The following is a 223,963-nucleotide window of genomic DNA, read 5'->3' as shown; positions in this document are numbered from 1 at the left end:
GGCGAGGTTCGCGTACCGCACCGGCTCCGGCGCGGCCTCCTTCGCCATCCCGAGCGCGACGAAGTCGGCCCAGCCCCGCACGCTTCCGTCGGGCAGCTCGTCGCCCACGCCCTCGGTGAAGCTGTCGCCGATCGCCGCGTAGGAATGGAAGAGCATGCGCTCCACGCTAGCGCGCGAGCTGCGAGACCGGGCGGGGGTTGCGCCCGGGGGCACGCGGGCGCGTTCAGTGCGGGTGCGCGTGCTCCAACTCGCAGTCGCTGCCCGGGTAGAGCAGGGCCTCGTGCCCGTCGTCGAACCGCACGACGTACGGCGGGGCGCCGCCCTCGCCGCGCACCTCGAGGACCTCGCCGTGCCGTTCGGCGCTGCCCACCTGCTTGCCGTGGATGACCAGCCGATCTCCGACCGTGGCCTGCATCGGAACCCCCTCCTGTCACGAGTGCCGTCCTCGTTCCACGGTACGCCGACCCGGGCGGGGCCGGAAGGGCCGACGGGCGCGCGGCCGGCCGCCGGTCAGTCGGTCGCGAGCAGCGCCGCCCACAGGTCGGCCCGCGCGTGGAAGCCGGACAGGTCGCGGCCGAGCAGCCGCTCCGCGAGCGCGATGCGGCTGCGGACGGTGTGCCGGTGCACGCCGAGCTCCTGCGCGGTGGCGTCGAACTGCCCGCCGTTGGCCAGCCAGGCCCGGGTCGTCTCGAGCAGGGCGGTGCCGTTGGCGGCGTCGTGCTCGATCAGCGGTGCGAGCGTCGCCCGGGCGACGGCGCGCGCGTCGGTCCGCGCGAGGAAGGCGAGCACGCCCTGGCGGCTGATGTCGTCGAACATGGTCACGCCCGGCCCGGTCTCGCGTGCGCGGTCGAGCGCTCGGAGCGCCTGCTCGTGCAGTTCGGCGAGCTCGGTGACGGATGCCGCATCCGAGACGCCGACCGGCACGTCGAACTCGCCGGCCAGCTCGTCGGCCACGTCGCTGCCCGCGTCCTCCATGACGAGCACGACGGACTCGCCGTCGCGGCCGAAGAACAGCCGCCCGCCCCGCTCGTCGACGCGGAGCTCGAGGAACTCGGCGACGCGGTCGATGTGCTCGGTCGGCAGGTCGCAGACGGCGACGCGCACGGGGTCGGCCGGCAGCGGCCCCCACATCTCGGCGGAGACCTCGCTCGCGAGGTGCACGTCGCCCGCGAGCATCGAGCGCAGCAGGCCCGAGCGCAGGTGGCCGCGCGCGCGATCGAGGTCGCGGTTCTGCTCGAGGGCGAGGCCGGCGAGTGCGATGACCGCGGTGACGACCTCGCGCCCGGCCTGGTCGAGCTCGGGGGACTCGCCGATGGCGAGCACGCCGCGCAGGGCGCCGCCGGCGCCGAGCGTCTGCAGCGTCATCCGCTGGGGCGCGCCGACGGAACCGCCCGCCTCGAGGGTGCGGCTCGCCCGTTGCCCTCGGCGCAGCATGGAGCGGGCCTCGCCGACCACCTCGCCGAGCGCCGGCTGACCGAGGCCGCCGATGGGGGCCTCGCGATCGAGCGCGCCGGCGGCGTCGACCAGGCCCACCCAGGTGCCGAGGCGGCCGCTCAGCTCGGACAGCGTCGCGCCGAGGCCGTCGGGCCGGAGGGCGGCGAGCGAGATCGCTCGCTGCGCCTGGAGCGCCCAAGCCTGGCGGGCGTTCGCATCGGCCGCGTTGAGGTCGGCGACCGTGCGGGCCACCCGGATGAAGGGCACCCGGTAGGGCACCTCGAACAACGGCACCCCGTGCCGCTCGCATGCCGCGACGAGGGGCGCCGGCGTGCCCGCGCGAACCACCTCGGTGCCGAACCCGAGGGCGGCCAGTCCCACGCCGGCCAGGCGCGCCACGTAGGCGTCGAACACGGCAGGGTCGTCGTGGTCGGTGTCCGGACCGAACTGCGTGCCGGTCGTCAGCAGCACCTGGCCCCGCTCGAGGAACGGCGACGGGTCGTCGAGGTCGGAGCCGTGCACCCACGGCACGGGCGCGTCGAGGGCGCCGTCGGGGAGCGCGGACTCGTCCACGAGTGACGTGAGTGCGAGGTCGCTCCGCTCGAGCAGGGTGCGCACGGTGGGCTTCACGGGACCTCCTCGGTGTACGCCACGTCGAGAACGCTGGTGTCGAGTGTACATCCGGGCGGGGGTGACATCCGATCCCCCCTGCCTACCATTGCCCGACACCGCCACCGTCGTCACCGCATCGGAGCACCCATGACCATCGTCGATCCCACGGCCACCGCCGTCGGCGGCCCCGCCCTCCCGCAGGAGCGCCGCCTCGTCACCAGCATCCCGGGCCCGCGCTCGCAGGAGCTCATCGCCCGCAAGGCGCAGGCCGTCGCGAAGGGCGTCGGGCACACCATCCCCGTCTCGGTGGTCGCAGCCGGGGGCGGCGTCATCGTCGACGCCGACGGCAACTCGATCATCGACCTCGGCTCGGGCATCGCCGTGACCGGCGTCGGCAACTCGAACCCGCGCGTCGTCGACGCCGTGAAGGCGCAGCTCGACGCGTTCACCCACACCTGCTTCACCGTCGCGCCCTACGACGGCTACGTCGCCGTCGCCGAGAAGCTCAACGAGCTCACCCCGGGCGACCACGAGAAGCGCTCCGCGCTGTTCAACTCGGGCGCCGAGGCCGTCGAGAACGCCGTCAAGATCGCGCGCCACTTCACGAAGAAGATGGCCGTCGTCGCGTTCGACCACGCCTACCACGGCCGCACCAACCTCACCATGGGCCTCACCGCGAAGAACATCCCCTACAAGGACGGCTTCGGCCCGTTCGCGCCCGAGGTGTACCGCGCCCCGCTCAGCTACCCGTACCGCGACAACGGCCTCTCCGGCGCCGAGGCGGCCGCCCGGGCGATCACGCAGATCGAGAAGCAGATCGGCGCGAACAACCTGGCCGCGATCATCATCGAGCCCATCCAGGGCGAGGGCGGATTCATCGTCCCCGCGCCCGGCTTCCTGCCGGCGCTCGTGAAGTGGGCGAACGAGAACGACGTCGTGTTCATCGCCGACGAGGTGCAGACCGGCTTCGGCCGCACCGGCGCCTGGTTCGCCAGCGAGCACGACGGCATCGTCCCCGACCTCGTCGTCACGGCCAAGGGCATCGCCGGCGGCCTGCCGCTGTCGGCCGTCACCGGCCGTGCCGACATCATGGACTCCGCCCACGCGGGCGGCCTCGGCGGCACCTACGGCGGCAACCCGCTCGCATGCGCCGCCGCGCTCGCCGCGATCGAGTCGTACGAGCAGGACGGCCTCATCGAGCGCGCGCAAGAGATCGGCGCCGTGCTCATCGGCCGCCTCAACGCCCTGCGCACCGCCGACGCCCGCATCGGCGACGTCCGCGGTCGCGGCGCCATGGTCGCCATCGAGCTGGTCGACCCCGCCACCGGCGCGCCCGACGCCGCGCTCACGGGCCGGCTCGCGGCGTACGCCCACGCGAACGGCGTGCTCGTGCTCACGTGCGGCACCTACGGCAACGTCATCCGCTTCCTGCCGCCGCTCACCATCGACGACGAGCTCCTCATCGAGGGCCTCGACGTCATCGCCGAAGGGCTGCGCACCGCATGAACCCCGTGACGGCGCCGACGACGTCGCCCCTGGCCGCCGTGCCGGCGACGGATGCCGCGGCATCCGCCGCCCGCGCAGACGCGGAACCGACCCCGCTCGCCGACGCGCGCGCACAGCTCTCCGAGGCCGTGGCGCTGCTCGGCTACGGCGACGGCCTGCACCAGATGCTCGCGACCCCGCGACGCGAGCTGAGCGTGGCCGTGCCGCTCCGCCTGGACTCGGGCGAGAGCCGCCTGTACCTGGGCTACCGCGTGCAGCACAACTTCTCGCGCGGCCCCGCCAAGGGCGGCCTCCGCTACGCGCCGAACGTGAACCTCGACGAGGTGCGCGCGCTCGCGATGTGGATGACCTGGAAGTGCGCCCTCCTCGACGTGCCGTACGGCGGCGCCAAGGGCGGGCTCGCGATCGACCCGCGCGAGCACTCGACGGCCGAGCTCGAGCGCGTGACCCGCCGCTACACGAGCGAGATCCTGCCGATCATCGGCCCGGAGCGCGACATCCCCGCACCCGACATCGGCACCGACGAGCAGACCATGGCCTGGATCATGGACACCTACTCGGTCAACTCGGGCTACACCGTGCCCGGCATCGTGACCGGCAAGCCGATCTCGCTCGGCGGCTCGCTCGGGCGCGCCTCGGCCACCTCGCGCGGCGTGACGCACATCGCGCTCGCGGCCCTCCGGCACGCCGGGTTCGAGCCGTCGCGCTCGACCGCCGCCGTGCAGGGCTTCGGCAAGGTCGGCGCGGATGCCGCGCGGTTCCTCGCCGAGGCCGGCGTGCGCGTCACCGCGGTGAGCGACCAGTACGGCGCCGTGCGCAACGACCAGGGCCTCGACCTCGAGGCCCTGTCCGACCACGTGCGCGCCACCGGGTCGGTCATCGGCTTCGACGGCGCCGACGAGCTGCACCGCGACGACCTGCTGACGCAGGACGTCGACCTGCTCGTGCCGGCCGCCGTCGAGGGCGTGCTCAACGAGTCCAACGCGCGCGACGTGCTCGCCCGCGTGATCGTCGAGGGCGCCAACGGCCCCACGACGCCCGCCGCCGACGCGATCCTGCGCGAGCGCGGCGTCCTCGTCGTCCCCGACATCCTCGCCAACGCGGGCGGTGTCATCGTCTCGTACTTCGAGTGGGTGCAGGCCAACCAGGCGTACTGGTGGCGTGCCGACGAGGTCGAGAGCAGACTTGAGGAGCGGATGCTGAACGCCTGGCGTCACGTCCTCGGCTACGCCGAGGCCCGCGACCTCTCGCTCCGCACCGCCGCCACGGCGCTCGCCGTCGAGCGCGTCGCCGAGGCGCATCGCATCCGCGGCCTCTACCCGTGATCGCGCGAGACCCGCGCACGACTGGAACGGACAACCAACGCATGACCACTGCAACGCAGGAATCCGCCCTCCTCGACCGCGTCGCCGACGGCCTCTTCATCGGCGGCGACTGGATCGGGGCCGAGGGCGGGAAGACCTTCGAGGTCCGCGACCCGTCCACGGGCGAGGTCATCAAGACCATCGCCGACGCGTCGCCGGCCGACGGGATCCGCGCCCTCGACGCGGCCGTCGCCGCGCAGGACGCGTGGGCCGCGACCGCCCCGCGCGAGCGCGGCGAGATCCTCCGCCGCGCCTTCGACACGCTCATGGAGCGCGCCGACGACTTCGCGCTCCTCATGACCCTCGAGATGGGCAAGCCGCTCGCCGAGGCGCGCGGCGAGGTCAAGTACGGCGGCGAGTTCCTCCGCTGGTTCAGCGAGGAGGCCGTGCGCATCACCGGCCGCTACGGCTGGAACCCCGAGGGCACCGGCCGCATCGTGGTCGCGCAGCGCCCCGTGGGCCCGTCGTACTTCATCACGCCGTGGAACTTCCCGCTCGCCATGGCGACCCGCAAGATCGCGCCGGCGCTCGCCGCGGGCTGCACCGTGGTCGTCAAGCCGGCCGCGCTGACGCCGCTCACGACCATCGCGTTCGTGCAGCTGCTCGAGGAGGTCGGGCTGCCGAAGGGCGTCGTGAACGTGGTCACCACCACGAGCTCGTCGAAGGTCTCTGGCCCGATCATCGCCGACCCGCGCCTGCGCAAGCTCTCGTTCACCGGCTCGACCGAGGTCGGCCGCAAGCTCATCGAGCAGTCGGCGCAGGGCATCCTCCGCACCTCGATGGAGCTCGGCGGCAACGCCCCCTTCGTCGTCTTCGAGGACGCCGACCTGGACAAGGCGGTCGAGGGCGCGATGGTCGCGAAGTTCCGCAACATCGGCCAGGCCTGCACGGCGGCGAACCGCTTCATCGTGCACGAGTCGGTCGCGGCGGAGTTCGCGCGTCGCGTCACCGAGCGCGTCTCGGGCATGAACGTCGGGCGCGGCACCGAGGAGGGCGTGCACATCGGCCCGCTCATCGACGCCGACGCGGTCGCCTCGACGCACGAGCTCGTGACCGACGCGGTCGACAAGGGCGCGAAGGTCCTCGCCGGCGGTTCGGCGATCGACGGCGCCGGCACGTTCTACGCGCCGACCGTGCTCGGCGACGTGACCTCCGACGCGCGCCTGCTCCGCGAGGAGATCTTCGGACCGGTCCTCGGCATCACCACGTTCGCCGACGAGGACGAGGCCGTGCGCCTCGCGAACTCCACGGAGTACGGCCTCATCTCCTACGTGTTCACGCAGGACCTCGCGCGCGGCCACCGCATGATCGACCGCCTCGACACCGGCATGATGGGCCTGAACACGGGTCTCGTCTCGAACGCGGCGGCCCCCTTCGGCGGCGTCAAGCAGTCGGGCATCGGCCGCGAGGGCGGCTTCGAGGGCATCCACGAGTTCCTCGACACGAAGTACACGCTGATCCCGGCCTAGCCGCCGGGCGAGCGGATGCCGCGACCCCGCGTCGCGGCATCCGCCCCCCTCTTCTCTCGCTGCTCCTCTTCTCAGGACCCGGCCCCCGAATCGGGCCGTTTCTCAGGACGACACGCCGCTCCCAGCGGCGACACGCCGGAAAACTCCTGAGAAGAGCAGGCAGACCTCGCACACAGAAAGCAGCACCGAACCATGCAACGCATCGACACCGACGTCGTCATCGTCGGCGCGGGGGCCGCGGGCCTCACCGCCGCGACCGAGCTCGTCAAGGCCGGGCGCGACGTCGTCGTGCTCGAGGCGCGCGACCGCGTGGGCGGCCGCCTCCACACCGACGTCATCGACGGGGCCATGCTCGAGGTCGGCGGCCAGTGGGTCTCGCCCGACCAGGACGCCCTGATCGAGACGCTCGACGAGCTCGGCCTCGAGACCTACCCGCGCTACCGCGAGGGCGTCAACATCTACATCGGGCCGACGGGCGAGCTCAAGCGGTTCGAGGGCGACATCTTCCCGGTGCCGCCCGCGACCGAGCAGGAGATCCTGACCCTCATCGAGAAGCTCGACGCGCTCGTCGCCGAGATCGACCCCGAGCAGCCGTGGGCGCACCCCCGCGCCAAGGAGCTCGACGAGGTCTCGTTCGCGCGCTGGCTCGAGACGCAGACCGACGACGAGGAGGCCCGCGAGAACATCGGCATGTTCATCGCCGGCGCGATGCTCACCAAGCCCGCGCACGCGTTCTCGGCGCTGCAGGCGCTGCTCATGGCGGCCTCCGCGGGCTCGTTCTCGAACCTCGTCGACGCCGACTTCATCCTCGACCGCCGCGTCGTCGGCGGCCTGCAGCTCGTGCCGCTCGGCCTCGCCGAGCGCCTCGGCGACCGGGTGCGGCTGAACCAGCCCGTGCGCACCGTGCGCTGGCAGGCGGATGCCGCCCCAGGGCAGGCCGCGGTCGTCGCCGTGACCGACGAGCTCGAGGTGCACGCGCGCGAGATCGTGCTGGCCGTGCCGCCGATCCTCGTCAACCGCATCTCGTACGAGCCGCCGCTGCCGCGCCGACAGCACCAGCTGCACCAGCACCTCTCGATGGGCTTCGTGATCAAGGTGCACGCCGTGTACGAGACGCCGTTCTGGCGCGAGCAGGGGCTGTCGGGCACCGCGTTCAGCCCGTGGGAGCTCGTGCACGAGGCGTACGACAACACCAACCACGGCGACCCGCGCGGCACCCTCGTCGCCTTCGTCGCCGACGAGGCCGCCGACGGCGTGTTCCAGCTCTCGGCCGAGGAGCGCAAGGCCGCCATCCTCGAGTCGATGTCGCACTACTACGGCGAGCAGGCCAAGCACCCGGTCGTCTACTACGAGTCCGACTGGGGCTCGGAGGAGTGGACGCGCGGCGCGTACGCCGCGAGCTTCGACATGGGCGGACTCGCCCGGTACGGCGCCGACCTGCGCACCCCGGTCGGCCCGATCCGCTTCGCGTGCTCCGACATGGCGGGCAAGGGCTACCAGCACGTCGACGGCGCCATCCGCATGGGCCGGCTCGTCGCGTCGCAGATCTTCGAGGAGCTCGCATGAGCGAGGTCTCGATCGTCGTCGGCTACACGGCCAACGAGTCGGGCGCAGACGCGCTGGCCCTCGCGAACCGCATCGCGACGGCGGCCGGGGGAGCGCTCGAGGTCGTCATGGTGCTGCCCTCCGAGGCGCACAACGCCCGCGTCCCCGTCGACCAGGGCTACCTGCGGTACCTGCGCGAGCAGTCGCGAGAGTGGCTCACCGAGGCGTCGACCCACCTGGGGGCGGATGTCGCATCGAAGCTGCACATCCGCTACGCCGAGTCGTTCGCCGAGGGGCTCGTGGCGGCCGCGCACGAGTTCGGCGCGAGCCTCATCGTGGTCGGTCCCTCCGGGGGAGGCCGCCGCGCGCACGCGCGGGTGGGGTCGGTCGCGAACGAGCTGCTGCACTCCTCGGACGTGCCGGTGGTGCTCGCGCCCGCCGGCGCGCGCGAGATCCCGGCGTCGCAGGGCGTCGGCCGCATCACGGCGTGCGTCGGCACCCGCCCCGGTGCGGAGGAGCAGCTCGAGGCCGCGACCGCGCTCGCCCGAGCGACTCGCGCCCCGCTGCGCCTGCTCTCGCTCGTGCCCATCGACCTGCCCGCGGGCCTCGACGCGCACCTCGCCGAGCTCACGAGCTCGACCCACGCCGAGCAGGTGCTCGAGGAGGCGCACCGGAGGCTTCCCGAGGGCCTCGACGCGAGCGTCGAGATCGCCCGCGGGTCCTCGATCGAGGACGCCGTGCGGGCCCTCGACTGGCACGACGGCGAGCTGGTGCTCGTCGGCTCGAGCCGCCTCGCGGCACCCCGGCGCCTGTTCCTCGGCTCGACCGCGGCGAAGGTGCTGCGCGAGCTGCCGGCACCGATGATCGTGGTGCCCCGCACCACCCAGGGAAAGACCTCGCAATGACGCAACCCCAGCCCCAGTCCCAGCCCGGCGCTCCGCTCACGGAGGCAACCCGGGCGATCGACGCCCCCGAGGGCGGCATCACCCGCAAGGGGCTGTCCGCCGGTTCCGTCGGCCTCATCGGCGCGATCGTCATCGGCATCTCGTGCATCGCCCCCGCGTACACGCTGACGGCCGCGCTCGGCCCGACCGTGTCCGAGGTCGGCACCCAGGTCCCGGCGATCATCCTGCTGGGCTTCATCCCGATGCTGCTGGTGGCGTTCGGCTACCGGGAGCTCAACCGCCGCATGCCCGACTCGGGCACGTCGTTCACATGGGCCACGCGGGCGTTCGGCCCGTGGATCGGGTGGATGGCGGGATGGGGCCTCGTGGCCGCGACCATCCTGGTGCTGTCGAACCTCGCGGGCATCGCGGTCGACTTCCTCTTCCTCGCCATCTCGCAGATCGTCGGCAACCCCGAGATCGCCGGCATCGCCGCGAACCCGTTCGTGAACGTCGTCGTGTGCCTGCTGTTCATGCTCGGCGCGACGATGATCTCGTACCGCGACATGCAGACCACGCAGAAGCTGCAGTACTGGCTCGTCGGGTTCCAGGTGATCGTGCTCCTCGTCTTCTCGATCGCCGCGCTCGTCGAGGTCGCCAACGGCAACGCGTTCGACGCGACGCCCATCGAGCTGAGCTGGTTCAATCCGTTCGCCGTCAGCGACTTCAGCGCACTCGCGGCGGGCCTGTCGCTGTCGATCTTCATCTTCTGGGGATGGGACGTCACCCTCACCATGAATGAGGAGACGAAGGGGTCGGAGAAGACCCCGGGCCGGGCCGCCACCCTGTCGGTGCTCATCATCGTGTCGCTGTACCTGCTCATCTCGGTCTCGCTCATCTCGTTCGCGGGCGTCGGCGAGGGCGAGTTCGGCCTCGGCAACCCCGACATCCAGGACAACGTGTTCTTCGCACTCGCCGGACCGGTGCTGGGCCCGCTCGCCATCCTGGTGTCGCTCGCGGTGCTCACCTCGAGCGCGTCGAGCCTCCAGTCGACGTTCGTCTCGCCGGCCCGCACGCTGCTCGCGATGGGCCACTACGGCGCGCTGCCGCCGCGGTTCGCGACGGTGAGCCCGCGGTTCTTCACGCCCGGGTACGCGACGATCGTCTCGGCGGTCGTGGCATCCGCCTTCTACGCGGTCATGCGCTTCGTGAGCGAGAACGTCCTCTGGGACACGATCACCGCCCTCGGCATGATGATCTGCTTCTACTACGGCATCACGGCGTTCGCGGCGGTGTGGTTCTTCCGCCGGACGTGGTTCCGCTCGGTGCGCGAGTTCTTCTTCACGCTGCTGTTCCCGCTCGTCGGCGGCGTCATCCTGTCGGTCCTGTTCGTGACGACCCTCGTCGACAGCATGGACCCGGACTACGGATCGGGGTCGGAGATCGGCGGCGTCGGACTCGTGTTCATCCTCGGCATGGTCGTGCTGCTCACGGGCGTCGCGATCATGATCTGGCAGGCGGTCAAGCGCCCCGCGTTCTTCCGCGGCGAGGTGCTCTCGCGGGCCTCCGCCGACTGAGCCCGTGCGGGGCCGGTGTCTCCTCACCGTGCCGGCTCCGCGCGTGAACGCGAACCGCCCCGCCGGCGACACCCGGCGGGGCGGTTCCGCATCCCGGTGCCGCGGGCCGGCGAAGCTGTCGGGGCGTCAGTCCGCGGCCGGCGCGGGTGTTCCGGTGTAGGCGGCGTAGGTGGCGTCGGCCGCGCGGCGCGCGGTCGCCGCATCCGCCCCGTTCGCCTCGTGCGCCGCGGCCCATCGGTCGGCGCTCATGCGCTGGAACCGCCGGCCGTCGTCGGACTGGAGCCACTCGGCCGAGTTGTCGGGGCTGATCTCGCCGGTCGTGAGGTGCTGGTGAAGCCCCAGCAGCGCGCCGTCCCAGCCCATGCCGGTCGCGGCGGGGCCGAACTGCTCCCACATCCCGGCGTCGAGGTCATCGGCGAGTGCGACGTGCTCGAGTTCGACGCGGGTGTGCGCGTCGTCGACGGCGGCGAGCCGCACGGTGAGCCAGGTCACGCCGCCGCCGAACTCCCAGGTGACGCCGTACGAGCGCGGTGCATCGCACGATTCGATCGTGCCGCCCGCGTTGCCCTCGACCTGGTATCGCCCGCCGAGGCGCAGTTCGCCGGTGACCGGCAGGAACCAGCGGGGGATCCGTTCGGCCGAGGTCACCGCGTCCCACACGTCGTCGATGGGAGCGGGGTAGGTCTGGACGAGCGTCTGGACGCGGGTGGCGGCTCCGTCGCGCGTGCCATCGGCGAGGCCGCGGTCGACCGCCGCGATCTGGGCGTCGATATCCATGTCAGGTCTCCTTGTCCGGTGAGTCGGATGCCGCGAGCCGGCGTGCTCGTCCTGAGCGGGCGAGCTCCGTTCCGAGCGCGTCGAGCCGCGGCCGCCAGAAGCGCTCGAACGGCGTGAACCACGCCGCGGCCTCCTTGATCGGTTCGGGGTCGAGCGCGTACAGGCGGCGCGTGCCGTCGGCGCGCACCGTGGCGAACCCCGATTCGCGCAGCACTCGGAGATGCTGCGAGACGCCGGGCTGGCTGATGCCGAACTCGGCGTGCACGATGCGCCCGACGTCGCCGGCTGCGAGCTCGCCGCCGGCGAGCAGTTCGAGGATCCGGCGCCGGACCGGGTCGCCCAGGATGTCGAGCGCGTGCATGCGACCATAGTTCACGAAACGCTTATATAAGTCAAGAGTGTTGTTCGAGTTGGTCGTCGCGCCGGCGATTCCCGGCGGAATCGCGTGCGTCGTGCGGGCGGATGCCGCGGGGCGGCGGTACCGTGACGGCAGGCCGATCACCGGGAGGGCGCATGTCGGAGCACGATCTCATCGCGGCGTGGCGGGCGAGCCGATGGCACGTCATCGTGTCGCAGCTCGGGCCGACCTTCCTGCTCGCGCTGACCATCGGCTTCCTCCTCCTCGGCATGGACGATGCCGACCTCCCGGTGAAGCTCGCCGCCGCCGGCATCCTGCTCGCCTCGGGCGTGCTCGGCGCGGTGGCGCAGGTGAGCGCGGCGAACGAGGGGCTCGCGATCATCGACGACCTCCGTGGGCTGCCGGCCGCGACGCCGCTGGGCCGCCGCATCGCGGCGTCGGCGCTGTGGATGCAGGTCGTTAAGTGGGTGACGCCGACGATCTTCGTGCTCATCTACCTCGCGCTGCTCTGGGCGATCTTCCTCGGCTGACTCGCAGCCGGACCGCCTTCCGCACGCCGCGGCGCGGCGGATAGCGTGAGCGTGTGCGCCCGACGACGGGCGCGAAAGGGGAAGCCACGTGGCCCGGTACGACGACATCATCGCCAACATCCCGATCTCGGACCTCGCTCGCCGGCTGGGCGTCGACGAGGCCACCGCGCGCCGGGCCGTCGACGAGGCCCTGCCCGCGCTGCTCGGCGGCATGGGGGCGAACGCGCAGGACCCGGCGGGCGCCGCGTCCCTCGAGCACGCCGTGCAGCAGCACCCGCCGCAGCTCTTCGAGGGCGGCGTCGACCTCGATGAGGTCGACGAGGGCGACGGCGACAGGATCGTGCACAACGTCTTCGGGTCGAACACCGACCAGGTCGTGCAGAAGCTCGGTTCGTCCGGCGGCGCCGACCAGGGCCTCATCCAGAAGCTGCTGCCGATCCTCGCGCCGATCGTGCTGAGCTTCCTCGCGGGGCAGTTCGCCAAGCGCCGCCAGGAGTCGGGCACGGCCGGGGCCGAGCCGTCCGGCGGCGGGGGCATCGGCGACATCCTCGGCGGCCTGCTCGGCGGCGGGGGAGGCGGCGGCGGGGGCATGCTCGGCGGCCTCGGCGACCTGCTGGGCGGCCTGCTCGGCGCCGGCAAGCGCTGACGCGCGGCTCGCCTTCGGCCGGCGTCGGGGCACGCGGCATCCGCTCGCCCCGGACGCCGCTGCGTAGACTGTCACGGTGCCAGTGAACCCCGAGCTGCAGGGCCGCGAGTTCGCGCCCACCGCGCCGTACCTCGTCGGCCGCGAGAAGGTGCGCGAGTTCGCGCGCGCCGTGTTCGCGACCAACCCGATCCACCTCGACGTCGACGCCGCGCGCGCCGCCGGCTACGACGACGTCGTCGCGCCGCCGACGTTCGCGGTGGTCGTGCAGGAGCACACGCTCGCGCAGCTGCTCGCCGAACCCGACGCGGGCATCGACTTCTCGCGGGTCGTGCACGGCGACCAGCGGTTCACGTCGTCGCGGCCGATCGTCGCGGGCGACGAGCTGGTCGCGACGCTCACCGTGTCGAGCGTGAAGACCCTCGGCGCCCACTCGATGGTCACCGCCGAGTCGGTGATCGCGGATGCCGCGGGCGCCCACGTCGTGACCGCGATCTCCACCCTCGTCGTGCGAGGAGACGACTGATGCCCGAGACCCCGATCGCCGCCGCCCTTCCCGACTTCGACGCGATCGCCGTGGGCGACGTGGTCGCCGAGCGGGAGTTCCACCTGACCCGGGACTCGCTCGTGCGCTACGCCGGCGCATCCGGCGACTTCAACCCGATCCACTACCGCGACGACGTCGCCGCGTCGGTGGGCCTGCCCGGCGTGCTCGCGCACGGCATGCTCACGATGGGCCTCGCGGTGCAGCCGGTCGTCGACTGGGTCGGCGACCCGGGCCGGGTGGCCGACTACCAGGTGCGCTTCACGCGCCCCGTCGTCGTCGACCCGGAGGCGGGTGCCGACGTGCGGGTCGCCGCGAAGGTGGGGCAGCTCGACGCCGAGGCCCGCGCCGCGCGCATCGACCTCACCGTGACCTTCGAGGGCGCCACGGTGCTCGGCAAGGCGCAGGTGCGGGTGGGGCTCGCCTGAGATGACGGTTCCGGAGACCGGCGGACACGAGCTGACGGAGGAGCGCGGCATCCGCTTCGCCGACCTGACCACGTTGCGGGTGGGCGGGCCGATCGACCGCCTCGTGACGGCGACGACGGCCGGCGAGCTCGTCGACCTGGTGCGCGAGGCCGAGTCGTCCGGCGACCCGTGGATGGTGCTCGGCGGCGGCTCGAACCTGCTCGTCGGCGACGAGGGGTTCGCCGGCACCGTGGTGCGCATCGCGACGCGCGGCATCGAGGTGCGGCCCGGTGCCGAGGAGGGCACCGTGCACCTGCGCGCGCAGGCGGGCGAGAACTGGGACGAGCTCGTCGCGTACACGGTCGAGCGCGGGTACTCGGGGCTCGAGGCGCTCTCGGGCATCCCCGGCTCGGTGGGCGCGTCGCCGGTGCAGAACATCGGGGCGTACGGCCAGGAGCTCGCGAACGCGCTCGTGGGCATCGAGTTCCTCGACGAGGGCGCCGACGAGCCGCGCTTCATGACCGCCGACGAGCTCGAGCTGGGCTACCGCACCTCGGTGCTGAAGCAGGGGCTGCGCGGCGTCGTCGTCTCGGTGGAGTTCGCCCTGCACGACACGACGGCCGAGCGCGAGGTGCTCGGCGAGGCGGTGGGCCGCCCGGTCGCGTACGCCCAGCTCGCGCAGGCGCTCGGCGTGCAGCTCGGCGACCGCGTGCCCGTCGCGCGCGTGCGCGAGGCCGTGCTCGCCCTCCGTTCGGCCAAGGGCATGGTGCTCGACCCGGACGACGCGGACTCGGTGAGTGCGGGCTCCTTCTTCACCAACCCGATCGTGACGGAGCACGTCGCCCGGACCCTCCCGGCCGACGCGCCGCGGTGGTACGTCGAGCCCGACGAACCCGACGAGGTCACCCCGCTCGCCGAGCTCGAGGCCGAGTCGCCGCTCGACGCGTTCCTCGCGCACCAGGCCGAGCTCGAGCGGGCCGAGGAGCAGGCGACGGATGCCGCGGCGGAGCCGCCGCTCGTGAAGCTGTCGGCGGCGTGGCTGATCGAGCACAGCGGCATCCGTCGCGGGTTCGCCCTGCCCGGCTCGCACGCCGCCGTCTCGACCAAGCACACGCTCGCGCTGACCAACCGCGGCGGCGCCTCGGCCGACGACGTCGCCCAGCTGGCGCGCTTCGTGCAGGGGCGCGTGCAGGCCGAGTTCGGGATCACGCTGCACCCCGAGCCGGTGTTCGTCGGGCTCGAGCTCTAGCCCCGGCGCTCAGTCGGCGTCGCGCTGCGCCAGCAGGTCGTCGCGCACGCGGCGGCGCAGCACCTTGCCGACGAGCGAGCGCGGCAGCTCGTCGACCTCGACGACGCGCCGCGGCACCTTGTACGGCGTGAGGCTCTCGCGGCAGAAGTCGCGGATCGCGCCGGCGTCGAAGGCCGCGCCCTCGCGCAGCTCGACCGCCGCCACGACCTGCTCACCGCCCGATTCGCGCGGCAGGCCGACCACGGCGGCGCCGCGCACGTCGGGGTGGCCGAGCAGCACCCCCTCGACCTCGGACGGCGACACGTTGAAGCCGCCGGTGATGATCAGCTCCTTGCGGCGGTCGACGATCGTGACGAACCCGTCGTCCGAGACCCGGACGATGTCGCCCGTGCGGAGCCAGCCGCCGGGCAGCAGCGTCTCCGCCGTCTCGGAGGGGCGGCGCCAGTACCCCTCGAACACCTGCGGCCCGCGGACCAGCAGTTCGCCCTCCTCGCCGGGCGCGCGGTCCTCGTCGGGCTGCTCGGGGTCGACCACCCGGATGTCGGTGCTCGGGAACGGCACCCCCACGGTGCCCGGGCGACGGGTCGGGCCCATCGGGTTGCCGACCGAGATGGGCGACGACTCGGTCATGCCGTAGCCCTCGACGAGGAGCCCGCCCGTGACGCTCTCCCAGAGGTCGACGGTCGCCGTCGGCAGCGCCATCGCGCCCGAGATCGCGAAGCGGATGCCGCGCAGCGGCGCCGTCCCGCGGTCCTGGGCGGCCCGGGCGAGCGCGTCGTAGATGGGCGGCACCGCCGGCAGGAACGTCGGCGGCGAGTGCCGCGCCGCGTCGAACACGAGGTCGACGTCGAACTTGGGGAAGAGCACGACCCGGGCGCCGATGCTCATCGCGAAGGTCAGGCAGAGGGTGAGGCCGTACGCGTGGAAGAGCGGCAGGACGCCGTAGAAGACCTCCTCGCCCTCGCGGAGGCCGGGCACCCACGCCTGCCCCTGCATGGCGTTGGCGCGCAGGTTCCGGTGGGTGAGCATCGCGCCCTTGGGGGTTCCGGTGGTGCCGCTGGTGTACTGCAGCAGGGCGGTGTCGCCGGGCGCCGGTCGCGGATGCCGCTTCGAGAGCGTCTTCGAACCGAGCAGGTCGTCCCAGCCGATGACCCCGCGCGCGGTCGGCTTCGACGTGAGCGCGGCCCTCGCGGCGCGCGCCCGCGGGATGGGCAGGCGCAGCGCCATCCGCTTGCCGAAGGGCATCGCCCGGGTGAGGTCGACCGCGATGATGCGCTCGGGGCGGATGTCGCGCGGGAAGTCCGCCACGGTGTCGGCCACGGAATCCCAGACGATCGCCGTGGTCGCGCCGTGGTCCTCGAACTGGTGGCGCAGCTCGCGGGCCGTGTAGAGCGGGTTGTGCTCGACCACGATCGCCCCGAGGCGGAGCACCGCGTAGAACGCGACGACGTGCTGCGGGCAGTTCGGCAGGACCAGCGCGACCCGGTCGCCGGCGACCACGCCGAGCCGTCGCAGGCCCTCGGCGGCCCGGGCGACCTGCTCGCCGAGGTCGCGGTACGTCGTCTCGGCGCCGAAGAACTCCAGCGCCGTGCGCCGCCCGAACCGCGCGACGGCGTCGTCGATCAGGTCGACGAGCGTCTGCGAGGGCTCGTCGATGTCGTGGGGCACGCCGGGGGCGTAGTGGGAGAGCCAGGGACGCTCGTCGAGGGGGTTCATCACATGCTCCATCATCGCCCGGATGCGGTGCGCACCGCGGGTCGGTAGACGTCGAGGGCGCCGGGCAGCACGCGCACGGTGGTCCGGTAGCCCGGCGCCGAGAGGTGGGCGGATGCCGCGGCGGGCGCCTCGAGCGCCACCTCGCCGTCGTGGGCGAAGCCGGGCGACTGCCCACGGCGCGGGCGGACGTCGACGGTGAGCTCGCGCACGGTGAACCCCTCGACGCGCTCGGGCATCAGGCGCAGGTGGCGCAGCACGGCGGCGACCCGGCGGCCGAAGGCGAGCGACGCGACCGCCCGCACGTGCGACCCGGCGTGGAGCAGCCGCACGTCGAGCACGCCGTCGTCGAGGGCGCACCGCTGCAGCGGGGCCGGGGTGTCGCGGTGGTTCCTGCCGACCCCGACGAACAGGGTCCACGCCTGGGTGCGGCGGCCGTCGATCACGACCGTGACGGGCTCGGCCCGGCGCAGCACGCCCTCCGCGGCGACGATGCCCGCGAGCCACTTGTTCCTCAGCCGGCGCTGCAGCTCCTGGCGGGCAGCGACGAAGTCGGGGTACACGCCGACGGATGCCGCGTTGACCACGGTGATCGGCTCGGCGTCGCCGAACGCGAGCTCGGCGACATCCGCTCGCACGCCCTCGCCGCGCTGGACGGCCTCGACGGCGGCCTCCGGCGAGTGCGCCCCGGCCGTGCGGGCGAAGTGGTTGAACGTGCCGCCGGGCACGACGAGGAGCGGCACCCCGGCGGTTCGCGCCTCGTGCGCGACGGCGGCGACCGACCCGTCGCCGCCGCACACGCCGAGGATCCGCGGCGGCGCCGGTCGAGCCAGCGCGTCGCGGACGACCGTGCCCAGGTCCTCGTCGTCGTCGAGGATGCGGACCTCGGCGCGGGGCAGCCGCTCGCGGACCACGTCGACCGGGTCGGCCCGCACGACGCTCGTGCCCGACCCGCGGTTCACCACGAGGAAGACGCCCTCCCCGTCGGGGGACGCCGGCAGCGAGCGGTCGGCGCCGGCCGGCAGCGGCGGCGCGGGCGGACCCGGACGCGGTCGGACGATCGCGGCGCCCGCCGCGGCGACGCCCGCGCCGAGCGTCAGGCCCCCGACCACGTCGGAGAGCCAGTGGGCGCCGACGTGCAGGCGCGAGTAGGCGACGCCGAGCGCCACGGGCGCGATCGCCGCCCCGATGCCGGGCGACTCGAGCGCGACGCCGGTGGCGAACGCCGCGGCGCTCGCGGAGTGCCCCGACGGGAAGGTGCGGCTCGACGGCTGCACGGGCAGGCGGCGACCGATCGGGATGTCCTCCAGCACCGGCCGGTCGCCGCCGAACACGCGCTTGGCGATCAGGTTCGTGAGCGCGCTCGCCGCGACCAGCGACAGGATGCCGCGCGCGGCGGCGCGTCTGCGCCCGACCACGGCCAGCACGCCCGCGAGCGTGAACCAGAGCACGCCCCGGTCGGCGAAGCCGGTGAGGCGCGACCAGAAGCGGTCGACGTGCGGATGGGAGTGCCATCCGTTCACGCGACGCGCGGCCGCGGCATCCGCTCGCTTGACCCACGGCGGCAGCAGGCGCGCCCGACGCGCGGCGACCCGAACGCCAGTGACGACCCCCATCCGCTCAGCGTAGGCGGTCAGAGCAGTCCGAGCTCCATCGCACGCGTGACGGCGCGCGTCCGGTCGTTCACCCCGAGCTTGCCGAAGGCGTTCACGAGGTGCGTCTTCACCGTCGCCTCGCCGATGTGGAGGAGACGGGCGATCTCGGGGTTGGACCGGCCGTCGGCGACCAGGCGCAGCACGTCGAGCTCGCGCGGCGACAGCGCCGGCTCCGGGCGCGCCGACGTGGCGCGCTGCCGCACGCGGGTGACGAGCTTCGCCGCGATCGACGGCGCGAGCACCGTCTCGCCCGCGACCACCGAGCGGATGCCGGCCAGGATCTCCTCCTGCGGCGCGGCCTTCAGCAGGTAGCCGCTCGCGCCGGCCTCGATCGCGGCGAGGATGTGGTCGTCGGTCTCGTACGTCGTGAGCACGAGCACGCGCGTGCGGCCGTCGGGCCCGGCGTCGGCGACGATCCGCTCGGTGGCCGCGGCCCCGTCGAGCACCGGCATGCGCAGGTCCATGAGCACCAGGTCCGGCCGCAGTTCCGCGGCGAGGGCGACGGCCTCGGCGCCGTCGACCGCTTCACCGACGACGTCGATGCCGGGCTCGGATTCGAGCAGCCCGACGATGCCCGAGCGGACGATCGGGTGGTCGTCGGCGACGACGACGCGGATCGGGTCGGTCATGGCGTGGCTCCGGTCGTGTGGTCGCCGGCGGCGGGCGCGTCGGCGTCGGCTCGCGGCACGGTCACGCGCAGCGTCGTGCCGCCCGCCGCGCCCGGTCCGAACTCGACGCGGCCGCCGACGAGCGCGACGCGGTCGCGCATGCCCGCGAGCCCGAAGCCGCGATCGCCCGGCGCCGCGTCGCCCGGCCCCACGCCGTCGTCGCGCACCTCGAGCGACACCGTCCGCCCGTCGGCCGCGACCCGCACCTGCGCGGACGTCGCCTGCGCGTGCTTGCGCACGTTCGCGAGCCCCTCCTGCGCGCAGCGGAGGATCACCACCTCGAGTTCCCGGTCGAGGTCGGCGCCGTCCGTCGTCGCGGAGACCCGCACGCCGGTCTCGCGCTCGAAGGAGGACGCGAGCCGGCGCAGCGCCTCCCCGAGTCCGGCGTCGGGGTCGACCGGCGCAAGGGACGCGACCAGCCCGCGCGCTTCGGTGAGCGCCTCCCGCGCCATCTGCTCCATGAGCTCCAGGTCGCCTCGAGCGGATGCCGCGCCCGCCCCGTCGACCCCGTCGAGACGCCGCTCGGCGCGCTGGGCGACCATCACGAGCCCGGTGAGGCTCTGCGCGATCGTGTCGTGGATCTCGCGGGCGACCCGCGCACGCTCCTCGGCGACGCCCGCCTCGCGGTGGACCGCCGCGAGCTGGCCCTGCGCGGCCTGCAGTTCGTCGAGCAGGCGGGCGCGTTCCTCGCCGTACATCGCGATGCGGGTGATCCAGAGTCCGAGCGCGATGCTGAAGCCGACCGAGAGCGCGGCGATCGCGGTCCCGACGACGATCCCCGCCGGCCCCTGCCGGATTGCGTACCCCACGACGATCGCGACCGCGATCAGGAGGTTCGCGACGATCGCCGAGCGCGTGGTCGGCGAGGTCGACCAGACGAACGGGTAGAGGAAGGCCTGCAGGATCGCGAACGAGGGCTCGACCGCGGTGCCGATCGCGAGGAGCACCGCGTAGGCGATCGCGACCGCCAGGTGCCGGCGCGCCGTGGCCTCGGGCACGCACCGGCGTCCCCAGATGAGGTGGACGAGAAGGAACGCGCCCGCGGCGGCCCACGTCGCGGCATCGTCCGGGCCGTAGGGCGGCTCGAACAGGGAGATCGCGACGATGACCGCCGCGACCGCCGCCGCCGCGGCATCCCACCACCGCACGTTCTGCATGGGCTCAGGCTCCCACAGCGCTCAGGCGTCGCGCCGGATCCAGCGGAAGGTCAGGCGGCTGACGACGAGGCCGATGACGAGCCAGGCCAGCAGCACGACCGCCACCCACCCGAGGTCCCACGCCTCGTTCTGCTCGAGCACCGCGAAGTCGTCGGGCAGGAACACGGCGCGCATGCCCTGCGCCATCCACTTCAGCGGGAAGAGGCTCGCGAGGTTCTGCATCCACTCCGGCAGCGAGTAGAACTGCAGGTAGACGCCCGAGATGAACTGCAGCACGAGCAGGATCGGGATGACGACCGCCGCCGCCGACTTGCCCGAGCGCGGCACCGACGACAGCGCGATGCCGAGCAGCGCCGACGTCGCGACGCCGAGCACGAAGACCCAGGCGAAGGTCGCCCACTTCTCGGGCTCGGTCGGCAGGGCGATGCCGAAGAGGGTCGCCGCGGCGAGGAGCAGGAGGCCCGCCTGCAGGAGGCCCGTGACGAACACCTGCCCGAACTTGCCGAGGAAGTACGACACCGGCGAGAGCGGTGTCCCGCCGAGGCGCTTCAGCGTGCCGTCGGACTTCTCGAGTGCGATGTCGATCGCCAGGTTCTGCACGCCCGAGAGCAGCATGCCCGCGGCGAGGAGGCCCGGCAGGTAGTACGCGCCGACCGAGACGCCCTCGGCGCCCGGGCCCGGCTGGATGTCGCCCGACGCGCTGAACGCGGCCGTGAAGATGCCGAGCATGATGAACGGGAACAGGAACGTGAAGAACACGGCATCGGGCGTGCGGAAGTAGCCGCGCACCTCGTGGCCGATCCGGGCGACGCCGACGGCGAGGCGCCCGGGCTGGCGGGTGCGGGGGCCGCCCGTCCCGGTCGTGGTCGAGCGGATCCCGCGGGCGGCGGTGTCCTCGGCGGACGTGGTCGTCGTGCTCATGCGAGCGCCTCCTCGTCGTCGGGGGCTGCGGCGCCGGCCGCGCCCACCATCCCCAGGTAGATGTCCTCCAGGCTCGGGCGGATCACCTCGAGCTCGGCGGGCTCGCCGCCGAGGTCGCGGGTGACGGATGCCACGAGCTCCGCCGGCCGCTCGGTGCGCTGCTCGCGCGGCGAGCCGTCGCGGTCGCGCCACCGGACGATCGGAACGCGCGCCTCGGCGCCGCCGATCTCGCCGATCGGGGCCACCTCGAGGAGCTTCCCGCCGAGGATCACGCCGGCCCGGTCGCCGAGCTGCGCCGCTTCGTCCAGGTAGTGGGTCGTGAGCAGGATGGTGGTGCCCTCCTGCTTGAGCGCGCGGATGAGGCCCCAGAACTCGCGTCGGGCCTCGGGGTCGAACCCGGTGGTGGGCTCGTCGAGGAACAGCAGCTCGGGCCGCCCGATGATGCCGAGCGCGACATCCACCCGACGGCGCTGCCCGCCGGAGAGCTTCGCGATGCGCGTGCGCGCCTTCGATTCGAGTCCGACGGCGGCGATCACCTCGTCGACGTCGCGGGGGTTCGGGTAGAACCGGGCGAAGTGGGCGAGCTGCTCGCGCACGGTGTACCGCCCGGGCTCGCCCGCCGACTGCAGGACGATGCCGAGCCGGGCCTTCCAGTCGAGGCTGCCGTGCGCCGGGTCGTCGCCGAGCACGCTCACCTCGCCCGCGGTGCGCAGCCGGTACCCCTCGAGGATCTCGATCGTGGTCGACTTGCCGGCGCCGTTCGGTCCGAGCAGCGCGAAGGTCTCGCCGCGCGCGATGTCGAGGTCGATGCCGTCGACGGCGGCCGTGCCGTGGTACTCCTTGCGGAGCCCGCGGATGCGGATGGCGGGCGCCTCCGGTGGTGCGGTCTGGTCCATGCCCTCGAGCCTGCCCGCCCGCCGGGCTCCGCACCAGCCGTGAGTCGGTCGATTCCCGCCTCCACCGATCGGTGGACCCTCCCGCCCCTCCCTGCGGATATACGATCCGCCGCACCGACGAGCGGGCTCCGGCGTCGGCGTGCCGGATCGTATATCCGCCGAGATGAACGGTTCGAGGGGGCGCGGAGCGCCGGCGCGAGACCCTAGTCGGCAGGCGGCATCCCCAGCTCGGCGAGGCGCCGCTCGAGGAAGCGGCGTTCGGGTGCAGTTGGGACGAGCGCCAGCGCCTCGCGGTAGCGTGCGGCCGCGGCATCCGTGTCGCCGAGGCGGCGCAGGAGGTCGGCCTGCGCGGCGGGAAGCAGGTGGTAGCCGTCGAGCCGACCGGATGCCGCGAGCAGGGCGAGGTCGTCGAGCCCGTGGCGCGGCCCGAACGCCATGCCGCGAGCGATGGCGCGGTTGAGCGCGACGAACGGCGAGTCGGCGAGCATGGCGAGGGCGTCGTAGCGGTCGACGATGGCAGGCCAGTCCGTGTCGTCGGCGGAGCGGGCACGGGCGTGGACCGCCTGGATCTCGGCCTGCAGGCGGTACTGGCCCGGTGCGTCGCGCCGCGCGGCCAGGGGTTCGAGCAGCGCGAGCCCCTCGGCGATCTCGGCGGCGTCCCATCGGGAGCGGTCCTGCTCGGGGAGCGGCACGAGGTCGCCCGCGGCATCCGCTCTGGCAGCCGACCGAGCGTGCTGCAGCAGCATGAGCGCGAGGAGGGCGCGTGCCTCGTCGGCGTCGGGCATCAGCGCGACGACGAGCCGGGCGAGCCGGATCGCCTCGACGGTGAGGTCGAGCCGCTGCAGCGACTCGCCGTGCGAGGCCAGGTAGCCCTCGTTGGCGACGAGGTACAGCACCGCGAGCACGCCGCCGAGCCGCTCGGGCAGCAGGTCGTCGGTCGGCACGCGGTAGGGGATGCCGGCGTTGCGGATCTTCCGCTTGGCACGCGAGATGCGCTGGCCCATCGTCGCCTCGGGCACGTGGAACGCTCGCGCGATCTCACCGGTGTCGAGGCCGCCCACGGTGCGGAGCGTGAGCGCGACCCGCGCCTCCATCGGCAGCGCGGGGTGGGCGCAGGTGAAGACGAGCCGCAGCCGGTCGTCCCACTCGGGCTCGCGGGCGACGAGGTCGGCCGGGTCGGGCGGACCGGCATCGCGTCCGGCGAAGCGTTCCATCTCGATCCACTCCTCGACCTTCCCGGCCTCGACGCCCCGGCGGCGGAGCCGGTCGAGCGCGAGGTTCCTCGCCGCGGTCGTGAGCCACGCGCCCGGGTTCCCCGGCACGCCGTCGCGCGGCCAGGTCGCCGCCGCGCGTTCGAACGCACCCGCCGCCGCCTCCTCGGCGACGTCCCAGTCCCCGGTGCGCCGGATCAGGGTCGCGACGATCCGCGCCCAGTCCGAGCGGTACGCGGCGGCGAGCGCATCCTCCGCGCCGGATGCGGGGGAGTGGGCCTCCTCCGCACCCGGCGCGCTGTCCCGTCCGTCGTTCAGCGGTGCGCTCCCGCGAGCGCGTCGGCCGCAGCGGGTTCGAGGCGGCGATCGCGATCGCTCGCCTCGCGCTCGTCGCGTGCCACGTGGTCGTCGTGCTCGTCGAGCGGCCACAGCGGGCGGAGCTCGATCAGGCCGCCACGGGCCATCGGGTGCTTCGACGCCACCTCGATCGCCTCGGCGAGGTCGCGGACCTCGATCAGGTCGAAGCCGGCGACCCATTCCTTCGCCTCGGCGAAGCCGCCGTCGGTCACGAGCACCTCGTCGTGGCGGCGCCGCACGATCGTGGCGTCCCCGGGCCGGCGCAGCACTTCGCCGAACAGGCGGACGCCGCGGCCGTCCATCTCACTGACCCACTCGTCGACATCGGGGGCGCCGTCCTCGTCGTCGGCCGACGCATCCCGACGCGGGTCGGCCACGACCTGCAGGAGGTAGCGTCGCCCGCGCGCGGGCCGCTCGGGGAACCCTTCGGGCACGACCCGCGCGTCGGGTGCCGCGTCGGGCCAACGCACGAACGGCCTGACCTCGACCTGCCCGAACGACGCCACCGGATGCTTCGACGCGATCTCGATCGCCTCGTCGAGGTCGCGCACGTCGATGACGTCGAACCCGCCGATCGTCTCCTTCGCCTCGCTGAACGGCCCGTCGGAGACGAGCACCTCGCCCGCGCGGACCCGGACCACGGTGGCGTCCTGGCCGGGGCGCAGTCGCTCGCCGTACTCCGAGACGCCGCGCGCCACGACGTCGTCGACCCAGTCGCCGATGTTGTCGGCCTCGGGGGCGTACGGCAGCGGGTCGGTGCCCTCGCTGTAGAACAGTGCGTACTCCATGACGGTCTCCTTCTCTCGGTCACGCTACGCAGGTACGACGAACGGGGGAACCCGATTTCGACACCCGCTCCGAGCGACGGGCGGCTGTCGTCGGGATCGCGGGATCCGTCAGCTCTGCAGTCGGTATGACTGGTTATACTTTGGCTATGAAGACCGCGATCTCCATCCCGGATGGCGACTTCGAGCGATTCGAGCGCGTCGCCGCCCGGCACGGCATGAACCGCTCGGAGTTCTTTCGACGCGCCGGCCGCCGCTTCGTCGAGGAACTCGAGGGCGAGGCCGAGCTGACCGCCCTGGCCGATGCGGTCATCGAACGCGTCGGGCAGCCCTCGGCTGACAGCCCGTTCCTCTCGGAGTCCGAGCGCCGCATGCTCGAGGCGACTGAGTGGTGATCGCCCACGGCGACGTCGTCTGGGTCGACTTCGGTTCACCGCGAGGATCGGAACCGGCGAAGCGGCGTCCCGCCGTCGTGATGCAGGAGGATTGGCTGCTCGCCACGCAGATCGCCACCGTCCTGGTCGTGCCGTTGACATCGAACGTTGCGCTGGAGGCGTTCCCCGGCAACGTGCTCATACCCGTCGAGGCTTCCGGCCTCGAGAAGGACTCGGTGGCGGTCGTGTCGCAAGTCGGACCGGTGAGCCGGGAGTTCCTCGACGCGTCTCCGGCCGGGCACCTCCCGAGCTACGTTCAGACGAAGATCGCCGACGGCATCCGCCTCGTCATGGGCATCTGAGCCGCGACCACACTGCGGATCCGCTTAGGATCCCTCAGCGGTCATCTCGACCCGCATACACTGCAGCGGTGAGACGCCGGCGCGAGGAAGACAGTGGTTCATGGTTCTCCATCGCCCTTGGGATGCTCGGCATTCTTGCGATCGGACTTGGGTCGTGGTGGTTCGCCGCCTTTCTCTACATGTCGGTCGATGGGGATGTCCTGGTCCCGCTCGATGAAGGGCGTTGGGCAGGAGCCCCAACTCTGTTCCTCATCGGGTTGTTCGGGCTCGCAGGGCTTGCTGCAATCAGTGCGTTCGGCTTCTTGACCTGGCTCATGATTCTCACTGCAGCCGAGGGCCGCGGGGAGCGCAGGTAGCGCACAGGCGATCCCTCAGTGAGCCGTCGGGGTGGGCGGTGCGTCCGGACCGTTCTTCTGCGGATCCGCAAGATGGATGGTGATCGATCGGCCTTGGATCTCCTCGGTCGCCGTGTCGACGGTTACTGACGTCTCCGTGGTCACGTCAAGCGGCCAGTCGATGCGGGGCGTGGCCCGGTTCAGGTAGTTCGATTCATACGTCGAGAGCGCAAAGCGCCCTGGATCGACGGGCTGGCGCGATGGTCGACCCGGCCTCAGGGTCCGAAGCACGACTCCTGCGGCGATCAGCACCCAGAAACCGGACACGATCCACACGTGGACACCCGGAGCAACGACCAACGCGACGGCCCAGGCGACGAGCCCCGCTCCCAGGGCGAGCACGACCAATAGCTTCCTCATCGACGGTGCTCGCGCTTCAAGCGTCCTGGGGCGGTGGGAACCGCCAACGTCGCGGGCGATCCGAGATCCCATCACCGCGCAGCCGCCTGTCGATGTAGACCATCACCAGCCCGGCCGCGATCAATGCGGCGCCCAGCGGAGCGAGCACGGTCCGAGCGATCGCCACCACGATCTCGAGCACGCCGATGGCCGAAAGCCACTCCGTCGTGTTCGGCGCCCACCAGGCATTCAGCGCGAGCGGTGCGGTGGCAACCAAGATGCCGCCAGCCAGCGCGACGCCCACGCCGGCCCAGATCACGGTCTTGGGCATCGACTCAACGCTCATGCAACTCCCTCGCCACGAAGACACGTGCCCGCAACGCTACCGAACGGGGGAGGCTGTCAGGCGATCGGCTGGGACTCCGCCAGACGGGATCCCTCAATGCGAGATATGACAGCGGGAGGCGCAGCGCTCTTGGGCGGTCTCGAACGTCGCTGTCAGGCGGCGTCAGCCACGCGCCGCGCAGAGCGCCGGAACGAGCCGATGTCCGGGTCGGGGCCGAGTCCGAGCTCGTGTCGCAGCTCGGCGCCGGCGGACTTCGCTCGCTGGTACCGCATCGCCGTGGCGGGGAAGAACCGCTCTCGACCCGATTGAAGCTCGAAGCCGATCATCGACACGTTCGCGCTGTAGAGGTCGGTGCCTCCTGACCACATGATTACGTATCCGTTGTAGTTGACCACGGACACCCGTGAGATCGTCGATCGGTCGAGGTAGTAGGTCCAGAACCAGGACACGACCTTGAGTCGTTGCTCATTGACGTAGATCCCGAAGAAGGCGCTTCGTGCCCAGATCACGAGGGGACCGAAGCAGATCGCCCACGTCCCGGGGTTCGACCAGTTGTAGCCGGTCTCGCGGCCGCCGTACATGGTGGCGAGAACCCACCCCCAGCACAAGACTGTTGCTGTCACGCGCGCGGCGGAGCCCGTTCCACGGACGCTTCGCCAACGCTGCACCGAACACCTACCAGACACCTCACCGGCGGTCGGCCAGGCAATCTAGGATCGCACGAGAGTGCAGCCCACTCGCGACACGGGAGCACGCGAACGATCCCTCAACGCAAATGATGTCGGTGAGGGTTTCGTGCAAGATCGACTCATGGCCGATTCGCGGAAGCTCCCGGTTGCTCGAGCGTCGCGATGGCAAGCGACCGTGATCGCCGTTGTCGTGGCGCTCGGCCTGGCTGGTTGCGGCGATCGATGGATCGAGGTCGATGCCGCCGACCTGGTAGGCGAGTGGAGTGCGAGCGTCGACGGGAACATGATATGGGCAAGTATCAGACCCGACGGAACTGTGCGCTTCACGGACCTGCCTGAGCGGGTCTTCTGCGCGGGCGCGGACCATCGGATTTCCGAGGCCGACTGGAGCAACTCGGCAGACGTCGCGGCGACGTGGGAGCTCGATGCCGAGTATCAGGACCCGGGGTCCTTGCCGCTGGGCTTCCGGGACAACGGCGGATGTTGGGCGAACGCCTATGTTGTCGAGCAGTCCGGCGCGATGATGATCAAGATGCTCGTCGGCCCACCGACCGACGGCTCGACGGTTCTCCCATTCCGCAGGAGCGAATAGGGCTCTCACACCGGCCAGCATCAATCCGGTACGCCGCGGCTGTAGGTTCGCACGCCGAAGAGTTCGCCAGCTGAGCGCACGGACGATCCCTCTAAGCGGGACTAGTGCGGAGGCAGTTCGTCGCGAAGCCAGGCCGACCAGAACGACTCCAGATCCGACGCGAGCCCCGTATGCTCGGCATCGATCTCGGACCAGTAGCTGACGCTGCCGTCCGCGTGGATGCAGAACGGATTGCCGGTTCCGTCATCGCCAAACGCGAGCCCGCCCCGTGCGCGCGCGGCGTCGCCATGCCGCTCCACAAGCTCATTCAGCGGCCAGATGACATACCACTGGCCGTCACGGTCCCAGACGCCGTCGGACTGCAGGTAGAGCGCGCCGAGCGCGGCCGGGAATGCCACATCGAGTTTCGCGCTGGCCATGTGCAACGCCGCGCGGGTCGTACCCGGACGCGTCACGAGCTCCGGCCTGTCGAGGATCTTGGCCCACTGCGTTGCCCCGGTACCACTGCGTTGCCCCGGTATCTGCTTTGTCGTTCATCACAGACATCTTCTTCGCTACCAGATTCGCCCGCTAGACGGTCGACCATCGAGCATCCGTCGACCTCGCGGCGCTCTGGGCGAGTCGGCGGCGAGGGCTGCCCGCAAGACCTGCTCGATTGCGGCGCCCGCTGACGGGGCCCTCTGTGCGTCACGGCTGAACTGCGGGTCGGCCGGACGGCGCCCATCGGCAGCGCTGACCGAGCGCCGGCGTGCGGGTCGCCTGCCGCCGGGGCCGGTGGAAAGGTATCCGCCGGATACCTTTCCACCGGCATCGTCGACAAGGCTGTCCTGTGCTCGCGACCGGGCCGCGTCGGTCAGCGCGGTCGCGGCATCCGCTCGCTCAGGCCCCCACGAGCAGCTGCGGGTGCTGCGCTTCGACCACGTTCGGGTGGGCGCGCAGCCGGCTCTTCAGCCAGTTCTCGCCGAAGACCGCGTGAAGCGGGTTCGCCGGGTCCTCGGTGACGCCGTGTGCCTCGGCGGCGAGGGCCGGCGGGAGCGTGATCGTCGGGATGGTGGCATCCAGCGACGGGCCGTGGAAGTAGGGGATCGAGATGCGCTCGGTGCCCGGCGCGGGGGAGACCACGCGGTGCAGCGTCGCCTTGAGGTAGCCGCCGGTGGCGATCTCGAGCAGCTCGCCGATGTTCACCACGAACGCGCCGGCGGGCGGGGTCACGTCGATCCACTCGCCGTCCTTCTCGACCTGCAGGCCCGCCTTGCCCTCCTCGACCGAGAGCAGCGTCAGCACGCCCAGGTCCTTGTGCGCGCCCACGCCCTGCGCCGGCTGCTCGGCGTCGACCCCGGGGTACCGTGCGATCTTCATGTACGGCGACGGGGTCGCGAACGCCGCGTCGAACGCATCGGCCGGCGCGCCGAGCGCCTCAGCCCACGCGCGCAGCAGGCGCGTCGACACCTCGTCGAGGCGGGCGATCCACTCCTCGGCGACCTCGCGCAGCTCCGGCAGCGCCTCCGGCCACAGGTTCGGGCCCTGGAGGACCCAGTAGTCGGGGGTGTCGGGGCCGACCGCGACCGCGGGCCGCTCGGCGCCGATGTCGATCTGCTCGCGGATGTCGACGCGCCCGAGCGTGCGCTCGCCGCCCATGCGGGTGTAGCCGCGGAAGTGCGGGCTGTTCACGTTCTCGATCGCGAGCTTGTGCGACTCGGGCAGCGCGAAGAACGCGCGGGCGACGTCGTACGCGCGATCGATGAGTTCGGCAGGCACGCCGTGGCCGACGAGCGAGAAGAAGCCGACCTCGTGGGTCGCGCGGCGGAGGTCGTCGCGGAACTGCGCCTGCTGCGCGGGCGTGCCGTTGAGGAGGGAGAGGTCGAGGACGGGGATGCCGGACATGTGCTGGTCCTTTCGAGGTGCCGGGAGGGTGGTGCGCCGACGATGAGGCGGCCCCGGCATCCTTCGACGTCGGCCCGTGGCATCCGTTTCGAGAGAAGTGCCTCGAAGAGCGGATGCCGCTGGGCTGACGCGGACGCGTCGGATGCGGCGTGAGCACGGGGGCTGCGGTCGGCGGCGCGGAGGAATCGCGCCCTGGGATCGTCGGGGAGACGATCGCCTAGCGGCGACAGCAGCGACAGGACTTGGTGCTCACGATGACGCACACGGTAGCACGGGTCGACGAGATCCGCCCAACAGCCCTGAGGGCCGAAGGGTCAGCGTGCCGCCACGCCCTCCGCCCGGTCGCGGATGCCGCGCAGCATCCGCTCCGACATGAAGAAGCTCACCAGCTGCACGGGCTCGACGAGCGCGGCCGCCCACGGCTCGAGGTACCCGTAGCGCTCGCGCACCACGAGCCTGGTGGCGTCGCCGGGCGCGTCGACGAGCACGAAGGCCCACGTGAAGTCGTACGGCGCGCCCTCCGTGCGCCCGTCGGGGCCGACGCCGCCGCGGAGCACGAGATGGTCGTCCTCCGCGAAGGCGACCACGTCGAGCGCGACCTGCGGATGCAGCCTGACGGTCTCGCCCACGCCCCGGATGCGCGCCTCCGGGAGCAGGACGTCGGCGCTGCGGATGTCGCACCCGACCAGGTTCTCGAGCCGGTCGTAGGTGTAGAAGCCGCCTCGGCCCTGCCCGATCTGCGCGATCCACGGCCAGACGTCGGCGCGCGGCGCCTCGATGCGGATCGCGCGGGTCGCCTGGAGGTCCGCCCGGGGAAGGAACCCGTCGCCGGGGAGCGGACGAGTCCGCTCGTCGTCGGTCGCGCCCCAGCGCAGCGAGACGCGCCGCACGGCGGCGATGGCCGCAACCGCCCCCGCCGCGACCGCGAGCGTCGTTCCGATCCGTGCACCACCGGCCATCCAGGCAGTCTGGCCCACCGGCCGTCGCGTCGACGGGACCGAAGCCCCACGGCGTCGGCGTCCCCGTCGCCGTCGTCAGGCGGGCACGACGAGCGAGACCGCGATCACGAGCATGACGACCGCGATCACCCCGTCGAGGACGCGCCACGCCCGCGGGCTCGCCAGCACGCGCCCGAGCAGCCTCGCGCCGTAGGCGAGTGCGAAGAACCAGATGACGCTCGCGAGCATCGCGCCCGCCGCGAAAACCCAGCGCAGCTCGCCGTACGTCGCGCCGACCGAGCCGAGCAGCACCACGGTGTCGAGGTACACGTGCGGGTTCAGCCAGGTCAGGGCGAGGCACGTCAGCACGGTCGGCAGCAGGGCCGTGCGCGTCGCCGTCGCGACGCCCCCCGACGCCGCGCGCCCCGGCGCATCGGTCGCCGGCGGGTCGGCCACCACGAGACCCGATTCCTCGCCGCGGATGGCACGCCGCGCCGCGAGCACCGCGTACCCGACCAGGAACGCCGCCCCGGCCCACCGCGCGACGCCGACGAGCCACGGCGCCGCCTGCAGCGCCGCGCCCATGCCGCCGACGCCCGCGAGGATGAGCACTGCGTCGGATGCCGCGCAGATCGCGGCGACCACGAAGACGTGCTCGCGCCGGATGCCCTGACGCAGCACGAACACGTTCTGAGCGCCGATCGCGACGATCAGCGAGAAGCCGAGCCCGAGGCCGGCGGCGAGCACAGAGAGGTCCACGGCGTCGACGCTAGGACCCGACACATCCGAAATCCAGCTCAGGATTCTCATTGCGCATTAGCATCGCTTCATGCAGATTCCGCTCGACCTCGCCCGCACCCTCGCCGCGGTCGTCGAAGCCGGCACCTTCGAGGCGGCTGCCGTCGAGCTCAGCGTCACCCCGTCGGCGGTGTCGCAGCGCGTCAAGCAGCTCGAGCAGCGACTCGGCCGGGTCCTCGTCGTGCGCACCAAGCCCGTGCGCCCGACCTCCGCGGGTGCGGCGGTCGTCCGGCTCGCGCGGCAGCTCGCCCTGCTCGAGCACGACGCCCTCGCCGCGTTCGGCGGCGACGCGGCATCCGCTCGCCCCACCGCCGTGCCGCTCGCGGTGAACGCCGACTCGCTCGCCACCTGGTTCCTGCCCGCGCTCGCGACGATCGCCGAACGGCACGCGGTCGTGTTCGACCTGCACCGCGACGACCAGGACTTCACCGCCGGGCTGCTCGAATCGGGCACCGTCATGGGCGCGGTCACCTCGCGGGCCGCCCCCGTCGCCGGATGCCTCGTGCGCCCGCTCGGCACGATGCGGTACACCGCCGTCGCGACACCCGCATGGGTCGCCCGGTGGGCTCCCGACGGGGCCGACGCGGCCGCGCTCGCGGCAGCGCCCCGCGTCGACTTCGACCGACGCGACGACCTGCAGGCCGAGTACCTCTCCATGGTGGGGGTGGATGCCGCGGACGCGCCGCGCCACTACGTGCCCGCCTCGAACGACTTCGCCACCGCGATCAAGCTCGGGCTCGGGTGGGGGCTGCTGCCGGGCTTCCAGTCCGACGACGAGCTCGCCGACGGGCGACTCGTCGCCCTCGGAGGGCCGCACGTCGACGTGCCGCTCCACTGGCAGCAGTGGAACCTCGGGTCGCCGCTGCTCGACGCGATCGCCGAGGGCGTCCTCGCCGAGGCGCGACGCGCGCTGCTCGCCTAGAGGTTCTGGCCGATGTCCCACAGCCGGTCGGGCCGGCCGTCGATCGCCTCGGAGACCGCGAGCGCCTGGTCGTCGGACAGGGAGGCGACGTAGTCGATCACCCCTCTGCCCACGCCGAGCGCGGGCACCTCGGCGGCATCCGGCACCGGAACTCCCTCCGGCCGCGTCTCGCGCAGCGCGGCGTACCCGTCGGTGGCGATCTCGACGAGCTCCTTCAGCCGCTGCGGCACCCGGTCGCGGTCGTCCTCGTCGTGCAGCCACGCCGTCAGTCCGTTCACCGCGCGAGTGAGCACCCGGCTGAGCCCGCGCTGGTACATCACGATGTCGGATCGGTCGAGGATGAAGTGCCGGTGCACGAACTTCAGCACCTCCACCTCGTGCCATGCCCGCACGTCCAGCGCGACCGGACCGGAGCGGATCACGTCCTCGGAGGCGGGCACCACCGAGGACTGGAGGTGGTCGATCCACCGGTTCGTGAACGACGAGAGCGCCCGCTCGGAGGCGATCGACCCGTCGAACGGCATCGCGAGCAGTCCGTCGACGAGGTCGTCGGCCACGACCGCGACCGCCCCGCGGAAGGCGTCGTCGTCGGCGATCCACGGGTCGCTCCGGTGCAGCTTGCGGCGCAGGGCCTCAAGCGCGCTGCCCGGCGGTGCCCCACGGCCCGCCAGGCCGTCGGCGTCGAGCTCGCGCAACCGCACGCCGAAGTCCATCCAGCCGCGGAACTCGCGCGCCACCGCGCCCTGGCTGAGCAGCCCGGCGCGGTAGAAGTCGTCGACGTCGTGGATCGAGTAGGCGATGTCGTCGGCGATGTCCATCACCGAGCACTCGAGCGACTGCCGCAGCGGCGGATGTCCGCGCCGCGCCTCCTCGAAGTCGGCCGCGTCGATCCCGTACGACGAGAACTTCAGCACGTCGACGCCGTCCGGCGTGCGCCGCAGGCCGCGGGGCAGCGGTCCGTCGCCGAGCGCGTCGACGTCGAGGTACCGCGTCCACGGGTACTTGGACACCGCCGACCGCACGGCCGCCGTCAGGTTGAGCCCCCGCGGCGCCACCTCGCTCACGTCGAGCGTGGCGAGGATGCGGTAGCTCTGCGCGTTGCCCTCGAACCCGTCGGTGAGGCCGAGCCGCTCGCGCGCGAGCCGGTCGAGCACGCGCTCGCCGAGGTGCCCGAACGGCGGGTGGCCGAGGTCGTGAGCGGATGCCGCGGCCTGCACCACGACGGCGTCGCACCCGTGCTCCAGCGCGAACTCGCGGGCCGGCGACGCGGCATCCGTCAGCTTCACGGCGATCGCGCGGGCGACCGCGGTCACCTTGATCGAGTGCGTCAGCCGATTGTGGATGAGCGGGCCGGCGCCGGGCTGGGCGATGACCTGCGTCACCGCCGACAGGCGCGAGAAGTACGGGGAGAACCGGATGCGCTCGAGGTCGAGCCGGAACTGCGAGTGCTCGCCGACGACGTCGGCGCTGCTGCGCGGTTCGTGGACGTGACGCGCGGCCCGATCCATCGGCGCCCCCCGCTCAGCCGAAGAGCCGCTGCAGTCGCTGCACGCCCTCGAGGAGCGGCTCGTCGCCGAGTGCGTAGCTGAACCGCAGGAACCCGCTCGGGCCGAACGCCTCGCCGGGCACCGCCGCCACCTCGGCGCGCTCGAGCATCAGGTCGGCGAGCTCGAGCGAGCTGGTCGGCGTCACGCCGCCCCACTCGCGGCCGAGCAGGCCGGTGACATCCGGGTAGACGTAGAACGCGCCCTGCGGCACGGGGACCGACATCCCCTCGATCTTCGACAGCTCGCCCACGATGAGCCGGCGGCGACGGTCGAACGCGCGCCGCATCTCCTCGACGGGCTCCTGCGGGCCGGTGAGGGCGGCGATCGCCGCGCGCTGCGAGATGTTCGACACGTTCGAGGTCAGGTGCGACTGCAGGTTCGCGGCGCCCTTGATGACGTCGGCCGGGCCGACCATCCAGCCGACCCGCCAGCCGGTCATCGCATACGTCTTCGCGACGCCGTTCACCAGGATCGTGCGGTCGGCGAGCTCCGGCACGGCCTCGACGATCGACACCGCGCGCGGGGGAGTGCCGCCCTCGTCGTCGGCGTAGGTGAGGTTCTGGTAGATCTCGTCGGTCACGACCCAGATGCCGTGCTCGAGGGCCCACTCGCCGATCTCGCGGACCTGCTCGGCCGAGTACACGGCGCCGGTCGGGTTCGACGGCGAGACGAACAGCAGCACCTTCGTGCGGTCGGTGCGCGCCGCCTCGAGCTGGTCGACCGTGACGAGGTAGCCCTGGTCGCTGCCGGCGAACACGTCGACCTGGCGCCCGCCCGCGAGCTTGATCGCCTCGGGGTACGTGGTCCAGTACGGCGCGGGGACGAGCACCTCGTCGCCGTCGTCGAGCAGCACCTGGAAGGCCTGGTAGACGGCCTGCTTGCCGCCGTTCGTGACGACGACCTGGTTCGCCCCGACCTCGAGGCCGGAGTCGCGCAGCGTCTTCGCCGCGACCGCCTCGCGCAGGTCGGGCAGGCCCGCCGCCGGGGTGTACCGGTGATTGCGCGGATCGCGGACGGCCTCGAGCGCGGCCTCGACGATGTGCGCGGGGGTCGCGAAGTCGGGCTCGCCGGCGGCGTACGAGATCACCGGGCGGCCCTCGGCCTGCAGGGCTTTCGCCTTCGCATCGACCTTCAGGGTCGCGGATTCGGCGATGGCGGCGATGCGGGCGGAGAGACGGCGCTGTTCGTTCACGCGACCAGCCTATGGCGACCGCGGGTGCGCAGAGAAGGGCGCCGCGGCAGTGCCCCCAGCCGCGACGCCGGCGCCCGCCCCCACGGGCGCATCCCTCTCGGACCGGGCCGCCGGGGCCGTTCGGCGATCGATGTCGCCTCCGCCCCTCGCCCGATCATCGGGTACACCCCACCGTAGATCGCGAGCCGCCGGGCAGGGAGGGACGTTCGTCCCTCGGGATGGCGGCGGTTTGGTGCCGCTCCCGGCGTCGCATACACTTGGTGAGGTTGCTGAAGTCAGCCAAGATCTTCTGCGCCTTCTTCCGGGTCGAGACCCGATAGTCGGCACGGCGAGGCGGCGGCTTCATCTCCATGCGGTCCGGAAGTGCGGAGCGCATAGGGCGGTGGCTCAATTGGTAGAGCAGCGGTCTCCAAAACCGCAGGTTGCAGGTTCGAGTCCTGTCCGCCCTGCGAGCCGGCCGGCGTCGGCCGGCCCATGAAAGGTGTACGAGTGGCCCGGAAAGTGATCGACGAACCCAGCGAGGAAGTCGTCGCCGATGCCAAGCGCGAGCGCGCGGCACGGCGCAACCCCTTCGCCCGGATCGCCCTGTTCATCCGGCAGGTGATCGGCGAGCTGAAGAAGGTCGTCACCCCCACGCGCAAGGAACTGTTCACCTTCACCGGCGTGGTGCTGGTGTTCGTGGTGATCATGATGGCCGTGGTCTGGGGCATGGACCAGGTCTTCGGCTGGCTGGTCCTGTACGTCTTCGGGCAGCCGGGGGTCTGATCGGGCCGTCGGCCCGGTACCCGCCGCCGCCCTCTGGCGGCACGGCAGAAGAGAAGGATTGAGGAACAGTGTCGAGGAACGAGCGCGAAGACGTCGATTGGGCCACGGCCGCCGAGCAGTCGTCCGAGGTCGAGGAGGCCCAGGAGGGCGCGACGCAGGAGCACGATGAGGACGCGGTCGAGCCGGCCGAGCACCGCGCCGTCCACGTGGTCGACGACGAGGGCGCCGAGATCGACCTCGACGCCGTGCTCGACTCGCTCGCCGAGGCGACCGACCCGCAGGCCGACGCCGTCGTCGACGACGCCCTCGACATCGACTCCGCCGAGGAGGCGGAGGCCGCGGCCGAGGCCGTGACCGAAGAGGACGAGGAGCACGACCCGTACGAGGCGTTCCGCAACGAGCTGCGCTTCCTCCCCGGCAAGTGGTACGTCGTGCACTCCTACGCCGGCTTCGAGCGCCGGGTGAAGGCGAACATCGAGCAGCGCCGCGAGACCATGGCGATGGCGGAGTTCATCCACCAGGTCGAGGTCCCGATGGAGGACGTCGTCGAGATCAAGAACGGCCAGCGCAAGATGGTCACGCGCGTTCGCGTGCCCGGCTACGTGCTCGTCCGCATGGACCTCAACGAGGAGAGCTGGTCGGTCATCCGCCACACTCCGGGCGTCACCGGCTTCGTGGGCAACGCGCACAACCCGACCCCCCTCCGCTTCGAGGAGGCCTTCAACATGCTGAAGAGCCTCGTCGAGCTGAAGGACGTCGCCCCCGCGAAGGGCGCGAAGGGTGCGGCCGCCGGCGGCGCCGCCCGCCAGATCCCGGCCGAGGTCGACTTCGAGATCGGCGAGACGATCACGATCAAGGACGGCTCGTTCGCCGGCCTGCCCGGCACGATCAACGAGATCAAGCCCGAGAGCGGCAAGCTCACGGTGCTCGTCTCGCTCTTCGAGCGCGAGACCCCCGTCGAGCTCAGCTTCGACCAGGTCACCAAGCTCTAACCGCACACAGACCGCACGCAGGCGACCCTCCGGTATCATCGGAGGGTTGTGCTGCGTCCAGCACAAGACCACCGCAACCCGGAACCGCCGGGACCTGCGGGAGAGTGCCCCGGCCACGGGCCGGGCGTTCGAACAGGAAGAGAGAAATCATGGCACCGAAGAAGAAGGTCACGGGTCTGATCAAGCTTCAGATCAAGGCCGGCGCCGCCAACCCCGCCCCGCCGATCGGTCCGGCGCTGGGTCAGCACGGCGTCAACATCATGGAGTTCTGCAAGGCGTACAACGCCGCGACCGAGTCGCAGCGCGGCAACGTCATCCCCGTCGAGATCACGGTCTACGAGGACCGCTCCTTCACCTTCGTCCTGAAGACCCCGCCCGCCGCCGAGCTGATCAAGAAGGCCGCCGGCGTCGCCAAGGGCTCGGGCGTCCCGCACACCACCAAGGTGGGCAAGATCACGCCGGACCAGGTCCGCGAGATCGCCGAGGCGAAGATGGTCGACCTCAACGCGAACGACATCGACGCCGCGTCGAAGATCATCGCCGGCACCGCCCGCTCGATGGGCATCACGGTCGAGTAAGGCCGCGGCGGATGCCGTGCGGCATCCGCTCCACAGAACTCTCATTCGTGGCAGCGCCCGCCAGGCGCGATGACCACACTCTCGCTAGGAGAACCAACATGGCACAGAAGTCCAAGGCCTACCGGGCCGCGGCCGAGAAGATCGAGGCCGGCAAGTACTACACCCCGACCGACGCCGTCGCGCTCGCGAAGGAGACCGGCTCGGCGAAGTTCGACTCGACCGTCGAGGTCGCGCTGAAGCTCGGCGTCGACCCCCGCAAGGCCGACCAGATGGTGCGCGGCACCGTCATCCTCCCGCACGGCACCGGCAAGACCGCCCGCGTCATCGTCTTCGCGACCGGCCCTGCGGCCGAGGCCGCGATCGCCGCGGGCGCCGATGAGGTCGGCGGCGCCGAGCTCATCGAGAAGGTCGCCGGCGGCTACACCGCGTTCGACGCGGCCGTCGCCACGCCCGAGCTCATGGGCCAGGTCGGTCGTCTGGGCAAGGTCCTCGGCCCCCGCGGCCTCATGCCGAACCCCAAGACCGGCACCGTGACCCCCAACCCGGCCAAGGCCGTCGAGGAGATCAAGGGCGGCAAGATCGAGTTCCGCGTCGACAAGCACGCCAACGTGCACTTCGTCGTCGGCAAGGCCTCGTTCTCGCAGGAGCAGCTGAACGAGAACATCAGCGCCGCCCTCGAGGAGGTCGTGCGCCTCAAGCCGTCGAGCGCCAAGGGCCGCTACATCCAGAAGGGCGCCGTGTCGACCACGTTCGGCCCCGGCATCCCGCTGGACGTCAACGCCATCTGAGTCGCCTGACTCGTCACGAAGGGCCCGCCGGTTCGCCGGCGGGCCCTTCGTCGTCCATCCGCCCGACGACCCGTGCGCGCCTCGGAGCCGAGCGAGCGCACGATCCGCCTGCATCCTTCTGCCCATCGCGCGACGGGCTCGATGGGTGATCCGGCCGACGCGGCGCGGACGGCCGCTCTCTAGCGTGACGAGCGTGGGCCCGGAATACCGACGGGTCCGGAGCGGAGGGAGATCATGGATGCCACGGGCACGACAGGTCGCGTCGCAAACGCGGCCGATGTGATCGAGCAGCACGACACGGTCGTCGTCGGGGGCGGCCAGGCCGGCCTGACCATCGGGCACGAGCTCGCGCGTCGGGGCGTGGACTTCGCGATCCTCGACGCGCATGATCGCATCGGCGAGGCGTGGCGGCGGCGCTGGACCTCGCTGCGGCTGAACACGCCGGCCAAGTACGACGGGCTTCCGGGCATGGCGGTCGGCCCTGACGGACTCGCGTTCCCGACCAAGGACGAGTTCGCGGACTACCTCGAGCGCTATGCCGCAGCTGAGGCGCTGCCGGTCCTGACGGGCTGTCACGTCGTGGCCCTCGACCGGCTCGGCGAGCGATACGTGGTCGCCACGGCGGACGGCCGCCGATTCGTCGCGTCGAACGTCGTCATCGCGACCGGGCCGCATCAGGTCCCGCGGACGCCCGCGTTCGCCGCCGGGCTCGCGCCGCACATCGTGAGCCTGCACTCCGACGAGTACCGCGATCCCGGGCAGCTCGCGCCCGGCCGCGTCCTCGTCGTCGGCTTCGGGAACTCCGCTGCTGAGATCGCGCTCGACGTGTCCAGGTCGCACGACACCTGGATCTCCGGACGCCCGAGCGGGCAGTTGCCGTTCCGCCATGGACGCGCGGCGGCCCGCTTCGGCTTCCCGCTGGTACGGTTCGTCGGACTGCATGTGGCGACCGCCGACACCGCGCTCGGCCGCCGCATGCTCGCGCGCCAGCGCGGCCGCGCCGAGCCGTTGATCCGCGTGCGCCGCCCGGAACTCCGTGCGGCCGGGGTGCGCATGGTGCCGAGAACCACGGGGGTCGAGGGCGGGCGGCCGGTCGTCGGCGGCACCGTCCTCGACGTCGAGAACGTCATCTGGTGCACGGGGTTCGACGAGGACTTCGCGTGGGTGCACCTCCCGGCCTTCGAGGCCGGACGACCGGGGCACGACCACGGAGCCGTCGATGGGGCACCCGGCATTCACCTGCTGGGCCAGCACCTGCTGCAGACCAAGGGGTCGGGCACTCTCGTCGGGCTCGGACGGGACGCGGAGCGGATCGCGAAGCGGATCGCCGCGCAGCGGGTGTCGTCGACGGGGGCCGAGCGCCGAGTCGAGCAGAACGCGGCTGCGTGAACGGGACGGGCGCCGGGGCCTTGCCGCCCCGCCTGGGGCGCGGTACCGTGCGCGAAGGGGCGGCTCCCGACGGCCGACCGGCCGCGCGGGCCGATCCGAGCGATGAGCGCATCCACCAGTCTCGAGTAGGCGCGCACCGCCTTTGCGGAGCGCAGGTGGGGCGACGCGGTCGACTGGTTCGAACGCACGCGGGGAGGCCCGGCCGCCATGCCGGCCGACGACCTCGACCGGTTCGCGACGGCAGCCGCCCTCGTCGGTCGAAGCGAGCGCGCGATCGAGCTGGGCACGCTCGCCCATGAGGCGCACCTCGCCGCTGGGCGCCCCGACCGCGCCGCCTACACCGCGAGCTGGATCAGCCTCGAGTCGATCACCTCGGGCAATCCGTCCCAGGGCATGGGCTGGCTCGCGCGTGCCAAGCGGCTCGTGGAGGAACTCGACGATCCGGGCGCCGCTGAGGGGTTCGCGCTCATCCCGGAGGCACTGGGCGCGCTCTACGCGGGCGATGCGGAGCATGCGCGTGAGCTGTTCGGCCGGGCCGGCGAGATCGCAGCGCGCACGCGCGACCCGGACGTGGCCGCGTTCGCCCTCCTGGGCAGCGGCCAGGCCGCGATCATGGCGGGCGACAGGTCCGGCGGCATCCGGATGCTCGACGAGGTGATGGTCTCGGTCTCCGCCGGCGAGGTCGGGCCCGTGCCCGCAGGCATCGTCTACTGCGCCGTCATCGGCTACTGCCACCTGACGTTCGAGCTCGCGCGCGCCGTCGAGTGGACGAGCGCCCTCGACCGGTGGTGCCGCGGCCAGCCCTCGATGATCGCGTTCAGCGGGCAGTGCCAAGCGCATCGTGCCGAGCTCTTCCGCCTCCACGGAGCCTGGAGCGACGCGATGGCCGCCGCGAAGCTCGCCGAGCAGCGCCTGCTCGCCGGCGACTACGGCGCCGCCTTCGGCGCCTACTACCAGCAGGCGGAGGTGCTGCGTCTGCGAGGCGAATCCGCGGCGGCGGAGGCGATGTACTCGCGTGCGGCCGAATCCGGGTGGGACCCGCAACCCGGACTCGCGCTGCTGCGCCTGGACGAGGGGCGGGCGGAACTCGCCCGGAGCCTCATCAGGCGCAGCGCCGAGGGCGCCGACGCGGCGACGCGATGCCACCTGCTGCCGGCGGTGGTGACCATCGAGGTCGCAGCGGGTGACCTCGACGCCGCCCGCGCGGCAGCGGACGAGTTGGCCGGACTGCAACGGACCAACGGGTCGGTCATGCTTCGGGCAATCGCCCGGTTCGCCGACGGCGAGGTGCGGCTCGCGGCCGGAGATCCGTCGGGCGCGTTCACGAGCCTCCGCGACGCACGGGAAGCGTGGGTGGAGGCGGGAGCGCCCTACGAGGTCGCGCGATGCCGGGTCCTCATGGCCCAAGCGCGCCGCGACCTCGACGAGGCCGAGGCGGCGGATCTCGAGGAGGACCTCGCCGAGGCGGTGTTCGCGGAGCTCGGTGCCGCGGTCGCACTCGGAGCGCTCGCACGACGTCGCGGCACGGGGCGGCGCGACCGCGACGGACTGCCGCTCACCGCCCGGGAGATCGAGGTGCTCCAGCAGGTGGCTCGCGGTATCACCAACCGCGAGATCGCGTCGGAGATGCACCTCAGCGAGAAGACCGTCGCCCGGCACCTCAGCAACATCTTCACCAAGCTCGGCATTCCGAGCCGCGCCGCGGCGACGGCCTACGCGTTCGAGCATCGGCTGGTCTGATCGGGCGGGGCATGGGCAGAACGACCCATGGCCGCGCATCGCCGGGTTGCGTGCTTCGCCCGATCCGGCCATGGCGCCGGCCGCGTAGCGTCGCGATCATGGATGTACCGGTGTTCGCAGGGACGGTCGCGGCCGTCGTGTTCGCGAGCGCCAACCTGCCGATGGTGTGGAAGGCGCTGCGCACCCACGACGTCGGGTCGTACAGCCTGGGCAGCATCGCGATGATCAACGCGGCGAACGCCGTCTACTCGGTCTACGTCCTCAGCCTGCCGATCGGGCCGATCTGGCTGCTCCACTCCTTCTACCTGGTGGCATCGGCGGTCATGCTCGCCCTCTGCGTGCGGCAGCGCCGGGCCGCAGGCCGCAGTCGGGGCGGGTGCCGCGGGGCCCCGAGGTCAGCCGAGCACCCGGAAGCCGCGATCCCCCGTGGGCTCGAGGTCGGCCGTGCTCATCGACGTGACGTCCGCCCCGGGCGGGCCCTCGTCGAGCCATGACAGCATCTCGTCCACGGCGGCGGGCTCGCCTTCGATCTCGGCCTCGACCGCGCCGTCGTTGCGGTTGCGGATCCACCCCGAGACCCCGAGGCGCTGCGCCTCGACGCGCGCGCTGAAGCGGAAGCCGACCGCTTGCACGCGGCCGTGGACGATGACGCGCTGACGGATCATGCGACCCCCTTGCGACGAGGGTAGACCGCGGACGGGGCGGCCGCCCGGATGCCGCGCCCGGATGCCGCGCCCGGTCGCCGCGCGTACGATGAGCGGCATGGGCGAGGTCGACGAGTACGTGTCCGGGCTCGACGAGCCGGCGAGGTCGGCGATCGGCGCCGCGTACCGGGTGGCGCGCGCGACCGTGCCCGAAGCGGTGGAGGGGGTCGGCTACGGCATGCCCGCGCTGCGCTACCGCGACAAGCCGCTGCTGTCGATCATGCAGGCGAAGGCGCACCTGGGGCTGTACCCGTTCAGCCCCGCGGTGATCGCGTCGCTCGCCGACGAACTCGAGGGGTTCGACACCGCCAAGGGAACCATCCGGTTCACCGCCGGGCATCCGCTGCCCGACGAGCTCGTCGAGCGACTCGTGTCACTCCGGCGCGACGAGATCGACGCCACCGCCGCGGGCCGGCGCCGGTGAGCGGGCAGGAGCGACCGCGGCTGCTCGGCGCGGTGGTCGACGACGAGCTGGCCCGTGCCCTCGAGCAGGTCGCGGGGTCGGCGAGCGGCGGCGAGATCGCCGACTACATCCCCGAACTCGCCGGGGTCGACCCCGACCGATTCGGCGTCTCGATCGCGAGCGTGCTGGGGCGCGTGTACGGGGCCGGCGACGCCGAGGCGGCGTTCACGATCCAGTCGGCGTCGAAGCCGTTCGTGTACGCCTTCGCGTGCGACGAGCTCGGGGCCGACGAGGTGCACCGGCGCGTGGGGGTCGAGCCGAGCGGCGAGCCGTTCAACGCGATCAGCCTCGATGAGCTGGGCCGGCCCGAGAACCCCTTCATCAACGCCGGCGCGATCGTGACCACGTCGCTCGTGCCGGGTGACGACGGGGCCGAGCGGTTCGCGCGCATCCACGACGCCCTCTCGCGGTTCGCCGGGCGCGAGCTCGACCTCGACGACGAGGTGTACACGTCGGAGGCCGCGAGCGGCCACCGCAACCGCGCGCTCGCCGGCCTGGCCCTCGCCGCCGGATCGCTCGCGACCGACGACGTCGACGCGGCGACCGACCCGTACTTCCGTCAGTGCTCGCTCCTGGTCACGACGGAGGACCTCGCGCTCATGGGCGCGACGCTGGCGAACGGCGGGGTGCACCCGCTCACGCGCGACCGCGTCGTGAGCGAGCGGGCCGCCCGCGACACGCTCTCGGTCATGGCGACCTGCGGCATGTACGACCGGTCGGGCGCGTGGGCGTTCCGGGTCGGGATGCCGGCGAAGTCGGGCGTCGGCGGCGGCATCGTCGCGGTGCGCCCCGGGGAGTTCGGCGTCGGCGTCTTCAGTCCGCGCCTGGACGACGCCGGGAACAGCGTCCGCGGCGTCGCCATGCTCGAGGAGCTCTCCGGCCGGTTCGGCCTCCACATGTTCGACCACGCGCGGGTGCCGGCCTCGCCGGTCCGCTCCGCCACGGTCGACGACGAGGCGCGCTCGGTGACGCTCGACCTGCGCGGCGAGCTCGACTTCCTCGCCGCCGAGCAGGTCGTGCACGAGGCGGGCCGGCTCCTGCGCCACGTCGACGCGCGCACGCTGCGGCTCGACTTCGAGGACGTCACCCTCGTCACCGAGGTGGCGGAACGGCTGCTGCGCGCGACCTCCGCGGCAGCGGAACGGGCCGGGCTCGACGTGCAGTTCCCGGGCGCTCCCGACGGCGTCGACCCCGGCATCCGCTGAGACGACGACGCGCCCCGCAGCGGATGCCGCGGGGCGCGTCGATCGGAACCGGATCAGCCGATGCGGATCAGCTTCTTGTTCACGAACTCGTCGGCGCCGAAGCGGCCGAGCTCGCGGCCCGAACCGGAGCGCTTCACGCCGCCGAACGGCAGCTCGGCGCCATCGGCCAGCACGACGTTCACGAAGACCATGCCGGCCTCGATCTGGTCGGCCACGCGGAGCGCCTGCTCCTGGTCGGTGGTGTAGACGTACGAGCCGAGGCCGAACGGGATGTCGTTCGCGAGGCGGACCGCCTCGGCCTCGTCCTTCGCGCGGTACACCTGCGCGACCGGGCCGAAGAACTCCTCCTTCGACGCGGGGTTGTCGCTCGAGACGTCGGTGAGCACGGTGGTCTGGAAGAACGCCCCGTCGCGCTCGCCGCCGTGCACGAGCTTCGCGCCGTGCGCGACCGCCTGCTCGACCTGCTTCGCGAGGCCCTCGGCCGCGCGCAGCGACGACAGCGGCCCGAGCGTGGTGTCGGCCGACGTGGGGTCGGCGGCCTCGACCTCGGCGAGCTTCGCGGTGAACTTCTCGAGGAACGGCTCGTAGAGCTCGTCGATCACGATGAAGCGCTTCGCCGCGTTGCACGACTGCCCGTTGTTGTCCAGGCGGGCGTCGACCGCGTTCTGCACGGTCTCGTCGAGGTCATCGGTCGACAGCAGGATGAAGGGGTCGGAGCCGCCGAGCTCGAGCACGACCTTCTTCAGGTGCTTGCCGGCCACCTCGGCGACCGCGGCGCCGGCCCGCTCGGAGCCGGTGAGCGAGACGCCCTGCACGCGCGGGTCGGCGATGATCGTCGCGATCTGGTCGTGCGACGCGTACACGTTCACGTACACGCCCTCGGGAGCGCCGGCGTCGCGGAACATCTGCTCGATCGCCGCGGCCGACTCGGGGCACTGCTCGGCGTGCTTCAGCACGATGGTGTTGCCGATGATCACGTTCGGGCCGGCGAAGCGGGCCACCTGGTAGTACGGGAAGTTCCACGGCATGACGCCGAGGAGCACGCCGAGCGACGAGCGGCGGATGACGGCCGAGCCCTCGCCCGCGAGCAGGTCGATGGCCTCGTCCTTCAGGAACTCGGACGCGTGGTCGGCGTAGTAGCCGTAGATGTCGCCGGCGAAGTCGACCTCGCCGAGCGCGGCCTCGATGGTCTTGCCCATCTCGCGCACGATGATCTCGGCGAGCTCCTGGCGGCGCTCGACGTGCAGCTCGCCGACGCGACGGATGAGCGCCGCGCGCTCCTCGACCGTGGTCGACTTCGACCAGGTGCGGTGCGCCTCGTCGGCGGCGGCGATCGCGGCCTCGAGCTCGGCGTCGGTGATGGTCGGGTAGGACTTGACCGTCTCTCCGGTGGCCGGGTTGACGACGGCGTAGTTCGTCATGGGACTCCTCTGGGTGATGGTGCACGGGACTCGCCAACCGGTCGGCGACGACGGTGCACGCCACCTCCAAGCCTAAGCCGACATCCGCTGGGCGCGATCGACGCGGTGTCCGATCCTCGGCGCGCGTTGGACACGTTGTACAGCAAGGGGCCCGGAGGGCGTGGGTATCGTGGCGAAGGGGCCGCCGACCCGCGGCCCCGGAACGCCGAGGAGGGCGGATGGCGGAGACGGTCGACGACGCCGGCGGCGTGCTGGGCGGCATCCGCGTCGCCGACTTCTCACGGGTGCTCGCGGGTCCCTACGCCACGATGATGCTCGCCGACTTCGGCGCCGACGTGATCAAGGTCGAGCCCCCCGATGGCGACGACACGCGCCGGTGGCATCCGCCGGTCGGCCCCGACGGACAGGCCACGTACTTCGCCAGCGTCAACCGAAACAAGCGGTCCGTTGCGCTCGACCTCGCCGATGCCGCGGGCCGGGCCGAGGCGCAGCGCCTCGCCGCCTCGGCCGACGTGGTCGTCGAGAACTTCCGGCCCGGCGTCATGACGCGCTTCGGGCTCGGCTACGACGAGGTGCGCGGGTCGAACCCGGGCGTCGTCTACTGCTCGATCACGGGGTTCGGCGCGGGCGAGGGGGCGGCGCTCGCGGGCTACGACCTGCTCGTGCAGGCCGTCGGCGGGCTGATGAGCATCACTGGTGCGCCCGAGGGCGACCCGACGAAGGCCGGCGTCGCCCTCGTCGACGTGCTCACCGGCCAGAACGCGGTCGCCGGCATCCTGCTCGCGCTGCGCCGGCGGGATGCCACGGGCGAGGGCTCGCTCGTCGAGGTGAACCTCCTGCACAGCCTGCTGTCGGCGCTCACGAACCAGGCCGGTTCCACCCTCGCGACCGGCCGCGCCCCGGGCCGCCTGGGCAACGCGCACCCGAGCATCGCCCCATATGCCGCGTTCCGCGCCGCGGACCGCGAGCTCGTCATCGCGGTCGGCAACGACCGGCAGTTCCGCACCCTCGCGCGGCTGGTCCACGCCCCGGCACTCGGCGACGACCCGCGCTTCGCGGCCAACGCCGATCGCGTCGCCCACCGCGAGGCGCTGCACGACGAGCTCGAGCGCGCGCTCGCGGCGGCATCCGCGGCGCACTGGGTCGAGGTGCTCACCGACGCGGGCGTGCCGGCGGGGCTCGTGAACGACGTCGCCGAGGCGCTCGCGTTCGCCGAGCGGCTCGGACTGTCGCCGGTCGTCGACCTCGGCGGCGTGCGGTCGGTGTCCGACCCGATCGGGCTCGCGTCGGCGCCCGCCCGCTACCACTCGCCGCCGCCTCGGCTCGACGCCGACCGAGGGGCCGACTGGCGCCCCGGCGTCGCCGCGTCGCGGCATCCGTCACCCGCCCGCATCGACCTGCCGCACCCCGCACCGGAGGGAACCGAACCATGACCGACCCCGACACCGCCGACGGCACGACCGTCACCGCCCCGCGCATCGACGCCGTCTTCGACCTCGACGCGCTGCTCACCGCCGAGGAGCTCGAGTGGCGCGACCGCGCCCGGCGGTTCGCGCAGGAGCGGATCGCGCCCGTCATCGAGCAGGACTTCGAGGAGCAGCACTTCCGCCGCGAGCTCGTGCGCGAGGCCGGCGAGCTCGGCTTCCTCGGCATGCACCTCGACGGGTACGGATGCGCCGGGGCCGGTGCCGTCGCCTACGGGCTCGTGTGCCTCGAGCTCGAGGCGGCCGACTCGGGCTGGCGCACGTTCGTGTCGGTGCAGGGATCGCTCGCGATGGGCGCCATCCGCGCGTACGGATCGGAGGAGCAGAGGGAGCGGTGGCTGCCGGGCATGGCGGCCGGCGAGCTCATCGGATGCTTCGCGCTCACCGAGCCGCAGGGCGGCAGCGACCCCGCCGCCATGACCACGACCGCGCGTCGCGAGGGCGACGGCTGGGTGCTCGACGGCGCGAAGCGGTGGATCGGACTCGCCTCGCTCGCCGACGTCGCCGTCGTGTGGGCGAAGGTCGACGACGAGGGCGGCGACGACCACGGCGTCGTGCGCGGGTTCCTCGTGCCGACCACGACCGACGGGTACACGGCGACCCCGATCGAGGGGAAGCTCTCGATGCGCGCGTCGGTCCAGTGCGACGTGACCTTCGACGGCGTGCGGCTGCCGGCCGACGCGATGCTGCCCGGTGCGCGCGGGCTCTCCGGGCCGTTCGGCCGCCTCAACGAGGCCCGATACGGCATCGTCTGGGGCGCCATGGGCGCGGCGCGCTCGTGCCTCGAGGCGGCGCTGGCCCGGTCGACGTCGCGCGTGGTGTTCGGCAAGCCCATCGGGGCGAACCAGCTCACCCAGGCCAAGCTTGCCGACATGCTCGTCGAGGTGGAGAAGGGCGTGCTGCTCGCGCTGCACCTCGGCCGCCTCGAGGAGCGCGGCGCGCTGACCCCGGCGCAGATCTCGGTCGGCAAGCTCAACTCGGTGCGCGAGGCGCTGAAGATCGCGCACGAGGCGCGCACCATCCTCGGCGGTGACGGCATCACCTCGGAGTTCCCGGTGATGCGGCACGCGGCGAACCTCGAGTCGGTGCGCACCTACGAGGGCACCGACGAGGTGCACCAGCTCGTCATCGGACGCGCGCTCACCGGGCTCAACGCGTTCTGACCGGGACGGTTCGAGGGTCCCGACAGGCGGGGCGGCCCCGCGGTGCCCCGGCATTGTCGGCAGCCCACCAGCGAGGCGCGCCCGTCACGACGGATCGCCAGACTGGTGCGATGCGCATGACCCCACGACGGCTGGCGATCGGGATGAACCTCTGGGCGCCGAACCTGTTCAGCGGCATCCGGGTGCGGCGGTTCGCTCCGGACTGGACGAGCGCCGAGGTCGCCCTGCACGTCAACGTCGTCACCAGGAACTTCGTGAAGACGGCGTTCGGGGGATCGATGTCGGCGATGACCGATCCCTACTTCTTCATGCTCGTGCGGCACCAGCTCGGCGATGACTTCGTCGTATGGGACACCCGGGGCGAGATCGAGTTCGTGAAGCCGGGGCGCGGGGTGCTGACGGCCCGGTTCGACGTGCCCCGCGAGCGGGCCGACGACCTCCGGCGCCGTGCGCACGGCGGGGCGAAGGTGCTCGAGTGGTTCGAGACCGAGATCGTCGACGCCGGCGGCGATGTGGTCGCCCGCGTGCGCCGCGAGGTGTACGTGCGCGAGAAGCGGCGGGTCACGGAGGCGCGCGGCGCGACTCCGGCCCGATGAACGACGGGGCCGGCACCCTCGCGGATGCCGGCCCCGGTCGTCGGGTGCGTCGCGTCAGTTGATGCCGGGGATGACGATCCAGCCGTTCACCAGGACGAGCCAGATCGCCATGAGGACGAGCGCGATGATGGTGAGCGTGCGCCCGGTGCGGCCGCCCGCGAACATGGCGACGGCGAGCACGACGAGCGTCGCGATGCCGAGCACCAGCGCCCCGAAGGGGATGCCGGGCAGGAACAGCGACAGCACGAACAGTCCCGCGATGACGATCTCGAGGATGCCGACGACGGTCGAGCCGCCGCGCGCGCGGAGACGCCAGATGCCGTCGACGATCGTGAGGACGCCGCCGGCGAGGGCGATGAGCAGGAGCCAGGTCAGAGTGATCAAGGGGGCCTCCGTTTCGGTGTGGGGTCACCGTGGTTCCGGTGTGGGGTCACCGTGCCGCGGGATCCGGTCCCGCGACGGCCGCCAGCCTAGCGACGGCCGGATTTCCGGCGCCGCCCGTTGCGCACGGGGCCGGGGAGCGTGTATGCCCGCGCGCGCATGCCGTGTTGACGAGTTGCGGGCGCGCCGCCCGACCCGACCGTGACCGGGCGGCACCGCTCCCGGGACCTCGGTCCCTCCGGCGGGACGCGCGACGGCGCACGATGGAGCACATGACGACGAAGGTCCTGATCCTCGGCGCGGGCTTCGGCGGGCTCGAGCTCGCCACCCTGCTCTCGGAACGGCTCCCGGGCGAGGTCGAGGTGACCCTGGTGGACCGGTCGGAGACGTTCTTCTTCGGCTATTCCAAGCTCGACGTGCTGACCGGGGATCGGACGCCTGACGAGATCCTGCTCCCGTACGCCAGGTTCTCCAAGCCTGGCGTCGAGTTCCGTCGCGAGGAGGTGCTCGCGATCGATCCGGCGGCGCGGCGGGTCGTGACGGATGCCGCGACCTACGACCCCGACATCCTCGTCGTCGCGCTGGGCGCGGGCTACGACGTCGAGGCCACCCCCGGGTTCGCCGAGGGCGGCTTCGAGTACTACACCGTGGAGGGCGCCGCGAGGCTCCGCGACGAACTCGCCTCGTTCCGCGGCGGGCGCATCATCCTCGCGATCCTGTCGATCCCGTACAAGTGCCCGCCCGCGCCCTACGAGGGCGCCATGCTGCTGCACGACCTCCTCGTCGAGCGAGGCGTCCGCGACACGAGCACCATCCACGTCGTCACCCCCCAGCCCTCGCCGATCCCCGTCTCGCAGTCGGCGTCCGCCGCGATCGAGCGCGCGCTCGCCGAGCGCGACATGCGGTTCACCACGAAGCACCGCGTGCACGGCCTCGATCCCGACGCCCGGCTCGCGCGCTTCGCCGACCATGAGGAGCCGTACGACCTGTTCATCGGCATCCCCGCGCACCGCGTGCCCGACGTCCTGGTCGATGCCGGGCTCACGACGGACGGATGGGTCCAGGTCGACCACGACACCTACGAGACCCGGTTCGACGGCGTCTACGCCATCGGCGACTGCGCCGAGGCGGGCATCCCCAAGGCGGGGACGCTCGCGGAGAGCGCGGCGCGAGCGGTCGCCTCGCAGATCGTCCGGCGCGTGCGCGGCGAGGGGGAGACGGAGCGCGGCGGCACCGGCGTCTGCTTCCTCGAGTTCGGCCGCGGCGAGGTCGCGCAGGTCGAGGTCGACTTCGGGGCGGCCGGCGGGCCCAAGGCGGAACTGGTGGGCCCGTCGTCCGAGTTCGCCGCGCAGAAGGCCGCCTTCGGATCGGCGCGGCGGGCGCGATGGTTCGGCATGGCGGACTGAGCCGCCGGTCCGGCGCCGCGCGCCGCGCGCCCAGCGCGCTCCCGCGTCGGACGCGTAACGTGAGCACATGCCCGCGTCCGTCACCGGCTCCGCTGCAGGGGTGACGACCGCGAGGCGAGGGCTCGGGGCGTTCCGCCTCGGGATCGCGGTGCTGGAGATCGTGGCGCTCGTCGGCAACTACCAGTACGTCCTGCGCTTCCCGCTGTTCGCCTCGGTGAACTTCTTCAGTTACTTCACCATCCAGTCGGCCATGCTCGCGGTCGTGACGCTGCTGGCGGCGGCGTGGTTCGCGTGGTCGCGCCCGCGGGATCCGCGGTGGCTCGGCGCCGTGCGCACGATCGTGACCGTCTACCTGCTCGTCTCCGGGGTGGTGTTCGCGCTCATCGCCGCGCAGGCGTCGAGCCGCGACTACCGGCTCGAGATCCCGTGGTCCGACACGCTCCTGCACTTCGTCGTGCCCGTGCTGGCGCTCATCGCCTGGACGGTCGACGCCGTGCTCGCCGTGAACCCCCCGGTGCCCTGGTCGACCATCGGCTTCGTGCTCGTGTTCCCGGCGGCGTGGCTCGGGTACACGCTCGTCCGCGGCGCCGAGATCGGCTGGTACCCGTACTTCTTCCTCGACGAGTCGCAGGTCGACGGGTACCCGGGCGTGCTCGCGTACTGCGCCATCGTGCTGCTCATCTTCGTGGGCATCACCGCGATCCTCGTCGCGGTCCACCGGGCGCTCGAGCGTCGCGCCGTGCGCCGACGCGTGCGTCGCCGCAGGACCGGCGGAGACGCGGATGCGGCGGCGCCCGCGATCGAGCCCGGATCGCCCGCGGACTGGCTCGTCGGCGCTGACCGGGGCTAGTCGACCACGAACGGCGACAGGGCCTCGAGCACGATCGAGAGCACCTCGTCGTCGTCGTCGATCGCGGCGAGGCGCCGTGCGTGCTCGGCGGCGAGGACGCCGACGAGGAGCGGCTGGCGGGGATCCTCGCCGAGCTCCATCCACGCCGCGACCGTCGGGGTCGCCCCGGCGAGCGTCAGCACGTTGGGGCGGTAGGTCCTCGGGAACGGGGCGCCCGCGGCATCCGTCGCACCCTGCCAGAACGGCGTCTCGAAGCGGAGCCAGACGAGGTCGACCGCGCCCATGCCAAGCAGCGAGATGGCCCGCTGGTGCCGCAACGGCAGGGGCGGGTCGAACAGGATCGTGTCCGTGCGCAGGACGCCGATCGACGCCGTCACGATCGCGCGCTGCACCCGGAGGGACTCGCCGGAGTCGAGGCGCAGCCCCACGCCGTCGTCGTCGACCGCGACCTCGGTCACGACGCTGCCGCCCGCGATGTCGACGCCGGTCGAGAGGAAGTCGAACAGCGACGTCCAGCCGCTCGTGACGAGCCCGGCCGGTCGCCACACGCGTTGCGGGTCGAACCGCTGCGCCGACAACCGGGTGGGCGTCGCGCCGGTGGCCGGCTCGACGCCCGTCGCGAGCGCGTGGCGCAGCCAGTCGGTGGGCGTCACGCCGAGCGCGTCGGGTTCGCCCGGGAGGGGCACCACGCCGGAGTCGAGCAGGGCGGTGGTCAGCGAGACGTCGGACGGCTGGGCCAGCGCCCACGCCTGCGCCGCGGCGATGGCGTCGGGGCCCGTCGGAGGCGGTTCGCCGAGGCTCACCCCGGCGGGCGTGCGGGCCTCGACCAGCGGGGTGAACGGCCGGGTCGCCACGGCCGCCTCGCGGAGGACCGCCCGCATCGACGCCCGGTCGGATACGAACGGGCTGCCCAGCTCGACGGGGCGGCTGAAGTCGTCGTCGTCGATCGAGCGCAGGCGGCCCCCGAGGCGGTCCGACGCCTCGATCACGACGACCTCGAAGCCCCGGTCGACGAGGGTCCGCGCCGCGGCGAGCCCGGCGATGCCGGCACCGATGACCGCGATCCGGTCGCCGTCGTCGGCGAGGTCGGCGATCGCGCGGCCGGCGCGGAGACCCTCGTTGTACGCGCCGTGCACCGTGCCGGGCGCCGTCGCGGAGGTCGCCTCGCCGGCCAGCACGAGCCGGTCGAGCACCGGTTCCCCGAGCGCGGTGCGCAGGTCGCCGGTGGCGCCGACGCCGTCGTAGCTGAACGCGCCGCGCACGAACGGGTCGGCGCTCCAGCGGGAGCGCCGGAACGCGACCGGATTCGGCACCGTGCCGGTGGCCGGGGCGGGGGACGGCGTACCGGTGGTCGTGGGCCCCGGCGAGGCGGTCGGCGCCGGACTCCCGTCGGTGCAGGCGGCGAGCGTGAGGGCGGCGCCGGACAGCGCCGCGGCGAGGAAGGCTCGGCGCGGCATCCCACCGGCGGCCCCCCGTGCGTCCATGTGCATCAGGCTAGCCGCTGGCTCCGTCCGTCGGCCCGACCGCGCGGCCGGTCGACGGACGGAGCCCGTCGGCCGGCCGTCAGCCGAGCTCGGCGTCGGCCACGTCGAGCGCGGCGTCGATGATGTCGAGGCCGCGCACCAGCTCCTCCTCCGAGATGACGAGCGGCGGTGCCACGTGCAGCCGGTTGAAGTGGACGAAGGGCCAGAGGCCGGCCTGCTTGCACGCCGCGGCGACCCGGCCCATGGGCGCGGCATCCGCCCCCGACGCGTTGAAGGGCACGAGCGGCTCGCGGGTCTCGCGGTCGCGCACGAGCTCGATCGCCCAGAACAGGCCGACTCCGCGCACCTCGCCGACCGACGGATGGCGCGCGGCCATCTCGCGCAGCCGGGGACCGACGACGCGCTCGCCGAGGTCGCGCACCCGCTCGAGGATGCCGTCGCGCTCGAACACCTCGAACGTGGCGACGCCGGGGGCGCACGCGAGCGGGTGGCCCGAGTACGTGAGGCCGCCCATGAAGGCGACGGTGTCGAAGTGCGACGCGATGCGCTCCGAGATCACGACGCCGCCGAGCGGGGCGTAGCCGGAGTTCACGCCCTTGGCGAAGGTGATCAGGTCGGGCGTCACGCCGAACCGGTTCACCGCGAACCACTCGCCGATGCGCCCGAAGCCGACCATGACCTCGTCGGCGATGTAGACGATGCCGTACCGGTCGGCCAGGGCGCGGACGCCCTCGAGGTAGCCGGGCGGCGGCACGAGCACGCCGTTGGTGCCGACGACGGTCTCGAGGATGATCGCGGCGATCGTGTTCGCGCCCTCGAGCACGATGACCTGCTCGAGGTGCGCGAGCGCCCGCTCGGCCTCCTGCCCGGGCGTCTCGGCGTTGAACGGCGAGCGGTACGCGTACGGCCCGAAGAAGTGCGCGACGCTGCCGTCGCTCGGCTCGTTGGCCCAGCGACGGGGGTCGCCGGTGAGCGAGATCGCCGTCGCGGTGCCGCCGTGGTAGCTGCGGTACATCGACAGCACCTTGCGGCGGCCGGTCACGGCACGCGCCATGCGGACCGCGTACTCGTTGGCGTCGGCGCCGCCGTTGGTGAAGAACACCTTGTCGAGGTCGCCGGGCGCGACCTCGGCGATGCGGCGGGCGAGCTCGCCGCGCACGTCGTTCGCCATGATCGGCTGGATCGTCGCGAGGCGGCCCGCCTGCTGCTGGATGGCGGCGACGAGGTCGGGGTGCTGGTGGCCGAGGTTCAGGTTCACGAGCTGGCTCGAGAAGTCGAGGTACGCGTTGCCCTGGTAGTCCCAGAAGGTCGAGCCCTCGCCCGCGGCGACGGGCAGGGGGTCGATGAGGGCCTGCGCGCTCCACGAGTGGAACACGTGGGCGCGGTCGTCGGCGCGCACCTGCGCGTCGGCGGCCACGTCGGGCAGCGGATGCCGCGTGCCGGTGCGGTCGACGTACGACGCCGCGGTCGCGGCATCCGTCGTCGTGTCGGTCGGGATGAGCGTGTCGGTCATGTCAGTGCCTTCGCGGTCCGGGGGACGTCAGTGGTTCTGCGGGAAGCCGAGGTTGATGCCGCCGTGGGTGGCGGGGTCGAGCCAGCGGCTGGTGACGGCCTTCTCGCGGGTGAAGAAGTCGAAGCCGTGGACGCCGTAGGCCTTGCTGTCGCCGAAGAGGGACTGCTTCCAGCCGCCGAACGAGTGGTAGGCGACGGGGACGGGGATCGGCACGTTGATGCCGATCATGCCGACCTCGACCTCGTTCTGGAACCGGCGCGCGGCGCCGCCGTCGTTGGTGAAGATCGCGGTGCCGTTGCCGAACGCGCCCGAGTTGATGAGGTCGAGGCCCTCGTCGTACGAGGCGACGCGGACGACCGAGAGCACCGGGCCGAAGATCTCCTCGGTGTACGCGCGGCTCGTGGTGGGCACGTGGTCGAGCAGGGTCGGGCCGAAGAAGAAGCCGTCGTCGTGGCCGTCGACGCTGAGCCCGCGGCCGTCGACGACGACGGTCGCGCCATCCTGCTCGGCGATGTCGACGTACGACGACACCTTGTCGCGGTGCACCGCGGTGATGAGCGGGCCCATGTCGGGCTCGACGCCCTCGGTGCCGGCGCCGTTGCCGATCTTCAGGCGCCCGATGCGCTCGGCGATCTTCTCGATGAGCTCGTCGGCGACGGGCTCGACGGCGAGGACGACCGAGATGGCCATGCAGCGCTCGCCCGCCGCGCCGTAGCCGGCATTGACCGCCTGGTCGGCGACGAGGTCGAGGTCGGCGTCGGGCAGCACCAGCATGTGGTTCTTCGCGCCGCCGAGGGCCTGGACGCGCTTGCCGTGCCTGGAGGCCGTCTCGTAGATGTACTGCGCGATCGGCGTCGAGCCGACGAACGAGATGGACTGCACGACGGGGCTCATGAGCAGGCCGTCGACGGCGAGCTTGTCGCCCTGCAGGACGGTGAACACGCCGTCGGGCAGGCCGGCCTCCTTCCACAGCTCGGCGAGCCACAGCGCGGCCGACGGGTCCTTCTCGGAGGGCTTCAGCACGACGGCGTTGCCGGCCGCGATCGCGATGGGGAAGAACCACATCGGCACCATCGCCGGGAAGTTGAAGGGGCTGATCACGCCGACCACGCCCAGCGGCTGCTTCAGCGAGTACACGTCGATGCCGTTCGAGGCGTTCTCGGAGAACGCGCCCTTGATCAGGTGCGGGAACCCGGTCGCGAGCTCGACGACCTCCTGGCCGCGGAGGATCTCGCCCATCGCGTCGGAGAGGACCTTGCCGTGCTCGCGCGTGATGATCTCGGCCAGCTCGCCCTTGCGGGAGTTGAGGAGCTCGCGGAACGCGAACAGCACGCCCTGCCGCTTCGCGATCGAGTAGTCCTTCCAGACGCGGTAGCCGCGCTCGGCCGACGCGATCGCCTCGTCGATCTCGGCCTGGTCGGCGAGGGCGACCTCGGCCTGGACCGCGCCGGTGGCGGGGTTGTAGACGGGCGCGGTGCGGCCGGACGTCGACGCGCGCAGCGCGCCGTCGATCCAGTGGCCGAGCTGGGGGAGTTCCTCGGTCGCGGCGGCTGTGGTGGTGGTCTCGGTGAGGCTCATTGCGGTCCTTTGATGTGTGTGGTGCTGCCGGCGGCGGGATCGGACAGATCGACCGGGCGTCGGTTAGGCTGGTGATTCCCAGTCTCACAGAGCGGTTAGGCGCGGAACGATGCCAGAGCGTCGCGAAGACGAAGCAGATCGGACGAACCGTCCGGGCGAGGGAGCGGGCGGCCCGGCCGGCCCGGCGACGGATGCGGCGCTCCCCGCGGTCGGCGAGATCCTCGCCCTCGATGCGGTGGCCGCCGGCGTGCCGGAGGTGCTCGTCGGCGCGGAGGCGCTCGACGCGCCGGTGCGCTGGGTGCACGTGTCGGACAGTGCGGGCGTGGCGCGGCTGCTGAACGGCGGGGAGCTGCTGCTGTCCACCGGATCGGGGTGGCCCGCCGAGCCCGACGAGCTGCGGGCATTCGTCGCCGGGCTCGTCGACGTCGGCATCGCCGGCCTCGTGATCGAGCTCGGCGCACACTACCGCTACGTGCCCGCCGTGGTCGTGCAGGCGGCTGCCGAGCACGGCCTGGCGCTCGCCGCGCTCCACCGCGAGGTGAAGTTCGTCGCGCTCACCGAGGCGGTGCACCGGCGCATCATCTCCGAGCAGACCGCGGCGCTGCACGCGCGCGACGAGGTGCGCGAGCGGTTCACGGCGCTCGCCCTGCGCGGCGCCCCCGCCGATTACATCATCCAGCAGCTGGCGCAGACGCTCCGTGCGCCGGTGGTGCTCGAGAACCTCGCGCACGAGGTCGTCGCCGCGGACCTCCCGCCGGACGCCGAGGAGTCGCTGCTCGACGGGTGGCAACGGCGATCGCGCGGCGCGCATCGACTCGCGGACGGCCACGGCGACGGCGGCGCGTCGCAGGACGAGTGGCTCATCGTGCCGGTGGAGGCTCGCGGCATCCGTTGGGGGCACCTGGTCGCGCTGCCCGGCCCGGCGCATCCCGCCGGGCGAACGAGCGTGCTCGAGCAGGGCGCGATCGCGCTCGCCCTCGGCCGGCTCGCCGACGGCGACGACGACACGTGGGGGCGGATCGGGCGGCAGCGCCTCGTGGAGCACCTGCTCTCGGGCCGGTTCGCCGCCGCCGGAGCCGCATCGGCCCGGCTCGAGGCCGCGGGCTTCCCGCTGGCGGGCGTCGACCTGTACGGCCTCGTGCTGGGCGGTCGGGCATTCGTCGCAGGCGGCGACGCGGATGCCGCTGCCCGGGCGATCGGCGGCCGCGCGCTCGAAGGGCGGCCCGAGGGCGACCCGTCGCCGGCGTCCGCTCGGGTCGTGCTGCTGTCGCTGCCGGCGGGTGCGCGCTTCGACGATCCCGCCGTCCGGCGCTTCGCCGAGGCGCTCGGGGCCCCGACGACGGCCGGAGCTGATGCCGCGCCCGCCTCGATCGCCGTCGGCTCGCGCGCCGCCGACCTCGACGGCCTGCTCGTCTCGGTGCAGGAGGCGCTCGACCTCGCCGGCACGCCGCTGCCGCGGCAGGCGCGCGGGGTGACGGTGCGCCGGTCGGAGGACCGGCCGCTCGTGCGCCTGGTCACGTCGCTGCGCGACGACCACCGCCTCCAAGAGCTCGGCGAACGCATGCTGGCGCCGCTCATCGAGTACGACCTCGCCCGCGGCGGCGACCTGCTCGACGTGCTCGGCGCGATGCTCGCGCATCCGGGCAACCGCACGGCGGCGGCGCAGGCGAGCCACCTGTCGCGCTCGGTCTTCTACCAACGACTCGCGCTCATCGGCGACCTGCTCGACGCCGACCTCGACGACGGCGAGACCCTCACCGCGTTGCACCTGGCACTGCTGGTGCGGCGCGGTGGCGGCGCGCGCTGAGCCGGCCCGCGGCATCCGTTACTTGCTATTGACAAGTGCACTTGCAAAGAGCAAGCTGGTCGCAGGACCCGGGTCACCCACACCGCGAAACGACCGGAGGAACACCATGACCGCGACCAACATCTTCGTGAACTTCCCGACCACCGACCTCGAGCGCTCCAAGGCGTTCTACGAGGCGCTGGGCTACACGATCAACCCGAACTTCACCGACGAGAACGCCGCGTGCGTCGTCCTCGACGACAACGTGTACTTCATGGTGCTCACCCGTGAGTTCCTGGGCACGTTCACCGACAAGCAGATCATCGACCCGACGACCCACGCCCAGATGGCGGTCTCGCTCAGCTGCGAGTCGCGCGAGGCGGTCGACGAGATGATGACCAAGGCACTGGCCGCCGGCGGCAGCGAGCCGCGCGAGGCGCAGGACTACGGCTTCATGTACTCCCGCGACCTCGAGGACCCGGACGGCAACATCCTCGGCTACCTCTACATGGAGCCCGCTGCGGCCGAGATGGGTCCCGAGGCCTACATGGCCCAGCAGGGCGCCGGGGTGTCCGGCGCCGCCTCCTGACCGGGCGGCACGCATGGCTGCTCGCGCCGCGCGCGGCTTCGGCCAGTACGGCGGCACCGCGCGGGCCCTCGAACGGGTCGGGGAGCGGTGGGCACTGCTCATCGTCCGCGACCTGCTCGTCGGCCCGCGCCGGTACGGCGACCTGAAGGCCGGGCTGCCGCGCATCCCGACCAACATCCTCGCCGACCGGCTCAAGGAGCTGCAGGAGGCCGGCGTCGTCCGCCGCGTGCCGATGGTGCGCGGCGGCTACGAGCTCACCGAGCTCGGCCGCGAGCTCGCGCCCGTCGTCGCCGCCCTCGAGCGCTGGGGCTGGTCGCTGCTCGGCCGACCCGCCGAGGGCGAGCAGTTCACCCGCGAGGCCCTCGCGACCGCGCTGCGGGCGGCGTTCCGAGCGGATGCCGCGGCCGGGGGGCCGCCGACCGAGTTCGTGCTCCACGTGGGCGACGCCTCGGTCGCGGCGGTGGTCGTCGGCGCATCGCTCGAGGTCGTCCCGATCGGCCCGGGTGCCCTTCCGCAGCCGCGACGCGCGACGCCCGAGCCCGCCTTCGAGGACGGCTGCGAGCTCGCGCTCGGACCGGCCGAGTTCGCCGACCTGCTCGCCGGTCGACTCGAGGCGCGCGACGTGCGGCTCCTCGCCGGCGAGCGCGAGTCGGTCGAACGGTTCCGTCGCACCTTCCGCATCGATCCCGTCGGGCCGCCCGGAGCCGCCGACGCCTCGCCATCCGTCGCCTGATCGACGGCGCGACGCCGACGTCGACGGGCCGGGGTGCCCGCGGAATCAGACCGGCGGCAGCGTCGAATGGGGATCGGCCGGCAGCGCGATCGTGATGCGGTCGCCCGCCTGGACGACCCCGCCCTCGACGACGACCGCCATGACGCCCGCGCGCAGGATGGTGCGGCCGTGCTCGCGCCGGATCAGGCGACGCATGAGCCCGGGCTGGAAGCGGTCGATCTGGACGCACGGCGTGCGCAGGCCCGTGAGCTCGAGTTCGGCCGAGTCGCCCAGGCGCACGCGCGTGCCGAGCGGCAGCGCACGCAGGTCGACGCCCCGAGTCGTCACGTTCTCGCCGAGCTCGCCGGGCGCCACCTCGTGCCCCTCGACCGCGAGCTCGTCCAGGAGTTCGCGCTCGACGAGGTGCACCTGGCGCAGGTTCGGCTCGGTCCACGTGCCGCGGAACCGGGATCGCCGACGCACCGTCGCTCCCGCGTGCGCGTCGCCCTCGATGCCGTGCCCGGCGACCAGCACGATCGCCTCGCGCACCGGCTTGGAGAACCGATGCCGGTCGTCGCGCGCGACCGCGACGACGGCGGGCGGGTCGGGCTCCATCGCTCCAGTATGCGCGGCGTTCCGAAGGGTGCAGGCTGACCGGGGGCTCAGGGTGCGCCGAACATCGCGATGCCGACGGCGATCGCCGCCGGTGCGATGAGCACGGCGAGCACGATCCGCATGGCGCGCGGATGGCGGGTGCGGAGGGGGAGCAGCCAGTAGGCGCCCTCGGCGGCAGCCCAGGCGAGGAACAGGGCTCCGCCCATACGGCGCGGTGCGTCGGCATCGCCCGCGATGACCTGGATCGCGCTCCACCACTCGAACCACCAGAGCCCCGAGGCGACCGCGATCGCGGCGAGCGCCGACGCGAACCGGAGCGCGACGGACTCCCAGACGGCCAGCGTCGCGGTGCCGATCATCCCCAGGACGCGCGACCACATGCCGGGACGGATGCCGTCGTCGAACGACTCGGGCGGCGCCCACCGCCGAAGCTTCGCGAGGAAGCGCTGCCGACGCCGGTACATCGAGCCGGGTACGAACGCGCCCGAGCTGAGGGAGATGGGGCTGAGGAGACTCCATCGGTCGGGCCGACCGGGCAGCGCCCAGCGGACGAGCGGGAGCTCCAGGTCCGTACCGCGCTCGACCTCGAGGATCGCGGTGCGCGGGATCCGCCTCGTGCGGGTCCACCCGACGATATGCAGCGTGTCCGCGTCGAAGGCGACGCGAAGGACGAACGAGCGCCAGATCATCCAGGCACCGATGGCGACGACCGCGGATCCGGCGACGACCACCCAGGACGGGCCGTTCTCGGCTCCGAGCACGGCGAGGACGACGCCGAGCCCTCCGACGACCGCGCCCGCGAATACGCTGAGCGCGACCTGCAGGGTCTCGGGCCTGAACTCTCCCGACGTCGCCATCCGGCCGCCTCTCCCTCGATGATCCGGATGAGTCTCGCACGGTCGGCGACCCTTCGCGGCCGTCGTCCATGCGGAGGCGACCGAGCATCGGCGTTCAGCGGGCGATGAAGAGCTTTCGCAGGGTCTCGGTCACGGTCCAGGTCGTCCGCATGCCGGCGTCGAGGCGGACGATCGAACCCGGTAGGAGCTCGATCGGCGGCAGCGCGGGCTCGACGAACTCGACCGTCGCCGCGCCTGCGATCACGAGGAAGACCTCGGCCACCTCCTCGTCGCGCATCGCCCCGGGCGTCATCTCCCAGACTCCGATCTCGCCGGGCTCGCCGGCGGCGCCCTCCTCGAGCGCCGCGTACCCCGTGGTCGGCGCGCCCGCGACGACCTGCTCGGCCGGCACGGGTTCGTGCTTGAGCGGCAGCGCCGCGGCATCCGTCACCGCACCCGCGACGAGCCGCGCGAGGCCCTCGGCGCCGCTCACGAGTCGAACCCCAGGCCGAGCGCGTCGAGCGTCTTCAGCAGCAGGTTGCGCCGGCCGAGGTCGTGGTCGGCGCGGTCGAGCGACCAGCGGGTGAGGTTGATGCCGACGGATGCCGCGGGCTCGGGCGGGAACGGCAGGGGCCTGGTCCGCACCATCTTCAGCCGGGTGCGCTCGGTGTCGCGACCGGCGAGCAGGTCGAGCATCGTCTCGGCCATGAAGCGCGTCGAGGCCACGCCGAGCCCGGTGAAGCCCGACGCGTACGCGACGCGGCGATCGCGCGCGAGGCCCGTGAAGGCCGTGAACTGCGTCGACGTGTCGATCGCGCCCGCCCACTTGTGGGTGAAGCGCAGCCCCTCGAGCTGCGGGTAGGTCGTGAAGAAGTGGCTCGCGAGCTTCTCGAAGCTCTCGGGGCGATCCTCGTATCGGTCGCGGATGCGCCCGCCGGCGTAGTAGATCGCGTCGTACCCGCCGTAGAGGATCCGGCCGTCGCGCGTCAGGCGCGAGTAGTGGAACTGGTTGGCCATGTCGCCCACGCCCTGCCGGTTCGCCCAGCCGATCGCCGCCTGCTGCTCGGCCGACAGGGGCTCGGTCATGAGCACGTAGTCGTACACCGGAACCGTCATCAGCCGGTTGCGCTTGAGCAGCGACGGGAACACGTTGGTCGCGAGCACCGCGCGGGTCGCGTCGAGGCGGCCGTGCTCGGTGACGAGCTGCACGGCGCCGGTCGAGCCGGGCGTGTCCATGCGGGTGACTGGCGAGTGCTCGAAGATCTCGACGCCGGCCTCCTCGGCGACGCGCGCGAGTTCGGCGGCGAGCTTCGCCGGGTGCAGGATGGCGCTCGTGCGCGTGTGCCACATGCCCGCGAGGTAGGTGGGCGAGTCGACCTCGGCGCGCACCTCGTGCTCGTCGAGCAGCTTCACGGAGTCGTCGCCTCGGGACGCGGCATCCGCCGCCGCCTCGTGCAGCCACTCGACCTGGTGCGGCTCGACGGCGACGTCGAGCGAGCCGTTGCGCTCGAACTCGAAGTCCATGCCGAACTCGGCCTCGGACGCCTCGATCGCGTCGAGGTTCGCGAGGCCCAGCCGGTCGAGCTCGTCGATCTCGTCGGGCCAGCGGCTGAGGCCGTTCTCGCGGCCGTGGGTGAGGCTCGCCTCGCAGAACCCGCCGTTGCGGCCGGAGGCCGCCCAGCCGATGCGCTTCGCCTCGACGAGCACCACGTGCAGGTCGGGGTTGCGGCGCTTGGCGAGCACGGCCGTCCAGAGGCCGGTGTAGCCGCCCCCGACGACGGCGAGGTCGGCGACGTGCACGCCGTCGAGGCGGGGCCGGGCCGGCTTCGCGGCGGCGGGCAGGTCGTCGGTCCAGAAGACGGACTGCCGGGTGCCGGCGAGGCTGTGGTCGATGACGGATGCCGCGGGCCTGCGGCGTTCGAAGACGGTCGTTCCCATGGCGGGATCACTCCAAGTCGGTACGGATCACCCCATCATGCCTCATATTGGACGCATGGACAATAGCGCCTGTGGATGATCTCGGCGCATGTCGGAGGATTCGGCGAGGATCGAGGGCATGCCTGCCGTGCCCCCGCCAGTGCCACCGCCCGCCCCCGACCTGATGGAGTTCGACGCCGATCTCTCCGGTCCCGAGCTCGACCTCACCCAGTGGTTCCCCTACTACCTGCCCCAGTGGTCGAGCCGCGAACGCACCCGGGCCCGGTACGACGTGGCCGACGGCGTGCTGCGGCTGCGCGTCGACGCCGACCAGCCCGCCTGGTCGGCCGAGTACGACGGCGGCACCCAGGTCTCCAACCTGCAGACGGCCGTGCGCTCCGGCCCGGTCGGCTCGGAGTCGGGCCAGCACCCGTTCCGCGACGGGCTCGTCGTGCGCGAGGCGCAGGGCGATCGCCGGTTCTACACGCCGCACTTCGGCCGGGTCGAGGTGGTCGCGGCCATCGACGGCCTCGACGAGCACGCGATGGCCGCCCTCTGGATGATCGGGGTCGAGGAGGAGCCCGAGCAGTCCGCGGAGATCTGCGTCTTCGAGGTCTTCGGCCGCGACATCGCCGACGACGGCAGCGCCCTCGTCGGCATGGGCGTGCACCCGTTCAACGACCCGTCGATCACCGACGACTTCGAGCAGGTCCGGCTCCACGACGACGTGCGCGAGCCCCACACCTACACGGTCGACTGGCGACCCGACGAAGTGGTGTTCTCCATCGACGGGCTCGTGCGCAAGCGGGTCGAGCAGTCGCCGCAGTACCCGATGCAGCTCATGCTCGACGTGTTCGCCTTCCCGCCCGAGCCGCCGGCCGCGGCGTCGTACCCCGAGTCCTTCGCGGTGCACGCCGTGCGGGGGTACCGGGCGGAGTGACGGGGGCGGGTGCCGCGGCGCGCTGAGCGCTCGCCGTGGCATCCGCCGTCGATCGAGACGGCGGAGGCGTCAGCCGCGCGGCGCGTGTGCCTCGAGGAACTGGTAGACCTCGGTCTGGTCGACGCCCGGGAAGGTGCCCGTCGGCAGCGCCGCGAGCAGCGAGGTCGGGGTTCGCGCCGCCGGCCACGACGCATCCGCCCACTTGCCGGCGAGCTCGTCGGGCGCTCGACGGCAGCACGACTCGTCAGGGCAGCGCGAGACCGAGCGGCGCGGCGTCTCGCGGCCGCGGAACCACTTCACGTGCTCGAACGGCACGCCGACCGAGACCGAGTACTCGCCCTCCTTGGCCTTCTCGATCCGCGAGGTGCACCAGAACGTGCCGGTGGCCGTGTCGGTGTACTGCGAGTACGGGGAGAAGCGGTCCTCGGCGTCGAACACGGTGCGGGCCGTCCACTCGCGGCACACCGTCGTGCCCTCGACCGCGCCGAGCGCATCCGAGGGGAAGCGCACGGAGTCGTTCTCGTAGGCCTTGATGATCGTGCCTGACTCGTGCACCTTCATGAAGTGCACCGGGATGTCGAGCCGCGCCGTCGCGAGGTTGGTGAAGCGGTGCGCCGCGGTCTCGTACGACACCGCGAAGTGGTCGCGGAGCTCCTCCATCGAGATGCGGCGGAGGTTCTTGGCCTCGGTGAGGTAGCGCACGGCGGCCTGCTCGGGCAGCAGGATCGCCGCCGTGAGGTAGTTCGTCTCGATGCGCTGGCGCAGGAAGTCGCCGTAGTTGCCCGGCTCCTCGTGGCCCAGCAGGTGCGAGGCGAGCGCCTGGAGGATCGGCGAGCGGGAGTCGCGCGACGGCGACTGCTGCGTGGGCAGGTAGACGCGGCCGTGGCGCTTGTCGGTCACCGAGCGCGTCGAATGCGGCAGGTCGCCCACGTAGTGCAGGGAGTAGCCGAGGTGGCTCGCCATGTCGGCGACGAGCTGGTGCGAGACCGGCCCGCCGCTGTGGCCGACCGCCTCGAGGAGTTCGGCGGCCTTGGCCTCGAGCTCGGGGTAGAAGTTGTCGCGGGCGCGCATCTCGGCGCGCAGCTGCGCGTTGGCGCGGCGCGCCTCCTCGGGCGTCGCCGCGCGCTCGCGGTGGAGGCGGTCGATCTCGTTGTGCAGCGCGAGGATCGTCTGCAGCGTCTGGTCGCTCATGGTCTTCGCCACGCGGAAGGGGTCGAGGCCGAGTGCGGAGAACACGGGTCCGCGCTGCGCTCGCTCGACGGCGATCTCGAGCGCGGCGCGCTCCGACGGGGCGTCGGGTCGCAACAGCTCGTCGGCCGTCGTGCCGAGGGCGAGCGCGATCGTGCGGAGCATCGACAGGCGCGGCTCGCGCTTGCCGTTCTCGATGGCGCTCACCTGCGACGGCGCCCGGTCGATCGCGGCGGCCAGCTGCCCCAGGGTCATGCCGGCCGCCGTCCGGCGCTCGCGGATGCGGCGGCCGAGCGTCAGCGCGTCGACCTCATCGGGTGCGGGCTCCGGGGGTGCGCCGACGACTCGCGCCGGCGCGGTCGCGTGTGCGGCGTGCGGGGCGGCGAGGCGGGCTCGATCGGCGGTGACCATGCCTCATGCTCACATGAGCAGGCGGATGTCGCAAACGGAACTGTCGTCGTTCTTCCGCTTCAAGGGCGAGTTGTCGGGCGGAATTCTTGTGTCTCTCGTCTGGAGTGCACGAAGAATGGGTTGATATCCGATTCGAGAACTTCGAGATTCGGATGTGATCCACGTGTGGTTGACTGGCGCGCGCGGCGCTCGCCGCGACCCGACCCGGACCCCTGGAGCATCCTCATGACCCACGCGCGTGCCATCCTCGTCATCCCCGCCGTCGCCGGGGCCCTGCTCTTCAGCGGCTGCACCGCACCGTCGGCTCCCGGCGACGCCGGATCGACCGCGCCGGCTGCGACGACGGAGTCCGACGCGTCGGGCGACCAGAGCGTCGCCGAGGCGTGCGACATCCTCGCCGCCGGCGCCGAGGAGTTCGCCGCGCTCTCGAGCGACGACGCGTTCGCAGAGGGCATGGAGGACCCCGAGGGCGTCGGGCATAAGCTCGAGTCGGCGAGCGAGACCTTCTCCTCGGCCGTCTCCGACGTCACCAACCCGGAGGTCAAGGAGGCGGCGGCGAATGCCGACGAGGCCATGAGGGCGTACGTCACCTACGTGACCGAGGCCGCCGCCGACCCGGCCGCCGCCGACCTCGAGGGCATGGGGCCCTACATCGAGGACATCACCGAGAGCTTCACCGCCGTCGGCGAGCTCTGCTCCTAGTCGTCCCGCGGGGTCGGCACGCGCTCGAGTCGGCCGAGGAGGGCGTCCTCCTCGGCCGCCAGGCGCCGCTCGCGCGACGCCAGCACCTCGGGCACGTGCGCCTCGGCCCACACCCGCATCGCCTCGATCGGCGCGAGCAGCGAGCGCCCGAGCGGGGTCAGCGAGTACTCGACGCGGGGCGGCGACCCCTCCCAGGCCTTGCGCGCCACGAAGCCGTCGGCCTCCAGCGAGCGCAGCGTCTCGGTGAGCACCTTGCGGGTCACCCCGCCGACCCTCGCGCGCACCTCCGAGAACCGGAGCGTCCCGGCGGCCAGGGCGAGGATGACGAACATCGACCAGCGTTCGCCGATCCGGCCGAAGATCACGCGGCTCGGGCACGAGGGGTCGAGGATGCCGCGCGAGGTCACGTCGCACGGGCCGTGGGTGATGACCTCGGTCGCTGGCATCGGGGTGACGGTCGTCACGGTTCCTCCATCCGGTCCGGATTTCGCAGGCATCCGGGATCTGGGATCCGGCGCCCTCGCACGTCGGCCGGTCCTGATGAGGGAACGTTGAAGTAACCGAGGGGCATTCCCGTAGCGTCCCGGTCCATGAGAACCCTGCTCACCGGAGGAACCGGTTTCATCGGATCAGCCGTGCTCGACGCGCTCGTCGACGCGGGACACGAGGTTCGCGCGGTCGTGCGCAGCGAGGCCGCCGAGGCGGACGTCTCGGCGCGCGGGGCGGCGCCGCTCCGCCTGGACCTGTTCGACGCCGCCGCGACCGCAGCCGCCCTGGCCGACGTCGATGCGCTCGTGCACACCGCGGCACCCGACGAGGGCGCGGACGAGCTCAACGCCGCCGTCATCGAGGGCGCGGTCCGGGCGTTCGGCGACGGCCGGGGACGGGTCGTGCTGACGAGCGGCATCTGGCTCCGCGGCGCGGGCGACGACCTGCACGAGGAGGGACCCCTCGACCGCGCCCCGGACCTCGTCGCCTGGCGGGTGCCGCTCGAGGAGCGGCTGCTCGCGTCATCCGTCGACGCGCGGATCATCGAGCCCGGCGTCGTCTACGGCCACGGCCGCGGTCTGGTCGGGCTCATCGTCGACGGCCCGCGCACGCCCGAGGGCGCGCTGCGCCTGATCGGCGACGGCGCCCAGCGTTGGACGTGGGTGCACGTCGATGATCTCGCCCGCCTCTACGTCACCGTGCTCGAGCACGACGGACCGATCCGCCGCGTGATCGCCTCCGACGGCGAGCCCACCGCCGTGCACGAGATCGCCGAGGCCGTCGCCGGACCGGCCGGCGTCGCATCGGAGGCGCCGGACGCGACGCGCGAGCGACTCGGCGCCGCATTCGCCGACGCCCTCCTGCTGGACCAGTCCGCTCGCGGCGCGTTCGCGCGCACGCTCGGCTGGGAGCCGGAGCACCGGGGGGTCCTCGCCGACCTGCACCGCGTCCGGCGAGCGGCCTGACGCGGACGCGAACCGTGCGGTCCGCGCCTCGCCGGGCTCACCCGGCGAGCGCGGGCCGCAGTTCGTTCGCGAAGAACTCGAAGAACCCGTCGGGGTCGGGCCCCAGGTTCATGATGGCGATGCGGTCGTAGCCCGCGTCGGCGTACGCGCGGACGGCCTCGACGTGCGCCGCGACGTCGGGCCCGCACGAGACCTGCTCGCGCACGTCGTCGAGACGGACGAACTCCGCGGCCTCGGCGAAGTTCGCGGGATTGGGCAGCTCGCTCATCACCTTCCAGCCGAGGAGCGACCAGCGCGAGGTCTCGTGGGCGGCCCGCGCCGCGGCATCCGCGTCACGGGCCCAGGCGATGCCCACCTCGCCGTACCTCGCGCCGTCGCCGCCCGCGCTCCGATACGCCTCGATGAGGTCGCGATCAGGGTCGGTGCCGAACATCGCGTCGCCGTGGTCGGCGGCGAGCCGCGCCGCGTCGGGGCCGCCGGCCGCGACCGCGATGGGCGGCAGCTCGTCGGGAAGGTCGAACACGCGCGCATCCTCGAGCGAGAGGTAGGCGCCCTCGTACGACTGGTACCCGCCCGACCAGAGCAGTCGGATGATCTCGATCGCCTCGCGCAGCATCTCCTGGCGGTCGCTCACCGACGGGTACCCCTGGCCGACCACGTGCTCGTTCAGCCGTTCGCCCGACCCGAGGCCCAGCGTGAACCGGCCCTCGCTCAGCAGGGCGAGCGTCGCGGCGGCCTGGGCGATGATCGCCGGGTGGTAGCGCACGGTCGGGCACGTGACCCCGGTCGCGAGCCCGATCCGATCGGTCGACGCGGCGATCGAGCCGAGCACGGACCACGCGAACGGCGAATGGCCCTGCTCGTCGAGCCACGGGTGGAAGTGGTCGCTGATCTCGACGAAGTCGAAGCCGGCCTCTTCCGCCAGGCGGGCCTGGCGCACGAGCTCCTTCGGACCGAACGCCTCGGCGGCGAGCTTGTACCCGAACTGCATGCTGTTCCCCCTCCGGCGTCGCGGCCGTGCGCCGGGCGCCGTGTGCAGGCTACGAGCACGGCCCAGGCCGCGACACCCCTTGCGATCGGGGGTGGGCCGCGGTAGCCGCAGCGGCGCCGTCGGCCCCGTGCGCTCAGGCGTCGGATGCCGCGTGCACGCGCTCGCCCTCGACGAACGTCTGCAGCACCCGCGTCGCACCGATCTCCTCGGCCGGTCCGGCGAACGGGTCGCGATCGAGCAGGGCGAAGTCGGCGTACTTGCCGACCTCGATCGTGCCCGTGACGTCGTCGAGGTGGTTCACCCACGCCGATCCGGCCGTGTAGGCCGTGAGCGAGGTGGCGAGGTCGATCGCCTGCTCGGGCAGGAACGCCTCGTAGTCGCCCTCTGCGTACGCGGGCGCCGCGGTGCGGTTCACGGCGGTGTGGATCGCCGCCATCGGGTCGGGCGTCGAGACGGACCAGTCGCTGCCGGCCGCGAGCACCGCTCCGGCGCGCATCAGGTCGCCGAACGGATACTGCCAGGCGCTGCGCGGCTCGCCGAGGAACGGCAGCGTCAGGTCCACCATCTGCGGCTCCAGCGCCGCCCAGAGCGACTGCATGTTGGCCGCGACGCCGAGCTCGCGGAACCGCGGGACGTCCTCGGGGTGCACGACCTGGATGTGCGCGATGTGGTGCCGGTGGTCGTTCCGGCCGTTCGCGGCGATCGCGTGCCCGACGGCGTCGAGGCACTCGCGCACCGCGCGGTCGCCGATCGCGTGGAAGTGCAGCTGGAAGCCGAGGCGGTCGAGTTCGGCGGCCGCCGGGTTCAGCACCGCCGGGTCGACGAACGAGATGCCCGAGTTGTCGGTGAAGTGCCCGTGCCCGTCGCAGTACGGCTCCAGCATCGAGGCCGTGAAGTTCTCGGCGACGCCGTCCTGCATGATCTTGATGCTCGTCGCGGCGAACCGGCCCGCGCGGTACTTGTCGCGCTTGGCGACGAGATCCGGGATCTGCTCGATCCCGCGCGTGCGATCCCACCAGAGGGCACCGACGACCCGGCCGGTGAGCGTGCCCGCGTTCGCGGCCGCCACGTACGCGGGCCCGGGGTCGCCGGCGTCGCCGTACGTGCCGACGATCGCGTCCTGCCAGGCGGTCACCCCGTACGAGTGCAGGTACCGCTGGCCGAGGAGCACCGCCTCGGTGAGCGTCTCGAGGCTCGTCTCCGGCAGGAGGCGGTTCACCAGCGACATCGCGCCCTCGTGCAGCGTGCCGCTGGGGTGGCCGTCGGCGTCGCGCTCGATCCGGCCGTCGGCGGGGTCGGGGGTGTCGCGGTCGATGCCGGCGAGGCGCAGCGCCGCCGAGTTCACCCACGCGCCGTGCCCGTCGCGGTTGGGCAGGAAGGCGGGGCGGTCGGGCACGACCCGGTCGAGGGCCGCAGCGGTCGGCGTGCCGCCGGGGAACGCCGACATGGACCATCCGCCGCCGAGCACCCACTCGTCGTCGGGGTGCGCGGCCGAGTACTCGGCGATGCGCGACAGGTACTCGTCCGGCGTCGAGAGCTCGGCGAGATCGCAGCGCATGAGGTCGAGCCCGCCCCACACCGGGTGCACGTGCGCATCCTGGAATCCGGGTACGAGGAGCCGCCCGCGGAGGTCGACGACGTCGGTCGACGCGCCGATGAGGTCGCGCACGTCGTGCTCCGCGCCCACCGCGACGATGCGCCCGTCGCGCACGGCGACGGCGCTCGCGCGCGAGCGGACGGTGTTCGCCGTGAACACGGGGCCGCCGGTGAAGACGAGGTCGGCGTCGGTCATGGTGCGGTACTCCTCGGGTGCGGGTGCGGGTGCGGGTGCGGGTGCGGGTGCGGGTGCGGGTGCGGGTGCGACGGATGCCGCGGGCGCGGCATCCGCTCAGTTGCCGGTCATCGTGCGGGCGATCTGCGTCGCCGAATCGCCCGCGCGCTTGAGCACCACTGCGACGAGCGCGAGCGCGACCAGCGTGAGCAGCAGCATCACCGTCGAGACGGCCGCGATCTCGGGGCGGAGCCCGCCGCGCAGCGCGCTGAGCACGTAGACCGGCCACGGCGTCGAACCCGACACCTGCACGAAGGCCGAGACCACGGTGTTGTCGAGGCTGAGCGTGAACGACAGCAGCAGGCCCGCCAGGACCGCCGGCATCGCGAGCGGCAGCGTGACCCGCCGGAACGTCGTGAGCGGGCCGGCGTAGAGGTCGGCCGACGCCTCCTCGAGCTGCTGGTCGAGCCCGACCAGCCGGGCGCGGACGATGTACGTCACGACCGCCGTCGAGAAGAGCGAGTGGCCGATCACGAGTCGGGTCGTGCCGTCGTTGAAGAGCGACAGCCCCGCGTCCTGGCCGAGGAAGACGAGCCACGGCAGCAGCGCCACCGCGTCGACGATCTCGGGCGTCACCGACACGAGCAGCAACAGGCCGATGAACCACAGCGCCCACCTGCCCGGCTTCCGCGCCAGCGCGATGCCGGCGAGCGTGCCCAGTGCCGTCGCGAGCACCGCGGCGATCGCGCCGGTGCGCAGCGAGACCATCACGGCGTCGCGGACCGCCGGCTTCTCCCACAGTGCCCGGTAGGGCTCGAGGCCGAACTCGTTCCACGCGATGAGCAGGCGCCCGTTGTTGAACGAGTAGACGATGATCACGATGATCGGCGCGAACAGGAACAGGAAGACGAGCACGCTCCACACCGTCAGCCCGATGTCGACGGGCGAACGACGCGGCCGGTGCACGGGAGGACGGGCCTCGGTCGAGGCGGCGGATGCCGCCGGCCGGCCGGTCGCGGCATCCGTTGCGGTCGCCGACGTGGTCGCGGTCATCCGGTCACCTCCAGGTCGACGCGGTTGCGGGCGCGGAAGGGCAGTGCGACCAGCCAGACGAGCAGGCCGATCAGCGCGGCGGAGACCATGATCACCACGATGAGCAGCACCGCCATCGCGGAGCCGAGCGCCCAGTTCTGGGCGGCCTGGAACTGGCTCGCCACGAGTTGGCCGACCATGTTGCCCTGCGCGCCGCCGAGCACGGTCGCCGTGATGTAGTCGCCCATCAGCGGGATGTAGACGAGCAGCAGCCCCACGATGATGCCGGGTCGGGCCAGGGGCAGCGTCACGCGCAGGAACGTCCGGAGGCGGTCGGCACCGAGGTCCTTCGACGCCTCGCGGAGCGCCGGGCCCACCCGGTCGAAGGCCACGAACAGCGGCAGGATCATCAGCGGCAGGTAGTTGTACACCACGCCGATGAGCACCGCCGTGCGGGTGTACAGGATCTCGAGCGGGCCGTCGGTCACGCCGACGGCCTGGAGCAGCTGCGACATCCATCCCTCCGGGGCGAGGATGATCTGCCAGCCGATCGTGCGGACGAGGAAGTTGGTCCAGTACGGCACCATCACGAGTGCGAGCAGCAGCCCGCGCCGGTTCGGCGGGGACTTCACCGCCATCCAGTACGCCACCGGAAGGCCGATGACCAGGCACAGCAGCGTTCCGGCGATGCCCACCCACAGGGTGTTCAGGAACACCTCGAAGAAGGTGGGGGAGAGGGCCTCGGCGTACCGGTCGAACGAGAGCACGTCGGTCGCATGGGTGCCGAAGATGCCCGGCTTGTAGCCGAAGCTGAAGTACAGCACCGCGCCGACCGGCACGACGAAGAAGGTGACGAGCCACGCCCACGCGGGGATCGCGAGGGCGAAGCCCGGCAGGCGGAGACTACGCACCGGCGGCGGCCTTCGCCTTGTTCCAGATGTCGACCGTGCGCTGCTGCGCCTCGTTCACCTCGCCGTCCTTCATCGTCGCGATCTGCTCCTCGGTGAAGAACACCAGGTCGAGCATCTCGAGGCCGGCCTCGGTCGCGGCCTCCTCGATGCCGTCGGCGCCGGTGTGGTAGCCGATGTAGTCGACCTGCAGGAGCTGGTTCTCCGGCACCATCGTCCAGTCGATGAACGCGTGGGCGGCCTCGGGATGCGGCGCGCCGACCGGGATCGCCCAGTTGTCCATCCACAGCTCGGTGGCGGGGGAGCCGAGCACCCACTGCCAGCGGTCGGGGTCGGCGGACTCCATGATGCCGATGCGGGCGTCGCCGTTCCACGCCTGCATCAGGACCTGCGTCGCCTGCGGGATCGCCTGGCCGCCCGGGTACGAGTCGAAGGCGGCGATGTGCGGGGCGAGCGTGTTCACGATGAAGTCCTCGCAGGCGTCGATGTCGGCCTCGTCCGTCGTGTTCCAGTCGATGCCGTTCGCCCAGTAGTACAGGCCGGTGACCTCGGCCGGGTCGTCGAGCACGCTCGTCTTGCCGCTCGCCTCGTTCTGCGCGGCGTCGAGGAAGTCGTTCCAGTCCTTCAGCTCGCGCGTGATGACGGTCTTGTCGTACACGAAGCCCGTGGTGCCCCACGCCTTGCAGATCGAGTACTCGTTCTCGGGGTCCCAGCTGCGGCCGAGGAACGCGGGGTCCATGTACTGCAGGTTCGGCAGCAGGTCCTTGTTGAGCTTCTGGATGATGTCGTTCTCGATCATCTGCGGGATGAACGCGCCGGTCGGCACGATGATGTCGTACCCCGACGTGCCCTTCGCGGCGACCAGCTTCGAGATGAGCTCCTCGTTCGAGCCGTACGAGTCGAACGTGACCTGCGGGCCGAAGTCGGCCGTGAACGACTCCACGACCTCGGGCGAGTCGTAGTCGCCCCAGGTGTAGATGCTCAGGGAGTCCTCGAGCTCGCCGCCCGTCGCGACCGGCGCCGACGAGGTCTGGCCGCCGCCCGTGGAGCACGCGGCGAGGAAGGCCGTGCCGCCCATCGCCGCGGCGAAGCCGAGGAATCGGCGGCGGTCGATCGCACGCTGGAGGATCGGCACCTGCTCGGCGCTCGCGAGGATCCGGATCGGGGTCGGCTTCTCGGCCATGTCGCTCCTTCGGGTGTGGGTGCGCCGCGCGGCGCCGGTCGAGCGCGGCCGGGCGGCCGCGCGGGGTCAGTGGGTGGGCGGCGCCACGTAGCCGCCTCGGGCGGCGGCGTCGTCGGCGGCGAACACCTGGACGCTGTCGGGCTGCCACGAGCAGCGCACCCGGGAGCCCACCGCCAGGTCGGGCGCGACCGGCGTGGGCCGGCGCACGATCAGGCTCTGGTCGTCGCCGAGGCGAACGAGGTACTGCATCGTCTCGCCGAGGTGCGAGACGCCCAGCAGCTCGCCGTGGACCGAGTTCGGTGCGGCGGCGTCGCCGGCGGCGGCATCCGCCTCGATCGTGACGAACTCGGGTCGCACCGCGGCCTGCGCGGGGGCGCCGTCGGCGAGGCCCTCCGCGGCGCGGCGGCCGCGGATGAGCCCGTGCGCGGAGTCGACCGCGGCGCCGCCCTCGGCGGCGGTTCCCGCGAAGAAGTTCTGCTGGCCGACGAACGCGGCCACGTACGCCGATGCCGGCCGGGCGTAGATCGTGTCGGCGTCGGCGAGCTGCTCGATGCGACCGTCGCGCATGATCGCGATGCGGTCGCTCATCGACAGCGCCTCGCCCTGGTCGTGGGTGACGAACACGAACGTGATGCCCACCCGCGACTGCAGGAGCTTCAGCTCGAGCTGCATCTCCTCGCGGAGCTGCCGGTCGAGTGCGCCGAGGGGCTCGTCGAGGAGGAGCACCGACGGGCGGTTCACGAGCGCCCGGGCGAGCGCGACGCGCTGCTGCTGGCCGCCCGACAGCTGGGTCGGCTTGCGCCCGGCGAAGCGCCGCATCTGCACGAGGTCGAGCGCCTCCGAGACCCGCTCGCGCAGCTCGGCCTTGGGCGTCCGCCGCTGCTGCAGCCCGTACGCGACGTTCTCGGCGACGCTCATGTGCGGGAAGAGCGCGTAGGCCTGGAACACGGTGTTGACGTCGCGCCGGTACGGCGGGACCCCCAGGACGGATCGGCCCGAGATGCGGATGTCGCCCTCGTCGGGCTGCTCGAAGCCGGCGATCATGCGCAGGGTCGTGGTCTTGCCGCACCCGGACGGGCCGAGGAGGGAGATGAACTCGCCTGGCTCGATGGTCAGCGAGACGCCGTCGACCGCGGTCGCGTCGCCGAAGCGCTTGGTCACCCGGTCGAGCTCGACGGTGCCCGTCCGCTCGTCGCGTGCGCCCGCCGTCGGGCCCGTCGTCGTCTCGGTCGCCGCTGTCACCTGTGGGCACCTCCCGGTTCACCTGTCGCCTCGTCGCGTGCCCGCCATTCAATCGCCTTGTTGCACAGATGTGCAATGGGGTCGGCGACAACCGGACGATCCATCGCCCCTCGCAGGGCGCGCCCGACACTCCGTCCGGTCGCCGTCCTGCACCCGCCGGCCGGCCGGAGGAGCCGCGCGAGCGGGGTTGTTCCGCGGCGCAGAAGAACGCGGAAAGTTCACCCCCCGGATCGGCGGTCGGGCGCGCTCGGGCCCCCGCAGAGTGGAACCACAGACCCCCGGACGGCATCGCAGGAGAGCCGGACGGACCACGAGACATCCGCACCGCTGCACCGAAGGAGCACCACGATGAGCACCCAGAACCGCCCCGGCGACCAGACGCAGACCGCCGCCGAGCTCCAGCTCGAGTGGGACGCCGACCCCCGCTGGGAGGGCGTCAAGCGCGACTACACCGCCGAGGACGTCATCGCCCTGCGCGGCCCGGTCCGCGAGGAGCGCACGCTCGCCCGCCGCGGCGCCGAGAAGCTGTGGGAGAACATCCAGAAGAACACCGGCACCGCGTTCGAGCCGATGGAGGACCCGGAGTGGTCGGCCGCGCTCGGCGCCCTCACCGGCAACCAGGCCGTGCAGCAGGTGCGCGCCGGCCTCAAGGCCATCTACCTCTCGGGCTGGCAGGTCGCGGCCGACGCCAACCTGTCGGGCCAGACCTACCCCGACCAGTCGCTCTACCCCGCGAACTCGGTGCCGGCCGTCGTGCGCCGCATCAACAACGCACTGCTCCGCGCCGGCCAGGTCGAGCAGGGCACCGACGACCGCGACTGGATGGCGCCGATCGTCGCCGACGCGGAGGCCGGCTTCGGCGGGCCGCTGAACGCCTACGAGCTCATGCACCAGATGATCGAGGCCGGCGCGGCCGGCGTGCACTGGGAGGACCAGCTCGCCAGCGAGAAGAAGTGCGGCCACATGGGCGGCAAGGTGCTCGTCCCGACCGGCCAGCACATCCGCACCATCAACGCGGCCCGCATGGCGGCGGATGTCGCGGGCGTGCCCTCGATCGTCATCGCCCGCACCGACGCGCTCGCCGCGACCCTGCTGACGAGCGACCACGACGAGCGCGACAAGCCGTTCACCACCGGCGAGCGCACCGCCGAGGGCTTCTACCACGTGCAGAACGGCATCGAGCCGGTCATCGCGCGCGGCCTCGCCTACGCCGAGTACGCCGACCTGCTCTGGGTCGAGTCGGCCGAGCCGGACCTCGAGCTCGCCCGCCGGTTCGCCGAGGCCGTGCACGCGAAGTTCCCCGGCAAGCGCCTCTCGTACAACTGCTCGCCGAGCTTCAACTGGAAGCGCCACCTCGACGACGACCAGATCGCGAAGTTCCAGCGCGAGCTCGCCGCGATGGGCTACGCGTTCCAGTTCATCACCCTCGCGGGCTTCCACTCCCTGAACCACGGCATGTTCACGCTCGCCAAGGACTACAACGAGCGCGCCATGTCCGCGTACGTCGAGCTGCAGGAGGCCGAGTTCGCCTCCGAGGCCGACGGCTACACCGCCACGCGCCACCAGCGCGAGGTCGGCACCGGCTACTTCGACCAGATCGCCACGGCGCTGAACCCCAACAGCGCGACCCTCGCCCTCGTCGGATCGACCGAGGAAGAGCAGTTCCAGCACTGATCGACGCGGCGACCGCCTCGGCGGCCCCGCCAGCGAAGGAGACGACACCATGACCATCACCATCGACCGACCGACGACCCACGAGCCGAAGCCCGCGCGCACGGCGCCGGCGTTCCAGACGGTGCAGCCGCACCTCGAGGTCACCGCGCCGTACGGCGAGCGCTACGACGAGATCCTCACGCCCGAGGCCCTCGCGTTCCTCGCCCGCCTGCACGACCGGTTCGCCGGCACCCGCCACGAGCTGCTCGCCGCGAGGCTGCAGACCCGCGTCGACGCCGCGAACGGCCGCGACCCGAAGTTCCTGCCCGAGACCGAGTGGATCCGGAACGACCCGTCCTGGCGCGTCGCCGGCGCCGGCCCCGGCCTCGAGGACCGCCGCGTGGAGATCACCGGTCCGACCGACCGGAAGATGGCCATCAACGCGCTGAACTCCGGCGCGAAGGTGTGGCTGGCCGACCACGAGGACGCCACGAGCCCGACCTGGGCGAACGTGGTCGAGGGTCAGCTCAGCCTGTTCGACTTCCTGCGGGGCGGGCTCGAGTACACGAGCCCCGAGGGCAAGGAGTACCGCGTCACCGCGACGGAGACGCCGACGATCGTGTTCCGCCCGCGCGGGTGGCACCTGGTCGAGAAGCACCTGCGGTTCCACGACCGCGCCGGTCGCGCGATGCACGCCTCGGGCTCGCTGGTGGACTTCGGCCTGTACTTCTTCCACAACGCCCGCAAGCTCATCGAGCAGGGCCGCGGTCCGTACTTCTACCTGCCGAAGCTCGAGTCGCACCTCGAGGCGAAGCTGTGGAACGACATCTTCGCCTACGCGCAGGACGAGCTCGGCATCCCGCAGGGAACCATCCGCGCGACCGTGCTCATCGAGACCATCCAGGCCGCGTTCCAGATGGACGAGATCCTCTACGAGCTGCGCGACCACTGCGCGGGCCTCAACGCCGGCCGCTGGGACTACATCTTCTCGATCGTGAAGACGTTCCGCTCGCGCGGTCGCCGCTGGGTCATGCCCGACCGCAAGTCGATCACGATGACGGTGCCGTTCATGCGGGCCTACACCGAACTGCTCGTGCAGACCTGCCACAAGCGGGGCGCGCACGCGATCGGCGGCATGAGCGCGTTCATCCCGAACCGTCGCGACCCCGAGGTGACCGAGCGCGCGCTCGCCGCGGTCAGCGCCGACAAGCGCCGCGAGGCGGGCGACGGCTTCGACGGCACGTGGGTCGCGCACCCCGACCTCATCCCGACCGCCCGCGCGGAGTTCGACGCGGTGCTCGGCGACCGGCCGAACCAGGTCGACCGCCTGCGCGACGACGTCGAGGTGACGGCGGCGCAGCTGCTCGACATCCCGTCGGGCGGCGGCGAGGTCACCGAGGCCGGCGTGTACGACAACATCTCGATCTGCATCCGGTACATCGAGTCGTGGCTCCGAGGGACCGGCGCCGCGGCGATCGACAACCTGATGGAGGACGCCGCGACCGCGGAGATCTCGCGCTCGCAGGTGTGGCAGTGGCTGCACGACAACACGGTCACCGCCGAGGGCACGCGCATCGACCAGACGTCGATCGTGCGGATCATGGCGGCGGCAGTGGCCGACCTGCCCCGCTTCGAGGGCGACCGGTTCGACGACGCCATCTCGGTGTTCCGGTCGGTCGCGCTCGAGCCCGAGTTCCCGACGTTCCTGACGATCGGGGCGTACGCCCGGTTCCTCTGAGCCGGTGCGACCAGCGGATGCCGCGGGGCCCTGCCCCCGCGGCATCCGCTTCGCCATGCCGGCGGGCCCCGCCCCGCGGCCTCCGCTCCGCCATGCCGGGGCCATGCCCCGCCCCGCGGCATCCGCTTCGCCATCCCGGCGCGTTGCGCGCGCCGGGCGTCCCGTTCTCAGGACCGCGTCCCCGATTCCGCACGTTTCTCAGGACGACACGCCGCTCGCGGACGCGACACGCCGAAAACCTCCTGAGAACGGTGCGGGAGGTCAGCGCATCGGCACGGGCACGTCGACGCCGCCCTCCGGCGTCAGTCGCTGGTTCATCTTCACGAGCATGGGCGCCGGCACGAACCCCCCGGCGAACAGCGCCTCCCCCTGCCGGAACCACGGCGACCGGGCGATGAGGCCGGTCGGCGCGTACCCGAAGTACGTGGCGAGTCCCTCGAGGTCGATCGGCGAGCTCATCTTCATGAGCGCCAGGTTGTCGCACTGCGAGATGATCCCCGGGTGCACCTTCGAGGGGCGTTGGGTCGACAGCAGCAGCCAGAGGCCGAACTTCCGTCCCTCGGCGGCGATCTGCACGAGCCGCTCCCGGACGGCGATCGCGACGGGCGAGTCGAGCTGCGGCGAGCACAGGTTGTGGGCCTCGTCGATCACGAGCAGCACCGGGCGACGCTCCTCGCGCCGCTCCCACAGCTCGTCGAGCACCGCGAGCGCCACCACGAGCTGCTGCTCCGGCGTCGAGAACCCGCCGAGGTCGAGCACGGTGGCGTCGGGCCGCTCGTCGATGACGTCGGTCGCGGCCCGGTCGCGCCCGGCCCACACCTCCCACTGCATCAGGCCGAGGTTCTCGATCCGCAGCGCGAGCTCGCGGTACACGGGGTCGTCCGACGAACGCAGCGTGGGCAGCACCGCCCCGAGGTCGTTGGCGTCGAGGAACTCGCGGAGGTGCACGAGCGCGTTGTACTCCCGGCGATCGGCGACCGGGTCGAGCTGCAGCACGGCGGCCTTCGAGGCCATGGGCATCGCGACGAACCGCGCGCGAAGCCTGTCGGCCCCCTCGACGTTCGGCCGCAGCACGCGGATGTCGCGCTGCCGCAGCGCATCGGCCGTGGGCCCGGAGGCGCCGGGCTGCAGCTCGCCGAGCCGCACGAAGTCGGAGTTCGGGTCGAAGACGACCATCGGCAGCGCGGTGTGTGCGATGAGCTGCTCGAGCACGACGCCGAGGGCGTAGGTCTTGCCCGAGCCCGATTGCCCGCACCAGAAGGTGTGCCGGTTGAAGCGGTGGGGGAGCAGGCGCGCCGGTCCGCCGGGAGGAGTCAGGTCGGTGCCGATCTCGAGCCTCGCATCGGTGGCGGCGTGGAGCATCGCACGCGCGTCGGCATCGACCGCGACGACGGTCGCCGCGTCGAACGCCGCACTCGCGCGCGTGTCGAGCCCGTCGTCGTCGATCGTGCCGAGCAGGCGGCCCCGGAGCACGTCGCGCTGCTCGTCGCGGTGCTCGACGAGCCCGAGCTGGCGGACCGAGCCGTCGTCGACCACCACGAGCGCTCCGACGCTGAAGCGCGCGTCCGGGCCGGGGACGGTGAAGGACCGCCCGTCGTCGGAGCGGGCGGTCACGGTTCCGGCGGATGCGTCCATGGCCCGATCCTGTCACCGCTCCGCCGTCGGCGACAGTGCCCGCAGCGTAGACGGCGCGCCGGCGCCCTGCCACCCCGTTGGGGCTGCGCGGCGGCACGGCTAGCGTCGGGTGCCTCGAAGGGAGAGCACCCATGTGGTTCGACACCTGGTCCGACCTCGCGCGGGTCGTGTTCGTGGGCGGGGCCGCGTACGCCTCGCTCGTCGTGGTCATCCGGATCTCCGGCAAGCGCACCCTCAGCCGATTGAACGCGTTCGACCTGCTCGTCACCGTCGCGCTGGGCTCGACCCTCGCGACGATCATCCTGAGCGCGGACACGTCGTTCGCCGAGGGGGTGACCGCCCTCGTGGTGCTGTGCGGACTGCAGTTCGTCGTGGCCTTCGCCACGTCGCGGCTGCCCCGCCTTCGCCGGATCGTGACGGCGGAGCCGACGCTCATCCTCCGCGACGGGGTGATCGACCACGATGCGCTCCGGCGGCACCGGCTCGACGAGTCGGAGCTCCTGCAGGCGGTGCGGCGGAGCGGCCGCGGCGACGTGGCGTCGGTGGGCGCCGTGGTGCTCGAGACCGACGGCCGGATGAGCGTCATCCCCAAGGCCCAGCTCGGCGATGGGACGGCCTTGGCCGGACTGGTTCCCCCACGGAGGCCCGCGGCGGGGTAGTTTCGCCCTGTGAGCGTGCGAACCAGGGCGGCGACGGCGGATGACGCGGGTGCGCTCGCGCGCCTGGCCGCGGTGACCTTCCCGCTCGCGTGCCCGGCCTCGACCCCCGCCGACGCGATCGCGTCGTTCATCGCCGAGCACCTGTCGGAGGCGTGCTTCGTGCGGTACCTCGCCGATCCCGCCCGGACGATCCTCGTCGCGGTCCCCGACCGTGCGACCGGCGGCGGCATCGGCCTGGCCGCGTCCGCCGCGGTCGCCGCGACCGGCGGGCTGGTCGGATGGTCGATGCTCGTCGAGACCGCCGACGGCGCTCCGGGCGACGCGGATGCCGCCGCCTGCGTGTCGGAGCGGCCGGTGATCGAGCTGAGCAAGATGTACGCCCACCCCGAGGCGCACGGCACCGGTGCGGCGGGGGAGCTGATGGGTGCGACGATCCTCGCCGCGATGCGCTCGGGCGCCGCGGCGCTGTGGCTCGGCGTGAACCAGGAGAACGCCCGCGCCATCCGCTTCTACGAGAAGCATGGCTTCGAGGTCGTGGGTACGAAGCGGTTCCTCATCGGCGACCGGTACGAGCACGACTACGTGCTCGAGCGGCCCCTCCGCTGAGGCGGACGGTCAGCGCGACGCCTTGACCCTCTCGTAGGCGGCGAGCGCGGCCTCGCGCGTCGCCTTGAGGTCGACGATCGGCTCGGGGTAGTCGTCGGTGCCGTACTCGGGCACCCACCGATCGACGTAGGCCCCGTCGGGGTCGAACTTCTCGCGTTGCAGTTCGGGGTTGAACACCCGGAAGTAGGGGGCGGCGTCGGCGCCGGACCCGGCGACCCACTGCCAGCCGAACGGGTTCGACGCGTGGTCGGCGTCGACGAGGGTGTCCCAGAACCACTGCTCCCCGCGTCGCCAGTCGATGAGGAGGTTCTTGGTCAGGAACGAGGCGGTGATCATGCGGGCGCGGTTGTGCATGACGCCGCTGTGCCACAGCTCGCGCATCGCGGCGTCGACCACCGGCACGCCCGTGCGCCCGCGCTCCCATGCGGTCAGCGCGGTCGGATGCAGGCGGGGCCACGGGAACGCGTCGAACTCGCTGCGCCAGTTCTTCGTCGCGAGGTCGGGGAAGTGGAACAGCACGTGCCATGCGAACTCGCGCCATCCCACCTCGGAGAGGAACTTGCGGGCTCCCTCGGTGCCGGCGGCGCGCTCGCGGGCGGCGTGCCAGACCTGGTGCGGGCTGAGCTCGCCCCAGCGCAGCCGTGGCGAGAGCCGGCTGGTGACCTGCCGGTCGAGCCGGTCGCGGCCGCGGGCGTAGTCGCCGAGGTCGTCGGCGAGGAACTCGCGGAGCCGCTCGTGCGCGGCGGCCTCGCCCGGCTCCCACGTCTCGCGCAGCCCACCCGCCCAGTCGGGATCGGTCGGGAGCAGCTCCCACTCGTCGAGACGCTCGCTCGCGGGGCCGCCGCGGCCGTCGGGCCCGCCGTATCCGTCGAGGTCGCCGCCCGTCGGCGCGGGCAGCGGATGCCGCGGCGGATCGGCCGCCAGGCACGCCTTCCAGAACGGGGTGAACACCGAGAAGGGCGTGTCGGAGCCGGTGCGGATGGTCCACGGCTCGAACAGCAGCGAGCCGGCGAAGCTGCGGACCTCGAGGCCGGCGTCGCCCAGCGCGGACTTCAGCGCCGTGTCGACGTCGCGCTCGGCACCGCCGTAGCGGCGGTTCCAGTACACGGCGCCGGCGCCGGTCTCGTCGACGAGCGAGCGGATGACGCGCTCCGCCGGGCCGCGTCGGAGCACGAGTCGCACGCCGAGCTCGCGCAGGTCGCCGGCGAGCGAGTCGAGCGAGTGGTGCAGCCACCACCTCGCGGCGCCGCCGAGCGGACGCATCCCCGTCGACTCCTCGTCGAGGACGTAGGCGGCGACGACCGGTTCGCCCCGCTCGACCGCGGCGTGCAGCGCCGGGTGGTCGGCCAGCCTGAGGTCGTCGCGGAACCAGACGATCGACGGCGAGGCGGTCATGGGCTCGACGCTATCCGAGCCCTCCGTCGCCCCCGCTGGGGATCGCCTGAGCATCTCCTGACGCTGGGCCGAGGCCCGGAGCGGGTCAGGCGGGGTCGGGCGCGACGCGCAGCACCAGCTTGCCGCGCACGTGCCCCTCGCCGAGCCGCCGGTGCGCGGCCTCCCCGTCGGCGAGCGGGTACTCCGCGTCGACGTGCACGCGCAGCGCGCCGTCGTCGATGAGCCGCGAGATCACCGCGAGGGTCCGCGCGTCGGCCGAGACCGAGTAGCCCGTGGCGCGGATGCCGCGAGCTGCGGCCTCCTCGGCCATGGTCGGCCACGACTTCGACGGGACGTTCACGACGAGTCCGCCGCGACGGATCACGTCGAGCGAGCGGGTGCCCGTGTCGGCCACCACGTTGCCGACCAGGTCGATGACGACGTCCTGCTCGCCGGCGACGTCCTCGAACCGCTCCGCCTCGTAGTCGATGACGCGGCGTGCGCCGAGCGAGGCGAGGAACTCCGCGTTGCGGGCCGAGCCGGTGGCGGTGACGTGCGCGCCGAAGTAGCTCGCGAGCTGCACGGCGAAGTGGCCGACGCCACCGGCCCCGGCGTGGACCAGCATCCGCTGGCCCTCGTGGGCGCGGGCGACGTCGACGACGGCGCCCCACGCCGTCAGGGCGGCGCAGGGCACGGCGGCCGCCTCGACGAAGCTCGCGGCGACGGGCATCGGGGCGACGCTCAACGACGACACGGTGACGTACTCGGCGTAGCTGCCGGGCATGCGGGGCACCCGGCCCATGCCGTACACACGATCGCCGGGCTGCAGCGGGTGCGCCGCGTACGGCACTTCCTCGACCACGCCGGCGAAGTCGAGGCCCAGCACCGCCGGGAACCCCGGGATCGCTGCGGCGGTCCCGGCGCCGAACCGCGTCTTGCGGTCGATGGGGTTCACCCCCGCCGCGACCACGCGGACCAGCACCTCGTCGTGCACGCGCAGCGGCCGGGACACCTCGCCCAGTCGGAGGGCGGCGCCCTCGCGCGCCTCGTCGATGACCAGCGCCCGCATCGTCTCCGTCATGGTCCGCCTTCCACGCGCCGTGCCGTGCCGTGCCGTCCGATCATTCTCGGACAGATCTGGCGCTGGGTCACGACCTCCCGAGCCAGGCGTCGACCGCGGCTCGCATCGCGGCGGTCTGGGCGGCCTGGCCGTCGTCGCGCGCGGGCACGCGTTCGAGCGGAGCGCCAAGCGCACCCGCCCAGCGCTCGGCGAGGGGGAACGGGTGCACGGGGTCGCGCGGGGCGCCGACCACGAGCGAGCGGATGCCGCGGCCCGCGAGCTCGGCGAGCTCGGCATCGGCGTCGAAGGCGCGGTTGCGCGGGATCTCGACGAGGCGGATCGCGCGGGGCGCGGCATCCGTCGCCGTGAACTGGGCGCGGAGCCCGCGCGCTCCGGCGGGCGACTCCCGGGCGACCCGGAGGTACGGCTCGAGACGGCGGAACCGCTCGGCGCCGGCGACCGGCCCGAGCTCGTGGAGCAGCTGGCCGATGACGGGGAACGGGCGGAGGTTCTCGGGCAGGGAGCGGTCGCCGAACGCGGGGCGCACGAAGATCGCGCGCTCGACGGGGAGCAGGCCCCGCAGGCAGATGCGCAGGGCGAGCGCGGCACCCATCGAGATGCCGATGAGCGTGATCCGGCGGTCGGGGTCGCCGGGCGGGACCGCGGCCGCGACCTCCTCGGCGAGCCGGTCGATCGCGAAGTCGGCGGGGCCGCCGACGAGGGTCGCTCCGCCGTGCGCGCGCACGTCGGGCGCGACGACCTCGGCGGGGTCGACCCCGAGTGCGTCGAGCACTGGGCCGAACAGGTCGAGCGGCTGCCTGCGGTCCGAGCCGAGCCCGTGCAGCAGCACGGACCTCACGCGAGCGGGCCCGGACGGTAGAAGGAGCGGTCGCGAGCGGCGGGCACGGATTCGGCGGCGCCGGGCTGCGGGCGGATGGCCTCGAGCAGCAGGCCGGCGAGTCGCACGAGCTGCGCGATCTGGTCCTCGTCGCGGTCGACCCAGCGGCACTGCGGGTCGCCGACCGGCACGAAGCCGTCGTGCTGCTCCCACACCACGAGGGTGCGCTCGGCGCCGAGCACGTACTGCTGCCACCACACCTGGCGCAGGTAGCCGCGCGGGATGCCGCGCCAGGGCTTCGACGTGGTCTTGATCTCGCACAGCTCGAGCGTGCCGTCGCCGAGCACCTTCAGCCCGTCGGGCGTGGCGAGGTGCCGTCGATCCGACTCGGCGTGGAAGAGGAGGCTCGACGGGTCGATGCCGTGCTCGGCGCGGACCCACCGCGCGATGACCGGCTCGCGATCGCGGCCGTGGTCGGTGAACCGGCTGCCGCCGAATCCGCGGCTGCGCCCGTCGTACAGCTTCTCGCTCGCCGCGGCACGGACCGAGGCCTCGGAGGCGAGCTTGGCGGCATCCGTCGCCGTCACGCCCCGGGCCCGCGCCCGCAGCCACGCCACCCGGTCGCCGGAGTCGGCGACGACGCGCGTCTCGTGCGGCAGCGTCGGCTGCCGGAGTGCCGAGGCGACGCGCGGAGCGACCGACTCGAGGTCGAACAGCGCGAAGGGGGTGTCGGTCACGCCACCACGGTACCCCCGGCCGCCCGCGTTCGACGGATGCCGCGGACGCGCGGCGGCCCGCAGGGGCGATCGGCCGGCGCCATCGGCGGATGCCGCCCCGCCCGGCCCCCTACGATCGGCTCATGCGTCCCGACTCCGCCGCCGCGCGACCCCGCCCCCGTCCGCCCGCCGGAGCGGCGGCCGCGCGCCCGGCCCGCGACCTCGCCCGGCCGCTCCCCGCCTGGCTGAGCTGGGGTGCGATGCTCGGGTTCGCGGCCGGACTCGCCGTCGCGGTCGCGCTGGACCTCGCGCCGTGGTGGCTGGCCGCCGCCTACGCGGGGCTCAGCCTCCTCTCGTTCATCGCGTACGGGATCGACAAGGCGGCCGCGGGCCGCGAGGCGCGACGCGTCCCCGAGCGCACCCTCCTCCTGCTCGACGTCCTGGGCGGGTGGCCCGGGGCGCTGGCGGCGCAGCAGCTCTTCCGGCACAAGACGCGCAAGCGCGTGTTCCGCCGCGCGTTCTGGGGCAGGGTGGCGCTGAACCTCTGCGTCGTCGTCGCCGCGATCACGTGGGCCGGCACGGGCGGCGCCCTGCCGGTTGCCCCGGGCTGATCCGGGTCGCCCGCCGGGGCGGCGCCGTGGGGGAGCTCAGGCCGCCGCGGGCGCCGGGCCGGGCTCGCGCTCCTGGCCGTCGAGGAGGAGGATGCGGCCGTCCACGCCGCCGATGTCGCCCAGTTCCTCCCGGTGCCGGATGCCCGGCTCGGGCAGGTCGAGGCGACCCGCTGCGGCATCGGTGACCAGGAGGTAGGGACGACCGCCGATGCGATCGCGCACCGTGTTCTTCAGCAGGCGGTGGGCGATGGTGACCGCCGGACCGAGCAGGTCGGTGCTCGTGCCGACCGACTGCCGCACGCACAGGCCGCGATGCAGGACGACCTTCAGGTCGAGCAGGGTGACGTCGGCGCAGGCGCCGCACTCGCCGTGCTCGGGACCGGGGGTCGCCTCGGTGCGGATCGCCCGGAAGCCCCGGTACATCTCGTGGAGGCGATCGAGGAGCGCGGTGCCGTGGTGGTCGATCGATTCGGCGGGCGCGCACGCGAAGACGGCGTCGCCCTCGAGCTTGACGAGCCGGAACTCCGGGCCCAGGCCGGTCGACACGCTGTCGAGGAGCGCCCCGAGCAGGGCGTAGCCCGGCGGGATGCCCGCGCTGAAGTCGACTCCGTGCGCGATCTCGACGTTCGCCATGAAGCCGGTGTAGCCGGAGATGTCGGCGATCAGCAGGTACCGTTCGCTCGCCGGCGGCTCGTCGTCGGCCGCTGCCCGCGGCGCGGTGGCCGCATCGATCCGGTCCATGGCACCACCCCCTGATCCGAGGCAGATTCTACGTCCGAACCGCCCGATCGGACAGGCGTCCGTGGCGTTCGGATGGCCGGAACCGGCCACGTCGGGATGGCCCGGAGGCGCGATGCGCGATCCGCCGGTCGGGAGTGGACTCGAAGGGTCGGAACGCCTCATCGAGGCCCGAGAACCAGGAGTCGTCATGTCCACCGTCATCGGATCCATCCACCGCACCCGTGTCGCGAGCGTCGAGGCACCGGACGCATCCGCTCGCCGCCACCGCGCGGCCTACGCCTCGATCGCGCACGGCACGATCCGCGGGTACTACCGCTCGCTCCTCGAGAGCGGGCCGGTGGACGCGGCGACGTTCGCCGCGATCGCCGGGGTCGGCGAGCGGGAGGCGCAGGACTGGATCGCCGAGCAGCTCGCGCACGGCCTCCTCCGCGCGGTCCGGGGTCCGCGCGGCGAGGCTGCGGTGATCCTCCCCGGCGAGTTCGTCCCGATCCTGCTCGACGACCGGGGCCAGGCCGAGTTCGCTGCCGCCCGAGCCCTGCTCGCGCGGCATGCGGACGCCCTGCCTGCGTCGCTGCGCTCGCTGTGGCCGGGCGCGGTCGACGCCGGCGCCGGCCTCCGCGGCGCCGTCCACCGGCTGTGGGCCCGGATGTTCGCGGCCTGACGGCGACCCGCTCGTAGACTGGGCGCGTGGATGCGGCCGACCAGGTCATCCGCTACGCGGAGCACGACGGCGCCTCGATCGCGTGGTCGGCGATCGGGAACGGGCCGCCGCTCGTCATCGGCGGGTGGTGGTGCAGTCACCTCGAGCTCGACTGGCGCCAGCCGCGCTTCCGCCGCTTCGCCGCCGGGCTCGCCCGGGACCGCACCGTCGTGCGGTACGACCGGCCCGGCACGGGTGCGTCGGATCGGGGCCGGATGCCGCCGGCCTCCCTCGACGAGGAGCTCGCGGTGCTGCTGGCCGTGATCGATGCGGCGGGACTCGAGCGGGTGTCGCTGTTCGGCGCCTCGTCGGGCGGGGGCCCGGCCTCGCTCCTCGCCGCGCGCCATCCGGACCGGGTCGACCGGCTGGTGCTGTACGGCACGTACGCGCGCGGGGTCGACCTCGCCCCGCCGGCGGCGCGCGAGGCGATGCTCGCCGTCGTGCGGCAGCACTGGGGCATCGGCTCGCGCGTGCTCTCCGACCTGTTCGAACCCGACGCCACCGCGTCGGAGCGCGACGAGTTCGTCGAGTTCCAGCGCCGCTCTGCGACGCCGGCGGCGGCACTCGCCTCCCTCTCGGAGGTGTACGCGATGGACTCGACCGGCCACCTCGGCGAGATCCGGGCACCCGCCCTGGTGCTCCATCGCCGCGACGATCGCGCGATCTCCTTCGCGCTCGGCCGGGACGTCGCCGCGCGGATCCCGCATGCGCGTTTCGTCGCCCTCGAGGGCGAGGACCACTTCCCGTGGCGCGGCGACGCCGACGCGGTGGTGCGAGAGACGCGGGAATTCCTCGGCGACCGCGTCGACGTCCCACCCGAGACCGAGGGCGGAGCCGCCGGGGTGCCCCGGCTCACCGATCGCGAGCGCGAGGTCCTGCGGCTCGTCGCCCGCGGCGAGACCGATGCCGAGATCGCCGCGCACCTCGTGCTGTCGCCGCACACGGTGCACCGGCACGTCGCGAACATCCGCGCCCGGCTCGGTGTCCCCTCGCGCGCCGCGGCCGCGGCCTGGGCGCTCCGCAACGGGATGATCTGAGACCTGCCGGTCGCCGTGGCCGTCGGGCAGCCGCCGGTGCGGCGGCACCGCGGGCGTCAGTCGAGGTCGAGGAACTCCTCGATCGGCACGCCGTCGATGAGGATCAGCGCCTCGGATGCGCCCGTCGCCGACATGGCAGTGCGCTCGAGTTGTGCCCGGATCCGCGGGTCCTCGCACTCGCCGCGGAGCAGCGGCTCCCCGGTGAGCTCGACCGTCACCGTGTCGCCCTCCGCGCGGCCGTCGACGTAGTCGAGCGTGCCGCCGGGCACCGCGGTGTGCAGGCCGGACGACACCACCTCGCCTTCCGGCGTCTCGAGCAGTCGCACGATGCTCGCTCGGAGCGGGTCGTCGGTCGCGATGGGCGGCGTCGTCACCGGGACGAGGCTGTCGCCGCAGCCGATCCGCTCGCCGGAGGCGCCGTCGTCGCCGATGCGGACGAAGTAGACGGTGAGCACCTGCGGGGTGGGCGTCGACGACGGCCCGGTACTCGCCGGCGGGGACGACGAGGGCGGGGACGACGAGGGCGGGGCGGTCGCCGACGGGCCGGAACTCGGGCTCGCCGTCGGGCCGATCGGCCCGGCTCCCGTGCAGCCCGCCAGCAGCAGCGACGCGGCCGCGACCACGGCCGCCGCCGACCTCCCGATGCCGAGCCCCATCGCCTCACCGCCTCCCTCAACGGTACGACGGCGAGCGTCGCGCCCGCATGACGAAGGTCACCGGCGGCATCCGAGAGGGGCGCCGCCGCCGCAGCGGCGTCACAGGCGGCATCCGCTCGGGTCATAGGAAGCCCACAGGAACGCGCGCATACTCGAAGGCATGGGCCAACCGATCACCGCAGCCGGCGCCGCGACGCGACCGCACGTCGCGAAGGCCGACGGCACCGCCGTGCGCGTCCTCGTCGTCGACGACGAGCACTCGCTGACCGACCTGCTGAAGATGGCCCTGCGCTACGAGGGCTGGGAGGTGCGCACGGCATCCGACGGCGCGAACGCGATCCGCGTGGCGCGGGAGTTCCGGCCCGACGCGATCGTGCTCGACATCATGCTCCCCGACATCGACGGGCTCGAGGTGCTGCAGCGCGTGCGCGCCGACGGCACCGAGACGCCCGTGCTGTTCCTCACGGCGAAGGATTCCCTCGACGACCGCATCGCCGGGCTCACCGCCGGCGGCGACGACTACGTGACCAAGCCGTTCAGCCTCGAGGAGGTGGTCGCGCGCCTGCGCGGGCTCATCCGCCGCTCGACCCTCACGCTCGCCCAGGCCAAGGACCCGGTGCTCCGCGTCGGCGACCTGAGCCTCGACGAGGACAGTTACGAGGTCGAGCGCGCCGGCACCGTGATCGAGCTCACGGCGACCGAGTTCGAGCTGCTCCGGTTCCTCATGCGCAACCCGCGCCGCGTGCTCTCGAAGGCCCAGATCCTCGACCGCGTGTGGAGCTACGACTTCGGCGGGCGCGAATCGGTCGTCGAGCTGTACATCTCGTACCTGCGCAAGAAGATCGACGCCGGCCGCGACCCGATGATCCACACGGTGCGCGGCGCTGGGTACATGCTCAAGGCCGCCACGTGACGAACCCGGGGGACCGCGGGCACGCGGCGGCGCGTCGCGCCGCCGCGGAGCGGACCCGGACGGCGGGTGCGACGACGACGGATGCCGCGGGCACGCCGCGCCGCGCCCCCGAGACGCTCCGACGCCGGCTCCTCCTGGTCGTCGCGGCGCTCGTGGTCCTGGTGAGCGCCATCGTGGGCGTGGTGAGCGTCGCGGCGCTGCACAACCAGCTCGTGGCCCGGCTCGACGCCTCGCTCGCGCAGGCGGCCGACCGCGGCGGGCGGGCGCTCGACGATCCCGGCGGGCCGCTCCCGATCCCGCCCGAGGGGGCCGACGTCCTGCTCCGGATCCCGGGGCAGCCGGTCGGCACGATCGCCGCGCTGGTCGACGACCGCGCGATCTTCGCCTCCAGCACGATCGACGAGGAGGGCGAGCTGGTGGAGCCGTCCGCCGACGCCCTGCGCGCGCTCGCCGCGGTGCCGGTCGACCGCGTGCCGCGCACGGTCGAACTCGCCGAGCTGGGGGAGTACCGCGCCTTCGCCGCGCCGACGAACGGCGGCTACTCGTTCGTGCTGGCCCTGCCGCTCGAGGAGGTGAACGAGACCAGTGCGCAGCTGGCGTTCACGATCGCGTTCGTGGCGCTCGCGGGCCTGGCCGGGGCGCTCGCGCTGGGCGCCGTGACCGTACGGCGCGCCCTGCAGCCCCTCGACCGCGTCACCGAGACCGCGACGGTCGTGTCCGAGCTGCCGCTGGCACGCGGCGACGTCGAACTGCCCGCCGAGGTGCCGGTCGACGACGAGCGCACCGAGGTCGGCCGCCTGGCGACCGCGTTCAACCGCATGCTCGGCCACGTGTCCGCGGCGCTGTCGGCCCGCGAGCAGTCGGAGCGGAAGGTGCGGCGGTTCGTCGCCGACGCGAGCCACGAGCTGCGCACCCCGCTGGCGTCGATCCGGGGCTACGCGGAGCTCACGCGACTGCACCGCGGCGAACTGCCGGAGGACGTCGTGCATGCGATCGGCCGCATCGAGTCGGAGTCGGTCCGGATGACCGAGCTCGTCGAGGACCTCCTGCTGCTCGCGCGCCTCGACGAGGGCCGCGAGCTGCGACGGGAGGAGGTCGACCTGCGGCAGCTGGTCGTCGACGCGGTGGGCGACGCGCAGGCCGCGGGCCCGGACCACGACTGGCGCGTGGCGGTCCCCGAGGGGCCGGTGACCGTCACGGGCGACGCGTCGCGTCTGCAGCAGGTGATGGTCAACCTGCTCGCCAACGCGCGGGTGCACACGCCCGAGGGGACGAAGGTGGTCGTCCGGGTCGGGCGGCCGACGGATGGCGCGGACCGCCGGGTGCGGATCACGGTGACCGACGACGGCCCGGGTCTCGACCCCGACGTGCGGTCGACGCTGTTCGAGCGCTTCGCGCGGGGCGACGCCTCCCGCTCGCGCCGGGCGGGCAGTACCGGGCTCGGCCTCGCGATCGTCCGCGCCGTCGTCCGGGCGCACGGCGGCACCGTCACGGTCGAGAGCGAGCCGGGCCGCACCGAGTTCGCCGTCGAACTGCCGACCGCCTGAACGGCGAGCGCCGCCCGGGAACCCGCGCGCCGATCAGGCGTCGGCAGCCCGATCGCCGCCCTCGGCGAGCACGTCGCCGGTGAGTCGGGCGAGCAGGCGGGCGAGGTCGCCGACGTCGTCGGCGGGCCAGGTCCGCAGTTGCGCGTAGAGCTGCTGCTGCATCCGCGAGCGCTTCCCGCCGACGCGCTCCACCGCGACGAGCGTCGGCTCGACGATGCGGGCCCGGCCGTCCTTCGGGTCGGGAACGGTCGTCGCGAGACCGAGGACCTCGAGCTGCTTGAGCTGGCGGCTCACGACGCTCTTGTCGATCTCGAGCGCCTCGGCGATGGCGCCGGCGTGCATCGGCCCGCGCCGGACGACGGCCGAGAGGATCTTGTAGCCGACCGGCTGCAGGTCCGGATCCACGGCCGCGGCCGCCTCCTTCCAGACGGCGCGCACGCGGACGAAGAGCGACCGGAGCTGCTCCTCGACCGCGGCGATCTCGTCGTCGCCGGCCGTGCGCGGCGTGGGATCGGCGGGGGCGCTCATGCGGCCGATCCTATTGCCCGGCCTGATCGCCGGCGCGGTCGCGGGGCTCCGCCGCGGGGTCGTGCGCGAGGCCGACCGGCGTGAGGGCGACCGATGCCGCGGCGGTGTCGATCGCGGCATCCTCGGCGTCCTCGAGCTCGCGCTCGTGCTCGGCCGCGGCATCCGCTCGGCGCTCGGCCGTCGCGCGCTGGATCGCGTTCTGCGTGCCCAGCGACACGTTCGGGAGGAACGCCACGGCGACGAGCGTGACGACCGCGAGCGGGACCGCGGCGAGGAACACCGTGGCGACGCCCGTGCCGTAGGCCGACTCGACGACCACGCGGAGGAATCCGGGCAGCGCGGCGATCTGCGGGATCGTGCCCTCGCCGAGGAGGCGCGCCGCCTCGAGCTGCTGCTCGGGCTGGAGCCCGCCGACGCCCTCGCGGATGCGGTCGGCCACGACGGTGCCGAGGATGGACCCCATGACGGCGACGCCGACAGTGCCGCCGAGGCTGCGGAAGAACGTGACCGCGCTGGTCGCGACGCCGAGGTGGCGCACCTCCGCGGTGTTCTGCACGACGAGCACGAGGTTCTGCATGAGCATGCCGACGCCCGCGCCGAGCACGAACATCGCGGCGCCGACGTACCAGAATGCGGTGTCGTACTCGAGGCGCGACAGCAGCAGGCTGCCCGCGATCATCATGACCGCCCCCGTGACCATGAAGCCCTTCCACCGGCCGCGCCGGCTCACGAGGGCGCCGATCACCGTCGAGGCGATGAGCACGCCGGCCATCATCGGGATGGTGAGCAGGCCGGACTCGGTCGGCGTCGCCCCGCGCGCGAGCTGCATGTACTGGCTGAGGAAGACCGCGGTGCCGAACATCGCCACGCCGACCGAGATCGACGCGACCACCGCGAGCGTGAAGGTGCGGTTGCGGAACATCCCGAGGGGGATGAGCGGCTCGGCGACCCGGAGCTCGACGACGACGGCGATCGCGAGGAGCACGAGCGCGCCGCCGACCATCGCGAGGCTCGGCCACGAGATCCACGCGAAGTCGGTGCCGGCGAAGGTGACCCAGAGCAGCAGCAGCGAGACGCCCGACGAGATCAGCACGATGCCGGCGTAGTCGATCGAGACCTTCGTGCGCGGCCGCTTCGGAAGGTGCAGGGTGCGCTGCAGCAGCACGAGCGCGACGATCGCGATGGGCAGGCCGACGAAGAAGTTCCAGCGCCAGCCGATGCCGTCGGTGATGACGCCGCCGAGCAGCGGCCCGCCCACGGTGGCGACGGCCATGACGGCGCCGAACAGGCCCGCATAGCGCCCGCGCTCGCGCGGGCTGATGATGTCGGCCATCACGATCTGGCTGAGCGCGGCGAGGCCGCCGGCGCCGAGGCCCTGGAGCACGCGCATCGTGATCAGCGTGCCGGTGTCCTGCGAGAAGCCCGCGACGGCGGATGCCGCGACGAAGATCACGAGCGCGAGCTGCAGCAGGAGCTTGCGGTCGAAGAGGTCGGCGAGCTTGCCCCAGATCGGCGTCGAGACGGTGGTGGCGAGCAGCGTCGCGGTGACGACCCAGGTGAACGCGGACTGGTCGCCCTCGAGGTCGGCGATGATGACCGGCAGCGAGCTGCCGACGACGGTGGATGCGAGCATCGACACGAACATGCCGAGCAGCAGGCCCGAGAGCGCGGTGAGCACCTCGCGGTGGGTCATGCCGTTGTCTGCGAGTCCTCGGGCGGGCGGTGCGTCGGTCATGCGGCTCCTAGATCGTTGACAACGGTCAACTATACCCAACCAGTGGACCTCGGTCAACTATCCTCTTCTCAGGAGAAACGCCCGGGTCGAGCGCGATCGAGCGGCGTGTCGTCCTGAGCAAACACTCGTTTCCGCGCGTCGGTCCTGAGGAACGGATGGCGGGCGGGGCCGGGGGTCCTGAGAAACGGATGGCGGGCGGGGCCGGGGGTCCTGAGAAACGGATGGCGGGCGGCGCGTCGGTCCTGAGAAACGGATGGCGGGCGGCGCGGGGGTCCTGAGGAACGGATGGCGGGCGGCGCGAGCGGCGGTCCGGCGCCGATTTGGCGGCGCACGCGGCATCCGTTACCCTTGTCGGAGCCGAAGACCGTTGGTTGTCGTGCCCACCCAGGTGGAATCGACCGAAGTCTTGCGAAAGCAAGTGCCCACGCAGGTGTGACGAAGACTTCCCGAGTGAATCGGGCCGAGCTCCGCGCAACTGCGCCGGAGCTCTTTTTCTTTCCCCGATCCTTCCAACGCTCCGAGGCCGTGCATCGCCACCGCGATGCGCGTTGAAGACACAAGGAGTGGCCATGGCGAACAAGGAAGCCTCGGTTGCCGAACTCACGGACCTGTTCGAGAGCTCGACCGCCGTTCTGCTGACCGAATACCGCGGCCTCACTGTTGCCCAGCTCAAGACGCTGCGCAAGTCCATCAGTGGGGACGCGAGCTACGCCGTGGTGAAGAACACGCTGACGAAGATCGCCGCCAACAAGGCCGGCATCTCCGCGTTCGACGACGACCTCAAGGGCCCGTCGGCGATCGCGTTCGTGCACGGTGACCCGGTCGCCGTCGCGAAGTCGCTGCGTGACTTCGCCAAGGCGAACCCCCTCCTCGTGGTCAAGGGCGGCTACTTCGATGGCAAGCCCCTGACCGCCGAAGAGGTAGGCAAGCTCGCCGACCTCGAGTCCCGCGAAGTGCTCCTGGCGAAGCTCGCCGGTGCCTTCAAGGCCTCGCTGTTCGGAGCCGCATATCTGTTCAACGCACCGCTCTCGAAGGCCGTTCGCACGGTCGACGCGCTGCGTGAGAAGCAGGAGTCCGCTGCGTAGGCGCGAGCCTCTCAAGCGGTGAGTTACCAGGAAATCTAAGGAGAAGAATCATGGCGAAGCTGTCCACTGAGGAGCTGCTCGAGCAGTTCAAGGGCCTGACCCTCATCGAGCTCTCGGAGTTCGTCAAGGCGTTCGAGGAGACCTTCGAGGTCACCGCGGCCGCCCCCGTCGCCGTTGCCGGCCCCGCCGCTGCCGGCGGTGGCGCTGCTGCTGAAGAGGTCGAGGAGAAGGACTCCTTCGACGTCGTCCTCGAGGCTGCCGGCGACAAGAAGATCCAGGTCATCAAGGTCGTCCGCGAGCTCACCTCGCTCGGCCTCGGCGAGGCGAAGGCCGTCGTCGACGGTGCTCCGAAGGCCGTCCTCGAGGGCGCCAACAAGGAGACCGCCGACAAGGCGAAGGAGGCCCTCGAGGCCGCCGGCGCCACCGTCACCCTCAAGTAGTCCGCGCCCGCGCGAGCGGGTTCGCAGCTTGAGGTGGCCTGCGTCACCTGAAACGCACGGATGCCCCGTGCCGACTCGTTCGGCACGGGGCATCCGTCGTCTGCGGGGTGCTCAGGGGTCGGGATGCCGCGGCATCCGTCACCGCGGCGGCGCCGTCGTGCTGCTGCGCACCACGAGCCGGGTCGCGAGCGGCCGGTCGGCCCATCCCTCGAGTTCGTCCGACGCGGACTCGCCGAGCGCGTGCATGACCTCCTCGACCGCGAGCCTGCCCTGGTCCTCGGGATACTGCTCGACCGTGGTGAGGCCGAACAGCTCGGCGTACTCGTGCCCGTCGAACCCGATCACCGACAGCGCCGACGGCACCGCGATGCCCAGGCGCTCCGCGGCGCGCATCACGCCGAACGCGATCTCGTCCGACGCGGCGAACACGGCCGTGGGCCGCGCCGTCGGGTGCCCGAGCAGCTGCAGGCCGGCGGTGTAGCCGCCGGGCAGCGTCATGTCGGCCTGGAGGTCTCCGCCGTCGACGCCGACCGGCTCGAGGCCCGCCGCGCGCATCGCGTCGTGGAACCCCTCGCTGCGGAGGTGCTGCACGCTCCGTGCGGCCGATCCCGGGGCCGCGCCCGCGAGGTGGGCGATCCGGGTGTGCCCGAGCTTGATCAGGTGCTCGGTCGCGAGCCGCGCGGCCGCCCGGTCGTCGATCGCGAGCCGCGGCGCGCCGGGCGCCGATCCGCCGAGCACGACGACGGGCTTGCCTCGGAGCTCGAGCAGGGCGACCTCGCGTTCCTCGAGGTCGACGCCGACCGCGATCACCGCATCGACGCGCTTGCGCGCCAGGAAGAAGTCGAACACCCGCTCGCGCTCCGGCCCGGAGAGGGCGAGGTTGTAGAGGGTCAGGTCGTAGCCGGCGGAGAGCAGCGCGCGCTCCGCGCCCTCGAGCACCTCGCCGAAGAACCACCGGTTGACGAAGGGGATCACGATGCCGACGTTCTTCGTGCGGCCGGTGACGAGGCTGGCGGCGTTCGGCGAGGCGATGTAGCCGATGCGCGCGGCCGCCTCCGTCACCCGGACGCGGGTCGCCTCGGAGACGTAGCCGCGGCCCGAGAGCGCCCGGGAGGCCGTCGACTTCGAGACTCCGGCGAGACGGGCCACGTCGGTGATCGCAGCCATGCTCGCTCCCTCCGTCGGGCTTGCGATCGGAGTGTACGCCGAATTCGGCCCAGATGTGGAACCGATCCCAGCGGGAGGAGTCGTCATCCGATTGTGACCCCGATTGCCCTTGCAGGCCTCTGGGTCCTCGCCTAGCGTGGTGACTGGAACCGGTTCCCGGTTCCGCCCTGCACCGACTCGCACCACTCGATGAGGAGATGAGAGATGAGTTCCATTCGGCACCGGCGCTGGATCCTCCCGATCGCAGCCGCCGCCAGCCTCGGCCTCACGCTGACCGCGTGTACGGGCGACATCGCCGCTGAGGACGCGGCCGACGTCGACTGCGGCGACTACGAGGAGTACGGCACCTTCGACGGCGAGGAGGTGAGCATCTACGGCACGATCGTCGAGGTCGAGGCGGAGCGGCTCGAGGCCTCCTGGGCCGACTTCGAGACCTGCACGGGCATCGACATCGTCTACCAGGGCACGCAGGAGTTCGAGACCCAGGTCCGCGTGCTCGTCGACGGCGACAACGCGCCCGACCTCGCGATCTTCCCGCAGCCCGGCCTGTTCGGCACGTTCGCGGCCGACCTCGTCGCGCCGCCGGCCGACGTCGAGGCCAACGTCGACGAGTTCTGGTCCGAGGACTGGAAGGGCTTCGGCACGGTCGACGGCACCTTCCTCGGAGCCCCGCTCATGGCGAGCGTCAAGGGCTTCGTCTGGTACTCGCCGTCGATGTTCGAGGAGAACGGCTGGGAGCAGCCGGAGACGCTCGACGACCTGATGGCCCTGACCGACGAGATCGCCTCGTCGGGCGCGGTCGACAAGCCGTGGTGCGCGGGCTTCAGCTCCGGTGAGGCCACGGGCTGGCCGGGCACCGACTGGGTCGAGGACATGGTCCTCCGCCTGCACGGTCCCGACGTCTACGACCAGTGGGTCAACCACGAGATCCCGTTCAACGACCCGCAGATCGTCGAGGCGTTCGACGCGGCGGGCGAGATCCTGAAGAACGAGGACTACGTCAACGGCGGGTACGGCGACGTCCGCTCGATCAACGACATCACGTTCAACGAGGGCGGCTGGACCATCCTCGACGGGCAGTGCGCGATGCACCACCAGGCGACGTTCTACGAGGGCCTCTGGCCCGAGGGCACGACGATCGCCGAGGACGGCGACATCTGGGCGTTCATCACCCCGGGTGCCGAGGCCGGCGCTTCGGACGTGACCGGCGGCGGCGAGATCGTCGGCGCGTTCACCGACAGCGAGGCCACGCAGGCCACGCAGACGTACCTGTCGACCCCGCTGTGGGCCAACAACCGCGTCTCCGAGGGCGGCGTCATCAGCGCCAACAGCGGCGTCGACCCCGAGAACCTGTCGAGCGACCTGCTCCGCGAGGCGTACGCCATCCTGCAGGACGAGAACACCACGTTCCGCTTCGACGGTTCCGACCTGATGCCGGGCGCCGTGGGCTCCGCCTCCTTCTGGGCGGGCATCGTCGACTGGATCAGCGGCACCGACACGCAGACCGTGGTCGACCAGATCGAGGCGAGCTGGCCGCAGTAGCCAGCGAACCCGATCGGGTCCTACCATCAACCAACGGGGGGTCGCGCGACCATCGCGCGGCCCCCTTTTCCTCAACGTGGAGGGAGTGCAATGACGACCACCGACCTCATCGGCAAGATCTTCGTGGTGATCCTGGGCATCGCCATCTTCGTCGCGATCATCGGGCTGATCCTCTTCTTCGTCGACCGGGCGCCCAAGCGCGGTCGCGACTACTGGCAGCTGGCGGGGTTCCTGCTCCCGACCGTGCTGCTGCTGGGCTTCGGCCTGATCTATCCCGCCATCCGCACGACGACCCTCGCCTTCGCGAACCGCGCCGGCGAGTTCGTCGGGCTCGACAACTTCGTCTGGGCCTTCACGCAGCCCGCGGGGCTCATCTCGATCCGGAACTCGATCATCTGGGTCATCCTCGTGCCGCTGCTGTCCACCGCGATCGGGCTCGCCTACGCGGTGTTCATCGACAAGGCGCGCGGTGAGCGCGTCTACAAGTCGCTCGTGTTCATGCCGATGGCGATCTCGTTCGTCGGCGCCGGCGTGATCTGGCGGTTCGTGTACGAGTACCGCGGTCCCGCCCAGGACCAGATCGGCCTCCTCAACGCGATCGTCACCGGTCTCGGCGGCGAGCCGGTGCGATGGCTGCAGGAACCGCCCATGAACACGTTCTTCCTGATCGTGGTCATGATCTGGGTGCAGACCGGGTTCGCGATGGTCGTGCTCTCCGCGGCGATCAAGGGCGTCCCGACCGAGCAGATCGAGGCGGCCGAGCTCGACGGCACCAACGCCTGGCAGCGCTTCACCAACGTCACGATCCCCTCGATCCGCGGTTCGCTGGTCGTCGTGGTCACGACGATCTCGATCGCCACCCTGAAGGTCTTCGACATCGTCCGCACGATGACGGCGGGCAACTTCGAGACGTCCGTCGTCGCCAACGAGATGTACACGCAGGCGTTCCGGGCCAACGAGGCCGGACGCGGTGCGGCACTGGCCGTCATCCTGTTCCTGATGGTGCTGCCGATCGTCATCTACAACGTCAACATCCTGAGGAAGCAGAGGGAGATCCGATGAGCAGCGTCGCACCCGCCGATCTCCCCGTCGCCGGCGGAAAGGGCGAGGGGGAACTCGAACTCGATGTGATGCGGGAGCCGAAGGCCGCTCGCGTCAAGCGCCGGTTGACCTCTCGCACCGCCACGGTCGTCGCGCTGATCATCGCCGTGCTCTGGACGATCCCGACGTTCGGGTTGTTCATCTCGTCGTTCCGGCCCGAGGAACTCATCAAGACCACCGGATGGTGGACCATCTTCGAGAACCCCGGGTTCACGCTCGCGAACTACCAGGAGGTCCTGTTCTCGGCGTCGGGTTCGGCGCCGCAGCTCGGGTCGTACTTCGTGAACTCGCTCGTCATCGCCATCCCGGCCACGATCTTCCCGCTCGTGATCGCGTCGATGGCGGCGTACGCGTTCGCGTGGATCAAGTTCAAGGGGTCGTCGGCGCTGTTCGTCCTGGTGTTCGCGCTCCAGATCGTGCCGCTGCAGATGGCGCTCATCCCGCTGCTGCAGATCTTCTCGGCGACGATCCTGCCCTGGCAGCGTCAGATCAACGAGGCCATCCCGATCCTGCCGAACGACAGCTTCCTGCCCGTGTGGCTCGCCCACACGATCTTCGCGCTGCCGCTGGCGATCTTCCTGCTGCACAACTTCATCTCGGAGATCCCGGGCGAGGTGATCGAAGCGGCCCGCGTGGACGGTGCGAGCCACTCGCAGATCTTCTTCCGGGTCGTGCTGCCGCTGGCCCTGCCGGCGATCGCGTCCTTCGCGATCTTCCAGTTCCTGTGGGTGTGGAACGACCTGCTGGTCGCCCTCGTCTTCACCGACGGCACCGCCGACACCGCACCGCTGACCCAGCGGTTGGCGGAGCTCGTCGGCAGTCGCGGGCAGGAATGGCAGCGACTGACCGCAGCGGCGTTCGTGTCGCTGGTCGTCCCACTGATCGTGTTCTTCAGCCTGCAGCGCTACTTCGTGCGCGGCCTGCTGGCGGGCTCGACGAAGGGCTGACGGGCGGGCGGATGCCGCGGCATCCGCTCGAACGCCACGAGGGGGCGGATGCCGCGGCATCCGCCCCCTCGCTCGCATCGCGCACGGAAGCGCGAACCCGGCGGGCCGTGGCAACCCGTGGCCATGTCGGGGCGCAGCGGGGAGAATCGGGACCATGGCGACCTCCCCGCTCATCCTCGGTCCGATGCTCCGGCACGTCGACGACGGCGAGGCGGCCGTCTGGGTGGAGACCCGCGACGCCGGGGAGGTGAGCGTCCACCTCGACGGACGCTCGTGGGGGTCGCGCACCTTCGCGGTGCACGGGCACCACTACGCGCTCGTCGAGGTGGACGGGCTCGCGCCGGGCACGACCTCGGCCTACGAGGTGCGGGTCGACGGCGAGACCGCATGGCCCGAACCGGAGTCGGACCGACCCGCGCCGGTGATCGCCACGCGCGAGCCCGGCCGTCCGCTGCGGATGGCCTTCGGCTCCTGCCGGACGAGCGTGCCCCACGACGCCCACGGCAACCGGACGCACGGCGTCGACGCGCTCCGGGCGTTCGCGTTGTCGGTGGCCGACGGCGGGCAGCCGCGGCCCGACCTGGTGCTCTTCCTCGGCGACCAGGTCTACGCCGACTCGACGTCGAAGGAGATGCAGGAGTTCATCGAGTCGCGGCGCAGCCTGAAGGAGCCGCCGGGCAAGGAGCTGAAGGACTACGAGGAGTACGCCCACCTGTACCGCCTGGCGTGGTCCGACCCGGCGAACCGGTGGCTGCTGTCGACCGTGCCGAGCGCGATGATCTTCGACGACCACGACGTGCGCGACGACTGGAACGCCTCGTTCGACTGGAAGCGCAAGATGGAGGCCACCTCGTGGTGGCACGAGCGGATCGTGTCGGGGCTCGGCTCGTACTGGGTATACCAGCACCTCGGCAACCTGTCGAGGGAGGAGCGCGCCGACGACGCGCTGTGGCAGCGGGTGATCGCGCACGACGGTGCGGACGAACTCGACCTGACCGAGGCGGTCGACGAGTTCGCCGCTCGGGTCGACGCCGATCCGACGACGTACCGGTTCAGCTTCCGCCGCGACTTCGACGACGTGCGGCTCGTGGTGATCGACTCGCGCGCCGCCCGTGACCTCAGGCCCGAGGCCCGCGGCCTCGTCGACCCGCCCGAGCTGGACTGGGTCGACGAGCAGTTGCGGGGCGGGTCGCGCCACGTGCTGGTGGCGACGTCGCTGCCCTACCTGCTGCCCATGGGCCTCCATCACGTCGAGGCCTGGGACGAGGCGGTCTCGCAGGGTGCGTGGGGGCGGGCGGCGGCCTGGGTGGGGGAGCGCCTCAGGCAGGCGGTCGACCTCGAGCACTGGGCGGCGTGGCAGAACAGCTTCCAGGCGGTCGCGCGGATGATCACCGAGCTCGCCGACGGCCGGAGGGGGCCGGCGCCGCAGGCGATCACCTTCCTGTCGGGCGACGTGCACTACTCCTACCTCGCCGAGGTGGAACGCGACCACGGCTCGCGCATCGTCCAGGCGGTGTGCTCGCCGGTGCGGAACCCGTTGCCCCGGGTGCTGCGGTGGTTCGCGGTCGTGATGTCGTACGGCGTCGCCTCCCCGTTCGGCGCGCTCGCCGCGCGTTCGGCGAAGGTGCCCGATCCGCCGTTCCGCTGGCGGACGGTCGAGGGCCCGTGGTTCGACAACAACCTCGCGCTGCTGCGCGACGAGCCCGACGGACTCGAGCTGACCTGGCACACCGGGGTGGTCGAGCACGGCCGCGAGCGATCTCCTCGACTGGAGCCGGTCGCCGCGGTGCTGGTGCCGTCCGATCCCGCGGCTCGGGTGCGTCGTCCCGACTGAGACGCGGCGTCCCGGCGATCGCCGGGCGCGACGACGGTGGCGGGCGCCGAAGGGCGCCCGCCACCGGTTTCATCGGGTCACTCGGTGCGAGCGCCCACGCGGATGCGTCGGGCGATCAGCGCCGAGCCGCCGAGACCGAGCAGCGCGATCGCCGCGGCGAGCATGCCGCCGGTGCCATCCGTGCCGGTCTTGGCGAGGGCCGCCGGCTCAGCCGGCTTCTGCGGGACGTGCGGCTTGGCCGGGCACGGCTTCAGCGTGAAGTCCACGTGGGCCGAGACCTCGAACCAGTCGACCTCGCCGTACTCGGACGCTCCGCCGGGCGGCATCCACGGCGCGTAGACCCAGGCCGTGTAGTCCATCCCGGGCGCGAGCGGCGAGACGTGGACCTCGGCCATGTGGGTCGAGTCGCCGACGACCTCCTTCACCTCGCCGTGCACGTCGCCGTGCTCGTCGATGATCCACACCTCGTAGGTGAGGCCGTCGACCAGGTCGGTGAGCTTCACGACGGCGCTGCCGTCCTCACCGTAGGCGGGGCACTCGTGCACCGTCACGGTGATCCCGGGCGGGCAGGGCTCGATGAAGAACGTCGCCGTCTTCGAGATCGAGGACTCCAGGAAGTAGTACGTGATGGTGAACTCGTAGTTGCCGGGCGGCAGGTCGCCGAAGGGCACGTCGAGCGATTCGGATCCGGGCACGAGCGTGTCCTCGACGTAGTAGTCGTCACCCGCGAGCACCCAGTCGAACTCCTCGCCGACGAGGAGGCCGCTGAGGCTCACCACCGCGGTGCCGTCATCGCCCAGGCTGCAGCCGGTCGCCATCGCATGGACGGCGAGCTCGGGGCATTCCTCCACGCTGAACATCTGCGTGTCGACGGTCTCCCAGACGCCCGTCGTGATCGATTGCTCGAACACGACGGTGTAGTCGCCGCCGGGGATGTCGAGCCACGACTTCGAGGTGTCACCGCTCGTTCCGGCCGGGACGTTCCACACGTCCACAACGCCGTCCTGGTTGCTCACCGTGACGCGGTAGTCGAGGTTGTCCTGCAACCCGAAGAGGTTCACGTAGAGGAACGGCGGGTAGTAGCCGTCGCAGGTGTCCCAGACCAGCTCCATCTCCGGCGGAGGCGGCGGCTCGGGCATCATGCAGTCGTTCTCGTAGATCGCCTGTCCGTCGGCATCCCAGTTCAGGCCCGGGAAGAACGCGGGCTCCTCGCCGCCGTCGTCGTAGTAGAACGGCGGGATGATGTCGCCCCAGTTCACGTTCTTGGGGATCTCCGGGTAGAACACCGGGCCCGTGTGACCGGAGTGCCCGGACACGTCGCCATCCGCGTCGGGCTCGTTGATCACGTACGGGTTCGAGTACGAATCGGTCGCGTGGCAGATCTCGACCTTGTCCACGACCTCCTCGCCGGGCGGCACGAGCAGCGCGGCGACGAGCGGTTCAGCGGACTTCTCCTCCGCCACGGGCTCCTCGGCGGGCGGCTCCTCGGCGGGCGGCACTTCGGCCGGGACCTCTTCGGCAGCCGGCTCGGGCGCGGGCTCGGGTGCGGGCTCCGGCGCGGGTGCCGGTTCGGGCGCGGGCTCCGGCGCGGGTGCCGGTTCGGGCGCGGGCTCCGGCTCCGGAGCCGGCTCCGGTTCGGGCGCGGCCTCGACGGGCTCGGTGGTCGTCGGCTCGACCACCGGCTCCGAGACCGGCAGTTCCTCTGCGGCGGCCGGTCCGGCCACGGCGGTGACGCCGCCGAGGGCGAGCGCGGCGATGGCCGCCGCCGCCAGCGTGCTGCGCCAGCTGCGCTTGCGCAGGCCGTCGGGCTCGAGGCTCGAGGCGCCGCCTCGGCCGATGCGGCGCGGCGCGCCGCGGGTTCTCGCGTTCACAGGTCCCCCTTGTCGATGCGATGGCGCACGCCCGCAGGCGGCACCGTGCGGATTCGGGCTCCCGCACACTGCGATGCAAGCACCGGCAGAGGGGTGAGGAGGAAGGTCAGTCGCGGGTGAGGCGATGGTGAGGCGAGGGTGAAATCGACCGGTGACGACGGAATCCGCCCCCGTCCGGGGGTGGGCGGCGGCTCAGTCGATGAGGCCGAGCGTCCGTGCCCGCTGCACGGCTCCCTCGCGGGTGCCCACTCCGAGCTTGCGGTAGATGCTGCGCACCTGCGTCTTCACCGTGTTCGGCGAGACCGAGAGCGCGAACGAGATGCGCGCCTGGGTCTCCGCGTCGACGAGGTGCTCGAGGACGAGCCGTTCGCGCGGCGTCAGCGTGTCCGGCGCTTCGCCCTCGTCGGGCGGGTACCGCTCGGCGATCAGCCCCACGAGCCGGCCGACGGGGTCTGCGGCATCACTCGTCGCCGCACGCTCGACGAGCGCTGCGAGCCGCAGGCGGGGGACGACGGCGAACGCGCGGATCGCGCTGGTGGGCGCTGCGAGGCTCAGCGCCTGCGCGAACAGGGCGTCCGCGGTGCTGGCGTCGCCGAGTGCGTCGTGGGCGGCGGAGGACACGAGGATGGCGAGCATCGCGGTGCGCGGCGAGTGGGTGTCGCCCATGGCGAGGCAGCGGTCGGTGAGGCGGATGGCGCGGCCGGGATCGCCCGCGTCCAGCGCGAGCCGCGCGAGCCAGGTGTCGGGGCACTGGGAGTGCGAGGCGTCCGGCATGACCTGCCGGAGCGCCGCCCGGGCGGCGACCGCCTCGCGACGGGCGACGAGGAACGCGACGCGGCGGTCGTCGTGCAGCATCAGGGGCAGGTTCGGCGAGCTCCATTCGCGAACGTCGAGGTGCAGTTCCTGGAGCACCTCGACGACCCGGTCGCTCGCGTCGTCCTGCAGCGCAGCGAGCGCGGCACGTGCGAGCGGTTCGTACTCGGTGCCCGCGACGTCGGCGATGAGCGCGTCGAGTTGCGCGTCGAGGCCGTCGAGGCGTCCGCGTTCGATGTCGGCCGCGATCACGGCCAGCCTGAAGGGCGCGGTCGAGAGGCGGAACGTCGCCGCGATGCTCGCAGCCGGGCCCCGGCCGAGCTCGAGATGCGCCTCGGCGCTGCGAAGGCTCCCGACGCGGAGGTCGATGAGGGCGATGCAGCCGCAGGCCTCGACGCGGGCGTGGAGCGGGGTGCGCGCGTCGGCGACGTGCAGGGAGCGCATGAGCGCATGCCGGGCCTCGGCGAGTCGCCCCTGCAGCATGGCGCAGATGCCGTCGTGTCGCATGACGTGGGCGCGCAGCTCGATGCGTTCCGAGAAGTCCGCCTCCGCCGCCCCCGCGATCTCGAGCGCTTCGGCCAGGAGCTGCCGCGCCTCGTCGAGGCGGCCGAGTTCCCGAAGGGTGAGCGAGCGGATGCTGCGAGCGAGCACGTGGAGCGGCGTGGCCGTCGGCGTCTCCGCGAGGTGGTCGTCGGCGGCGTCGAGGTACGGTTCGGCGGCGTAGGGGTTGGTGGCGCCGGGGCGTCGGTACGAGGCCGCGAGCGCGAGCAATGCGGCCGGGTCGTCGGTCCGGGTGCCCTCGGGCATGGCCTCGACCCGCGCCAGCAGGTCGTCGGGCGCGCCATGGATGAGATCGCGCCATCCGATGGCGTGCGAGACTCGTGCCGTCATCCCGCCCCCTCACGGTGCGACGTCGCTCTCCGGGGGAGTCTACGTGCAGGCGGCCGGTGAGGTCGAGGGGGCGGCCCCGAACCGGGTGCCGGGCTCCGCGCGCCGCCGGCTCGAGCACGCCCTCGGCGAACACCGCGCCGCCGGGGCGCCGGACCGGCGCCGGCGACGGCGGGGCGACCTAGGGTGAATGCATGAGCATGCACGGCGGCGGGGGTGCGGCCCCCGGCGGTCGGCCGGGGCGCGGGCCGGGCCCACGGGGCCGCATCTCGAGCGCCGACGAGCAGGCCCAGCGCGCCGAGAACGCGGCCGCTCCGAAGATCCCGCACCTGTTCCGGCGCATCGTCGCACTGTTCGCCCCGCATCGCGCGGCCCTCGCCGTGACCGTGGTGCTCGTCCTGACGGGCGCGGCCCTCAGCGTCATCCCGCCGCTGCTGACGCAGCGGGCGTTCGACGACGCGCTCTTCCCGTCGGACGGCGCGGGCGGCGTCGCGTCACCGAACCTCGAGGCGCTCGCGTGGATCGTCGGCGCGATGATCGCGGTGTTCCTGGTCTCGGCGCTCCTCGGCGTGTGGCAGACCTTCCTCACCGCCACGATCGGCAACAAGGTCATGGGGGCCCTGCGGGTGCGCCTGTTCAGCCACCTGCAGTCGATGGAGCTCAGCTTCTTCACGCGCACGAAGACCGGCGTCATCCAGTCGCGCCTGCAGAACGACGTCGGCGGCGTGGCATCCGTGCTCACCAACACGGTGTCGAGCGTGCTCGGCAACACCGTCACGGTGATCTCGGCGTTCGTGGCGATGCTGCTGCTGAACTGGCAGCTCACGCTCATCGCCTTGGTGCTGATGCCGTTCATGGTGATCGCGCAGCGGCGCGTCGGCCAGGTCCGCGCGCGCATCGCCGCCAGGACCCAGGAGTCGCTGTCGGAGATGACCGCGATCACCCAGGAGACGCTGTCGGTCAGCGGCATCCTGCTCTCCAAGGGGTTCACCAGGCAGCGCAGCGAGATCGACCGCTACGCCGACGAGAACCGCAACCAGATCGAGCTGCAGGTGCGGCAGCAGATGTCGGGCCAGTGGTTCTTCGCGATGGTCTCGATCTTCATGTCGTCGATCCCGGCGATCGTGTACCTCGTCTCCGGGTGGTTGATCACGGGCGGCGCCGACATCACGGCGGGCACGATCGTGGCGTTCACGACGGTGCAGGCGCGGCTGCTCTTCCCGCTGATGGGCCTCATGCGCGTCGCGCTCGACCTGCAGACCTCGAGCGCCCTGTTCGCGCGCATCTTCGAGTACCTCGACCTGAAGCCGGCGATCGTCGACCGGCCCGACGCCCGCGAGGTGCCGACGGGCACGGATGCCGCGGGCCGGCCGCTCCTCGGCCGCATCGAGTTCGACCACGTGTCGTTCCGGTACCCCGACGCCGACGGCGACCAGCGGCCCACGCTCGACGACGTGTCGTTCGAGATCGAGCCCGGGCAGTTCGCGGCATTCGTGGGGCCGAGCGGTGCGGGCAAGACGACGGTCTCGTACCTCGTTCCCCGGCTCTACGAGGCGTCCAGCGGCGCGGTCCGGTTCGCAGGGGTCGACGTGCGCGACCTCTCCCAGGAGTCGCTGATGTCGCACATCGGCATCGTCAGCCAGGAGACCTACCTCTTCCACGCCTCGATCGGCGAGAACCTGCGCTACGCGAAGCCGGATGCGACCGACGCCGAGCTCGAGGTCGCGGCGCGCGCCGCGAACATCCACGAGACGATCGCGTCGTTCCCCGACGGCTACGACACGGTCGTGGGGGAACGGGGCTACCGGCTCTCGGGCGGCGAGAAGCAGCGCATCGCGATCGCCCGCGTGCTCCTGAAGGATCCGGCGGTGCTCGTGCTCGACGAGGCCACGAGCGCGCTCGACACCATCAGCGAGCGCGTGGTGCAGCAGGCGCTCGACGACGCCTCGCGGGGGCGCACGACGATCGCGATCGCGCACCGCCTGTCGACGGTCGTCTCGGCCGATGTCATCTTCGTGATCGTCGCGGGCCGCATCGCCGAGCGCGGCACGCACGCCGAGCTGATCGGCGCCGGGGGCGTGTACGCGTCGCTGTACCGCCAGCAGGCCGAGCAGCCCGAGGTCGCGGCGCCCTAGGCGTTCGACCGCTCGCGGCCGGTGGCGTCGAGCATGTCGAGCAGTTCGCCGATCCGATGGTCGGACTCGAGCGGATGCCGGAGCGGCAGCTCGGCGACGGTCTCGTACCGGTTGCGGCGGCCGTCCTTCTCGCGGTGCACGTACCCGGCCTCGACGAGGTCGGCGATGATGCCCTGGGCGGTGCGCTCGGTGATGCCCACGGCGTCGGCGATCTCGCGGACGCGGATGTCGGGGTCGCGGGCGAGGCAGATGAGCACGTGCGCGTGATTGGTGAGGAACGTCCACGTGCTCATGGGCTCATCGTACCCGGTTGGAGATCGTACGAATGAAAATGCCGGAATCATTTGACAGAGGAAGCACAACACCGGTAATTTACCTCGCATGTCGAGTCTCGTCCTCACCGCCCTCGTGCTGCAGGGGATCACGGCGCTCGCCGCCACCGCATCCGTCCGCCGCCCGACCCGGGCCGCCGCCGTCGCGATCCGAGGCGGCGCGGTCGCGCTCGCCGTCGCGCTGGCCGGGATCGTCCAGGCCGTCCTCGCCGACGGCGACCGCATCGGGGCCCTGCTCGTCGCCTTCGTCCTCGCGGTCACGCTGCTCGTCGAGGCGTTCGCCCGCGGCAACCTCCGCGGCGACCCCGCGGCGGGGCGGTTCGCCGCACTCGCCGCGTGGCTGGCGCTCGCGGGCGGCGCCGCGGCATCCGCGCTCGACCTCGCCCTGATCGCCATCGCCTGGAGCGCCGGGACCGCGCTCGTGATCGCCCTCGTCGGCCACGCCGGGTCGTGGGGGCAGGCGCGCATCGCCCGCCGCCGCGCCGCCGCCGCGCTCCTCGCCGGCGACCTCGGCGTGTGGCTCGCCGTCGGGGTCGTCGCCGTCGACCGCGGCGACCTCTCGCTCGGCGCGCTCGCCGAGGTCTCGCCCGTCGCGGCCGCCGTCGCCGGCGCGGGCGCCGCCGTCGCGGCGATCTCGCGGGCCGCCGCCGTGCCGTTCCACGGCTGGCTGCCCGCCTCGCTCGCCGCCCCCACCCCGGTGTCGGCGCTGCTGCACGCCGGGTTCGTGAACGCCGGCGCGATCCTCCTCCTCCGCACGGCCGAGTTGCCGAGTCCGGTCGCCGGGATCGTCGCGGGTGCCGCGGGTGCGGTCACCGTCGTCGTGGCGGGCGCCGCGATGCTCACCCGGCCCGACGTGAAGGGTCGGCTCGTCCACTCCACCGCGGCCCAGATGGGCTTCATGCTGCTCGCCTGCGCGGTCGGCGCCTGGGCGCTGGCCCTGTTCCACGTCATGGCGCACGGGCTGTTCAAGGCCGCGTCCTTCCTGGGCGCCGGCACCCTCGTGCCCAAGTCCGGCGCGGATGCCGCGGCCGAGCCCGGGCCCGCCGCGGAGGGTGTCCGGCCCCGCGTGCTCCGGGGCGCGGCGATCGCGGCGGCCGCAGCCGCGCCGGTCGTCGTCGCACTGCAGCTCGGCAGCGCCGCATCGGCCTCGGCGGCGCTCCTGCTCTTCACGGTGCTGGCCGTGGCCGTGGCCGCGGGCGGCGCCCTGCGCGGGGCCGCCGCCCGTGCCGGCGGGTGGCCGCTCGTCGCCGCGGCCGCCGGCGCCGGGGTCGCGTACGTGCTGGCGACGAAGGCGTTCGACGGGTGGCTCGCCCTCGACGCTCCCGACGGCGCGCTGCCCTGGGTCGTCGTGGTCGCCGTCGCCGCGGCGCTGGGGCTCGTGGCCATCGCGGTCAGCGGCCGCGGGCCCGCCGCACGCGCCGCGTACGCCCTGGCGCTGGGCTGGGCGCGCCCGCCGCTGCCGCCCGCCACCGCCGCGCCGACCCGCCGACTCGTCCGATCCGCCGTCCCCTCGGAGTACGGGAGCCGTCCATGAGCGCATCAGAGCACCGCACCGGCCCGAGCCTGCCGCCCGCGAGCGACGGGTCGACCGGACCGAGCCCCGAGACGCGTCGCGCCGTCATCCGCGGCATGATCGCTGCGGCAGACCGGGTCGTGGCCCCGCACCGTCCGCTCACCGCGTTCATCGCGCGGAACCCGCTCGCCGGGTACGAACGGTGGGGCTTCGCCGACGCCGCTGCCCGCGCGGCCGAAGAGCACGGCACTCGGCTCACGCTCGACGAGCCGGCGTTCCGGCTCCGTCACCGCGCCGGCGCGATCACCGACGACGACCTGCGGGCCGCGCTCGAGCGTCACGTCGTCGAGGCCCGCGACCGTACGCGCCGCTCGCCGAGCCCCGGACGGCACGGCCTCTCGGTCGCCGACATCCTGCTCGCCGACCTCTCCGCGTCCCCGCCCGCGGAGGCGCCCGCTCGCACCCTGCGGACCCCGTCGGAGCACCTCGACCCGCGGATCGCGGCGCGGATCGACGACCTCGCCATCCGGTGGGTTACCGCCCACCTCGGCATCGCCCACGCCGCCTGGGCCCCCGCCCGGGACGAGGCGTTCTGGCCCCGGTGGCGGCGGCTCGCCGCGCACGATCCGACGGTGCCGCGCCGGGTGCGCCGCGGCATCCGCGCGCTGGGCGAGCACGCGGAGGACGCGGTGGCCGACGCGCTCGCGCACTGGCGCCTGCTCGGCGACGACGCGGAACGATTCCTGCGCGCGCAACTGGTCGCGCTGCCCGGTCTCGCCGGACACGTGGCCGACGCGGCGGGATCGGGGCGCGGCATCGACGTCGTCGACCTCGTCGCGCTCCGCGCGACCTACGAGCGCCTGCTCGTCGGGCATCCGCCCTCGCCCCGGGCCGGCGACCTCGCACCCCGCGCGGACCGGCCCGAGGACGCGCCCGCGCGCCCCGAGGACGCCCGCGTCGACGCCGTGCTCGGACACCTCGGGCTCGAGCGCGACGATGCGGCGTCCCGCGCCACGATCGGACGCGTGCTCGGCCTGGTCGGACCGCAGGAACGGACCGGCATCTGGCAGGAGGCGCTCGACCTCAGCGCGGCGCGGACCCTGGCGCCGCCGCGCTCCCGCGCCGGCCGCTCGACGGGCGCCGAGGCCGGAGCCGAGCCCGCCGGTGATCGACCGTTCGCGCAGGCCGTGTTCTGCATCGACCCGCGCTCCGAGGGGTTGCGACGTGCGGTCGAGGTCGAGGCCGGCGGGCACGGCCTCGACGTCGAGACGCTCGGCTTCGCGGGCTTCTTCGCCGTGGCGATGCGCTGGCACGACCTCGAGGGCGACCCGCCCACGGCGGCCTGCCCGGTCCTGCTCGAGCCGCGCACGCACGTCAGCGAGCTGGCGGCCGACGCGGACCGCGCCGCGCGGTACCGCGATCGCGTGCACAAGCGCACCGCCGCCCGCGAGGTCGTCGCCCGCACCAAGGCGTCCACCGTCGCCCCGTTCGCGCTCGCCGAGACCGCAGGCTGGCCGATGGGGGTCGCCGCCGCACTGCGGACCGCGAGGCCGCGAGCCTGGGCGCGGATCGTCGACGCGTGGAACGGGCGCTCGCTTCGACCCGCCACGCGCGCCGACGCCGACGCCGTGTACCCGCTCGACGAGCGCGTCGCGTACGCCGAGACGGCCCTGCGGATGATGGGGCTCGTCGACGGGTTCGCCCGCCTCGTGCTCCTCGCCGGCCACGGCGCCGACACCGCGAACAACCCGTTCGCCTCCGCGCTGCACTGCGGCGCGTGCGGCGGGCACCGCGGCGGACCCAACGCGCGGGCGGCGGCGGCGATGCTGAACGACCCCGGCACCCGGTCCGGGCTGGCCGCGAGCGGCATCCGGATCCCCGAGGACACCGTCTTCGTGGCGGTCGAGCACGACACGGTGACCGACCGCGTGGAGGTGTGCGAGCCCTGGGCGATCCCGGCGTCGCACCTCGCCGACCTCTCCCGCGTCGAGGCGGTGCTGGCGGCGGCGCGGGCGGCGAGCGTGCGCGAACGACTCGCAACGCTCCCCGGTGCGCCGAAGGCGGAGTCGGCGACGGCGCAGGTCGACGACGCCGACCGCCGCGCCGCCGACTGGTCCGAGGCGTATCCCGAGTGGGGGCTCGCGGGCAACGCGGCGCTCATCGTCGCCCCTCGGCGCGCGACGCGCGGACTCGACCTCGGCCGTCGCGCGTTCCTGCACAGCTACGAGGCCGCGGCGGATCCCGACGGCTCCGCGCTCGAGACGATCCTCACCGCGCCCATGATCGTCGCGCAGTGGATCAACGCCCAGTACCTGGCCTCGACCGTCGATCCCGACCGGTGGGGCGCCGGTCCGAAGCCGCTCGCCAACGTCGTCGGCGACGTGGCCGTGCAGGCCGGCTACGGGGGCGACCTCCGGACCGGGCTGCCGTGGCAGTCCGTCGGCGTCGGCCGCGACCCCGTGCACGACCCCGTGCGGCTGCAGGTGTTCGTGCAGGCGCCGGTGGCCCGCGTGTGCGCGATCCTCGACCGCTCGGGCCTGGTCCGCGGCCTGCTCGACGGCGGCTGGATCGCCCTGCGGGTGCGTGCGCGGGAGAGCGACCCCTGGCTGCGCTACGGACCCTTCGGCTGGACCCGCGACGGCCTCGGCGAGCCCGTCGCCGCGGCCGCTGAGCCGGCCGACGCCGACGCCGCGCGCGCCGACCGAACCCCGTCCCGCCGTCCCGTCAACGTGGAGGAGCACCCATGACCATCGAGGGCCTCACGCCCATGACCAAGATCGAGCTCGTCATCCCGAGCGCCGAGGTCGACGCCGTCACCGCGCTCATGCGCTCGGTGGGGGCGACCGGCTACACCGCGCTCGGCGGCGTCTCCGGCGTCGGGCACCACGGCGCGCACGGCGGTCGCATGCTGTTCAACGATCGCGATGCGCTGACCCTGCTCATCACCGTCGTGCCGCCCGAACGCGCCGAGACGCTCGTCGCCGGACTCCGGCCGGTGCTCGCCGGCGGGTCCGGGGTCATGTTCGTCACCGACGCGGCGGTGAGCCGCCCCGACTACTTCCGGTGACGCGACCGGGGGAGGTCCGCGCGTTCAGGACCGCTCGTCGAGCATGTCCTGCATGAGCCGGATCTCGGCCTCCTGGCTGCGCACGATCGACTCCGCGAGCGAGACGACGACCGGGTAGGCGGACCTCGCGAGGACCGCCTCGGCCATCTCGACCGCGCCGCGGTGGTGCTCGATCATGAGCTCGAGGAACTCCCGCTCGGCCTCGACGCCCTCGAGGGTGCGGAGCTCGGCGATCTGCTCCGACGTGGCGAGGCCCGGCATGGGCTCGCCGGGCTCGTGCGCGGCCTCGCCCGACCCGTGGCCGTCGTGCGCGCCGCCGTCGGCCGGACGCGTCATCCACGTCATCGACGGCTCCGGCCCGGCCTGGGGCAGGCCCCACTCGGCCAGCCAGCCGTACATCTGCCCGGACTGCTGGGCCTGCGCGGTCGCGATGTCGTAGGCGAGCAGGCGCACCGCCTCGTCGTCGGTGCCGTCGCGGATGATCATGGCGAGTTCGACGCCCTGCTGGTGGTGCACCTGCATGTCGCGGGCGAACCCGGCCTCGGCGCTCGCGTTCGCGGGCGGCTGGTCGCCGAGGGTCGAGAGGCGCCCGACGGAGAACGCGATGACGGCGACGACGGCGAGCACCGCGGCGGCCGCGACCACGATCACCCAGCGGCCGGTGCGCCGTGCTCCGCGGTCGGTGCCGGCGACCTCGTCGTCGCTCGTCCCCGTCCCGGTCACGAGACCTTGCCCGGACCGTCGATCGCGCCGGTGCACAGCGCACCGGGCTCGGGCACGTCCTGGCTCTGCCAGTACTCCTCGAGGTACTCGGCGATCCGCGGGTCGTCGGCTTCGTCGACCTGGAGCTGGCTGTTCCATCCGCTGAGGACGATGGGGGAGGGCAGGCCCTCGAAGGGCGACAGGATGATGTACGTGGAGGGCAGCTTCCCCTTGAGCGTCTCGAGCTCGTCGTCGGAGAGCGCCTCGGCGTCGTAGGTCACCCAGATGGCGCCGTGCTCGAGCGAGTGCACCGCGTTCTCGTTCGGCACGGGCTCCTCGTAGACGCCGCAGTTGAGCCACGCGGGATTGTGGGGTCCGCCGGCCGGCGGGGTCTGCTCGTAGTCGACGGTCTCCTCGACGTGGTCGGACACGTTCTCGAACGTCTCGACGCCCTCGACTTCGGTGCCGTCGCCGCCGGCCGTGTAGTTCGGGCGCTGCGGGGCGAGCAGCACCGACGAGACGACGAGCGCGATGATCGCGACGCCCGCGCCGACCGACGCCCAGATCGCGATGCGGCGGTTGCGCTTCATCCGCGCCTCGCGCTTCTTGAACTCCTCGAGCTTCCGTTCGCGCTCGGCGGCGCGCTGCTGCTTGACGGTGAGCTTCTTTCCGGGCGGGGGCGTGGTCACGTGGGGCCTTTCCTGAACGGCGGACCCTGCCATCCAAACGCACGCGACTGGGAGAACACCAGTGGGCGGGGCGCGGATGACGCGACCGGACCGGCACGCGGCATCCGTCACCCGCTAGGCTGGCCGCGTGAGCTTCTCGCCCCGGTGTTGCTGTCGTCGCTAGGCAGGCGACCCCCTTCCTCGCGTCGCGCGCCCTGTCGGCGCCGCTCGACGCATCTCGACACCAAGGAACGAACCCGCGATGAAGTACGCAGAGCACATCACCGACCTCGTCGGCAACACCCCGCTCGTCAGGCTCAACCACGTGACCGACGGCGTGACCCCCGCCACGGTGCTCGTCAAGCTCGAGTACCTGAACCCTGGCGGCTCCTCGAAGGACCGCATCGCGCGGAACATCATCGACGCGGCCGAGCGCGAGGGGAAGCTGAAGCCCGGCGGCACGATCGTCGAGCCGACCTCGGGCAACACCGGCGTCGGGCTGGCGCTGTTCGCGCAGGAGCGCGGCTACCGCTGCGTGTTCGTCTGCCCCGACAAGGTCTCCGAGGACAAGCGCAACGTGCTGAAGGCGTACGGCGCGGAGGTCGTCGTGACGCCGACCGCCGTCGCGCCCGACAGCCCCGAGTCGTACTACGGGGTCTCCGACCGGCTCGCACGCGAGATCCCCGGGGCGTTCAAGCCCGACCAGTACTCCAACCCGAACGGGCCCCGCTCGCACTACGAGACCACCGGCCCCGAGATCTGGCGCGACACCGATGGGAAGATCACCCACTTCGTCGCGGGCGTCGGCACGGGCGGCACGATCACCGGCACCGGGCGGTACCTGCGGGAGGTGTCCGGCGACCGCGTGCGCATCATCGGCGCCGACCCGGAGGGCTCGGTGTACTCGGGCGGCACCGGCCGGCCGTACTTCGTCGAGGGCGTGGGCGAGGACTTCTGGCCGACGGCCTACGACCCGAGCGTGCCGCACGAGGTCATCGCGGCGTCCGACGCGGAGTCGTTCGAGATGACTCGGCGACTCGCCCGCGAGGAGGGCCTCCTCGTCGGCGGCTCGAGCGGCATGGCCGTGGTCGCGGCGCTGAAGGCCGCTGCGCGCCCGGAGGTCACCGCCGACGACGTGTTCGTGGTGCTGCTGCCGGACTCGGGCCGCGGCTACCTCGGCAAGATCTTCAACGACAAGTGGATGCGCGCGTACGGCTTCGGCAACGCGCCCGCCGGGCACACGGTCCGCGACATCCTCGCCGCCAAGGCCGACCGCACGGCGCCGCTCGTCTACGTGCACCCGCACGACTCGGTGCGCGAGGCGATCGACCGGATGACGGAGGCCGGGGTGTCGCAGCTCGTGGTCCTGTCGGCGGAGCCGCCGGTCGTGCTCGGCGAGGTCGTCGGGGCGCTGCACGAGGAGGAGCTGCTCGAGCAGGTCTTCTCCGGGCGGGCGAAGCTCACCGACGAGGTCTCGGCCGTCGTCGGCGAAGCGCTGCCGCTCATCGGCGTCAACGAGCGCGTCGCCACGGCGCGCCAGGCGTTCGGCGAGGCGCCGGCCATGCTCGTCACCGACGGCGGCAAGGCCCTCGGCGTGGTCTCGCGCACCGATCTCCTCTCGTACCTCTCCTCCTGACCCGTTTCTCAGGAGGTTCGGCGGAGCGCCGACGGCGTTCCGCCGAGAATCAAGGCCCAAGACTTCATTCCCAGACGAAAGGCGCAGACCGATCATGAACGCTCCTGAGAACGGAACTGCACGCTTCGACACCCGCGCGATCCACGCCGGGCAGGAGTTCGACCCGACCACCGGCGCGGTGATCCCGCCGATCCACGTCACCTCGACCTACGCGCAGGACGGCATCGGCGGCCTGCGCGGCGGGTACGAGTACTCGCGGGGCGGCAACCCGACCCGCGCGGCGCTCGAGACCCAGCTCGCCGCGCTCGAGGGCGGCATCCGCGGCCTGTCGTTCGCGTCGGGCCTCGCCGCGGAGGACGCGCTGCTGCGCACCGTGCTGACGCCGGGCGACCACGTCGTCATCGGCAACGACGTCTACGGCGGCACGCACCGGCTGATCCGCCGCATCTTCGGCGACTGGGGGGTGCGCCACTCGACGGTCGACACGAGCGACCTCGACGCGGTGCGCGACGCGATCGAGCTCGGCACGACCAAGGTGCTGTGGGTCGAGACCCCGTCGAACCCGCTGATGAAGATCTCGGATGTCGCGGCGCTCGCCGAGCTCGGCGACGAGGCCGGGGTGCTCGTCGTGGTCGACAACACCTTCGCGAGCCCCGCGCTGCAGCAGCCGCTGGCGCTGGGCGCGGGCGTGGTCATCCACTCGACGACCAAGTACCTCGGCGGCCACTCCGACGTGGTGGGCGGCGGGCTGGTGTTCGCCGCCGGGCAGGAGGAGCTCGCCGAGCGCGTCGGGTTCACGCAGTTCGCCGCGGGCGCGGTCTCGAGCCCGTTCGACGCGTTCCTCACCTCGCGCGGCATCAAGACGCTCGGCATCCGGATGGAGCGGCACAGCCGCAACGCCCTCGCGATCGCGCGCCGGCTGACCGAGCACGCCGGGATCGCGCGGGTGCTCTACCCGGGCCTCGAGTCGCACCCGGGGCACGCGCTCGCGGCGCGGCAGATGTCGGGCTTCGGCGGCATGGTCTCGATCGACCTCGCCGGCGGCGCCGAGGCGGCGCGCCGGTTCGCGGAGTCGACCGAGCTGTTCACGCTCGCCGAGTCGCTGGGCGGCGTCGAGTCGCTCGTGAACTACCCGTCGGAGATGACCCACGCGTCGGTGAAGGGCACCGAGGCCGAGGTGCCCGATTCGATCGTGCGGCTCTCGGTCGGCATCGAGGACGTCGACGACCTGCTCGCCGACATCGACCAGGCGCTCGACCGCCTCTGACCTCGGCTGGCAGGATGTCGCGCCACGGTGTCAGTCCTGCCAGCGCGAGCGGGGCGCGGCATCCGGCACGATGAGCGGGTGAGTACGCGAACCCTGGATGCCGCGGCATCCGTCGACGCCCTGACGCCACCGCACGGACGGCTCGGCCTCGGGCAGGGCACGGCCCTCTACGTGGCGAGCGTGCTCGGCACCGGCATCCTCGTGCTGCCGGGGCTCGCCGCCGAGGCAGCCGGCCCCGCGTCGATCCTCGCGGTCGCCGCGGTCCTCCTGCTGTCCGTCCCGCTGGCCGGCACCTTCGCCGCGCTCGCCTCGCGGTACCCCGACGCCGGGGGAGTCGCGAGCTACGTGCGCCGGGCGCTCGGCGCCACCGCGGCCCGCATGACCGGCTACTGGTTCTTCTTCGGCGTCTGCGTCGGCGCGCCCGTCGTCGCGATCCTCGGCGGCGAGTACGTCGTCGCGGTGCTCGGCGTCGACCGCGCCGCCGTGCCGTTCGTCGCGCTCGCCGTGTACGTGCCGCCCTTCGTCGCCAACTGGTTCGGGGTGCGCATCGCGGGATGGGTGCAGTTCGCACTCACCGGCCTGCTGCTCGCGGTCGTGATCGGCGTGGTCGCCGCCACGTTCCCCGCGGTGGAGGCCGGCAACTTCGCGCCGTTCCTCCCGAACGGCTGGGCGGGCGTCGGCACCGCGATCAGCCTGTTCGTCTGGGCCTTCGCCGGGTGGGAGGTCGGCACCCACATCGCCGGCGAGTTCCGCGACCCGCGGCGGACCATCCCGCTCGCGACCGGGATCGCGATCGTCATCGTCGGGGTCGGCTACCTCGCACTCCAGGTCGTCACGGTCGGAGTGCTGGGCGACCGGGCCGGCGACGGGCAGGTGCCGCTCGTCGACCTCGTCGCCGTCACGGTGCCCGGCATCGGTCCCGTGCTGGTCGCGATGGTCGCGGCCATCGTCACCGTCGGCGTGCTCAACGCCTACCTGCCCGCCTTCGGCAAGCTCGGCGCCGCCCTCGGGCGCGACGGCGACCTGCCGCGGTTCTTCGCGAAGGGCGCGGAGGACGGCGCCGTCCCGCGGCGCGCACTGGTGCTCACCGGGGCGCTCATGGCGGTCTACTTCGGCTTCGCGCTCGTGCTCGAACTCGACCTCGCGCCGTTCATCCTCATCCACACGAGCAACATGGTCGCCATCTACGCCGCGGGCATGCTCGCCGCGACGATGCTGCTCCGCCGCGGCTCGGTCGGCTGGTGGCTCGCGGTCGTCGCGACCGTGCTGTCGGCGGGCCTGCTGGTGCTCGCGTGGCAGAACCTGTTCGTGCCGCTCGCCCTGGCCGCGGCATCCGTCGTCACGCTCGTTCGGCGCGCGCGACGGCGGGCCGACACCGCCCCCGCACGCGTCGACGCCTGACCTGCGCGGCCGGCGCGCGGCATCCGACTCGCTGCCGAACCGCTGGGGATCGGGCGCGGCGGCTGGCATCGGCGGGGCGATCCGGGTGAGGATGGACGGCATGACCGCCCACGCGTACGCGCTCGCCGACGGCAACACGATCCCCGCGATCGGCCTCGGCACGTACGGGTTGAACGACCAGACGGGCGTCGAGGCGATCGTCTCGGCCATCCGCGACGGGTACCGGCTCCTCGACACGGCGTACAACTACGGCAACGAAGAGGTGGTCGCCGAGGCGATCCGGCGCAGCGAGGTCGACCGCAGCGACCTCTTCGTCACCACGAAGCTCCCCGGTCGCCACCACGGCGTCGACGAGACGCTCGCGAGCTTCGAGCAGTCGCGCAAGCGACTCGACCTCGACTGGGTCGACCTGTACCTCATCCACTGGCCGAACCCGAAGCGCGACCGCTACGTCGACAGCTGGCGGTCGATGATCAAGCTGAAGGAGCGCGGAGTCGTGCGCTCGATCGGCGTCTCGAACTTCACGGCCGAGATGCTCGACCGCCTGGCGGAGGAGACCGGGCTCCTGCCCGTCGTCAACCAGGTCGAGCTGCACCCGTACTTCCCGCAGTCCGAGCTGCGCGCCTACCACGCCGAGCACTCGATCCGCACCGAGAGCTGGAGTCCGCTCGCCAAGCGCACCGACCTGCTCTCCGAGCCGGTGATCGGCGAGATCGCCGGGGCCCACGAGGTCACGCCGGCGCAGGTGGTGCTCGCCTGGCACCTCGCGCTCGGCGCGGTCCCCATCCCCAAGTCGTCGGATGCCGCGCGGCGCCGCGAGAACCTCGACGTGTTCGACCTCGCACTCGACGATGCCGAGGTGGAGGCCATCTCCGGCCTCGAGCGCGGCCGCCTGTGGGGCGCCGACCCCGACGCGCACGAGGAGATGTAGGCGTCGCCGTCGACGACGGCAGCATCTCGATGCTGCGCGTCAGTGGTGACGGCGGCGGATGACGCACGGCGGACGTAGGCTCGGTCGGGTGACCGAGCGCTCCACCGCGACCCCGACCGAGGCCCCTCCCGGGGGGCCGCTCGCCATGCCGTGGCGCTGGCTGTCGCTCGGCATGTTCTCGCTGATCTTCCTCGCCGCGTTCGAGGTGCTCGCCGTCACCACCGTGATGCCGCTCGTCGCCGCCGACCTCGACGGCGAGGGGCTCTACGCGCTGGCGTTCTCGGTGCCGCTCGCCGCGGGCGTGGTCGGCATGGTCGTCGCGGGCAACTGGACCGACCGGTCCGGCCCCCTCGCGCCGCTGCTCGCCGCCGGCGGCCTGTTCGTCGGCGGCCTCGTGATCGCCGGCCTCGCACCCGACATGATCACGCTGGTGATCGGGCGGCTCGTGCACGGCGTCGGCGGCGCCGCGGTCATCGTGCCGCTCTACGTGATCGTGGCGCGGGTCTACCCCGAGTCCGTGCGGGCGCGGGTGTTCGCGGGGTTCGCGGCGGCCTGGGTCATCCCGTCGATCATCGGGCCGGCGGTCGCCGGGTTCGTCGCCGAGCAGCTCGACTGGCGCTGGGTGTTCCTCGGGGTGATCGGCCTCGTGCTGCCGGCGGGCGCGATGATGCTCGTGCCGCTGCTGCGCGTGCGGGAGCAGGTGGCGGGCGACCCGAGCGTGCCGTGGAGCCGGAGCCGCCTCGCCTGGTCGATCCTCGCCGCGGCGGCCGCCCTCGGGGTGAGCGCGTCGACCGAGCTGCCCGACCCCTGGCGCTGGATCGTCGCGGTCGCGGCGATCGCCCTCACGGTCGTCGCCGTCCGGCCGCTCCTGCCCGCGGGCGCGCTCCGCGCCGTGCGCGGGCTGCCTGCGACGGTGCTCATGCGCGCGGTCGTCGCCGGCGCGTTCTTCGGCACCGAGATCTACCTGCCGTACCTCCTCATCGACCGCTACGGGTTCGCGCCCAGCCTGGCGGGCGCGGTGCTCACCGGCGCGGGCGTCTCGTGGGCCACCGCGTCCTGGCTGCAGGGCCGGCTCGGCGACCGCGTGTCGAACGTCGACGCGGTGCGGATCGGCACGGCGGTGCTCGCGGCCGCGCTCGGAACGGTGCTGCTCATCGCGCTCCTCGGGCTCTCGCCCGTGATCGCCTTCGTCGCCTGGATCTTCGCGGGGGCGGGCATGGGGTTCATGTACCCGCGCTTCTCGGTCGCCGTGCTCGAGATGTCGCCGAAGGCGGCGCAGGGCTTCAACAGCGCCGCGCTCACGATCGGCGAGTCGCTCGGGGCAGCGGTCGCGCTCGCGGTGACGGCGCTGGTGGCGAGCGCCGTGGTCGGCGGCGCGTTCACCGCCGAGTTCGCGGTCACGGTCGCGATCGCCCTCGTCGCCGTGGCGCTCGCGCCGCGCGTGCGGCCGGCGGCGGCTGCGGAGTTCATGTGACCGTCACATTGTGACGGTCACATTCTGCGCGGCGCTGTGCATAATGGTCTCGCCGGCATGTGTGACCGTGAACATGCCGAGATCGATCCCGAGGACCCCGTGCCAGAGACGCCGCAGGAGCCGGGCCGCGTCCGTGCCCCCAGCATCCGCGATGTCGCACGCCTCGCGGGCGTGTCGCACCAGACCGTCTCGCGGGTGCTGAACAGCCACCCCAGCATCCGCCCCGAGACCAAGCAGCGCGTGCTCGACGTCATGGCCGAGCTGCAGTACAAGCCCAATCGCGCGGCGCGCGCGCTCGTCACGAGCCGGTCGCGCACGCTCGGCATCCTCTCGGCGTCGAGCACGCACTACGGGCCGGCGTCGAGCATCGCGGCGATCGAGGCGGCGGCGCGCGAGGCCGGCTACTGGGTGAGCACGGCGAACATCGAGTCGTCCGATGCGGGCTCGATCGCCGACGGGCTCGCGCACCTTCGCGCGCAGGGCATCGAGGGCCTCGTCGTGATCGCGCCGCAGGTGCGCGTGTTCGACACGCTCGCGGAGTTGTCGATCGACCTGCCGTACGTGACGCTGCAGTCGACGGGCCGCGACCCCGAGCACACCATGTCCGTCGACCAGATGGCCGGGGCGCGCAAGGCCACCCGGCACCTGATCGAGCGCGGGCATCGGATGATCTACCACCTCGCGGGGCCGCAGGACTGGATCGAGGCGGAGGCCCGCATGCGCGGATTCCTCGACGAGATGGGCGCGCAGGACGTGCCCACGACCGCCCCGATCCTCGGCGACTGGACCGCCGACTTCGGCTACTACGCGGGTCGCGAGCTGCTGACGGTCCGCGACTTCACCGCGATCTTCGCCTCCAACGACCAGATGGCGCTCGGCGTCATGCACGCGGTGCGCGACGCGGGCCTCGAGATCCCGCGCGACGTCTCGATCGTCGGGTTCGACGACATCCCCGAGGCCGCGCACTTCTGGCCGCCGCTCACGACGGTGCGCCAGGACTTCGCCGAGCTCGGCCGGCGCTGCGTGGCGCTGCTGCTCGGCGACCTCGACCCGGCGGCGCCCGAGTACCGGGGCACGCTCGAGCCCGAGCTCATCCTGCGCGAGTCCGTCGGTCCGCCGTCGTTCTGACCTCGCGCGGGGCGTTACCGATCCGTGACCTTCGGATCGTTGACACGGCCGCCGATCGTGTGGCTACCATGTGACGCGCCATGTGAACGGTCACATCAGCCGTCGCAGGGCCCGATGTCCCCGTCGCACGACGGCCGCACCACGACGAAGGAGTCTCCCCGTGACCAGCTACGGCCCGCAGATCGAGGTCGCCATCGCGCGCGTTCGCGCCGATGTCGCCCGGCTGCACGGCGAGCTGACGCGCTACGGGCTCGTGGTCTGGACCGGCGGCAACGTGAGCGGCCGGGTCCCCGGCGCCGACCTCTTCGTGATCAAGCCGTCCGGCGTCGCCTACGACGACCTCGCCCCCGAGAACATGATCCTCTGCGACCTCGACGGCAACGTCATCCCCGGCACGCCCGGCGCCGATCGCACCCCCTCGAGCGACACCGCGGCCCACGCCTACGTGTACCGCAACATGCCCGAGGTCGGCGGGGTCGTGCACACCCACTCCACCTACGCGACCGCCTGGGCGGCGCGCGGCGAGGAGATCCCCTGCGTCATCACCGCGATGGCCGACGAGTTCGGCGGGCCCATCCCGATCGGCCCGTTCGCGATCATCGGCGACGACTCGATCGGCCGCGGCATCGTCGAGACGCTCGCCGGCCACCGCTCCCGTGCCGTCCTCATGCAGAACCACGGCCCGTTCACGATCGGGGCCAACGCGAAGGACGCCGTCAAGGCCGCGGTCATGGTCGAGGACGTCGCCCGCACCGTGCACCTCGCCCGCGAGGCGGGGGAGCTCCTCCCGATCCCGCAGGAGGCGATCGACCGCCTCTACGACCGGTACCAGAACGTCTACGGGCAGGCGACCGACGCCCGCCGGAAGAAGGAGGCTCCCGCTTGAATCCCACCAGGACCCCTGCATCCGCCAACTGAAGAGCTTGCGCCATCCGCGGTCCCGAGCGGATGCCGCAGGGAAGCCGGTCGTCATGGACGAGGCCGACTTCCACAACGTCACCAAGACGACGACGTCCATGACCCCACAGTGAAAGGACACACCGTGAACAGCACGAAGAAGGTGCTCCTCGCCACCCTGGCGGCCGGTTCGATGCTCGCGCTCGCCGCGTGCTCGGGCGGCTCGGGAGGCGACGGAGGAGGAGACGGCGGCGGCGACGGCGGCCTCATCGGCGTCGCGATGCCGACGAAGAGCTCCGAGCGCTGGATCCAGGACGGCGACTCCGTCAAGGAGCAGCTCGAGGAGCAGGGCTTCACCGTCGACCTCCAGTACGCCGAGGACGACATCCCCACGCAGGTCTCGCAGGTCGAGAACATGATCACCAAGGGCGCCGAAGCCCTGATCATCGCGGCGATCGACGGCACGACGCTCTCCGAGGTCCTCCAGACCGCGGCCGACGCCGAGATCCCCGTCATCTCCTACGACCGCCTCATCCGCGACTCCGAGAACGTCGACTACTACGCGTCGTTCGACAACTTCGTGGTCGGCCAGCAGCAGGCGTGGTCGGTGCTCAACGGCCTCGGCCTCACCGAGCTCGACGGCACCCCGATCGACGGTGCGCCCGAGGGTCCGTTCAACATCGAGCTGTTCGCCGGCTCGCTCGACGACAACAACGCGTTCTTCTTCTTCGACGGCGCCATGGACGTGCTCCAGCCGCTGATCGACGACGGCACGCTGGTCGTGAAGTCGGGTCAGACCGACATCGAGCAGGTCGCCACGCTCCGCTGGGACGGCGAGACCGCCCAGAGCCGCATGGAGGACATCCTCACGGCGAACTACTCCGACGGCTCGCAGGTCGACGCGGTGCTCTCGCCGTACGACGGCATCTCGCGCGGCATCATCTCGGCGCTCGAGGGCGCCGGGTACTCGGTGGGCGACGAGTGGCCGATCATCTCCGGCCAGGACGCCGAGCTCGACTCGGTCAAGGCGATCAACGCCGGTGAGCAGTACGCGACCATCTTCAAGGACACCCGCGAGCTCGCGACCGTGGCCGTCGACATGGCGACCGCGCTGCTCGAGGGCGAGGAGCCCGAGGTCAACAACACCGAGGACTACGACAACGGCGTGAAGGTCGTGCCGTCGTACCTCCTCGACCCGGTGATCGTCGTCAAGGACAACATCACCGAGGTCCTGGTCGACTCCGGCTACTGGACCGAAGAGGAAATCAACGGCTGATCGAGCCGCTGAGCCGAATCGGATGACATGAACCGCGTGTCGGGACCTGCGGCGGGAGTACTCTCGCCTCAGGTCCCGGCCGCGGCATCCGTCGCACCGGACGGCGCACCGGCAATGGAGCAGGAGCAAGGATGACCAACCACATTCTCGAGATGCGCGGCATCACGAAGACGTTCCCCGGCGTGAAGGCGCTCGCGAACGTGAACCTCGCGGTCGAGCGCGGAGAGGTGCACGCCATCTGCGGCGAGAACGGCGCCGGCAAGTCGACCCTGATGAAGGTGCTGTCGGGGGTCTACCCGCACGGCACCTACGACGGCGAGATCGTCTTCGAGGGCGAGACCGTCGCCTTCAAGGACCTCACCGACTCCGAGGCCAAGGGCATCGTGATCATCCACCAGGAGCTGGCGCTCAGCCCGTACCTGTCGATCGCCGAGAACATCTTCCTCAACAACGAGCAGAAGGGCACCGCCGGCCTCATCGACTGGAACCAGACGAACTTCGAGGCCTCGAAGCTCCTGGCCCGCGTCGGCCTGAGGGAGAACCCGACGACGACGATCCGCGAGATCGGCGTCGGCAAGCAGCAGCTCGTCGAGATCGCCAAGGCGCTGTCGAAGAAGGTCAAGCTGCTCATCCTCGACGAGCCGACCGCCGCGCTCAACGACGAGGACTCCGACCACCTGCTCGACCTGATCCTGCACCTGAAGGGGCAGGGCATCACGTCGATCATCATCAGCCACAAGCTCAACGAGATCAAGAAGGTCGCCGACACCGTCACGGTCATCCGCGACGGCAAGACGATCGAGACGATCGCCAAGCAGGATGTCACCGAGGACCGCATCATCAAGGACATGGTGGGCCGCGACCTCGAGCATCGGTACCCCGACCACACCCCGCACCTCGGCGAGGAGCTGCTGCGCGTCGAGGACTGGACCGCCCACCACCCGCAGGACACGAGCCGCGTCGTGGTCGACAACGTCAACCTGCACGTGCGGGCCGGCGAGATCGTCGGCATCGCGGGCCTCATGGGCGCGGGCCGCACCGAGTTCGCGATGAGCCTGTTCGGCCACTCCTACGGCTCGCGCATCTCGGGCAAGGTGTTCCTCCGCGGCAAGGAGATCAAGACCCGCACGGTCGCCGAGGCGATCGGGAACGGCATCGCCTACGCGACCGAGGACCGCAAGACCTACGGGCTGAACCTCATCGAGGACATCAAGCGCAACATCTCGATGGCGTCGCTGAAGAAGCTCGAGAAGTTCGGCCTCGTGCACGACAACGAGGAGTACGCGGTCGCCAACGAGTACCGCAAGTCGATGAACATCAAGGCGCCGAACGTCCTGGTGAAGACCGGCAAGCTCTCGGGCGGCAACCAGCAGAAGGTCGTGCTGTCGAAGTGGATCTACTCCGACCCCGACGTGCTGATCCTCGACGAACCCACACGAGGCATCGACGTCGGCGCGAAGTACGAGATCTACACGATCATCAACAAGCTGGCCGCTGCGGGCAAGGGAGTCATCGTGATCTCCTCCGAGCTGCCCGAGCTGCTCGGCATCTGCGACCGCGTCTACGCCCTCTCGGAGGGCCGCATCACCGGCGAGCTGCCGGTCGAGGAGGCCACCCCCGAGTCGATGCTCAAGCTCATGACCATGGAAAAGCCCCGCTAGCCCGCGGCTGACGGATCACCCCAGGAGACATCATGTCGAATCCGAACCCACCGACCATCGAGGAATCCCACGCGGCGGGCAGCAACGTCAATCCCGTCCAGAACAAGTTCACCGACCGGCTGACGCACGTGCTCAGCGACCTCGGCCGCAACGGCATCTTCATCGCCCTGCTGGCCGTGGTGATCCTGTTCGCGTTCCTGACCGACGGCATCCTGCTGCGTCCGCAGAACATCTCGAACCTGGTCGTCCAGAACGGCTACATCCTCGTGCTGGCCATCGGCATGGTGATGGTCATCATCGCCGGCCACATCGACCTGTCGGTCGGCTCCGTCGCCGCGTTCGTCGGCGCGTGCTCCGGCGTGTTCGCGGTGCAATGGGGGCTGCCGTGGTGGCTCGCGATCGTGCTCTCCCTCGGCATCGGCGCGCTCGTCGGCGTCTGGCAGGGCTTCTGGATCGCGTACGTCGGCATCCCCGCCTTCATCGTGACACTGGCGGGCATGCTCATCTTCCGCGGCCTGGCGCTCGTCGTGCTCGGCAACTCGAACATCGGCTCGTTCCCGGCCGAGTACCGCGCGCTCGGCAACGGCTTCGTCACCGACGTGTTCGGCGAGTTCGACATCGACCCGCTGACGATCGGCGTCGGCGTGCTCGCGATCGTGATCCTCGTGGTGCAGCAGTTCCGCACCCGGCGCGGCCGGGTCAAGTACGGCCAGGACGTCGAGCCGATCGCCTGGTTCGTCACCAAGCTGGTGCTGATCTCGGCCGCGATCGCGTTCTTCGCGTACTCGCTCGCGTCGTACAAGGGCATCCCGATCACGCTGATCGTCCTCGGCGTGCTGGTGCTCATCTACAGCGTCGTGATGAACCGCACGGTCTTCGGCCGTCACATCTACGCCATCGGCGGCAACCGCCACGCGGCGGAGCTGTCGGGCATCAAGACCCGCCGGGTCGACTTCTGGCTGTTCGTGAACATGGGCTTCTTGGCGGCGCTGGCCGGCCTCATCTTCACCGCCCGCCTCAACCTGGCCGGCCCGAAGGCCGGTGACGGCTTCGAGCTCGAGGCGATCTCGGCGGCGTTCATCGGCGGCGCGGCCGTGCAGGGCGGCGTCGGCACGATCGGCGGCGCGATCATCGGTGGTCTGATCATCGGCGTCCTGAACAACGGCATGTCGATCCTCGGCATCGGCATCGAGTGGCAGCAGGCCGTGAAGGGCCTGGTGCTGCTGCTCGCGGTCGCGTTCGACGTGTACAACAAGCGGCGGTCGGGCGGCAGCTGAGCCGTCGCGACACCCCGACGACGAGGGGCGGATGCCACGCGGCATCCGCCCCTCGTCGCGTTCCCGGGCGGTCGATCGAGGCTTGAGGTGGCGTTCCGTTAGCGCTAACATTCAGGATTGTGAGCGCTAACGACGACGTCCGCACCGCCATCGCCGAGGGGCGCACCGCACTCGGCATCGAGTTCGGCTCGACCCGCATCAAGGCGTGCCTGGTCGGGGAGGATCCGACGCAGGTCCTCGCGGTGGGCAGCCACGAGTGGGAGAACGAGTTCGTCGACCGCCGCTGGACCTACTCGCTCGAGTCGGTCTGGTCGGGTCTGCAGGCCGCGTACGCCGACCTCGTCGCCGACCTCCGGCGCCGCCACGATGTCGTGCCCGAGACCTTCGGCGCGATCGGCGTCTCGGCGATGATGCACGGCTATCTCCCGTTCGACGCCGACGGCGAGCTGCTCGTACCGTTCCGCACCTGGCGCAACACGTCGACCGGCCCGGCCGCGGCCGAGCTGAGCGAGCGGTTCGGGCTCAACATCCCGCTGCGCTGGTCGATCGCGCACCTGCACCAGGCGGTCCTCGACGAGGAGCCCCACGTGCCCGCGATCGCGACCTTCACCACCCTCGCCGGGTACGTGCACTGGAAGCTCACGGGCCGCAACGTGCTCGGCGTCGGCGACGCATCCGGCATGTTCCCGATCGACTCGGCTGCGAACGACTACGACGCGCGACTGATCGGCATCTACGACGAACTCGTCGCCGAGCGGGCGCCGGGCCTGACGGTCGCCGACCTGCTCCCCGAGGTGTTGCCCGCCGGCCGCGTGGCGGGCGAGCTCACCGAGGCGGGTGCGGCGCTCCTCGACCCGTCGGGCGCGCTCCGGCCGGGCATCCCGTTCTGCCCGCCAGAGGGCGACGCCGGCACGGGCATGGTCGCCACGAACGCGGTCGCACCCCGCACCGGCAACGTCAGCGCCGGCACGAGCATCTTCGCGATGGTGGTGCTGGAGCATCCGCTCGCGAACGCCCACGACGAGCTCGACCTCGTGACCACGCCGGCGGGCGACCCGGTCGCGATGGTGCACTGCAACAACGGCGCGAGCGAGCTCGCCGCCTGGGCGGGCGTGTTCGGCCGGTTCGCGGCGGCGGCGGGCGTCGAGCTCGACGGCGACGCGGTGTTCGGCGCGCTCTTCCGCGAGGCGCTCGCGGGCGAGGCGGATGCCGGCGGCCTCATCGCCTACAACCAGCTCGCGGGCGAGCCCATCGCGGGCCTCGAGGAGGGGCGGCCGATGGTCGTCCGCACGCCCGACAGCCGGCTCACCCTCGCGAACCTCATGCGCGCCCAGATCTACGGCGTGTACGGCACGCTCGCGCTCGGCATGCGCGTGCTGCACGACGAGGGCGTCGGGCTCGACCGCATGTACGCCCACGGCGGCATCTTCCGCACCGCGGGCGTCGCGCAGCGCTTCCTCGCCGGCGCGCTCGACGCGCCGGTGGCCGTCGGCGAGACCGCCTCGGAGGGCGGCGCCTGGGGCATCGCGGTGCTCGCCGCCTACCTCGCGCACGCCGACGAGGTCAGCCTCGGCGCCTACCTCGACGAGCGCGTCTTCGCGGGCGCCGCGGTCGCCGTCGCCGAGCCCGACCCGGCGGATGTCGCCGGCTTCGCCGCCTACCTCGACCGCTACGCCGCGGGCCTCGCCGCCGAGGCGGCCGCCGTCGCGGCGCTCTGACCCGACGGATGGCCGGGGCGCCCGCCACGCGGCATCCGCTCACCGCACTCGAACCCAGCACCTGAAGGACACGCACATGACGCGCACCCCGCTCACCACCTCGCTCGACGACTTCGAGGTCTGGTTCCTCACCGGCAGCCAGCACCTGTACGGCCCCGAGACGCTCGCGCAGGTCGCCGACCAGTCGCGCGCCATCGCGGAGGCGCTCGACGCGGCATCCGACGTGCCCGTGAAGGTCGTCTGGAAGCCCGTGCTCACCGACTCGGCCGCCATCAAGCAGGTCGCGCTCGAGGCGAACGCCGCGCCGAACGTGATCGGCGTCGTCGCGTGGATGCACACGTTCAGCCCCGCGAAGATGTGGATCGCCGGCCTCGACGCGCTGCAGAAGCCGCTCGCGCACCTGCACACGCAGGCGAACGTCGAGCTGCCGTGGGGCGACATCGACTTCGACTTCATGAACCTCAACCAGGCCGCGCACGGCGACCGCGAGTTCGGGTACATCCAGACGCGCCTCGGGGTGCCGCGGAAGACCATCGTCGGGCACGCGTCGGACCCGCGCGTGCAGCGCGAGCTCGGCACCTGGCAGCGTGCGGCGGCGGGCCTCGCGGCGGCCCGCAGCCTGAAGCTCGCGCGCTTCGGCGACAACATGCGCTACGTCGCCGTCACCGAGGGGGACAAGACCGAGGCCGAGCTGCGGTTCGGCGTGCAGGTCAACACGTGGGGCGTGAACGAGCTGGCCGACGCCGTGCACGCGGCATCCGACGCCGACATCGACGCGCTCGTCGCGGAGTACGAGGAGCTCTACGACGTGACGCCGGAGCTTCGCCGCGGCGGTGACCGCCACGAGTCGCTGCGCTACGGCGCCGCGATCGAGCTCGGCCTGCGTTCGTTCCTCGAGCAGGGCGGCTTCGGCGCGTTCACGACGAGCTTCGAGGACCTCGGGGCGCTGAAGCAGCTCCCGGGCCTCGCCGTGCAGCGCCTGCAGGCCGAGGGCTACGGATTCGGCGCCGAGGGCGACTGGAAGACCGCCATCCTCGTGCGCGTCGCGAACGTGATGGGTGCGGGCCTGCCGGGCGGCGCGACCCTCATGGAGGACTACACCTACGACCTGACGCCCGGCGACGAGCTGATCCTCGGCGCGCACATGCTCGAGGTCGCGCCGTCGATCACGACCGCGAAGCCGAGCCTCGAGATCCACCCGCTCGGCATCGGCGGCAAGGAGGACCCGGTGCGCCTGGTGTTTACCGCCGACCCGGGCCCCGCGGTCGTCGTCGCGCTCTCCGACATGCGCGACCGGTTCCGGCTGACCGCGAACGTCGTCGAGAACGTCGCGCCGCGCGAGCCGCTGCCGAAGCTCCCCGTCGGCCGCGCGATCTGGAAGCCCGCGCCCGACTTCCAGACGAGCGCCGCCGCCTGGCTCACCGCCGGCGCCGCGCACCACACCGTCATGTCGACCGCGGTGGGCGTCGACGTGTTCCGCGACTTCGCCGAGATGGCGAAGGTCGAGCTGCTGGTCATCGACGAGGAGACGACGCAGCGCGGGTTCGAGCGAGAAGTACGGTGGAACCAGGCCTACTACCGACTGGCGCAGGGCCTCTGAAGGAGGAGACCGTGAGCGGCGAGCCGGGCGTGACGGATGCCGCCGGCGTGCCGACGATGTTCGACGTCGCCCGGCGGGCCGGGGTGTCGCACCAGACCGTCTCGCGCGTGCTCAACGACCTGCCCGGGGTGGCGGCCGCCACGCGCGAACGAGTGCGCGCCGCGATCGCGGAGCTGAACTACACGCCCTCGCCGACGGCCCGCGCGATGGCGCGCCGCCGGTCGGGGTCGATCGGGCTCATCCAGGCCGGCCGCCCCGACTACGGCCCGTCGAGCGCGGCGCTCGGCTTCAACGAGGCCGCCCGCGCCGCCGGCTACGCCGTCAGCCAGGCGAGCATGCGCACGCTCGACGCCGATGCGCTGACGCAGGCCGTGCACCGCCTCGCGCTGCAACGCGTCGAGGCGATCGTGCTCATCTCGGGCGAGCGCGAGGGCGTCGAGGTGCTGCGCGGCATCGACGCGGGCGTGCCGCTCGTGGTCGTGGCATCCGAGCCGTCGCCCGGCCTGCACCGGGTGTCGTTCGACCAGTTCGAGGGTGCGCGGCGCGCGACCGGGCACCTGATCGAGCTGGGGCACAGGCGCATCGCGCACGTGTCGGGCCCCGCCGACTCGATGGACGCCGCCGAGCGCCGCCGCGGGTTCGCCGCCGCGCTCGCCGAGCACGGGCTCGAGCACCGCGAGCCGATCGCGGGGGACTGGCTCCCGGCATCCGGTCACGCCGCCGGCCGCCGCATCATCGACGACGGATGGGCCACGGCCGCCTTCGTCGGCAACGACCACATGTCGCTCGGGGTGCTGCGCGCCTGCGCCGAAGCCGGCGTGCCGGTGCCCGAGCGGCTCAGCGTGGTCGGCTTCGACGACCTGCCCGAGGCGGCCTACTTCACGCCGCCGCTCACGACGATGCGGCAGGACTTCGACTCGCTCGGCCGCGACGTGATGGCCGAGGTGGTCGACGTGCTGCGCGACGGCGCGTCGGCGCCCGACCGTGCCGGGCGCGTGCCGGAGCTCGTGGTGCGCGAGAGCACGGCGCCGCCGGCGGGCTGACCCGCCGGTGGGAGGATGGAGCACATGACCACGACGCTGAACATCACGGGGGATGCCGCGGCCGACGAGCTGCTGAGCACCGACGCGTTCGCGCTGCTCACGGGCATGCTGCTCGACCAGCAGGTCGCGATGGAGACCGCATTCGCGGGCCCGGCGAAGATCCGCGACCGCGTCGGCACCATCGATCCCGAGGCGATCGCCGCCCATGACCCCGACGGCTTCGTCGAGGCGTTCAAGCAGCCGCCGGCCGTGCACCGCTACCCCGGGTCGATGGCCGGCCGGGTGCAGGCGCTCGCCCAGGCCGTGCGCGACGACTGGGGCGGCGACGCGGCCGCGATCTGGACGCAGGGCGACCCCGACGGCCGCGAGGTGCTGCGCCGCCTCAAGGCCCTGCCGGGCTTCGGCGAGCAGAAGGCGAAGATCTTCCTGGCCCTGCTCGGCAAGCAGTGCGGCCTGACGGCGAGCGGATGGCGCGAAGCCGCCGGCCACTACGGCGACGAGGGCGCGTACGCCTCGGTCGCCGACATCGTCGACCCGGAGTCGCTGCAGAAGGTGCGGGCGACGAAGCAGGCGGCGAAGGCCGCGGCCAAGGCCGCCAAGGCGTAACGCGCCGCGCCCGTCAGCGCGCCACGTGCGCGTCGAGGAAGTCCGCGATCGCGGCGGCCATGTCCTCCGGCTGCCAGGAGTGCTGCACGGCGGGCACGGTGCGTCGCTCCGCGTTCGGGATGGCGCGCACGATCGCCTCGGCGGCCGGCGCCATCTCGGCGGGCGCGCCGTCCTCGCCGACGAGCACGAGCGTGGGCGCGGTGATGGCGCCGAACAGCTCGGCGTGGGGCGCCGACTCGGCCCAGGCGAGGGACTCGGCATCCGCTTCGAGGCTCGGCCCGATGCGCACCATCAGCGGCCACGACGGGCTCGCCTTCGCCTGCTCGAGCCATTCGGGCGGCATGCCCTTCATGAAGTACTCGACGACCGCGTCGGGGTCGTCGCCGGCGATGCGCTCGCGCAGTCCGGCGAGGAACTCGCCGCCCTCGGAGCCCTGCTCCGGGCCGAGCGGCACCTCGAACGCGGCGATGGCGGTGACGGGCAGTCCGGATGCCGCGGCCGCGAGCGCGATCGCCCCGCCGGAGGAGTTGCCGAACAGGGCGACGCCCTCGCCGAGCTCGTGGGTGCGCTCGAGCTCGGAGACGATCGCGCGCAGGTCGGCGAGGGTGTGGTGCAGGTCCATGTCGGCGTCGTGCGCGCTTTCGCCGCGGCCGCGCCGGTCGTAGTTGATGACGGTGTAGCCGCGTTCGGCGAGCAGCGTCGCCATCCGCTTGGTGGTGGGGTCGAACGCCCGGAACTGGAACGCGCCGCCGACGAGCACGACGGGCGGCCCGCTGCCCTCCCGGTCGTACGCGATCGCGGCTCCGTCGTGCGAGATGACGGTGTGGCTCGGGGTCATGCGGCGCCTCCTGTGCAGGTTCGGTCTGCCGGGGTCGGGCTCGTCGTCAGGCTATCGGCGCCCGCGACGGGTGGCTAGGGGGCCGGCCGGGCGGCTCAGCCGAGTCGGGTGAGCGCGGTGATCGACATCGACGACGACTGGCCGTTCTGGCAGGTCTGGTAGAGCAGGTCGTAGCCGCGGGGGAGGTCGTTCGAGGTGGCCGTGGCCTGGTTCAGCATCTTCACGATGCCCTCGACCCGGTAGACGCCCTCGTGCACGCCGGTGAGGCGGATGACGGTGCCCGCCTCGTCGGGGAACTCCCGGCCGCCGCACGACCAGTGCTCGGCGATGGTCGGCACCTGGTCGTAGCGCTCGGTGAGGTCGACGGACCCCTTGCACGCGTCGAGCTCGGGGTACCAGCCGGCCGCCCAGACGTGGTTCGCGTACGACGCGCTCGCGAGGAGCGCCTGTCGCTCGTCCCAGGCTGCGACGGCCGCGGCGAGCTGGGCGACGGGTTCGCCGAGGGCGGTGACGCTCTCGTCGAAGCGGGCGAGGTCGTCGAACTCGAGCGCCTCGACGGCGTCGGCGGCTTCGCGCTGCGGGCCGCCGAGCTCGAGGAGCGACGCGTCGACCGCCTCGCCCTGTTCGAGCACGGTCTCGGCGGACTCGACCTCGGCGCGGGCGGCGATGCTGCGCTGCACGGTCTCGTCGAGCGCCGCGGCGAGCGTGTCGCGCACGCCCTGGTCGAGCACGGTGGTCGCGGTCGCCTCGAGGCGCTCGGTCGCGGCCGCCTGCTCGGCGACGAGGGTGTCGTACCGCTCGCGTGCGTCGCCGACGGTGGTCGCGGCCGACGCGAGCGCGGCGTCGAGGCGGTCGGATGCCGCGGCGGTGGCCGCCTGCGCGCCGACGGCGAGCCCGCCGACGAGCACGGCGGCGGCGACGCCGGCGGTGATCAGGCGGGCTCGGCGGGTTCGCGGGAGTCGGAGGGGCATCGCTTCCAGTCTCACCCGGGGCCGCCGAAATGGGTAGGGGCGGTCACGGCCCGCGAAGTGGGGGCGGATGTCACGCGCGCGGGGGCGACGCGCCGCGGCATCCGTCGCCGGAATGTCGGTGGCTGGTGGAAGCATGGCCTGCACAACACCACATGTTGGGGTCGCCGGGCCGATGAGGCCCAGATGTCGGGAAATCGCGACACGCCCGACATCCATGCACAGGCCGATTCCGCTCGAATGAGCGGGCCTGTGGAGAACGCGATCCGAAGCCGCGGAAATCCGCCGATCAGGCCCCCTTCGACCTGTTGACAGTCGGTGGAGAACCCGGTGGAAAACTACACGGATGTAACTACATCATCTTGTGGTCGTGCATTTGCTCAGCCACTAGATGTAGTATCGAAGGACCAAGCAACACCGGGGGAGAACGGCTCCTGAGGGAGCCAGAGAAGAGGGGTCACAGAGATGACGGTCACGGTCTACACCAAGCCTTCCTGCGTCCAGTGCAACGCGACGTACCGGGCCCTCGACAGCAAGGGCATCGAGTACGAGATCCTCGACCTCTCGCAGGACGAGACCGCGCTCGCCGCCGTCAAGGAGCTCGGTTACCTGCAGGCCCCCGTCGTCATCACCGACGAAGACCACTGGTCGGGCTTCCGCCCCGACAAGATCGACGAGCTGGCGTCGCGGCTGGCGTAACGGCTCCCGGGCGCATCGACCGGGGGGTCGTGATGCAGCACCAGGAGCAGTCATGACGAACCTCATCTACTTCTCCAGCGTGTCGGGCAACACCGCACGCTTCATCGACAAGCTCGGCCGGCCGGCGGCGCGCATCCCGCTCCATGCGAAGGATGCCGCGCTCGTCGCCGACGAGCCGTACGTCCTCGTGGTTCCGACCTACGGGGGTGGGGACGGCAAGGGCGCCGTGCCCAAGCAGGTCATCAGGTTCCTGAACGACCCGCACAACCGCGCACTCATCCGCGGCGTCATCGCCGCCGGAAACACCAACTTCGGGGCGGCCTACGGCCTCGCGGGCGACATCGTCGCCGCGAAGTGCCACGTGCCGCACCTCTACCGCTTCGAAGTATTCGGAACACCAGACGACGTTCGCGCCGTCGACGAGGGATTGGACGCATTTTGGTCAACGCAGCAGCAGGCGCCGCAAGCGACAGTGGCGTAGCGGTCATCGACGCACCGCGCTCGAGCAACTCGGGGATGGACTACCACGCCCTGAACGCGATGCTGAACCTCTACAGCGCCGACGGCAAGATCCAGTTCGAGAAGGACAAGGAGGCGGCGCGGGAGTACTTCCTCCAGCACGTCAACCAGAACACGGTCTTCTTCCACTCGCTGAAGGAGCGCCTCGACTACCTCGTCGAGAAGGAGTACTACGAGCCCGAGGTGCTCGGCATGTACTCGTTCGAGTTCATCCAGCAGCTCAACGACCTGGCGTACTCGAAGAAGTTCCGCTTCGAGACGTTCCTCGGCGCGTTCAAGTACTACACGAGCTACACGCTGAAGACCTTCGACGGCAAGCGCTACCTCGAGCGCTTCGAGGACCGCGTGGTCATGACCGCGCTCGGCCTCGCGCAGGGCGACGAGCAGCTCGCGACCGAGCTGGTGGAGGAGATCATCTCCGGCCGCTTCCAGCCGGCGACGCCGACCTTCCTCAACACGGGCAAGGCGCAGCGCGGCGAGCTCGTCTCGTGCTTTCTGCTCCGCATCGAAGACAACATGGAGTCGATCTCCCGCGGCATCAACTCGTCGCTGCAGCTGTCGAAGCGCGGCGGCGGCGTGGCACTGCTGCTCAGCAACATCCGCGAGTCGGGTGCGCCCATCAAGCAGATCGAGAACCAGTCGTCGGGCATCATCCCCGTGATGAAGCTCCTCGAGGACTCGTTCAGCTACGCCAACCAGCTCGGCGCACGCCAGGGCGCCGGCGCCGTGTACCTGTCGGCGCACCACCCCGACATCATGCGGTTCCTCGACACCAAGCGCGAGAACGCCGACGAGAAGATCCGCATCAAGACGCTCTCCCTCGGCGTCGTCGTGCCCGACATCACGTTCGAGCTCGCGAAGAACAACGAGGACATGTACCTCTTCTCGCCGTACGACGTCGAGCGCGTCTACGGCAAGCCGTTCGGCGACGTGCCGATCACCGAGAACTACCGCGCGATGGTCGACGACCCGCGCATCAAGAAGACGAAGATCAACGCGCGCGAGTTCTTCCAGACGATCGCCGAGATCCAGTTCGAGTCGGGCTACCCGTACATCGTGTTCGAGGACACGGTGAACAAGGCCAACCCGATCAAGGGCCGGATCAACATGTCGAACCTGTGCTCCGAGATCCTCCAGGTGAACACGCCGACGACCTACAACGAGGACCTCTCCTACAACCAGATCGGCAAGGACATCTCGTGCAACCTCGGGTCGATGAACATCGCGCTGTCGATGGACTCGCCCGACTTCGGCAAGACGGTGGAGACCGCCATCCGCGGCCTGACCGCCGTCTCGAACATGTCGCACATCTCGTCGGTGCGGTCCGTCGAAGACGGCAACGACAAGTCGCACGCCATCGGCCTCGGCCAGATGAACCTGCACGGCTACCTCGCCCGCGAGCGCATCCACTACGGCAGCGAGGAGGGCATCGACTTCACGAACATCTACTTCTACACGGTGCTCTTCCACGCGCTGCGCGCGTCGAACCGGATCGCCATCGAGCGCGGCGAGGCCTTCGACGGCTTCGCCGACTCGAAGTACGCGTCGGGCGAGTTCTTCGACAAGTACACGGATGCCGCGTGGGTGCCGCAGACCGCGCGGGTCATCGAGCTCTTCGCCGACGCCGGCGTGCACATCCCGACGCAGCACGACTGGCAGGAGCTGAAGGCCTCCATCCAGGAGCACGGCATCTACAACCAGAACCTGCAGGCGGTGCCGCCGACCGGCTCGATCTCGTACATCAACAACTCGACGTCGTCGATCCACCCGATCGCGTCGAAGATCGAGATCCGCAAGGAAGGCAAGCTCGGCCGCGTCTACTACCCGGCGCCGTTCATGACGAACGACAACCTCGAGTACTACGAGGACGCGTACGAGATCGGCTACGAGAAGGTCATCGACACCTACGCCGCGGCGACGCAGCACGTCGACCAGGGCCTCTCGCTCACGCTGTTCTTCAAGGACACCGCGACGACCCGCGACATCAACAAGGCCCAGATCTACGCCTGGCGCAAGGGCATCAAGACGATCTACTACATCCGGCTGCGTCAGCAGGCGCTTGAGGGAACTGAGTTGGAGATGTGCGTCAGCTGCACGCTCTGATCGCTGCGCACATATCGGATGACTCGAGAAGAGGAATGAACGGATGACTCTCACCGACCCGGTGAACTCGGCCACCAACGACCCGGCCCACTCCGCGCCGGTCAAGCTGGTCAGCCACGTCAACGCGATCAACTGGAACCGCATCCAGGACGACAAGGACCTCGAGGTCTGGAACCGCCTGGTCAACAACTTCTGGCTGCCCGAGAAGGTGCCGCTGTCGAACGACGTGCAGTCGTGGAACCAGCTGACACCTGAAGAGCAGACCACGACGATGCGGGTGTTCACGGGCCTCACGCTGCTCGACACCATCCAGGGCACGGTCGGTGCGGTCTCGCTCATCCCCGACTCGCTGACTCCGCACGAGGAGGCGGTGTACACGAACATCGCGTTCATGGAGTCGGTGCACGCGAAGAGCTACTCGTCGATCTTCTCGACGCTGTGCTCGACGAAGGACATCGACGAGGCGTTCCGGTGGTCGGTCGAGAACGAGCACCTGCAGAAGAAGGCCTCCATCGTGATGGAGTACTACCGCGGCGACGAGCCCCTGAAGCGCAAGGTCGCCTCGACGCTGCTGGAGTCGTTCCTCTTCTACTCCGGGTTCTACCTGCCGATGCACTGGTCGAGCCGGGCGAAGCTCACGAACACGGCCGACCTGATCCGCCTCATCATCCGTGACGAGGCAGTGCACGGCTACTACATCGGCTACAAGTTCCAGCGCGGGCTCGAGCTGGTCGACCAGGCCAAGCGCGACGAGATCAAGGACTACACGTTCTCGCTGCTCTACGAGCTCTACGACAACGAGGTGCAGTACACGCAGAGCCTCTACGACGGCCTCGGCCTGACCGAGGACGTCAAGAAGTTCCTGCACTACAACGCCAACAAGGCCCTGATGAACCTCGGCTACGAGTCGATGTTCCCCTCCTCGGTCACCGACGTGAACCCGGCGATCCTCGCCTCGCTCTCGCCGAACGCCGACGAGAACCACGACTTCTTCTCGGGGTCGGGTTCGTCGTACGTGATCGGCAAGGCAGTCAACACGGAGGACGAGGACTGGGACTTCTGAGCTGATGTGAGACGTCACGGTGCTTGACCCGCGGATACGTCGAAGTCGACCCGGTTCAGAATTCTTGACCGCCCGGTACGTCACCGAGACAGGGACCTTCCTCTTCTCGGCGAGCTCCTTCACGAGCGGAATACAGCTGGAATGGGCCTGCGGCCGGCTGACAGGCTGGGACTCGGCACGTTCGTGTGTGACCCCGGGTAGAACCGACCCGCCGCATCGCGTCGGTGTCAGCGAGGGACGTGTCCGCGGCCATGCTGCGGCTCGGTGGACAAAGCCAATTCGGATGTCACCTACTCCTGCAGCAGACCCCACGACCGCGCGCGTCGGACGGGAAGAACCCAAGGGCCCCTCTCACCCAGCTTCCCCAGAGCGACCATCTACGCCAGCCGGCGCGTGACCGCTTCGGACGCGGGCCCGAACTCGGCGATCTCGTTGAGGAGTGTGATCAGCGGGCGACGGTTCGCGAGCATGGCCGCGCCGATCAGGTCGGCGACGCGCTGACCGTCGGGCGTCAGTTCGAGCTCGACCGCGCGCGCGTCGCCGGTCACCGCGCCTCGACGGCGCTCCGCGAAGCCAGCAGTGCAGAGCTGATCGACGACGTATGCGACGCCGGCGCGGCTCAGCCCGAGTTTTGGTGCCAGCTGGCTGGGCCGCATCCCCGGATGAGCGTGGATCTGCTGAATGGCGCTGAGTTGTCGCACGGGCGGAAGTCCCTTCGGGGCGTGGTGACGCATGTGATCGACGATCCCTGCACCAGTGAGGGCGATGCGACGCAGGATCTCGAGTGGCCCGAGCTTCTCGCCACGGTCCGCGAGGGCCGGTGCCGGCGGGGCGTCGCCACCCAGCTTCTGGACCATCTCCTGCGCGGTCGGACCCCAGTCGACCAGTCGCGCCGCGAGCCGTCGCCGCAGCACGCGTACACGATCTCGCCCCAGTGGCGTCAGCAGCACGACCATCGCGCGGGCGTCGACGGTCGAGCGCTCGAGGGTCACGACGCCGTCATCCACGAGCCGGACCACCAACCGGGAGATCGCTCGGCGGCCCAAGCCGCTGTCATCGGCGATCTCGCGCGTTGTCGGACGCTTATCACTCGCGATGCGGATCAGAGCGAGGGTCTCCTCGTTCGAGATGTACTCGGTGCCGAACGCGTGGTCGACAAGCGCTGTGAACTCCTCGCTGAAGATGCCGAGAAGCCCGACCGCCTCCCTTTCCACGGAGTCATCCATGCCTGCTCACCTCGACACTGCGCACCGTCAGGTCGGCAACGCCTCATCCAAACTAGCCCGACTTGCGCTGACGCACCCGAGCGCGCGACAGCGGACCCAGCTCCGTGATCCATTCTCGCTGCGCGCACCCCGGTGTCTCGGGGTCCGAGACATTCTTGAACAATATTGCGAGTACCGCACCGTCGAGCGGGTGGCGTGACTAGGATCGGCCGCATGCTCCCACGCACGCGAACGACCCACATCGTGTTCCTCATCATCGGAGTGGTCCTCATCGGCGTCGGGCTCTGGCTCGTCTTCACGGGCGGTAGCTTCCTGATGTGGCTCTGGCCCGCTGTAGGCCTCTTCCTGATCGTCAGGTCGGCGCTCGGCCTCAGGAACACGGACGATTCCAGGGATTCCGAACCTCCCTCGCCGTCCTGATCCGCGCTCCGTCGTGAGATCAGGACGGAGCGAAGCTCGCCAGCAACCGGTTCGCGTCGCGATCGAGCGCATCGCCCGCGAGGCGAATCGCCACGACCGCGGACACGACGGCCAGGGCGAGCACGACAAGCGCCACGGCGGCGACGGGGATGACGGCGGCAAGCATCCCCCACACGATCGCCGCACCGATCACGATGGCGTAGGCCAGCGCGATCGCGAGAAGCACGCCGATGACCGCCCGACCCCGTGACGACGGCGCGCGGGACTGGTCGAACGGATTGAAGACGCTCGAGAATGCGCAGATCGCGATGGTGATCGCCAGAGCCGCACCGCCGGCGATCAGGGCGATCCAGACTTCGGTCCACGACGACGTGATCGCCGCTTCGATCAGCACCACTCCGACCAGCAATGGAACGATGAAGACGAGCGGGGCGATCAGCTTGCCGGTGAGCACCGACCGCAGCGACACCCCGCTCAGCACGTTGTACTCGACGCCCGCGCCGTCATGGGCGAAGACGTTGACCATGGCCCCCGAGGCCGTCAGCACCGTGAACACCGCAGCACCGAAGACGAGTCCGCGCTCCGCGATCTGGGAGTGCGCGAAGATCACTCCGATCACCGGGGTGATGGCCAGGAACTGAACCGCCTTCGGAGAGCGGAAGAAGTAGTACCGGAGCTGTTGCGACACGACCGCGGTGAGCGGCCCCACTGGGAGCGAGCGCAGCAGCGGCGGCACGAGACTGAGTTCACCCTCCGTTGCCGATGCCCGGGACGCGCGCCGGGAGGACGCTGCGGCTCCGCGACGGTGACGGGCGAGCGCCCAACCCCATACGACGAGCGCCACCACGACGGCCGTCAGGACGACCACCGTGGCGAGTCCGGCTCGCGTCCACGCGTCATCGCGAGCTGCGATGGTGATCACTCCGGCCGCGCCCGGTGGCAACCACGACAGCACGGTCGCGATCGGGCCGGCGGCGAAGCCCACCGCGGTGAGCACGCCCCCGAGCGATTGGAGCAGGAGGTAGGGGACGAGCACGATCGCCGCGGTCAAGATGATCACCGCATCGCGTCCGCGACGCGAAGACAACGCTCCTCCCAGCAGCGCCTGGAGTGCATTGGATCCCGCGACGCACAGGAGCGCGAACAGCGCGGCGCCCAGTGCGACCGCGATCCGGGAGACGGCGTCATGGCCCGCGGCGACGGTGCCGCCGGCGGCGAACAGGAAGGTGAACAGCGCGGTCGGCGCGATGAGTCCTCCGAGCAGCAGACCGGTGACCTGCTCGGCGAAGGTGAGCGGATACTGTTCCAGCTTCGCGGGATCGACCACGCTCCCGCCGACCCCGGGAACCATGAGCGGGGCGATGAGCCACACCAGGAACACCACGGTGAACGCTGCGAGCAGCATGAGGTCAGCGAGCGGGGTGTTCATGTCGTCGAGGATCGCGACGCCGAATCCCGCGACGATTCCGAGGATCCCTGCCGCAGACCACCCGATCACGTAGCCGATCCGCCCGCGCGCACCCGCGCGGTGGCGGGCGCCGCGTTGGATCGCGAGCCTCAGTCGGAGGAGGACGAGAGCCATGCCAGTTCATCCTCTCCGAGGTCTCGACCCCCGACGAGGTCGACGAACGCCTCCTGGAGCGTGCCCCCGCGGGCGAGCTCCGCGACCGTACCTTCTGCTATACGCCGTCCGGAGGCGATCACCGCGACCCGATCACACAGCCGCTGCACCACATCCATGACGTGGCTGGAGAAGACCACCGTGCCGCCGCCGCTCCGATACCGCTGGAGCATCTCCTCCATCACCTGCGTGTTCACGGGATCCAGCGCTCCGAAGGGCTCGTCGAGAATGAGCACCCGAGGAGAATGCAGCATCGCCACCGCCAGGCCGATCCGCTTGGTCATCCCGAGCGAGAAGTCAGCGATCGGTCGATCAGCGTCCCCCTCCAACGCCAGTACGCGAAGGAGGTCCGTCGACCGAGCCGACACATCCGCCGACTTCATGCGGCGCAGCATTCCCGCATACTCGAGCATCTCGCGCGCGTTCAGCCGATCGAACAGCACCGGGTTGTCCGGGACGTACCCCAGCGCGATCTTCGCCGGACGCGGATCGGGCCACACGGCGATGCCGTCGACGCCGATGTGACCAGCGTCCGGGCGCAGAAGGCCGGCCACCATGCGGATGGTGGTGGTCTTGCCCGCGCCGTTCGGACCCGCGATCCCGTAGAACGCCCCCCGCGGGATACTCAGGTCGAGACCGTCCACCACTTGTCTGTCGCCGAACGCCTTCGATAGCCCCCGGACCTCGATCGCCGTCATCGTTTCGCCGCACCCCGCATCAACATTTCGCCGGCCGATTGCACACGTATTGGGCAGCACCATAGCAGCGCATCGAAGATGTTCGGAACTGTCGAGAAAGTTGGATGCTTCCGTTGAGGGCGGCGCGCGAACCCTCGCGTTTCCAAGCAGTACTCAGCCCGGTGGCGGCGTCGAGACCAACCTGGGCGCATCGGAACTCGCTGAAAACAATTGAGACACTTCTGAACTATGTGTAGCTTGAGTCATCCGAGATGGCGGTGATCGCCACGCGGGGCGGTGACGCGCAAGCGCCGCCTCCGGGATGATCATCGTCCCGACTCCGAGAGGTGAACATGACCGAGCAGGAAGTGAACCAGGTCGCGCTCGCAGCGATGGGATGTACGCAGTTCGTGATGGGGCACAACGCCACGGGCAAGTGGGGGATGCTCAAGGAGGCGTTCGCCATGCGCAGCGCGCTCGGTGACATCCCAGCCGGGCCTGGTCAGGATCTGATCCTGGCGGCGAAGGAGCAGCTGTCCGGTGAGGGCGAGTCCGGGCCGAGTATCGACGCGACGGACAAAGACCTCATGATCTCAACCGGCCGCTCCTATGTGGAGGGTGTGCTGCCGGTCCTCCACGCCCTCCCGGAGGAGGCTGCAGCGAACGTGCGAGCCTGGCTTCTCGGAGTCGCGGAGCATGTGGCCGGGGCCGCGAAGGACAAGGGCGGCTCCGACAAGGTGTCTCCGGCCGAGGCCGCGGCAATCGACGAGCTCCGCACCCTGCTGGCCGGATAGCAGACCGGCCAGCGCCATGACATCGGCAGATCAAGGGAGCGCTCCCGTGGAGACCGAGGTTTCCACCAGCCCTGACAGGCAAGTCCACCGATCGATCACTGATTGCACGGGTCCATCCGTTGAGCGGTCGGTCTGGGCCCCGCACGCGCCGCGTGCTCGATCGCAGCTGAGCGCACTGTCCGCTACCGTGGGCCGCGTCGGCGTGGGCGCCGAAGCGAGACGATCGTTCCAACTGCACCACCGACCTCGTGGAGAGAGACGATGACCGAGCAGACCAGCGCACCCGCGCACACGAATGCGTGGAAGGCCTTCTGGGATCGCGGCGGGTGGTGGAAGGCGCTCCTCTTCGTGGCCGCCTACCTCGCCCTGTACCAGGCCCTGCCGTTCCTCGTTCGACCGTTCACAGGCGACGCCCTCGAAGTCGACAGCGTCCTCGAGACTCCGGCGAGCGTATTCGTCGCCGTCACGATGCCGCTGGTGATCGGGTCGATCCTGCTGCTCGTGTTCGCACTGACGGTTCGGTGGCTGCCGGTCCCGCTCTTCGGTCGACAACCCGTGCGTGGCAGCTGGTGGATGTGGTTCGCGCCCGTGCTCGTGCTCATCCCGATCGTGCTCCGTGCGCTCGGCACCGACTACAGCCAGTATTCGCTCGCCGTCATCCTCATGGTCTTCGTGACCGGTGCGTTCGTCGGATTCTCCGAGGAGCTCCTCACCCGAGGCGTCGTCGTCGTGCTGCTCCGGCGAGCCGGGTACAACGAATGGGTCGTCGCGGCGCTGTCCGCACTCCTGTTCGCCGCCCTGCACAGCACGAACGTGTTCACGGGCCAGCCGCTGGCGACCGTCGCATTCACGCTCTTCTATACCTTCTGGTTCGGGATCCTGATGTACCTCGTCATGCGTGTGACCGGGAGCATCATCTGGGCGATGGTCCTCCACGGGCTGACCGACCCGACGACGATGCTCGCATCCGGCGGGGTCGACGAACTGAACGCGGGCACGACCAACGTGTTCATCAGCCTCGTCTCGCCATCGACGGTCCTGCTGATCATCGGCGCCCTGGTCATGCTGATCTTCATCCGGGGCAACGCGATGGGCCGGGCAGCTGCCGGCGAGCCGGCTCGGGTGACGACGACCTGACCGCCGACCGCCGACTGACTGCGCACACCCGGTCGGCGGCGGTGGGACTGCAGGCGTATCATGCCCCTCGACGACGAACGACGCTCGGCACCGGTCGGTGCCGAGCGTCGTTCGTCGATCAGGCGGGTGTCAGTCGAAGAACTCGTTCGCCCTTCGGGACCAGAGCAGGCCGAGGCCGATGAGTGCGATGATGCCTTGGATGAGCGGACCCCAGAAGCCGTTCCCGAAGGTGAACACGCCGTAGACCGCGACCGCCGCGTTCAGCACGAAGACGATGGTCATGATGATGCGCGAGGTGTTGCTGCCGCGGAACAGGCCGAGGCTGACGGCGATGGTGATGGCGCCGATCACGATCGTCAGCCACGCGGCCAACGAGCCGAAGCCGTCGCCGAAGAGGTGGATGATGCCGCTGATGATCGCGATGGCCCCGTTCAGCCATGCGAGGACGGCGACGAGGGTGACGCCGCCGGGACGTTGACCTGCCATGGTGCTGTACTCCTTTGCGAGGGATACCGCGATCGTTGTCGCGGCCGCGCCACTGGCTCCGTCTCGCTCGCACCGGTCGACAACGCGTGGCGGGAGCGTGGGGAGCTGGGCGGCGTGTTGCGACCCGACTGCCGGGCTGGCAAGCGGGTCAGGGGTTCCGATCGGAATGGTGGGCTGGTGGCAGCTTGTCACGCTCCGTCGCCGGAGTGCCTGCTCGTCGGTTCGGTGTCGCTTTGTCCATGCTGCTCTCTCCTTTCGCGGGGATGCGCGCGTCACCGCACGCACCGAGGAAGACCCGATTTCGCGACAAGCTCCGATTCGCCTGTGAATCACAGTGGTCCGGAGCCTACGTTCTGCGTGTCTCCGCGCGCGAGGACACGCCGTGACACGGGCAGCGGCGAGCGAGTAGCTAGCTCCACACGCCGCTGGCCCGGGAGTGGTCCGTCGGCCGCCGCCTAGGAGCCGGAGGAGTGCTGGGGGTTTACCTGCTTGATCCAGTCGATCAGGTCCAAGCTCGACCGGGTCTGCAGCCACACCCGGCCGGGCCCGGTGAAGTCGGTGACGAGGCCCTCGCCGCCGAGGATCGTCGACTTCCAGGTGCCCGCCTTGCGGACGGAGTACTGGACGGTCTCGTCGAACGCGACGACGTGACCGGTGTCGAGCGTCATCGTCTCTCCGACCGCAAGGACCGCAGGCACGATCGCCCCGTACGACGAGAGCAGCAGGTCGCCCTCCCCCGTGCAGCGGAGCAGGATCAACCCTTCGCCGCTGAAGAACGACTTGCCCCCGCCCCACTTCGCGTCGACGTCGACCGTCGGGTCGGACGCCGCCCATGATCCCGACTGCACGAGGAGCGCCGTCCCGCCGTCGAGCGCGACCTTCGTCATGTCGCCGGGCAGGGTGGCCGTCACGCCCACCTGGCCGCCGCTCCCGGTGTGGAAGTCGTTCACGAAGAAGCTCTCACCGCCGAGGCTACGGCGCAGGCCCTTCAGGAATCCGCCGCGAGTCGAGGTCTCGATGGTGATGTCGCCGCGCGTCATCGCCATCGCCCCCGCCTCGACCCGGACCGATCCCCCCGGCGGCAGGGTCACCGTGCCCATCGCGAAGGCCGGTCCAGAAGAGATGTCGACGTCCATGCAGTCCTCCGAGCGATCGTCAGCAGTGCCTTCGCCTCACCATACTGTTACCGGACTCCATCGTCCGCTATGTTCATGCCATGCGCGTGAGCCCCCGCCCGTGGATCGGATTCGCCGTCGTCCTCGCCTACATGCTCGTGGGTGCCCTGGTCTGGATTCTGACCGGCGTCGACTACCCCCGCATCAGCGAATCGGCGGGCACGCTCCTGCTCTGGTACGTGCTGCCCCTCGCGGTCGGGGCCGTGCTGCTGATCGTCGCCACGTCGCTCCTCGGATGGTGGAGGCCGGCACTCTTCGAGAAGCGACCCGGCCCGCGATGGATCATGGTCGGGCCCGTGCTCATGATCGCGGTGGCGATCGGCGTCCTGCTGGGCAAGGACCTCTCGCAGGTCCCGCTGCAGATGTGGGTCCTCGCGACAGTCGGGAGCATCCTGGTCGGCTTCTGCGAGGAACTCCTCACGCGCGGCATCCTCCTGGTCGCGTTGCGCGGGCGATTCCGCGAACTCCTGTCGTGGTTCCTGAGCACCCTGATGTTCGGACTCATGCACCTGCCGAACCTGTTCTTCGGCCAGACCGGCGCCATCGTGCAGGTGTTCCTCGCCTTCGCGTCGGGCACGATGCTCTACCTCGCACGCCGATCGAGCGGGACCCTGATCTTCGCCATGGCGGTGCACGCGATCTGGGACTTCGCCCAGTTCACGGGGGTACGGACCGAGGCCGGCGACTACGTCGGCGTGCTCGGCTCGGGAGCACTGAACGTGCTCGCCCTCATCCTCCTGATCTTCAGCCTCAGGGCCGACCGCGGAGCCAAGGTCGAGCAGTACGGGGTCGAGCCGGGCCCGGATGTGCCCGCAAGGGTGTGATCGATCAGGACATCCCTGACATTCCTGCGTCAGGACATCTCTGACGTCCCCGTTGAGGTGGCCCTGACCCTTCTCCCTCGGACGTGCGGCGGGGGTCCGTGCGGATTTCCTCCCCCGAGGACTACCGTGAGGGTGTGTCCGCTCCTGCGACTGACGCGATTGACGCACGAGCTGCTCACGCTGACGGCGTGGAGCGCCTGCTGGAGAGCTATCGGGCGCTGCCCGCGACGGCGACGGTGCGGCTGGCGAAGCCGACGTCGAACCTGTTCCGGTCGCGCGACCGGGTCGAGGCGCGGGGCCTGGACACGTCGGGGCTGACGCAGGTGATTGCGGTCGACGTGGAGGCGCGGACGGCCGACGTGGCAGGCATGTGCACCTACGAGGATCTCGTCGCGGCGACGCTGCCGCACGGGTTGGCGCCGCTGGTCGTGCCGCAATTGAAGACGATCACGCTCGGGGGCGCGGTGACGGGGCTCGGGATCGAGTCGACGTCGTTCCGCAACGGGCTGCCGCACGAGTCGGTGCTGGAGCTCGACATCCTCACCGGCGCCGGCGAGGTCGTGACCGCGTCGCCGACGGAGCACGCCGACCTGTTCCGCGCGTTCCCGAACTCGTACGGCACGCTCGGCTACGCCGTGCGCCTGCGCATCGAGCTGGAGCCGGTGCAGCCGTTCGTCGCGCTCACGCACCTGCGGTTCCATGCACTCGCCGACCTCATCTACGCGATGGACCGCATCGTCGAGACCGGCGCCCTCGACGACGGCACCCGCGTCGACTACCTCGACGGGGTCGTCTTCAGCGCCGACGAGAGCTACCTCTGCGTGGGCGTGCAGACCGCGGCATCCGGCCCGACCAGCGACTACACGGGCCAGCGTATCTTCTACCGCTCCATCCAGCATGCGGATGGCGCGACGCACGACCGGCTCACGATCCACGACTACCTGTGGCGGTGGGACACCGACTGGTTCTGGTGCTCGCAGGCGTTCGGCGCGCAGCATCCGCTCGTTCGCCGGTTCTGGCCGCGGCGCTACCGGCGCAGCAGCTCGTACTGGAAGCTCATGAAGCTCGAACGGCGGTACGACATCGGAAACCGCATCGAGCGGTTCCGTGACCGGCCGCTGCGCGAGCGCGTGATCCAGGACGTCGAGATCCCGATCGAGCGGACCGCGGAGTTCCTCGACTGGTTCCTCGCCGAGGTGCCGATCGAGCCGATCTGGCTGTGCCCGCTGCGACCGCGCAACGACACCGACTGGCCGCTGTACCCGCTCGAGCCGCACCGCACCTACGTGAACGTCGGCTTCTGGTCGACCGTGCCGGTCGGCGCGACCGAGGGCGCGACGAACCGGCTGATCGAGCACAAGGTGAGCGAGCTCGACGGCCACAAGTCGCTGTACTCCGACGCCTACTACCCGCGCGACGAGTTCGACGCGCTCTACGGCGGCGACGCCTACCGCGCCGTGAAGCGGCGGTACGACCCCGACTCACGGCTCCTCGACCTCTACGCGAAGGCGGTGCAACGACGATGACGACGTTCAAGGAACGCAGGCCCGGGCCGGCGACGGATGCCACGACGGCGGATGCCGCGCCGGCGGATGCCACGCCGAAGCCGGATGCCTCGGGCAAGCTGACCCTCGCCGAGATCCTCGAACTCGTCGCCGGCGTGCAGCTCCCGCTGCGGTTCACCGCCTACGACGGCAGCTCGGCCGGCCCGCCCGACGCCCCCATCGGCATCGAACTGAAGACGCCGCGCGGCACGACCTACCTCGCCACCGCTCGCGGCGACCTCGGCCTCGCACGCGCCTACATCGCCGGCGACCTCGAGATCCACGGCGTGCACCCCGGCGACCCCTACGAACTGCTCCGCGCGCTCGCCGACGAACTGGTGTTCCGGCTGCCGCCTCCGCGGGCGATCGCGCAGATCCTCCGCTCGATCGGCGTCGAGCACCTGAAGCCGATCGCGCCGCCGCCGGGGGAGGCGCCGCCGCGCTGGCGTCGCGTCGCCACGGGGCGCCGGCACAGCAAGGCGCGCGACGCCGAGGCCATCCAGCACCACTACGACGTGTCGAATGCCTTCTACGAATGGGTGCTCGGGCCGTCGATGACCTACACCTGCGCCTGCTACCCGCGGCCCGACGCCTCCCTCGAGGAGGCCCAGGAGAACAAGTACCGGCTCGTCTTCGAGAAGTTGTGGCTGAGCCCGGGCGACCGGCTGCTCGACGTGGGCTGCGGGTGGGGCGGGATGGTGCGCTACGCGGCGCGCCGCGGCATCCGTGTCGTCGGCGTGACGCTGTCGGAGCAGCAGGCCACGTGGGCGCAGCGCGCCATCGCCGAGGAGGGCCTGGGCGAGCTCGCCGAGGTGCGCCACGCCGACTACCGCGACATCCGCGAGAGCGGGTTCGACGCGGTGTCGTCGATCGGGCTGCTCGAGCACATCGGGGTGCGCAACTACGCGAAGTACTTCCGCTTCCTGCAGTCGCGGCTGCGCCCCGGCGGGCTGCTGCTCAACCACTGCATCACCCGGCCCGACAACAAGTCCGAACCGTCGACGCGCGGGTTCATCGACCGGTACGTCTTCCCCGACGGGGAGCTCACCGGGTCGGGCCGCATCATCACCGAAGCGCAGGATGCCGGCCTCGAGGTGCTGCACGAGGAGAACCTGCGCCCGCACTACGCGATGACGCTGCGCGACTGGTGCGCCAACCTCGTCGAGCACTGGGACGAGGCGGTCGACGAGGTCGGCCTGCCGACCGCGAAGGTGTGGGGGCTCTACATGGCCGGCTCGCGGCTCCAGTTCGAGCGCGGCGGCATCCAGCTGCACCAGGTGCTCGCGGTGAAGCCGGACGAGCGCGGGGGAGTGGGCGAACTGCCGCTGCGTCCGTGGTGGACGGCGTAGTCGTAGGGCGTCCGGAACGCGTGGAGCGCTCGACGCCGGCGATCGACCGAAATCCGCGCCGGTGCTGGCCATCGGAACGAGGGCGCCGGATCAGGCGGCGGGTTCCACCTCCACCTGCACCTCGTTGTGGCGCAGGAACCACGGGGTGATGGGCGGGTTGAACCGCGCGAAACGGGGTTCGCCGCGGACCGTGAGCCCCGCGGAGCTCACCTTGGCGAGCAGTTCGTCGCGGTGCCGCTCCCACGACTCCCGGGTCCAGCGACCGCTGAACCGGAGTGCGGCCACCAGCTGCTCCGGCACCGTCCGCAACCTCACCTCGGGACGGGTGGGGACCGGTGCCTCGGCCTCGGTGATCCCGGCCGGCAGCACGAAGGCTACGACATGCCCCTCACCGCTCCGCTCCTGCAGCACGGGCGCCGTCATCGCGATCTTCTCCGACGACTGCACCACCGGCGCCGTCATCTCGATCGAACGGCGGGCGGCGTTCTCACCGCCGATGTAGCCGACGAGCAGGCGGAAGGCCTCGTTGCCGGCATCCTCGAACGGCACGCCCCGCACCACGGTCTCGGCCACGACGTGCGACGGATAGCGACGCACCTCCCACCCGTCATGCTCCTGGACGACGTCGAACGGCTGCTGCTCGGTCACCTTCCGAGGCTACGCCGCCTTCGAGAGCATGGCCCGTGAAGGCGATCCGTCGCCCATCCGTCGCACGTGTGCGGAGGCCGAGTTACACGAGGCAATCGTGAGAGATCATTGCGAGACGGTGATCTTCACGACCTCGTCCAATGACTCGACCACGCCTTCGGGATCGATACCCGATACGCAGTTCAGTTCAAGCGTGTAGGCGTTGCTCATTCCGTGGATGCTCGGGTCGAGTGCGGTGAACACTCGGACGGCGATGAGCCACGTGGAGTCACCATCGACGAGGAGGATGCTTCGCGTCGCAACAGTGGCTCCCGGATCTTCCTCAGGTCCTGCAAGCGCGAAGTGACCGTCGGCCACATAGGGGGCATTTGATTCGACAGTGTCCCCGGTCAGCTCAGCAAGGAACTCATCGGATGCCGCGGCGTCGTCCGTGGCCGATGTCTCGATGACCTCCTGGATGTAGCGCGCAGTGCACGAACCATTCGAGTGCACGAATTGCACCACGTTCTCCGGCGCCTCGAAATCGGGTGCCCAATCAGCATCGGACCCGAACGAGATACTCCAACCGACGCTCGCCGCCGGGTCAAGTCGACTGCCGCCGTCGAAATCGAGCGTCACGACTGCCGCCGCCGGTTCAGGTTCGGCGGTCGGAGACTCGGTATCCGATGCCGGCGACTCGCTGCCCGACGGTTCGCTCGAGGGCGGTGACCCGGTGGCGGAGACGCACGACGCGCAACCGAGCGAAACCGCAACGGTCATCATCGCGGCGAGTGCGATGCGCAATTGCATATCGACTCCTAACTCACTCCCTGGCGTCGTAGAACTCTGTTTCCAGAAGCCACCCAGATTGCGAATCGTGGGAATCCCGCACTCTCCAAGAACGAAGGAACCGCACGAGCCGCCTATTGGAGCGGTATACCGGATGGTTCCATTTAGCGGCTCGGTCCAGCAAGTGTCGCTTCCGACACTCTTTCGATACACCGCCGTTTCTGCCAATCTGATGGTGTCCGGTCGTTGCCCCCGGAGTCAGAAGGGCACCATGAACGTTGCCGACACGCTGCAGTTCGCAGTCGAATCTGCGCATTCGATCGCTCGTGATGAGTTCGACGAGCAGGGCTTTGCCGAACGGCTCTCCGTTCTCTTCGATGCGGACGGCGGGGTCGGCGTCACGTCGATGCGGCACGCGGTGCCCGAACCCCAGATCCGCGTGGTGGTGGGCGGCGGCCCCGCCTGCTCCGAGGCAACAGCCGCTAGCGCCCCCCTCTTCGCTGCCAAGCACCCTGGCATTCTTGCGCAGCAGCGTTTGGGGACCGCGAGGGCGGTCCGCGTGAGCGACGAGGTGAACCTTGATCGGTTCTGGACGACCGAGACGTGGTGGGTGATGCATCACCCCTGGAATGGTCGATACTCGCTTGGAGCCACCCTCCATCTCGGTCGGGATGCTGTGGTGTTCGTCGGCCTCAATCGCGCGAAGAGAGACTTCTCCGATGACGAAGTGCTCGCGTTGAGTCGCTTCCAGCAACCGGTCGTTGCGGCATTCCGCTATCGGCGAGCTGTGCAGGGTGCGCTTCATCAGCTTGCTGCCCTGGCCGACTCTGGCACGCCGAAGGACACCGAGCGCGGTCAGGTCGGGGGTGCCCGGGAAGCACCAAGCCGGCGCGAGGCGGAAGTGCTCACCCTGATGGCCGCGGGGTGGACAAACACTCAGATCGCTTCCCGCCTCTTCATTACGGAACGCACTGTCCGCAAACACCTCTCATCGGTGTACGAGAAGGCTGGTCTTCCCGGTCGCGCCGCCGCCGCAGCCTGGTGGGAGCGGCAGCGCGACCTCCCTTGACACGGCATTCGTTCTGCATGCCCCAAGGCGTCCTGATCGCTGTTCCTTCATCGTCGTTCAGCCTCGCGTGAACGCCGTTCGCCCGCCTCGACGAGAACTGCTCGGGCGGCCTGCCTCGAAAGGAAGGGCCGCTGGCGTGCGCCCGATGGGTCGCGCGCTCGCGTCGGTCTCGGCCGGCTAGCGTTCGGGCTCCCCGTAGGCAAGCCCCGGCATCGGACCGATCCGGCGTGGCAGAGTGAGCGCGTGACCACCGCTCGCATCGCCGTCATCTTCAACCCGAGCAAGATCGAGCGCCAGGAGCTCTGCGACGCCTTCGATCGCGTCGATCCGGACGCCTGTGCCGCCGCATCCTGGTTCGAGACCACAGAGGACGACCCGGGTCGCGGAATGGCGCGAGAGGCGCTTGCGCACGGCGCCGAGGTGGTCGTGGTGGCTGGAGGCGACGGTACGGTTCGGGCCGTCGCAGAGGCGCTCGCCGGAGAGGATGCCGTGCTCGGCATCATCCCGCAGGGCACCGGCAACCTGCTCGCCCGCAACCTCGAGGTCCCGATCGGCGACACCGAAGCGGCGATCGAGCGCGCGCTCGGAACCGGTGAGCGGCGCATCGACATCGGGTGGGTCGACACGGGCGACGGCGAGGAGCGCGGCTTCGCCGTCATGGTCGGATTCGGCCTGGACGCGCACATGCTCGTCGAGACCGACGACGACCTGAAGGACAAGGCCGGCTGGCTCGCCTACGTGGCCGCGCTCGGCAGGGCGATCGCCGCCTCGGATGTCGTCGAGTTCACCCTCGCGATCGACGACGACGACCCGCAGACGCTGAGCGGGCACACCTTCATCGTCGGAAACTGCGGCACGGTGCAGGGCGGCGTCGCACTGCTGCCCGATGCCGTCCTCGACGACGGGCGACTCGACGCGCTCATCGTGAGTGCCGACGGCCTGGTCGGGTGGCTCGACACCGTGCGGTCCTTCGTGTGGGACAACGGCATCCGCCGCTTCTTCGCGAACGACGATGAGGCCGTCGACGCAGAGACCGCCACGCATCTGGCCGGCACGCGCATGAAGGTCGAGCTCCCGAAGCCCCTGCCGTTCGAGATCGACGGCGAGGAGGCCGGCGATGTGCAGACGTTCACCGTGCGGGTGCAAGCCGGGGCGCTCCGCGTCCGCTGAGCACCTGTCCGCGCCTGCCGACCGACTAGTTCGGCGAGTCATGGGCCACGAGGCGCCGGACCCATTCTTCGTACTCGTCCAGGTCGGACCGAGCGAGTGTCAGACTCTCGTCGATCCACTCTTCTGACTTGGTGGCCGTCTCCTCCTGGGAGGGCGTGAGGTCGGGCTCATTGACGCTCGTCACACCCAGCCAGACCGGGAGCGCCTGCGTGTCGAGAATGATGCTGACCAGCTTGAGCTCGATCTCGAGTGCCTTCTGGGCGTCGGGGGAAAGCGCGTCCCATTCGATCCGGCGGCTCGCGTCATCCCCGGGTGCTGGGATGAACGGAGGTGCCTCGGCAGCGCGGGATCGGATGGCGCGTCCGAGCAGCTCAGCGCGCTGGATGATGGCTTGCTGGGCTTCGTTCCACTTCTCCGCGCGCGGCAGGGCATCCTGCATGTCCTCCAGCGCCTGCTGCGCGGCGTCAAGCTTCTCGGCTTCTGCTTCGGCTTCCTTGCGAAGTTTTCGGCCCTTCCAGACGAGCACTCCACCGATGGCCAGAAGCGCGGGCAAGGCGACGATGCCGGTCAGGACCGCCGCGCCGCCCGCGACGCCCATGCGACCGGCTGCGAGCGAACCGCTTCCGAGCCACGCGAGCGTGGTGCTGGAGGCAGCCGCGCCGGAGAGCGAGGCGATCGCAGCCCCGGTCGATGCCGTCCCGGCGGCCGAGAGGGCGACGAGCACGCCTGCCGCGGTTCCTGATCCCGGCCCACCTCCGGCGCCCGCGCCTGCCGTGCTTTCGGTCAGCGCCTTCAGGACGGCGGCCTCCGTCTGCCCCCTCAGTTGCCGGATCTCGCCCTCGAGCGATCCTGCCGTCTCGTCGGTCGCCCCGGCATCCTCGGTATCGAGCCGCCGTTGCCAGTCCAGCCTCGCGGCCGTCTCGAGGAACGGCAGGACGAATCCGTTGCACGCTCGCTCGAGCGTGCGCTCGGAGTTACGGACCTGGAACGTGACCCGTTCGGTGAGCAGGTTCGACGATGCGATGATCTGAGCTCGCCGGGCCTCGTTCTCGATGTAGATCGGCCCGGCCATGGCACGGGCGAAGACGCCGGGGCGCGAGAGCGCCGCGAGCGCTCGCTCCGTCTCCTCCTCGAGTTCCGCCTCCGTATGCCCGAGCGCGTCCAGGAGACGTCGGCGGTACCGACCGGTCGGGTCGGTCTTGCCGGACTCGATGCGGGAAATCGCCACGGCGGCGCTCTTCGGGCTCTCGTCGCTTCCATATCCGGCGAGTCGCCCCAGCTCCTGCTGGCCCTTGCCGTTGGCGCGTCGCCACTCCCGCCCCCACGCCTTGAGTACCGATGCCTGTGCGGTCAGGCGGGGGTTCGGATCTGCACGCGCGGTCGCCACTCTTGACACCTACCCTAACCTCGTGCCTATACTCGGGCTAATGCGGGGCTAACTTAGCACCCGCATACGCCACTCTATAGGGAGATCATCATGACTATGAGTGCACTGCCGGCGTGGTCGGAGCAGGACATGCCTTCGTCCGGGACTGGGACCGGAACGAGCGAGCCGCAGTACGACGCGCGTCCTCGCAACGGCAGCAACCCCTGGCTGATGCTGTTCCCCCTCGGCGCTGCAGCGGCGGTCTCGGCCGCTGTCCTGCTGCGGCGACCGGCCGTGCGCAAGGCGTGCGTCGAGGTGGTCCGGGATCCCGAGGTGCGTGATGAGTGCCGGGAGGCCGGTGAGCGCGCATACCGCGTGATCGCCGCATCGTGGCGCCGGCATGGCGGTCCGGAAGGATTGGCCGAGACCTTCCTGCGCTGACTTCGCCGGCGACGACGGTCGAGGCGCGCGGGAGCAGACCCCCGGATGGCGCAGAGCTCGGCGCCGTGCCATCCGCTGTCGCCGTCTCGGCCTCTCGTTCGGGCCGGGCGATCATCGCTCAGCGCCAGCCGAGCCCCGGCGCGACGTGCGTCAGGATCGACTCGAGCACGTGCGCGTTGTAGTCGACGCCCAGCTGGTTCGGCACCGTGAGCAGCAGGGTGTCGGCGGCCGCGATCGCCTCGTCCTCGCGGAGCTGCTCGATGAGCCGGTCGGGCTCGGCGGCGTAGCTGCGGCCGAAGACCGCGCGGAAGTCGTCGATGACGCCGAACTGGTCGGACCGGTCGCCGCCGCCGACGAAGTACCGGCGGTCCAGGTCGTTCACGATCGCGAAGATCGAGCGGCTCACCGAGACGCGCGGCTCGCGCTCGTGCCCGGCCTCGGCCCAGGCGGCGCGGAACGCCTCGATCTGCTTGCGCTGCTGCACGTGGAAGGGCTCGCCCGACTCATCCTCCTTCAGCGTCGAGCTCATGAGGTTCATGCCCTGCTCGGCCGCCCACACGGCGGTCGAGTCGGAGCCGGCGCCCCACCAGATGCGGTCGCGCAGGCCGGGCGACTGCGGCTGGATGCCGAGCGGCCCCGGGTGCGGGTTCGGGAACATCGGCCGCGGGTTCGGCTCGGCGAACCGGGCGCCGTCGATGACCTTCAGGAACACGCCGGTGTTGTTCCGGGCGACGTCGGCCATGGTCGAGCCATCCGGCGCCTCGTAGCCGAAGTACCGGTAGCCCTCGATGACCTGCTCGGGTGAGCCGCGCGAGACGCCGAGCTGCAACCGGCCGCCCGCGATGAGGTCGGCGGCGCCGGCATCCTCGGCCATGTACAGCGGGTTCTCGTAGCGCATGTCGATCACGCCCGTGCCGAGTTCGATGCGACTCGTCTTCGCGCCCGCCGCGGCGAGGAGGGGGAACGGGCTCGCGAGCTGGTTCGCGAAGTGGTGCACGCGGAAGTACGCGCCGTCGGCCCCGACCTCCTCCGCCGCGACGGCCAGGTCGATCGACTGCAGCAGCACGTCGGACGCCGAACGGGTCTGCGAGCCGGGGGTGTTCGACCAGTGGCCGAACGAGAGGAAACCGATGCGCTTCATACAGGGATGCAACGTTCCGCGCGCCGCGGCATTCCGGGGCTGGGCGGGTCACTCCGTCCTCGCAGGTGGCGGGCCCAAGCCGATCCCGGAGGTCGGGTCACCCGAGCTTGCGGATGACCGAGTCGAGACGCTCCGTGAGATGGGCCGCGCCCACGGGGGGCGGTTCCCCCTCGGCGGCCCGGCGCGCCCAGCTGAGTCCGATGTAGCGCATGAGGCCGGCGAGCAGGTGGGTGATGATCTCGGCCTGCTCCGGCAGGTCGGCGAGTTCGGCGTCGTCGGCACCCGCCTTGAGCGCATCCTGGCGCAGCCGGAGCCCGATGATCTGGCGGAGCTCCGCCTCGATGGCGGTGAGCCGCTCCATCTGGCGGGCGAGCAGCGCGGGGTTCTGCGAGACGGCGTCGATGCGCCGCATGATGAGCGTTGGGTCGGACGGGAGGCGGTCCGGCTCGATGCGGACGAGACCCGCGGCCTCCGCGAGCAGCGGTCCGTCGGAGACGATGAACTCTCGCGCGGCCTGCTGGTCGATGGCGGGCTCGTCGGTGCCGAGCAGCGCGGCATCCTTCGTCTTGAAGTGGTTGAAGAAGGTGCGCTGGCTGATGCCGGCGGCCTGGCAGATCATGTCGACCGTGACCTGGTCGTAGCCGTGCTCGGTCACGAGGTCGATCGCGGCGCGCTCGATCGCGGCGGTCGTCTCGGCGACGCCGCGGCGCCTCGTTCCGGGTTCGGTCGACATGATCTGCCTCCTGGTCGATTACTCGTACCGTAGCGAGTCGATCGGGTCCTGACGGGCCGCCCGGCGGGCGGGCAGCACGCCGGAGAGGAACGCGACGAGCATGATCACGACGATCACGGCGAGCACGTTGAGCGGGTCGAAGAGCAGGATCGTCAGGCCGGGCAGGTCGGCCAGCGGCCCGGCCGCGAGCGCGGAGGCGAGGCCGGTCCCGATCCCGATGGCGGCCACGGCGCCGATCGCCGATCCGAGGAAGCCGATGACGACCGCCTCGAGGCTGAACAGCGAGAACACTTTCCCGTTCGACATGCCCATGGCCTTCATCAGCCCGATCTCGCGCGTGCGCTCCTGCACGCTCATCAGCAGCGTGTTGACGATGCCGAAGGATGCCGCGAGCAGCGCGATCACGGAGAACGCGCTCAGCACGCCGATGATGCCGTTGATCACGGTCTGGATGACGCCGAGCTGGTCCTCCACGGTCTGGCCCGCGAGGTCGGCCTCGGCGAGCTCCGCCTTGACGTCATCGATGTCCTGGTCGGTGACGGCGCCGCCCGGTCCGGTGCCGTCGAGGTGCGCGACCGCGAGCACGTAGGCCTCGGGCTGCCCGGGGATCGCCTGCGCGACGGTGACGGCGTCGGTCAGGCGCTCGTTCGCTCCGGCTCCCGAGGCGAACAAGCTCATGCGGGCGATCCCGGCGACCTCGGCCTCGATCGTCTGCTCGCCCTGCGCGGCATCCGTGTACCCCAGCCGCACGGTCGCCCCGACCGCGGCCTCGGCGTCGTCGAAGCCAAGGGCCTCGACGTAGTCATCCGGGAGGACGACCTGCGCGGCATCCGACTCGTTGTCGAGCTGGTCGCCGGCCACGAGGTCGCTGCGACCGAGCGATGAGCTCGGGTTGACGTCGATCTCGTAGCGGTCGTCCTCGCCCCCGCCGGCCGGGGAGATCCAGTCGATCGTGATCTGCCGGACCGGCTCGACCATGCCGACCCCGTCCATTCCCCGCATCGCCTCGAGGTCGTCGGCGTTCAGCAGCGTGCCGGAGCCGAGCGGGTTGGGCTGCGTCGCCTGCTGCCGGCCGTCGGCCTCGAACGGGGTCGGCCCGTCGGTGGTGTCCGACGTCTCGGCCGGGGCGACGAGCAGCGCATCGCCGGTGCTGACGGTCGCGACCTGCCTGGTGACGTAGTCGTTCACGCCCGTGCCGAGCGCGGTCGTGAGCGTGAGGGTGAAGGCGCCGACGAACAGGCTCAGGACCGTGAGGGTCGTGCGCAGCCGGCTGCGGAACGCGTTCCGGGTGGCGTTGGTGATGACATCCGCGGTCCTCATCGTCCCGCTCCTTCCACGATCAGGCCGTCGGCGATGGTCACGCGCCGGTCGCACCGGGCGGCGAGCTCGTCGTCGTGCGTGACGACGACGAGGGTGATGCCCCGCTCGCGCTGCAGGTCGAACAGGATGTCCTCGACCTGGGCGCCGGTCGCGGAGTCGAGGTTCCCGGTCGGCTCGTCGGCGAAGATCACGTCGGGCTCGTTGATCAGGGCGCGAGCGATCACGACGCGCTGCTTCTGTCCGCCGGAGAGGTCCGTTGCCTTGTTCTTGGCCTTGTCGGCGAGGCCGAGGGCCTCGAGCACGGCCATGCCGCGCCGGGTGCGCTCGCGCGGGGCGACGCCCGCGACGAGGAGCGGGAGGGTGACGTTCTCGAGCACGCTCTGCTGGGCCGTCAGGAAGAACTGCTGGAACACGAAGCCGAAGCGCTCGTTGCGGAGGCGGTTGACGTGCTTGGCGGGGGCGGCGCCGGCGTCGTCGCCCTCGATCCGGACGGTGCCGGTCGTCGGGCGGTCGAGCAGTGCGAGCAGGTGCATGAGGGTCGACTTGCCCGACCCCGACTTGCCGACGATGGCGAGCGACTCGCCGCGACGGATGTCGAGCGAGACGCCCTTGAGCGCGTCGAACCGGGAGGCTCCGGTTCCGTACGTCTTCGTCAGCGCGGTCGCGCTGAGCATCGGCGGTGCGCCTGATGCGGGGGAGGCGGTCATGCGGGCGGTTCCCTCCAGTGTCTGTCACACAATATTGCAGTAACTGCAACAGTGACTGACTCGACTGGAAGATCGCCGAGAGCGGGCCGGGTCAGCCCGACAGGGCATAGACGGTCACCGGCGCCCGCCTGCCCTTGACCCGCATCTCCGCCAGCGCCTTGGCGCGCACGTCCCGCAGCCGGTCGAGTGCCGCGTAGGTCTCGGCGCTCACGAGGATGGGCGCCCCCGCATCCTTCGTCCGGTCCTCGAGGCGGGCGGCGAGGTTCACCGCGTCGCCCATCACCGTGTACTCGATCCGTTCCCGGCCGCCGATGTTCCCGGCGACGGCCGGTCCGGTCGCAATTCCTATCCCCGACTCCAGGTTCGGCAGGCGTTCCGTGGTCTCCGCCTCGTTGAACGACGCCAGGGCCCGGCGCATGCCGAACGCCGCGGCCACCGCCCGGTCGGCGTGATCGGGCATGGGGTTCAGCGGCGTACCGAAGACCGCGAGGATCGAGTCCCCGCCGAAGCGCGTCACCACGCCGCCGTGCTCGACGACGGCCGACACCATCGCCGTTGATCACGTCGACGAGCCGGTCTGGCGGCATCCGCTCGCTGAGGGTCGTGAAGTCGCGGATGTCGGAGAACACCACCGAGCAGTCGACGAGCGTGCCGCCGAGGCCGGCTCCGGATTCCACCGCCGCCTGGGCCACCTCGGGGCTCACGTAGAGGCCGAACAGTTCACGGACCCGCTCGCCCTGGCGCAGCCCCGCCGTCATCGCGTTGAACCGCTCGCCCAGGTACCCGAGCTCGTCGTTGGTGGTCACCACCACGCGCGCGTCGAGGTGGGCGTCCTCCACGCGACGCATCCCCGCCTGCAGCGCATCGAGCGGCTCCACGATGGCACGCGCGACGAGGACCGCCGTGATCACCCCGGTCACCAGGCCGACTCCGAGGATGAACAGCTGCATGAGCACGAGGTTGTCGACGATCGCCTCCGGGTTCGGGGCGTCCAGCACGGCGCTCGTGCGCGCCAGCGACAGGACGACGAGCAGGGTCGGCGTGAGCCCGCCGATGAGGATGAACGCCAGCAGCAGGCGCCTCCGCACGAGGAGCCGGAACGCGCGCACCGCACTGAGGTCGCCGTCAGGGAAGAACGCGGGGATCTGCCGCCGCCAGATCAGGTCGGTGCCGAAGTAGACGATCGTCGTCCCGACGGCGCCGCCGATCGCGATGCCGACGAAGTTGCCCGGATCGGCGTACAGGATCGCGAGGAACACGGCCACGACGACGGTGCCCGCCGCGACCAGCGAGGCGACGATGAGCGGCCACGTCAGCACCAGGCGGGCGACCCTCGGCGGCATCTCGGAAGCCGGGGTGCCGGCCTCGATCAGTTCGAGCCACCTCCGGATGGGTCGGCCCAGCCAGACGACCATCGCGATCGCGCCGCCGAGGACCAGTGCGCCGACGACCGCGAAGGTCACGATGCCGCCCGCCTGGAGCGAGCTCACCGCCGCGTCGTCGACCGGCACGGGATCGATGAGCGAGAAGTAGAGGAAGACGACCAGCGCGCCGAAGGCGGTCGCGCTCGAGATGAGGATCGCGACGCGGCGCGAGATCTCCCGTGACGACGGATGCGAGCTGCCCACCATGGCGCGTCCCTTCCGGCCGGCCTCGGGTCGGGGACCACCGGGCGGTCGCACCGAGCCGGTCGGGGGTCAGCGTAGTACGCCACCGCGTCGCGAGCCGGTCCCGCGCCCCGCGGTCCCGACGGTGTCGGCGGCTGGGGCCGAGCCGGAACGCGGCGGATACCCCGCGCACGGGTGCCACAGCCGTGACACCGCCGTGCCCTACTGTCATCCCATGGGCACGACGGCGTCTGCGTACCTCACCGGTTTCGGCCGGTACCTTCCGGGGGAGCCGGTCGACAACGACGGCATCGTGGCGCGGCTCGGGGGAGACGATCCGGTGACCTCGCGCATCCGCGGCATGATCCTCGAGCAGAACGGCATCCGGCAGCGGCACTACGCCCTCGGCGACGACGGCGAGCCGACCGAGCTCAACGAGGAGCTCGCGGTCAAGGCGCTCCGCGCCGCGCTCGACGACCGCGGCATCCGCCCCGACGACCTGCGGATGCTCGCGACCGCGACGACGATCGGCGACGTGCTCGTCCCCGGCTTCGCGTCGATGGTGCACGGCCGCCTCGGCGGCGGGCCCATGCAACTGCTCTCGGCGTCGGGCGTGTGCGCCTCGAGCCTGCAGGCCCTCGACGCGGCGGTCGGCAAGGTGAAGCTCGGCGAGCACCCGCGCGTCGCGGTCGTCGGCTCCGAGCTCGCGAGCCGCAGCCTCCGGCAGCGCCGGTTCGACGGCATCCGCGCGGGCATGGACTCCCACTTCCTCCGCTGGATGCTCTCCGACGGCGCGGGCGCCGTGGTCGTGGAGTTCCAGCCGCATCCCTCGCGGCCGTCGCTCCGCGTCGACTGGGTGCGCCACGTCTCCCTCGCCCACGAGCACGACGTCTGCATGCGCGCGGGCATGGACGGGCTCGAACCCGAGGTCGGGCGCACCTGGCAGGACGTCGGCATCGGCGACGCCGAGGCATCCGGCATGTTCGTGCTCCGGCAGGACGTCAGCGTGCTCGACGACCTCGCCGGAGCGGGGCTGCGCGAGTTCGAGCAGCTCGTCGACATCGGCCTCGTCGACGTGAGCCACCTCGACCACGTGGTCTGCCACTACAGCACGAACGCGTTCCGCGACCTCGCCTTCGACGGGCTCCGCAAGCGCATCCCGACGCTCGACACCGACCGCTGGTTCTCGAACCTCGAGACCTGCGGCAACACCGGCGCCGCGAGCATCTTCATCGCCCTCGAGGAGGCGTGGCGCACCGGGCGCTTCTCGCCCGGCGAGACGATCCTCCTCGCCGTCCCCGAATCGGGGCGGTTCTCGTTCGCCTTCGCACACCTCACCGTGGTCGCCCCACCCGAACCGCAAGGAGCCCCGACATGACGACCCGCACGACGACGGATGCCGCGACGGCCGCGCCGCAGGCCGACCCCGCCACGCTCTCCGAGCGCCTCGCCGACGTGTGGGCCGAGCTCGAGGAGCGGCTCGACCGGGTGCCGATCCTCCGTTCGCTCGCCGAGGGGACCGTGACCATCGACGACTACCGGCGCCTGCTCTTCAACCTGCGCCAGCAGGTCGTCGACGGGTCGCCGTGGATCAGTCGCGCGGCCTCCAACTTCGACATCGACCACTTCGCGCTGCGCGCGGCGGCGATCAAGCACGCCGAGGAGGAGCACCGCGACTACCTCATGCTCGAGCGCGACTACGTCGCCATCGGCGGGTCGCTCGACGAGCTCCGCGCCGGCCGCAAGAACCTCGGCTCCGAGGCGCTCTCGGGCTACATGTTCACCTACGCCGACCGGCCGAACCCGGTCGGGCTCCTCGGCGCGATGTTCATCATCGAAGGGCTCGGCGCGAAGCGGGCCGCGGGCTGGGCGGCGCGGTTCCAGGAGGTGCTCGGGCTCGCCGACAACCAGGTGCACTTCATGACGTACCACCAGGAGGCCGACGGGGCGCACACCGGCGACCTGCAGGCGATCCTCGACTCGGGGATCATCGACGACGCGGCCGCCGACGAGATCGTGCGCTGCGCCGAGGTGGTCGCGCGGCTCTACGCCCTGCAGCTCGAAGAGCTGGACCGCTGACGTGGCGAGGATGCCGAAGGCGCACATGCCGAAGGTGCCGGTGCCGAAGATGGCGGTGCCGCGGGTGCCCGAGTACGTCCGGTCCGACCCGAGCATGTGGCAGGCGGTCTACGCCGACCCGTCGGTGCCGCTCGACCGCGCGCTCGTGCGGCAGATCATCAACGACCAGCGCCGGCTGTCGCGTCGCTGGCTCTACCCGATCGCGCGCGTCGTCTCACGGGTGCTCGTCGCGCTCATCTCCATCGTCAAGCGCGTGCTGCCGTTCCGGTGGATGCCGCTGCACACCATGGACGTGCTCTGCGTGTGGTTCCTCCGCCGGTTCGTCTCGCCCGACGCGGTCGACCTGCTGATCCGGCACTTCGTCGTCGAGACGAACCTCGTGAACTTCATCATCCGGAACACGCCGGTCGACATGGAGCCCGTGACGCTCCGGCCCGAGAAGCTCTCCGGGCTCGGCGACCAGGCCGTCGTCGAACACGACGTCAACGTCTACGACGTGCTCATCGCGCTCGACGACGTGAAGCTCACGAGGCCCGAGACGCTCGACTTCTCGCAGCTCGACGTGCCGCCCCTCGACGCGGAGCGGGGTCGCCGCCGGCTGCTCCGCCTCGACATCCAGACCGCGCTCTGCTTCATGAACATCCCGTTCTCGATGGCGCTCACCGTCGAGGAGTACCGCCGCGCAGTGCACTCCATCCGCTTCGACGACTCGTTCCTCGAGATCCTCGCCCTCATCACCGACGACGACACGTTCCGCCACTGGAAGCTCGCGGGCATGAGCCTCTGGATGGACTCCAACGTCGACGTGCCGCGCATGGTCTACCGGCACGCGCTCGTGTGCGAGTACGCGCACGCCCGGCTCGTGAAGCTCGCCGGTGGCGCCTACCCGCGCGACACCGAGGCCGCGCTCGACTGAGTGCGGCGCCGGCGACTCAGGTCGCGACGGACTCCCGCGGCGGGTTGAACATGAACTCGAGGCGGATGCCGTCGGGGTCCTCGACGAACGACGCGTAGTAGCGGTCGTTGAACCGGGGGTAGGGCTTCGGGTCGCGGACCGCCGACCAGCCGGCATCCAGTGCGATCGCGTGCAGCCGGTCGACCTCGTCACGGGAGTCGACGGCGAAGGCGAGGTGCTGCCATCCGATGCGGCCGTGCCGGTGCGGACCCGATCCCGGCTCGCGGGCGGGGTACAGGACGAGTTCCTCGCGGTCGCGGATCCAGGAGACGCCGTCCTCGGCGTCGAGTCGCGTGCACCCGAGCGCGAGCATGATCGGGTCGAACCGGGCGGTCGAGCGCGGGACGTCCTCCACGCTGATGCCGATGTGGTCGAAGAGGGCCATCGGGCCAGCCTAGTGAGCGGGCCGGGCCGGCGGCCGGCCGCCGCACGAACGCCAGACCAGGCGCGCGGCGCGCTCCGCCCAGTCGTCCGGCGGTGTCGCCCCCGCCAGCGCCATCGCGTACCAGGAGCCCGTGAGGAAGGTGCCGGCGACGGCGAGGTCGGCGTCGGGATCCAGCGCGCGCTGCGCGACGGCCGCGTCGAGGATGGCGCGCAGCCGCGCTCGCCGCGGCGCGACGATGCGCTCGAGGTACTGGGCGCGGATGTCGGGGTCGACCGCGTCGCCGAGCATCAGGCCGGCGAGCGGCAGGGCCGCCGCCTCGCCGATGCAGTGCCGGAAGTGCTCGAGTTCGCCGACGAGGTCGGCGAACGGGTCGCCGGATTGCGCGGGCGGGTCGACCTCGGCGAGGTGCGCGACGGCGTCGACGACGAGCGCGGTCTTGTCGGGCCAGCGTCGGTAGACCGCGGGACGCGTCGTGCCGGCGGCCGCCGCGACCGATGCGATCGAGAACGCGGCGAAGCCCTTCGCCGCGAGTTCGGCGAGGGCGGCATCCAGGACGCCCGCATCGATGCTCGCGTCGCGCGGGCGACCGGGCAGCACGGCGGAGGAGTCCATGCCGCCATGATACGTGACATTCGTGTATTGAAATATGCCTCGCGCCGAGGTAGCGTGAGCGCAGGTTTCGATACACGTCGGTAACGGAAGGGGATTCGGCATGCGGATCGCGATCGTGGGTCACGGGCGCGTCGGCGGCGCACTGGCGACGCAGCTCGCGCGGCTCGGGGAGGAGGTGGTGATCGGACTCCCGCCGGGCCGGCCGGACACGACGGGTCCGCTGCTCCAGCGCGAGCCGCGCCTGACGACCGCTCCCATGGCCGAGGCGGTGACGGCGTCCGAGCTCGTGCTCGTCGCGCTCCCGTTCGGCGCGATCGACGGCGTCATCGCGCCGTTGGCGTCGCAGCTCGCGGGACGCGTCGTCGTCGACGCCACCAACCCGATCGGCCCCGGCCTCACGCACGGGCTGGCCTCGGAGCGGTCCGCGGCCGACGTCATCTCGGCGCTGGCGCCCGACGCGCACGTGGTGAAGGCGTTCAACATCTACGGGGCGGAGAACTACGGCGCCCCGCCCGAGCCGGTCGGCCCGGTGCGCCCGGCGATGCTCCTCGCGGGCGACGACTCGACCGCCAAGGCGACGGTGTCCGCGCTCCTCGACCGCATGGGATGGCAGCCGCTCGACGTCGGCCCGCGATCCCGGGCCGTGCACCTCGAGCACCTCACGCTGCTCTGGCTCGGCCTCGTCCGCGCCGGCGACCATCGAGCCGACCTCACGTGGGGGGCGCTCCATGGCTGATCGATCGAACCCCGACGGCGGCGGCGGCCGGAGGCGACCGATCGGGCGGGTCGGCACCTCCGACGACACCGCGCGGGTCACGACGTTCGAGCTCTTCTTCGACCTCGTCTACGTCTTCGCGTTCACGCAGGTCAGCCGCCTGATGGCCGAGACGCACTCGGCGGTCGGCGTCCTGCAGGCGCTCATCGTCCTCGGCCTGCTCTGGTGGACGTGGTGCGCGTACAGCTGGCTCGCCAACCAGGCGCCCGCCGACCAGGGGATCGTCCGGGTCGGCATGAGCGCGGCGATGATCGCGGTGTTCGTGATCGCGCTCGCGATCCCCGAGGCGTACGCCGACCTGCCCGGCGGATGGTCCGGTCCGCTCGTCCTCGTGATCGCGTACACGGTGGTCCGGCTCATCCACATGGGGCTGTACCTCGTGGCGGCGGGCGACGATCGCGCGCTCGCGGCGCAGGTGCTGCGCACGCAGGCGGTGGCGATGGCGCCCGCGGCGATCCTCCTGCTGGTCGGGGCGCTGGTCGGCGGGGCGGCGCAGACCTGGATCTGGCTCGCCGCGTTCCTCTGGGACGTCGCCCTCACCTACGCGAGTTCGCGCGGCGGCGGCGGATGGCGACTGTTCTCGCCCGGCCATTGGAGCGAGCGGTACGGCCTCATCGTCATCCTCGCCCTCGGCGAGTCGATCGTCGCGATCGGCGTCGGGGTGGCGCAGGAGCCCATCGACGGCGCGATCGTCCTCGGCGCCGCGCTCTCGGTCGCGCTGTCGATCCTGCTCTGGTCGGCGTACTTCACCCGGGTCGCGGTCGCGGGCGAGCACGAGCTCGAGCGTCGAACGGATGCCGCGCGCGTCGTCCTCGCGCGCGACGCCTACACCTACGCCCACTTCGTCATCGTCGCCGGCGTCGTCCTCGCCGCCCTCGGCGTGGAGGACGCGATGGCGCACGTCACCGATCCCGAGCCGTTCGGCTGGTTCGGCGCCGCCGCGCTCGGCGGCGGCCTCGCCGTCTACCTCCTCGGCACCGTGGTGTTCGCGCGCGTCGTCGGCATGGCGTGGCCGTGGCTCCGGATCGCGACCGCGCTCGTCGTGGCGGGCGCCATCCCACTGCTCGCGATCGTGACGCCGATGGCCGCGCTCGCCGTGGTGGTCGCCGTGGTCGCGGTCGGGCTCGCCCTCGAGGGAGTGCTGAGCGGAGGCGGCGACCGCCGGGCTCGGGGAGCGCAACGGCGCTGACCCCCGCCACGACCGGCGGGTTCACCCGATTCCGGGACCGGTCTGCCGTCGGTAGCTTCGGAGCCCGACCCCCGTCCGGGAACCGAGGAGCTCATCGTGACCACCGCCGTGCCGGCCCCCGCCCGCAGCCCGAAGGCGACGTCGATCTTCCTCGCGATCGTCTTCGCCGCGGTCGTGGCCCTGTGCGCGCCCGCGCTGCTGGGCCTCGCCGACGCCGACTACCTCGTGGTCGCGACGCCGTTCGCGCAGTGGCTTCCGGCGCTCGCGGTGATCCCCGCCCTGCGGCTCGCCGGGCGACGCGACGGGCTGCGCCGCGCGTGGCGCGCCCGGCCGTTCGGTGGCGCGCGGACGTGGGCGGCGATCGGGCTCGTCACGCTCGCGGTGCTGGCGGTGCCGGCGCTCCAGATCCTGATCGGCACGGCCGCAGGCGTCGTCGCGTGGGCGCCCGCGGCCGACGCGTCCGCGCTCGCCGCATGGGTGCTGCCGTTCGCGGTGCTCGCGCTGCTCTCCGCGTCGGGGGAGGAGTTCGGATGGCGCGGGTTCCTCTGGACCGAGGTGCGGAACCGGCGTGGGCCGTGGCTCACCGCACTGGCCGTCGGCCTCGTCTGGGCGGCATGGCACCTTCCGTTGCTCGTCGCGTATGCCGTGCAGGGCGACCTGCCGTGGCGGAACGCGATGGCCACGACGGTCGACCTCGTCGCGGCATCCCTCGTGCTCGGGATGGCGCGCGAGCGGTCGGGCAGCGCCTGGCCAGCGGCATGGGGCCACGCCCTGCTGAACTCGGCGATCGTGTTCGCCTCGTCGAACCTCGTCACGCCCGACGACACCCTGCCCGACCCGCAGTTCTGGGCGTACCGGGCGATCGGGTGGGCGGCATGGGTGCTCGGAGCCGCCGCGCTGTTCGCCACGGCGGGCCGCGGCCGGGACCATCGCGTCAGGCGCGCCGGGCGAGGATCATGTGCCGGTACGCCCGGGGCAGGATGTGGCGGTCGAAGAGCCATGAGATGCGGCGTCCCCGCCATAACGTGCGCCAGATCATGATCGTGGGCTTCGGGCGGTACCGGTGGTCGAACTCGCCGTACCGCTACCCGGATCGACCCCGGTGCGCGGCATCGAAGGCGAGCAGCGCCGCCCCGACGAGCGGGGCGTCGTCGCCGAGCTCGGCCGCCACGACGCGGACGGCCGCCGCGGCCGGCAGGATCGCCGCCTCGTGCGCAGCCCGCTCGACGAGGGAGAGGTAGTCGCCGGTCACGCGGGAGAAGCCGCCGCCGATCGCGACCGTGGTGACGTCGAGCAGGGAGGCGAAGGCGGCGACGGCGTGACCGACGGCCTCCGCCGACCGGCGCACGGCCTCGACCGCGACGGGGTGGCCCGCCCGGTGGTCGGCGGCCAGGGCGAGGCCGTCGGCGCCGCTCCAGCCGTGGGCGTTCGCCCAGCGCACCGTGGCGGGGCCGGATGCCACGGCCTCGAGCGTGGCCGCGGCCGGGTCGCCCGGCCCGGGTCCGCGCACCCAGGTCTGGCCCACGTGACCGGCGTTGCCGGTTTCGCCGCGCAGCACCCGGCCGTCGACGACGATCCCGCCGCCGACCCCGGTCGAGACGACCATCGCGATGCCGTTCCGCACCCCGCGGAGCGCGCCGAACCGCGCCTCGGCGAGGGTGATGCAGGTGCCGTCGAGCCCGACGCAGACCGGCGCGCCGGCGGCGAACCGCTCGACCGCGGGCACGAGCGGGAACTCGCGGATCCCCGGCATGTTGAGCGGAGACACGTGGGTGCCGTCGCCGCGCAGCGGGCCGGCCGTGCCGATGCCTGCGCCAAGGATGCGCAGGCCGGGCCCGGCGGCATCCGTCGCGCGCTCGCAGACCGACGCGATCGCCTCGGCGAAGGTCTGCGGCGTCTGGCCGGGGCCGGTCGGTGCCCGGTGCCGGCTGCCCGGTACGATCCGCCCGGTCGCGTCGATGAGCGCGGCGTCGACCTTGGTGCCGCCGATGTCGACGGCCAGGGCGAGCTCGCGCGCCGCCTCGTCGCTGACGACGTCGCCCACTCGGCCCTCCCTCGCCTCAGTCCCGGCGATCGGTGGTCGCCGGCACCACGGGGTTGATGGCGTGCAACGGCTGCAGCACCGATGAGAGCGACCGGTGCCCGAAGACCGGCACGCTTCGCCGTCCGGCCGAGCGGATCGTCACCATGGGCGACTGTCCCTTCGGCACCGACACGGCCGTGATGGATCGCGCAGGGAGCTCGCCCCGCGCGAGCGGTGCGCGCCAGTGCAGCGTCTCGCCGCGGAGCTCGAGGCGGTACGCCACACGGAAGATGAACCAGTACACGTTCCACGCCAGGATCGCCCACCATGCGACGACGAACGCGATCCCGAACGCGTCGCCACGTTCGGCGACGCGCCCGGAGACGATCGCGCCGCCCAGGACCAGGAAGCCGAGGACACCCACCGTGAAGGGGAGCGCCCAGCCGGGCGCATCCCATCGGTGGGGTGATCCGGCTTCGCCGGGCGCTCGGCCCACCTGCTCTGGCATCGGCTCGGATCCTTCCGATCGTGGGGGGACGGCGTCGTCCGCGCCGTCGCCTCGAACTCTATCGGCCGCACCGCGGCCGACTCGCCGCGCGCCCGGCCCTCCGGAACCCGGCCCGACTGGCGCCCGCCTACTCGAGGAGCTTGCCCGCGACCGACACCTCGCGGTCCATGAGCGCGGCGATCTCGTCGGGGATGGGTGGGATCTCCTCCCGCGTGACGCCGGTGGCCGGCGACCAGACGAGGTTGACCTGCAGCGCGGCATCCGTCTCGGGGAAGTCGGCGCGGTTGTGGCATCCGCGGGTCTCGCGCCGTTCGAGTGCGGCCTCGAGCGTCGCGCGCGCGGCGAGCGCCGCCGACTTCAGGTCGAACGCGTGCGCGAGGTCCTGGTAGCCGGCGAGGTCGGGGTGCACGCCGATGTTCCGCATGCGCTCCTCGATCGCGTCGAGCTCGGCGAGCCCGGCGAGCAGGCCCTGCTCGTCGCGCACGACGCCGGCGTGCTCGGTCATGGTGTTCCGGATGGCGCGCTGGAGGGCGCGCACGTTCTCCGCGCCGTCCGCCGCCAGCAGGTCGTCGATCTCGGCCCGTGCCGCCTGCACCGCGGTCGCCGACCGGCGCTGCGCGGCGAGCCCGCGGGAGTAGTCCGCCGCAGCCTGCCCGACGATGCGCCCGAACACGAGCAACTCGATGAGCGAGTTGCCGCCGAGTCGGTTGGCGCCGTGCAGCCCCGACGAGGCCTCGCCGATCGCGTAGAGCCCGGGCACGTCGGTGCCGTGGTCGTCGGGGCGCACCCACACGCCGCCCATCGAGTAGTGCGCGGTGGGGGCGATCTCGATCGGCTCGCGGGTGATGTCGCGCATCTGCAACTCGAGCATCGTCTGGTACACGCGGGGGAGGCGGGTCATGATCGTCTCGCGCGGCAGGTGCGAGACGTCGAGCCAGACGCCGCCGTTCGGGGTGCCGCGGCCTTCCTTGATCTCGGTGTACGCCGCGAGGGCGACGCGGTCGCGCGTCGAGAGCTCCATCCGCTCCGGGTCGTACTTCGCCATGAAGCGCTCGCCGAGGGCGTTGGTGAGGATGCCGCCCTCGCCTCGGGCCGCCTCGCTGATGAGGGTGCCGGCCGCGTTCTCGGGCTCGAGGATGCCGGAGGGGTGGAACTGCACGAGCTCGGGGTCGCGCACGCGGCCGCCCGCCTCGACGGCGAGGCGCCACGAGTCGCCCGTGTTCTCGTCGCGGCGTGACGACGTGCGACGCCAGATGCGGTTGTGGCCGCCGGCGGCGAGGATCACCGCATCGGCGTGGATGAGGTAGCGCGTGCCGTCCTCGAGGTCGAAGCCGTAGGCTCCGAACACCGCGCCGTCGTCGTTCACGAGGATGCGCGTGACGTAGACCGTGTCGAGGATGGGCACGTTCAACTGCGCGGCACGGTTCACGAGCGTGCGCTGGATCTCGAGGCCCGTGTAGTCGCCGGCGAACGCGGTGCGGCGGAAGGTGTGCGCGCCGAAGAATCGCTGCGAGATGCGGCCGTCCTCCTCGCGGGCGAAGGGCATGCCGTAGCGCTCCAGGTCCTGGATGCCGCGGGCCGCGCCCTTCGTCACGGTCTCGACCGTGCGCGGGTCGGCGAGGAGGTAGCTCTCCTTCAGGGTGTCGGCCGCGTGCTGCTGCCAGCTGTCGTCGGCGTCCATGGTGCCGAGGGCGGCGTTGATGCCGCCGGCGGCGAGGGAGGTGTGGGCGTCGGACTTCGCGCGCTTGCCGAGCGCGAGCACGTCGACGCCGGCCTCGGCGAGCTCGATGGCGGCGCGCAGGCCCGACCCGCCCGTGCCGATCACGAGGACGGTCGTGGAGATCTGCCGCTCGGGAGCGGGGGTGCCGTTGGTGGTCATGCGCTCCACGGTAGGTTCGACGCTCGAATGCGTCCAATGCATCTTGCGCGTATTCGCGATGCGCGTACGCTATCGATATGAACCTCGAGCAGCTCCGCTCGTTCGTCGAAGTCTCGCGCTTCGGCAACTTCACGCGCGCCGCCGAGGAGCTCTACCTCGCCCAGCCCTCGCTGAGCCGCCAGATCGCCGCGCTCGAGAAGGACCTCGGCGCCGAGCTCTTCCACCGCGCTCGCGGCGGCTCGACACTCACCGCCGCCGGGGAGTCCCTGCTTCCGCTGGCCAGGCGCATGCTCGCCGACGCCGAGTCGGTGCGCCGCGAACTCGCCGAGCTCGCGGGGCTCGAACGCGGCCGCGTGCGGCTCGGTGCGACCCCGACCCTCTGCATCAGCCTCGTTTCGGAGGTGCTGAGCGCGTTCCACGCCGAGCACCCGGCCATCGAGCTGCACCTCTCGGAACAGGGATCTCGCGGCCTGCTCGACCAACTCGCGGGCGGCGAGCTCGACCTCGCGCTCATCGTCACCTCCGAGGCCACCACCGCCGAACGGTTCAGCGTGACCCCGTTGCTCGTCGAGGAACTCGTCGTCGTGTCATCCGCCGCGCTGCCGCCGGTGACCGACGGAGCGACGATCCGGCTCGACGAGGTCGCCCGCCTGCCCCAGGTCGTGTTCAGCTCCACGTACGACCTGCGGGCGACGACGGATGCCGCGTTCCGGGCCGCGTCGCTCGAGCCGCGGGTCGTGCTCGAGGGGGCGGAGATGGACGCGGTGCTGCGATTCGCCGAGCGCGGGCTCGGGGTGGCGATCGTGCCCGCCCTGGTGCTCGTCGACCGCCCGGGCCTGCGATCGGTGCGGCTCGAGCAGACCGGACTCGAGCGCACGATCAGCCTGGCGCGGCCCGCGGACCTCGCCACGACCGCCGCGGTCGAGGTGATGGAACGCACCATCGCCGACACGGCCGTCGGCTTCGCGGCGCGTGCCGGACAGACCATGCGGCTCGCGCAGGACGCGGCGTGATGCGGGTTCTCATCGCGCCCGACTCGTTCAAGGGCAGCCTGCCCGCCGCCGATGCCGCGGCGGCGATCGCGAGCGGATGGCGCGGCGCCGCGCCATCCGACGACCTGCGGCTCATGCCGATGGCCGACGGGGGAGAGGGCACGGTCGCGGCGATCGCGACGACCCGCCCCGATGGTCGCCTGCGGACCGTGGACGTGCTCGGCCCGGGCGCCGACCGGGTGCGGGCGCACTGGCTCGAACTGCCCGACGGCACCGCGGTCGTCGAGCTCGCCGAGTCGAGCGGCCTGCCGCTGCTCGATCGGCCCGACCCGCTCGGCGCGCACACCCGCGGGCTCGGCGAGACGATCGCCGCCGCCCTCGACGCGGGCGCGCAGCGGATCGTGGTCGGCCTCGGGGGGTCGGCGAGCACCGACGGCGGCGCCGGCATGCTGGCCGCCCTCGGCGCGCGGTTCCTCGACGCGGCCGGCCGCGACCTGCCGCTCGGCGGCGGGGCGCTCGTCGACCTCGACCGCATCGAGCTCGACGACCTCCGCCCCGCGCCGGCGGGCGGCGTCACCTGCCTCAGCGACGTGACCTCGCCGCTGCTCGGGCCGGATGGCGCGGCCGCCGTCTTCGGTCCGCAGAAGGGTGCGGGCCCTGAGCAGGTGGGCGCGCTCGAAGCCGGCCTCCGGCGGCTCGCCGAGGTCGTCGGCGACCCGGGCGAGCAGCCCGGCGACGGCGCCGCGGGCGGCAGCGGCTACGGCCTCCGCGCCCTCTGGGGCGCCGAGCTGCACCCGGGTGCCGCGCGCACGGCCGAACTCGTGGGCGCCGACGACGAGATCCGCCGCGCGGACGTCGTGGTCACGGGCGAGGGGCGGCTCGACCCCACGTCGCTGCGCGGGAAGGTGGTCGGCCACCTCGTCGCACGCGCCCGGGATGCGGGCGTCCCCGTGGTCGTGATCGCGGGGCAGGCCGAACCCGGGGTGCTCGCGGGCGACCCCGGAGCGCACGTGCTCGCGCTCGCCGACTTCGCCGGCGGCGCCGACGCCGCCATCGCCGATCCGCGCCGGTGGCTCGAGGCCGCAGGGGCCGTCGCGTCAGGCCTGGACTGAGGACGGGCGGACATCGTCGGAGTGACGCCAAGGCATCGCGGAGCGGAGCGGACCGCGGATCAGGAGCGTTGGGAGCGGAGAAATGCCCGTTCAGGGCGTGAGGGTCGACTGCGCCTCATCCCCGCGGGTGCTCGAATGGGCACCGTGCCTGAGGGTGAGGACGATCGCCGTCACACCCAGGAACGCGGTCGCCGCCCAGAGCACCGGGCCCACGGGTTGCGTGAGGGCGGCCAGCAGCGGAACCCGCTCCGAGGACGACATCCCTCCGAACGCCGCGAGGATCATCGCCAACGACACGACGAAGACGGCGGCCAAGGCCCACATCGGCGCCCAATTCCACGGCGACGGCACGATCCGCGCGCGGGCGACCTCGATGCTCGCGATGACGGCCAGGGTCAGGCCGATCAGCGTGTCGATGCCGGCAAGCAGCTGAAGCTGCTCCTCGGTCAGGGCGCTCACCGGAAAGAGGCGCCAAGCCAAGGGGCCGGCGATGCTCCAGGCAGCGAGCAGTATCAGCGCCCAGGTGCCGAGCGGCTGACGCCGCGTGATGCTGCCGGCACCTCGGATGCCGTTCGCGAAGACGAGCAGGGCGACGCCGAACAGCACCGGGCCGACGACGATGACGCCGAGCGCGGGGAGCAGCGTCGCCGCGAGGAGGTCCGCTACGGCCGCGCCGACCAAGAGCCAACCGCCGAGGAGCCAGGCGCGACCAGGGTCGCCCGCCGGGCCGTCGACCTGCCGGCCCGAGCCCGTCGCGAGGTCGCCGTCGATCTTCAGCTCGGATCGCTGGACCCCTTCAGAGCCGTCGCCTGACGGCATGCCGTCCTCCTGCTGCCCGGCGGCGATGCCACCGGCCTCGGCGGTCGTCTCGCGTCGGGCCGTGTTCGAACTGGCGAGGGCGATCACGAGCTGCGCGATCCAAGCCGCGAACGCCACCAGAATCGCCCAGTTCAGTACGGCGAAGGATCCATTGAGCCGCAACCCCGTCCACGCGCTCAGTGCCGATTCCTGTTCGACATTCCCGAAGCCGCCGTCGGGTAACGCCAGCCCCACGATCAGGAGTGCCGCCCAGAGGACGAGAGATGAGGCGGCGTAGGCCGGTCCGACGCAACGCGTCGTCCGCGCTCGCTGGTCGTACCGCGTGATCAGTGGGGGCAGGAGGAGGATCAGCAAGGCGGGCAGACCGTAGATCCATCCGGCGAACATGAAGAACCCGGCGGACGAACCGACGAGCACCCGCCCGATGACGATGAAGACGATGAGGAGGATCGCGGCGATCCATTGCGCGGCGTACACGAACCGGCCCAACGCGGTGATCCGCATGATGTGAGTGTATCCGGGCGCATCGGACGGCTGAGCGATCCCGTTCCACCCAGAACGAGGGCCGAGTGCGACTCGAGCCTCAGTAGACTCGGCCCAACGATGCGGTGCGGACGCCGCGCGGACCAACCGGGGGGATGCGTTCGTGAGTGAGGATGTCGGCACGCCGACCTCGCGGTCCGGGTCGACGAGCCCGGTCCGGAAGGGCGCGAGAACGCCTCCGGGGGCGGCCCCGTGGCATCCGCGCTCGTGGTCGGCGCTGACGATCGCCACCTGGGCGTTCTGCATCATCGTCACCGCCACGCTGCTCTGGAGTCCCGTCGTCGTCTTCGGGTTCCCCAACCGGTCGCTGCACCTCGTGCTCGACTCGGTCGACACCTGCGTGGCCTTGTTCGTGGCGTACCTGCTGCACAACCGCTTCCTCCGGCGGCACCGGCTGCAGGACTGGCTCCTGTGCGAGGGCCTCATCCTCCTCGGCCTGGCCGGCTTGGTCGTCACCTACCTCACCGAGGACGTGCTCGGCGTCCGCGACGGGCGGTTGAACATCTGGCTCCCGTTCACCGTGCGGGTGGTGGGGGCGCTCGTGGTGCTCGCCGCCGCGCTCGCGGGCGATCGTCGCGCGACCACGTCGCTGCGCCACTGGTCGCTGACCGCTCCGATCGCGTTCATCGCCATCGCCGGCTGGGTGCTGTGGGCGGCGGAGGAGCGGGGGCTGCCGACCGCCCTCGAGGAGGACCTGTCGGGCGACCCCGCGGTCGCGCCCGTCCTCGCCGGGCATCCGGCGCTGCTCGTCGGGCAGGCCGTCGGTGCGCTCGCGTTCCTGGTCGCGTCGGTCATCGTGGCGCGGCAGGCCGCGCGGCGGCACGACGAACTGCTCCGCTGGCTCGCCCCCGCCTGCACGCTCGCGGGATTCGCGCGCCTCAACTACCTGCTGTACCCGTCGCTGTACACCGACTGGCTCTACACGGGCGACCTACTTCGCACGGCCTGCTACGTGCTCCTCCTCGTCGGCGCGCTCCGCGAGCTGCAGCTCTACTGGAGCGCGCAAACCGAGGCCGCCGTCGTCGAGGACCGCCGCCGTCTCGCGCGCGAGCTGCATGATGGGGTCATGCAGGAACTCGCCTACATCCGCGCCGAGTCGTCGACCCTGCCGGCCGAGGTCGAGGCGAAGCGGCAGATCTCGGATGCCGCGGCGCGGGCGCTCGACGAGGCCCGCGCGGCGGTGAACGCGCTGGGCAGCGTCGACGACGAGCCGCTCGGCTACGTGCTGCACCGCGCCGCGCGCGAACTCGCGGGACGCTACGACGTACACCTCGAGGTCGACGTCGACGACTCGATCGGCGCCGATCGCGACCAGCGCCACGCCCTCGTGCGCATCATGCGCGAGGCGGTGGTCAACGCCGTGCGGCACGGGCGAGCCCGGATCGTGCGGGTGCACCTCGGCGATGCCGACGGCGAGCGCCGGCTCACCGTCCACGACGACGGGGTCGGGTTCGACGTCCCCCCGGGCGGCGGAGGAGGGTACGGGCTGGTCAGCATGCGCGACCGGGCGGCGGGGCTGCCCGGCACGCTGCGCATCGAGTCCGCACCCGGTGAGGGAACGACGGTGACGGTGTCGTGGTAGCCGAGTCGATCACGACAGCGCTCGCCGACGACCATGCGGCGATGCGCTCCATCGTGCGCCGCGGGCTCGAGGCGGGCGGATGCCGCGTGGTGGGGGAGGCGGCGACGGCCGACGAGGCCGTGGAGCTCGTGGTCCGCGAGCGTCCCGACGTCGCGCTCCTCGACATCCACATGCCGGGCAACGGCATCCGCGCGGCCGACGAGATCAGCCGGGTCGCCCCCTCCACCGCGATCGTGATGCTCACCGCGTCGCGCGAGGACGACGACCTGTTCGACTCGTTGCGCGCGGGGGCGGCCGGGTACCTGCTCAAGGACGCGCCGCCGCAGTCGCTCGCGGACACCCTGCGGGGCGTGCTGGCCGGTGAGGCGGCGATGCCACCGACACTCGTCGCCCGGATCCTCGACGAGTTCCGGGGCCCCGCGCGTCGCCGGTTCGGCCGCGGTTCGGCCGCGGCGGCGAAGCTGAGCACGCGCGAATGGGAGGTCATGGACCTGCTGCGGCAGGGGCTCGGGACGGACGAGGTCGCCGCGCGGCTCTTCCTGTCGCCGACGACGGTGCGCGTCCACGTGTCATCCGTGCTGCGGAAGCTCTCGGTGCGCGACCGGGAGAGCGCCTTCCGCCTGCTCGAAGACGGGTGAGGGGCCCCGGGCCGAGGTCCGGGGCCCCTCGAGGGGGATGTCGCGGCGCGCTACTTCAGCAGGAAGTTCGCGCTGATGCTCGACCCGTCATCGGTCGTCATCGTGACGCGGTAGCAGGCGCCGGGCTTCTTCGGGGTCTGCCAGTTCTGGATGAACTGGCCGCCCGTGGTGTCGTAGCGCAGTGCGGTGCCACCGGTGGTAGTGAACTCGATCGCGTCCAACGCCGCGTTCGCGCCCGGGCAGGCGACCGGCGTGGCGGTGAAGCGGTCGATCGCCGCGGTGTCGGTCAGCTCGGTCGCGCCGGCGAACACCCGGAACTTCAGTGGCACGGTGCTGCCGCCCTTCACGGTGTTCCACGTGCCGCCCATGTCGACCGGGCTGAAGAAGCCGCTGAGGCTCCACGCGAGCACCGTGTACGACAGCGTCGCCGTGGACTCGTTGCCGGCGTTGTCGGTCGCCGTCGCGGTCAGCGTGTGCGAGCCGACCGCGGTGCTGTACCCCGACACCTCACACGGGGAGGCGAGACCGGACGTCGCGTCGGAGGCGTCGCAGCCGGGGGCGGCGGGCACCTGGCCGAAGTAGTACGACGAGCCGAACGAGCCCGCGAACCCGACCGTCGGAGCCGTCTGGTCGATCTTCAGGCCGGTGACCGTGGCACTGGCGGTGTTGCCGGCCCAGTCGACGGCGGTGCCGACGACGGGCGGGTTCTGGCCGTCGCCGTCCGTGCTCACGGTGGTGTCGGGGCCGCACGACTCGATGCCCGAACCGGTGCCGTCGTCGCAGGTGAAGTCCACGTAGACCGGGGTCACGTACCATCCGTTGTCGCCGTTCGGCGTGGCGGGGTCGAGCACGTAGTCGATCGTCGGGTCGCCCGTATCGACGACGGTGTACTCGACGGCGGCCGTGTCGGCGGCGAGCCCGCCCTGATCGGTGTAGTCGCAGGTGGCGGTCTGCGTGCCGATATTGTGCACCAGCGTGTCGGAGAGGACGGCCGGGAAGGAGCTCGGGCCGTCCTCCGCGTCGGTGACCGAACACGTAGCGACCGGCACCGAGCCGATCTCGTAGCTCTGCGCCGAGACGCCCTGCACCGTGACGGTCGGCTTCGTGTTGGTCGGCTGGGGCTGGGTCACCGTGATCGGGATGGACACCTGATTGGTGTAGAGCCCGCCGCCGGCGGGTCCCGAGATGATCGTCGCGGTCGCGTTGCCGCTCTCCGCGTTCAGCGCGGCGGAGAACGTGACGTTGAAGTAGACGCCGCAGGCGGTGATCTCGAGGGGATCGGGGTTCGCCGTGATGCCCGCGGGGGTGACGATGTCGAGCTTGAGGGGCGCTTCCCCGGCGTCGATGTTGCATCCGGCGTCGGGGTCTCCTCCGGAGCTGTTCCCGATCAGGCGGATGCCGGCGCTCTGCGTCGTCGCGCTGCCGGCGACGAGCGAAAGCGGGGCATCCGACGCCTCGATCGAGTCCTGGATGTTGTCGGCGTGGGCCGCGAGGCTGCTGCCGAAGACGGCGGCGATCGTGAGGAGGGCGCCCGCGGTGGTCATACCGGCGCGCTTCATGGTTCGTTTCATGGAAGTGGTTCTGCTCTCTGAGTCCATCGGCGAGCCCCATGCCGAGCCGGCCGTCCATTCGACGGTATGGACCTCCGCACGCCCTCGGAACGGGTCGCGCGTTCAAATCCCTGAACATCGACCCGAACGGGGGGTATCGGCCGGGCGGCGGGCGCGCCGTCCGGTTGCCACCTCCTCCGCGGCTACATGCCCGGCAGTTCGAGCGCTTCGAGCACCTCGATCGTGCCGACCTTGAGGTGCGGGTGGCCCTCCATGAGCGCCGCCGCCGCGTCGGCGTCCGCGGCGTCGACGAGCGAGTAGCCGGCGACATCCGACGACGAGGGCCCGGTGCCGGATGCGCCCACGGCCCTGCCGTTGCCGAGGGGAGTGCCGAAGTCGACGAGGGCGTCGCCGACCCTGCCGCCCCATGCCATCCACTCCTGCATCTCCGCCTGGCCCTCCTCGGCGGACTGCTCCATCTGCGCTTCGGCGCTCACGTCGGCCCGGTACAGCACGAGGTACTTCGGCATCTGCCCTTCCCCTTCGTCGGGAGCGAGCGCGCGGCGTCCGACGGGCCACGACGATCGCTCGGTGCGAACGGTACTCCCGGGTCGGTGAAGCCGCAGCATCCGCGTGGCCGTCGTAGGCGATCCGGGCGTGGTTTGGCGCTTCCGTCAACAGCGGTCGCCGATTTGTTGAGGTTTCTTCACCCTTCAGCCAATCTTCGAGCGGCCGCGGTCGGTTCGGCGCTACAACCTCCTCAGCCCGATCGAATCGCAGTGGAACTGGGGGGTCTCATGCGTTGGGTTTGGTTCAGGATCGCCGCCGCGATCGTCGCAGCATCCGGTGTCGTCGCCGGCCTGCTGGTGAACATCGATCGCGCGCTGCGCGACGGCCAGGATCTCGGGCTCGTGCTGGCGAACTACTTCAGCATGTTCACGATCGTCTCGTCGATCCTCAGCATCGTCGTCCTCACCGTCGCGGCGCGATGGGTGCGGCGTCATCCGGGCCGCTCGCCCGAGCCGGTCGGGATCGCCATGGCGCTCGCCGCCGTCACCGGTCCGGTGATCATGCTCGGGGTCGTCTTCAACGTCCTGCTGCGCGGCGACCCGCCGGCGATCGCGGCGACCGACCCGCTCTGGGTCGCGAACCTCGACACGTGGGCGACCGAGTCGCTGCACGTCGTGCTGCCCGCGTACTTCGTGGTCGACCTGCTGTTCGCGACCCGGCGCCGGGGACTGCCGTGGTGGTCGTTGGGTGTCATCGTGGGCTATCCGCTGGTCTGGACGACGTACACGATGATCCGCGGCGAGCTCGTGCCGAACCCCGACGGGAGCGCGACCTGGTGGTACCCGTACGGCTTCCTCGACCCGCACATCGCCGGATACGGATCGTCCTTCGCCTACATCGGCGGCATCCTGTTCGCGTTCCTGCTGCTCGGGGTGGCCATCATCGGCATCGGGCGGTACCGCGAACGCCACGCACGGGCTCGCGGCACGTCGCCCCGACCGCGCATCGGCGCCATCCCGGCGTGAGCCTCGGGAGCTCGAGGCGACCGCACGCACGACGGCGCCGCCCGGCATCAGACCGGGCGGCGCCGTCGGGCAGTGCTACTCGCCGGCCGCGAGGCGCGTGCGGTCCTCCTCGAGGAGCGCGTCGGCGCCCTCGTCGCCCTCGGCGATGACCTCGTCCTCCTGCAGCGACATCCGCAGGCCGCGACGGAACAGGCGGGTCATCACCAGCAGGGCGACGAACCCGACCGCGAGCCAGATGAGGCCGTAGGTCATCGCCTCGCTGCTCACGTTGAGCCACAGCACCACCGTGAGCACGACGCCGATGAGGGGCAGCACGACGTTGCGCACGACCTGCCAGGCGGTCTTCACCTCGCGGCGGCGCACGGCGAAGTGCAGGATCACCGCGAGGTTCACCACCGTGAACGCGATGAGCGCGCCGAAGTTGATCAGCGAGAAGACGAAGTCGAGGTCGGCGACCGCCGCGCCGAGCGACACGACGCCGACGAGCACGACCGCGACGGCCGGGGTGCGGAACCGCGGGTGCACGTACGAGAGGCGGCGCGCGATGGGCCCGTCGCTGTTGCGGCCCATCACGTAGATCATGCGCGAGACGCTCGCGTGCGAGGAGAGGCTCGACGCGGCCGCCGCGGCGATGGCCGCCGAGACGAAGAAGATCTGGAAGAGCATGCCGCCGACCGAGTAGGCGATCTCGGGCAGCGCCGTGCCCTCGGTGAAGCCCTCCGTCACGGGGAAGAGCGACTGGGCGAACCATCCGGCGGTGAAGAAGATCACGCCGCCGATGAGCAGCGACAGCACGATCGCCTTCGGCACCGTGTTCTTGTCCTTCGCCTCCTCGGTGTACATCGTGATGGCGTCGAAGCCGATGAACGAGAAGCACACGATCGTGGCCGCGCTGATGACCGTCGCGATCTGCACGTTGGCGTGGTACAGCGGCTCGATGCTGAACGCGGTGCCGTTGCCGGCGCCCTGCTGGAGCGCGCCGAACGCGAGGAGCACGAAGATCGCCATCAGGACGACCTGGAACACGACGAGCGTGCCGTTGACGCGCGACGTCGACGAGATGCTCCAGAGGTTGAGCAGGGTGATGAGGGCGACGTAGCCGACGACCCAGATCCAGCCGGGCACCTCGGGGAAGAACGACTCGAGGTACTGGCGCACGAGCAGCGCGTTCACGAGCGGCAGCAGCAGGTAGTCCAGCAGCGCCGTCCAGCCGACGAGGAAGCCGGCGTTCGGGTGGATCGTCTCGGACGCGTAGGTGTATGCCGACCCGGCGGACGGGTAGACCCGCGTCATCCGGCCGTAGCTGATCGCGGTGAACAGCATCACCACGAGGGCGAACAGGTAGGCCAGCGGCACGACGCCGCCGCTCTCCTCGGAGACGTAGCCGAAGGTGTCGAACACCGTCATCGGGGTCATGTAGCCGAGGCCGAGGCCCACGATGGCCCAGAGGCCGAGGGAGCGCCGGAGCTTGGTGGGATGGGCCGAGGCGCGAGCCGCCGCGGGAGCCGTCGAAGTGGTCATGGTGGATCCTGTTCGTCGCCGTTGTCGAGCGCGCCGACACTACTTCAGCCGCATCAGCCGACCCGGTGCCACGGTGTCCAGTCGCGAGCGGATGACACGCCACGATGTCGAAGCGGCGGTGCCGTCATCCACTACCGTGAACGGTGTCAACGTCCCTCCGACCGCGGGAGGTCCGCCGTGACCCGCTTCACGCTCCCCGAGCGCGGCGTCGTGCTCGGAGTGGCCTCGCTCGTGCTCAAGGAGGACGCCACGATCGACGGCGCGCTCGCCGTCGTCCGGGCCGCCGTGGAGGGCGGCGTGGTCGCGATCGACACGGCGCGCGCCTACGCCACCGTCGACGACGACGCCGCGGGCGAACGCATCGCGCAGACGGCGCGCGCCCTGTCGCCCGGCCTCCCGATCATCACCAAGGCCGGCCAGTTCCGGCTCGGCCGCGCCGCCTGGGACGTCGACGGCAGCCCCGAGCGCATCCGCGCCGACGCCATCCGCAGCCGCGAGGTGCTCGGTGCGCCGCCGTCGCTGCTGCTCCTGCACCGCGCCGACCGCGTCGACGACCTCGACGCATCGGTGCGCGAGCTCGCGGCGCTGCGCGACGACGGGATCGTCGAGGCCATCGGGCTGTCGAACGCCACCGTCGAGATGCTCGAGGCCGCCCGCGCGATCACGACGCTCGACGCCGTCGAGAACCGCTTCGCGTTCGGCCTCGACCGGGCCGCCGAGTACCGCCACTGCGTCGACGCGGGCATCCCGTTCCTCGCGTACGCGCCGTTCGGGGGCCTCCGCTCGGGCCCGCTCGCGACGCACATCCCGCGCGTGGCCTCCCTCGCGATGCGACGCGGCGTCTCGGTGCACCGTGCCGCGCTCGCCGCGATGTTCGACGCGATGCCCGGCGCCTGGCCCGTCGTCGGCTCCACGCGGGCGGAGTCGGTGCTCGACTCGATCGCGGCCGCCGACCTCGTCGTCGACGACGAGCTGCGGCGGGCCTTCGCCGACGACCTGCGGGCACGCAGCGTCGGGCTCTAGCCCGCGTCGATCCCGACCTGTTCCATCACCGAGACCACGGCGGCGCGGTCGTCGTCGTCGAGCCCGCGGATGGGCAGCGGCAGGCAGGAGGGGCCGACGAGGCCGAGGTGCTCCGCGATCGCGGCGGCCACGCGCACGCTGCCGTGCCGTGCGAACAGCGCCCACAGCGGCGCGAGCGCGTCGGAGGCATCGCGTGCGCCGGCGGCATCCGATGCCTGGACGGCCCGCATGATCGCGAGCGCGGTCTCGGGCAGCACGCCCGCGATGACCGAGTACCAGGCATCGCAGCCCGCGACGAGGCCCCTCGCGGCGAAGATGTCGCCGGAGATGCCGATCGTGACGTGGTCGGGCAGCAGCGAGCGGATGGTGGAGACCCGCGCCGAGACGGCGCCGGGGCCGCCCGGAACGGGCGGGATCTTCATCGACGCCACGTTCGGCAGCGCCGCGACACGGCCGTAGAGCTCGTCGTCGAAGACGAAGTGCGTCGTGCCCGGGTTGTCGTAGACGATGAGCGGAACCGACAGGTCGCGGGTGACGTCCTCGTAGAGGCCGAACACGTCGTCGGCGGTGAGCGCCTGGTACTGGAGCGGGGCGAGCAGGAGGCCCGCGGCGCCCGCCTCCTGCGCGTCCTCCGCGAGCGCCTGCACGTGGCTGGTGCGCAGTGCGCCGATGCCCACGAACACGGGCACGTCGCCCGCGTGCTCGATCGCGAGGCGCGCCGCCCGCGCGCGCTCCTCACGGGAGAGGTACGGCGCCGATCCGGCCGAGCCGAGCGCGGTGATCGAGTCGACCCCCGACGCGGCGAGCCGGGCGACGAGGCTGGCGAACGCCGCTTCGTCGATCGCATCGTCGCGGAGGGGGGTGAGGGGGAAGGCACTGAGGCCGGTGAACCGGGACCGCACCGCGTCGTCGGGGAGGGAATGCTCCATCGCGTCATTCTGCCGTACGCGGGGCGCGTGCTCGACCCGGCGTAGAGTTCGACCGATGAGGAAGACCTCGCTCGACGCCCTCGCGACCTTCGTGGCCGTGGCCCGCGCCGGATCGGTCACCGGCGGAGCCGACGAGCTCGGGCTCACCCAGTCGACGGTGTCGGCGCAGCTGCAGGCGCTCGAACGCGAGCTTGGCTATCGCGTCTTCGAGCGCACGTCGCGCGGGGTGACGCCGACGAGCCGGGGCAGGGCGCTGCTCGCCCGCGTCGGCCCGACGATGGATGCCGCGGTCGAGGCCGTCGTCGACGCGACCGGTCCGGCCGCGTCGGAGCACACCGTCTTCCTCGGGGGGCCCGCCGAGTTCCTGTCGACCGTCGTGCTGCCGCGACTGCGGGAGTGGGCCGAGCCCGACCTCGACCTGCGCGTGCGGTTCGGCGAGACCCCCGAACTGCTCGGGGCGCTCGAGGCGTCGGAGCTCGACCTCGTCGTGAGCACCGTGCAGCCGCGGATCAGGGGCATCGAGTTCGCGCCGCTGTTCGACGAGCGGTTCGTGCTCGCCGTGCCGCCGGTGCTCCTCGACCGGTTCCGCGAGGACCCCGACGCCGTGCCGGTGGTCGCGTACGGCGAGCAGCTGCCGATCATCCGCCGGTACTGGCGCTCCGTGTTCGACCGGCGCCCGACGGGGCTGCGCGTGGTCGCGACGGTGCCCGACCTGCGGGTCCTCGCCGACCTGGCGGCGGCCGGCGTCGGGATGACCGTGCTGCCGACCTACCTCGCCGAGCCGTACCTCGACGCCGGGCGGCTGATCGACCCGGTCGATCCGGAGGATCCGCCGCTCAACACGGTGTACCTGGCCCGGCGACGGTCGAGGCCGGGCGCGAACCCGGCGACGGAGGCCGCAGCGCAGCGACTGCATGCGATGCTGCGCCCGTGACCCCTCGTCGCCGGGCGGGGTTCACAGCTCGACGAGGGTGCTGAAGGCCCGTTCGCGGTGCTCGAGGAGCGGGACCGCGCCGTCGAGCGCGAGCCGCCTGAAGTGGTCGGATGCCGCGTGCGCCTCGAACGCGGCCTCGTCGGCGTAGACCTCGAAGAGCCGGAACGTGCCGGGCTCGTCGTTCGACTCGGCCGCGTGGTACGCGAGGTTGCCGGGCTCGGCCCGGCTCGCGGCGACGAGCTCGCGCACCAAGTCTCGGACCGTGCCGGCTTCGCCGTCGCGCGCCACCCAGAGTGCGGTGCAGACGTAGGCCATGGTTCCTCCTCGGGCTTCCGTCACGCCGCGAGCAGCGCGACGACCTCGCGGCCGACGCGCGTCGCCGACTGCGGGTTCTGTCCGGTCACGAGCCGCTCGTCGACGATCACCTGGTCGGTGAAGTCGGGTCCGGGCACGTGCGCGGCGCCCTTCGCCCGGAGCTCGTCGGCGAGCAGGAAGGGCACGACGTCGGTGAGTCCGACCGCCGCCTCCTCGGCGTTGGTGAACCCGGCGACGCGCTTGCCGGAGACGAGCGGGGTGCCGTCGGCGAGGGTGATGCCGAGCAGGGCTGCGGGCCCGTGGCACACGGCCGAGACCACGCCGCCGCGCTCGTACACGCTCCGGCCGATCGCATTCACCGCGTCGTCGTCCGGGAAGTCCCACATGGCGCCGTGGCCGCCCACGAAGAGCACTGCGTCGTACCGCGCCGCGTCGACGTCCGCGAGCTTCGGGGTGTCGGCCAGCTGCGCGGCGATCGACGGGTCGGCGAGGAACGCGTTCTGGACCTCGTCGGACTCGTCGCGACCGTCCTGCGGCGGGACGCCGCCGGCGATCGAGGCGACGTCGACGCCGAAGCCGGCCTCCGTGAACTCCTTCCACGGGTGCGCCGCCTCGCCGACGTAGTACCCGGTCTTGCGGATGCCGCCCAGGTCGTCGTGGCTGGTGAGCACCAGCAGTACGCGCTTCTCCGTCATCGTGTCCTCCTCGTTGCGTTCCGGTCCGATGAACGCTTCGAAGCTACGGATGCCGCGGGGCGCTCGGCCAACCGCGGCATCGATGCCCGCCATCGGAATTCCGATGGCCGCGTCGTCACCGCTGCGAGTCGACCGCGTCCTGCCAGCGACGCTGCTCGCGTACCAGGAGCGCGGCGAGGATGCCCCACATGCCGAGGTCGTCCGCGAAGCCCAGCGGGCCGAGCACGAGTTCGGGGATCAGGTCGACCGGCGAGATCGTGTAGACGACCGCCGCGATCGCCGCGGCCCAGGTCATGGGTGCGACGCGGTGCTCGCCGTTCTTGACCGCCTTGAGGAATCGCCACATGCCTCCAGTCTGCGGCATCCCGCCGCCGACGGGGGATGGCGCGCTCGGCCTGCGCACCCTCCCGCGTGCGATACTGCCGCGATGCCGGACCTCGAACTCGCCCGCGTCGACGGCGGAACGCTCGCGCTCCACGACGCGCGCCGCGGCCTGCGGCGGACCGTCGAGCTCGAGCCGCTCGAGATCGGCGTCTTCCCGGTGACGCAGGAGCAGCTCGCCGAGCTGCTGGGCGAGACGGCCTCCCATCCGCGCCCGCGGCGGCCAGCGATCGACGTGAGCTGGCTCCGCGCCATCCGCTTCTGCAACGCCGCGTCGGAGTGGGAGGGGCTCGACCCCGCGTACGGCTTCGACGGCGAGGACGTCACGTGGCACGTCGACGCCGACGGGTTCCGCCTGCCGACCGAGGCGGAGTGGGAGTTCGCGTGCCGCGCCGGCTCGACCGGGCCGCACTACGGACCGCTGCGCGAGGTCGCGTGGACGAGCGCCGACGGGGTGAGCGTGCCGCAGGACGTCGGCGGCAGGCTGCCCAACCTCAACGGACTGTTCGACATGCTCGGCAACGTGTGGGAGTGGTGCTGGGACCTGCTCGACCCCGCGGGCGACAGCGGCGAGCGGGTGATCCGCGGCGGCGGGTTCGCCGACGACGCATGGAGCGCCCGCGCCTCGACCCGGCGCGGCGCACCGCCCCGCACCCGCCACGGCGACGTCGGCTTCCGCGTCGCCCGCGGCGGATTCGAGACGACGGATGCCGCGCAGGGCTGGTCCGCGCGGCCGATGGACTGAGGAGAGGCGATCGTGACGGACGACCACGGCCCCATCGGGCAGCGCGACGACCCCGAGATGCCGCGCTACGGCGGGATCGCGACCTTCGCGCTGCTCCCGCGCCTCGAGGAGGTCGAGCACGCCGACCTCGCGGTCCTCGGGATCCCGTTCGACTCCGGGACGAGCTTCCGCCCGGGCGCACGGTTCGGCCCGGCGCACATCCGCGAGCACTCCCGGCAGTTGCATCCGTACCACCAGGCGCACGCCGTCTACCCGTTCCGCGACCGGCAGGTCGTCGACGCGGGCGACGTCGCGGTGGGGCCGTACGACATCGACCGGGCCGTCGAGCGGATCCACGCCGCGGCCGCGCGACTCGTCGGCGCCGGGACGAAGGTGCTCGCCCTCGGCGGCGACCATACCGTCGCCCTGCCGCTGCTCCGCGCGGCCGGCGCGGCGCACGGCCCGCTCGCGGTGATCCACTTCGACGCGCACCTCGACACGTGGGACGTCCTCCACGGGGCGAGCATCTGGCACGGTTCGCCGTTCCGCCGCGCCGCTGAGGAGGGCCTGCTCGACCTGGGGCGCTGCCAGCACGTCGGCATCCGCAGCGGCGTCTACGGGCCCGAGGAGTTCGACGACGACCGCCGGGCGGGATTCGAGATCATCCGCAGCGAGGAGTTCGGGCGCCGAACGACGGAGGACCTCGCCGAGCAGGTCCGGCGCCGCGTCGGCACCGGACCGGTCTACGTGTCGATCGACATCGACGTGCTCGACCCGTCGCAGGCGCCGGGCACCGGCACGCCGGAGGTCGCGGGCATCACGACGCGCGAGCTCTTCGCGGTGCTCCGCGCGCTGCGCGGCCTCGAGATCGTCGGCGGCGACGTGGTCGAGGTCGCGCCCGCCTACGACCACGCCGGCATCACGGGCCTCGCGGCCGCGCACACCGCCTGGGAGCTGCTCACCCTGATGGGGCTCGACGCGCCGGCGTGATCCGCCGCGCTACGGGCGCAGCAGCACCTTGCCGACCCGGCCCGGCGTCATGCTCGCGGCGACGGCCTCGGCGATGTCGTCGAACGCGTACGTGCCGGCGACCGGCAGGGTGAGCTCGCCGGCGAGCACGTGGCCCATCAGCTGGCCGAACAGCATCGCCCGCGTCTCGCCATCCATGTCGCGGGTCACCCGGCTGCCCCAGAATCCGCGGATGGTGAGCTGCTTGAAGATCACGTCTCCTGACGGGATCCGCAGTTCGGGCGAGCCCATCGCGCCGAACACCACCGTCGTGCCGTTCTCCGCGAGCAGCGACGTCAGGTCGCCCGCGCTGTCGCCGCCGACGGAGTCGACTCCGACGGTGATCGGCGCACCGTCGGTGAGGGCGGCGACCTCGTCGCGCCATCCGTCGTCATCGGTCGCCACCACGTTCGCGATGCCCTGGTCGCGGAGTTCGGCGACGCCCTCGGCGCGGCGCACCAGGCCGACCACGTTGACGCCGCGTGCGGCGCCGATCTGCGCGACCATGCGACCGACCGCGCCGTTCGCGGCGTTCTGCACCATCCAGTCACCGGCCCGGAGGTCGAGCGAGTGCATCAGGCTGACGGCGCTGAACGGCATCGACACGAGCTGGGCCGCGACCTCGTCGGGCAGGCCGTCGGGCACCGGGACGAGCCCGCCCGCGCTCGCCGTGAAGTACTCCGCCCACGACCCGAACGCGCCGCCGCTGGCGACGCGCTGGCCCACGGCGAGCCCGGTCACGCCGTCGCCGAGCGCGTCGACGATGCCGACCGCCTCCGTGCCCGCGGGCGCGGGCAGCTCGGGCTTGAACCCGTACGTGCCGCGGACCGTCGACAGGTCGTGGTTGTGGATGGTCGCGAGCAGGGTGCGGATGCGGACCTGGCCCGGGCCGGGCTCGGGCATGGGGCGCTCGTCGACCTGGAGCACGGAGCGGGGATCGCCGAAGGTCGAGTGGGTGAGGGCGCGCATGGGGGAACTCCGTTCGATCGTCGGATGGGTCCGCGCGTCGGCGCGGCCCGGGTCAGGCTAGGCGGGCGAACTGGATCCCCGCTGGATCACGCGAGCGGGTCGAGGCCCGTCGCCGTCACCGACACCTCCCACAGTCGCTCCGCCGACGGGACGTCGATCGCCCACTCCTTGACGCCGCCGCTGCGCAGGTCGGCGTGGTCGGCCGGCACGACGCCCTTGATCGCGCAGTCCTCGCAGTACACGCCGCCGCGATCGACCAGTTCGGGCGCGGTCGCCGCCCAGAGCCCGGTCGAGGCCCCCTCGGCGGGCGTCTTGAACAGGGGGTTCGGATTGCCCTCCTCGTCCATCCACTGCCGGGCGACGAGCTCCTCGCGGGGCATGTGACGCTGCAGGTCGGTGAGGATCCCGCCCGGATGCACCGAGTACGCGTGGATGCCCCGGTCGGCGCCGCGGGCATCGATCCCCACCGCGAACAGCGCGTTCGCCGTCTTCGACTGCCCGTAGGCGATCCACGGGTCGTAGGGGGTGGTCTCGAAGTTCACGTCGTCGAAGCGGACGGGGGACCGGTAGTGGCCGGTCGACGAGTAGGAGATCACGCGGGCGCCGTCGGCGAGCAGGTCGGCGATGCCGCCGACCAGGGCGAAGTGGCCGAGGTGGTTCGTGCCGAACTGCAGTTCCCAGCCCTGCGGCGTGCGACGTTCCGGCGGGGCCATGACCCCGGCGACGTTGACCACGAGGTCGACCGGTGCCCCCTCCTCGCGGACGCCCGCGGTGAACGCGGCGACCGAGTCGAGGTCGCCGAGGTCGAGCTCCCGCACCTCGACGCGGTCGACGCCGGCGAGCGCGGCCGACGCCGCGTCGGGCCGGCGTGCCGGCACCAGGACGTGCACGCCGGCATCCGCCAGCGCCCGCACGGTCTCGAGCCCGAGACCGGAGTAGCCGCCCGTGACGATCGCGCGCCGCCCCGCGAGGTCGGATCCCGCGATCACCTCCGACGCGGTGGTCCGGTAGCCGAACCCGGTCTCGAGGGGCTGCTGACGTTCGATCATGTCCTGCGTCGTGACCATGGTCCGACGCTACGCCGGGACGCCGTGCGCCCGCTGTGCCCGCATTCCGGACGTCGGCGGGGATCAGGCGAGCGGATGGCCCGGCCGGACCAGCTGCTCCACGATCGTGGGGTCGGTGATCCGGTCGTCGCGTGCGAGCAGCACCGCCTTCGCCACGATCTCCGCGGTCCGCGGGTCGTCGTCGGCGAACGGCAGGAACACGCGCCCGCGATGCTGCGCACTCACCGGCACGATGCACACCGCGTTCCCCGGCACCCGGTGCACCACCCCGGAGCCGAGGTGGATCGTGTACGTGCCGAGCTTGCCCTTGACCCTCGCGTGGTGGCCGCCGACCTCGACGTTCGACAGGCCGAGCAGCTGGGCGGTCTCGTCCACGAGCCGGCCCCGCATCTCGACGGAGGACTCGGACGCCTCCGGATCGATTCCGCTCGCGTGGGCGACCGACACCACCAGGTCGAGGTCGCGCATCGCCTCGGAGAACACGCGCGGGGGAACGTCGTCGAGCTTCATCGGCAGCCAGTCGCCCGCCGGATGGAAGGTGACGTCGTCGACGGTCGCGTCCTCGACCTCCGCCGGGGTTCCCCAGCCCGTGGAGACCCGGCACCAGACGGTCAGCTTCTCCCGGTGGAACGTCCGCGAGAAGCCGGCCTGGAAGTCAGAGATCCACCCGCGGGACGCGAAGATGCCGCCCGCGCGCCTGGCGTCGAGCTGGTGTCCGGCGTAGCGGCGCGATGACGTGCCGGCCTCGTCGCGTTCGCCCGCGCTCGGCGTGTAGAGCTCGCGGAACGCCTGCTTGAACGGCTGGCGCACCCCCGTCGACATCAGGACGTGCTGGAAGTCCGGCCACTCGCCGCTGGCGAGGAGGTCGACGGGATGGGCCACTCGCACCCCGCCGGCGATCCTCCGCTTCGCGCCGTCCGGCCCGGTGAACGACGCGCCCTCGTCCGAGAGGAAGCCGGCCACCCCCTCCGAGTCGACCAGGACCAGCGACGAGAGCATCGGCGACAGGATCGGGTGCGCCGCCAGCGCATCGAGCTCGCCGCGGTCGAACACGTCGCCCAGGATGCAGGCGTCCTCGAGCGAGCGACGCATCCGGCTCGCCTGCTTCCGCAGCGAGGTGGCGCGCGCCTGCAACGCCGCGACCTCGGGGTGCTTCCGGCTCGCGGCGGGGATCGACTTGAGCGGCGCCCCCGCGCGGGCCGCCGTCACGCGGGGGGCGCCGGTCGCGTCGACGTCGAGGGTCACGACGAGATCGCCGTCCGTCGCCGACGCGCCGCCATCGGCGAGGTCGGCGACCGCCGCGGCCTCCATCGCCCAGATCAGGCGTTGCGGGTCCCGGTATCCCGCGGTGCGAGCCAGGTTCTCCATTCCGACCTCGACCGCGGTCGTCTCGGAGGCCCTGCGCTGCGAACCCGAGCTGCGATCGGAGGCGACGAAGCCGCGAAGCAGCTCGTACCGGGCCAGGAGGGTCCGCGTGTCGCCGTCCGGCAGCGGCAGCAGGCCCAGTGCCCGCACGGCGTCCTGGTTCCGCTTCGCCTCGATGCGCGCCAGCAGCTCGGCCTCGTCCGTCCGGCCGAGCAGCGCGTTCGCGAACAGCTCGGCGCGCTTGTGCCCGCCGGAGGTCGAGGCGTACTTCGCCGCCAGGAGCACCTGCTCGAAGCGCTCGGCCCCGATCTCGTCGTGCATGGCGCGGAACCAGGCGACGTCGGCGGCGCCCCGCACCAGGTCGGTGCCGTCGAGCGGGGTGCGCTGGCCGACCTCGCTCTCCCATGCGGCCCGGATCTCGCGGTCGACGGACCAGCTCTCGTCCTTGGTGTGTGCGTGAAGCCACCAGACGGCGGATTCGTACCCCGGCCAGCCGAGGTGGGCCTCGATCAGCCGCGCCCACTGGGGGGCGTACACGCCGGCCTCGATGATGCGCCGTTCGCCGAGGTCGGTCGCCGCGACCAGTCGCGCGAACGCCTCCGGGTCGTCGTCCGGGCGCGGGTGGTGGATACGCACGAGGTGCGAGAGCGAGCTCTCCCGGGACTCCGTCCACGCGTACCCTCGCGTCAGCGGCCGCGTTCCGAGCGAGGCGAGGACCTGCACGATGCCCTCGGCGCCGTACGCGGAGCGCAGGGCGCTCGCCGTTCCGGTGCAGGCGGTCGGCAGGTCGCCCCGCTGCCGTTCGTGCTCGACGACCGCGCGGCGCACCTCCTCGACGACCGCCTGCACCCCGGGACCCGAGGCCCAGGGCTCGGGGCGCAGGCTCGTCAGCTCCCTGAGCGCCGCCCATTCCTCCCATCGGCCCAGCCCCCACTGCGGTGCGCCGACCGTGGGCACGACCAGGGCGTCGACGACGTCGGCCCGGGTCGCCGCGCCGCGTTCGAACGCGGTCGCCAGCAGCATCGGGGCCGGACGGAGACGGAACGGCTGGTCGGCGACGAGCGCGGTAACGCCGGTTCTCGCACCGCCGAAGCGCTGCCTCAGGGCGACCTCGACCGAGGGGCCGTTCCACCGGTCGACGGCGCCCTCGGGCTCGTCGAGGAACCGGGCGGCCGACCACCAGCGCCGCAGCTGGTCGTCGCTGAGCGAATCCGGCGCCACCAGGCGGTGCAGGCGTTGGAACAGCTCCGGGAACGCGTCGCGTGCGTCGACCTGCGCGATGCCGCCCCACCGGTCCTCGGCGATCGCGATGCCGCGTCGTGCCATGACCTCCTTCGGGCCGACGAGCGAGCGCAGCGGAAGCGCCGACGCGGCCTCGTCGAGCAGGTCGATCACCGTCTCGGTCCAACTCGGGCGCCAGGCGTAGGCAGCCAGTGCGGCGATGAGGTTGCCGCGCAGCTGGATCCGGCTGCCGTCGCCGAGGCGGGGCGCCCTGCCGAGAACCTTCCGCCTCACCTCGTCGGCCCAGCCCCCCGGTGCGGCATCCGCGAGGAAGAGCAGGGCGAGTTCGACCCCGCCGTCGGTGAGCGACGGGAGGATGCGTTCCCACCACGGCTCGAGGATCTCGGCGAGCGGCAGGGTGCCGGCCGTGGCCGGACTCAGCCAGCGGACGTTGGCGAGCATCTCGACGCCGTGGTAGGTCTGCACCTCGACGTCGGCGTGCTCGTCGATCCACGCGGCGAGCGAATCGTGGATCAGCGCGCAGCCAGCGTGGTACCGGCGCCAGGCCTCCGACTGCGGCGCGGCGGGGCGCGCTGCCGGCGTCCGCTCCGAGGGCGGAGGGGCCAGCGACGCGGGGATCCGGTCGACGCTCGCGTCGTCGTTGGAGGACTGCCCGCGCAATTCCTCCGCGGCCTTCCGCTGCTCGGCCGTGCCTGCGGACAAGCGGGAGATCGAGGCGGCCAGTCGGTCGGCCGGGAGGGTTCCGAGCAGCGACAGCGCGGTGGTGCGCACGTCCGCGGTCTTCCTCGCGAGGGCCCGCTCGAGCGCCTCGGCCTCGGGCTCGGTGATCTCCGCGAGCTCGCTGAGGGCGCCCTGCGCGGTCCCGCGGACCACGGACGAGCGGTCGTCGAGGAGTTCGAACAGCACGGTGCGGTGCGCGACCGGGTCGGCCGCGTACCTGCGCGCCGCGTGCTGCCGGCCGTCGGCCGATGCGGCGCGCAGGATCTCGGGCTCGAGGCGATCCGTGGGCGAGTGCGTCACCACGACGTCGGCGGCGTGGGACGCGCCGATCTTCTCGGTCCGCGCACCGACGACGCCGGTGTCGACCTCCCGCGTGCGACCGAGCGAGGCGACCCGGTCCAGCAGGGCGGCGCGGACCTCCGGGTCGAGGCCCCGCGACGCCTGCTTCGGCTGCCAGTACTCCATGGGCCACGCGGAGACCGCCGCGGCGTAGACCGCGAGCGATTCGTCGCGGAGCGCCGGCACCAGGGCCTCGCCGGCCGCGGGCAGGGCGAGGTCGGCGAGCAGGCGGGCCGCCGCGAGGCGATCGCCCGCGAGCTCGCTCCGCAGCACCGCCGAGGCGAGCGGGATCGCCGCCCGTGCGTCGCGGAACGCCGACGCCCAGAGGCCGAGGTAGGCGGCGCTGCTGCCCGCCCCGACGAGCTCGGCCGCGTCGGCAGGCCGGTCGAGCCGTTCCCGGATGACGCGCAGCGCCGCCGCCAGCTCGCCGCTGCGACGCACGTCGAAGTCGTCGCCGAGCCAGACTCCGGCCGCCCGCACCGTTCCCGCGAAGCGCGACAGGTCGCGATCGAGCACCACGTCGACGATGCGGGCGAACGCCGAGGGGTGTCCGAGGTCGGCCGCCTCGAGGATCGTCTGCCTGAGCCCCTCGGCTCGGCCGGCGGCGGCGAGCAGGTCGGCCGTGACGTCCCAGTCGCCGGGATCCGCGCTGCTGAGCAGCGCGATGTGCCCCTGGCGGCTCGGACCCGAGATGGGATGCCGCGCGCGGGCGCTGTCGACGAGGATGGCGCGGACCTCGGCGTCGCCGTCGTTGATCGCGGCCGCCAGCACCTGGCCGAGCGGGAGATGGCCGCCGAGGTGGACGAGCCATCGCGCATGCCAGGCCAGCGGCTCGGGATAGCGGGCCGCGTGGTCGAGCAGCAGGGCGAGGTGCTCGAAGCGGGCGGGGCGGGAGTCCACGGCGGCCGCGGAGCGGTAGGCCCGCCGCGTCCACCCGGTCTGGTAGGGCGCCCGCCGCGCCCAGTCCCACCACCCCGCGAGCGCGTGGCCGAGGGCAGGGCTGATCGCGCGCAGGACTTTGGCGCGCTTCGCCGATGAGAGGTCGTCGAGTTCGGCGGCGATGGGCGCCGGATCCGACTGGCGGTCGTTGACCGCCTCGGCGAGCGCTCTGGCGAGCGGCGGAGCGAAGACCCGTCGCACGGTGATGCGCTGCGCCCCGCGCTGCGAGACGCGACGACGTTCGAGCTCCTCGTGCGCTTCGGTCGCCGAGAGCATGTCAGCCCCCGGCGAGCGCGACGAGGCGCACGAGTCGCAAGGTCGATTCCGGGCCGATCTCGAGCGGAAGGTCGAGCCCGTCGACCTTCCGGCCGTCGAGGAACACGAAGTACAGCTCGTCTTCGAAGGCCTCGACGGCGCGCGCGAGCGCCACGTCGAACGGCGGCGCAGGCGGCGTCGATCGCCGCTCCCGTCCGTACGACCCGCGGTCGACCCCCGTCGCGAGGTCCGCCGGGGTCAGTACTCGGAGGGTCTGCGACGCGCCGCGCCGACGGGTGTACCCGGCGAGTTCGTGCCGGACCAGGATCTCGATCACCTGCCGGAGCGTGGAGGGGCCGCTCGGGACCTCGACGCGCTCCTCGTCGAGCACCGAGCTTCCACCGACGACCTTGGTCTGGACGATCACGGGCTCACTCTGGCACGGGGCACGGACATCCTGCGAGCGCGTGTTCCGCGGGCCCGTCCGGTGTCACTCGGCGCGGCGCGCCGCCTCCGCCGCGCGTTCGACCCACTTCGGGGTCGTGCCGTAGCGCTGGGGTGGGATGAGCAGGCCGGCCGCGCTGCTCTCGATGAGCTGGGCGAGCCGGCGTTCGCGCGTCTCCTCCCGCTTGGCCGACAGCACCCAGTGCACGACCTCGCGGCGGTAGGTCGTCGTCGCGGCGTCGAGGAACGCCGACGCCGCGGCATCCGCCGACAGCCGCGCAGCCGCCTCGGGCGGCAGCGCCCGTACCGGGTTCTCGAACGAGTAGACGGAGGTGCGGTCGTCGCGGCGTCGTTCGAAGGCGGCGAGCCCCTCGGGTCGCATGCGCCCCTCGGCGATCAGCCGCTCGACCAGGCCGACGTTGACGGCGGACCAGATGCTCCCGGGCTTCCGCGGCGTCCAGCGCAGGCGGCTGGCATCTCCGTCGATGCCCTGCGCCTTCGAGTCGATCCACCCGAAGCAGAGCGCCTCCGGCACCGCCTGCTCCCAGGTCAGTCCCCGGTCGGGCACGTGCTTCTTCCTGAGGCCCATCCAGAGTTCGGACGCGCTGTCGTGGTTCGCCTCGAGCCAGGCGCGGAACTCCTCCGGCCCCGAGAAGAACAGCGCGGGTCGCTCGGTCGTGCCGCCGGGGGTGCCGATCGTCGAACCCATGTCGAGAGTCTGCCACCGCCCGCCGACGCTGACCCGAGGTGGAACGAGGGGCCGAGGTCAGGCCGGCTCGCCGCGCCTGGCGGCGACGGTCGCCGCAGCGATCCTCCGCACGAGTTCGTCGGGAAGCGGGTCGGCGTGCCGGAAGGTGACGGAGTCCTTGCCGGAGCGGTGCGGGGCCACCTCGGACTCCAGCGGCTCGGGGAGGGCGGGCACCGGGTAGATGCCGACGTGGTGCTTCCAGCCGGCGAAGTGGAGCGCGTACCGGCCGCCGAGCATCACCGCGGCGATGCCGTAGCGCATCCGCTCCTCGGCGTCCGGGACCTCGGCGAGGATGGCCGCGCGCACGCGCCGGAGCCGCGCGGCGACGTCGTCGGGGAACGATGCCACGTACTCGTCGACGGTCTGCGCGGCCATGCCGCCTACGGCAGCTCGAGCGCCGTGCCCCCGAGGGCCACGGCGGCGAAGCTGAGGATGAGGCCCGTGCCGATGACCACCGCGGCGATGCCGAGCATGAGCGCCGTGCCGAGGAGCTCGGCCTTCGAGGGGCGCTGGGCGGGTTCGGGGGAGTTCACGGTCATCGGCGGTCCTTCGGCTCGGCGGTGGGCGCGGGGCGAACCGCGTTCGCACCCGACTCCGATTGTCGCAGACCCGACGGGAGGCGGGCCGGATGGCGGACCGCCGGCCCGTGCGGCTGGGGCGCTTGCCGCGGGCGCGCCATCCGCCTACCATCGACTGAGCGATATGCGAACCATATGTTCGGATATCGAACACGCCGCGAGTCGGCACGCGATCACGACGATGTGAAGGAGCACCCGTGCAGTTCCACCACCACGGATACGTCTCGGGCGACCCCCGGGTGAAGCCCGCCGCCGGAGTCGGCGTGAACCGGCCCGACGAACTGCCCGACGAGGTCGACGTCCTCATCGTCGGCTCCGGACCGGCCGGGATGATCGCCGCGGCCCAGCTCGCGCAGTTCCCGAACGTCGTGACCCGGATGGTCGAGCGCCGCCCCGGCCGGCTCGTCATCGGCCAGGCCGACGGCATCCAGGCGCGCAGCGTCGAGACCTTCCAGGCCTTCGGGTTCGCCGAGCGCATCACCGCCGAGGCGTACCGCATCACGGAGATGTGCTTCTGGAAGCCCGACCCCGCCGACCCCTCGAGGATCGTGCGCACGGCCCGGCCCGAGGACGACCCGGCCGGCGTCAGCGAGTTCCCGCACCTGATCGTCAACCAGGCGCGCGTGCTCGACTACTTCGCCGAGGTCGCCGCGAACGGCCCGACCCGGTCGGTGCCCGACTACGGCTACGAGTTCGTCGGGCTCGAGATCGCCGACGAGACGGAGCGCGCCGAGTACCCGGTCGCCGTCACCCTCGCGCACGCCGACGGCGAGCGGGCGGGGCAGCAGCGGGTCGTGCACGCCAAGTACGTGCTCGGCGCCGACGGTGCGCGCAGCAGGGTGCGCGACGCGATCGGCTGCACCATGAAGGGCGACCGGGCCAACCATGCGTGGGGCGTCATGGACACGCTCGCCGTCACCGACTTCCCCGACATCCGCACGAAGTGCTCGATCCAGTCGGAGGCCGGCAACATCCTGCTCATCCCGCGTGAGGGCGGGCACCTGTTCCGCATGTACGTCGACCTCGGCGAGGTGCCCGCGGACGACCACCACCGGGTCCGCGAGACGACGCTCGAGCAGATCATCGCGCGGGCCAACGAGATCCTGCACCCGTACACGCTCGACGTGCGGCACGTCCCGTGGCACAGCGTCTACGAGGTGGGCCATCGCCTCACCGACCGGTTCGACGACGTGCCGACGGATGCCGCGGGCACCCGCACCCCGCGCGTCTTCATCGCCGGCGACGCCTGCCACACCCACAGCGCGAAGGCCGGGCAGGGCATGAACGTGTCGATGCAGGACGGCTGGAACCTCGCGTGGAAGCTCGGCCACGTGCTCGAGGGCCGCGCCCCCGAGCACCTCCTCGCGACGTACTCGGCCGAGCGACAGGTCGTCGCGCAGGACCTCATCGACTTCGACCGCGAATGGTCGACCATGATGGCCAAGAAGCCCGAGGAGTTCGCGAGTCCGTCGGAGCTCGAGGACTTCTACGTGCGGACCCACGAGTTCCCCGCCGGGTTCATGACCCAGTACGCCGCGTCGCTCATCGTCGGCGAGGCCGACCACCAGGCGCTCGCGACCGGGTTCCCGGTCGGCAAGCGCTTCAAGTCCGCCCCCGTCGTGCGCGTGTGCGACGGCAACCCCGTGCACCTCGGCCACCACGCGACGGCCGACGGCCGCTGGCGCATCTACGTCTTCGCCGACGAGGCCGGGGTGGGGGAGGGGTCCGCCGGGGCCGACCTCGCCCGGTGGCTCGAGACCTCGCCCGAGTCGCCGCTCGCCGCGACGCCCGAGGGGCTCGACCGCGACGCGTGGTTCGACGTCAAGGTGGTCACGCAGCAGCCGCACACCGAGGTCGACCTCGGTACGGTGCCGAAGGTGTTCCTGCCGCACGTCGGGCCGTTCCAGCTCGTCGACTACGAGAAGGTCTACGCGGCCGACCCGGCGGACGACATCTTCGAGGCGCGTGGCATCGACCGTACCGGTGCGGTCGTGGTGGTGCGGCCCGACCAGTACGTGTCGCAGGTGCTGCCGCTCACGGCCACGGCCGAACTGGCGTCGTTCTTCGCGCCGATCCTGCGGTCGGGCGAGCGCGAGCCCGCGAGCGCCTGACGCGATGCCGCGCCGCCCGGGCGGCGGCGCGGCATCGGTCGCCGTCAGCCGCCCAGCGCGAGACGGATCGACCGCGACGCCGCCGTGAGGCGCTCGGCGATCTCGGCGTCGGGGTGCGCGCTGGAGACGTAGACCACCGCGAGCGCGGCCGGCCGCCCCTTCGGCAGGCGCAGCGGCACCGCCGTCGAGCGGAGTCCGGGGATCACCTCGTCGTGGCTGATCGCCCAGCCGCGCGAGCGCACCTCCCGGAGCTCGGCCAGGTGCGCGTCATCCGTCGTCGCGGGCCACTCGGACTCGGGCAGCGAGGCGAGGATGGCCTTGCCGGGGGCGCCGAGGCCGATCGGATGGCGGGTGCCGGGGCGCTGCGCGACCGACGCGATCGCGTGACGGGGCTCGACGCTCGTGAGCGTCACGATCTCGTCGCCGTCGAGGAGCGCGAGGAAGCAGGTCATGGCGAGGTCGTTGGCCGCTGCGGTCAGCTCGGGCAGCGCCTCGGCCTGCAGGTCGTGCGCGACCCCGGCCGCGAGCGCGGCCATGCCCGCGCCCAGCGCGATCCGACCGCCGGCGTCGCGCACGGTGAGGCGGTGGTGCTCGAGCGTGCGCAGCAGGCGGTAGGCGACCGAACGATGGACGCCGAGTCGCTGGGCCAGGTCGTCGATCGAGAGCGGCTCGCGCGCGTCGGCGAGGATCTCGAGGATGCGGATGCCGCGGGAGAGCGTCTGCGACGGGGGCGCCTCGACGTCGTCGGCGTTGCGTACCATCGGGCCCCCTGCGAATCGAACGGTGTGTTCGACTATAGAACAGTCGTCTCGGGCGGCCGGGACCGGTCGTCCCGCCCGGCCGAGCGCGCCGGACGTCGCCGCCGACGGGTCCGGACCCGGCGGTCCCACCCCGGGCCGAGCCGGAGGTCGGCGCCGACCTCGGCGCCGGACTTCTCGGCGAACCACACGAGGTGGTTCCACATGGCGTCGCCGCCGCCATGCGCGCGGCGCCACCTGAGGAACAGCTCGATGCGGGGCCAGTCTTCGCGGACCCGGTCGGCCCAGCGGCCGAATGCCAGGTCGCGGTCGAGGTACCCGCGATGGGCGTAGATGGCGAGCGTGTTATAGAGGCTCAGCGCCCGAGAGACGAGGACGAACCTGTCGGGCCTCCGGTCGGACATCCGCTTGATCGACTCGGCGTCGCCCATCGAGGTCTGCAGCAGTCGGCGCCCGACCTACGCGTCCGGTCCGGTCAGCCGCTCGTCGAGCGCGACGAAGAGGCGCTTCCGCTCCGAGCGTCGTGCCGCCTCGAACGCCCACAGGCTCACGATCGACGCGGCCGTCGCGAATGCGGCCGTCGCCCATCCGGCCGGCGAACCCCACGCGGCGGCGGAGGGGAACCCGGCGGCGGACTCGAGACGGCGCATGGACGCGACAGTAGGCGAAGGTGCGACGCCGCGTCGAGGGCCGGCCGCCCGGCAGGACGTCGGACCCGGGAGCGAGGCCGGTGGGCGGCCTACCATGGAGGACCACGCCCATCGCCAGACGGGAGGCGTCATGGTCCAGGTCCGCGTCCTCGGGGTCGCGCTCGATCAGTCCGGGCAGCACATCATCCTGCTGAAGCCGCTCGGCGAGGACGAGGGGCGCGGGCGGGTCCTGCCGATCTGGATCGGCGCGCAGGAGGCCACCTCGATCCTGATCGCGGTGCAGGGCGAACAGGCGCCGCGCCCGCTCTCGCACGACCTCATGAAGCTGCTCCTCGACGCCGTCGGGTCGAAGATCGAGCGCGTCGACGTCACCCGCATCGAGGACGGCACGTTCTACGCGGAGCTCACGATCATGACCCCGACCGGCCCGTACGTCATCGACGCGCGGCCGTCCGACTCGGTCGCGCTCGCCTCGCGCACGGAGGCGCCGCTGTTCGTCGCCGACGCGGTGCTCGAGCAGGCCGGCATCCCCGCCGAGATGGTCGAGACCCACCCCGACGAGCCCGAGTCGGAGGAGACGGCCGAGGAGAAGCTCGAGGAGTTCAAGAAGTTCCTCGAGGACGTCGACCCGGAGGACTTCCAGGGGTAGCCCGCCGCCGCCTCCGTGGCCGCATCGTGATCCTGCGATGGCTGCCGCGCCGGCGCACGCTGTTACGATCCCTCGGTGCGCCTCCTCCGTCGTACGGTCGCCGTCGTCGCCGTCCTCGCCCTCGTCCTCATCGCCGCCTTCACCGGCCTGTACCTCTGGCAGCAGCCGATCCTGCTCACCGGCACCGGGTACGCCGCGCACAACGCCTGCGCGGTGACCGAGGTGAGCAGCCGCGAGGACCCCGCCTCCGACCTGCCGTCGAACCCGCTCGTGCCCTACCTCGACGTCGACGGCGCCGGCGACCCCGCCGCCGGATCGCTGTTCGGCGCGTTCGCGCGGCAGAAGGCCTGGTACACCGAGGGATACGGGTGCACGCTCGCCGACGCGCGGCCGGCGCTGCCCGCGGCATCCGTCGTCGAGTCGGGCGCCAACCCGTTCACCGACGCGCCGGCGCCCGCCTCCGATGCGGCCCTCGAGGCGGCGCTCGGCCGGGCCTTCGGCGACGACCTGCCTGCCGACGACGCCGCGGCGCTCGGCACGCGGGGCGTCGTCGTCATCAAGGACGGCGAGCTGGTCGCCGAGCGCTACGCCGAGGGCTTCGACGCCACCACCCCGCAGCTCGGCTGGTCGATGTCGAAGAGCGTCGCGAACCTGCTCACGGGCGTGCTGGTCGAGCGGGGCGTCGTCTCGCTCGACGACGACCGGCTCGTGCCCGAGTGGACCGACGAGCGAGCCGACATCACCGTCGAGCAGCTGCTGCGCCAGACCAGCGGCCTCGAGTGGGACGAGACGTACGAGCTCGGCACGCCCATCACCCGCATGCTCTACCTCGAGCCCGACATGGCCTCGTACGTCGCCGGGCAGCCGCTCGCGCACGAGCCCGGAACCGTGCAGCAGTACTCCAGCGGCAACACCAACCTGCTGTGCTCGGTGCTCATGGAGCGGTCGGGCCTCGGCGCCGACCTCCCGCGGGAACTGCTCTTCGAGCCGCTCGGGCTCACCTCGGCGGTCCTCGAGCCGGATGCCGCCGGCACCCCCGTCTGCTCGTCGTACCTGTGGGCGACGCCGCGCGACTGGGCGGCGATCGGGCAGTTCGTGCTGCAGGACGGCGAATGGAACGGCGAGCGCCTGCTCCCGGCCGACTGGATGGAACGCACGCTCGCCGTCGAGGACGTCACCGAGACCGACGACCTCGGCCTGGGTATGAGCTGGCGCGTCAACGCGCTGCCCGACGGAACGCTCCGCTGGCCAGGGGTGCCCGAGGACGCGTTCTACGCGAGCGGGCACGACGGGCAGAAGGTCGTCGTGGTGCCGTCGGAGGACCTGGTGGTCGTGCGGGTCGGATTCACGCCCGAGGTCGACGACGACCCGTCGGTGGTCGCGCTGATCGAGGAGGCCGTCGCCGCGCTCCGCTGACGCACGACGGACCGTCGGAGACCGACCCCCGCCACCCGCACGTAGCATTGGCGCGTGGAGTGGATCTGGACCATCGTCGGCATCGCCCTCATCCTGACCGGCCTGAACGAGGTGTTCCACACCCTGCTCCACCCGACCGGACGGGGCCGGGTGACGCACTGGGCGGCCTCCACCACCTGGGGCCTCTCGTCGCGACTCGGGCGCACCGGCCGCACCCTCGCCGGCCCCATCGCGTCGATCGCGGTCGTCGGCACCTGGGCGGGCCTGCAGGTCGTCGGCTGGACGCTGGTCTACCTGCCGCACATCCCCGAGGGGTTCTCGTTCGCCCCCGCGCTCCGCATCGACGAGTACCCGCCGATCCTCGAGGCGTTCTACTTCTCCACGGTCAGCATGTCGACGCTGGGGCTCGGCGACATGTTCCCGACCGACCCCTGGCTGCGGATCTTCGCGCCGCTGCAGGCGCTCTTCGGCTTCGCCCTCCTCACCGCGGCGGTCACGTGGTTCCTCGAGCTGTACCCGGGCCTCGGGCGCCGTCGCGCCCTCGCGCTGCGGATCGCCCTGATCCGCCGTGCCGACACGGCCGGCCACCTGCTCAACATGGAGTCCGCGACCTCCAGCGGCCTGCTCGACTCCCTCACCGAGGCGCTCGCGCAGGTGCGGATCGACACCTGGCAGAACGCCGAGCTGTACTACTTCACCGAGGAGCAGGCGGAGACGTCCCTCGCCGCGCAACTGCCCTACGGCATGCACCTCGCGCGGCTCGCCCGTCGGTCCGAGGACCGAACGGTGCGCAACAGCGGGCAGATGCTCGAGGAGGCGATCGACGACCTCGCGCTGGTGCTGCGCAACCAGTTCTTCGGCACCGGCGACACGACCGACGAGATCCTCGCCGAGTTCGCGCGCCAGCACCGGCAGACCGTCGCCGCGATCGATCCCTGAGGCGCTCCGGATGACGCTGCGACTCCGCCCGTACGCGCCCGGCGACGCGGCGCCGACGCTCGCCGTATTCCAGCGGGCGGTGCAGACGACCGCGGCGCGTGACCACACGCCCGCGCAGCTCGCCGCCTGGGCGCCCGCGGACCTCGACCTCGACGAGTGGGATGCCCGGCGCGGTGCCCGGCAGACGGTCGTGGCGATCGACGACGGGCGGATCGTGGGCTTCACCGACGTCGACGACTCGGGGTACGTCGACATGATGTACGTCGACCCGGCTGCGATCCGGCGGGGCGTGGCCAGTGCACTGCTGGCCTGGGCGATCGACCAGGCGGTCGCCGCCGGAGCCGACGCGGTCCGCACGCACGCGAGCATCACCGCCCGTCCGTTCTTCGAGACCCACGGATTCTCTGTCGACGAGGTGCGCCATCCGGTGCGCAACGGCGTCGAGTTCGAGAACTACGCCATGAGCCGGCGGCTCGACCTCGACGCGCGCGGACCCGACGAGCGCGCGTGAACGGCAGAATGGCCGACATGGATGCCGCGTTCCCCTCCCTGACCGAGATGCCGTCGCCGCAGTTCGTGATGTCGGGGGAGGGGCGTCGCATCGCGACCTACCTCTGGGGCCCGGAGGACGGGCCGACGGTGCTCTGCGTGCACGGGTTCGCGTCGAGCTGCCGCGACAACTGGGTGGGCACCGGCTGGGTCCGCGACCTCACCCGCGCCGGGTTCCGCGTGCTCGGCGTCGACCAGCGCGGCCACGGGCAGAGCGACAAGCCGCACGAGGCGATCGCGTACGGCATGGACGCCCTCGCCGACGACCTCCTGACCGTGCTCGACACCTACCTGCTCGACACGGTGCGGTACGTGGGCTACTCGCTCGGGGCGCGCGTGGGATGGCAGGTCGCCGTGCAGGCGCCCCATCGCGTCGAGCGGGCAGTGCTCGGCGGGATCCCCGACGGCCGCCCGCTCGCCCGCATGCAGATCGAGCAGGCGCGCGCGTACGCCGAGCACGGCACTCCGGTCGAAGACCCGGTCACCCGCAACTACGTCACGCTCGCCGAACGAGTGCCGGGCAACGACGTGAACGCGCTCGTCGCGCTCGCCGAGGGCATGCGCACCGGCGACGCCGACCCCGACCCGGCCGACCCGCCGCGGCAGCCCGTGCTGTTCGCCACGGGAACCGACGACGCGATCATCGAGCAGTCGCGGGCGCTCGCGGCGGCGACGCCGGACGGCGACTTCCTCGAGATCCCCGGCCGGCACCACTTCAACGCGCCCGGCTCGCGCGAGTTCCGGCAGGCCGCGATCGCGTTCCTGCTCGACGACCCCCGGCCCTGACCGTCCTGGTCAGGCGCGCAGCACGACCACGCTGGTGAGGTACGCGAGGTAGGCGACGACGAAGACGCCGCCCTCGATGCGCTGCATCCGCCGCCCGGTCAGGAACACCGGGACGCATGCGATCGTCGCCGCCGCCATCACGGGCAGGTCGATCGCGATGAGCTCGGGATCCACGACGATGCCGGACGACGGCACCACCGCGGTCACGCCGAACACCAGCAGGATGTTGTAGACGCTGCTGCCGAGCAGGTTGCCGACGGCGATGTCGCGTTCGCGCCGGATCGTCGCGACGATCGCGGTCGCGAGCTCGGGCGCCGAGGTGCCGATCGCGACGACGGTCAGTCCGATCACGGCGACCGGCACGCCGAAGCCGGCGGCCAGCTCGACCGCTCCGTACACCAGCCAGTCGGCGCCGACGACGACCCCGGCGATGCCCGCCACGAGGCCGATGGCCGCCCGGACCGCCCGCGCCCGCGTCGCCGCGGCGGGAAGCCGCGGTTCGGCGAACTCCCGGGCGAACTCCGCCCGGATGGCGCGCGACTCGCGCCGCGCGGCTTCGACGACCACCGCGGTGTAGGCGGCGCCGAGGATGAGGAGCACGACCCCGTCGGCGCGCGTGACCAGACCGTCCAGCGTGAGCAGCAGCAGGATCACGGCCGCCGCGACCATGGCGGGCAGGTCGATGCGGATCGCGTGGGAGCGCAGGGTCAGCGGCCGGATCAGCGCGGCGATGCCCATGATCAGGAGGAGGTTCAGGGTGTTCGTCCCGGCGATGTTGCCGAGGGCCAGCGACCCGGTGCCCTTGGCCGCCGCATCGATGCCGATCGCGAGTTCCGGGGCGCTCGTCCCGAGGGAGACGACCGTCACGCCGATCACCATGGGCGACACCCCGAGCCGAGCGGCGAGGTGCGTGCCGCCGCGCACCAGCAGCTCGGCTCCGATGACGAGCGCGACCAGTCCGGCGAGCACGATCCAGATCGGCGTCATGGCGGCCATCCACTCCGTCCGGTCGGCGGGTCGGGCGTTCGTGCGTTCGCGGGGGTGCGCCCGGATGGCACCCAGCCTCCCGCATGCGCAGGGAGGCGGGGGAGGGGCGAAGGTCCGCCGCGGTTCGCAGCCGCTTCGCAGCACATCCGCAGCCCCGGCCGTCGGCACGGGGCCTAACGTCGAGGGCATGGGCGCACGACCGGCATCACGCGAGGCGGACGCCCGGCGCCCCGTGCGGCGCCGCGGCGCCGAGCCGCCGGCATGGGCGAGGGCGCTCGCCGAGGGCGACGACGCGGGCTGGTTCGGGCCGGGCAGTGCGGTGTGGGCGGTGCACGGCGCGCTGCCGACCCTCGTCGCGGGCATCCGCGCGCTGCTCCTGCAGACCCTGCACCCCGGGGCGATGGCCGGCGTGCACGACCACTCCCGCTACCGCGAGGATCCGCTCGGCCGCCTCGACGGCACCATCCGCTGGGTCGCCACGACGAGCTTCGGCGACCGGCGGGCGGCGACCGAGGCGTGCGCGTTCGTCACCCGGCTCCACGGTCGCGTGACCGGCACGTACGTCGACGCGGAGGGCGTCGAACGCCCGTACTCGGCGAACGATGCGGAGCTGCTGCGCTGGGTGCACGACGCGTTCACCGAGGCGTTCATCGGGGCGCACGAGACCTGGGGCGGCCCGATCCCCGGCGGATCCGACGCGTACGTCCGCGAGTGGGCGCAGGCGGGCCGGCTGATGGGCGTCGTCGACCCGCCCGAGTCGGTCGCGGAGCTGCGCGACGAGATGACGGCGTTCCTGGCCGCGGCGAAGCCCGACGAGCGCGTCGCGGAGGCGGTGCGGTTCATCCGGCGTCCGGGGCTGCCGGGGCTCACCGGCCGCCTCTACCCGATCCTGTTCGGCGGCGCGGTGGCCTCGCTCGACCCGCGCACCCGTGCCCTGCTCGGGCTCCGCCGACCGCGGTGGCCGGCGGTGACGCTGACGCGCGCGCTGCTCTGGTCGGCGACGAGGGTGCTGGGGCGGATGTCGCCGAGCGAGCGCAACGCGCGGGCGCGCATCGCGCGGCTCGAGGCTGCGGCCGACGTGCCACGCCCCTAGCATGAGCACATGAGCGCCCCCACGCCCGCTCCGCCGACCTCGACGGAAGGCGGACGGCGGCGCCCGAAGCTGCACCTCGGCACGAGCGATCGCGGGGCCGCGGCACTGCTGCTCTTCGCGACCGTCCTCGCCATCGCCTGGGCGAACTCGCCCTGGGGCGAGACGTACGAGGCCTTCTGGGGCATGCCGCTCGAACTCGGCATCGGCGACATGGTCCTCAGCACCGACCTGCACCACTTCGTCAACGACGCGCTGATGACGCTCTTCTTCTTCGTCGTGGGGCTCGAGGTCAAGCGCGAGTTCACGCTCGGCGAGCTCACCGACCGCGCCCGCGCCGTCGTGCCCGTCGTCGGCGCCGTCGCCGGGCTGATCCTGCCCGCGCTGATCTTCCTCGCGATCGCCTGGCCCACCGGGCAGGCCCACGCGTGGGGGATCGTGATCTCGATGGACACGGCCTTCCTGCTCGGGGCGCTGGCGATCATCGGCCCGAAGTTCCCCGCGCGACTGCGGACCTTCCTGCTCACCCTCGCGGTGGTCGACGACATCGGCGCGCTGCTGGTCATCGCCGTGTTCTACAACTCCGGCTTCGATCCCGCACCGCTCGCGCTCGCCGCGGTGCTCATGATCGGGCTGGCGCTCGTGCGGTTCCTCCCGGCCGGCCGCGGGTTGGCCTACGCGGGTCTCGGCACCGCCCTCTGGTTCGCCGTGCTCGCCGCCGGCATCCACCCGACCCTCGCGGGCGTGGCGGTCGCGCTGCTCATCCCGGTCGTGCCGCCCGCCCGCTCCGACGTCGAACGCACGGCCGAGCTGTCGCAGGCCTTCCGCGAGTCGCCGAATGCCGACTACGCGGCGGCGGTCAACCGCAGCCTGCGCGAGTCGATCTCGATCAACGACCGGTTGCAGGCGGCGTGGGGACCGTACATCTCCTTCCTGGTGCTCCCGGTGTTCGCGCTCGCCAATGCGGGCGTGCACCTCGACGCGGAGACGATCAGCACCGCGTTCATGTCGCCGTTGGTCTGGGGCATCGTCGCCGGCCTCGTCGTCGGCAAGTTCGTCGGCATCACGGGCGCCGTCGCGGTCGTGACCGCAACGGGTCTCGGGCGCCTGGCGCCCGGCCTCCGGATGCCGCGGATCGCCGGCGGCGCCGCACTGTCGGGCATCGGCTTCACGATCTCGCTGTTCATCGTGTCGCTCGCCTTCGACGACCCCGAGCAGCAGGACCTCGGGCGGGTCGGCGTGCTCGCCGCATCCGTCATCGCCTTCGGCCTCGGCTGGGCGGTGTTCGCGATCGGCGACCGGCTGTGGCCGCCGAAGCCCGTCGGGAAGGTGCTCGTGCGCCCGTTCGACCCGGAGCGCGACCACTACCGCGGGCGTCCCGACGCGCCGTTCCAGATCGTCGAGTACGGCGATTTCGAGTGCCCGTTCTGCAGCCGCGCGACGGGCTCGATCGACGCGGTGCTCGAGCACTTCGGCGACGACGTCTGCTGGGTCTGGCGGCACCTGCCGCTCGAGGCGGTGCACGCGCACGCGAAGGAGGCCGCCCAAGCCTACGAGGCGGCCGCGCTGCAGGGCCGGCACCTCGAGATGGCGAAGCTCCTGTTCGCCCATCAGGACACGCTCGACACCGAGCACTTCTGCCGGTTCGCCGACGAGCTCGACCTCGACGTCGAGCGATTCCTCGACGACCTCCGCTCGCCGCGGGTCGTCAACCGGGTCGAGGACGACCAGATCGATGCCGAGATCATGGACCTGCACTCCACACCCACCTTCTTCGTCGGCGGCATCCGCCACGTCGGCCCGTGGGACTCGAGGTCGCTCATCGCCGCGCTCGAGCGGTCCGTCGAGCGCAGCCCGGACGCCGCCCCCTAGCCCGGCCCACACTCGAAGCCTCGCGGCGATCGGCTCGCATCGCCGACGCGTGCGATTGGGCGAATGCGTCGCCTGCCGGTAGAGTCGCGGGTCGCGCGGGCGACCGCGCCTCCGGCCCGCGCGGCCGGCCGCGCAACGGGGCGCTTCCCGCGACGTCCCGGCTCCGAGCGAGCCGCCCATCCGACAGGAGACCGCCTTGGCCATCCTCCAGCGCGCCGACGCGCCTTCGCGCTACCGACCCCAGCCGTCGGTGCTGACCGCCCTGCGAACCCCGCGCCTGCTCACCCGCGAGGTGCTCGCGGGCCTCGTGGTCGCGCTCGCGCTCATCCCCGAGGCCATCTCGTTCTCGATCCTGGCGGGCGTCGACCCCCGGCTCGGACTGTTCTCGTCGTTCGTGATGGCGGTCTCGATCGCGTTCCTCGGCGGCCGGCCGGCCATGATCACGGCGGCCACCGGCGCGGTCGCGCTGGTCATCGCCCCCGTCGCGCGCGATCACGGCCTCGACTACTTCATCGCCACCGTCATCCTGGCCGGGATCTTCCAGCTCGCCATGGGCGTGCTCGGCGTCGCCCGGCTCATGCGGTTCATCCCGCGCAGCGTGATGATCGGCTTCGTCAACGCGCTCGCCATCCTCATCTTCTCGGCGCAGATCCCGCACCTGCTCGGCGTGCCCTGGATGGTCTACCCGCTGGTGGCGGCCGGCATCGTGATCATGGTCGTGATGCCCCGGTTCACGAAGGCCGTGCCGGCGCCCCTCGTGGCGATCGTGCTCCTCACCGTGGTGGTGGTCGGCTCGGGCATCGCGGTGCCGACCGTCGGCGACCAGGGCGAGTTGCCCGAGAGCCTGCCCGAGCTCTTCGTCCCGGACGTCCCGCTCACGTGGGACACGTTCGCGATCATCGCGCCGTACGCGCTCGCGATGGCGCTCGTCGGCCTGCTCGAGTCGCTCATGACCGCGAAGCTCGTCGACGAGATCACCGACACCCATTCCCGCAAGACGCGGGAGGCGCTCGGCCAGGGCGCGGCGAACGTGCTCTCCGGCCTGTTCGGCGGCATGGGCGGTTGCGCGATGATCGGCCAGACCATGATCAACGTCAAGGCCTCGGGCGCTCGCACCCGCATCTCGACGTTCCTCGCGGGCGCGTTCCTGCTGGTGCTGATCCTGCTGCTCGGCGACGTCGTCGCCATCATCCCCATGGCCGCCCTGGTCGCGGTGATGATCATGGTCTCGGTCGCCACGTTCGACTGGCACGCGGTGCGGTGGTCGACCCTGAAGCGGATGCCGAAGTCGGAGACCGCCGTCATGGTCGCCACCGTCGCGGTCGTCGTCGCCACGCACAACCTCGCCGTGGGCGTCATCGTCGGCGTCGTGGTCGCGATGATCCTGTTCGCGCGGCGGGTGGCCCACTTCGCCACCGTCGAGCGGCGCATCGCCCTCGACGAGCCCGTGCCGACCGCCTACTACACGGTCGTCGGCGAGCTCTTCTTCGCGTCGTCGAACGACCTGACCACCCAGTTCGAGTACGCCGACGACCCCGACCGCATCGTGATCGACATGTCGGGCTCCCACGTCTGGGACGCCTCGACGGTCGCGGCGCTCGACACCATCACCGCGAAGTACGAGCAGCGCGGCAAGCGGGCGGTCATCGAGGGCATGAACGAGGAGAGCACGCTGCTGCACGGCCGGCTGGCCGGCAACCTCGGCGCCGGGCACTGACGGCCGGCGCCCGCCGAACGCACGAGACGGGGGCGGATGCCACGCGACATCCGCCCCCGTCGTTCCGCGCGGAACCCCGCCGCGCGCCGCACCGTCGCTAGACGTGCAGGTCGGTTCCCTTCGTCTCCTTGACGAAGGAGACGGCGGCCAGCGAGATCACCGAGGCGATCGCGATGTAGAGGCCGATCGTCCACGACATCCCGGTCGCGGTGAGCAGCGCCTCGGCGATCATCGGGGCGAAGGCGCCGCCGAGGATCGCACCGAGCGCGTAGCCGATCGAGACGCCCGAGTAGCGCACGTTGGCCGGGAACATCTCGGCGTAGAGCGCCGCCTGCGGCCCGTAGGACAGGCCGAGGCCGAAGGTCATCACGAACAGCGCCGCGAAGTACCAGACGATGTCGCCGGTGTCGATGAGGAACCACATCGGCACGGCCCAGAGGGCGAGGAACGCGTAGCCGAGCTGGAAGGTGCGGATGCGGCCGATGCGGTCGGAGAGGCGGCCGCCGAACATCGTGAAGACCAGCCAGCCGAACGAGGCCAGGACGGTCGCCATGAGCACGGACGGGCGGTCCATGCCGAGGACGTTGACGGCGTAGGTCGCGAAGAACGCGATCAGCAGGTAGCCGGCGGCGTTGTTCGCGATGAAGATCAGCGCGGTGAGGATGACGTTCTTCGTGTTGGTGCGGAAGAGCTGGCCGAGCGGCGCCGACGACTCCTGCTTGCGGCGCTGGAGGTCCTGGAAGACCGGGCTCTCCTCGACCGCGCGACGGATCACGTAGCCGACGACGATCAGCACGATCGACAGGATGAACGGGATGCGCCAGCCCCACGCGACGAACGCCTCCTGCGACATCGACGAGGTGATGACCCAGAGCGTGAAGGTCGCGAGGATCATGCCGACGGGCACGCCGATCTGCGGGAAGGCGCCGAAGAAGCCGCGCTTCTGGTTCGGCGCGTGCTCGACGGCCATGAGGGCGGCGCCGCCCCACTCGCCGCCGGCCGAGAAGCCCTGCAGGATGCGGAGCAGGATCAGCAGGATCGGCGCCGCGATGCCGATGGCCGCGTAGGTCGGCAGGAAGCCGATGAGCGACGTCGAGACGCCCATCATCACGAGCGTGAAGACCAGCATCCGCTTGCGGCCGAGCTTGTCGCCGAGGTAACCGGCGACGACCGCGCCGAGCGGCCGGAAGAGGAACGAGATGCCGATCGTCGCGAAGGCGAGGATCTGGGCCAGTGCCGGGTTGGACTCGGCGACCGGCGCGAGGAAGAGCGGTGCGAGCACCAGGCCGGCGGCCTGGGCGTAGATGAAGAAGTCGTACCACTCGATGGAGGTGCCGACCAGGGTGCCGGCGAGGACCTTGCGCTCCTCCTTCGACATGCGGCCGGTGCGCTCGGCTTCCTCGTGGATCTGTGACGTCGTCGTCATGCGAACTCCGTTGTTCTGTGCAGGTTCGGGTGTTTCGGGTACCCGGCGCCGCGTGGGGTGGATGCGACGCCGTCGGTGCAGGCCGAGTGCCGGTCGCTTTTGCTGACCGATCGTTCGGTATGGAAATCAGACCATAGCGCACGATCGGCTCCGAGGGGAAGCCGTCCTGCGACGAGCGGTCGTGCATGCGCGACGAACGGCGTGATCGGATGCCGCGCCCGGCGCCATGGGACCCATGGCCCATGGCGCGGATGGGCCGGGCCGTAGCCTCGGGGCGGGTCGACGCCGGCACGTGGCCGCGCGCCCGCTGGGAGAGGAGCACGCATGAGGATCGTCGTGGTCGGCGGAGTGGCGGGAGGCGCGTCGGTCGCGGCGCGGGCGCGGCGCCTCGACGAGTCGGCCGAGATCATCGTCCTCGAGCGGGGTGACTACGTCTCGTTCGCGAACTGCGGCCTGCCGTACCACATCGGCGAGGTCATCGCCGATCGCAGCCGGCTCCTGCTGCAGACGCCGGAGAGCCTCCGCGAGTCGCTCGACATCGACGTGCGCGTGGGATCCGAGGTGCTCTCGATCGACCGCTCCGCGAAGACCGTCACCGTGCGCGAGGTCGCCACCGGACGCCAGTACGCCGAGCGGTACGACCGCCTCGCCCTCTGCCCGGGCGCCGACCCGCTGCGCCCGCCGCTCCCGGGTGCGGACCTGCCCGGCGTGCACGTGCTCCGCAACATCCACGACATGGACGAGATCAAGGCCCGGCTCGACGCGGCGCTCGACGAGGCGGCATCCGCTCGGGGCCGGACCGTGCACGCCGTGGTCATCGGCGCCGGGTACATCGGGGTCGAGATGGCCGAGAACCTCCGGCACCGCGGCGCGGCCGTCACCATCGTCGAGCTGTCCGACCAGATCCTCCCGCCGCTCGACCGGGAGGTGTCGATCCCCGTGGAGCAGCACCTGCGCAGCCGCGGGGTCGACCTGAACCTGTCGACGGCCGCGGCGGCGTTCGCCGAGCGTCCCGGCGGCGGCATCACCGTGGAGCTGCAGAACAACCGGTTCCTCGAAGCCGACCTCGTGATCCTCTCCGCGGGCGTGCGTCCCGCCGCGGGCCTCGCGCGCGACGCCGGCCTCGAGATCGGGCCCCGCGGAGGCATCGTCGTCGACACGCACATGCGCACGTCGGACCCCGACATCTGGGCCGCGGGCGATGCCGTCGAGACCCCGCACACCGTGCTCCCGGGCACCTGGCTGACCCCGCTCGCGAGCCCGGCGAACCGCGAGGCCCGGGTCGCGGCCGAGAACATCTGCGGGCGCGACACCGAGTACCTCTCGTCGCAGGGCACCTCGATCGTGAAGGTGTTCGACATGGTCGCCGGGGGCACCGGGGCGACCGAGCGGCAGCTCGACGCCGCGGGCATCGAGCACCGCACCGTGCACATCCACCCGTCGGGTCATGCGGGCTACTACCCGGGCTCCGCGATGATGCACCTGAAGCTCCTGTTCGCCCCCGACGACGGCAAGGTGCTCGGCGCGCAGGTCGCCGGCTTCGACGGGGTCGACAAGCGGCTGGACGTCCTGGCGACCGTCATCCGCCTGGGCGGCACGGTCCACGACCTCGAGCGGCTGGAACTGGCGTACGCGCCGCCGTTCGGCTCGGCGAAGGACCCGGTCAACATGGCGGGGTTCGTCGCGGGCAACGTCCTGAAGGGCGATCTCGTCCTCTGGTACGCCAAGGACTACCCGGCGGCCGTGGAGGGCGCTCGGCTCATCGACGTGCGGACGCCCGAGGAGTTCGGCATCTGGCACATCCCCGGCGCCGAGAACGTGCCCCTCGCCTCGCTGCGCGCGGCCTGCGAGGACTGGGACCGCTCGCAGCCGGTGCGGCTCTACTGCGCGGTGGGCTTCCGCAGCTACCTCGCCCACCGCATCCTCGTGCAGCGCGGCTTCGACGACGTCGCCACGCTGTCGGGCGGATCGAACACATTCCGCTACTGGCATGAGGTCGAGCCCGCCTCGTCGGCGCCGCCGGCACCCGAGACGCCGTACGCCGAAGCGGTCGACCTGATCGCCGCGGCGCGCGGCACGGGGACCTCCGTCGACCTCGACTGCACGGGCCTGGCCTGCCCCGGCCCGATCATGCGGCTCTCGAGCACCATGGGAGACCTGGCCGACGGCGACGAGGTCGTCGTGCACGTCTCCGATCCGGGATTCGCGAGCGACGGTCCCGCCTGGGCGGCGAGCCACGGGCACGCGCTGCTCTCGATCGAGCCCGAGGGGCCGGGCTACGTCGCCGCGTTCCGCAAGGGCGGGGCGGCGGCCTCCGCGGCGGCCGCACCCGGAGGAGCGCTCGCGACCAAGCCGAACCAGACCTCGTTCGTCGTGTTCTCCGGCGACCTCGACAAGGTCCTCGCCGCGTTCATCATCGCCAACGGCGCGTTGGCCATGGGCCAGCAGGTGTCGATGTTCTTCACGTTCTGGGGCCTGAACGCGCTGCGCCGGAGCGATCCGCCCAAGCGCGACCACACCGCCCTCGAGCGGATGTTCGGCGCGATGATGCCGTCGGGACCCGACCACCTGCCGCTGTCGCAGATGAACATGGCCGGCGCAGGCCCGGCGATGATCAAGCACGTCATGAAGGGCCACGACGTGCAGTCGGTGCCGGAGCTCATCGCCGCCGCGCACCGCAACGGCGCCCGGCTCATCGCGTGCACGATGACGATGGACCTCCTCGGGATCGCGGAATCGGATCTCATCGACGGCATCGAGCTCGGCGGCGTCGCGACCTTCCTCGGGGAGGCGGACCGGTCGGGCACGACGCTGTTCATCTGAACCGGCGCCGCGCCGGCGTCACCGCAGGTCGAGCCGCATGACCGCCGCGACGTCGTCGAAGACGGAGGCCGGGCGCGCGTCGATGCTCATGCCGGCATGCTCGCACGGACCCCCGACGTCAGTCGTCGGCCGTCCAGGCGACCTCGAAGCGCTCGAGCATGAGCTCGCTCTCCTCGGTCCACACGATCCCGAGGGCCGGGGTGACCCGCTGCCAGTATCGCCGGTGATTCTCGCGCCACGACTCGAGCGTGCGGTCGTCCTCGCCCTCGTCGTACGCGAACCGCTCGTCGACGTCGTCGAAGGTCGCGAGCCGCAGTTCGGTGCTGCGCAGGATGGCGCGCGGCCGTCCCGTCGAGTCGCACGCGATCCAGTGGCTGCCGATGCGGGGGAGCGGCTGTCCCTCGGCGGAGAACTCGGCGACGAGCGACGCGGTCGCGCGCTTCGTCCCGTCGAGCACGAGTCCGAGCAGCTCATCGGTGAGCGCCGGATGGTCGCCGAAGACCTCCACCGATGGCGTCTCGGCGTCGGTCGCGCGGTCCGGGTGGGCGGTGCGGTAGGCGTCCCAGAGCGCCGCGGCGGCGTCATGGTCGACGGGCGCGTTCTCCATGCGGTCCAGTGTGGCAGCGACGGATGCCGCCGAGGCGCAGGCCGCGGCGGCATCCGTCGTCGATCGAGCGGGCCGGAAGGTCAGTTCGCGATTCCACCGCACAGCACGGGCACGGTCGCCTCGAGCGGGATCGACGCCCCGAGCGACGACGACCGGCTCGCGAACGGGTCCTCGGGGTTGAACGCGTACATGCCGTTGCGGTCGAAGTCGATGCCGTGCACGACCACCTGCACCGTGCCGGCGTCGGCGTACCCGGCCATGTCGGCGAACGTGCGCTCGTAGTACAGATAGCCGCTCGCGTCGGCGACCGCGAACCGGTCGAGGGCGAGCGCGCTTGCGGGCGACACGTCGCCCGTCGAGGTGAGCGACGTGAGGATGCCGCCGTAGAACGGCGCGCCGTCGAGCACCGAGACGACGCCGTCGTCGCCGGCCTGCGCCGGGCCCGGGCAGCCGAGGTCGGTGGCCGCACCCGGAACGCCGTGCAGGTGCATGGCGTGCGGGAGGTTCGGCGACAGGCCCCACGCCTCGACGATGACCTGGAGCTTGCCGTTCGGCAGCGCCTTCACGCGAGTCGTGCCGTTCGCGCGGCTCTCCGGCACGTCGGACGGCTGCACCGCGTCCAGCGCGTACTGGTAGCTGGCGACCTTCTCCGACGGATTGGCGTCGTGCCCGGCGTAGGCGGCGCTCGCGCCACCGGCGACCAGGGCGAGGCTCACCAGTGCGGCGGCCGCGGTTCGTGTTGCGATCTTCATCGAGTACTCCCTCGTCCGGCGGGCGTCGGTCGCGCCCGCGACCGCGCCGGAATGGCGGTCATGAGGGATACGGAACGCTCGGCCGATCGGATGGGATCCGATGACGCCGGGAGCCGACGCGGTGTGGCGCGCCGTCACCGAGCCCGAGCACATCTCGAAGTGGTCCGGGCGCACCGTGCTCGACGGCGTCGGACCCGGCGCGCAGGGGGCCATGGGCTTCGCGGGCTACGGCGAGGTGCCCATCCGCGTCGAGGCGATGGACGCCCGTCGGAGCGTGACGTACCGCTGGAACGACGACGACGCCCTCGGCCACCTACCCGGCGAGCACCGCCGCGAGGCTCTCGCGCACGATGGCGAGGCCGCGACGCAGCTCGTCCTCCGTGATGGTGAGCGCCGGGAGGAACTTCAGCACCTCGTCGTGGGCGCCGGAGGTCTCGATGACCAGGCCGCGCTCGAACGCCGCCTTCGACACGCGTCCGGCGAGGGCGCGGTCGGCGTCGCAGGCGATGCCCATCATGAGCCCGCGTCCGCGCACGACGAAGCCGAGCTCCGGGTACTCGTCGGCGATCCGCTTGAGCTCGCCGCGCAGCAGGTCGCCCTTGGCGGTGACGGCGTCGGCGAAGGCGGCATCCGCCCAGAAGGTCTCGAGCGCGACCCGCGCCGAGACGAACGCGAGGTTGTTGCCGCGGAAGGTGCCGGTGTGCTGGCCCGGCTTCCAGACGTCGACGCCCGGCCGGAGCAGGACCAGCGACATCGGCAGGCCCGAGCCCGAGATCGACTTCGACAGGGTCACGATGTCGGGCACGATCCCCGCGTGCTCGAACGCGAAGAACCGCCCGGTGCGGCCGACGCCGGCCTGGATCTCGTCGAGGACCAGCAGGATGCCGCGCGCCTCGGTGATCGCGCGCAGCCGCTGCAGCCACTCGACGCGGGCGACGTTGATGCCGCCCTCGCCCTGCACCGCCTCGACGATCACCGCCGCGGGCAGATCGAGGCCCGAGCCCGGGTCGTCGAGCTGCTTCTCGAGCAGGTCGAGCGTGTCGACGTCGGCGCCGAGGTAGCCGTCGTACGGCATGCGCGTCACGTCGTCGAGGCCGACGCCCGCCGCCGAGCGGTAGTGGCTGTTGCCCGTCGCCGCCAGCGCGCCCATGCTGAGGCCGTGGAACGCGTTCGTGAAGGCGACGACGTTCGAACGGCCGGTGGCCTGCCGCGCGACCTTCAGCGCCGCCTCGACGGCGTTGGCGCCCGTCGGACCGGTGAACTGCAGCTTGTGGTCGAGGCCGCGGGGCTCGAGGACGAGCCGCTCGAACGCCTCGATGAACGCCCGCTTCGCCGAGGTCGCCATGTCGAGGCCGTGGATGATGCCGTCGCGCTCGAGGTACTCGATGAGCGCCCGGGTGAAGGCCGGGTTGTTGTGCCCGTAGTTCAGCACGCCCGCGCCCGCGAAGAAGTCGAGGTACTCGCGGCCGTCGGCGTCGACGAGCGTCGAGCCGGTCGCGCGGTCGAACACGGTCGGGAACGCGCGCACGTAGCCGCGGACGTCGGACTCGCGGCGGTCGAAGACGTCGAGCGCGGTGGCGCTGGTGATGGCACTGCTCATGGCAGGCGGTCTCCTCTCGGAAGGGGGCGGTGAGACGACCCTACGGCCTCCACCCGGGAGTCGCGTGCACGCGCGGAACCGGGCCCGTCAGGTGAGCACCGTCTCGAGCCCTCGCGCGCGGAGCGCCGCGACGTAGCGGCGGGCCTGTGCGCCATCCGCCGGCCCGTAGATGCGCATGGCGTACCGGAACACCTGCCCGGGCGCGGTCCGCAGCACGTTGCCGCGGGCGACGCAGCCGTCGTCGCCGAAGTAGACGCTCACGGTGCGGTCGCCGTTGCGGGTCATCTCGGCTCCGGCGATCGCGGCGGGCTCGACGTCGATGCGCCCCCGCTCGTCGTACCTGGCCACCGAGAAGAAGCCGTGCCGGTCGGGGTCGACGGGCGGGACGTCGAACGTCCAGATGTCGCATCCGCTGCTCGTCGCCACGCCCTCGACGTACAGCCCGTGCTCGGGCGGCAGCTGCCCCCAGCCGACGCGGGTGCCGAGGAGGTGCTGCACGGCGTCGGTCCGGCCGCGTGCGCCGTACGCGCGGTCGAGCTCGACGCCGGCCGCGCGACGCTCGAGCTGGGCGCCCACGGCGAGGCGCGTGCGATCGTCGTAGCGCGGCGGCCGGTAGGAGTGCGCGGACGCCGCCTCGATCCGCCGCGCATTCTGGAGCTCGTGCGTGCGGGCGATGGGTTCGACGATCGCGGTGCGACCGAGCACGAACACGTGCGTGCCCCACGACAGGTCGGCGGGGGTGAGCGTCACCGACTCGCCCGGATACACGACGGCGACCGTCTGGTGCTGCTCGTCGATGAGCTGGTCGGACTGGTACTCGTCGGAGGCGGCCACCGAGAACGTCGCGCCGTCGGTCACGTCGACGACCGCGTACGAGAACAGCACGTCGAGGTTCGGGCGCACGGCCGACGAGTGCTCGCCCGTCGGCGGGAGGCGCTCGTGGTGGTACTCGTTCAGCGCCGCCCGGCGCAGGTGCGCGCTGAAGCGGTGCGCGGTCTCCGCACGGACGTAGTTCCTCCGCGTGACCCTCTTCGGCATCGGCGTCCCCCTCGGTCGCGGCCGCGTCGACGACCGGCTCCAGTCTCGCAAGGTCGCGGTCCGGCCGATACCCCCTGGCGTCCGCTCAGTCGCGCGCGGTCGCCGCGGCGGGAGCCTCGGGGAGCACGCGGCCGACGACGTCGGTGAGCGTCACGATCCCGAGCAGGCGGTCGTCGCGTTCGACGACGGCCAGCTGCACCCGCTCCTCGCGCATCCGCCGGAGCAGTTCGTACACGGGGGTCGTGGCGGACACCAGGAAGGCCGGCCGTGCGAACGCCTCGGCTCGCGCGTCATCGGGCTCGGTGAGCGTGTCTCGGACGTGGACCACGCGCGTCATCCGGCCGTCGGCGTCGCGCACGAGGATTCGGAGGTGGCCCGATGCGAGCGCCGCGTCGCGCACGTCGGCGACCGTGGCCTCCGAACCGACCGAGGTCGGGTCGTCGTTCGGCGTGGTGATCTCGTCGACCGTGAGGTCCTGGAGCTCGATCACCTCGGTGAGCTGGGAGCGCAGCTCCGGCTCGAGCACCCCGACCTGGCCCGAGTACTCGACGAGGTTGCGGATGGTCTCCGCGTCGCGACCGCCCACGGCGGCGCGGTCCACCGGCGGGACCCCGGTCGCGGCGACCAGCCGGTTCGCGATCCGGTTCACCCAGCCGAGGAACGGCCGGAACACCCACACGAACGCCCGCGACGGGAGCCCGATGAGCTTCGCCGCGGTCTCGGGGTGGGCGATCGCCCACGACTTCGGCGCCATCTCGCCGATCACGAGGTGCAGGAAGGTCACGAACAGCAGCGAGAGCGCGAAGGCCGCGCCGCCAGCGAGCCACTCCGGCAGGCCCCACGACGAGAGCACGGGCCCGAGCCATCCGTCGACCGCGGGCTTGGTGACCGCGCCGAGCGCGAACGTGCACGCGGTGATGCCGAGCTGCGCCCCCGCGAGCATGATCGTGAGCTCGTTCATCCCCCGCAGGGCGGCGCGCGCCGCGCGGCTGTCGGCGGCGTCCTGCTCGAGGCGATGGCGGCGCGCGCCGATGAGCGCGAACTCGATGACGACGAAGAACGCGCTGAGCGCGATGAGCCCGGCGGTGATCGCAGTGACGGCCCAGGCGTTCATCGCTCCGCCTCCTCGTCGGCCGCGTCCCGCTGCTCGGGTTCGGTGATCTCGACCCTGACGACGGATGGCACGTGCAGGTCGACCTCGCTCACCTCGACGCGCAGGCGGCGCGTCTCGGGCTCGTCGTCGGCGAGATCGGCGCCGGTGGCGGGCAGGTCGACCTCGACCACCTCGCCGAGTTCGGGCAGGCTTCCTCCGACCGCGATGAGCAGCCCCGCGATGGTCTCGTAGTCGCCGCGCGGGAGCGGTCGCCCGATGATCCGCTCGACCTCGTCGAGGTGCATGTCGCCGTCCATGACCCAGGCGCCTCGTTCGTCGAGGACCGCCCCCACGCCGATGGGGGTGTCGTGCTCGTCGCTGATCTCGCCGACGAGCTCCTCGGCCAGGTCCTCGATCGTCACGACTCCGGCGAACCCGCCGTACTCGTCGATGACGCATGCGAGCTCGTTGCGGGTCCGGGTGAGCTGCTCGAGTGCGTCCGGGAGCGGCATGAGGGTCGGGACGACCAGGGGCGGGCGCATGATCGCCGACGCCGGTCGCGGGTCGCGGGGATCCGCGGCGAGCACGTCGGCGAGGTGCACGACGCCGATCGGCTCGTCGCGCTCGCCGAGGACGGGATACCGGGTGTGGCCGGCCGCCATCATCGCGCGGAGCTCGGACACCGCGGTCGCGGGGTCGACCACGTCGACTCGGACGCGCGGCACCATCGCGTGCTCGACGTCCTGGTCGGGGAAGTCGAGGATGCGGTCGAGCAGGATCGACAGCTCTTCCGGCAGGTCGCCGCTCGCACGGGAGTCGCCGATGATGTGCTCGAGGTCCTCGGCCGTGGCACTGCTGTCGACGTCGTGCACCGGTTCGACGCGGAGCAGTCGCAGCACGGCGTTGCTGGCGTGGTCGAAGAGCGCGATGAGCCAGCCGAAGACGCCCAGGTAGACCTGCGTCGATCTCGCCAGCGCGCGGGCGAGGGGTTCGGGGTTGGCGATGGCCAGGTTCTTCGGGAACAGCTCGCCGAAGATCATCTGCACGACCGTCGCGAGCACCAGCGCCACGACCGTGCCGATCGCGATCCCGGCCGCGGTCGAGACGCCGACCCCGCCGAGCAGGATCCCCAGCGATTCGCCGATGAACGGCTCGGCCACGTACCCCACGAGCAGGCCGGTCACGGTGATGCCGAGCTGCGCGCCCGAGAGCATGAACGAGGTGCGCTTCGTGACGGCGAGGGCGCGCGCCGCGGCGGCGTCGCCGGACTCGGCGCGGCTGCGCAGCCGCGCGCGGTCGACGGACATGTACGCGAACTCCTGGGCCACGAAGTAGCCGTTCGCGGCGATGATGGCCGCGGTGAGCACGAGACCGAGCAGGAGCAGCGCTGCGATCATCGGGTCACCGTAGCGGAACCATCGGTGGTGGTGGGGGGCACGGGGTGCTCGACGCCTCCATCAATCGGTCGGATGGCGAGAGCCTACCGGGCACGACTCGGAAACCCCCGAGAGCGGACCTGCCCGGCGTGATCCTGCGACCGAGCCGGTCGGCGACAATGGAGGGGCGACACGAAGGGGCCCGCGATGCACGACGACACGACTCGACCGACGACGGATGCCGCACCCGCGGCGACCCACGCCGGCGCGGTCGCCCATGGTCCGGGGCACCGCGCGATCGGCTGCCCGGAGTGCTTCGCCGAGTTGCAGCGCAACCACGACTGGTGGACGGCGCGGCCCGAGGGATCGCGCCTGGTCGGGCTCGTCGTGCCTCGTGACGACATGCCGCCGATCCTGGAGCAGCGCAACGACCTCACGCGCTTCGGCGTGCAGATCCTCGACTTCCGGTACCCCACCCCCGACGCCCCCGAGTCGTGGGAGCAGCGGCTCGCGCGCCTGTTCGAGACGCTCCGGGCGGGTGACGTGCTCGTCGTGGCGAACGAGCGGGCGCTCGGCCGCACGCCCGACGAGGTGACGCGCACCATCCGGGCGCTCGCCCGACACGACCTGGTCGTCAAGGTGCTCAGCCACGGGGCGCCGCACCTCGAGGACGCCCGGGCCTGACGTCTCAGCCCAGCCTGCGGCGGGAGATCGCGACGGCCGTGGCGAGGGCGATCGCGAGGATGCCGGCGAGCCACGCGAGCGCGACCCACAGGTCGTCGCCGATCGGCTCGCCGGCGAACAGGGCGCGGATCGTGTCGACGATCGCCGTGACCGGCTGGTGCTCGGCGAACCAGGCGACCGGGCCGGGCATGGACTCGGTGGGCACGAACGCCGAGCTGATGAACGGCAGGAAGATCAGCGGGTAGCTGAATGCGCTCGCTCCGTCGACGGTCTTCGCCGAGAGGCCGGCGATCACTGCGAGCCAAGTCAGGGCCAGCGTGAACAGGGTCAGGATGCCGGCGATCCCGAGCCAGTCGGCCACCGACGCCCCGGTGCGGAAGCCCATGACCAGCGCGACGCCGATCACGATCGCGACCGAGGCCAGGTTCGCGACCACCGAGGTGAGCACGTGCGCCCAGAGCACGGACGACCGCGCGATCGGCATGGAGCGGAACCGCTGGACGATCCCGCCCTGCAGGTCGAGGAACAGCCGGTACGCGGTGTACGCCACGCCCGACGCGATCGTGATCAGCAGGATGCCCGGAAGGAGGTAGTCGACGTAGGAGCCCTCGGCGCCCGCGTCGATCGCGCCGCCGAGCACGTAGACGAACAGCAGCATGAGCACGATCGGGGTGACCGCGGTGGTGAGGATCGTGTCGGGGCTGCGGAGCACGTGGGTCAGCGAGCGGCGGGTGAGCACGCCGGTGTCGGCCAGGGCGCGGGCAATCATGGTTCCGTCCTTCCGGTCGGCCCGCCGACGAGGGCGAGGAAGACCTCCTCGAGGGTGGGCTGCTGCTCGACGTACTCGACTTTCGCCGGCGGGAGCAGCCGCTGCAGCTCGGCGAGGGTGCCGTTCCGGAGGATCGCGCCCTCGTGGAGGATCGCGATCCGGTCGGCGAGCTGCTCGGCCTCGTCGAGGTACTGGGTGGTGAGGAGCACGGTGGTGCCGGATGCCGCGAGCGCCGTGATCGCCTGCCACACCTCGAGGCGGGCCTGCGGGTCGAGCCCGGTGGTGGGCTCGTCGAGGAAGACCACCGGCGGGTCGCCGATGAGGCTCATCGCGAGGTCGAGCCGCCGGCGCATGCCGCCCGAGTAGCCGGCGACGCGACGGCCCCCGGCGTCGGCGAGCGAGAACCGGTCGAGCAGGGCGTCGGCGACGGCGCCCGGGTCCGCCAGGTGGCGGAGCCGCGCGACCAGCACGAGGTTCTCGCGTCCGGTCAGGACCTCGTCGACCGCGGCGAACTGGCCGGTCAGGCTGATCGACTCGCGGACCTCACCGGGGGCGGAGGCCACGTCGAAGCCGTGGACCCGCGCGGTGCCCGCATCGGCGGTCGAGAGCGTCGCGAGGATGCGGATGAGGGTGGTCTTGCCCGCGCCGTTCGTGCCGAGGAGGGCGAAGACGGTGCCCGGTGCCACGTCGAAGTCGACGCCGCGCAGCACCTCGAGGCCGTCGAAGGACTTCCGGATGCCCCGGACGCGGATGGCGGCCTCGGCGACGGTGGCGGTCATGGTCGTTCCGTCCGCTCGGCGGCGTCGATGGCGTTGTTCAGGCGCGCCCGTTCCTTGTCGATCCATCGCGCGCCGGTGTACGCCTCCGCGAAGGCCTCGGCGAATTCGACGGGGTCGTCGCCGACGAGCTCGCGCAGCGGCGTGTCGTCGGCCGCGGCCCGCTCCCAGAGATCGGCGAAGTCGCCCATCATCGTCACGAGCGTGTCGCCGTCGACGATCCCGCCGGAGTACATCAGGTACCGGTGGAACGCCTGCGCCGCGCTGCCGTACGGCTCGGGGAGCGCGTCGAGCCGGGCCTTGGCCTGCCGGTACTGCTTCTTCTGCTCGAGCGACCCGGTGAGGGCCTCGATCCACTTGGCTGCCATGTCAGTCCTCTCCTTCGTGCTGCGCGTCGTCGTCACGCTTCGGCTCGGTGCGGTGGTGGAGCTCTGCGATGCGATCTGCGAGGAAGCCCCAGGTCGTCCAGAACTCGTCGAGGTACCCGCGTCCCTGCGCGTTGAGCGAGTACACCTTGCGGGGCGGGCCCTTCTCGGACGGGACCTTCTCCACGTCGACGTACCCGCGCTGCTCGATGCGGACCAGCAGCGCGTAGACGGTGCCCTCCGCGATGTCGCTGAAGCCCCGCTCGCGAAGGCGGGCGGTGATCTCGTAGCCGTAGGCCGGCTGCGACGCGAGCAGCGCGAGGACGATGCCCTCCAGCGTGCCCTTGAGCATCTCGGTCATCTGCTTCCCCATGCGGGCGTCCTCGCTACTCGGTGTGACTGGGTACTGCTACATAGTAAGGCAGACTACCGGTGCTCTGCAACACCGAGTACCGGAGGGCGGTGGAACCGTGGCCGCGGGCCGCCCCCGTCGGTAGAGTCGGGGTGTGCGCCCGAACCGCATCCGCCTCGCGGCGGTCGCCGCCACCGCGGCGGTCGCGCTGAGCGCCTGCGCCGGATCGGCGCCGGCGGGCGAGCCCGCCCCGAGTGCGCCCGCGAGCACCACGCCCGCGGCATCCGCCCCGCTCGGCTGCGACGACCTCGCGCCGGCCGACCTGGTGGCCGCGACCCTCGCCGGCGCCGACGGCGAGGCGGAGGAACCGGTCGACGCGGTGAACGGCTCCGACGCCATGTCGGGAGTGCTGGTCGAGGGCGTCGGCGGCCTGGCGTGCTCATGGCGCGTCGGCGGCGGCATGCCCGAATACGGTGCGCCGAGCGACTGGGCGTACCTGCGCATCGACGTGCTCCCCGGCGCCGCCGACGACTGGGTGCCGTTGCAGCTCGGCGACTCGGTGTCGCCCGACACCCGCGACGTCGCCGGTGTCGAGGCGTCCGTCGCCGGCGGCGACCCGGGATGGTCGCTCTCCGCGCCCGTCGGCGAGCACTGGGTCGTCGCCTCGATCAGCGCCGCGGGCCTCACCGCCGAGGGGGGACGCTTCGCCGGCATCGGCGGCGCCGTGATGATCGAGCGGCTGGTCGCCGTCGCCGAGACCGCGTTCGAGGCCCTCGACTCGGCCCAGGCCGAACAGCTCGCCGAGCTCGGCCGGCCGGTCGTCGACCTGCGCGAGGGAGCGGCCGCGTGCACCGGCCGCCTCGATCAGGCCGCGGTCGTCGACGCCCTGCAGGTGCGCGACCCCGCAGTGGTCGCGTACGAGACGACGGATGCCGCGGCCGCGCCGCCGCGCGACTTCGACCACGCCGTCCGCGCCGCCGCACGCACCTTCGACTGCACGGTGCTCGTCGACGGCGGCCCCCGCGTCGTCGTGACGGTCGCGCCCGGCTTCGCCGTGCTGTTCGACCGGTTCGGCGAGCCCGACGCCGACGTGACCTTCGAACCGCTCGACCTCGGCGGCGTGCCGGACGGGGTCGACGCGAGTGCGCTGGTGCGACCCGCGACGGGCGACGCCTCCGCATCGCCGGCGGTCCTCGCCGTGGACGGCGCGCTCCACCTCATCCGGGGAGACCGGGTCGAGGGCGTGGCGCGCGCGATCGTCGCCGGGGCGGGCTGACGGTTCCGAGGGGCAGGCGGGGCCGCGACATCCGCCGCCGTACGCTGAGGGGGATGGACGCCTGCGCCGCACTCGCCGAATCGATCGACCGCCTCGCCGCGCGCGGCCACTCCGACCGCCGGTTCCTGCGCGAGCTCGGCCGTGCGGCCGGCGTCCGGCGCGGGCCGATGTGGCTGTTCGACGCGGCGTCCGGCGGCCGGAACCGCATCCGCGGCCGCGGGTTCCGCCCGGCGGTCGACGACGACACCGAGGGGCAGGCGCGCCACTTCGCGGGAACCGTCGCGGTCGCGGCACGCCTCGGCGGCCCGGTCACGCGCTGGCTCACGGTGCACGTGCTCCGCGACGGACCCGAGTCGGCCGACGGGCGCCTGAGCGAGGAGGCCATCGAGTTCGCCCGGCTCGTGCGCTCCGGCGAGCTGCCCCAGGCGGACGCCTCCTCCTGGGTGCGCGACCGGCTCTGCCACGGCACCGGCCGGTAGCCCCTCGGCCCGGCCCTCAGGGTCGGCACTGTCGCAGCGAGGCGCCGCTTCACTAGAATCGCGCCAGGCAGGCGCGGACGATGCGTGGGGCGAGCACTCGAGCACGGCGGACACGGGTACCGGGGGCGGCACTCGCGATCGGCGCCGTGCTGGCGCTCGCCGGCTGCACGGCGGACCTCGGCGAGACCCGCACCCTCACCGAGTGGACGGCTGCGGTCGGCGCACGCTGGGACGGCTTCGTCGACCGCGTGCTCGTGCCCCTCGGCGACACGCTGCTCGCCGTGCTCGTCACCTGGCTGGTGCTCGCGGTCGCGGCGCGCCTGGTGGCGCTGCTGCCGGGCATCCGCAACCTGCGGGTCACGCGGCGGACCGGTGCGGTGCTCCGCGCGGTCGGCTGGGCCCTCGTCGTCGTGACGCCGGTCGTCATCGTCGTCTCCACCGCCTACGCGAGCGACGGCTTCGCCGTGTGGCTCGCGGTCGTGCTGCCGCTCGCGCTCGTGGCCGTGTCGGTGCTCGGGCCGGGCCTCGCCACCCGCTCGAGGCTCGACGCGAAGGTGCTCGCCCCCGACGGCAGCACGAACACCGCATGGGCGATCGACGCACTGCTCCAGGTGCGAAACGCGAACCTCGACGATCCGCGGGAGCGCGTCGAGCGGCCGAGCTCGCCCGACATGGGCGAGTTCATCGCGATCGCCGACCGGAGCGGCAGCGGCGTGGCCTCCGCGGTCGCCTGGCTGTTCCAGGTGCTGTTCAACTCGGCGCCGTGGATGCTGCAGGTCACGATCCTCGACCCGCACTCGGGCATCGCGACGCTCCGCCGCAACGGGCATCCGCTCGACGAGGTCGAACTCGTCCTCGAGTGGGAGTCCGCGGAGCCCGACCAGCATCGCAAGCTGCTCGCGCTCGCCGCGGGGTTCACCGCGATGACGATGGCCGAGCGCTATCCCGACGTGCGCGGGTTCTACCGGGCGGCGAGCTGGAAGTCCGTCGGCTTCCTCGGGCTGGCGCGGATGACGCAGGGCGAGGAACGCCGCCACTACCTCAACCGCGCCAT

Annotated in this window: 215 protein-coding genes, 1 tRNA gene and 1 pseudogene (2 of these 217 cut by a window edge); 111 read left to right on the top strand and 106 right to left on the bottom strand. The window is 72.0% G+C overall.

All coding sequences use genetic code 11. From position 1 onward, the window contains the following. The 3 genes from ACUY4T_RS04310 to ACUY4T_RS04300 form a co-directional block, all read right to left on the bottom strand. Window positions 1–156 carry the 5' end (the start) of an SGNH/GDSL hydrolase family protein gene (locus ACUY4T_RS04310; RefSeq protein WP_446017672.1) on the bottom strand. 615 nt of this gene lie to the left of the window's left edge, so 156 of the gene's 771 nt are visible here — the first part of the coding sequence; its start codon is at window positions 154–156; its stop codon lies beyond the left edge, outside the window. A gap of 67 nt (window positions 157–223) precedes the next feature. After that, the gene (locus tag ACUY4T_RS04305; RefSeq protein WP_446017671.1) at window positions 224–415 is read right to left on the bottom strand and encodes a DUF1918 domain-containing protein; all 192 of its coding nucleotides are present in this window, start codon (window positions 413–415) and stop codon (window positions 224–226) included. Window positions 416–510: 95 nt separating this feature from the next. Beyond that, window positions 511–2,064 carry a PucR family transcriptional regulator gene (locus tag ACUY4T_RS04300; RefSeq protein ID WP_446017670.1) on the bottom strand — a complete coding sequence of 518 codons (1,554 nt, stop codon included), beginning with the start codon at window positions 2,062–2,064 and terminating at the stop codon, window positions 511–513. 129 nt (window positions 2,065–2,193) lie between these two features. Between ACUY4T_RS04300 and gabT the strand changes: the two genes are divergently transcribed. From gabT to ACUY4T_RS04270, 6 genes are all read left to right on the top strand, one after another. Continuing rightward, a complete protein-coding gene (gabT, locus tag ACUY4T_RS04295) occupies window positions 2,194–3,552 on the top strand; it encodes a 4-aminobutyrate--2-oxoglutarate transaminase (protein WP_446017669.1) in 1,359 nt (452 codons plus the stop codon). Beyond that, the gene (locus ACUY4T_RS04290; RefSeq protein WP_446017668.1) at window positions 3,549–4,877 is read left to right on the top strand and encodes a Glu/Leu/Phe/Val family dehydrogenase; all 1,329 of its coding nucleotides are present in this window, start codon (window positions 3,549–3,551) and stop codon (window positions 4,875–4,877) included. The genes gabT and ACUY4T_RS04290 overlap by 4 nt, the downstream gene beginning before the upstream one ends. Window positions 4,878–4,918: 41 nt before the next feature. After that, window positions 4,919–6,385: an NAD-dependent succinate-semialdehyde dehydrogenase gene (locus ACUY4T_RS04285; RefSeq protein ID WP_446017667.1), complete on the top strand. Its 1,467-nt coding sequence runs from the start codon at window positions 4,919–4,921 to the stop codon at window positions 6,383–6,385. A gap of 192 nt (window positions 6,386–6,577) precedes the next feature. Next, on the top strand, window positions 6,578–7,951 hold the full coding sequence (locus ACUY4T_RS04280) for a flavin monoamine oxidase family protein (RefSeq protein WP_446017666.1): 1,374 nt from the start codon (window positions 6,578–6,580) through the stop codon (window positions 7,949–7,951). After that, window positions 7,948–8,835 (top strand): universal stress protein, encoded by an 888-nt coding sequence (locus tag ACUY4T_RS04275; protein ID WP_446017665.1) that lies wholly within the window; start codon window positions 7,948–7,950, stop codon window positions 8,833–8,835. Before ACUY4T_RS04280 ends, ACUY4T_RS04275 begins: the two co-directional genes overlap by 4 nt. Further along, entirely contained in the window at window positions 8,832–10,391 is a 1,560-nt protein-coding gene (locus ACUY4T_RS04270) for an APC family permease (RefSeq protein WP_446017664.1), read from the top strand. Before ACUY4T_RS04275 ends, ACUY4T_RS04270 begins: the two co-directional genes overlap by 4 nt. Before the next feature lie 126 nt (window positions 10,392–10,517). On the opposite strand, the gene ACUY4T_RS04265 is transcribed toward ACUY4T_RS04270, so the two are convergent. Both ACUY4T_RS04265 and ACUY4T_RS04260 read right to left on the bottom strand, forming a co-directional pair. Continuing rightward, window positions 10,518–11,168 (bottom strand): SRPBCC family protein, encoded by a 651-nt coding sequence (locus tag ACUY4T_RS04265; RefSeq protein ID WP_446017663.1) that lies wholly within the window; start codon window positions 11,166–11,168, stop codon window positions 10,518–10,520. 1 nt (window position 11,169) lies between these two features. Continuing rightward, window positions 11,170–11,529 (bottom strand): ArsR/SmtB family transcription factor, encoded by a 360-nt coding sequence (locus ACUY4T_RS04260; RefSeq protein ID WP_446017780.1) that lies wholly within the window; start codon window positions 11,527–11,529, stop codon window positions 11,170–11,172. Window positions 11,530–11,681: 152 nt separating this feature from the next. Between ACUY4T_RS04260 and ACUY4T_RS04255 the strand changes: the two genes are divergently transcribed. From ACUY4T_RS04255 to ACUY4T_RS04235, 5 genes are all read left to right on the top strand, one after another. Next, window positions 11,682–12,056, top strand: a complete 375-nt coding sequence (locus tag ACUY4T_RS04255) for a hypothetical protein (protein ID WP_446017662.1) — start codon at window positions 11,682–11,684, stop codon at window positions 12,054–12,056. An 88-nt stretch (window positions 12,057–12,144) separates the two neighbouring features. Next, window positions 12,145–12,702 (top strand): DUF937 domain-containing protein, encoded by a 558-nt coding sequence (locus ACUY4T_RS04250; RefSeq protein ID WP_446017661.1) that lies wholly within the window; start codon window positions 12,145–12,147, stop codon window positions 12,700–12,702. Between the two features lie 76 nt (window positions 12,703–12,778). Beyond that, a complete protein-coding gene (locus ACUY4T_RS04245) occupies window positions 12,779–13,225 on the top strand; it encodes an FAS1-like dehydratase domain-containing protein (RefSeq protein ID WP_446017660.1) in 447 nt (148 codons plus the stop codon). Then, window positions 13,225–13,671: a MaoC family dehydratase gene (locus ACUY4T_RS04240; RefSeq protein WP_446017659.1), complete on the top strand. Its 447-nt coding sequence runs from the start codon at window positions 13,225–13,227 to the stop codon at window positions 13,669–13,671. The genes ACUY4T_RS04245 and ACUY4T_RS04240 overlap by 1 nt, the downstream gene beginning before the upstream one ends. A gap of 1 nt (window position 13,672) precedes the next feature. After that, window positions 13,673–14,899, top strand: coding sequence for a UDP-N-acetylmuramate dehydrogenase (locus tag ACUY4T_RS04235; RefSeq protein WP_446017658.1), 1,227 nt, complete (start codon window positions 13,673–13,675; stop codon window positions 14,897–14,899). Between the two features lie 9 nt (window positions 14,900–14,908). On the opposite strand, the gene ACUY4T_RS04230 is transcribed toward ACUY4T_RS04235, so the two are convergent. The 8 genes from ACUY4T_RS04230 to ACUY4T_RS04195 form a co-directional block, all read right to left on the bottom strand. Continuing rightward, entirely contained in the window at window positions 14,909–16,615 is a 1,707-nt protein-coding gene (locus tag ACUY4T_RS04230; protein WP_446017657.1) for a long-chain-fatty-acid--CoA ligase, read from the bottom strand. An 11-nt stretch (window positions 16,616–16,626) separates the two neighbouring features. After that, a complete protein-coding gene (locus ACUY4T_RS04225) occupies window positions 16,627–18,228 on the bottom strand; it encodes a bifunctional phosphatase PAP2/diacylglycerol kinase family protein (protein WP_446017656.1) in 1,602 nt (533 codons plus the stop codon). A gap of 17 nt (window positions 18,229–18,245) precedes the next feature. Then, on the bottom strand, window positions 18,246–18,896 hold the full coding sequence (locus tag ACUY4T_RS04220; RefSeq protein ID WP_446017655.1) for a response regulator: 651 nt from the start codon (window positions 18,894–18,896) through the stop codon (window positions 18,246–18,248). Beyond that, window positions 18,893–20,092 (bottom strand): sensor histidine kinase, encoded by a 1,200-nt coding sequence (locus ACUY4T_RS04215; RefSeq protein ID WP_446017654.1) that lies wholly within the window; start codon window positions 20,090–20,092, stop codon window positions 18,893–18,895. The genes ACUY4T_RS04220 and ACUY4T_RS04215 overlap by 4 nt, the downstream gene beginning before the upstream one ends. Window positions 20,093–20,113: 21 nt before the next feature. Then, window positions 20,114–21,013: an ABC transporter permease gene (locus ACUY4T_RS04210; protein ID WP_446017653.1), complete on the bottom strand. Its 900-nt coding sequence runs from the start codon at window positions 21,011–21,013 to the stop codon at window positions 20,114–20,116. Then, complete coding sequence (locus ACUY4T_RS04205) at window positions 21,010–21,909, bottom strand: ABC transporter ATP-binding protein (protein WP_446017652.1); 900 nt, start codon at window positions 21,907–21,909, stop codon at window positions 21,010–21,012. The genes ACUY4T_RS04210 and ACUY4T_RS04205 overlap by 4 nt, the downstream gene beginning before the upstream one ends. Before the next feature lie 203 nt (window positions 21,910–22,112). Then, window positions 22,113–23,333 carry an RNA polymerase sigma factor gene (locus ACUY4T_RS04200; RefSeq protein ID WP_446017779.1) on the bottom strand — a complete coding sequence of 407 codons (1,221 nt, stop codon included), beginning with the start codon at window positions 23,331–23,333 and terminating at the stop codon, window positions 22,113–22,115. A gap of 101 nt (window positions 23,334–23,434) precedes the next feature. Then, window positions 23,435–24,265: a YciI family protein gene (locus tag ACUY4T_RS04195; RefSeq protein WP_446017651.1), complete on the bottom strand. Its 831-nt coding sequence runs from the start codon at window positions 24,263–24,265 to the stop codon at window positions 23,435–23,437. 146 nt (window positions 24,266–24,411) lie between these two features. On the opposite strand from ACUY4T_RS04195, the gene ACUY4T_RS04190 reads away from it, so the two are divergent. The 3 genes from ACUY4T_RS04190 to ACUY4T_RS04180 all read left to right on the top strand — a co-directional run bounded on the left by ACUY4T_RS04190 (window position 24,412) and on the right by ACUY4T_RS04180 (window position 25,354). Then, entirely contained in the window at window positions 24,412–24,657 is a 246-nt protein-coding gene (locus ACUY4T_RS04190; RefSeq protein ID WP_155052534.1) for a ribbon-helix-helix domain-containing protein, read from the top strand. Then, the gene (locus tag ACUY4T_RS04185; RefSeq protein ID WP_446017650.1) at window positions 24,651–24,998 is read left to right on the top strand and encodes a type II toxin-antitoxin system PemK/MazF family toxin; all 348 of its coding nucleotides are present in this window, start codon (window positions 24,651–24,653) and stop codon (window positions 24,996–24,998) included. Before ACUY4T_RS04190 ends, ACUY4T_RS04185 begins: the two co-directional genes overlap by 7 nt. Window positions 24,999–25,066: 68 nt before the next feature. Next, window positions 25,067–25,354, top strand: a complete 288-nt coding sequence (locus ACUY4T_RS04180; RefSeq protein ID WP_446017649.1) for a hypothetical protein — start codon at window positions 25,067–25,069, stop codon at window positions 25,352–25,354. A gap of 15 nt (window positions 25,355–25,369) precedes the next feature. Here ACUY4T_RS04180 and ACUY4T_RS04175 read toward each other — a convergent pair whose 3' ends face one another. The 3 genes from ACUY4T_RS04175 to ACUY4T_RS04165 form a co-directional block, all read right to left on the bottom strand. Beyond that, a complete protein-coding gene (locus tag ACUY4T_RS04175; RefSeq protein WP_446017648.1) occupies window positions 25,370–25,741 on the bottom strand; it encodes a hypothetical protein in 372 nt (123 codons plus the stop codon). A 28-nt stretch (window positions 25,742–25,769) separates the two neighbouring features. Then, window positions 25,770–26,063 carry a hypothetical protein gene (locus ACUY4T_RS04170; protein ID WP_446017647.1) on the bottom strand — a complete coding sequence of 98 codons (294 nt, stop codon included), beginning with the start codon at window positions 26,061–26,063 and terminating at the stop codon, window positions 25,770–25,772. 167 nt (window positions 26,064–26,230) lie between these two features. Next, complete coding sequence (locus tag ACUY4T_RS04165) at window positions 26,231–26,701, bottom strand: hypothetical protein (RefSeq protein ID WP_446017646.1); 471 nt, start codon at window positions 26,699–26,701, stop codon at window positions 26,231–26,233. Window positions 26,702–26,888: 187 nt separating this feature from the next. On the opposite strand from ACUY4T_RS04165, the gene ACUY4T_RS04160 reads away from it, so the two are divergent. Further along, a complete protein-coding gene (locus tag ACUY4T_RS04160) occupies window positions 26,889–27,359 on the top strand; it encodes a hypothetical protein (protein WP_446017645.1) in 471 nt (156 codons plus the stop codon). Window positions 27,360–27,460: 101 nt separating this feature from the next. On the opposite strand, the gene ACUY4T_RS04155 is transcribed toward ACUY4T_RS04160, so the two are convergent. From ACUY4T_RS04155 to ACUY4T_RS04140, 4 genes are all read right to left on the bottom strand, one after another. After that, entirely contained in the window at window positions 27,461–27,814 is a 354-nt protein-coding gene (locus ACUY4T_RS04155) for an SMI1/KNR4 family protein (protein ID WP_446017644.1), read from the bottom strand. A gap of 424 nt (window positions 27,815–28,238) precedes the next feature. Beyond that, window positions 28,239–29,243 carry an isopenicillin N synthase family dioxygenase gene (locus ACUY4T_RS04150; RefSeq protein ID WP_446017643.1) on the bottom strand — a complete coding sequence of 335 codons (1,005 nt, stop codon included), beginning with the start codon at window positions 29,241–29,243 and terminating at the stop codon, window positions 28,239–28,241. Window positions 29,244–29,557: 314 nt separating this feature from the next. Next, window positions 29,558–30,202, bottom strand: coding sequence for an SRPBCC family protein (locus ACUY4T_RS04145; RefSeq protein ID WP_446017642.1), 645 nt, complete (start codon window positions 30,200–30,202; stop codon window positions 29,558–29,560). A 75-nt stretch (window positions 30,203–30,277) separates the two neighbouring features. Further along, on the bottom strand, window positions 30,278–30,991 hold the full coding sequence (locus ACUY4T_RS04140) for a LysE/ArgO family amino acid transporter (protein WP_446017641.1): 714 nt from the start codon (window positions 30,989–30,991) through the stop codon (window positions 30,278–30,280). A 19-nt stretch (window positions 30,992–31,010) separates the two neighbouring features. Between ACUY4T_RS04140 and ACUY4T_RS04135 the strand changes: the two genes are divergently transcribed. Next, the gene (locus ACUY4T_RS04135) at window positions 31,011–31,901 is read left to right on the top strand and encodes a LysR family transcriptional regulator ArgP (protein WP_446017640.1); all 891 of its coding nucleotides are present in this window, start codon (window positions 31,011–31,013) and stop codon (window positions 31,899–31,901) included. Here the strand turns inward: ACUY4T_RS04135 and ACUY4T_RS04130 are convergent. Continuing rightward, window positions 31,898–33,409, bottom strand: a complete 1,512-nt coding sequence (locus tag ACUY4T_RS04130) for a deoxyguanosinetriphosphate triphosphohydrolase family protein (protein WP_446017639.1) — start codon at window positions 33,407–33,409, stop codon at window positions 31,898–31,900. The two genes, ACUY4T_RS04135 and ACUY4T_RS04130, sit on opposite strands and share 4 nt — an antisense overlap. A 13-nt stretch (window positions 33,410–33,422) precedes the next feature. Then, window positions 33,423–34,640 (bottom strand): pyridoxal phosphate-dependent aminotransferase, encoded by a 1,218-nt coding sequence (locus tag ACUY4T_RS04125; RefSeq protein ID WP_446017638.1) that lies wholly within the window; start codon window positions 34,638–34,640, stop codon window positions 33,423–33,425. Between the two features lie 376 nt (window positions 34,641–35,016). Between ACUY4T_RS04125 and ACUY4T_RS04120 the strand changes: the two genes are divergently transcribed. The 7 genes from ACUY4T_RS04120 to ACUY4T_RS04090 all read left to right on the top strand — a co-directional run bounded on the left by ACUY4T_RS04120 (window position 35,017) and on the right by ACUY4T_RS04090 (window position 40,892). Next, a tRNA-Trp gene (locus ACUY4T_RS04120) sits at window positions 35,017–35,089 on the top strand. 40 nt (window positions 35,090–35,129) lie between these two features. Beyond that, window positions 35,130–35,405, top strand: a complete 276-nt coding sequence (secE, locus tag ACUY4T_RS04115; RefSeq protein WP_446017637.1) for a preprotein translocase subunit SecE — start codon at window positions 35,130–35,132, stop codon at window positions 35,403–35,405. A gap of 68 nt (window positions 35,406–35,473) precedes the next feature. Beyond that, window positions 35,474–36,397, top strand: coding sequence for a transcription termination/antitermination protein NusG (gene nusG, locus ACUY4T_RS04110; protein WP_446017636.1), 924 nt, complete (start codon window positions 35,474–35,476; stop codon window positions 36,395–36,397). Between the two features lie 149 nt (window positions 36,398–36,546). Beyond that, window positions 36,547–36,975: a 50S ribosomal protein L11 gene (gene rplK / locus ACUY4T_RS04105; RefSeq protein WP_446017635.1), complete on the top strand. Its 429-nt coding sequence runs from the start codon at window positions 36,547–36,549 to the stop codon at window positions 36,973–36,975. A gap of 98 nt (window positions 36,976–37,073) precedes the next feature. Further along, a complete protein-coding gene (gene rplA / locus ACUY4T_RS04100) occupies window positions 37,074–37,763 on the top strand; it encodes a 50S ribosomal protein L1 (RefSeq protein WP_446017634.1) in 690 nt (229 codons plus the stop codon). A 279-nt stretch (window positions 37,764–38,042) separates the two neighbouring features. After that, complete coding sequence (locus ACUY4T_RS04095; RefSeq protein ID WP_446017633.1) at window positions 38,043–39,152, top strand: flavin-containing monooxygenase; 1,110 nt, start codon at window positions 38,043–38,045, stop codon at window positions 39,150–39,152. Window positions 39,153–39,359: 207 nt separating this feature from the next. Then, a complete protein-coding gene (locus ACUY4T_RS04090; protein ID WP_446017632.1) occupies window positions 39,360–40,892 on the top strand; it encodes a LuxR C-terminal-related transcriptional regulator in 1,533 nt (510 codons plus the stop codon). Between the two features lie 395 nt (window positions 40,893–41,287). Here the strand turns inward: ACUY4T_RS04090 and ACUY4T_RS04085 are convergent, their stop codons facing one another. Next, the gene (locus ACUY4T_RS04085) at window positions 41,288–41,557 is read right to left on the bottom strand and encodes an acylphosphatase (protein WP_446017631.1); all 270 of its coding nucleotides are present in this window, start codon (window positions 41,555–41,557) and stop codon (window positions 41,288–41,290) included. 97 nt (window positions 41,558–41,654) lie between these two features. Between ACUY4T_RS04085 and ACUY4T_RS04080 the strand changes: the two genes are divergently transcribed. Next, window positions 41,655–42,020, top strand: coding sequence for an iron chaperone (locus ACUY4T_RS04080; RefSeq protein ID WP_446017630.1), 366 nt, complete (start codon window positions 41,655–41,657; stop codon window positions 42,018–42,020). Then, complete coding sequence (gene glsA / locus ACUY4T_RS04075) at window positions 42,017–43,264, top strand: glutaminase A (RefSeq protein WP_446017629.1); 1,248 nt, start codon at window positions 42,017–42,019, stop codon at window positions 43,262–43,264. The genes ACUY4T_RS04080 and glsA overlap by 4 nt, the downstream gene beginning before the upstream one ends. Before the next feature lie 53 nt (window positions 43,265–43,317). Here glsA and ACUY4T_RS04070 read toward each other — a convergent pair whose 3' ends face one another. Beyond that, window positions 43,318–44,685 carry an NAD-dependent succinate-semialdehyde dehydrogenase gene (locus ACUY4T_RS04070; protein ID WP_446017628.1) on the bottom strand — a complete coding sequence of 456 codons (1,368 nt, stop codon included), beginning with the start codon at window positions 44,683–44,685 and terminating at the stop codon, window positions 43,318–43,320. A gap of 218 nt (window positions 44,686–44,903) precedes the next feature. On the opposite strand from ACUY4T_RS04070, the gene ACUY4T_RS04065 reads away from it, so the two are divergent. From ACUY4T_RS04065 to ACUY4T_RS04055, 3 genes are all read left to right on the top strand, one after another. Then, window positions 44,904–46,118: a CaiB/BaiF CoA transferase family protein gene (locus ACUY4T_RS04065; protein WP_446017627.1), complete on the top strand. Its 1,215-nt coding sequence runs from the start codon at window positions 44,904–44,906 to the stop codon at window positions 46,116–46,118. Continuing rightward, a complete protein-coding gene (locus ACUY4T_RS04060) occupies window positions 46,115–47,332 on the top strand; it encodes an acyl-CoA dehydrogenase family protein (RefSeq protein ID WP_446017626.1) in 1,218 nt (405 codons plus the stop codon). The genes ACUY4T_RS04065 and ACUY4T_RS04060 overlap by 4 nt, the downstream gene beginning before the upstream one ends. 110 nt (window positions 47,333–47,442) lie before the next feature. Next, window positions 47,443–47,928 (top strand): PaaI family thioesterase, encoded by a 486-nt coding sequence (locus tag ACUY4T_RS04055; protein ID WP_446017625.1) that lies wholly within the window; start codon window positions 47,443–47,445, stop codon window positions 47,926–47,928. A gap of 54 nt (window positions 47,929–47,982) precedes the next feature. On the opposite strand, the gene ACUY4T_RS04050 is transcribed toward ACUY4T_RS04055, so the two are convergent. Beyond that, window positions 47,983–48,312 (bottom strand): hypothetical protein, encoded by a 330-nt coding sequence (locus ACUY4T_RS04050; protein ID WP_446017624.1) that lies wholly within the window; start codon window positions 48,310–48,312, stop codon window positions 47,983–47,985. A gap of 269 nt (window positions 48,313–48,581) precedes the next feature. On the opposite strand from ACUY4T_RS04050, the gene ACUY4T_RS04045 reads away from it, so the two are divergent. Both ACUY4T_RS04045 and ACUY4T_RS04040 read left to right on the top strand, forming a co-directional pair. Further along, complete coding sequence (locus ACUY4T_RS04045) at window positions 48,582–49,715, top strand: NAD(P)/FAD-dependent oxidoreductase (RefSeq protein ID WP_446017623.1); 1,134 nt, start codon at window positions 48,582–48,584, stop codon at window positions 49,713–49,715. A 67-nt stretch (window positions 49,716–49,782) separates the two neighbouring features. After that, window positions 49,783–50,565 carry a Pr6Pr family membrane protein gene (locus tag ACUY4T_RS04040; protein ID WP_446017621.1) on the top strand — a complete coding sequence of 261 codons (783 nt, stop codon included), beginning with the start codon at window positions 49,783–49,785 and terminating at the stop codon, window positions 50,563–50,565. Here the strand turns inward: ACUY4T_RS04040 and ACUY4T_RS04035 are convergent. From ACUY4T_RS04035 to ACUY4T_RS04025, 3 genes are all read right to left on the bottom strand, one after another. Beyond that, window positions 50,562–52,049, bottom strand: coding sequence for a flavin monoamine oxidase family protein (locus ACUY4T_RS04035; RefSeq protein ID WP_446017620.1), 1,488 nt, complete (start codon window positions 52,047–52,049; stop codon window positions 50,562–50,564). The genes ACUY4T_RS04040 and ACUY4T_RS04035 overlap by 4 nt on opposite strands. Window positions 52,050–52,128: 79 nt before the next feature. Next, on the bottom strand, window positions 52,129–53,562 hold the full coding sequence (locus ACUY4T_RS04030; RefSeq protein ID WP_446017619.1) for an aspartate aminotransferase family protein: 1,434 nt from the start codon (window positions 53,560–53,562) through the stop codon (window positions 52,129–52,131). A gap of 27 nt (window positions 53,563–53,589) precedes the next feature. Further along, a complete protein-coding gene (locus tag ACUY4T_RS04025) occupies window positions 53,590–55,140 on the bottom strand; it encodes a CoA-acylating methylmalonate-semialdehyde dehydrogenase (RefSeq protein WP_446017618.1) in 1,551 nt (516 codons plus the stop codon). A gap of 109 nt (window positions 55,141–55,249) precedes the next feature. Here ACUY4T_RS04025 and ACUY4T_RS04020 point away from each other — a divergent pair, with 109 nt between their 5' ends. From ACUY4T_RS04020 to ACUY4T_RS04010, 3 genes are all read left to right on the top strand, one after another. Beyond that, window positions 55,250–56,947 (top strand): PucR family transcriptional regulator, encoded by a 1,698-nt coding sequence (locus ACUY4T_RS04020; RefSeq protein ID WP_446017617.1) that lies wholly within the window; start codon window positions 55,250–55,252, stop codon window positions 56,945–56,947. A gap of 106 nt (window positions 56,948–57,053) precedes the next feature. Next, window positions 57,054–57,515, top strand: coding sequence for a VOC family protein (locus ACUY4T_RS04015; RefSeq protein ID WP_446017616.1), 462 nt, complete (start codon window positions 57,054–57,056; stop codon window positions 57,513–57,515). Between the two features lie 13 nt (window positions 57,516–57,528). Further along, window positions 57,529–58,248, top strand: coding sequence for a winged helix-turn-helix transcriptional regulator (locus ACUY4T_RS04010; RefSeq protein WP_446017615.1), 720 nt, complete (start codon window positions 57,529–57,531; stop codon window positions 58,246–58,248). Window positions 58,249–58,293: 45 nt separating this feature from the next. On the opposite strand, the gene ACUY4T_RS04005 is transcribed toward ACUY4T_RS04010, so the two are convergent. The 4 genes from ACUY4T_RS04005 to ACUY4T_RS03990 form a co-directional block, all read right to left on the bottom strand. Beyond that, window positions 58,294–58,842 (bottom strand): MOSC domain-containing protein, encoded by a 549-nt coding sequence (locus tag ACUY4T_RS04005; RefSeq protein ID WP_446017614.1) that lies wholly within the window; start codon window positions 58,840–58,842, stop codon window positions 58,294–58,296. Window positions 58,843–58,889: 47 nt separating this feature from the next. Beyond that, on the bottom strand, window positions 58,890–59,699 hold the full coding sequence (locus ACUY4T_RS04000; RefSeq protein ID WP_446017613.1) for a hypothetical protein: 810 nt from the start codon (window positions 59,697–59,699) through the stop codon (window positions 58,890–58,892). A gap of 94 nt (window positions 59,700–59,793) precedes the next feature. After that, window positions 59,794–60,171 carry a cupin domain-containing protein gene (locus ACUY4T_RS03995; protein ID WP_446017612.1) on the bottom strand — a complete coding sequence of 126 codons (378 nt, stop codon included), beginning with the start codon at window positions 60,169–60,171 and terminating at the stop codon, window positions 59,794–59,796. Beyond that, window positions 60,168–61,616: an NAD(P)/FAD-dependent oxidoreductase gene (locus ACUY4T_RS03990; protein ID WP_446017611.1), complete on the bottom strand. Its 1,449-nt coding sequence runs from the start codon at window positions 61,614–61,616 to the stop codon at window positions 60,168–60,170. Before ACUY4T_RS03990 ends, ACUY4T_RS03995 begins: the two co-directional genes overlap by 4 nt. A gap of 118 nt (window positions 61,617–61,734) precedes the next feature. Between ACUY4T_RS03990 and ACUY4T_RS03985 the strand changes: the two genes are divergently transcribed. Further along, window positions 61,735–62,535, top strand: a complete 801-nt coding sequence (locus ACUY4T_RS03985) for a glycoside hydrolase family 16 protein (protein ID WP_446017610.1) — start codon at window positions 61,735–61,737, stop codon at window positions 62,533–62,535. 69 nt (window positions 62,536–62,604) lie between these two features. Here the strand turns inward: ACUY4T_RS03985 and ACUY4T_RS03980 are convergent, their stop codons facing one another. Beyond that, window positions 62,605–64,134: a helix-turn-helix domain-containing protein gene (locus ACUY4T_RS03980; RefSeq protein ID WP_446017609.1), complete on the bottom strand. Its 1,530-nt coding sequence runs from the start codon at window positions 64,132–64,134 to the stop codon at window positions 62,605–62,607. 225 nt (window positions 64,135–64,359) lie between these two features. On the opposite strand from ACUY4T_RS03980, the gene ACUY4T_RS03975 reads away from it, so the two are divergent. Next, window positions 64,360–64,836 (top strand): hypothetical protein, encoded by a 477-nt coding sequence (locus ACUY4T_RS03975; protein ID WP_446017608.1) that lies wholly within the window; start codon window positions 64,360–64,362, stop codon window positions 64,834–64,836. Here ACUY4T_RS03975 and ACUY4T_RS03970 read toward each other — a convergent pair. After that, a complete protein-coding gene (locus ACUY4T_RS03970) occupies window positions 64,833–65,300 on the bottom strand; it encodes a winged helix-turn-helix transcriptional regulator (protein WP_446017607.1) in 468 nt (155 codons plus the stop codon). The genes ACUY4T_RS03975 and ACUY4T_RS03970 overlap by 4 nt on opposite strands. A 126-nt stretch (window positions 65,301–65,426) precedes the next feature. Here ACUY4T_RS03970 and ACUY4T_RS03965 point away from each other — a divergent pair, with 126 nt between their 5' ends. Beyond that, window positions 65,427–66,290, top strand: a complete 864-nt coding sequence (locus ACUY4T_RS03965; protein WP_446017606.1) for an NAD-dependent epimerase/dehydratase family protein — start codon at window positions 65,427–65,429, stop codon at window positions 66,288–66,290. Window positions 66,291–66,327: 37 nt separating this feature from the next. Here the strand turns inward: ACUY4T_RS03965 and ACUY4T_RS03960 are convergent, their stop codons facing one another. From ACUY4T_RS03960 to ACUY4T_RS03935, 6 genes are all read right to left on the bottom strand, one after another. Then, window positions 66,328–67,281 (bottom strand): TIGR03557 family F420-dependent LLM class oxidoreductase, encoded by a 954-nt coding sequence (locus ACUY4T_RS03960; protein ID WP_446017605.1) that lies wholly within the window; start codon window positions 67,279–67,281, stop codon window positions 66,328–66,330. Between the two features lie 133 nt (window positions 67,282–67,414). After that, complete coding sequence (locus tag ACUY4T_RS03955) at window positions 67,415–69,073, bottom strand: amidohydrolase (RefSeq protein WP_446017604.1); 1,659 nt, start codon at window positions 69,071–69,073, stop codon at window positions 67,415–67,417. Window positions 69,074–69,169: 96 nt separating this feature from the next. Next, window positions 69,170–70,105, bottom strand: a complete 936-nt coding sequence (locus tag ACUY4T_RS03950) for an ABC transporter permease (RefSeq protein WP_446017603.1) — start codon at window positions 70,103–70,105, stop codon at window positions 69,170–69,172. Further along, window positions 70,102–70,995 (bottom strand): ABC transporter permease, encoded by an 894-nt coding sequence (locus tag ACUY4T_RS03945; RefSeq protein WP_446017602.1) that lies wholly within the window; start codon window positions 70,993–70,995, stop codon window positions 70,102–70,104. Before ACUY4T_RS03945 ends, ACUY4T_RS03950 begins: the two co-directional genes overlap by 4 nt. Next, window positions 70,988–72,175 (bottom strand): polyamine ABC transporter substrate-binding protein, encoded by a 1,188-nt coding sequence (locus ACUY4T_RS03940; RefSeq protein ID WP_446017601.1) that lies wholly within the window; start codon window positions 72,173–72,175, stop codon window positions 70,988–70,990. Before ACUY4T_RS03940 ends, ACUY4T_RS03945 begins: the two co-directional genes overlap by 8 nt. A gap of 66 nt (window positions 72,176–72,241) precedes the next feature. Then, on the bottom strand, window positions 72,242–73,417 hold the full coding sequence (locus ACUY4T_RS03935; RefSeq protein ID WP_446017600.1) for an ABC transporter ATP-binding protein: 1,176 nt from the start codon (window positions 73,415–73,417) through the stop codon (window positions 72,242–72,244). 348 nt (window positions 73,418–73,765) lie between these two features. Between ACUY4T_RS03935 and aceA the strand changes: the two genes are divergently transcribed. Both aceA and aceB read left to right on the top strand, forming a co-directional pair. Beyond that, window positions 73,766–75,091 carry an isocitrate lyase gene (gene aceA / locus ACUY4T_RS03930; RefSeq protein WP_446017599.1) on the top strand — a complete coding sequence of 442 codons (1,326 nt, stop codon included), beginning with the start codon at window positions 73,766–73,768 and terminating at the stop codon, window positions 75,089–75,091. A gap of 49 nt (window positions 75,092–75,140) precedes the next feature. Next, window positions 75,141–76,808: a malate synthase A gene (aceB, locus tag ACUY4T_RS03925; RefSeq protein WP_446017598.1), complete on the top strand. Its 1,668-nt coding sequence runs from the start codon at window positions 75,141–75,143 to the stop codon at window positions 76,806–76,808. Window positions 76,809–77,069: 261 nt separating this feature from the next. Here the strand turns inward: aceB and ACUY4T_RS03920 are convergent, their stop codons facing one another. Then, a complete protein-coding gene (locus ACUY4T_RS03920) occupies window positions 77,070–78,443 on the bottom strand; it encodes an ATP-binding protein (protein WP_446017597.1) in 1,374 nt (457 codons plus the stop codon). Window positions 78,444–78,574: 131 nt separating this feature from the next. On the opposite strand from ACUY4T_RS03920, the gene ACUY4T_RS03915 reads away from it, so the two are divergent. Continuing rightward, window positions 78,575–79,102, top strand: coding sequence for a DUF421 domain-containing protein (locus ACUY4T_RS03915; protein ID WP_446017596.1), 528 nt, complete (start codon window positions 78,575–78,577; stop codon window positions 79,100–79,102). A 9-nt stretch (window positions 79,103–79,111) separates the two neighbouring features. Continuing rightward, window positions 79,112–79,708 (top strand): GNAT family N-acetyltransferase, encoded by a 597-nt coding sequence (locus ACUY4T_RS03910; protein WP_446017595.1) that lies wholly within the window; start codon window positions 79,112–79,114, stop codon window positions 79,706–79,708. Between the two features lie 9 nt (window positions 79,709–79,717). Here ACUY4T_RS03910 and ACUY4T_RS03905 read toward each other — a convergent pair whose 3' ends face one another. The 4 genes from ACUY4T_RS03905 to ACUY4T_RS03890 form a co-directional block, all read right to left on the bottom strand. After that, complete coding sequence (locus tag ACUY4T_RS03905) at window positions 79,718–81,103, bottom strand: cryptochrome/photolyase family protein (protein ID WP_446017594.1); 1,386 nt, start codon at window positions 81,101–81,103, stop codon at window positions 79,718–79,720. Between the two features lie 85 nt (window positions 81,104–81,188). After that, the gene (locus ACUY4T_RS03900; RefSeq protein ID WP_446017593.1) at window positions 81,189–82,163 is read right to left on the bottom strand and encodes an NADP-dependent oxidoreductase; all 975 of its coding nucleotides are present in this window, start codon (window positions 82,161–82,163) and stop codon (window positions 81,189–81,191) included. Between the two features lie 67 nt (window positions 82,164–82,230). Further along, window positions 82,231–83,001 carry an alpha/beta fold hydrolase gene (locus ACUY4T_RS03895; protein WP_446017592.1) on the bottom strand — a complete coding sequence of 257 codons (771 nt, stop codon included), beginning with the start codon at window positions 82,999–83,001 and terminating at the stop codon, window positions 82,231–82,233. After that, window positions 82,998–83,717 (bottom strand): YqaJ viral recombinase family protein, encoded by a 720-nt coding sequence (locus ACUY4T_RS03890; protein WP_446017591.1) that lies wholly within the window; start codon window positions 83,715–83,717, stop codon window positions 82,998–83,000. Before ACUY4T_RS03890 ends, ACUY4T_RS03895 begins: the two co-directional genes overlap by 4 nt. Window positions 83,718–83,839: 122 nt before the next feature. On the opposite strand from ACUY4T_RS03890, the gene ACUY4T_RS03885 reads away from it, so the two are divergent. Beyond that, the gene (locus ACUY4T_RS03885) at window positions 83,840–84,307 is read left to right on the top strand and encodes a DUF1294 domain-containing protein (RefSeq protein ID WP_446017590.1); all 468 of its coding nucleotides are present in this window, start codon (window positions 83,840–83,842) and stop codon (window positions 84,305–84,307) included. Window positions 84,308–84,343: 36 nt separating this feature from the next. Here ACUY4T_RS03885 and ACUY4T_RS03880 read toward each other — a convergent pair whose 3' ends face one another. Then, window positions 84,344–85,048: a DUF2652 domain-containing protein gene (locus ACUY4T_RS03880; protein ID WP_446017589.1), complete on the bottom strand. Its 705-nt coding sequence runs from the start codon at window positions 85,046–85,048 to the stop codon at window positions 84,344–84,346. A 187-nt stretch (window positions 85,049–85,235) separates the two neighbouring features. Here ACUY4T_RS03880 and ACUY4T_RS03875 point away from each other — a divergent pair, with 187 nt between their 5' ends. After that, on the top strand, window positions 85,236–85,709 hold the full coding sequence (locus ACUY4T_RS03875; RefSeq protein ID WP_446017588.1) for a hypothetical protein: 474 nt from the start codon (window positions 85,236–85,238) through the stop codon (window positions 85,707–85,709). Window positions 85,710–85,735: 26 nt separating this feature from the next. Then, entirely contained in the window at window positions 85,736–86,785 is a 1,050-nt protein-coding gene (locus ACUY4T_RS03870; RefSeq protein WP_446017587.1) for an alpha/beta fold hydrolase, read from the top strand. Between the two features lie 56 nt (window positions 86,786–86,841). Here the strand turns inward: ACUY4T_RS03870 and ACUY4T_RS03865 are convergent, their stop codons facing one another. After that, the gene (locus ACUY4T_RS03865; protein WP_446017586.1) at window positions 86,842–87,441 is read right to left on the bottom strand and encodes a GerMN domain-containing protein; all 600 of its coding nucleotides are present in this window, start codon (window positions 87,439–87,441) and stop codon (window positions 86,842–86,844) included. 160 nt (window positions 87,442–87,601) lie between these two features. On the opposite strand from ACUY4T_RS03865, the gene ACUY4T_RS03860 reads away from it, so the two are divergent. Continuing rightward, entirely contained in the window at window positions 87,602–88,354 is a 753-nt protein-coding gene (locus ACUY4T_RS03860; RefSeq protein ID WP_446017585.1) for a response regulator transcription factor, read from the top strand. After that, window positions 88,351–89,901 carry a sensor histidine kinase gene (locus ACUY4T_RS03855; protein ID WP_446017584.1) on the top strand — a complete coding sequence of 517 codons (1,551 nt, stop codon included), beginning with the start codon at window positions 88,351–88,353 and terminating at the stop codon, window positions 89,899–89,901. Before ACUY4T_RS03860 ends, ACUY4T_RS03855 begins: the two co-directional genes overlap by 4 nt. Before the next feature lie 33 nt (window positions 89,902–89,934). On the opposite strand, the gene ACUY4T_RS03850 is transcribed toward ACUY4T_RS03855, so the two are convergent. Beyond that, window positions 89,935–90,429, bottom strand: a complete 495-nt coding sequence (locus ACUY4T_RS03850; protein WP_446017583.1) for a MarR family winged helix-turn-helix transcriptional regulator — start codon at window positions 90,427–90,429, stop codon at window positions 89,935–89,937. A 10-nt stretch (window positions 90,430–90,439) separates the two neighbouring features. Further along, on the bottom strand, window positions 90,440–92,164 hold the full coding sequence (locus tag ACUY4T_RS03845; protein WP_446017582.1) for an MDR family MFS transporter: 1,725 nt from the start codon (window positions 92,162–92,164) through the stop codon (window positions 90,440–90,442). A 569-nt stretch (window positions 92,165–92,733) separates the two neighbouring features. Between ACUY4T_RS03845 and rplJ the strand changes: the two genes are divergently transcribed. Next, window positions 92,734–93,249, top strand: coding sequence for a 50S ribosomal protein L10 (gene rplJ, locus ACUY4T_RS03840; RefSeq protein ID WP_446017581.1), 516 nt, complete (start codon window positions 92,734–92,736; stop codon window positions 93,247–93,249). A 50-nt stretch (window positions 93,250–93,299) separates the two neighbouring features. Further along, window positions 93,300–93,689, top strand: coding sequence for a 50S ribosomal protein L7/L12 (gene rplL, locus ACUY4T_RS03835; RefSeq protein ID WP_344374139.1), 390 nt, complete (start codon window positions 93,300–93,302; stop codon window positions 93,687–93,689). 138 nt (window positions 93,690–93,827) lie between these two features. Here rplL and ACUY4T_RS03830 read toward each other — a convergent pair whose 3' ends face one another. Then, complete coding sequence (locus ACUY4T_RS03830) at window positions 93,828–94,856, bottom strand: LacI family DNA-binding transcriptional regulator (RefSeq protein WP_446017580.1); 1,029 nt, start codon at window positions 94,854–94,856, stop codon at window positions 93,828–93,830. A 204-nt stretch (window positions 94,857–95,060) separates the two neighbouring features. Between ACUY4T_RS03830 and ACUY4T_RS03825 the strand changes: the two genes are divergently transcribed. From ACUY4T_RS03825 to ACUY4T_RS03810, 4 genes are all read left to right on the top strand, one after another. Further along, entirely contained in the window at window positions 95,061–96,398 is a 1,338-nt protein-coding gene (locus ACUY4T_RS03825) for an ABC transporter substrate-binding protein (protein WP_446017579.1), read from the top strand. Window positions 96,399–96,488: 90 nt separating this feature from the next. Next, window positions 96,489–97,460, top strand: a complete 972-nt coding sequence (locus ACUY4T_RS03820; protein WP_446017578.1) for a carbohydrate ABC transporter permease — start codon at window positions 96,489–96,491, stop codon at window positions 97,458–97,460. Further along, entirely contained in the window at window positions 97,457–98,446 is a 990-nt protein-coding gene (locus ACUY4T_RS03815; protein ID WP_446017577.1) for a carbohydrate ABC transporter permease, read from the top strand. The genes ACUY4T_RS03820 and ACUY4T_RS03815 overlap by 4 nt, the downstream gene beginning before the upstream one ends. 154 nt (window positions 98,447–98,600) lie before the next feature. Further along, window positions 98,601–100,280 (top strand): alkaline phosphatase D family protein, encoded by a 1,680-nt coding sequence (locus ACUY4T_RS03810; protein ID WP_446017576.1) that lies wholly within the window; start codon window positions 98,601–98,603, stop codon window positions 100,278–100,280. Window positions 100,281–100,357: 77 nt separating this feature from the next. Here ACUY4T_RS03810 and ACUY4T_RS03805 read toward each other — a convergent pair whose 3' ends face one another. Together ACUY4T_RS03805 and ACUY4T_RS03800 are read right to left on the bottom strand one after the other, a co-directional pair. Further along, complete coding sequence (locus ACUY4T_RS03805; protein ID WP_446017575.1) at window positions 100,358–102,151, bottom strand: hypothetical protein; 1,794 nt, start codon at window positions 102,149–102,151, stop codon at window positions 100,358–100,360. A gap of 192 nt (window positions 102,152–102,343) precedes the next feature. After that, window positions 102,344–103,855, bottom strand: coding sequence for a helix-turn-helix transcriptional regulator (locus ACUY4T_RS03800; RefSeq protein ID WP_446017574.1), 1,512 nt, complete (start codon window positions 103,853–103,855; stop codon window positions 102,344–102,346). A 197-nt stretch (window positions 103,856–104,052) separates the two neighbouring features. Between ACUY4T_RS03800 and ACUY4T_RS03795 the strand changes: the two genes are divergently transcribed. Next, window positions 104,053–105,987 carry an ABC transporter ATP-binding protein gene (locus tag ACUY4T_RS03795; RefSeq protein ID WP_446017778.1) on the top strand — a complete coding sequence of 645 codons (1,935 nt, stop codon included), beginning with the start codon at window positions 104,053–104,055 and terminating at the stop codon, window positions 105,985–105,987. Here ACUY4T_RS03795 and ACUY4T_RS03790 read toward each other — a convergent pair. Then, complete coding sequence (locus tag ACUY4T_RS03790; RefSeq protein WP_446017573.1) at window positions 105,984–106,280, bottom strand: helix-turn-helix transcriptional regulator; 297 nt, start codon at window positions 106,278–106,280, stop codon at window positions 105,984–105,986. The genes ACUY4T_RS03795 and ACUY4T_RS03790 overlap by 4 nt on opposite strands. A gap of 88 nt (window positions 106,281–106,368) precedes the next feature. On the opposite strand from ACUY4T_RS03790, the gene ACUY4T_RS03785 reads away from it, so the two are divergent. The 3 genes from ACUY4T_RS03785 to ACUY4T_RS03775 are packed head-to-tail and all read left to right on the top strand — an operon-like array spanning window position 106,369 to window position 110,899. After that, the gene (locus ACUY4T_RS03785) at window positions 106,369–107,853 is read left to right on the top strand and encodes a proton-conducting transporter transmembrane domain-containing protein (protein ID WP_446017572.1); all 1,485 of its coding nucleotides are present in this window, start codon (window positions 106,369–106,371) and stop codon (window positions 107,851–107,853) included. Beyond that, entirely contained in the window at window positions 107,850–110,579 is a 2,730-nt protein-coding gene (locus ACUY4T_RS03780) for a putative inorganic carbon transporter subunit DabA (RefSeq protein ID WP_446017571.1), read from the top strand. Before ACUY4T_RS03785 ends, ACUY4T_RS03780 begins: the two co-directional genes overlap by 4 nt. Then, window positions 110,576–110,899 carry a P-II family nitrogen regulator gene (locus ACUY4T_RS03775; protein ID WP_446017570.1) on the top strand — a complete coding sequence of 108 codons (324 nt, stop codon included), beginning with the start codon at window positions 110,576–110,578 and terminating at the stop codon, window positions 110,897–110,899. Before ACUY4T_RS03780 ends, ACUY4T_RS03775 begins: the two co-directional genes overlap by 4 nt. 24 nt (window positions 110,900–110,923) lie before the next feature. Here ACUY4T_RS03775 and ACUY4T_RS03770 read toward each other — a convergent pair whose 3' ends face one another. Together ACUY4T_RS03770 and ACUY4T_RS03765 are read right to left on the bottom strand one after the other, a co-directional pair. Further along, window positions 110,924–111,622 (bottom strand): DUF305 domain-containing protein, encoded by a 699-nt coding sequence (locus ACUY4T_RS03770; protein WP_446017569.1) that lies wholly within the window; start codon window positions 111,620–111,622, stop codon window positions 110,924–110,926. After that, window positions 111,619–112,290: a thioredoxin-like domain-containing protein gene (locus ACUY4T_RS03765; protein WP_446017568.1), complete on the bottom strand. Its 672-nt coding sequence runs from the start codon at window positions 112,288–112,290 to the stop codon at window positions 111,619–111,621. Before ACUY4T_RS03765 ends, ACUY4T_RS03770 begins: the two co-directional genes overlap by 4 nt. Before the next feature lie 241 nt (window positions 112,291–112,531). On the opposite strand from ACUY4T_RS03765, the gene ACUY4T_RS03760 reads away from it, so the two are divergent. From ACUY4T_RS03760 to ACUY4T_RS03695, 14 genes are all read left to right on the top strand, one after another. Beyond that, window positions 112,532–113,905 (top strand): cystathionine beta-synthase, encoded by a 1,374-nt coding sequence (locus ACUY4T_RS03760; RefSeq protein ID WP_446017567.1) that lies wholly within the window; start codon window positions 112,532–112,534, stop codon window positions 113,903–113,905. Between the two features lie 94 nt (window positions 113,906–113,999). Continuing rightward, entirely contained in the window at window positions 114,000–115,172 is a 1,173-nt protein-coding gene (locus ACUY4T_RS03755) for a cystathionine gamma-synthase (protein WP_446017566.1), read from the top strand. Between the two features lie 78 nt (window positions 115,173–115,250). Beyond that, entirely contained in the window at window positions 115,251–116,573 is a 1,323-nt protein-coding gene (locus ACUY4T_RS03750; RefSeq protein ID WP_446017565.1) for an APC family permease, read from the top strand. A 100-nt stretch (window positions 116,574–116,673) separates the two neighbouring features. Next, the gene (locus ACUY4T_RS03745; RefSeq protein WP_446017564.1) at window positions 116,674–117,504 is read left to right on the top strand and encodes an aldo/keto reductase; all 831 of its coding nucleotides are present in this window, start codon (window positions 116,674–116,676) and stop codon (window positions 117,502–117,504) included. 88 nt (window positions 117,505–117,592) lie between these two features. Continuing rightward, window positions 117,593–118,978 carry an MFS transporter gene (locus ACUY4T_RS03740; protein WP_446017563.1) on the top strand — a complete coding sequence of 462 codons (1,386 nt, stop codon included), beginning with the start codon at window positions 117,593–117,595 and terminating at the stop codon, window positions 118,976–118,978. Between the two features lie 57 nt (window positions 118,979–119,035). Next, window positions 119,036–120,106, top strand: coding sequence for a LacI family DNA-binding transcriptional regulator (locus tag ACUY4T_RS03735; RefSeq protein ID WP_446017562.1), 1,071 nt, complete (start codon window positions 119,036–119,038; stop codon window positions 120,104–120,106). A gap of 160 nt (window positions 120,107–120,266) precedes the next feature. Continuing rightward, entirely contained in the window at window positions 120,267–120,992 is a 726-nt protein-coding gene (locus ACUY4T_RS03730; protein ID WP_446017561.1) for an L-ribulose-5-phosphate 4-epimerase, read from the top strand. A 204-nt stretch (window positions 120,993–121,196) separates the two neighbouring features. Continuing rightward, entirely contained in the window at window positions 121,197–122,279 is a 1,083-nt protein-coding gene (gene chvE / locus ACUY4T_RS03725; RefSeq protein ID WP_446017777.1) for a multiple monosaccharide ABC transporter substrate-binding protein, read from the top strand. 131 nt (window positions 122,280–122,410) lie between these two features. Beyond that, the gene (gene mmsA, locus ACUY4T_RS03720; RefSeq protein WP_446017560.1) at window positions 122,411–123,940 is read left to right on the top strand and encodes a multiple monosaccharide ABC transporter ATP-binding protein; all 1,530 of its coding nucleotides are present in this window, start codon (window positions 122,411–122,413) and stop codon (window positions 123,938–123,940) included. Window positions 123,941–123,972: 32 nt separating this feature from the next. Further along, entirely contained in the window at window positions 123,973–125,217 is a 1,245-nt protein-coding gene (gene mmsB, locus ACUY4T_RS03715) for a multiple monosaccharide ABC transporter permease (RefSeq protein ID WP_446017559.1), read from the top strand. 119 nt (window positions 125,218–125,336) lie between these two features. Next, complete coding sequence (locus ACUY4T_RS03710) at window positions 125,337–126,935, top strand: xylulokinase (RefSeq protein WP_446017558.1); 1,599 nt, start codon at window positions 125,337–125,339, stop codon at window positions 126,933–126,935. A gap of 76 nt (window positions 126,936–127,011) precedes the next feature. Continuing rightward, entirely contained in the window at window positions 127,012–128,535 is a 1,524-nt protein-coding gene (gene araA / locus ACUY4T_RS03705) for an L-arabinose isomerase (protein ID WP_446017557.1), read from the top strand. A gap of 11 nt (window positions 128,536–128,546) precedes the next feature. Next, window positions 128,547–129,578, top strand: coding sequence for a LacI family DNA-binding transcriptional regulator (locus tag ACUY4T_RS03700; protein WP_446017556.1), 1,032 nt, complete (start codon window positions 128,547–128,549; stop codon window positions 129,576–129,578). 24 nt (window positions 129,579–129,602) lie between these two features. Beyond that, window positions 129,603–130,184: an HhH-GPD-type base excision DNA repair protein gene (locus ACUY4T_RS03695; RefSeq protein ID WP_446017555.1), complete on the top strand. Its 582-nt coding sequence runs from the start codon at window positions 129,603–129,605 to the stop codon at window positions 130,182–130,184. Window positions 130,185–130,197: 13 nt separating this feature from the next. On the opposite strand, the gene ACUY4T_RS03690 is transcribed toward ACUY4T_RS03695, so the two are convergent. Both ACUY4T_RS03690 and ACUY4T_RS03685 read right to left on the bottom strand, forming a co-directional pair. Continuing rightward, a complete protein-coding gene (locus ACUY4T_RS03690) occupies window positions 130,198–131,022 on the bottom strand; it encodes an alpha/beta fold hydrolase (protein ID WP_446017554.1) in 825 nt (274 codons plus the stop codon). A 95-nt stretch (window positions 131,023–131,117) separates the two neighbouring features. Further along, complete coding sequence (locus ACUY4T_RS03685) at window positions 131,118–131,993, bottom strand: hypothetical protein (RefSeq protein ID WP_446017553.1); 876 nt, start codon at window positions 131,991–131,993, stop codon at window positions 131,118–131,120. A 462-nt stretch (window positions 131,994–132,455) separates the two neighbouring features. Between ACUY4T_RS03685 and nrdH the strand changes: the two genes are divergently transcribed. The 4 genes from nrdH to nrdF are packed head-to-tail and all read left to right on the top strand — an operon-like array spanning window position 132,456 to window position 136,374. Next, a complete protein-coding gene (gene nrdH, locus ACUY4T_RS03680; RefSeq protein WP_446017552.1) occupies window positions 132,456–132,689 on the top strand; it encodes a glutaredoxin-like protein NrdH in 234 nt (77 codons plus the stop codon). A 52-nt stretch (window positions 132,690–132,741) separates the two neighbouring features. Then, window positions 132,742–133,170 carry a class Ib ribonucleoside-diphosphate reductase assembly flavoprotein NrdI gene (gene nrdI, locus ACUY4T_RS03675; RefSeq protein ID WP_155840818.1) on the top strand — a complete coding sequence of 143 codons (429 nt, stop codon included), beginning with the start codon at window positions 132,742–132,744 and terminating at the stop codon, window positions 133,168–133,170. A gap of 35 nt (window positions 133,171–133,205) precedes the next feature. Further along, a complete protein-coding gene (nrdE, locus tag ACUY4T_RS03670; protein ID WP_446017551.1) occupies window positions 133,206–135,311 on the top strand; it encodes a class 1b ribonucleoside-diphosphate reductase subunit alpha in 2,106 nt (701 codons plus the stop codon). Window positions 135,312–135,354: 43 nt separating this feature from the next. Further along, entirely contained in the window at window positions 135,355–136,374 is a 1,020-nt protein-coding gene (gene nrdF, locus ACUY4T_RS03665; protein ID WP_446017550.1) for a class 1b ribonucleoside-diphosphate reductase subunit beta, read from the top strand. A 377-nt stretch (window positions 136,375–136,751) separates the two neighbouring features. Here the strand turns inward: nrdF and ACUY4T_RS03660 are convergent, their stop codons facing one another. Continuing rightward, window positions 136,752–137,600 carry a MarR family transcriptional regulator gene (locus ACUY4T_RS03660; protein ID WP_446017549.1) on the bottom strand — a complete coding sequence of 283 codons (849 nt, stop codon included), beginning with the start codon at window positions 137,598–137,600 and terminating at the stop codon, window positions 136,752–136,754. 213 nt (window positions 137,601–137,813) lie between these two features. On the opposite strand from ACUY4T_RS03660, the gene ACUY4T_RS03655 reads away from it, so the two are divergent. Then, entirely contained in the window at window positions 137,814–138,020 is a 207-nt protein-coding gene (locus tag ACUY4T_RS03655) for a hypothetical protein (protein WP_446017548.1), read from the top strand. 19 nt (window positions 138,021–138,039) lie between these two features. Here ACUY4T_RS03655 and ACUY4T_RS03650 read toward each other — a convergent pair whose 3' ends face one another. Both ACUY4T_RS03650 and ACUY4T_RS03645 read right to left on the bottom strand, forming a co-directional pair. Then, window positions 138,040–139,602 carry a hypothetical protein gene (locus tag ACUY4T_RS03650; protein WP_446017547.1) on the bottom strand — a complete coding sequence of 521 codons (1,563 nt, stop codon included), beginning with the start codon at window positions 139,600–139,602 and terminating at the stop codon, window positions 138,040–138,042. Continuing rightward, the gene (locus ACUY4T_RS03645; protein WP_446017546.1) at window positions 139,578–140,339 is read right to left on the bottom strand and encodes an ABC transporter ATP-binding protein; all 762 of its coding nucleotides are present in this window, start codon (window positions 140,337–140,339) and stop codon (window positions 139,578–139,580) included. The genes ACUY4T_RS03650 and ACUY4T_RS03645 overlap by 25 nt, the downstream gene beginning before the upstream one ends. A gap of 332 nt (window positions 140,340–140,671) precedes the next feature. On the opposite strand from ACUY4T_RS03645, the gene ACUY4T_RS03640 reads away from it, so the two are divergent. Both ACUY4T_RS03640 and ACUY4T_RS03635 read left to right on the top strand, forming a co-directional pair. Continuing rightward, window positions 140,672–141,112 (top strand): hypothetical protein, encoded by a 441-nt coding sequence (locus ACUY4T_RS03640; protein WP_446017545.1) that lies wholly within the window; start codon window positions 140,672–140,674, stop codon window positions 141,110–141,112. 261 nt (window positions 141,113–141,373) lie between these two features. Continuing rightward, window positions 141,374–142,249 carry a CPBP family intramembrane glutamic endopeptidase gene (locus tag ACUY4T_RS03635; RefSeq protein WP_446017544.1) on the top strand — a complete coding sequence of 292 codons (876 nt, stop codon included), beginning with the start codon at window positions 141,374–141,376 and terminating at the stop codon, window positions 142,247–142,249. Window positions 142,250–142,378: 129 nt separating this feature from the next. On the opposite strand, the gene ACUY4T_RS03630 is transcribed toward ACUY4T_RS03635, so the two are convergent. Then, window positions 142,379–142,735, bottom strand: coding sequence for a hypothetical protein (locus ACUY4T_RS03630; RefSeq protein ID WP_446017543.1), 357 nt, complete (start codon window positions 142,733–142,735; stop codon window positions 142,379–142,381). A 455-nt stretch (window positions 142,736–143,190) separates the two neighbouring features. Further along, the gene (locus ACUY4T_RS03625; protein ID WP_446017542.1) at window positions 143,191–143,871 is read right to left on the bottom strand and encodes a TIGR00266 family protein; all 681 of its coding nucleotides are present in this window, start codon (window positions 143,869–143,871) and stop codon (window positions 143,191–143,193) included. 80 nt (window positions 143,872–143,951) lie between these two features. Between ACUY4T_RS03625 and ACUY4T_RS03620 the strand changes: the two genes are divergently transcribed. From ACUY4T_RS03620 to ACUY4T_RS03610, 3 genes are all read left to right on the top strand, one after another. After that, window positions 143,952–144,734, top strand: a complete 783-nt coding sequence (locus tag ACUY4T_RS03620; RefSeq protein WP_446017541.1) for a CPBP family intramembrane glutamic endopeptidase — start codon at window positions 143,952–143,954, stop codon at window positions 144,732–144,734. A gap of 188 nt (window positions 144,735–144,922) precedes the next feature. Next, on the top strand, window positions 144,923–146,260 hold the full coding sequence (locus ACUY4T_RS03615) for an FAD-binding oxidoreductase (RefSeq protein WP_446017540.1): 1,338 nt from the start codon (window positions 144,923–144,925) through the stop codon (window positions 146,258–146,260). Then, window positions 146,257–147,627 (top strand): class I SAM-dependent methyltransferase, encoded by a 1,371-nt coding sequence (locus tag ACUY4T_RS03610; protein ID WP_446017539.1) that lies wholly within the window; start codon window positions 146,257–146,259, stop codon window positions 147,625–147,627. Before ACUY4T_RS03615 ends, ACUY4T_RS03610 begins: the two co-directional genes overlap by 4 nt. A gap of 90 nt (window positions 147,628–147,717) precedes the next feature. Here the strand turns inward: ACUY4T_RS03610 and ACUY4T_RS03605 are convergent, their stop codons facing one another. Beyond that, window positions 147,718–148,275: an SOUL family heme-binding protein gene (locus tag ACUY4T_RS03605; RefSeq protein ID WP_446017538.1), complete on the bottom strand. Its 558-nt coding sequence runs from the start codon at window positions 148,273–148,275 to the stop codon at window positions 147,718–147,720. Window positions 148,276–148,380: 105 nt separating this feature from the next. After that, window positions 148,381–149,064, bottom strand: coding sequence for a hypothetical protein (locus tag ACUY4T_RS03600; RefSeq protein ID WP_446017537.1), 684 nt, complete (start codon window positions 149,062–149,064; stop codon window positions 148,381–148,383). A 250-nt stretch (window positions 149,065–149,314) separates the two neighbouring features. On the opposite strand from ACUY4T_RS03600, the gene ACUY4T_RS03595 reads away from it, so the two are divergent. Beyond that, window positions 149,315–150,112, top strand: a complete 798-nt coding sequence (locus ACUY4T_RS03595; protein WP_446017536.1) for a helix-turn-helix transcriptional regulator — start codon at window positions 149,315–149,317, stop codon at window positions 150,110–150,112. A gap of 243 nt (window positions 150,113–150,355) precedes the next feature. Then, a complete protein-coding gene (locus tag ACUY4T_RS03590; RefSeq protein ID WP_446017535.1) occupies window positions 150,356–151,282 on the top strand; it encodes a diacylglycerol/lipid kinase family protein in 927 nt (308 codons plus the stop codon). Window positions 151,283–151,307: 25 nt separating this feature from the next. Here ACUY4T_RS03590 and ACUY4T_RS03585 read toward each other — a convergent pair whose 3' ends face one another. After that, window positions 151,308–152,669, bottom strand: a complete 1,362-nt coding sequence (locus ACUY4T_RS03585) for a helix-turn-helix domain-containing protein (RefSeq protein WP_446017534.1) — start codon at window positions 152,667–152,669, stop codon at window positions 151,308–151,310. A gap of 96 nt (window positions 152,670–152,765) precedes the next feature. Between ACUY4T_RS03585 and ACUY4T_RS03580 the strand changes: the two genes are divergently transcribed. Continuing rightward, the gene (locus tag ACUY4T_RS03580; RefSeq protein WP_446017533.1) at window positions 152,766–153,089 is read left to right on the top strand and encodes a hypothetical protein; all 324 of its coding nucleotides are present in this window, start codon (window positions 152,766–152,768) and stop codon (window positions 153,087–153,089) included. 118 nt (window positions 153,090–153,207) lie between these two features. Here the strand turns inward: ACUY4T_RS03580 and ACUY4T_RS03575 are convergent, their stop codons facing one another. The 6 genes and pseudogenes from ACUY4T_RS03575 to ACUY4T_RS03550 all read right to left on the bottom strand — a co-directional run. Next, window positions 153,208–154,230: an LLM class flavin-dependent oxidoreductase gene (locus tag ACUY4T_RS03575; RefSeq protein WP_446017532.1), complete on the bottom strand. Its 1,023-nt coding sequence runs from the start codon at window positions 154,228–154,230 to the stop codon at window positions 153,208–153,210. A 97-nt stretch (window positions 154,231–154,327) separates the two neighbouring features. After that, window positions 154,328–154,963, bottom strand: coding sequence for a TetR/AcrR family transcriptional regulator (locus ACUY4T_RS03570; protein WP_446017531.1), 636 nt, complete (start codon window positions 154,961–154,963; stop codon window positions 154,328–154,330). An 18-nt stretch (window positions 154,964–154,981) separates the two neighbouring features. After that, the gene (locus tag ACUY4T_RS03565; protein WP_446017530.1) at window positions 154,982–156,283 is read right to left on the bottom strand and encodes an ABC transporter permease; all 1,302 of its coding nucleotides are present in this window, start codon (window positions 156,281–156,283) and stop codon (window positions 154,982–154,984) included. Beyond that, a complete protein-coding gene (locus ACUY4T_RS03560) occupies window positions 156,280–156,990 on the bottom strand; it encodes an ABC transporter ATP-binding protein (protein ID WP_446017529.1) in 711 nt (236 codons plus the stop codon). Before ACUY4T_RS03560 ends, ACUY4T_RS03565 begins: the two co-directional genes overlap by 4 nt. 91 nt (window positions 156,991–157,081) lie before the next feature. Beyond that, complete coding sequence (locus ACUY4T_RS03555; protein ID WP_446017776.1) at window positions 157,082–157,450, bottom strand: adenylate/guanylate cyclase domain-containing protein; 369 nt, start codon at window positions 157,448–157,450, stop codon at window positions 157,082–157,084. 289 nt (window positions 157,451–157,739) lie between these two features. Beyond that, window positions 157,740–157,940 (bottom strand): annotated as a pseudogene (locus tag ACUY4T_RS03550) (HAMP domain-containing protein); the annotation flags it as partial. Between the two features lie 892 nt (window positions 157,941–158,832). Here ACUY4T_RS03550 and ACUY4T_RS03545 point away from each other — a divergent pair. Genes ACUY4T_RS03545 through ACUY4T_RS03535 form a run of 3 tightly spaced genes read left to right on the top strand, consistent with a single transcriptional unit; the run spans window position 158,833 to window position 161,592 of the window. After that, the gene (locus tag ACUY4T_RS03545) at window positions 158,833–159,975 is read left to right on the top strand and encodes a 3-oxoacyl-[acyl-carrier-protein] synthase III C-terminal domain-containing protein (RefSeq protein WP_446017527.1); all 1,143 of its coding nucleotides are present in this window, start codon (window positions 158,833–158,835) and stop codon (window positions 159,973–159,975) included. After that, window positions 159,972–160,676: an iron-containing redox enzyme family protein gene (locus ACUY4T_RS03540; RefSeq protein ID WP_446017526.1), complete on the top strand. Its 705-nt coding sequence runs from the start codon at window positions 159,972–159,974 to the stop codon at window positions 160,674–160,676. Before ACUY4T_RS03545 ends, ACUY4T_RS03540 begins: the two co-directional genes overlap by 4 nt. A gap of 10 nt (window positions 160,677–160,686) precedes the next feature. Beyond that, entirely contained in the window at window positions 160,687–161,592 is a 906-nt protein-coding gene (locus ACUY4T_RS03535) for a DUF6999 family protein (RefSeq protein ID WP_446017525.1), read from the top strand. Window positions 161,593–161,608: 16 nt separating this feature from the next. Here the strand turns inward: ACUY4T_RS03535 and ACUY4T_RS03530 are convergent, their stop codons facing one another. Further along, window positions 161,609–162,016 (bottom strand): VOC family protein, encoded by a 408-nt coding sequence (locus tag ACUY4T_RS03530; RefSeq protein ID WP_446017524.1) that lies wholly within the window; start codon window positions 162,014–162,016, stop codon window positions 161,609–161,611. A gap of 9 nt (window positions 162,017–162,025) precedes the next feature. Then, window positions 162,026–162,628 (bottom strand): TetR/AcrR family transcriptional regulator, encoded by a 603-nt coding sequence (locus tag ACUY4T_RS03525; RefSeq protein WP_446017523.1) that lies wholly within the window; start codon window positions 162,626–162,628, stop codon window positions 162,026–162,028. Window positions 162,629–162,728: 100 nt separating this feature from the next. On the opposite strand from ACUY4T_RS03525, the gene ACUY4T_RS03520 reads away from it, so the two are divergent. The 3 genes from ACUY4T_RS03520 (at window position 162,729) to ACUY4T_RS03510 (ending at window position 165,633) form a co-directional block, all read left to right on the top strand. After that, a complete protein-coding gene (locus ACUY4T_RS03520; protein WP_446017522.1) occupies window positions 162,729–163,364 on the top strand; it encodes an NADPH-dependent F420 reductase in 636 nt (211 codons plus the stop codon). Beyond that, window positions 163,357–164,592 (top strand): low temperature requirement protein A, encoded by a 1,236-nt coding sequence (locus ACUY4T_RS03515; protein ID WP_446017521.1) that lies wholly within the window; start codon window positions 163,357–163,359, stop codon window positions 164,590–164,592. Before ACUY4T_RS03520 ends, ACUY4T_RS03515 begins: the two co-directional genes overlap by 8 nt. A gap of 96 nt (window positions 164,593–164,688) precedes the next feature. Beyond that, a complete protein-coding gene (locus ACUY4T_RS03510) occupies window positions 164,689–165,633 on the top strand; it encodes a CPBP family intramembrane glutamic endopeptidase (RefSeq protein WP_446017520.1) in 945 nt (314 codons plus the stop codon). Between the two features lie 43 nt (window positions 165,634–165,676). Here ACUY4T_RS03510 and ACUY4T_RS03505 read toward each other — a convergent pair whose 3' ends face one another. The 3 genes from ACUY4T_RS03505 to ACUY4T_RS03495 form a co-directional block, all read right to left on the bottom strand. Next, on the bottom strand, window positions 165,677–166,636 hold the full coding sequence (locus ACUY4T_RS03505; protein ID WP_446017519.1) for an ROK family protein: 960 nt from the start codon (window positions 166,634–166,636) through the stop codon (window positions 165,677–165,679). A 16-nt stretch (window positions 166,637–166,652) separates the two neighbouring features. Next, window positions 166,653–167,123 carry a hypothetical protein gene (locus tag ACUY4T_RS03500; RefSeq protein WP_446017518.1) on the bottom strand — a complete coding sequence of 157 codons (471 nt, stop codon included), beginning with the start codon at window positions 167,121–167,123 and terminating at the stop codon, window positions 166,653–166,655. 127 nt (window positions 167,124–167,250) lie between these two features. Beyond that, window positions 167,251–169,002: an L-aspartate oxidase gene (locus tag ACUY4T_RS03495; RefSeq protein WP_446017517.1), complete on the bottom strand. Its 1,752-nt coding sequence runs from the start codon at window positions 169,000–169,002 to the stop codon at window positions 167,251–167,253. 77 nt (window positions 169,003–169,079) lie between these two features. Between ACUY4T_RS03495 and ACUY4T_RS03490 the strand changes: the two genes are divergently transcribed. After that, complete coding sequence (locus tag ACUY4T_RS03490; RefSeq protein WP_446017516.1) at window positions 169,080–170,015, top strand: LysR family transcriptional regulator; 936 nt, start codon at window positions 169,080–169,082, stop codon at window positions 170,013–170,015. After that, window positions 170,015–171,106, top strand: a complete 1,092-nt coding sequence (locus tag ACUY4T_RS03485) for a glycerate kinase (RefSeq protein WP_446017515.1) — start codon at window positions 170,015–170,017, stop codon at window positions 171,104–171,106. Before ACUY4T_RS03490 ends, ACUY4T_RS03485 begins: the two co-directional genes overlap by 1 nt. 90 nt (window positions 171,107–171,196) lie before the next feature. Here ACUY4T_RS03485 and ACUY4T_RS03480 read toward each other — a convergent pair whose 3' ends face one another. Continuing rightward, entirely contained in the window at window positions 171,197–172,429 is a 1,233-nt protein-coding gene (locus tag ACUY4T_RS03480) for a hypothetical protein (protein WP_446017514.1), read from the bottom strand. Between the two features lie 142 nt (window positions 172,430–172,571). Here ACUY4T_RS03480 and ACUY4T_RS03475 point away from each other — a divergent pair, with 142 nt between their 5' ends. Together ACUY4T_RS03475 and ACUY4T_RS03470 are read left to right on the top strand one after the other, a co-directional pair. Then, the gene (locus ACUY4T_RS03475; RefSeq protein WP_446017513.1) at window positions 172,572–174,050 is read left to right on the top strand and encodes a sensor histidine kinase; all 1,479 of its coding nucleotides are present in this window, start codon (window positions 172,572–172,574) and stop codon (window positions 174,048–174,050) included. Further along, window positions 174,044–174,688, top strand: coding sequence for a response regulator (locus ACUY4T_RS03470; protein ID WP_446017512.1), 645 nt, complete (start codon window positions 174,044–174,046; stop codon window positions 174,686–174,688). The genes ACUY4T_RS03475 and ACUY4T_RS03470 overlap by 7 nt, the downstream gene beginning before the upstream one ends. A 50-nt stretch (window positions 174,689–174,738) precedes the next feature. Here ACUY4T_RS03470 and ACUY4T_RS03465 read toward each other — a convergent pair whose 3' ends face one another. Both ACUY4T_RS03465 and ACUY4T_RS03460 read right to left on the bottom strand, forming a co-directional pair. Continuing rightward, complete coding sequence (locus ACUY4T_RS03465) at window positions 174,739–176,247, bottom strand: PxKF domain-containing protein (protein ID WP_446017511.1); 1,509 nt, start codon at window positions 176,245–176,247, stop codon at window positions 174,739–174,741. Between the two features lie 194 nt (window positions 176,248–176,441). Next, entirely contained in the window at window positions 176,442–176,768 is a 327-nt protein-coding gene (locus tag ACUY4T_RS03460) for a YciI family protein (RefSeq protein WP_446017510.1), read from the bottom strand. A gap of 267 nt (window positions 176,769–177,035) precedes the next feature. On the opposite strand from ACUY4T_RS03460, the gene ACUY4T_RS03455 reads away from it, so the two are divergent. Then, window positions 177,036–177,773: a Pr6Pr family membrane protein gene (locus tag ACUY4T_RS03455; RefSeq protein WP_446017509.1), complete on the top strand. Its 738-nt coding sequence runs from the start codon at window positions 177,036–177,038 to the stop codon at window positions 177,771–177,773. Between the two features lie 75 nt (window positions 177,774–177,848). Here the strand turns inward: ACUY4T_RS03455 and ACUY4T_RS03450 are convergent, their stop codons facing one another. Next, on the bottom strand, window positions 177,849–179,294 hold the full coding sequence (locus ACUY4T_RS03450; RefSeq protein ID WP_446017508.1) for an APC family permease: 1,446 nt from the start codon (window positions 179,292–179,294) through the stop codon (window positions 177,849–177,851). Window positions 179,295–179,471: 177 nt separating this feature from the next. Between ACUY4T_RS03450 and ACUY4T_RS03445 the strand changes: the two genes are divergently transcribed. After that, window positions 179,472–180,317, top strand: a complete 846-nt coding sequence (locus tag ACUY4T_RS03445; protein WP_446017507.1) for an aldo/keto reductase — start codon at window positions 179,472–179,474, stop codon at window positions 180,315–180,317. On the opposite strand, the gene ACUY4T_RS03440 is transcribed toward ACUY4T_RS03445, so the two are convergent. Beyond that, window positions 180,314–181,246 carry a dihydrodipicolinate synthase family protein gene (locus tag ACUY4T_RS03440; protein WP_446017506.1) on the bottom strand — a complete coding sequence of 311 codons (933 nt, stop codon included), beginning with the start codon at window positions 181,244–181,246 and terminating at the stop codon, window positions 180,314–180,316. The genes ACUY4T_RS03445 and ACUY4T_RS03440 overlap by 4 nt on opposite strands. Before the next feature lie 55 nt (window positions 181,247–181,301). On the opposite strand from ACUY4T_RS03440, the gene ACUY4T_RS03435 reads away from it, so the two are divergent. Beyond that, window positions 181,302–182,180 carry a LysR family transcriptional regulator gene (locus ACUY4T_RS03435; protein WP_446017505.1) on the top strand — a complete coding sequence of 293 codons (879 nt, stop codon included), beginning with the start codon at window positions 181,302–181,304 and terminating at the stop codon, window positions 182,178–182,180. Window positions 182,181–182,201: 21 nt separating this feature from the next. On the opposite strand, the gene ACUY4T_RS03430 is transcribed toward ACUY4T_RS03435, so the two are convergent. From ACUY4T_RS03430 to ACUY4T_RS03420, 3 genes are all read right to left on the bottom strand, one after another. Further along, window positions 182,202–182,495, bottom strand: a complete 294-nt coding sequence (locus ACUY4T_RS03430; protein WP_446017504.1) for a putative quinol monooxygenase — start codon at window positions 182,493–182,495, stop codon at window positions 182,202–182,204. 20 nt (window positions 182,496–182,515) lie between these two features. Further along, window positions 182,516–183,190, bottom strand: coding sequence for a type 1 glutamine amidotransferase domain-containing protein (locus tag ACUY4T_RS03425; RefSeq protein ID WP_446017503.1), 675 nt, complete (start codon window positions 183,188–183,190; stop codon window positions 182,516–182,518). A 115-nt stretch (window positions 183,191–183,305) separates the two neighbouring features. Further along, window positions 183,306–183,536 (bottom strand): YkvA family protein, encoded by a 231-nt coding sequence (locus tag ACUY4T_RS03420; RefSeq protein WP_446017502.1) that lies wholly within the window; start codon window positions 183,534–183,536, stop codon window positions 183,306–183,308. Between the two features lie 81 nt (window positions 183,537–183,617). Between ACUY4T_RS03420 and ACUY4T_RS03415 the strand changes: the two genes are divergently transcribed. Then, on the top strand, window positions 183,618–184,316 hold the full coding sequence (locus tag ACUY4T_RS03415) for a formylglycine-generating enzyme family protein (protein WP_446017501.1): 699 nt from the start codon (window positions 183,618–183,620) through the stop codon (window positions 184,314–184,316). Window positions 184,317–184,328: 12 nt separating this feature from the next. Further along, window positions 184,329–185,285 (top strand): agmatinase, encoded by a 957-nt coding sequence (speB, locus tag ACUY4T_RS03410; protein WP_446017500.1) that lies wholly within the window; start codon window positions 184,329–184,331, stop codon window positions 185,283–185,285. Between the two features lie 9 nt (window positions 185,286–185,294). On the opposite strand, the gene ACUY4T_RS03405 is transcribed toward speB, so the two are convergent. From ACUY4T_RS03405 to ACUY4T_RS03375, 7 genes are all read right to left on the bottom strand, one after another. Continuing rightward, window positions 185,295–186,272 (bottom strand): zinc-binding dehydrogenase, encoded by a 978-nt coding sequence (locus ACUY4T_RS03405; protein ID WP_446017499.1) that lies wholly within the window; start codon window positions 186,270–186,272, stop codon window positions 185,295–185,297. A gap of 86 nt (window positions 186,273–186,358) precedes the next feature. After that, the gene (locus tag ACUY4T_RS03400) at window positions 186,359–187,339 is read right to left on the bottom strand and encodes an oxidoreductase (RefSeq protein WP_446017498.1); all 981 of its coding nucleotides are present in this window, start codon (window positions 187,337–187,339) and stop codon (window positions 186,359–186,361) included. Window positions 187,340–187,402: 63 nt separating this feature from the next. Beyond that, window positions 187,403–192,220 carry a DUF5724 domain-containing protein gene (locus ACUY4T_RS03395; RefSeq protein WP_446017497.1) on the bottom strand — a complete coding sequence of 1,606 codons (4,818 nt, stop codon included), beginning with the start codon at window positions 192,218–192,220 and terminating at the stop codon, window positions 187,403–187,405. 1 nt (window position 192,221) lies between these two features. Further along, a complete protein-coding gene (locus ACUY4T_RS03390; RefSeq protein WP_446017496.1) occupies window positions 192,222–192,626 on the bottom strand; it encodes a hypothetical protein in 405 nt (134 codons plus the stop codon). Window positions 192,627–192,689: 63 nt separating this feature from the next. After that, a complete protein-coding gene (locus tag ACUY4T_RS03385) occupies window positions 192,690–193,352 on the bottom strand; it encodes a YdeI/OmpD-associated family protein (protein WP_446017495.1) in 663 nt (220 codons plus the stop codon). A gap of 57 nt (window positions 193,353–193,409) precedes the next feature. Continuing rightward, window positions 193,410–193,766, bottom strand: coding sequence for an iron chaperone (locus ACUY4T_RS03380; RefSeq protein ID WP_446017494.1), 357 nt, complete (start codon window positions 193,764–193,766; stop codon window positions 193,410–193,412). 5 nt (window positions 193,767–193,771) lie between these two features. Further along, window positions 193,772–193,930, bottom strand: coding sequence for a hypothetical protein (locus tag ACUY4T_RS03375; protein ID WP_446017493.1), 159 nt, complete (start codon window positions 193,928–193,930; stop codon window positions 193,772–193,774). Window positions 193,931–194,166: 236 nt separating this feature from the next. Here ACUY4T_RS03375 and ACUY4T_RS03370 point away from each other — a divergent pair, with 236 nt between their 5' ends. Next, a complete protein-coding gene (locus tag ACUY4T_RS03370; protein WP_446017492.1) occupies window positions 194,167–196,080 on the top strand; it encodes an FAD-binding monooxygenase in 1,914 nt (637 codons plus the stop codon). Window positions 196,081–196,124: 44 nt separating this feature from the next. Here ACUY4T_RS03370 and ACUY4T_RS03365 read toward each other — a convergent pair whose 3' ends face one another. The 3 genes from ACUY4T_RS03365 to ACUY4T_RS03355 are packed head-to-tail and all read right to left on the bottom strand — an operon-like array spanning window position 196,125 to window position 197,488. Then, window positions 196,125–196,841 carry an IclR family transcriptional regulator gene (locus ACUY4T_RS03365; RefSeq protein ID WP_446017491.1) on the bottom strand — a complete coding sequence of 239 codons (717 nt, stop codon included), beginning with the start codon at window positions 196,839–196,841 and terminating at the stop codon, window positions 196,125–196,127. A 32-nt stretch (window positions 196,842–196,873) separates the two neighbouring features. Continuing rightward, a complete protein-coding gene (locus tag ACUY4T_RS03360; RefSeq protein ID WP_446017490.1) occupies window positions 196,874–197,269 on the bottom strand; it encodes a DUF4760 domain-containing protein in 396 nt (131 codons plus the stop codon). A 27-nt stretch (window positions 197,270–197,296) separates the two neighbouring features. Continuing rightward, window positions 197,297–197,488 carry a hypothetical protein gene (locus ACUY4T_RS03355; RefSeq protein WP_446017489.1) on the bottom strand — a complete coding sequence of 64 codons (192 nt, stop codon included), beginning with the start codon at window positions 197,486–197,488 and terminating at the stop codon, window positions 197,297–197,299. Between the two features lie 94 nt (window positions 197,489–197,582). Between ACUY4T_RS03355 and ACUY4T_RS03350 the strand changes: the two genes are divergently transcribed. From ACUY4T_RS03350 to ACUY4T_RS03330, 5 genes are all read left to right on the top strand, one after another. Next, window positions 197,583–198,137, top strand: coding sequence for a bifunctional nuclease family protein (locus ACUY4T_RS03350; protein ID WP_446017488.1), 555 nt, complete (start codon window positions 197,583–197,585; stop codon window positions 198,135–198,137). A 75-nt stretch (window positions 198,138–198,212) separates the two neighbouring features. After that, a complete protein-coding gene (locus ACUY4T_RS03345; RefSeq protein WP_446017487.1) occupies window positions 198,213–199,553 on the top strand; it encodes a serine hydrolase domain-containing protein in 1,341 nt (446 codons plus the stop codon). A 54-nt stretch (window positions 199,554–199,607) separates the two neighbouring features. Next, window positions 199,608–200,492 (top strand): potassium channel family protein, encoded by an 885-nt coding sequence (locus ACUY4T_RS03340; protein WP_446017486.1) that lies wholly within the window; start codon window positions 199,608–199,610, stop codon window positions 200,490–200,492. A gap of 10 nt (window positions 200,493–200,502) precedes the next feature. After that, window positions 200,503–201,003 carry a GNAT family N-acetyltransferase gene (locus ACUY4T_RS03335; protein WP_446017485.1) on the top strand — a complete coding sequence of 167 codons (501 nt, stop codon included), beginning with the start codon at window positions 200,503–200,505 and terminating at the stop codon, window positions 201,001–201,003. 17 nt (window positions 201,004–201,020) lie between these two features. Beyond that, window positions 201,021–201,827 carry an alpha/beta fold hydrolase gene (locus ACUY4T_RS03330; RefSeq protein ID WP_446017775.1) on the top strand — a complete coding sequence of 269 codons (807 nt, stop codon included), beginning with the start codon at window positions 201,021–201,023 and terminating at the stop codon, window positions 201,825–201,827. Between the two features lie 9 nt (window positions 201,828–201,836). On the opposite strand, the gene ACUY4T_RS03325 is transcribed toward ACUY4T_RS03330, so the two are convergent. Continuing rightward, a complete protein-coding gene (locus ACUY4T_RS03325; RefSeq protein WP_446017484.1) occupies window positions 201,837–202,814 on the bottom strand; it encodes a calcium/sodium antiporter in 978 nt (325 codons plus the stop codon). Window positions 202,815–203,001: 187 nt separating this feature from the next. Between ACUY4T_RS03325 and ACUY4T_RS03320 the strand changes: the two genes are divergently transcribed. The 3 genes from ACUY4T_RS03320 (at window position 203,002) to ACUY4T_RS03310 (ending at window position 207,493) form a co-directional block, all read left to right on the top strand. Then, the gene (locus ACUY4T_RS03320; protein WP_446017483.1) at window positions 203,002–203,907 is read left to right on the top strand and encodes an oxygenase MpaB family protein; all 906 of its coding nucleotides are present in this window, start codon (window positions 203,002–203,004) and stop codon (window positions 203,905–203,907) included. Window positions 203,908–203,916: 9 nt separating this feature from the next. Continuing rightward, the gene (gene nhaA, locus ACUY4T_RS03315; protein WP_446017482.1) at window positions 203,917–205,776 is read left to right on the top strand and encodes a Na+/H+ antiporter NhaA; all 1,860 of its coding nucleotides are present in this window, start codon (window positions 203,917–203,919) and stop codon (window positions 205,774–205,776) included. A 196-nt stretch (window positions 205,777–205,972) separates the two neighbouring features. Next, the gene (locus ACUY4T_RS03310) at window positions 205,973–207,493 is read left to right on the top strand and encodes a SulP family inorganic anion transporter (protein WP_446017481.1); all 1,521 of its coding nucleotides are present in this window, start codon (window positions 205,973–205,975) and stop codon (window positions 207,491–207,493) included. 97 nt (window positions 207,494–207,590) lie between these two features. Here ACUY4T_RS03310 and ACUY4T_RS03305 read toward each other — a convergent pair whose 3' ends face one another. Next, window positions 207,591–208,919, bottom strand: coding sequence for an MFS transporter (locus ACUY4T_RS03305; protein WP_446017480.1), 1,329 nt, complete (start codon window positions 208,917–208,919; stop codon window positions 207,591–207,593). A 324-nt stretch (window positions 208,920–209,243) separates the two neighbouring features. Between ACUY4T_RS03305 and ACUY4T_RS03300 the strand changes: the two genes are divergently transcribed. Further along, on the top strand, window positions 209,244–211,742 hold the full coding sequence (locus tag ACUY4T_RS03300; RefSeq protein ID WP_446017479.1) for an FAD-dependent oxidoreductase: 2,499 nt from the start codon (window positions 209,244–209,246) through the stop codon (window positions 211,740–211,742). Between the two features lie 118 nt (window positions 211,743–211,860). On the opposite strand, the gene ACUY4T_RS03295 is transcribed toward ACUY4T_RS03300, so the two are convergent. The 6 genes from ACUY4T_RS03295 to ACUY4T_RS03270 all read right to left on the bottom strand — a co-directional run bounded on the left by ACUY4T_RS03295 (window position 211,861) and on the right by ACUY4T_RS03270 (window position 218,229). Beyond that, on the bottom strand, window positions 211,861–212,349 hold the full coding sequence (locus ACUY4T_RS03295; protein ID WP_446017478.1) for an ASCH domain-containing protein: 489 nt from the start codon (window positions 212,347–212,349) through the stop codon (window positions 211,861–211,863). A gap of 80 nt (window positions 212,350–212,429) precedes the next feature. Then, entirely contained in the window at window positions 212,430–213,101 is a 672-nt protein-coding gene (locus tag ACUY4T_RS03290) for a hypothetical protein (protein WP_446017477.1), read from the bottom strand. Window positions 213,102–213,414: 313 nt separating this feature from the next. Further along, entirely contained in the window at window positions 213,415–214,701 is a 1,287-nt protein-coding gene (gene ectB / locus ACUY4T_RS03285) for a diaminobutyrate--2-oxoglutarate transaminase (RefSeq protein ID WP_446017476.1), read from the bottom strand. 87 nt (window positions 214,702–214,788) lie between these two features. Continuing rightward, window positions 214,789–215,739, bottom strand: a complete 951-nt coding sequence (locus tag ACUY4T_RS03280) for a hypothetical protein (RefSeq protein WP_446017475.1) — start codon at window positions 215,737–215,739, stop codon at window positions 214,789–214,791. Between the two features lie 85 nt (window positions 215,740–215,824). Continuing rightward, window positions 215,825–216,853 carry a hemolysin family protein gene (locus ACUY4T_RS03275; RefSeq protein ID WP_446017474.1) on the bottom strand — a complete coding sequence of 343 codons (1,029 nt, stop codon included), beginning with the start codon at window positions 216,851–216,853 and terminating at the stop codon, window positions 215,825–215,827. Continuing rightward, on the bottom strand, window positions 216,850–218,229 hold the full coding sequence (locus tag ACUY4T_RS03270; RefSeq protein WP_446017473.1) for a hemolysin family protein: 1,380 nt from the start codon (window positions 218,227–218,229) through the stop codon (window positions 216,850–216,852). Before ACUY4T_RS03270 ends, ACUY4T_RS03275 begins: the two co-directional genes overlap by 4 nt. A 186-nt stretch (window positions 218,230–218,415) precedes the next feature. Between ACUY4T_RS03270 and ACUY4T_RS03265 the strand changes: the two genes are divergently transcribed. Then, a complete protein-coding gene (locus ACUY4T_RS03265; RefSeq protein ID WP_446017472.1) occupies window positions 218,416–218,892 on the top strand; it encodes a recombinase family protein in 477 nt (158 codons plus the stop codon). Window positions 218,893–218,896: 4 nt separating this feature from the next. On the opposite strand, the gene ACUY4T_RS03260 is transcribed toward ACUY4T_RS03265, so the two are convergent. From ACUY4T_RS03260 to ACUY4T_RS03245, 4 genes are read right to left on the bottom strand one after another with little or no spacing between them, the layout of a single operon-like run. Beyond that, window positions 218,897–219,661 (bottom strand): ABC transporter permease, encoded by a 765-nt coding sequence (locus tag ACUY4T_RS03260; protein ID WP_446017471.1) that lies wholly within the window; start codon window positions 219,659–219,661, stop codon window positions 218,897–218,899. Beyond that, a complete protein-coding gene (locus tag ACUY4T_RS03255) occupies window positions 219,658–220,440 on the bottom strand; it encodes an ABC transporter ATP-binding protein (RefSeq protein ID WP_446017470.1) in 783 nt (260 codons plus the stop codon). Before ACUY4T_RS03255 ends, ACUY4T_RS03260 begins: the two co-directional genes overlap by 4 nt. Next, window positions 220,437–220,805 (bottom strand): DUF1048 domain-containing protein, encoded by a 369-nt coding sequence (locus ACUY4T_RS03250; RefSeq protein WP_446017469.1) that lies wholly within the window; start codon window positions 220,803–220,805, stop codon window positions 220,437–220,439. Before ACUY4T_RS03250 ends, ACUY4T_RS03255 begins: the two co-directional genes overlap by 4 nt. 1 nt (window position 220,806) lies before the next feature. Beyond that, window positions 220,807–221,175, bottom strand: coding sequence for a PadR family transcriptional regulator (locus tag ACUY4T_RS03245; protein WP_446017468.1), 369 nt, complete (start codon window positions 221,173–221,175; stop codon window positions 220,807–220,809). A gap of 133 nt (window positions 221,176–221,308) precedes the next feature. Here ACUY4T_RS03245 and ACUY4T_RS03240 point away from each other — a divergent pair, with 133 nt between their 5' ends. The 3 genes from ACUY4T_RS03240 to ACUY4T_RS03230 all read left to right on the top strand — a co-directional run. Next, on the top strand, window positions 221,309–222,430 hold the full coding sequence (locus ACUY4T_RS03240; protein ID WP_446017467.1) for a hypothetical protein: 1,122 nt from the start codon (window positions 221,309–221,311) through the stop codon (window positions 222,428–222,430). A gap of 53 nt (window positions 222,431–222,483) precedes the next feature. Further along, complete coding sequence (locus tag ACUY4T_RS03235) at window positions 222,484–222,909, top strand: hypothetical protein (protein WP_446017466.1); 426 nt, start codon at window positions 222,484–222,486, stop codon at window positions 222,907–222,909. A 146-nt stretch (window positions 222,910–223,055) separates the two neighbouring features. Beyond that, window positions 223,056–223,963, top strand: partial view of a hypothetical protein gene (locus tag ACUY4T_RS03230; RefSeq protein WP_446017465.1) — the start only. It continues 1,360 nt past the right edge of the window; 908 of the gene's 2,268 nt are visible here — the first part of the coding sequence; it begins with the start codon at window positions 223,056–223,058; its stop codon lies off the right edge, out of view.

It is taken from the genome of Agromyces arachidis, from assembly GCF_052805135.1.
The sequence above is the reverse complement of the archived record's forward strand: the minus strand, read 5'-3'. Positions and strand labels throughout refer to the sequence as shown.

Bases quoted from the DNA above. Each gene is read 5' to 3' on its own strand.
- ACUY4T_RS04160 (WP_446017645.1), top strand. From the start codon at position 26,889: ATGGCCGATTCGCGGAAGCTCCCGGTTGCTCGAGCGTCGCGATGGCAA.
- aceA (WP_446017599.1), top strand. From the start codon at position 73,766: ATGAGCACCCAGAACCGCCCCGGCGACCAGACGCAGACCGCCGCCGAG.
- ACUY4T_RS04220 (WP_446017655.1), bottom strand. From the start codon at position 18,896: ATGACCGACCCGATCCGCGTCGTCGTCGCCGACGACCACCCGATCGTC.
- ACUY4T_RS03400 (WP_446017498.1), bottom strand. From the start codon at position 187,339: ATGGTCACGACGCAGGACATGATCGAACGTCAGCAGCCCCTCGAGACC.
- rplA (WP_446017634.1), top strand. From the start codon at position 37,074: ATGGCACAGAAGTCCAAGGCCTACCGGGCCGCGGCCGAGAAGATCGAG.
- ACUY4T_RS03650 (WP_446017547.1), bottom strand. From the start codon at position 139,602: ATGGCTCTCGTCCTCCTCCGACTGAGGCTCGCGATCCAACGCGGCGCC.
- ACUY4T_RS03960 (WP_446017605.1), bottom strand. From the start codon at position 67,281: ATGCAGTTCGGGTACAAGCTCGCCGCCGAGGCGTTCGGTCCGAAGGAG.
- ACUY4T_RS03250 (WP_446017469.1), bottom strand. From the start codon at position 220,805: ATGGCAGCCAAGTGGATCGAGGCCCTCACCGGGTCGCTCGAGCAGAAG.
- ACUY4T_RS03780 (WP_446017571.1), top strand. From the start codon at position 107,850: ATGAGCGCATCAGAGCACCGCACCGGCCCGAGCCTGCCGCCCGCGAGC.
- ACUY4T_RS03965 (WP_446017606.1), top strand. From the start codon at position 65,427: ATGAGAACCCTGCTCACCGGAGGAACCGGTTTCATCGGATCAGCCGTG.
- ACUY4T_RS03425 (WP_446017503.1), bottom strand. From the start codon at position 183,190: ATGACGGAGAAGCGCGTACTGCTGGTGCTCACCAGCCACGACGACCTG.
- ACUY4T_RS03555 (WP_446017776.1), bottom strand. From the start codon at position 157,450: ATGCCCGATCACGCCGACCGGGCGGTGGCCGCGGCGTTCGGCATGCGC.
- ACUY4T_RS03450 (WP_446017508.1), bottom strand. From the start codon at position 179,294: ATGACCACTTCGACGGCTCCCGCGGCGGCTCGCGCCTCGGCCCATCCC.
- nrdH (WP_446017552.1), top strand. From the start codon at position 132,456: ATGACGGTCACGGTCTACACCAAGCCTTCCTGCGTCCAGTGCAACGCG.
- ACUY4T_RS03735 (WP_446017562.1), top strand. From the start codon at position 119,036: ATGTGTGACCGTGAACATGCCGAGATCGATCCCGAGGACCCCGTGCCA.
- ACUY4T_RS04010 (WP_446017615.1), top strand. From the start codon at position 57,529: ATGGCTGCTCGCGCCGCGCGCGGCTTCGGCCAGTACGGCGGCACCGCG.
- ACUY4T_RS03490 (WP_446017516.1), top strand. From the start codon at position 169,080: ATGAACCTCGAGCAGCTCCGCTCGTTCGTCGAAGTCTCGCGCTTCGGC.
- ACUY4T_RS04235 (WP_446017658.1), top strand. From the start codon at position 13,673: ATGACGGTTCCGGAGACCGGCGGACACGAGCTGACGGAGGAGCGCGGC.
- ACUY4T_RS03300 (WP_446017479.1), top strand. From the start codon at position 209,244: ATGAGGATCGTCGTGGTCGGCGGAGTGGCGGGAGGCGCGTCGGTCGCG.
- ACUY4T_RS03560 (WP_446017529.1), bottom strand. From the start codon at position 156,990: ATGACCGCCTCCCCCGCATCAGGCGCACCGCCGATGCTCAGCGCGACC.
- ACUY4T_RS03880 (WP_446017589.1), bottom strand. From the start codon at position 85,048: ATGGACCGGATCGATGCGGCCACCGCGCCGCGGGCAGCGGCCGACGAC.
- ACUY4T_RS03660 (WP_446017549.1), bottom strand. From the start codon at position 137,600: ATGGATGACTCCGTGGAAAGGGAGGCGGTCGGGCTTCTCGGCATCTTC.
- ACUY4T_RS03980 (WP_446017609.1), bottom strand. From the start codon at position 64,134: ATGGTCACCGCCGATCGAGCCCGCCTCGCCGCCCCGCACGCCGCACAC.
- ACUY4T_RS04020 (WP_446017617.1), top strand. From the start codon at position 55,250: ATGCCAGAGCGTCGCGAAGACGAAGCAGATCGGACGAACCGTCCGGGC.
- ACUY4T_RS03305 (WP_446017480.1), bottom strand. From the start codon at position 208,919: ATGACGACGACGTCACAGATCCACGAGGAAGCCGAGCGCACCGGCCGC.
- ACUY4T_RS03645 (WP_446017546.1), bottom strand. From the start codon at position 140,339: ATGACGGCGATCGAGGTCCGGGGGCTATCGAAGGCGTTCGGCGACAGA.
- ACUY4T_RS04035 (WP_446017620.1), bottom strand. From the start codon at position 52,049: ATGGACGCACGGGGGGCCGCCGGTGGGATGCCGCGCCGAGCCTTCCTC.
- ACUY4T_RS03275 (WP_446017474.1), bottom strand. From the start codon at position 216,853: ATGAACGCCTGGGCCGTCACTGCGATCACCGCCGGGCTCATCGCGCTC.
- ACUY4T_RS04195 (WP_446017651.1), bottom strand. From the start codon at position 24,265: ATGGAGTACGCACTGTTCTACAGCGAGGGCACCGACCCGCTGCCGTAC.
- nrdI (WP_155840818.1), top strand. From the start codon at position 132,742: ATGACGAACCTCATCTACTTCTCCAGCGTGTCGGGCAACACCGCACGC.
- nhaA (WP_446017482.1), top strand. From the start codon at position 203,917: ATGAGCGCCCCCACGCCCGCTCCGCCGACCTCGACGGAAGGCGGACGG.
- ACUY4T_RS03515 (WP_446017521.1), top strand. From the start codon at position 163,357: ATGGCTGATCGATCGAACCCCGACGGCGGCGGCGGCCGGAGGCGACCG.
- ACUY4T_RS03520 (WP_446017522.1), top strand. From the start codon at position 162,729: ATGCGGATCGCGATCGTGGGTCACGGGCGCGTCGGCGGCGCACTGGCG.
- ACUY4T_RS03820 (WP_446017578.1), top strand. From the start codon at position 96,489: ATGACGACCACCGACCTCATCGGCAAGATCTTCGTGGTGATCCTGGGC.
- ACUY4T_RS03440 (WP_446017506.1), bottom strand. From the start codon at position 181,246: ATGGAGCATTCCCTCCCCGACGACGCGGTGCGGTCCCGGTTCACCGGC.
- ACUY4T_RS04140 (WP_446017641.1), bottom strand. From the start codon at position 30,991: ATGAGAATCCTGAGCTGGATTTCGGATGTGTCGGGTCCTAGCGTCGAC.
- ACUY4T_RS04045 (WP_446017623.1), top strand. From the start codon at position 48,582: ATGACGACGAAGGTCCTGATCCTCGGCGCGGGCTTCGGCGGGCTCGAG.
- ACUY4T_RS04055 (WP_446017625.1), top strand. From the start codon at position 47,443: ATGCGCATGACCCCACGACGGCTGGCGATCGGGATGAACCTCTGGGCG.
- ACUY4T_RS03435 (WP_446017505.1), top strand. From the start codon at position 181,302: ATGAGGAAGACCTCGCTCGACGCCCTCGCGACCTTCGTGGCCGTGGCC.
- ACUY4T_RS03745 (WP_446017564.1), top strand. From the start codon at position 116,674: ATGACCGCCCACGCGTACGCGCTCGCCGACGGCAACACGATCCCCGCG.
- ACUY4T_RS03525 (WP_446017523.1), bottom strand. From the start codon at position 162,628: ATGGACTCCTCCGCCGTGCTGCCCGGTCGCCCGCGCGACGCGAGCATC.
- ACUY4T_RS04135 (WP_446017640.1), top strand. From the start codon at position 31,011: ATGCAGATTCCGCTCGACCTCGCCCGCACCCTCGCCGCGGTCGTCGAA.
- ACUY4T_RS03430 (WP_446017504.1), bottom strand. From the start codon at position 182,495: ATGGCCTACGTCTGCACCGCACTCTGGGTGGCGCGCGACGGCGAAGCC.
- ACUY4T_RS03355 (WP_446017489.1), bottom strand. From the start codon at position 197,488: ATGCGCCGTCTCGAGTCCGCCGCCGGGTTCCCCTCCGCCGCCGCGTGG.
- ACUY4T_RS03975 (WP_446017608.1), top strand. From the start codon at position 64,360: ATGACCCACGCGCGTGCCATCCTCGTCATCCCCGCCGTCGCCGGGGCC.
- ACUY4T_RS03545 (WP_446017527.1), top strand. From the start codon at position 158,833: ATGGGCACGACGGCGTCTGCGTACCTCACCGGTTTCGGCCGGTACCTT.
- ACUY4T_RS03920 (WP_446017597.1), bottom strand. From the start codon at position 78,443: ATGGACGCATCCGCCGGAACCGTGACCGCCCGCTCCGACGACGGGCGG.
- ACUY4T_RS03985 (WP_446017610.1), top strand. From the start codon at position 61,735: ATGCCTGCCGTGCCCCCGCCAGTGCCACCGCCCGCCCCCGACCTGATG.
- ACUY4T_RS04030 (WP_446017619.1), bottom strand. From the start codon at position 53,562: ATGACCGACACGCTCATCCCGACCGACACGACGACGGATGCCGCGACC.
- ACUY4T_RS04285 (WP_446017667.1), top strand. From the start codon at position 4,919: ATGACCACTGCAACGCAGGAATCCGCCCTCCTCGACCGCGTCGCCGAC.
- rplL (WP_344374139.1), top strand. From the start codon at position 93,300: ATGGCGAAGCTGTCCACTGAGGAGCTGCTCGAGCAGTTCAAGGGCCTG.
- gabT (WP_446017669.1), top strand. From the start codon at position 2,194: ATGACCATCGTCGATCCCACGGCCACCGCCGTCGGCGGCCCCGCCCTC.
- ACUY4T_RS04210 (WP_446017653.1), bottom strand. From the start codon at position 21,013: ATGAGCACGACGACCACGTCCGCCGAGGACACCGCCGCCCGCGGGATC.
- ACUY4T_RS03685 (WP_446017553.1), bottom strand. From the start codon at position 131,993: ATGCCCCTCCGACTCCCGCGAACCCGCCGAGCCCGCCTGATCACCGCC.
- ACUY4T_RS04225 (WP_446017656.1), bottom strand. From the start codon at position 18,228: ATGGGGGTCGTCACTGGCGTTCGGGTCGCCGCGCGTCGGGCGCGCCTG.
- ACUY4T_RS03850 (WP_446017583.1), bottom strand. From the start codon at position 90,429: ATGAGCGCCCCCGCCGATCCCACGCCGCGCACGGCCGGCGACGACGAG.
- ACUY4T_RS03905 (WP_446017594.1), bottom strand. From the start codon at position 81,103: ATGACCGCCTCGCCGTCGATCGTCTGGTTCCGCGACGACCTCAGGCTG.
- ACUY4T_RS03460 (WP_446017510.1), bottom strand. From the start codon at position 176,768: ATGCCGAAGTACCTCGTGCTGTACCGGGCCGACGTGAGCGCCGAAGCG.
- ACUY4T_RS04015 (WP_446017616.1), top strand. From the start codon at position 57,054: ATGACCGCGACCAACATCTTCGTGAACTTCCCGACCACCGACCTCGAG.
- ACUY4T_RS03860 (WP_446017585.1), top strand. From the start codon at position 87,602: ATGGGCCAACCGATCACCGCAGCCGGCGCCGCGACGCGACCGCACGTC.
- chvE (WP_446017777.1), top strand. From the start codon at position 121,197: ATGCTCGCGCTCGCCGCGTGCTCGGGCGGCTCGGGAGGCGACGGAGGA.
- ACUY4T_RS03575 (WP_446017532.1), bottom strand. From the start codon at position 154,230: ATGAAGCGCATCGGTTTCCTCTCGTTCGGCCACTGGTCGAACACCCCC.
- ACUY4T_RS03495 (WP_446017517.1), bottom strand. From the start codon at position 169,002: ATGACCACCAACGGCACCCCCGCTCCCGAGCGGCAGATCTCCACGACC.
- ACUY4T_RS03950 (WP_446017603.1), bottom strand. From the start codon at position 70,105: ATGACCGCGACCACGTCGGCGACCGCAACGGATGCCGCGACCGGCCGG.
- ACUY4T_RS03620 (WP_446017541.1), top strand. From the start codon at position 143,952: ATGCGCGTGAGCCCCCGCCCGTGGATCGGATTCGCCGTCGTCCTCGCC.
- ACUY4T_RS03380 (WP_446017494.1), bottom strand. From the start codon at position 193,766: ATGGCCGCGCAGACCGTCGACGAGTACGTGGCATCGTTCCCCGACGAC.
- ACUY4T_RS04190 (WP_155052534.1), top strand. From the start codon at position 24,412: ATGAAGACCGCGATCTCCATCCCGGATGGCGACTTCGAGCGATTCGAG.
- ACUY4T_RS03885 (WP_446017590.1), top strand. From the start codon at position 83,840: ATGCGTCCCGACTCCGCCGCCGCGCGACCCCGCCCCCGTCCGCCCGCC.
- ACUY4T_RS03790 (WP_446017573.1), bottom strand. From the start codon at position 106,280: ATGAGCACGTGGACGTTCCTCACCAATCACGCGCACGTGCTCATCTGC.
- ACUY4T_RS03535 (WP_446017525.1), top strand. From the start codon at position 160,687: ATGCCGAAGGCGCACATGCCGAAGGTGCCGGTGCCGAAGATGGCGGTG.
- ACUY4T_RS04305 (WP_446017671.1), bottom strand. From the start codon at position 415: ATGCAGGCCACGGTCGGAGATCGGCTGGTCATCCACGGCAAGCAGGTG.
- ACUY4T_RS03270 (WP_446017473.1), bottom strand. From the start codon at position 218,229: ATGATCGCAGCGCTGCTCCTGCTCGGTCTCGTGCTCACCGCGGCCATC.
- ACUY4T_RS03530 (WP_446017524.1), bottom strand. From the start codon at position 162,016: ATGGCCCTCTTCGACCACATCGGCATCAGCGTGGAGGACGTCCCGCGC.
- ACUY4T_RS03265 (WP_446017472.1), top strand. From the start codon at position 218,416: ATGCACGACGACACGACTCGACCGACGACGGATGCCGCACCCGCGGCG.
- ACUY4T_RS03640 (WP_446017545.1), top strand. From the start codon at position 140,672: ATGACCGAGCAGGAAGTGAACCAGGTCGCGCTCGCAGCGATGGGATGT.
- ACUY4T_RS03570 (WP_446017531.1), bottom strand. From the start codon at position 154,963: ATGTCGACCGAACCCGGAACGAGGCGCCGCGGCGTCGCCGAGACGACC.
- ACUY4T_RS03695 (WP_446017555.1), top strand. From the start codon at position 129,603: ATGACCACGACGCTGAACATCACGGGGGATGCCGCGGCCGACGAGCTG.
- ACUY4T_RS04130 (WP_446017639.1), bottom strand. From the start codon at position 33,409: ATGGATCGGGCCGCGCGTCACGTCCACGAACCGCGCAGCAGCGCCGAC.
- ACUY4T_RS03480 (WP_446017514.1), bottom strand. From the start codon at position 172,429: ATGCGGATCACCGCGTTGGGCCGGTTCGTGTACGCCGCGCAATGGATC.
- ACUY4T_RS03775 (WP_446017570.1), top strand. From the start codon at position 110,576: ATGACCATCGAGGGCCTCACGCCCATGACCAAGATCGAGCTCGTCATC.
- ACUY4T_RS03280 (WP_446017475.1), bottom strand. From the start codon at position 215,739: ATGCCGAAGAGGGTCACGCGGAGGAACTACGTCCGTGCGGAGACCGCG.
- ACUY4T_RS03385 (WP_446017495.1), bottom strand. From the start codon at position 193,352: ATGGGTTCGACGATCGGCACCCCCGGCGGCACGACCGAGCGACCCGCG.
- ACUY4T_RS03290 (WP_446017477.1), bottom strand. From the start codon at position 213,101: ATGAAGATCGCAACACGAACCGCGGCCGCCGCACTGGTGAGCCTCGCC.
- ACUY4T_RS03320 (WP_446017483.1), top strand. From the start codon at position 203,002: ATGGGCGCACGACCGGCATCACGCGAGGCGGACGCCCGGCGCCCCGTG.
- aceB (WP_446017598.1), top strand. From the start codon at position 75,141: ATGACCATCACCATCGACCGACCGACGACCCACGAGCCGAAGCCCGCG.
- ACUY4T_RS03625 (WP_446017542.1), bottom strand. From the start codon at position 143,871: ATGGACGTCGACATCTCTTCTGGACCGGCCTTCGCGATGGGCACGGTG.
- ACUY4T_RS04085 (WP_446017631.1), bottom strand. From the start codon at position 41,557: ATGATCCGTCAGCGCGTCATCGTCCACGGCCGCGTGCAAGCGGTCGGC.
- ACUY4T_RS03295 (WP_446017478.1), bottom strand. From the start codon at position 212,349: ATGGAGAACGCGCCCGTCGACCATGACGCCGCCGCGGCGCTCTGGGAC.
- ACUY4T_RS03595 (WP_446017536.1), top strand. From the start codon at position 149,315: ATGAACGTTGCCGACACGCTGCAGTTCGCAGTCGAATCTGCGCATTCG.
- ACUY4T_RS04205 (WP_446017652.1), bottom strand. From the start codon at position 21,909: ATGGACCAGACCGCACCACCGGAGGCGCCCGCCATCCGCATCCGCGGG.
- ACUY4T_RS03405 (WP_446017499.1), bottom strand. From the start codon at position 186,272: ATGCGCGCCCTCACCCACTCGACCTTCGGCGATCCCCGCTCCGTGCTC.
- rplK (WP_446017635.1), top strand. From the start codon at position 36,547: ATGGCACCGAAGAAGAAGGTCACGGGTCTGATCAAGCTTCAGATCAAG.
- ACUY4T_RS03940 (WP_446017601.1), bottom strand. From the start codon at position 72,175: ATGGCCGAGAAGCCGACCCCGATCCGGATCCTCGCGAGCGCCGAGCAG.
- ACUY4T_RS04270 (WP_446017664.1), top strand. From the start codon at position 8,832: ATGACGCAACCCCAGCCCCAGTCCCAGCCCGGCGCTCCGCTCACGGAG.
- ACUY4T_RS03455 (WP_446017509.1), top strand. From the start codon at position 177,036: ATGCGTTGGGTTTGGTTCAGGATCGCCGCCGCGATCGTCGCAGCATCC.
- ACUY4T_RS04170 (WP_446017647.1), bottom strand. From the start codon at position 26,063: ATGCCCAAGACCGTGATCTGGGCCGGCGTGGGCGTCGCGCTGGCTGGC.
- ACUY4T_RS04065 (WP_446017627.1), top strand. From the start codon at position 44,904: ATGGCGGAGACGGTCGACGACGCCGGCGGCGTGCTGGGCGGCATCCGC.
- ACUY4T_RS03500 (WP_446017518.1), bottom strand. From the start codon at position 167,123: ATGCCAGAGCAGGTGGGCCGAGCGCCCGGCGAAGCCGGATCACCCCAC.
- ACUY4T_RS03915 (WP_446017596.1), top strand. From the start codon at position 78,575: ATGTGGTTCGACACCTGGTCCGACCTCGCGCGGGTCGTGTTCGTGGGC.
- ACUY4T_RS03465 (WP_446017511.1), bottom strand. From the start codon at position 176,247: ATGAAGCGCGCCGGTATGACCACCGCGGGCGCCCTCCTCACGATCGCC.
- rplJ (WP_446017581.1), top strand. From the start codon at position 92,734: ATGGCGAACAAGGAAGCCTCGGTTGCCGAACTCACGGACCTGTTCGAG.
- ACUY4T_RS03235 (WP_446017466.1), top strand. From the start codon at position 222,484: ATGGACGCCTGCGCCGCACTCGCCGAATCGATCGACCGCCTCGCCGCG.
- ACUY4T_RS03795 (WP_446017778.1), top strand. From the start codon at position 104,053: ATGCACGGCGGCGGGGGTGCGGCCCCCGGCGGTCGGCCGGGGCGCGGG.
- ACUY4T_RS03350 (WP_446017488.1), top strand. From the start codon at position 197,583: ATGGAGGACCACGCCCATCGCCAGACGGGAGGCGTCATGGTCCAGGTC.
- ACUY4T_RS03810 (WP_446017576.1), top strand. From the start codon at position 98,601: ATGGCGACCTCCCCGCTCATCCTCGGTCCGATGCTCCGGCACGTCGAC.
- ACUY4T_RS03830 (WP_446017580.1), bottom strand. From the start codon at position 94,856: ATGGCTGCGATCACCGACGTGGCCCGTCTCGCCGGAGTCTCGAAGTCG.
- ACUY4T_RS03325 (WP_446017484.1), bottom strand. From the start codon at position 202,814: ATGACGCCGATCTGGATCGTGCTCGCCGGACTGGTCGCGCTCGTCATC.
- ACUY4T_RS04080 (WP_446017630.1), top strand. From the start codon at position 41,655: ATGGGCGAGGTCGACGAGTACGTGTCCGGGCTCGACGAGCCGGCGAGG.
- ACUY4T_RS04000 (WP_446017613.1), bottom strand. From the start codon at position 59,699: ATGGCGACGTCGGGAGAGTTCAGGCCCGAGACCCTGCAGGTCGCGCTC.
- ACUY4T_RS03760 (WP_446017567.1), top strand. From the start codon at position 112,532: ATGAAGTACGCAGAGCACATCACCGACCTCGTCGGCAACACCCCGCTC.
- ACUY4T_RS03360 (WP_446017490.1), bottom strand. From the start codon at position 197,269: ATGGGCGACGCCGAGTCGATCAAGCGGATGTCCGACCGGAGGCCCGAC.
- ACUY4T_RS03375 (WP_446017493.1), bottom strand. From the start codon at position 193,930: ATGACCGTGAACTCCCCCGAACCCGCCCAGCGCCCCTCGAAGGCCGAG.
- mmsA (WP_446017560.1), top strand. From the start codon at position 122,411: ATGACCAACCACATTCTCGAGATGCGCGGCATCACGAAGACGTTCCCC.
- ACUY4T_RS03690 (WP_446017554.1), bottom strand. From the start codon at position 131,022: ATGACCCCGAGCCACACCGTCATCTCGCACGACGGAGCCGCGATCGCG.
- ACUY4T_RS03900 (WP_446017593.1), bottom strand. From the start codon at position 82,163: ATGACGGAGACGATGCGGGCGCTGGTCATCGACGAGGCGCGCGAGGGC.
- ACUY4T_RS04290 (WP_446017668.1), top strand. From the start codon at position 3,549: ATGAACCCCGTGACGGCGCCGACGACGTCGCCCCTGGCCGCCGTGCCG.
- ACUY4T_RS04260 (WP_446017780.1), bottom strand. From the start codon at position 11,529: ATGCACGCGCTCGACATCCTGGGCGACCCGGTCCGGCGCCGGATCCTC.
- ACUY4T_RS03955 (WP_446017604.1), bottom strand. From the start codon at position 69,073: ATGACCGACGCCGACCTCGTCTTCACCGGCGGCCCCGTGTTCACGGCG.
- mmsB (WP_446017559.1), top strand. From the start codon at position 123,973: ATGTCGAATCCGAACCCACCGACCATCGAGGAATCCCACGCGGCGGGC.
- ACUY4T_RS03655 (WP_446017548.1), top strand. From the start codon at position 137,814: ATGCTCCCACGCACGCGAACGACCCACATCGTGTTCCTCATCATCGGA.
- ACUY4T_RS04255 (WP_446017662.1), top strand. From the start codon at position 11,682: ATGTCGGAGCACGATCTCATCGCGGCGTGGCGGGCGAGCCGATGGCAC.
- ACUY4T_RS03845 (WP_446017582.1), bottom strand. From the start codon at position 92,164: ATGACCGACGCACCGCCCGCCCGAGGACTCGCAGACAACGGCATGACC.
- ACUY4T_RS03755 (WP_446017566.1), top strand. From the start codon at position 114,000: ATGAACGCTCCTGAGAACGGAACTGCACGCTTCGACACCCGCGCGATC.
- araA (WP_446017557.1), top strand. From the start codon at position 127,012: ATGACGCGCACCCCGCTCACCACCTCGCTCGACGACTTCGAGGTCTGG.
- ACUY4T_RS03875 (WP_446017588.1), top strand. From the start codon at position 85,236: ATGTCCACCGTCATCGGATCCATCCACCGCACCCGTGTCGCGAGCGTC.
- ACUY4T_RS03785 (WP_446017572.1), top strand. From the start codon at position 106,369: ATGTCGAGTCTCGTCCTCACCGCCCTCGTGCTGCAGGGGATCACGGCG.
- ACUY4T_RS03485 (WP_446017515.1), top strand. From the start codon at position 170,015: ATGCGGGTTCTCATCGCGCCCGACTCGTTCAAGGGCAGCCTGCCCGCC.
- nrdF (WP_446017550.1), top strand. From the start codon at position 135,355: ATGACTCTCACCGACCCGGTGAACTCGGCCACCAACGACCCGGCCCAC.
- ACUY4T_RS03825 (WP_446017579.1), top strand. From the start codon at position 95,061: ATGAGTTCCATTCGGCACCGGCGCTGGATCCTCCCGATCGCAGCCGCC.
- ACUY4T_RS03245 (WP_446017468.1), bottom strand. From the start codon at position 221,175: ATGGGGAAGCAGATGACCGAGATGCTCAAGGGCACGCTGGAGGGCATC.
- ACUY4T_RS03635 (WP_446017544.1), top strand. From the start codon at position 141,374: ATGACCGAGCAGACCAGCGCACCCGCGCACACGAATGCGTGGAAGGCC.
- ACUY4T_RS04070 (WP_446017628.1), bottom strand. From the start codon at position 44,685: ATGACGAACTACGCCGTCGTCAACCCGGCCACCGGAGAGACGGTCAAG.
- ACUY4T_RS04145 (WP_446017642.1), bottom strand. From the start codon at position 30,202: ATGGCCGGTGGTGCACGGATCGGAACGACGCTCGCGGTCGCGGCGGGG.
- ectB (WP_446017476.1), bottom strand. From the start codon at position 214,701: ATGAGCAGTGCCATCACCAGCGCCACCGCGCTCGACGTCTTCGACCGC.
- nrdE (WP_446017551.1), top strand. From the start codon at position 133,206: ATGGACTACCACGCCCTGAACGCGATGCTGAACCTCTACAGCGCCGAC.
- ACUY4T_RS03335 (WP_446017485.1), top strand. From the start codon at position 200,503: ATGACGCTGCGACTCCGCCCGTACGCGCCCGGCGACGCGGCGCCGACG.
- ACUY4T_RS04280 (WP_446017666.1), top strand. From the start codon at position 6,578: ATGCAACGCATCGACACCGACGTCGTCATCGTCGGCGCGGGGGCCGCG.
- ACUY4T_RS03990 (WP_446017611.1), bottom strand. From the start codon at position 61,616: ATGGGAACGACCGTCTTCGAACGCCGCAGGCCCGCGGCATCCGTCATC.
- ACUY4T_RS04040 (WP_446017621.1), top strand. From the start codon at position 49,783: ATGCCCGCGTCCGTCACCGGCTCCGCTGCAGGGGTGACGACCGCGAGG.
- ACUY4T_RS04265 (WP_446017663.1), bottom strand. From the start codon at position 11,168: ATGGATATCGACGCCCAGATCGCGGCGGTCGACCGCGGCCTCGCCGAT.
- ACUY4T_RS03415 (WP_446017501.1), top strand. From the start codon at position 183,618: ATGCCGGACCTCGAACTCGCCCGCGTCGACGGCGGAACGCTCGCGCTC.
- ACUY4T_RS03800 (WP_446017574.1), bottom strand. From the start codon at position 103,855: ATGACGGCACGAGTCTCGCACGCCATCGGATGGCGCGATCTCATCCAT.
- ACUY4T_RS03260 (WP_446017471.1), bottom strand. From the start codon at position 219,661: ATGATTGCCCGCGCCCTGGCCGACACCGGCGTGCTCACCCGCCGCTCG.
- ACUY4T_RS04230 (WP_446017657.1), bottom strand. From the start codon at position 16,615: ATGAACCCCCTCGACGAGCGTCCCTGGCTCTCCCACTACGCCCCCGGC.
- ACUY4T_RS03420 (WP_446017502.1), bottom strand. From the start codon at position 183,536: ATGTGGCGATTCCTCAAGGCGGTCAAGAACGGCGAGCACCGCGTCGCA.
- ACUY4T_RS03815 (WP_446017577.1), top strand. From the start codon at position 97,457: ATGAGCAGCGTCGCACCCGCCGATCTCCCCGTCGCCGGCGGAAAGGGC.
- ACUY4T_RS03330 (WP_446017775.1), top strand. From the start codon at position 201,021: ATGGATGCCGCGTTCCCCTCCCTGACCGAGATGCCGTCGCCGCAGTTC.
- ACUY4T_RS04005 (WP_446017614.1), bottom strand. From the start codon at position 58,842: ATGGAGCCCGACCCGCCCGCCGTCGTCGCGGTCGCGCGCGACGACCGG.
- ACUY4T_RS04240 (WP_446017659.1), top strand. From the start codon at position 13,225: ATGCCCGAGACCCCGATCGCCGCCGCCCTTCCCGACTTCGACGCGATC.
- ACUY4T_RS04090 (WP_446017632.1), top strand. From the start codon at position 39,360: ATGCCGGCCGACGACCTCGACCGGTTCGCGACGGCAGCCGCCCTCGTC.
- ACUY4T_RS03540 (WP_446017526.1), top strand. From the start codon at position 159,972: ATGACGACCCGCACGACGACGGATGCCGCGACGGCCGCGCCGCAGGCC.
- ACUY4T_RS03630 (WP_446017543.1), bottom strand. From the start codon at position 142,735: ATGGCAGGTCAACGTCCCGGCGGCGTCACCCTCGTCGCCGTCCTCGCA.
- ACUY4T_RS03565 (WP_446017530.1), bottom strand. From the start codon at position 156,283: ATGAGGACCGCGGATGTCATCACCAACGCCACCCGGAACGCGTTCCGC.
- ACUY4T_RS04215 (WP_446017654.1), bottom strand. From the start codon at position 20,092: ATGCAGAACGTGCGGTGGTGGGATGCCGCGGCGGCGGCGGTCGCGGCG.
- ACUY4T_RS03600 (WP_446017537.1), bottom strand. From the start codon at position 149,064: ATGCAATTGCGCATCGCACTCGCCGCGATGATGACCGTTGCGGTTTCG.
- ACUY4T_RS03580 (WP_446017533.1), top strand. From the start codon at position 152,766: ATGAGTGCACTGCCGGCGTGGTCGGAGCAGGACATGCCTTCGTCCGGG.
- ACUY4T_RS03255 (WP_446017470.1), bottom strand. From the start codon at position 220,440: ATGACCGCCACCGTCGCCGAGGCCGCCATCCGCGTCCGGGGCATCCGG.
- ACUY4T_RS03365 (WP_446017491.1), bottom strand. From the start codon at position 196,841: ATGGTACGCAACGCCGACGACGTCGAGGCGCCCCCGTCGCAGACGCTC.
- ACUY4T_RS03610 (WP_446017539.1), top strand. From the start codon at position 146,257: ATGACGACGTTCAAGGAACGCAGGCCCGGGCCGGCGACGGATGCCACG.
- ACUY4T_RS04150 (WP_446017643.1), bottom strand. From the start codon at position 29,243: ATGTCCGGCATCCCCGTCCTCGACCTCTCCCTCCTCAACGGCACGCCC.
- ACUY4T_RS03395 (WP_446017497.1), bottom strand. From the start codon at position 192,220: ATGCTCTCGGCGACCGAAGCGCACGAGGAGCTCGAACGTCGTCGCGTC.
- ACUY4T_RS04060 (WP_446017626.1), top strand. From the start codon at position 46,115: ATGACCGACCCCGACACCGCCGACGGCACGACCGTCACCGCCCCGCGC.
- ACUY4T_RS04275 (WP_446017665.1), top strand. From the start codon at position 7,948: ATGAGCGAGGTCTCGATCGTCGTCGGCTACACGGCCAACGAGTCGGGC.
- ACUY4T_RS04025 (WP_446017618.1), bottom strand. From the start codon at position 55,140: ATGAGCCTCACCGAGACCACCACCACAGCCGCCGCGACCGAGGAACTC.
- ACUY4T_RS03865 (WP_446017586.1), bottom strand. From the start codon at position 87,441: ATGGGGCTCGGCATCGGGAGGTCGGCGGCGGCCGTGGTCGCGGCCGCG.